The organism is Luteibacter rhizovicinus, assembly GCF_004342265.1.
Lineage (GTDB): Bacteria > Pseudomonadota > Gammaproteobacteria > Xanthomonadales > Rhodanobacteraceae > Luteibacter > Luteibacter rhizovicinus_B.
On record NZ_SMCS01000001.1, the window covers coordinates 461,374 to 692,059 of the forward strand.

200 protein-coding genes, 6 tRNA genes and 1 pseudogene (2 of these 207 running past the window's edge) are annotated in these 230,686 nt (G+C 63.5%); 118 read left to right on the forward strand and 89 right to left on the reverse strand.

The features are described 5' to 3' along the window. The 7 genes from nuoL to EC912_RS19490 all read left to right on the forward strand — a co-directional run. On the forward strand, positions 1-263 hold the end of the coding sequence (gene nuoL / locus EC912_RS02160) for an NADH-quinone oxidoreductase subunit L (RefSeq protein ID WP_132141489.1). The gene continues 1,771 nt to the left of window position 1, outside the view; the window shows 263 of its 2,034 coding nt (coding positions 1,772-2,034); the start codon falls outside the window, past its left edge; its stop codon occupies positions 261-263. A 14-nt stretch (positions 264-277) separates the two neighbouring features. Continuing rightward, positions 278-1,786 carry an NADH-quinone oxidoreductase subunit M gene (locus tag EC912_RS02165; protein ID WP_132141490.1) on the forward strand — a complete coding sequence of 503 codons (1,509 nt, stop codon included), beginning with the start codon at positions 278-280 and terminating at the stop codon, positions 1,784-1,786. A 13-nt stretch (positions 1,787-1,799) separates the two neighbouring features. Next, complete coding sequence (nuoN, locus tag EC912_RS02170) at positions 1,800-3,263, forward strand: NADH-quinone oxidoreductase subunit NuoN (RefSeq protein ID WP_132141491.1); 1,464 nt, start codon at positions 1,800-1,802, stop codon at positions 3,261-3,263. Positions 3,264-3,409: 146 nt separating this feature from the next. Continuing rightward, positions 3,410-3,486 (forward strand) — tRNA-Met (locus EC912_RS02175). Between the two features lie 554 nt (positions 3,487-4,040). After that, the gene (locus EC912_RS02180; protein ID WP_132141492.1) at positions 4,041-5,060 is read left to right on the forward strand and encodes an RHS repeat-associated core domain-containing protein; all 1,020 of its coding nucleotides are present in this window, start codon (positions 4,041-4,043) and stop codon (positions 5,058-5,060) included. 11 nt (positions 5,061-5,071) lie between these two features. Next, a complete protein-coding gene (locus EC912_RS02185; protein ID WP_132141493.1) occupies positions 5,072-5,404 on the forward strand; it encodes a hypothetical protein in 333 nt (110 codons plus the stop codon). 372 nt (positions 5,405-5,776) lie between these two features. After that, positions 5,777-6,103, forward strand: coding sequence for a hypothetical protein (locus tag EC912_RS19490; protein WP_207906747.1), 327 nt, complete (start codon positions 5,777-5,779; stop codon positions 6,101-6,103). Positions 6,104-6,255: 152 nt separating this feature from the next. Here the strand turns inward: EC912_RS19490 and EC912_RS02195 are convergent, their stop codons facing one another. Continuing rightward, a complete protein-coding gene (locus EC912_RS02195) occupies positions 6,256-7,155 on the reverse strand; it encodes a hypothetical protein (protein WP_132141494.1) in 900 nt (299 codons plus the stop codon). Between the two features lie 445 nt (positions 7,156-7,600). Here EC912_RS02195 and EC912_RS02200 point away from each other — a divergent pair, with 445 nt between their 5' ends. Both EC912_RS02200 and EC912_RS02205 read left to right on the forward strand, forming a co-directional pair. Next, entirely contained in the window at positions 7,601-7,921 is a 321-nt protein-coding gene (locus EC912_RS02200; RefSeq protein ID WP_132141495.1) for an antibiotic biosynthesis monooxygenase, read from the forward strand. Between the two features lie 111 nt (positions 7,922-8,032). Next, positions 8,033-9,667 (forward strand): NAD(P)/FAD-dependent oxidoreductase, encoded by a 1,635-nt coding sequence (locus EC912_RS02205; RefSeq protein WP_132141496.1) that lies wholly within the window; start codon positions 8,033-8,035, stop codon positions 9,665-9,667. A 75-nt stretch (positions 9,668-9,742) separates the two neighbouring features. Here EC912_RS02205 and EC912_RS02210 read toward each other — a convergent pair whose 3' ends face one another. After that, positions 9,743-10,213 carry a hypothetical protein gene (locus EC912_RS02210; RefSeq protein WP_132141497.1) on the reverse strand — a complete coding sequence of 157 codons (471 nt, stop codon included), beginning with the start codon at positions 10,211-10,213 and terminating at the stop codon, positions 9,743-9,745. 82 nt (positions 10,214-10,295) lie between these two features. On the opposite strand from EC912_RS02210, the gene EC912_RS02215 reads away from it, so the two are divergent. Continuing rightward, on the forward strand, positions 10,296-11,732 hold the full coding sequence (locus tag EC912_RS02215) for a serine hydrolase domain-containing protein (RefSeq protein WP_132141498.1): 1,437 nt from the start codon (positions 10,296-10,298) through the stop codon (positions 11,730-11,732). A 22-nt stretch (positions 11,733-11,754) separates the two neighbouring features. Here EC912_RS02215 and EC912_RS02220 read toward each other — a convergent pair whose 3' ends face one another. Then, entirely contained in the window at positions 11,755-12,384 is a 630-nt protein-coding gene (locus EC912_RS02220) for a serine hydrolase domain-containing protein (protein WP_165973474.1), read from the reverse strand. Positions 12,385-12,755: 371 nt separating this feature from the next. On the opposite strand from EC912_RS02220, the gene EC912_RS02225 reads away from it, so the two are divergent. Then, on the forward strand, positions 12,756-13,103 hold the full coding sequence (locus tag EC912_RS02225; protein WP_132141500.1) for an antibiotic biosynthesis monooxygenase family protein: 348 nt from the start codon (positions 12,756-12,758) through the stop codon (positions 13,101-13,103). A 140-nt stretch (positions 13,104-13,243) separates the two neighbouring features. On the opposite strand, the gene EC912_RS02230 is transcribed toward EC912_RS02225, so the two are convergent. After that, complete coding sequence (locus EC912_RS02230; RefSeq protein WP_132141501.1) at positions 13,244-14,029, reverse strand: AraC family transcriptional regulator; 786 nt, start codon at positions 14,027-14,029, stop codon at positions 13,244-13,246. Positions 14,030-14,128: 99 nt separating this feature from the next. Here EC912_RS02230 and EC912_RS02235 point away from each other — a divergent pair, with 99 nt between their 5' ends. The 13 genes from EC912_RS02235 (at position 14,129) to gyrA (ending at position 30,440) form a co-directional block, all read left to right on the forward strand. Then, complete coding sequence (locus EC912_RS02235; protein WP_132141502.1) at positions 14,129-14,380, forward strand: hypothetical protein; 252 nt, start codon at positions 14,129-14,131, stop codon at positions 14,378-14,380. 313 nt (positions 14,381-14,693) lie between these two features. Next, the gene (gene rimP, locus EC912_RS02240; protein WP_132141503.1) at positions 14,694-15,203 is read left to right on the forward strand and encodes a ribosome maturation factor RimP; all 510 of its coding nucleotides are present in this window, start codon (positions 14,694-14,696) and stop codon (positions 15,201-15,203) included. 38 nt (positions 15,204-15,241) lie between these two features. Continuing rightward, entirely contained in the window at positions 15,242-16,765 is a 1,524-nt protein-coding gene (gene nusA / locus EC912_RS02245; RefSeq protein ID WP_132141504.1) for a transcription termination factor NusA, read from the forward strand. A gap of 133 nt (positions 16,766-16,898) precedes the next feature. Next, positions 16,899-19,823 carry a translation initiation factor IF-2 gene (gene infB / locus EC912_RS02250; RefSeq protein WP_132141505.1) on the forward strand — a complete coding sequence of 975 codons (2,925 nt, stop codon included), beginning with the start codon at positions 16,899-16,901 and terminating at the stop codon, positions 19,821-19,823. 53 nt (positions 19,824-19,876) lie between these two features. Next, positions 19,877-20,251: a 30S ribosome-binding factor RbfA gene (gene rbfA, locus EC912_RS02255; RefSeq protein ID WP_132141506.1), complete on the forward strand. Its 375-nt coding sequence runs from the start codon at positions 19,877-19,879 to the stop codon at positions 20,249-20,251. 177 nt (positions 20,252-20,428) lie between these two features. Next, a complete protein-coding gene (gene truB / locus EC912_RS02260; RefSeq protein ID WP_243649103.1) occupies positions 20,429-21,385 on the forward strand; it encodes a tRNA pseudouridine(55) synthase TruB in 957 nt (318 codons plus the stop codon). A 163-nt stretch (positions 21,386-21,548) separates the two neighbouring features. Next, entirely contained in the window at positions 21,549-21,818 is a 270-nt protein-coding gene (rpsO, locus tag EC912_RS02265) for a 30S ribosomal protein S15 (RefSeq protein ID WP_132141507.1), read from the forward strand. Positions 21,819-21,842: 24 nt separating this feature from the next. Further along, a complete protein-coding gene (pnp, locus tag EC912_RS02270; RefSeq protein ID WP_132141508.1) occupies positions 21,843-23,948 on the forward strand; it encodes a polyribonucleotide nucleotidyltransferase in 2,106 nt (701 codons plus the stop codon). 135 nt (positions 23,949-24,083) lie between these two features. Then, on the forward strand, positions 24,084-24,977 hold the full coding sequence (locus tag EC912_RS02275; protein WP_132141509.1) for a poly(R)-hydroxyalkanoic acid synthase subunit PhaE: 894 nt from the start codon (positions 24,084-24,086) through the stop codon (positions 24,975-24,977). Beyond that, entirely contained in the window at positions 24,977-26,041 is a 1,065-nt protein-coding gene (locus EC912_RS02280) for a class III poly(R)-hydroxyalkanoic acid synthase subunit PhaC (RefSeq protein WP_132141870.1), read from the forward strand. Before EC912_RS02275 ends, EC912_RS02280 begins: the two co-directional genes overlap by 1 nt. Before the next feature lie 217 nt (positions 26,042-26,258). After that, positions 26,259-27,272, forward strand: coding sequence for an S-methyl-5-thioribose-1-phosphate isomerase (mtnA, locus tag EC912_RS02285; protein ID WP_132141510.1), 1,014 nt, complete (start codon positions 26,259-26,261; stop codon positions 27,270-27,272). Then, the gene (locus tag EC912_RS02290; RefSeq protein ID WP_132141511.1) at positions 27,272-27,682 is read left to right on the forward strand and encodes a GtrA family protein; all 411 of its coding nucleotides are present in this window, start codon (positions 27,272-27,274) and stop codon (positions 27,680-27,682) included. The genes mtnA and EC912_RS02290 overlap by 1 nt, the downstream gene beginning before the upstream one ends. 139 nt (positions 27,683-27,821) lie before the next feature. Beyond that, complete coding sequence (gene gyrA / locus EC912_RS02295) at positions 27,822-30,440, forward strand: DNA gyrase subunit A (RefSeq protein WP_132141512.1); 2,619 nt, start codon at positions 27,822-27,824, stop codon at positions 30,438-30,440. A gap of 227 nt (positions 30,441-30,667) precedes the next feature. Here gyrA and EC912_RS02300 read toward each other — a convergent pair whose 3' ends face one another. After that, a complete protein-coding gene (locus EC912_RS02300; RefSeq protein WP_132141513.1) occupies positions 30,668-31,150 on the reverse strand; it encodes a peroxiredoxin in 483 nt (160 codons plus the stop codon). Between the two features lie 167 nt (positions 31,151-31,317). On the opposite strand from EC912_RS02300, the gene EC912_RS02305 reads away from it, so the two are divergent. Together EC912_RS02305 and EC912_RS02310 are read left to right on the forward strand one after the other, a co-directional pair. Continuing rightward, positions 31,318-31,770, forward strand: coding sequence for an Hsp20/alpha crystallin family protein (locus EC912_RS02305; protein ID WP_132141514.1), 453 nt, complete (start codon positions 31,318-31,320; stop codon positions 31,768-31,770). Between the two features lie 93 nt (positions 31,771-31,863). Then, a complete protein-coding gene (locus tag EC912_RS02310; RefSeq protein ID WP_132141515.1) occupies positions 31,864-32,787 on the forward strand; it encodes a DnaJ C-terminal domain-containing protein in 924 nt (307 codons plus the stop codon). A 49-nt stretch (positions 32,788-32,836) separates the two neighbouring features. Here EC912_RS02310 and pilH read toward each other — a convergent pair whose 3' ends face one another. The 8 genes from pilH to EC912_RS02350 all read right to left on the reverse strand — a co-directional run bounded on the left by pilH (position 32,837) and on the right by EC912_RS02350 (position 42,623). Beyond that, positions 32,837-33,202, reverse strand: coding sequence for a twitching motility response regulator PilH (gene pilH, locus EC912_RS02315; protein WP_132141516.1), 366 nt, complete (start codon positions 33,200-33,202; stop codon positions 32,837-32,839). A gap of 194 nt (positions 33,203-33,396) precedes the next feature. Then, on the reverse strand, positions 33,397-34,389 hold the full coding sequence (locus tag EC912_RS02320; RefSeq protein WP_132141517.1) for an oxidoreductase: 993 nt from the start codon (positions 34,387-34,389) through the stop codon (positions 33,397-33,399). A 174-nt stretch (positions 34,390-34,563) separates the two neighbouring features. Continuing rightward, positions 34,564-35,160, reverse strand: coding sequence for a TIGR00730 family Rossman fold protein (locus EC912_RS02325; RefSeq protein WP_132141518.1), 597 nt, complete (start codon positions 35,158-35,160; stop codon positions 34,564-34,566). A 70-nt stretch (positions 35,161-35,230) separates the two neighbouring features. Beyond that, complete coding sequence (lpdA, locus tag EC912_RS02330; protein ID WP_132141519.1) at positions 35,231-36,655, reverse strand: dihydrolipoyl dehydrogenase; 1,425 nt, start codon at positions 36,653-36,655, stop codon at positions 35,231-35,233. Between the two features lie 105 nt (positions 36,656-36,760). Next, positions 36,761-37,966: a 2-oxoglutarate dehydrogenase complex dihydrolipoyllysine-residue succinyltransferase gene (odhB, locus tag EC912_RS02335; RefSeq protein ID WP_132141520.1), complete on the reverse strand. Its 1,206-nt coding sequence runs from the start codon at positions 37,964-37,966 to the stop codon at positions 36,761-36,763. A gap of 7 nt (positions 37,967-37,973) precedes the next feature. Then, complete coding sequence (locus tag EC912_RS02340; RefSeq protein WP_132141521.1) at positions 37,974-40,820, reverse strand: 2-oxoglutarate dehydrogenase E1 component; 2,847 nt, start codon at positions 40,818-40,820, stop codon at positions 37,974-37,976. A gap of 118 nt (positions 40,821-40,938) precedes the next feature. Continuing rightward, positions 40,939-41,433, reverse strand: coding sequence for a hypothetical protein (locus tag EC912_RS02345; RefSeq protein WP_132141522.1), 495 nt, complete (start codon positions 41,431-41,433; stop codon positions 40,939-40,941). Beyond that, positions 41,430-42,623, reverse strand: coding sequence for a cupin domain-containing protein (locus tag EC912_RS02350; RefSeq protein WP_132141523.1), 1,194 nt, complete (start codon positions 42,621-42,623; stop codon positions 41,430-41,432). The genes EC912_RS02345 and EC912_RS02350 overlap by 4 nt, the downstream gene beginning before the upstream one ends. An 87-nt stretch (positions 42,624-42,710) precedes the next feature. Here EC912_RS02350 and cysK point away from each other — a divergent pair, with 87 nt between their 5' ends. Then, positions 42,711-43,652, forward strand: a complete 942-nt coding sequence (gene cysK, locus EC912_RS02355) for a cysteine synthase A (protein ID WP_132141524.1) — start codon at positions 42,711-42,713, stop codon at positions 43,650-43,652. A 177-nt stretch (positions 43,653-43,829) separates the two neighbouring features. On the opposite strand, the gene agaR is transcribed toward cysK, so the two are convergent. The 3 genes from agaR to EC912_RS02370 all read right to left on the reverse strand — a co-directional run bounded on the left by agaR (position 43,830) and on the right by EC912_RS02370 (position 46,822). Further along, positions 43,830-44,630 carry a transcriptional repressor AgaR gene (agaR, locus tag EC912_RS02360; RefSeq protein WP_132141525.1) on the reverse strand — a complete coding sequence of 267 codons (801 nt, stop codon included), beginning with the start codon at positions 44,628-44,630 and terminating at the stop codon, positions 43,830-43,832. Next, positions 44,627-45,808, reverse strand: a complete 1,182-nt coding sequence (locus EC912_RS02365; RefSeq protein ID WP_132141526.1) for an amidohydrolase family protein — start codon at positions 45,806-45,808, stop codon at positions 44,627-44,629. Before EC912_RS02365 ends, agaR begins: the two co-directional genes overlap by 4 nt. A 96-nt stretch (positions 45,809-45,904) precedes the next feature. Then, on the reverse strand, positions 45,905-46,822 hold the full coding sequence (locus EC912_RS02370; RefSeq protein WP_132141527.1) for a class I fructose-bisphosphate aldolase: 918 nt from the start codon (positions 46,820-46,822) through the stop codon (positions 45,905-45,907). Between the two features lie 63 nt (positions 46,823-46,885). Between EC912_RS02370 and EC912_RS02375 the strand changes: the two genes are divergently transcribed. The 5 genes from EC912_RS02375 to EC912_RS02395 all read left to right on the forward strand — a co-directional run bounded on the left by EC912_RS02375 (position 46,886) and on the right by EC912_RS02395 (position 56,142). After that, a complete protein-coding gene (locus tag EC912_RS02375; protein WP_243649104.1) occupies positions 46,886-48,067 on the forward strand; it encodes an SIS domain-containing protein in 1,182 nt (393 codons plus the stop codon). Next, a complete protein-coding gene (locus tag EC912_RS02380) occupies positions 48,064-48,987 on the forward strand; it encodes a carbohydrate kinase family protein (protein WP_132141528.1) in 924 nt (307 codons plus the stop codon). The genes EC912_RS02375 and EC912_RS02380 overlap by 4 nt, the downstream gene beginning before the upstream one ends. Then, a complete protein-coding gene (locus EC912_RS02385; protein WP_132141529.1) occupies positions 48,984-49,940 on the forward strand; it encodes a 1-phosphofructokinase family hexose kinase in 957 nt (318 codons plus the stop codon). The genes EC912_RS02380 and EC912_RS02385 overlap by 4 nt, the downstream gene beginning before the upstream one ends. Positions 49,941-50,024: 84 nt before the next feature. Continuing rightward, positions 50,025-53,027: a TonB-dependent receptor gene (locus EC912_RS02390; protein WP_243649105.1), complete on the forward strand. Its 3,003-nt coding sequence runs from the start codon at positions 50,025-50,027 to the stop codon at positions 53,025-53,027. Positions 53,028-53,157: 130 nt separating this feature from the next. Beyond that, positions 53,158-56,142 carry a glycoside hydrolase domain-containing protein gene (locus tag EC912_RS02395; protein ID WP_132141530.1) on the forward strand — a complete coding sequence of 995 codons (2,985 nt, stop codon included), beginning with the start codon at positions 53,158-53,160 and terminating at the stop codon, positions 56,140-56,142. Positions 56,143-56,162: 20 nt separating this feature from the next. Here EC912_RS02395 and EC912_RS02400 read toward each other — a convergent pair whose 3' ends face one another. The 3 genes from EC912_RS02400 to EC912_RS02405 all read right to left on the reverse strand — a co-directional run bounded on the left by EC912_RS02400 (position 56,163) and on the right by EC912_RS02405 (position 58,337). Beyond that, positions 56,163-56,825: a sulfite oxidase-like oxidoreductase gene (locus EC912_RS02400; RefSeq protein ID WP_132141531.1), complete on the reverse strand. Its 663-nt coding sequence runs from the start codon at positions 56,823-56,825 to the stop codon at positions 56,163-56,165. Positions 56,826-56,888: 63 nt separating this feature from the next. After that, entirely contained in the window at positions 56,889-57,062 is a 174-nt protein-coding gene (locus EC912_RS19305) for a hypothetical protein (protein WP_165973476.1), read from the reverse strand. Between the two features lie 369 nt (positions 57,063-57,431). Next, positions 57,432-58,337, reverse strand: a complete 906-nt coding sequence (locus tag EC912_RS02405) for a LysR substrate-binding domain-containing protein (RefSeq protein ID WP_132141532.1) — start codon at positions 58,335-58,337, stop codon at positions 57,432-57,434. A gap of 132 nt (positions 58,338-58,469) precedes the next feature. Between EC912_RS02405 and EC912_RS02410 the strand changes: the two genes are divergently transcribed. Further along, entirely contained in the window at positions 58,470-59,582 is a 1,113-nt protein-coding gene (locus tag EC912_RS02410; RefSeq protein ID WP_132141533.1) for an S-(hydroxymethyl)glutathione dehydrogenase/class III alcohol dehydrogenase, read from the forward strand. An 8-nt stretch (positions 59,583-59,590) separates the two neighbouring features. Beyond that, positions 59,591-60,007 carry a ketosteroid isomerase-related protein gene (locus EC912_RS02415; RefSeq protein WP_132141534.1) on the forward strand — a complete coding sequence of 139 codons (417 nt, stop codon included), beginning with the start codon at positions 59,591-59,593 and terminating at the stop codon, positions 60,005-60,007. Positions 60,008-60,199: 192 nt separating this feature from the next. Here the strand turns inward: EC912_RS02415 and EC912_RS02420 are convergent, their stop codons facing one another. Next, positions 60,200-60,886 (reverse strand): glutathione S-transferase N-terminal domain-containing protein, encoded by a 687-nt coding sequence (locus EC912_RS02420; protein ID WP_132141535.1) that lies wholly within the window; start codon positions 60,884-60,886, stop codon positions 60,200-60,202. A 135-nt stretch (positions 60,887-61,021) separates the two neighbouring features. On the opposite strand from EC912_RS02420, the gene EC912_RS02425 reads away from it, so the two are divergent. After that, entirely contained in the window at positions 61,022-62,023 is a 1,002-nt protein-coding gene (locus EC912_RS02425; protein ID WP_132141536.1) for an MBL fold metallo-hydrolase, read from the forward strand. A gap of 50 nt (positions 62,024-62,073) precedes the next feature. After that, a complete protein-coding gene (locus tag EC912_RS02430) occupies positions 62,074-62,298 on the forward strand; it encodes an RNA-binding S4 domain-containing protein (protein WP_132141537.1) in 225 nt (74 codons plus the stop codon). Positions 62,299-62,360: 62 nt separating this feature from the next. Here EC912_RS02430 and EC912_RS02435 read toward each other — a convergent pair whose 3' ends face one another. The 5 genes from EC912_RS02435 to lexA form a co-directional block, all read right to left on the reverse strand. After that, positions 62,361-62,663, reverse strand: coding sequence for a pentapeptide MXKDX repeat protein (locus EC912_RS02435; protein WP_132141538.1), 303 nt, complete (start codon positions 62,661-62,663; stop codon positions 62,361-62,363). Positions 62,664-62,854: 191 nt separating this feature from the next. Beyond that, positions 62,855-66,061 (reverse strand): error-prone DNA polymerase, encoded by a 3,207-nt coding sequence (locus EC912_RS02440; RefSeq protein WP_428993070.1) that lies wholly within the window; start codon positions 66,059-66,061, stop codon positions 62,855-62,857. Next, positions 66,001-67,410: a Y-family DNA polymerase gene (locus tag EC912_RS02445; protein WP_132141539.1), complete on the reverse strand. Its 1,410-nt coding sequence runs from the start codon at positions 67,408-67,410 to the stop codon at positions 66,001-66,003. Before EC912_RS02445 ends, EC912_RS02440 begins: the two co-directional genes overlap by 61 nt. Positions 67,411-67,483: 73 nt before the next feature. Continuing rightward, positions 67,484-68,113, reverse strand: coding sequence for a translesion DNA synthesis-associated protein ImuA (gene imuA / locus EC912_RS02450; RefSeq protein WP_132141540.1), 630 nt, complete (start codon positions 68,111-68,113; stop codon positions 67,484-67,486). A 2-nt stretch (positions 68,114-68,115) separates the two neighbouring features. Next, positions 68,116-68,739, reverse strand: coding sequence for a transcriptional repressor LexA (lexA, locus tag EC912_RS02455; RefSeq protein ID WP_132141541.1), 624 nt, complete (start codon positions 68,737-68,739; stop codon positions 68,116-68,118). A gap of 119 nt (positions 68,740-68,858) precedes the next feature. Between lexA and EC912_RS02460 the strand changes: the two genes are divergently transcribed. From EC912_RS02460 to EC912_RS02470, 3 genes are read left to right on the forward strand one after another with little or no spacing between them, the layout of a single operon-like run. Further along, positions 68,859-69,986, forward strand: coding sequence for an MFS transporter (locus tag EC912_RS02460; RefSeq protein WP_132141542.1), 1,128 nt, complete (start codon positions 68,859-68,861; stop codon positions 69,984-69,986). Positions 69,987-69,996: 10 nt separating this feature from the next. Next, the gene (locus EC912_RS02465) at positions 69,997-70,623 is read left to right on the forward strand and encodes an HAD family hydrolase (protein WP_132141543.1); all 627 of its coding nucleotides are present in this window, start codon (positions 69,997-69,999) and stop codon (positions 70,621-70,623) included. Next, the gene (locus EC912_RS02470) at positions 70,620-71,393 is read left to right on the forward strand and encodes a DeoR/GlpR family DNA-binding transcription regulator (RefSeq protein WP_132141544.1); all 774 of its coding nucleotides are present in this window, start codon (positions 70,620-70,622) and stop codon (positions 71,391-71,393) included. Before EC912_RS02465 ends, EC912_RS02470 begins: the two co-directional genes overlap by 4 nt. Before the next feature lie 224 nt (positions 71,394-71,617). Here the strand turns inward: EC912_RS02470 and ppsA are convergent, their stop codons facing one another. Then, positions 71,618-73,990, reverse strand: coding sequence for a phosphoenolpyruvate synthase (gene ppsA / locus EC912_RS02475; protein WP_132141545.1), 2,373 nt, complete (start codon positions 73,988-73,990; stop codon positions 71,618-71,620). A 191-nt stretch (positions 73,991-74,181) separates the two neighbouring features. Here ppsA and ppsR point away from each other — a divergent pair, with 191 nt between their 5' ends. Further along, positions 74,182-74,997: a posphoenolpyruvate synthetase regulatory kinase/phosphorylase PpsR gene (ppsR, locus tag EC912_RS02480; RefSeq protein WP_132141546.1), complete on the forward strand. Its 816-nt coding sequence runs from the start codon at positions 74,182-74,184 to the stop codon at positions 74,995-74,997. Positions 74,998-75,079: 82 nt separating this feature from the next. Further along, on the forward strand, positions 75,080-75,496 hold the full coding sequence (locus EC912_RS02485) for a DUF1249 domain-containing protein (protein ID WP_132141874.1): 417 nt from the start codon (positions 75,080-75,082) through the stop codon (positions 75,494-75,496). A 238-nt stretch (positions 75,497-75,734) separates the two neighbouring features. Here the strand turns inward: EC912_RS02485 and EC912_RS02490 are convergent. The 3 genes from EC912_RS02490 to EC912_RS02500 all read right to left on the reverse strand — a co-directional run bounded on the left by EC912_RS02490 (position 75,735) and on the right by EC912_RS02500 (position 76,041). Next, positions 75,735-75,811 (reverse strand) — tRNA-Asp (locus EC912_RS02490). A 69-nt stretch (positions 75,812-75,880) separates the two neighbouring features. After that, a tRNA-Glu gene (locus EC912_RS02495) sits at positions 75,881-75,956 on the reverse strand. Positions 75,957-75,965: 9 nt separating this feature from the next. After that, positions 75,966-76,041 (reverse strand) — tRNA-Ala (locus EC912_RS02500). A gap of 228 nt (positions 76,042-76,269) precedes the next feature. On the opposite strand from EC912_RS02500, the gene EC912_RS02505 reads away from it, so the two are divergent. The 5 genes from EC912_RS02505 (at position 76,270) to EC912_RS02525 (ending at position 81,311) form a co-directional block, all read left to right on the forward strand. Continuing rightward, positions 76,270-78,033 (forward strand): cation:proton antiporter, encoded by a 1,764-nt coding sequence (locus tag EC912_RS02505; protein ID WP_132141547.1) that lies wholly within the window; start codon positions 76,270-76,272, stop codon positions 78,031-78,033. Between the two features lie 145 nt (positions 78,034-78,178). Beyond that, the gene (locus EC912_RS02510) at positions 78,179-78,952 is read left to right on the forward strand and encodes an FKBP-type peptidyl-prolyl cis-trans isomerase (protein WP_132141548.1); all 774 of its coding nucleotides are present in this window, start codon (positions 78,179-78,181) and stop codon (positions 78,950-78,952) included. Positions 78,953-79,085: 133 nt separating this feature from the next. Beyond that, positions 79,086-80,429: a UDP-glucose dehydrogenase family protein gene (locus EC912_RS02515; RefSeq protein WP_132141549.1), complete on the forward strand. Its 1,344-nt coding sequence runs from the start codon at positions 79,086-79,088 to the stop codon at positions 80,427-80,429. After that, the gene (locus tag EC912_RS02520; protein WP_132141550.1) at positions 80,426-80,641 is read left to right on the forward strand and encodes a SlyX family protein; all 216 of its coding nucleotides are present in this window, start codon (positions 80,426-80,428) and stop codon (positions 80,639-80,641) included. The genes EC912_RS02515 and EC912_RS02520 overlap by 4 nt, the downstream gene beginning before the upstream one ends. A gap of 16 nt (positions 80,642-80,657) precedes the next feature. Next, positions 80,658-81,311 (forward strand): DUF2058 family protein, encoded by a 654-nt coding sequence (locus EC912_RS02525; RefSeq protein WP_132141551.1) that lies wholly within the window; start codon positions 80,658-80,660, stop codon positions 81,309-81,311. A 797-nt stretch (positions 81,312-82,108) separates the two neighbouring features. Here EC912_RS02525 and EC912_RS02530 read toward each other — a convergent pair. Continuing rightward, positions 82,109-84,166, reverse strand: coding sequence for a 3-hydroxyacyl-CoA dehydrogenase NAD-binding domain-containing protein (locus tag EC912_RS02530; RefSeq protein WP_132141552.1), 2,058 nt, complete (start codon positions 84,164-84,166; stop codon positions 82,109-82,111). A gap of 144 nt (positions 84,167-84,310) precedes the next feature. Between EC912_RS02530 and EC912_RS02535 the strand changes: the two genes are divergently transcribed. The 11 genes from EC912_RS02535 to recO all read left to right on the forward strand — a co-directional run bounded on the left by EC912_RS02535 (position 84,311) and on the right by recO (position 96,197). Next, positions 84,311-84,793, forward strand: coding sequence for a hypothetical protein (locus EC912_RS02535; RefSeq protein ID WP_132141553.1), 483 nt, complete (start codon positions 84,311-84,313; stop codon positions 84,791-84,793). After that, the gene (locus EC912_RS02540; protein ID WP_132141554.1) at positions 84,790-87,384 is read left to right on the forward strand and encodes a putative bifunctional diguanylate cyclase/phosphodiesterase; all 2,595 of its coding nucleotides are present in this window, start codon (positions 84,790-84,792) and stop codon (positions 87,382-87,384) included. Before EC912_RS02535 ends, EC912_RS02540 begins: the two co-directional genes overlap by 4 nt. A gap of 170 nt (positions 87,385-87,554) precedes the next feature. Next, positions 87,555-88,151, forward strand: a complete 597-nt coding sequence (rpoE, locus tag EC912_RS02545) for an RNA polymerase sigma factor RpoE (protein ID WP_132141555.1) — start codon at positions 87,555-87,557, stop codon at positions 88,149-88,151. Continuing rightward, the gene (locus EC912_RS02550) at positions 88,148-88,837 is read left to right on the forward strand and encodes a sigma-E factor negative regulatory protein (RefSeq protein ID WP_132141556.1); all 690 of its coding nucleotides are present in this window, start codon (positions 88,148-88,150) and stop codon (positions 88,835-88,837) included. Before rpoE ends, EC912_RS02550 begins: the two co-directional genes overlap by 4 nt. A gap of 114 nt (positions 88,838-88,951) precedes the next feature. Further along, positions 88,952-90,367, forward strand: a complete 1,416-nt coding sequence (locus EC912_RS02555; RefSeq protein WP_243649106.1) for a Do family serine endopeptidase — start codon at positions 88,952-88,954, stop codon at positions 90,365-90,367. Positions 90,368-90,522: 155 nt separating this feature from the next. Beyond that, positions 90,523-92,313, forward strand: a complete 1,791-nt coding sequence (gene lepA / locus EC912_RS02560) for a translation elongation factor 4 (protein WP_132141558.1) — start codon at positions 90,523-90,525, stop codon at positions 92,311-92,313. Between the two features lie 96 nt (positions 92,314-92,409). After that, positions 92,410-93,309 carry a signal peptidase I gene (gene lepB / locus EC912_RS02565; RefSeq protein WP_132141559.1) on the forward strand — a complete coding sequence of 300 codons (900 nt, stop codon included), beginning with the start codon at positions 92,410-92,412 and terminating at the stop codon, positions 93,307-93,309. Positions 93,310-93,444: 135 nt separating this feature from the next. Beyond that, positions 93,445-93,822: a DUF4845 domain-containing protein gene (locus tag EC912_RS02570; protein WP_132141560.1), complete on the forward strand. Its 378-nt coding sequence runs from the start codon at positions 93,445-93,447 to the stop codon at positions 93,820-93,822. Positions 93,823-93,828: 6 nt separating this feature from the next. Next, a complete protein-coding gene (gene rnc, locus EC912_RS02575) occupies positions 93,829-94,482 on the forward strand; it encodes a ribonuclease III (protein WP_132141561.1) in 654 nt (217 codons plus the stop codon). Continuing rightward, entirely contained in the window at positions 94,479-95,405 is a 927-nt protein-coding gene (era, locus tag EC912_RS02580) for a GTPase Era (protein WP_132141562.1), read from the forward strand. The genes rnc and era overlap by 4 nt, the downstream gene beginning before the upstream one ends. An 81-nt stretch (positions 95,406-95,486) precedes the next feature. Continuing rightward, positions 95,487-96,197, forward strand: coding sequence for a DNA repair protein RecO (gene recO / locus EC912_RS02585; protein WP_132141563.1), 711 nt, complete (start codon positions 95,487-95,489; stop codon positions 96,195-96,197). Between the two features lie 3 nt (positions 96,198-96,200). Here the strand turns inward: recO and EC912_RS02590 are convergent, their stop codons facing one another. Next, a complete protein-coding gene (locus EC912_RS02590) occupies positions 96,201-96,956 on the reverse strand; it encodes a response regulator (protein WP_132141564.1) in 756 nt (251 codons plus the stop codon). 134 nt (positions 96,957-97,090) lie between these two features. On the opposite strand from EC912_RS02590, the gene EC912_RS02595 reads away from it, so the two are divergent. From EC912_RS02595 to EC912_RS02655, 14 genes are all read left to right on the forward strand, one after another. After that, on the forward strand, positions 97,091-99,031 hold the full coding sequence (locus EC912_RS02595) for a hypothetical protein (protein WP_243649107.1): 1,941 nt from the start codon (positions 97,091-97,093) through the stop codon (positions 99,029-99,031). Positions 99,032-99,073: 42 nt separating this feature from the next. After that, complete coding sequence (locus tag EC912_RS02600) at positions 99,074-99,691, forward strand: YdbL family protein (RefSeq protein ID WP_132141565.1); 618 nt, start codon at positions 99,074-99,076, stop codon at positions 99,689-99,691. 79 nt (positions 99,692-99,770) lie between these two features. Next, positions 99,771-101,072, forward strand: coding sequence for a 23S rRNA (uracil(1939)-C(5))-methyltransferase RlmD (gene rlmD, locus EC912_RS02605; RefSeq protein WP_132141566.1), 1,302 nt, complete (start codon positions 99,771-99,773; stop codon positions 101,070-101,072). Positions 101,073-101,087: 15 nt separating this feature from the next. Continuing rightward, a complete protein-coding gene (locus EC912_RS02610; RefSeq protein ID WP_132141567.1) occupies positions 101,088-101,588 on the forward strand; it encodes a CYTH domain-containing protein in 501 nt (166 codons plus the stop codon). Then, a complete protein-coding gene (gene nagZ, locus EC912_RS02615) occupies positions 101,582-102,583 on the forward strand; it encodes a beta-N-acetylhexosaminidase (RefSeq protein ID WP_132141568.1) in 1,002 nt (333 codons plus the stop codon). Before EC912_RS02610 ends, nagZ begins: the two co-directional genes overlap by 7 nt. A 14-nt stretch (positions 102,584-102,597) precedes the next feature. After that, positions 102,598-103,146, forward strand: a complete 549-nt coding sequence (locus EC912_RS02620; RefSeq protein WP_132141569.1) for a hypoxanthine-guanine phosphoribosyltransferase — start codon at positions 102,598-102,600, stop codon at positions 103,144-103,146. Between the two features lie 18 nt (positions 103,147-103,164). After that, positions 103,165-103,911, forward strand: coding sequence for an S-methyl-5'-thioinosine phosphorylase (locus EC912_RS02625; RefSeq protein ID WP_132141570.1), 747 nt, complete (start codon positions 103,165-103,167; stop codon positions 103,909-103,911). Between the two features lie 129 nt (positions 103,912-104,040). Next, entirely contained in the window at positions 104,041-104,247 is a 207-nt protein-coding gene (locus EC912_RS02630; protein WP_072320702.1) for a cold-shock protein, read from the forward strand. Between the two features lie 191 nt (positions 104,248-104,438). After that, on the forward strand, positions 104,439-104,891 hold the full coding sequence (pilV, locus tag EC912_RS02635) for a type IV pilus modification protein PilV (RefSeq protein WP_132141571.1): 453 nt from the start codon (positions 104,439-104,441) through the stop codon (positions 104,889-104,891). Continuing rightward, the gene (locus EC912_RS02640; protein WP_165973477.1) at positions 104,888-105,532 is read left to right on the forward strand and encodes a PilW family protein; all 645 of its coding nucleotides are present in this window, start codon (positions 104,888-104,890) and stop codon (positions 105,530-105,532) included. Before pilV ends, EC912_RS02640 begins: the two co-directional genes overlap by 4 nt. After that, entirely contained in the window at positions 105,529-105,708 is a 180-nt protein-coding gene (locus tag EC912_RS19310; RefSeq protein WP_165973478.1) for a PilX N-terminal domain-containing pilus assembly protein, read from the forward strand. The genes EC912_RS02640 and EC912_RS19310 overlap by 4 nt, the downstream gene beginning before the upstream one ends. After that, a complete protein-coding gene (locus EC912_RS19315; protein WP_165973479.1) occupies positions 105,705-106,139 on the forward strand; it encodes a type IV pilin protein in 435 nt (144 codons plus the stop codon). Before EC912_RS19310 ends, EC912_RS19315 begins: the two co-directional genes overlap by 4 nt. A 79-nt stretch (positions 106,140-106,218) precedes the next feature. Next, positions 106,219-107,247, forward strand: coding sequence for a N(4)-(beta-N-acetylglucosaminyl)-L-asparaginase (locus EC912_RS02650; protein ID WP_132141573.1), 1,029 nt, complete (start codon positions 106,219-106,221; stop codon positions 107,245-107,247). Beyond that, complete coding sequence (locus tag EC912_RS02655; RefSeq protein WP_428993071.1) at positions 107,196-107,993, forward strand: copper homeostasis protein CutC; 798 nt, start codon at positions 107,196-107,198, stop codon at positions 107,991-107,993. Before EC912_RS02650 ends, EC912_RS02655 begins: the two co-directional genes overlap by 52 nt. On the opposite strand, the gene EC912_RS02660 is transcribed toward EC912_RS02655, so the two are convergent. The 5 genes from EC912_RS02660 to EC912_RS02680 form a co-directional block, all read right to left on the reverse strand. Beyond that, positions 107,981-110,746 carry an autotransporter serine protease gene (locus tag EC912_RS02660; protein WP_132141575.1) on the reverse strand — a complete coding sequence of 922 codons (2,766 nt, stop codon included), beginning with the start codon at positions 110,744-110,746 and terminating at the stop codon, positions 107,981-107,983. The genes EC912_RS02655 and EC912_RS02660 overlap by 13 nt on opposite strands. Positions 110,747-110,892: 146 nt before the next feature. Next, entirely contained in the window at positions 110,893-112,077 is a 1,185-nt protein-coding gene (locus EC912_RS02665) for a glycosyltransferase family 2 protein (protein ID WP_132141576.1), read from the reverse strand. 204 nt (positions 112,078-112,281) lie between these two features. Then, positions 112,282-114,060 carry an ABC transporter transmembrane domain-containing protein gene (locus EC912_RS02670; RefSeq protein ID WP_132141577.1) on the reverse strand — a complete coding sequence of 593 codons (1,779 nt, stop codon included), beginning with the start codon at positions 114,058-114,060 and terminating at the stop codon, positions 112,282-112,284. A gap of 55 nt (positions 114,061-114,115) precedes the next feature. Next, the gene (locus EC912_RS02675; protein ID WP_132141578.1) at positions 114,116-114,712 is read right to left on the reverse strand and encodes an IMPACT family protein; all 597 of its coding nucleotides are present in this window, start codon (positions 114,710-114,712) and stop codon (positions 114,116-114,118) included. A 3-nt stretch (positions 114,713-114,715) separates the two neighbouring features. Beyond that, positions 114,716-116,212: a GGDEF domain-containing protein gene (locus EC912_RS02680; protein WP_132141579.1), complete on the reverse strand. Its 1,497-nt coding sequence runs from the start codon at positions 116,210-116,212 to the stop codon at positions 114,716-114,718. Between the two features lie 235 nt (positions 116,213-116,447). Here EC912_RS02680 and EC912_RS02685 point away from each other — a divergent pair, with 235 nt between their 5' ends. Further along, the gene (locus EC912_RS02685; protein ID WP_207906749.1) at positions 116,448-116,834 is read left to right on the forward strand and encodes a nuclear transport factor 2 family protein; all 387 of its coding nucleotides are present in this window, start codon (positions 116,448-116,450) and stop codon (positions 116,832-116,834) included. A gap of 70 nt (positions 116,835-116,904) precedes the next feature. Here EC912_RS02685 and EC912_RS02690 read toward each other — a convergent pair whose 3' ends face one another. The 3 genes from EC912_RS02690 to EC912_RS02700 form a co-directional block, all read right to left on the reverse strand. Beyond that, complete coding sequence (locus tag EC912_RS02690; protein ID WP_132141581.1) at positions 116,905-117,123, reverse strand: hypothetical protein; 219 nt, start codon at positions 117,121-117,123, stop codon at positions 116,905-116,907. A gap of 120 nt (positions 117,124-117,243) precedes the next feature. Further along, a tRNA-Ala gene (locus EC912_RS02695) sits at positions 117,244-117,319 on the reverse strand. A gap of 59 nt (positions 117,320-117,378) precedes the next feature. Next, positions 117,379-118,497 carry a ribonuclease D gene (locus EC912_RS02700; protein WP_132141582.1) on the reverse strand — a complete coding sequence of 373 codons (1,119 nt, stop codon included), beginning with the start codon at positions 118,495-118,497 and terminating at the stop codon, positions 117,379-117,381. A 124-nt stretch (positions 118,498-118,621) separates the two neighbouring features. On the opposite strand from EC912_RS02700, the gene EC912_RS02705 reads away from it, so the two are divergent. From EC912_RS02705 to EC912_RS02715, 3 genes are all read left to right on the forward strand, one after another. Continuing rightward, a complete protein-coding gene (locus EC912_RS02705) occupies positions 118,622-120,574 on the forward strand; it encodes a formylglycine-generating enzyme family protein (protein ID WP_132141583.1) in 1,953 nt (650 codons plus the stop codon). Positions 120,575-120,664: 90 nt separating this feature from the next. Then, positions 120,665-121,912, forward strand: a complete 1,248-nt coding sequence (locus tag EC912_RS02710) for a molybdopterin-dependent oxidoreductase (RefSeq protein WP_243649108.1) — start codon at positions 120,665-120,667, stop codon at positions 121,910-121,912. 9 nt (positions 121,913-121,921) lie between these two features. Next, a complete protein-coding gene (locus EC912_RS02715; protein WP_132141585.1) occupies positions 121,922-122,296 on the forward strand; it encodes a hypothetical protein in 375 nt (124 codons plus the stop codon). Between the two features lie 18 nt (positions 122,297-122,314). Here EC912_RS02715 and EC912_RS02720 read toward each other — a convergent pair whose 3' ends face one another. Beyond that, positions 122,315-122,572: a MoaD/ThiS family protein gene (locus EC912_RS02720; RefSeq protein ID WP_132141586.1), complete on the reverse strand. Its 258-nt coding sequence runs from the start codon at positions 122,570-122,572 to the stop codon at positions 122,315-122,317. Positions 122,573-122,755: 183 nt separating this feature from the next. Here EC912_RS02720 and EC912_RS02725 point away from each other — a divergent pair, with 183 nt between their 5' ends. The 3 genes from EC912_RS02725 (at position 122,756) to EC912_RS02735 (ending at position 124,743) form a co-directional block, all read left to right on the forward strand. Next, entirely contained in the window at positions 122,756-123,040 is a 285-nt protein-coding gene (locus tag EC912_RS02725) for a type II toxin-antitoxin system RelE/ParE family toxin (protein WP_132141877.1), read from the forward strand. Between the two features lie 71 nt (positions 123,041-123,111). Continuing rightward, a complete protein-coding gene (locus EC912_RS19580) occupies positions 123,112-123,612 on the forward strand; it encodes an addiction module antidote protein (protein ID WP_243649138.1) in 501 nt (166 codons plus the stop codon). Between the two features lie 117 nt (positions 123,613-123,729). Further along, positions 123,730-124,743 (forward strand): hypothetical protein, encoded by a 1,014-nt coding sequence (locus EC912_RS02735; protein ID WP_132141587.1) that lies wholly within the window; start codon positions 123,730-123,732, stop codon positions 124,741-124,743. Positions 124,744-124,899: 156 nt separating this feature from the next. Here the strand turns inward: EC912_RS02735 and EC912_RS02740 are convergent. From EC912_RS02740 to EC912_RS02830, 19 genes are all read right to left on the reverse strand, one after another. Continuing rightward, a tRNA-Leu gene (locus EC912_RS02740) sits at positions 124,900-124,986 on the reverse strand. Between the two features lie 23 nt (positions 124,987-125,009). After that, a complete protein-coding gene (locus EC912_RS02745) occupies positions 125,010-125,588 on the reverse strand; it encodes a cysteine dioxygenase family protein (RefSeq protein ID WP_132141588.1) in 579 nt (192 codons plus the stop codon). Between the two features lie 71 nt (positions 125,589-125,659). Further along, on the reverse strand, positions 125,660-126,769 hold the full coding sequence (metX, locus tag EC912_RS02750; protein ID WP_132141589.1) for a homoserine O-acetyltransferase MetX: 1,110 nt from the start codon (positions 126,767-126,769) through the stop codon (positions 125,660-125,662). Between the two features lie 8 nt (positions 126,770-126,777). Next, the gene (locus tag EC912_RS02755; protein WP_132141590.1) at positions 126,778-127,821 is read right to left on the reverse strand and encodes a tetratricopeptide repeat protein; all 1,044 of its coding nucleotides are present in this window, start codon (positions 127,819-127,821) and stop codon (positions 126,778-126,780) included. Next, positions 127,818-128,261: a cytochrome c-type biogenesis protein gene (locus EC912_RS02760; protein WP_132141591.1), complete on the reverse strand. Its 444-nt coding sequence runs from the start codon at positions 128,259-128,261 to the stop codon at positions 127,818-127,820. Before EC912_RS02760 ends, EC912_RS02755 begins: the two co-directional genes overlap by 4 nt. After that, complete coding sequence (locus tag EC912_RS02765) at positions 128,261-128,803, reverse strand: DsbE family thiol:disulfide interchange protein (protein WP_132141592.1); 543 nt, start codon at positions 128,801-128,803, stop codon at positions 128,261-128,263. The genes EC912_RS02760 and EC912_RS02765 overlap by 1 nt, the downstream gene beginning before the upstream one ends. Continuing rightward, positions 128,800-130,782 (reverse strand): heme lyase CcmF/NrfE family subunit, encoded by a 1,983-nt coding sequence (locus EC912_RS02770; RefSeq protein WP_132141593.1) that lies wholly within the window; start codon positions 130,780-130,782, stop codon positions 128,800-128,802. The genes EC912_RS02765 and EC912_RS02770 overlap by 4 nt, the downstream gene beginning before the upstream one ends. Then, a complete protein-coding gene (ccmE, locus tag EC912_RS02775) occupies positions 130,779-131,246 on the reverse strand; it encodes a cytochrome c maturation protein CcmE (RefSeq protein WP_132141594.1) in 468 nt (155 codons plus the stop codon). Before ccmE ends, EC912_RS02770 begins: the two co-directional genes overlap by 4 nt. Continuing rightward, complete coding sequence (gene ccmD / locus EC912_RS02780; protein WP_132141595.1) at positions 131,243-131,425, reverse strand: heme exporter protein CcmD; 183 nt, start codon at positions 131,423-131,425, stop codon at positions 131,243-131,245. The genes ccmE and ccmD overlap by 4 nt, the downstream gene beginning before the upstream one ends. Continuing rightward, entirely contained in the window at positions 131,422-132,186 is a 765-nt protein-coding gene (locus tag EC912_RS02785; RefSeq protein WP_132141596.1) for a heme ABC transporter permease, read from the reverse strand. The genes ccmD and EC912_RS02785 overlap by 4 nt, the downstream gene beginning before the upstream one ends. 63 nt (positions 132,187-132,249) lie before the next feature. Continuing rightward, a complete protein-coding gene (gene ccmB / locus EC912_RS02790) occupies positions 132,250-132,936 on the reverse strand; it encodes a heme exporter protein CcmB (protein ID WP_132141597.1) in 687 nt (228 codons plus the stop codon). Continuing rightward, positions 132,933-133,568, reverse strand: coding sequence for a cytochrome c biogenesis heme-transporting ATPase CcmA (gene ccmA / locus EC912_RS02795; protein WP_132141598.1), 636 nt, complete (start codon positions 133,566-133,568; stop codon positions 132,933-132,935). Before ccmA ends, ccmB begins: the two co-directional genes overlap by 4 nt. 60 nt (positions 133,569-133,628) lie before the next feature. Next, positions 133,629-134,996: an FAD-dependent oxidoreductase gene (locus EC912_RS02800; protein ID WP_132141599.1), complete on the reverse strand. Its 1,368-nt coding sequence runs from the start codon at positions 134,994-134,996 to the stop codon at positions 133,629-133,631. A 96-nt stretch (positions 134,997-135,092) separates the two neighbouring features. Beyond that, a complete protein-coding gene (gene phaR, locus EC912_RS02805) occupies positions 135,093-135,602 on the reverse strand; it encodes a polyhydroxyalkanoate synthesis repressor PhaR (RefSeq protein WP_132141600.1) in 510 nt (169 codons plus the stop codon). 113 nt (positions 135,603-135,715) lie between these two features. After that, complete coding sequence (locus tag EC912_RS02810; protein ID WP_428993072.1) at positions 135,716-137,257, reverse strand: DHA2 family efflux MFS transporter permease subunit; 1,542 nt, start codon at positions 137,255-137,257, stop codon at positions 135,716-135,718. Positions 137,258-137,305: 48 nt separating this feature from the next. Then, complete coding sequence (locus EC912_RS02815) at positions 137,306-138,502, reverse strand: efflux RND transporter periplasmic adaptor subunit (protein ID WP_132141602.1); 1,197 nt, start codon at positions 138,500-138,502, stop codon at positions 137,306-137,308. Then, on the reverse strand, positions 138,499-139,959 hold the full coding sequence (locus EC912_RS02820; RefSeq protein WP_132141603.1) for an efflux transporter outer membrane subunit: 1,461 nt from the start codon (positions 139,957-139,959) through the stop codon (positions 138,499-138,501). Before EC912_RS02820 ends, EC912_RS02815 begins: the two co-directional genes overlap by 4 nt. Beyond that, positions 139,956-140,480, reverse strand: coding sequence for a MarR family winged helix-turn-helix transcriptional regulator (locus tag EC912_RS02825; protein ID WP_132141604.1), 525 nt, complete (start codon positions 140,478-140,480; stop codon positions 139,956-139,958). Before EC912_RS02825 ends, EC912_RS02820 begins: the two co-directional genes overlap by 4 nt. Positions 140,481-140,704: 224 nt before the next feature. Then, the gene (locus tag EC912_RS02830; protein ID WP_132141605.1) at positions 140,705-141,469 is read right to left on the reverse strand and encodes a TatD family hydrolase; all 765 of its coding nucleotides are present in this window, start codon (positions 141,467-141,469) and stop codon (positions 140,705-140,707) included. A gap of 134 nt (positions 141,470-141,603) precedes the next feature. On the opposite strand from EC912_RS02830, the gene EC912_RS02835 reads away from it, so the two are divergent. Next, complete coding sequence (locus EC912_RS02835) at positions 141,604-142,194, forward strand: glycine zipper 2TM domain-containing protein (RefSeq protein WP_132141606.1); 591 nt, start codon at positions 141,604-141,606, stop codon at positions 142,192-142,194. Positions 142,195-142,215: 21 nt separating this feature from the next. Next, positions 142,216-142,695 carry a glycine zipper 2TM domain-containing protein gene (locus tag EC912_RS19725; RefSeq protein ID WP_132141607.1) on the forward strand — a complete coding sequence of 160 codons (480 nt, stop codon included), beginning with the start codon at positions 142,216-142,218 and terminating at the stop codon, positions 142,693-142,695. A gap of 88 nt (positions 142,696-142,783) precedes the next feature. Here the strand turns inward: EC912_RS19725 and EC912_RS02845 are convergent, their stop codons facing one another. Beyond that, complete coding sequence (locus tag EC912_RS02845) at positions 142,784-143,218, reverse strand: cell wall hydrolase (RefSeq protein WP_243649109.1); 435 nt, start codon at positions 143,216-143,218, stop codon at positions 142,784-142,786. A 456-nt stretch (positions 143,219-143,674) separates the two neighbouring features. Then, entirely contained in the window at positions 143,675-144,469 is a 795-nt protein-coding gene (locus EC912_RS02850) for a YgfZ/GcvT domain-containing protein (RefSeq protein ID WP_132141608.1), read from the reverse strand. A gap of 187 nt (positions 144,470-144,656) precedes the next feature. Between EC912_RS02850 and EC912_RS19590 the strand changes: the two genes are divergently transcribed. The 15 genes from EC912_RS19590 (at position 144,657) to lpxK (ending at position 160,979) form a co-directional block, all read left to right on the forward strand. Further along, positions 144,657-144,761 (forward strand): DUF1674 domain-containing protein, encoded by a 105-nt coding sequence (locus tag EC912_RS19590; protein WP_243649110.1) that lies wholly within the window; start codon positions 144,657-144,659, stop codon positions 144,759-144,761. A gap of 79 nt (positions 144,762-144,840) precedes the next feature. After that, positions 144,841-145,233, forward strand: a complete 393-nt coding sequence (gene sdhC, locus EC912_RS02860; protein ID WP_132141610.1) for a succinate dehydrogenase, cytochrome b556 subunit — start codon at positions 144,841-144,843, stop codon at positions 145,231-145,233. Further along, positions 145,230-145,616, forward strand: a complete 387-nt coding sequence (gene sdhD / locus EC912_RS02865; protein WP_132141611.1) for a succinate dehydrogenase, hydrophobic membrane anchor protein — start codon at positions 145,230-145,232, stop codon at positions 145,614-145,616. Before sdhC ends, sdhD begins: the two co-directional genes overlap by 4 nt. Positions 145,617-145,619: 3 nt before the next feature. Next, the gene (gene sdhA, locus EC912_RS02870; RefSeq protein WP_132141612.1) at positions 145,620-147,407 is read left to right on the forward strand and encodes a succinate dehydrogenase flavoprotein subunit; all 1,788 of its coding nucleotides are present in this window, start codon (positions 145,620-145,622) and stop codon (positions 147,405-147,407) included. A 21-nt stretch (positions 147,408-147,428) separates the two neighbouring features. Beyond that, positions 147,429-148,214, forward strand: coding sequence for a succinate dehydrogenase iron-sulfur subunit (locus tag EC912_RS02875; RefSeq protein ID WP_132141613.1), 786 nt, complete (start codon positions 147,429-147,431; stop codon positions 148,212-148,214). A gap of 92 nt (positions 148,215-148,306) precedes the next feature. After that, a complete protein-coding gene (locus tag EC912_RS02880; protein ID WP_132141614.1) occupies positions 148,307-148,555 on the forward strand; it encodes a succinate dehydrogenase assembly factor 2 in 249 nt (82 codons plus the stop codon). Further along, positions 148,527-148,940 carry a hypothetical protein gene (locus EC912_RS02885; protein ID WP_132141615.1) on the forward strand — a complete coding sequence of 138 codons (414 nt, stop codon included), beginning with the start codon at positions 148,527-148,529 and terminating at the stop codon, positions 148,938-148,940. The genes EC912_RS02880 and EC912_RS02885 overlap by 29 nt, the downstream gene beginning before the upstream one ends. Before the next feature lie 141 nt (positions 148,941-149,081). Next, positions 149,082-150,323: a lipoprotein-releasing ABC transporter permease subunit gene (locus EC912_RS02890; RefSeq protein ID WP_132141616.1), complete on the forward strand. Its 1,242-nt coding sequence runs from the start codon at positions 149,082-149,084 to the stop codon at positions 150,321-150,323. Beyond that, positions 150,316-151,023, forward strand: a complete 708-nt coding sequence (lolD, locus tag EC912_RS02895) for a lipoprotein-releasing ABC transporter ATP-binding protein LolD (protein WP_132141617.1) — start codon at positions 150,316-150,318, stop codon at positions 151,021-151,023. Before EC912_RS02890 ends, lolD begins: the two co-directional genes overlap by 8 nt. A gap of 80 nt (positions 151,024-151,103) precedes the next feature. Further along, positions 151,104-153,425 (forward strand): DNA internalization-related competence protein ComEC/Rec2, encoded by a 2,322-nt coding sequence (locus tag EC912_RS02900; RefSeq protein ID WP_132141618.1) that lies wholly within the window; start codon positions 151,104-151,106, stop codon positions 153,423-153,425. An 83-nt stretch (positions 153,426-153,508) separates the two neighbouring features. After that, positions 153,509-156,901: a GH92 family glycosyl hydrolase gene (locus EC912_RS02905; protein ID WP_243649111.1), complete on the forward strand. Its 3,393-nt coding sequence runs from the start codon at positions 153,509-153,511 to the stop codon at positions 156,899-156,901. Between the two features lie 252 nt (positions 156,902-157,153). After that, positions 157,154-157,792 (forward strand): MotA/TolQ/ExbB proton channel family protein, encoded by a 639-nt coding sequence (locus tag EC912_RS02910; RefSeq protein WP_132141880.1) that lies wholly within the window; start codon positions 157,154-157,156, stop codon positions 157,790-157,792. A 4-nt stretch (positions 157,793-157,796) separates the two neighbouring features. Next, positions 157,797-158,225 (forward strand): ExbD/TolR family protein, encoded by a 429-nt coding sequence (locus tag EC912_RS02915; RefSeq protein ID WP_132141619.1) that lies wholly within the window; start codon positions 157,797-157,799, stop codon positions 158,223-158,225. Then, positions 158,222-160,000, forward strand: coding sequence for a lipid A export permease/ATP-binding protein MsbA (msbA, locus tag EC912_RS02920; RefSeq protein ID WP_132141620.1), 1,779 nt, complete (start codon positions 158,222-158,224; stop codon positions 159,998-160,000). Before EC912_RS02915 ends, msbA begins: the two co-directional genes overlap by 4 nt. 7 nt (positions 160,001-160,007) lie before the next feature. Continuing rightward, the gene (gene lpxK / locus EC912_RS02925; protein ID WP_132141621.1) at positions 160,008-160,979 is read left to right on the forward strand and encodes a tetraacyldisaccharide 4'-kinase; all 972 of its coding nucleotides are present in this window, start codon (positions 160,008-160,010) and stop codon (positions 160,977-160,979) included. Between the two features lie 760 nt (positions 160,980-161,739). Here the strand turns inward: lpxK and EC912_RS19730 are convergent. Then, entirely contained in the window at positions 161,740-162,189 is a 450-nt protein-coding gene (locus tag EC912_RS19730) for a glycine zipper 2TM domain-containing protein (RefSeq protein WP_132141622.1), read from the reverse strand. A gap of 117 nt (positions 162,190-162,306) precedes the next feature. Between EC912_RS19730 and EC912_RS02935 the strand changes: the two genes are divergently transcribed. Further along, positions 162,307-163,713, forward strand: a complete 1,407-nt coding sequence (locus EC912_RS02935) for a cryptochrome/photolyase family protein (protein ID WP_132141623.1) — start codon at positions 162,307-162,309, stop codon at positions 163,711-163,713. Here the strand turns inward: EC912_RS02935 and EC912_RS02940 are convergent. After that, complete coding sequence (locus EC912_RS02940) at positions 163,710-164,882, reverse strand: cation:proton antiporter (RefSeq protein ID WP_132141624.1); 1,173 nt, start codon at positions 164,880-164,882, stop codon at positions 163,710-163,712. The genes EC912_RS02935 and EC912_RS02940 overlap by 4 nt on opposite strands. Positions 164,883-164,938: 56 nt before the next feature. Next, positions 164,939-166,378: an MFS transporter gene (locus EC912_RS02945; RefSeq protein ID WP_132141625.1), complete on the reverse strand. Its 1,440-nt coding sequence runs from the start codon at positions 166,376-166,378 to the stop codon at positions 164,939-164,941. Positions 166,379-166,485: 107 nt separating this feature from the next. Here EC912_RS02945 and ligA point away from each other — a divergent pair, with 107 nt between their 5' ends. From ligA to EC912_RS02960, 3 genes are read left to right on the forward strand one after another with little or no spacing between them, the layout of a single operon-like run. Beyond that, the gene (ligA, locus tag EC912_RS02950) at positions 166,486-168,879 is read left to right on the forward strand and encodes an NAD-dependent DNA ligase LigA (RefSeq protein WP_132141626.1); all 2,394 of its coding nucleotides are present in this window, start codon (positions 166,486-166,488) and stop codon (positions 168,877-168,879) included. Then, positions 168,825-169,826: an EF-P lysine aminoacylase EpmA gene (epmA, locus tag EC912_RS02955; RefSeq protein WP_132141627.1), complete on the forward strand. Its 1,002-nt coding sequence runs from the start codon at positions 168,825-168,827 to the stop codon at positions 169,824-169,826. The genes ligA and epmA overlap by 55 nt, the downstream gene beginning before the upstream one ends. 36 nt (positions 169,827-169,862) lie before the next feature. Further along, on the forward strand, positions 169,863-171,170 hold the full coding sequence (locus EC912_RS02960; RefSeq protein ID WP_132141628.1) for an MFS transporter: 1,308 nt from the start codon (positions 169,863-169,865) through the stop codon (positions 171,168-171,170). A gap of 72 nt (positions 171,171-171,242) precedes the next feature. On the opposite strand, the gene EC912_RS02965 is transcribed toward EC912_RS02960, so the two are convergent. Together EC912_RS02965 and sbcB are read right to left on the reverse strand one after the other, a co-directional pair. After that, entirely contained in the window at positions 171,243-171,929 is a 687-nt protein-coding gene (locus EC912_RS02965; protein WP_132141629.1) for a DUF2461 domain-containing protein, read from the reverse strand. Positions 171,930-171,946: 17 nt separating this feature from the next. Then, entirely contained in the window at positions 171,947-173,371 is a 1,425-nt protein-coding gene (gene sbcB, locus EC912_RS02970) for an exodeoxyribonuclease I (protein ID WP_132141881.1), read from the reverse strand. An 86-nt stretch (positions 173,372-173,457) separates the two neighbouring features. On the opposite strand from sbcB, the gene orn reads away from it, so the two are divergent. The 4 genes from orn (at position 173,458) to EC912_RS02990 (ending at position 177,357) form a co-directional block, all read left to right on the forward strand. Continuing rightward, entirely contained in the window at positions 173,458-174,027 is a 570-nt protein-coding gene (gene orn, locus EC912_RS02975; RefSeq protein WP_132141630.1) for an oligoribonuclease, read from the forward strand. A 10-nt stretch (positions 174,028-174,037) separates the two neighbouring features. Then, complete coding sequence (gene folP, locus EC912_RS02980; RefSeq protein ID WP_132141631.1) at positions 174,038-174,943, forward strand: dihydropteroate synthase; 906 nt, start codon at positions 174,038-174,040, stop codon at positions 174,941-174,943. Between the two features lie 62 nt (positions 174,944-175,005). Further along, positions 175,006-176,364: a phosphoglucosamine mutase gene (glmM, locus tag EC912_RS02985; protein ID WP_132141632.1), complete on the forward strand. Its 1,359-nt coding sequence runs from the start codon at positions 175,006-175,008 to the stop codon at positions 176,362-176,364. A gap of 57 nt (positions 176,365-176,421) precedes the next feature. Then, positions 176,422-177,357 (forward strand): isopenicillin N synthase family dioxygenase, encoded by a 936-nt coding sequence (locus EC912_RS02990; RefSeq protein ID WP_132141633.1) that lies wholly within the window; start codon positions 176,422-176,424, stop codon positions 177,355-177,357. Between the two features lie 219 nt (positions 177,358-177,576). Here EC912_RS02990 and EC912_RS02995 read toward each other — a convergent pair whose 3' ends face one another. From EC912_RS02995 to EC912_RS03015, 5 genes are all read right to left on the reverse strand, one after another. Beyond that, complete coding sequence (locus tag EC912_RS02995; RefSeq protein ID WP_132141634.1) at positions 177,577-178,512, reverse strand: DMT family transporter; 936 nt, start codon at positions 178,510-178,512, stop codon at positions 177,577-177,579. 76 nt (positions 178,513-178,588) lie between these two features. Continuing rightward, positions 178,589-180,742: an AsmA family protein gene (locus EC912_RS03000; RefSeq protein WP_243649112.1), complete on the reverse strand. Its 2,154-nt coding sequence runs from the start codon at positions 180,740-180,742 to the stop codon at positions 178,589-178,591. Between the two features lie 114 nt (positions 180,743-180,856). After that, entirely contained in the window at positions 180,857-181,648 is a 792-nt protein-coding gene (locus EC912_RS03005) for a siderophore-interacting protein (RefSeq protein WP_132141635.1), read from the reverse strand. Further along, positions 181,641-182,258, reverse strand: coding sequence for a PadR family transcriptional regulator (locus EC912_RS03010; protein ID WP_132141636.1), 618 nt, complete (start codon positions 182,256-182,258; stop codon positions 181,641-181,643). The genes EC912_RS03005 and EC912_RS03010 overlap by 8 nt, the downstream gene beginning before the upstream one ends. Positions 182,259-182,407: 149 nt before the next feature. Then, positions 182,408-183,373 carry a thioredoxin family protein gene (locus tag EC912_RS03015; protein WP_132141637.1) on the reverse strand — a complete coding sequence of 322 codons (966 nt, stop codon included), beginning with the start codon at positions 183,371-183,373 and terminating at the stop codon, positions 182,408-182,410. A gap of 132 nt (positions 183,374-183,505) precedes the next feature. Here EC912_RS03015 and EC912_RS03020 point away from each other — a divergent pair, with 132 nt between their 5' ends. From EC912_RS03020 to EC912_RS03030, 3 genes are all read left to right on the forward strand, one after another. Continuing rightward, positions 183,506-185,023: a fumarate hydratase gene (locus EC912_RS03020; protein ID WP_132141638.1), complete on the forward strand. Its 1,518-nt coding sequence runs from the start codon at positions 183,506-183,508 to the stop codon at positions 185,021-185,023. Between the two features lie 108 nt (positions 185,024-185,131). Continuing rightward, complete coding sequence (locus tag EC912_RS03025; protein ID WP_132141639.1) at positions 185,132-186,031, forward strand: NAD-dependent epimerase/dehydratase family protein; 900 nt, start codon at positions 185,132-185,134, stop codon at positions 186,029-186,031. A gap of 71 nt (positions 186,032-186,102) precedes the next feature. Then, positions 186,103-186,753 carry a DsbA family oxidoreductase gene (locus tag EC912_RS03030; RefSeq protein ID WP_132141640.1) on the forward strand — a complete coding sequence of 217 codons (651 nt, stop codon included), beginning with the start codon at positions 186,103-186,105 and terminating at the stop codon, positions 186,751-186,753. Between the two features lie 391 nt (positions 186,754-187,144). On the opposite strand, the gene EC912_RS03035 is transcribed toward EC912_RS03030, so the two are convergent. Beyond that, positions 187,145-187,417 (reverse strand): hypothetical protein, encoded by a 273-nt coding sequence (locus EC912_RS03035; RefSeq protein WP_132141641.1) that lies wholly within the window; start codon positions 187,415-187,417, stop codon positions 187,145-187,147. A gap of 695 nt (positions 187,418-188,112) precedes the next feature. Beyond that, positions 188,113-188,847: a YdcF family protein gene (locus tag EC912_RS03040; RefSeq protein WP_132141642.1), complete on the reverse strand. Its 735-nt coding sequence runs from the start codon at positions 188,845-188,847 to the stop codon at positions 188,113-188,115. Positions 188,848-189,021: 174 nt separating this feature from the next. On the opposite strand from EC912_RS03040, the gene EC912_RS03045 reads away from it, so the two are divergent. Genes EC912_RS03045 through EC912_RS19495 form a run of 10 tightly spaced genes read left to right on the forward strand, consistent with a single transcriptional unit; the run spans position 189,022 to position 200,393 of the window. Next, positions 189,022-189,645, forward strand: coding sequence for an XrtA/PEP-CTERM system exopolysaccharide export protein (locus EC912_RS03045; RefSeq protein ID WP_132141643.1), 624 nt, complete (start codon positions 189,022-189,024; stop codon positions 189,643-189,645). Between the two features lie 37 nt (positions 189,646-189,682). Then, positions 189,683-191,227: an XrtA system polysaccharide chain length determinant gene (locus tag EC912_RS03050; protein ID WP_243649113.1), complete on the forward strand. Its 1,545-nt coding sequence runs from the start codon at positions 189,683-189,685 to the stop codon at positions 191,225-191,227. A 2-nt stretch (positions 191,228-191,229) separates the two neighbouring features. After that, positions 191,230-192,012: a polysaccharide biosynthesis protein gene (locus tag EC912_RS03055; RefSeq protein ID WP_132141644.1), complete on the forward strand. Its 783-nt coding sequence runs from the start codon at positions 191,230-191,232 to the stop codon at positions 192,010-192,012. A 53-nt stretch (positions 192,013-192,065) separates the two neighbouring features. Continuing rightward, positions 192,066-193,397, forward strand: coding sequence for an outer membrane beta-barrel protein (locus EC912_RS03060; protein ID WP_132141645.1), 1,332 nt, complete (start codon positions 192,066-192,068; stop codon positions 193,395-193,397). Then, positions 193,394-194,176, forward strand: a complete 783-nt coding sequence (locus tag EC912_RS03065) for an alpha/beta fold hydrolase (RefSeq protein ID WP_132141646.1) — start codon at positions 193,394-193,396, stop codon at positions 194,174-194,176. Before EC912_RS03060 ends, EC912_RS03065 begins: the two co-directional genes overlap by 4 nt. Further along, the gene (locus tag EC912_RS03070) at positions 194,176-195,009 is read left to right on the forward strand and encodes an alpha/beta fold hydrolase (protein WP_132141647.1); all 834 of its coding nucleotides are present in this window, start codon (positions 194,176-194,178) and stop codon (positions 195,007-195,009) included. The genes EC912_RS03065 and EC912_RS03070 overlap by 1 nt, the downstream gene beginning before the upstream one ends. Continuing rightward, the gene (galE, locus tag EC912_RS03075) at positions 195,006-196,010 is read left to right on the forward strand and encodes a UDP-glucose 4-epimerase GalE (protein WP_132141648.1); all 1,005 of its coding nucleotides are present in this window, start codon (positions 195,006-195,008) and stop codon (positions 196,008-196,010) included. The genes EC912_RS03070 and galE overlap by 4 nt, the downstream gene beginning before the upstream one ends. After that, a complete protein-coding gene (locus EC912_RS19320) occupies positions 196,010-197,662 on the forward strand; it encodes a hypothetical protein (RefSeq protein ID WP_165973480.1) in 1,653 nt (550 codons plus the stop codon). The genes galE and EC912_RS19320 overlap by 1 nt, the downstream gene beginning before the upstream one ends. Further along, positions 197,659-199,206 (forward strand): oligosaccharide flippase family protein, encoded by a 1,548-nt coding sequence (locus EC912_RS03080; RefSeq protein WP_165973481.1) that lies wholly within the window; start codon positions 197,659-197,661, stop codon positions 199,204-199,206. The genes EC912_RS19320 and EC912_RS03080 overlap by 4 nt, the downstream gene beginning before the upstream one ends. Continuing rightward, a complete protein-coding gene (locus EC912_RS19495; protein WP_132141650.1) occupies positions 199,203-200,393 on the forward strand; it encodes a GNAT family N-acetyltransferase in 1,191 nt (396 codons plus the stop codon). Before EC912_RS03080 ends, EC912_RS19495 begins: the two co-directional genes overlap by 4 nt. 22 nt (positions 200,394-200,415) lie before the next feature. On the opposite strand, the pseudogene EC912_RS19830 reads toward EC912_RS19495, so the two are convergent. Continuing rightward, a pseudogene (locus EC912_RS19830) lies at positions 200,416-200,565 on the reverse strand (hypothetical protein); the annotation flags it as partial. A 258-nt stretch (positions 200,566-200,823) separates the two neighbouring features. Between EC912_RS19830 and EC912_RS03095 the strand changes: the two are divergent. Together EC912_RS03095 and EC912_RS03100 are read left to right on the forward strand one after the other, a co-directional pair. Continuing rightward, entirely contained in the window at positions 200,824-203,406 is a 2,583-nt protein-coding gene (locus EC912_RS03095; RefSeq protein ID WP_132141651.1) for an autotransporter outer membrane beta-barrel domain-containing protein, read from the forward strand. A 174-nt stretch (positions 203,407-203,580) separates the two neighbouring features. Beyond that, positions 203,581-206,127 carry an autotransporter outer membrane beta-barrel domain-containing protein gene (locus tag EC912_RS03100; protein WP_165973482.1) on the forward strand — a complete coding sequence of 849 codons (2,547 nt, stop codon included), beginning with the start codon at positions 203,581-203,583 and terminating at the stop codon, positions 206,125-206,127. An 84-nt stretch (positions 206,128-206,211) separates the two neighbouring features. Here EC912_RS03100 and EC912_RS03105 read toward each other — a convergent pair whose 3' ends face one another. The 15 genes from EC912_RS03105 to EC912_RS03175 form a co-directional block, all read right to left on the reverse strand. After that, complete coding sequence (locus tag EC912_RS03105) at positions 206,212-208,110, reverse strand: hypothetical protein (RefSeq protein WP_132141653.1); 1,899 nt, start codon at positions 208,108-208,110, stop codon at positions 206,212-206,214. Positions 208,111-208,341: 231 nt separating this feature from the next. Then, a complete protein-coding gene (locus tag EC912_RS03110; RefSeq protein ID WP_132141654.1) occupies positions 208,342-209,811 on the reverse strand; it encodes a hypothetical protein in 1,470 nt (489 codons plus the stop codon). A 234-nt stretch (positions 209,812-210,045) separates the two neighbouring features. Further along, a complete protein-coding gene (locus EC912_RS03115) occupies positions 210,046-210,813 on the reverse strand; it encodes a polysaccharide deacetylase family protein (RefSeq protein ID WP_132141655.1) in 768 nt (255 codons plus the stop codon). After that, complete coding sequence (locus tag EC912_RS03120) at positions 210,810-211,604, reverse strand: formyltransferase family protein (protein ID WP_132141656.1); 795 nt, start codon at positions 211,602-211,604, stop codon at positions 210,810-210,812. Before EC912_RS03120 ends, EC912_RS03115 begins: the two co-directional genes overlap by 4 nt. Then, on the reverse strand, positions 211,601-212,764 hold the full coding sequence (locus tag EC912_RS03125) for a hypothetical protein (RefSeq protein WP_132141657.1): 1,164 nt from the start codon (positions 212,762-212,764) through the stop codon (positions 211,601-211,603). Before EC912_RS03125 ends, EC912_RS03120 begins: the two co-directional genes overlap by 4 nt. Continuing rightward, a complete protein-coding gene (locus tag EC912_RS03130) occupies positions 212,764-213,933 on the reverse strand; it encodes a glycosyltransferase family 4 protein (protein ID WP_132141658.1) in 1,170 nt (389 codons plus the stop codon). Before EC912_RS03130 ends, EC912_RS03125 begins: the two co-directional genes overlap by 1 nt. Then, positions 213,930-214,574: a polysaccharide deacetylase family protein gene (locus EC912_RS03135; RefSeq protein WP_132141659.1), complete on the reverse strand. Its 645-nt coding sequence runs from the start codon at positions 214,572-214,574 to the stop codon at positions 213,930-213,932. Before EC912_RS03135 ends, EC912_RS03130 begins: the two co-directional genes overlap by 4 nt. Next, positions 214,571-215,743, reverse strand: a complete 1,173-nt coding sequence (locus EC912_RS03140; RefSeq protein ID WP_132141660.1) for a glycosyltransferase family 4 protein — start codon at positions 215,741-215,743, stop codon at positions 214,571-214,573. Before EC912_RS03140 ends, EC912_RS03135 begins: the two co-directional genes overlap by 4 nt. After that, positions 215,740-216,873 carry a glycosyltransferase gene (locus tag EC912_RS03145; RefSeq protein WP_132141661.1) on the reverse strand — a complete coding sequence of 378 codons (1,134 nt, stop codon included), beginning with the start codon at positions 216,871-216,873 and terminating at the stop codon, positions 215,740-215,742. Before EC912_RS03145 ends, EC912_RS03140 begins: the two co-directional genes overlap by 4 nt. Then, positions 216,870-218,225 carry a phenylacetate--CoA ligase family protein gene (locus EC912_RS03150; RefSeq protein ID WP_132141662.1) on the reverse strand — a complete coding sequence of 452 codons (1,356 nt, stop codon included), beginning with the start codon at positions 218,223-218,225 and terminating at the stop codon, positions 216,870-216,872. The genes EC912_RS03145 and EC912_RS03150 overlap by 4 nt, the downstream gene beginning before the upstream one ends. After that, positions 218,222-219,487, reverse strand: a complete 1,266-nt coding sequence (locus EC912_RS03155; protein ID WP_132141663.1) for an O-antigen ligase family protein — start codon at positions 219,485-219,487, stop codon at positions 218,222-218,224. The genes EC912_RS03150 and EC912_RS03155 overlap by 4 nt, the downstream gene beginning before the upstream one ends. After that, positions 219,475-220,590, reverse strand: a complete 1,116-nt coding sequence (locus tag EC912_RS03160; RefSeq protein WP_132141664.1) for a polysaccharide deacetylase family protein — start codon at positions 220,588-220,590, stop codon at positions 219,475-219,477. The genes EC912_RS03155 and EC912_RS03160 overlap by 13 nt, the downstream gene beginning before the upstream one ends. Beyond that, on the reverse strand, positions 220,584-221,714 hold the full coding sequence (locus tag EC912_RS03165; protein WP_132141665.1) for a glycosyltransferase family 2 protein: 1,131 nt from the start codon (positions 221,712-221,714) through the stop codon (positions 220,584-220,586). Before EC912_RS03165 ends, EC912_RS03160 begins: the two co-directional genes overlap by 7 nt. Positions 221,715-221,745: 31 nt before the next feature. Then, the gene (locus tag EC912_RS03170) at positions 221,746-226,659 is read right to left on the reverse strand and encodes a non-ribosomal peptide synthetase (RefSeq protein WP_132141666.1); all 4,914 of its coding nucleotides are present in this window, start codon (positions 226,657-226,659) and stop codon (positions 221,746-221,748) included. After that, on the reverse strand, positions 226,656-230,686 hold the 3' portion of the coding sequence (locus EC912_RS03175; protein WP_243649114.1) for a polyketide synthase. The gene runs 3,232 nt beyond the window's last position; 4,031 of the gene's 7,263 nt are visible here — the last part of the coding sequence; its start codon lies beyond the right edge, outside the window — the gene reads right to left on this strand; the stop codon is at positions 226,656-226,658. The genes EC912_RS03170 and EC912_RS03175 overlap by 4 nt, the downstream gene beginning before the upstream one ends.

The following is a 230,686-nucleotide window of genomic DNA, read 5'->3' on the forward strand; positions in this document are numbered from 1 at the left end:
AACTGCTCAACCACAAGTACTGGATCGACGAGCTCTACTTCGCCGTCTTCGCCAAGGGCGGTGTCGCCCTGGGTAACGGTCTGGCGAAGGTTGGCGACGGCCTCATCATCGACGGCGCCATCGTCAACGGTTCGGCAAGCCTGGTGCAGCGCATCGCCGGCGGTGTTCGCCGGCTGCAATCCGGATTCCTCTTCCACTATGCGTTCGCCATGATCCTCGGTCTCATCCTGCTTCTCGGCGGGTTCTGGCTGATCGGGCAATAAGGGAAACGAGCTTTATGAATCATTTGCTCAGCCTGCTGATCTGGCTCCCGGTGCTCGGCGCCGTGCCGGTCCTGCTATGCGGCTCCAGCCGACCGTCCGCCGCGCGCTGGGTCGCGCTGCTGGTCGCGGTGGCTACGTTCGCCGCCAGCCTGGCCTTGCTGCCCGGGTACGACGCCGCCACCGGCACGATGCAGCTGGCGGAAAACGCCAGCTGGATTCCGACGCTCGGTATCCACTACGCGCTCGCCGTCGACGGTATTTCCGTCGCGCTGATCGTGCTGACCAGCTTCGTCACGATCCTGGTGATCGTCGGCGCATGGGAAATCATCCAGACCAAGACCCACCAGTACATGGCTGCCATGCTGGTGCTCGAAGGCCTGATGATCGGCGTGTTCTGCGCCACCGACGCGCTGCTGTTCTACGTGTTCTTCGAAGCCATGCTGATCCCGATGTTCATCATCATCGGTGTCTGGGGCGGTCCGCGCCGCGTGTATGCGACGCTGAAGTTCTTCATCTACACGTTCTTCGGCTCGATCTTCATGCTGGTCGGCCTGATTTACCTGTACCACAAGTCCGGTGGCAGCTTTGCGCTGACCGACCTGGCCCATCTCAAGCTCAGCATGACCGAGCAGAGCTGGCTGTTCTTCGCGTTCCTGATCGCCTTCGCGGTCAAGGTGCCGATGGTACCGGTGCACACCTGGCTGCCCGATGCGCACGTGGAAGCGCCGACCGGCGGTTCCGTGGTGCTGGCGGCGATCATGCTGAAGATCGGTGGCTACGGCTTCCTGCGCTTCACGCTGCCCATCGTGCCGGATGCATCGGAAGCGTATGCGTGGCTGATCATCGTCCTCAGCCTGCTCGCCGTCGTTTACATCGGCTACGTCGCGCTGGTGCAGGGCGATATGAAGAAGCTGGTGGCATATTCGTCCATCGCGCACATGGGCTTCGTCACGCTGGGTATCTTCATCGCCTTCCTGCTGGTCCGCGAAACCGGCAACACCGAGGCCGCACGCCTCGGCATGCAGGGCGCGATGGTGCAGATGATCTCGCACGGCTTCATTTCAGGCGCGATGTTTACCTGTATCGGTGTCCTGTACGACCGCATGCATACACGCCAGATCAAGGACTACGGCGGCGTGATCAACGTCATGCCCTGGTTCGCCCTGTTCTACGTGTTGTTCGCCATGGCCAACAGCGGCCTGCCGGGCACCAGCGGTTTCGTCGGCGAGTTCATGGTTATCCTGGCTGCCTTCAGCGCCAACCCGTGGATCGCGCTGTTCGCCGCGTTCACGCTGATCATCGGCGCGGCTTACACGCTGTGGATGGTGAAGCGCGTCCTCTGGGGCGACATCACCAATCCGCACGTCGCCGAAATGAAGGATATCAACGGGCGCGAGATCTTCGTGCTGTCCGCTTTCGCCGCTGCCGTCCTGCTGTTCGGCATCTGGCCGCAGCCCCTCGTGCACCTGATGGACGCGTCCGTCGCTCGAATCGTCGAGCAGCTGGCGCTGACCAAAGTCTGAGCAGGAAGTATCCATGCCGAACGTCAACGACATCCTGATCCTGCTCCCCGAGATATATCTCGTGGTGGCGGCCTGCGTGCTGCTACTCCTCGACGCGTTTCTGAAGCCCGCCCAGAAGGGCGTGATTCACTGGCTTTCCATCATCGTCCTCGTCGTCGCGGCGTGGTTGGTGTACGACGGTCAGCCAGCGCAGACGGTCACCGCTTTCAGCGGCATGTTCGTCCGCGATGGCGTCGCCGAAATACTGAAGGTGTTCTCGCTGCTGGTGGCCGCGGTCATCTTCGTCTACGCGCGTCCCTATCTGCGTGACCGCTCCATTCCGATGGGCGAGTTCTATACGCTGACGATCTTCGCTTCCGTGGGCATCATGTTCCTGGTGTCCGCCGGTAGCCTCGTCACGGTTTACCTCGGCCTCGAACTGCTGACGCTGTCTTCATATGCGTTGGTCGCACTTAACCGCGATTCGGGTCTGTCGTCCGAAGCGGCCATCAAGTATTTCGTCCTCGGCGCGCTGGCTTCCGGTTCGCTGCTGTACGGTATGTCGATGGTCTACGGCGCGACGCACAGCCTCGACCTCGCTGCTATCCATGCCGCGGTTGCCGGCACGGAATGGCCGCAGCTGCTGACCTTCGGTCTGATCTTCATGATCGTGGGCATCGGCTTCAAGCTGGGCGCGGCACCGTTCCACATGTGGATTCCGGACGTCTATCAGGGCGCACCGACTGCGGTGACGATCTTCATCGGCTCGGCCCAGAAGTTGGCGGCGTTCGGTATGGCTTACCGTCTGCTCGCCACGGGCATGGGTAGTGTCGGTGCCGTCGGCGGTAGCGAAGTGCTGGTACACCAGTGGCAGATCATGATCGCGGTGCTGGCGGTGTTGTCGCTGGCTATCGGTAATCTCGTCGCGATCGTGCAGACCAATCTGAAGCGTCTGCTGGCGTACTCCACGATCTCGCACATGGGTTATCTGCTGATCGGTCTGGTCAACGCCACGCCGGAAGGCTATTCGGCGTCGATGTTCTATGCGATCAGCTACGCACTCACCAGCGCCGCCGCGTTCGGTGTGATTCTGGTGCTCGCTCGCTCGGGCTTCGAATGCGAAGAGATCGACGACCTGAAGGGCCTCAATCAGCGTTCGCCGTGGTTCGCGTTCCTGATGCTGCTGGTGATGTTCTCGCTGGCCGGCGTGCCGCCGCTGTTCGGCTTCTTCGGTAAGTTGCTCGTCCTGCAGGCCGCCATCAGTGCGGGCATGTTGTGGCTCGCTATCGTTGGCGCGGTCGCCGCGATCATCGGTCTGTATTACTACCTGCGCGTCGTGAAGGTCATGTACTTCGACCAGCCGGTCGAAGGCACCGATGTGCGTGCGCAATCGGATTTGCCGATGCGTTGGGTGTTGTCGATCAACGCGCTCGCGCTGCTGGTCCTTGGCTTCACCTGGGGACCGTTGTTCGCCTGGTGTCAGAAGGCATTCGGTTAAGAGAAAAGGGCGCCTGAGGGCGCCCTTTTTCCAGGCGATATTTGTTTGTCCGCTTGCGCCGTCAACGTTCCGCAAAAAAAGTTGCGTGCAATCGCAACAAACGGCTTGCAACAATCGAGCCACATCCCTATAATTGCTGAATCTGATGCGGGGTGGAGCAGTCTGGCAGCTCGTCGGGCTCATAACCCGAAGGTCGCAGGTTCGAATCCTGCCCCCGCTACCAGTTTTCTAAAAGGCGCAAACCTCTGGTTTGCGCCTTTTTCTTTGCGCGCTTTTCGACAACGTCGGACCTCATCCTCACCGTCGTTCCCGCGCAGGCGGGAACCCAGTGCGATGCGCTCGGTTATCGCGATAGCGCTCGATCAGCTCCTCAGCTCTGGCGCGGATACATCGAAGCGTCGAGGCAAGGCCGTAACCGGCGCCCTCGCCGTGCCCACGTCGCGCAATCGCCGCACCGCCTTTCCGACTTCACGCGCGCTCCTACCGGGCACGGCGAGGGTGCCGGATGGGGCCACCGAACTGCTCGACAAATATGCAAAGAAGCAATGCCGTTGAGTTTCCGTGACATGGTGGCGACTCGAGTCATGTTCGGGTTTCGAGATGCAATGCTTCCTTATATTAGCCCTACACGGAGGGTGGCGTGATTTACTTTGACCTGTTTATTCGCGTAGTGAGCCTCACCGTTGCGTGGTGCATAGGTCCAGCGCTAGTCTCTGTGAACTAACGAAGCGTGGCTTTCGAAGACGCTTGACCATTGGGGATCACTAGGAGCGAGGTATGACGAATTGTCGGAATCTGCGGCCGGCCTGGTTCGTTGGGCTGGTAATAGTGCTTCTTGTGTTTATTTGCCCCTTTGTAAGTGCGCAGGACGTTGGTACTACTTATTACCTGACAGACTCACAGAACAACGTTCTTGCAACGATGGATGCGGCGGGAAACCTGACTTCAACATCGGATTACCGGCCCTTTGGTGCTTCGACCGGTGGTCAGCAGCAGTCATCTGGTCCGGGGTACACAGGGCACGTGAGCGATGCTGACTCCGGCCTGATATATATGCAGGCGCGGTACTACGATCCAGCGATTGGGCGATTCCTTGGAACTGATCCCAATGGGATCACGCCAGGGAGGATTTTTGACTTCGCAAGATACACATATGCGAACAATAGTCCCCTAGTGTTCGTCGACCCGGATGGTCGGCAGAATATGTATGCGCTCGGTGCACAAGTTGCTGAGTCGCAGATGTTGCAAAGTGGTGACCCGAATGCTGCAAGGCATGTGGCGGAAATTAATTCCGGGCAAGCCCAGGTCGTCATGAGCGCTGCGGCGGTTGTGGTCGCATCTCCAGCTGCTGGGCTTGTAGTACGTACGGCTGCTACGGTGGTAGCCGATTCGTTGGCGTCAGGAAGTTTAGTGACCGCTATCGTCGGGAATGCGCCGGCGGTAACAGCTAGTGGAATGATTGTCGCTGACGGTATTGCGGCCGCAAATGGTGTACCGACGCCAATGTCACCGGAGATGTCTGCTGCGGGGGCGGAGTTTCAATTGGCAGGGGCGCAAGCTGCGAATTTGAGGCGTTTTGAGTCAAAGCTCCCAGCAGGAAATACCGGCACGCACGTCGATGCTTTTGGGAACGGAGCACTATTCACAGCTACTGTTCCGGGGAACGTGGCTGGTTCATCGGCGGTTTACCAGAAAGCAGTTGACGGAGCGGGTACGACAACGAGTTATTTGAAGACGACATTTCTTCCCAATGGCGACGTCGCACATATAAAAGACAAGATCATGCCGTTGCAATAGCGAGATTTTTGATGAATTACGATTCTCCTTACGTCATTTTAGGTACGGAAACTGTGGCAGACCTGCAGATCGCAATGTCACGCCATCCTGCCGGCCTTTTTTTGGATATGACGACACTTAAAGCAATTCTTCGTGCTTATATGAATGGTCAATTGTCTGATGACTCGCTTTTACAGTTGGCAGAGTTCCTTGAGATGAATGAGGGTGTGAGCGTCCCCAGTATTGAATCTCGAGCGATCAACGACATTTTGTTCAGTGTTGCCAATCCAGAGATAAATTTCCCAAACACGATTGAAAAGATGCAATCGCTACTTGGGATGAGTCCTTATAGCGACTCTCTGTAGTCTGAAGATAGAATTCTATGTGAGTAATTAACTCTGACGCGTTTAGCGGCTCCTTCCATAGCAATATTCGTCAGACAATTTTCGTCCGACGCTTAAGAAAGGTATCGAGATGGATCGAGCTACGCTTAAAGCCTACGACCGCGATGCGGCGGCTTTTGCCGATGAATGGGAAGCGCAGTCGCCGCCCACCGATATTTATGCTCTGGTTCGCCGTTTCTTTATTCCCGGCCCGACAGCGGATATCGGGTGTGGGAGCGGTCGCGATACTTCGGGGCTCGATGCCCAGGGTTATCCCTCAGGGGGTATGACGCTTCTGAAGGACTTCTGGTCGAGGCGAGGAAGCGGCATCCGCATCTGCAGTTCGAGCATGCGGTGCTGCCTGAGCTTTTGGTCGTGCCTGACGATGGTTTCGCAAACGTTTTCTGCGAGACGGTCATCATGCACCTCGAGTCAGGGAGTGTTGTTCCTTCGGTCGATAGGTTGCTGTCGCTTCTTGTCCCCGGTGGCATCCTGTATCTCAGCTGGCGCGTGACGGAGGATGCGGACCGAAGAGACGCGCATGGGCGCCTCTTCGCGGCGTTCGATCCCTCTCTGGTACTGAAATCGTTGGCTTTGACAGAGATTCTTCTGGATGAGCAGATCGAGAGCGTTTCGTCCCGTAAGACAGTCAGGCGGATCGTCGCGCGAAAAGCCGACTAGGAACTGCGTATCAGCCTGTTGTCATGCAAGCGGCAGGGTCCGGGCTATGGTCGATTGGCGCGGCATCCATAAGGCTCTTGCGAGGCAGCATCTGGAATTACGGTGTCCGTGAGGTTCGGCCGCCGGCGCGCCAGCTTCCATTGGGCTCACACTCAGTCGAAGTACCGTGACGATCGGACGAAGTCCTTCACTGATTCCGCGTTGGCAAATTCCAGCTCGATCAATTGCTTGATCGCAGCCTGTTTATTGGGGGACCGGTTGTAATAGGCGCGACAAATCTCTGAGCCTATGTAGTAGCCAAGGTCGGCTGTGCCGTACTCGTTGTCTACTCCGCTATATAGCCAGGGGCCGTAAGACTCTCCGTTCATGACTTCACGAAACGCGGGTTTGATGGTCGCATCGTGTTTCATGCCGTACTCGACATACTTCGATCCCGATTTGCGACCTGTCACCAGTTCAGCAACAAAGTCGGCGACGCCCTCTTGCATAGCCCTTTGAAGCAGCGTCTTGCCACGTACGCTTTGCTGTGTGTGCACGAACTCATGGATGAGAAGCACGTCCATGGTGTCGGAGGGGTTGCTGTCGAAGTAGGGTTTTATCCATGCGCGCATTCTCTCCGGCATCTCGGATACGTCGACACTACTGTCGCCCATAGCTAGCTCCGTGCCGATTAGCACCATGTCGTCCTGCGTCGTGCCGCCAGATTTGAAGGTACCGATCTCGAAGTTGATGCTTGCCTGCCTCATCTCAGGATAAAGCGTCCGGAGTTTCAGAAGCTGCGGTTTCAGGGTTGCGATGGTCGAACCCGCCAACAATGTCCGCGGCCGGATGGTGGCCCAGAAGCGCGGATAGGCGCGGATGGCTTCCATGTACAGGTGGGCGTTATAGCCGCGTCCTTGCATGAAAGCATGGAGGGCATTGGTGCCAGGGTCGATATAAAGCTTTTGAATGACGGCTTCCTGCTGGACCGGGTCTTCGAGCTTTACCGCGGCATCGTAAGCTTTCCAGAACCGGTCGAGGTCCGCCGATGACACCACGGGATCGATAACCACATCTCGTGCAATGCTTGTTGAAGTAACGCAAAAATACGACAGCAAGAGAGCGGAGGAAGTGACAAGTATCTTTCTCAGAATCATCGTGAGCCCTTTGAATAGACAGCCACAGGCACGTAATCGTGGCCACGGGAGTTGATGCTGGCCATGTCGATTTGGTTTAAGCAGGATTCGCGAGGCCGCTCGCGTTAAGGCGGTCCGATCAATACCCATGCGCTTGTTCCAGGCGCATTGTCACGGCTATTTCTGGATGTTATTTTCGGTCCGTCGAAAAGGACCTGGGTCGGCAATCGGTAAGTCCGGCCCCTTCCTCTTGAGGAAGCTCCGTTGTCGCGCTAAGCGATAACCCACGGCAAGTCGGAGGCGTACTTCACGCCTCGGCTTGGCGTGTTTCAGTGTCGGTCGGTCGACGCTTCTCACCGCCAAGCGCTATCGGAAAAAGACTATGCCGATTATTCAAGCGCAAATGGGTGTCATCACCCAGATCAATACGTTTGTCGTGCCGTCGCCGGAGGCGCAGGCATCGCTCATCGAGTTGCTACGGGAAGCCGCAACCAGTTGCCGTTCGGTGCCTGGCTGGATGTCGGCCAGTCTTCACAGAAGTCTGGATGGCACGCGCGTGGTGAACTATGCGCAGGCTGAAAACGAACAGGCGATGCGACAGGTTTTCGAGCACCTTCAGGCCAGGGGGTTTATCCAGCGAAACGCGGCTTTTGGAGAGGCTCATCCTGGAATTTACGATGTTGCATTCACTGTAGAGCGATAGCGAAATCGCGGTGCACGGCATTTGCCGCGCACCGCACTCCAAGGCCATTTCCCTCACAACCGGCGGAGCGTGCGAAAATCCACGTCCGCACCCTCTGACTACCCGGACCCCATGCTGCGACTAACCGATATCCAGCTGCCGCTCGATCACGCCGATGACGCGATCGGGGCGGCGATCTGCGCGAAACTTGGCATCGGGGCGACGTCGCTGCGTGGCTATACGGTGTTCCGGCGCGGCTATGACGCGCGTAAGCGCGGTGCGATCAAGCTGATCTATACGCTGGATGTGGACGTCATGGACGAGGTGGCCCTGTTGGCGCGCCACACCGAGGACAGGCATGTACAGCCGACGCCGGATACGGGCTACCGCTTTGTGGCGCAGGCGCCCGATGCATTGGAGCATCGTCCGATCGTGATCGGTACGGGCCCGTGCGGCTTGTTTGCCGGTCTGCTGCTGGCGCAGATGGGTTATCGCCCGATCATCCTCGATCGCGGCAAGGCGGTGCGTGAGCGCACAGTGGATACCTGGGGCTTGTGGCGCAAGCGCGACCTGAATCCGGAGTCGAACGTGCAGTTCGGCGAAGGCGGGGCGGGTACGTTTTCGGACGGCAAACTGTATAGCCAGATTTCCGATCCGTTGCATCACGGCCGCAAGGTGCTTGTCGAGTTCGTGAAAGCCGGTGCGCCGGACGAGATTCTCTACGTCAGCAAGCCGCATATCGGCACGTTCCGTCTGGTGACGATGGTGGAGAACATGCGCGCGACGATCGAGTCGCTTGGTGGCGAGATCCGCTTCACGAGCCGCGTCGACGACGTGCTGGTGGAAAACGATGCGAATGGCGAGCGCCATGTGCGTGGCGTGACGCTGGCCAGCGGCGAGCAGCTCCGTGCCGATCACGTCGTGCTGGCGATTGGCCACAGCGCGCGCGATACCTTTGAAATGTTGCATGAGCGCGGTGTGTACATGGAGGCGAAGCCGTTCTCGATCGGCTTCCGGGTGGAGCATCCGCAGTCGATCATCGACCGGGCGCGCTTTGGTCCGCAGGCCGGGCATCCGCTGCTTGGCGCGGCGGATTACAAGTTGGTGCATCACGGCAAGAACGGTCGTTCCGTGTATAGCTTTTGCATGTGCCCTGGCGGCACGGTGGTGGCGGCAACGTCCGAACCGGGACGCGTGGTGACCAATGGGATGAGCCAGTATTCACGTAACGAACGCAACGCGAATGCGGCTGTAGTGGTCGGTGTCGAGCCATCCGATTTCGCGCCTTACGACAACAGCGGCAGCCCGCTTGCCGGCATCGCGCTGCAACGGCATTGGGAATCGCGTGCGTTTGAACTTGGTGGCGGTACGTACGAGGCGCCGGCCCAGCTGGTAGGCGATTTTCTTGCGAACAGGCCGTCGCATGAATTCGGCAGCGTGCAGCCGTCTTACAAGCCCGGTGTCCGGTTGGGCGATCTGGCCAGTGCATTGCCCGACTACGCTATCCATGCGATTCGCGAAGCGCTGCCGGCGTTCGATCGTCAGATCAAGGGTTTCGCGATGCACGATGCCATATTTACCGGCGTGGAAACGCGCACCTCGTCGCCGCTGCGTATCAAACGCAATGAGCGCTTTCAGAGCCTGAATACGCGCGGTCTGTACCCGGCGGGCGAAGGCGCCGGTTATGCCGGCGGCATTCTTTCCGCTGCTGTGGACGGCATCCGCGTCGCAGAAGCGGTGGCGCTACAGATCAACGCGAGCACGTGAGTCGAGCCAGAAGTGGAGCGAGATCGAGCCGGCGCGGGGCGCCATTCGACGGCGGGCTGCGTAAGCATCGACAGTTCAGGCCGGGCTGGTTACCAGAAAGCGATGCATTTTTTTCAGGGGCTGGGAGAACTGGGTCAGCGCAAGGAGCGTCAGCCTGGTGGCCTTCATTTTGAATGCAAAATTCCCTATCGGGATATCTGAATTTCGTTCGAAATAGACGAACGTCAGTTCCCGATAGCTGTCTTTCGGCAGCGGTTCGTTACAGTCGTGGACGGGATAATAGCCCTCGCCATCTATCTGGACGGAGATGTCTTTTTCCGCGAGATGATGTTTTTTCAGCTCGTGCGCGAGGTCGCGGTGGTGCGCCCAGCGGTTGATCGATTCGTCGAACTGCCATGCATTTACCGGTACGTCGAATAATAGAATGTCCATCATTCGTTCCTTTGTGAGATGGGGCCGGGTGTCTTTGAGCGTCGCCGTAAGGAAGGTAGGCGGCAATATGGCATCGGTTGTAGGCGTGTTCTTGTCGTCACCGCCATTGGTCACGGACCATTCGTGACGATGGACACTCCTCGCGCGAGGTTGGCTCGTCGTCTACTTGATGCCATCTTCGCAGCGAGTAGCAACCATGGCCGTTAAGCGTTCACTGCTTGCCGCTTTTATCCTCGCGACCTCGGGCGTGTCGACCGTTGCTGCTCAGGATATCGGTCGTTCGCTGGACACCATCGTCCAGCAGGAGATGCGTGACCGTCGCATTCCCGGGCTGCAACTGGCTGTGGTGCAGCATGGTCGTGTCGTTACCCAGCGCAGCTACGGAACGGCGAATCTGCCCGATAGCGTTCCGGTTGCCGGCAATACGGTCTTCTCGATCAACTCCGCCACGAAAGCCTTCACCGGCGTAGCGCTGATGCAACTGGTCGAGGCCGGTCGGCTGAACCTGGACGATCCCGTGTCCCGTTATCTGCCGGATCTCCCGCAGGCATGGCGGCCGATAACGGTGCGGCAGCTCGCGACGCATATGTCTGGCGTACCGAACATCATCGATGACGAAACAGGCGAGTTGCGCGGCACGACCGAAGGCGATGCATGGAAGGCGGTACGGAATCGCCCCATGGACTTCGCGCCCGGCGAACGCTTCAGTTATAACCAGACCAACTACGTATTGCTCGGCAAGATTATCGAAAGCCTCAGCGGGAAGCCTTTCCGCCAGGTATTCGAGGAACGCCAGTTCAAGCCGGCGTCGATGACGCAAACGGGATTCGGCGATTCGCGCGATGTCATCCCGCACAAGGCGCCGTCGTATCGTTATCTCTACCCTGAGCCTTTGGGGCAGGGCGAACTCACGACGGTCTACGAGACCTTCCCGCCGATGCTACGCACGGGTGCGGGCATCAACAGCACTGCGGCTGACATGGCGCAATGGCTCATCGCCGTGCAAGCTGGACGTTTCGTCAGTCGCAAGACTCTCGCCGAACTCTGGATGCCGGGCACTTTCAACGACGGACGCCGTGCGGAATGGGCGCAGGGGTGGGTTACGGTGCCACGTGCGGACCATCCTGCCGTGGGTGGTACCGGTGGCGGCCGCTCCGCATTCTACGTGTATCCCGAAGACGACACGGCAGTCGTGGTTCTGACGAATCTTTCCGGTGGCTATCCCGAAGAGTTCATCGATGAGATTGCCGCGCTTTATATTCCGGGCATGCATCTGAACGGCGTTGCGCGCATGCGCTCCGAATTACGGGGCAAGGATTTTTCCTCGACGAAAGCGGTCTACGACGAGCTTCGTCGCAAAGACACCGGCTTCAGCGTGAGCGAAGACGGTCTCAACAATTGGGCCTACCGCATGTTACGCAGCGGCAAGCCAACGCAGGCCGTCGAAGTCTTCAGGCTTGCGGTGGCGCTGTATCCCGCTAGCGGCAATGCGTACGACAGTCTGGCCGAAGGCTACGAGGTCATCGGGAAGACGGATCTGGCCATCGCCAACTACAAGCGGTCGCTGGAACTCGACCCGAAGAACAACCATGCCGTACGGCAACTTCAGGGACTAAAGGCGGCAGGGAAATAGGCGTGCCGTCGATGGAAAGTCATCAGGCTCCGTCGATGAGTGCCACCGCCCGATATTCGACTTCGCCCGGTTCGTCGACTGGCGCGAATGTCGCGGCAGTGCGCCGTTGTGCGCCGTCCAGCGACGTATAGATTGCGCATGTGCTGCCCGGCCCCGCACCCGTATGACCGACGTAGACTTTTCCATTAGCCGTGCCGCTCATGATGCCTAGTCCGCTTCCCACTCGCGACCACGGTCGGGAGGAAGGAGGGATATCGAATTCATGCATGTCCAGCATGGCCGCCAGACTTTGCGACGACAGTAGCTGGCCTTCGAGCAATCGCTGGAGCAGCAGTGCGGCGCTGGTCGCGGGTCCGATCATCAGTCCGTGATAAACCCACCCGGGGTGATATGCGCGCGGGTTGCCCCAGGCCGTGGCTTCCAGGTCCTCGGGCGACAGCGCCATGCTGGCATCCGTGATGCCGAGCGGTTTCAGTACGAGGGAATCCAGAGCGGAGCCGAGGGATTGCTGCGTGGTTTCCTCGATGAGCGTGCGGACATGGAGGTAACCGATATTCGAGTACGCCCAGCCTTTGCCGGGTTCGAATATCAGCCTGTCGGCATGGCTGTCGGCTTGTACCTCGTTGCCCGCTATCCATGCTGTGATCCGCATCGTCCTAGAACCTCGCTTCGGGGTACAACGTTTGCGCATCGGCCTTGTGCACTCGCGTGGCCGCGCGTGGCGTTTCGTTCCACAGGGCACCGCATTGCCTGCATTTCATGAGGAACGACGGACCGTCGGCTTTCACGCCAAGGCGTTCGAAGCGATCGTAAGGTGCGTGGTATCCGGATTTGCAGTCTTTGCACAGCATTGAGGGTATCTGTCGACGAAAAGGAGCGGAACTTGGCGCTCATAGTAGTTCGCCCTTCCTGTCGGGCAATAGTTGTCCCGGGTAGCGATGAAATATCTCTTGACCTCAAGTTAACTTCAGGTCGTAGAGTTGCGCCGTTGCCGACGCCGGCGCGAATTCGAGAGTCCATTCGATGGCCACCGCTCTATCCGTAAGTCCTGCATTGTCGGTATTCCGCATCGACCGCTTCACCGTCCCCGAAAAGGCTCTGGGGAGATTCGTTGCCCAGCTTCGCCAGACCCAGCAGGCGCTGGACCTGCTCCCTGGCTGCCTGCAGAACCTCGTGCTGACACAGCCCGCGGTCGAGGGGGCGTATGGCGTCATGACCGTCGTCGAATGGGCGGACGAAGATGCGTTCGTCGAAGCCCGGGCGGTTATGCGGCGGACGTACGACGAAGTCAGCTTCGACCCGATGGCGTTCATGACCGAACTGGGTGTGACGGCGGATATGGGTACGTACCACCGCCTGATCGGGATGTAACCTTTTTGTAGGAGCTCGCTTGCGGGCGAAAGCCAGCGGAGCGGTGTAGATGTGGGTTGCATCCGCAGCCCGGAGACCGGGCTCGTGGAGGTGAGTATCCGTCTTCCTCGCCCTGTTGGCTTTCGCTCGCAAGCGAGCTCCTACAGGGAGCGGGTTTTTTCTGGGTAGCGACCCGGGGTCACTCCGAACACCCGCCGGAACATCGCAATGAAGGCGCTCACGTTCTCATAGCCCAGATCGAGCGCGATGGCGGTGATGGACTTGCCATCCGCCAACCATTCGATAGCCCGCAGCAAGCGCACGCGCTGGCGCCAGGCCGTAAAGGTGAATCCGGTCTCGATGGGAAACCGGCGCATCAGCGATCGCGGCGATATGCCGGCCCACGCCGCCCACTCGTCGAGTCCGCGCGGATTGGCGGGATCGTCCGAAAGCGCCTGTGCGATCCGCGCCAGCCGCGGGTCGCGGGGGTAGGGCAGGCCGGCGGTGTCGCCGCGGGGCAGGGAGTGCATTTCATCCAGGATGACGTTGGCTATGTGCAGGCGTGGGCCGTCGAGGGTATCGTCAGGCCATCCCGCTGCCCGGTGGACGGCTTCCCGGAGCAATCCGGACATGAGTAACGCCGTGGGCTCGGTCGGTAGCGAGGCGCAAGCCTGGCCCGCCACGTAGACGCTCCACCCCGAAAAAGGTCCGTGCGATGTCACGGAATGCGGCTCGCCCGGCGGTATCCAGATCGCGTGGGTGGCCGGCGCGACCCACCGTCCCTGCGCCGTTCCGATGGAAAGCAGCCCGCTCCGGGCTCCGATCAGCTGGCCGCGTTCGTGCCGATGCGCGGGCGTGACCCGGACCGCGGCCTCGTCCAGCTCGACCGCGATGACCAGCGGGTTATCGGCGGCGAGACGAGAAGGGGGTATGAGGGGCGTCGGCATGGCGGTTTTACGGTATCGAATGGCTAAAATACAGGAGCAACGCCAATCCTGGGTTGCTAGGCTGTTTTTCTCACGCCATGCCATTCAAGGAAAGGCCTCATGCGAGCGGAAGACATCCTTCCCGATCAAACGAACGAAGCGACTGTGAACGGCGTGGTGGTCCGCAAGGGCAGTGTTGCGGCTTTTCTGGGAAATGCCCGGATATGGTGCGATCCGGCGTCCATCGATGCTGCCCGGAACGAGGCGGAGCGCGACATCCGCGAAGCGCTGCCGGCGCTGCGTGCGCTGGGCCTGTTCGATATGCTGACCATACGCGACGACCGTCTGCGCAAGTTCGTGCAGGCTTTGTGAACAGTCGTTTAGCGCTCCGTAGCCTTGCGTTAGCAGCATATTCGTCGCTATAATCAGCGAATCTTCTGTAGCGGAAACACGCTTCGCCCAGTGTCATCGGGCAAGTCCGTTACCCAGATCTTTCTTTCACAAGAAAGCCTCCTCGTGAGGCTTTTTTGTTGGGCGCAAGGATGCGTCACGTGGTATTTCTTCCGACTGCCGTCACGGCACGGAGTGGGCCACGGCGGGAAAGTGTCGGGATACATCGGCGACGAAAGGGAATGGGCCGCTGGAGCCCATTTTTTGTTTCTGGCGACCGGAAAAGAAAGGCACCGTGGATACCCAAGCACTCGCAAAACGATTCTCCGAGATTCTGGCCGATACCGGTCTGGAAGTTCTTGGTCTGGAATATGGCCCGTCCGATGGTCAGAACACGCTGCGCGTGTACCTGAATGTCGAGGGGCGCGAAGTCACCGTGGAGGACTGCGAGGCGGCTAGCCGCGAGCTGTCCGCCATGCTGGACGTTGAAGATCCGATCCCCGGCAACTATGTACTGGAAGTATCCTCCCCCGGTATCGATCGCCCGCTGTTCACCGCGGAGCAGTTCGCCCGTGTGAGCGGCCAGGTGGTCAAGGTGCTGCTCAAGGCACCGGTCGAGGGACGTCGTCGCCTTAAGGGCAATGTCGTTGAGGTCGCCGGCGAGAAGATCGTTCTCGAAGGTGAGGTGGGTCGATTCGAATTCGAACATGCGGACGTCGAAAGCGCCCGCGTGGTGCCCGACTGGGTGGCGCTGGGCTATGCCCCGCAACCCAAGCGTGGCGGCGAAAAGAAACCAAAACAATGAAACGAAAGGGCGCAGTGAGCGCCCCCGGAGTAGCGGCAATGAGCAAAGAACTGTTGCTGGTAGTCGAAGCGGTCGCCAACGAAAAGGGCGTGCCGCACGAAGTCATTTTCGAAGCACTGGAAGCTGCGCTGGCCTCGGCTGCCAAAAAGCGCTACCCGGACGAAGATCCGGAGATCCGTGTCGAGATCGACCGCAAGACGGGCGATTACGAGACGTTCCGTAGCTACGAGATCATCGCGGACGACGCCGAGATGGAGTCGCCGTATTTCCAGGTGCGTCTGATGGACGCCCTGGACGAGGCCGAAGAAAAGGGACTCGAAGGCAAGCCTGAGGTCGGCGGTTTCATGGAAACCCAGATCGACAACGCCGAATTCGGCCGCATCGCCGCGCAGGCCGCGAAGCAGGTCATCGTGCAGCGCGTCCGCGAAGCGGAGCGCGAGTTGGTGGTCAATGCATTCCAGGATCGTGTCGGCGAACTGGTCACCGGTATCGTCAAGCGCGTCGAGCGCGGCAACGTCTATCTCGACCTCGGCAGCAACGCCGAAGCGTTCATTCCGCGCGACAAGACGATTCCCCGCGAATCGGCCCGCGTCGGCGATCGCGTGCGTGGTTACCTGTATGAAGTGAAATCCGAAATCCGCGGTCCGCAGCTGTTCGTTTCGCGCAGCGCGCCGGAATTCATGATCGAACTGTTCAAGCTCGAAGTGCCGGAAGTCGGCCAGGGCCTCGTCGAGATCAAGGGTTGCGCGCGCGATCCGGGCGACCGCGCCAAGATCGCCGTCGTCGCGCACGACAGCCGCACCGATCCCATCGGCGCGTGTATCGGCATGCGCGGTTCGCGTGTGCAGGCCGTGTCCAACGAACTCAACGGCGAGCGCGTCGACATCATCCTGTGGCACGAGAACCAGGCCCAGTACGTCATCAACGCCATGGCGCCCGCCGAAGTGCAGTCCATCATCATGGACGAAGAAAAGCACTCGATGGACATCGCCGTTGCCGAAGACAAGCTTTCGCAGGCCATCGGCCGCGGCGGCCAGAACGTGCGTCTGGCCAGCAAGCTCACCGGCTGGCAGCTCAACGTGATGACGCAGGACCAGGTCACCGCGAAGAGCGAAGCCGAGCAGGAAGCCGCGCTGAAGCTATTCATGGATCGCCTCGAAGTCGACCAGGAAATCGCGAACATCCTCGTGCAGGAAGGTTTCTCCAGCGTCGAGGAAATTGCTTACGTGCCCAGCGCGGAACTGCTGGCTGTCGAAGGCTTCGACGAAGACATCGTCGAGGAACTTCGCGCCCGTGCCCGCGACGCACTGCTTACCGAAGCGCTGGCCGCCGAGGAAGTGATTGAAGAACACCGTCCGTCCGAAGAGATGCTTGCTCTCGACGGTATGGACGAGGCCACCGCATTCGCCCTGGCGGAACGCGGCGTGGTCACGCTCGATGACCTCGGCGACCTCGCGGTCGACGAAATGATCGATATCGATGGCATGAATGAAGAACGCGCAGCGCAGCTGATCATGGCCGCGCGCGCCCCGATGATCGCCCGGCTGGAGAAGGGCGGCTAACCGCGGTAGGCGGCGGCGTCCTGGATGGACGCCCCGAGGGAAGCCGTCAGGTTTCCCGCCACGGATGGAGGCAGCCGTACGGGTCATCGTCGGCACGTAAGGTTACGCGCGGGAACGGCGGAGAAACAAACAGATGTCGGACGTCACAATCAAACAACTCGCCCAGGTTCTGGGCATGCCGGTCGACAAGCTGCTTTCGCAGCTTGGCGAGGCCGGAATGAAATTTTCCGACGAAGGTCAGGTCATCAGCAGCACCGAAAAGGTGAAGTTGCTGGGCTTCCTTCGCCGCACGCACGGAAAGGGCGAGGCCGCTCCCGAAACGGACGACTCCAGTCCGCGCCAGATCACGCTGAAGCGCCGTACCGTGGGCGAGCTGAAAGTCAGCTCGGGCACCGGACGTGGCGCTGGCGCGGCGAAGACGGTGAACGTGGAAGTGCGCACGAAGCGCACCTACGTGAAGCGCGGCACCATGGCTGACGACGCTGCTCCGGATGCTGAGCGCGAAGAAGCCGCCCGCAAGCTCGCCGAGTCGCAGGAACTGCGCGAGCGCGAGGAAGCCGCACGCCGCGAGGAAGCCGAACAGCGCCAGGCCGAACAGGCCCGCCGCGAAGCGGAGGAAGAGGCACGTCGTCAGGAAGCCGCTGCTGCGGAAGCTCGTCGTCAGGCCGAAGCAGAAGCCGCTGCCGCACAGGCTCGCGCCGCTGCTGCCGCTGCCTCCGAATCCACGGGCGGGGCTCCGGCCGCGCCCGCCGCTCCGACGCCTGCCGCGCCGGCTCCCGTATCCGCCGCTGCCTCCACGGACGACGGCCCGGGTCATGCCACGGGCAAGCTCGATACGCGCAAGCTCGGCATGATCCTGCCGACGATTCACGAGCCGCGTAAGCGCGAAAAGATTATCGCCAAGCCCGTACCGGCTCCGGCCCCTCCGCCGCCGCCGGCTCCCGCTCCCGTTCCCGCACCGGCTCCCGCTGCTGCGCGACCGGCTGCTCCTGCCTCGCGTCCGGCTCCGGGTGCGGTCGCTGCCGCCAACGACAGCCGCGGCAACGCGCGTCCGAAGCATGGCGGCGGCGGTGGTGGTGGTGGCGGTGCCGGCAACAACGCCGGTGGCCGTAACGATCGCGAATCCGGTGGCAAGCGTTTCGCCGGTGGCGAACTGCATCTGTCCGATGCCGATCGCGCGCGTCGTTCCAGCAACAACCGTCGTGGCGGTGGCAAGGTCCGCGGTCGTATGGAGTCGCCGCGTGGCGGCGCATCGTCGGCCGGTCCGCACGGCTTCTCGCGTCCCACGGCTCCGGTCGTGCGCGATGTCGTGGTGGGCGATAACAACGTCATCGCCGATCTGGCCCAGAAAATGGCCGTGAAGGGTGCCGAGGTCGTCAAAACGCTCTTCAAGATGGGCGTGATGGCCACGATCAACCAGGTCATCGATTTCGACACGGCCGCGCTGGTCGTGGAAGAGCTGGGTCACAACGCTGTTCGCGCCACGGCCGACGACGCGGAAGCGACGCTGGCATCGCAGACCCAGACCGCCGAGCTCGAGGGCGAGAAGGTCACGCGTCCGCCGGTCGTTACGATCATGGGTCACGTCGATCACGGCAAGACCTCGCTGCTCGACTACATCCGCCGCGCCAAGGTCGCGTCGGGCGAAGCCGGTGGCATCACGCAGCATATCGGTGCGTACCACGTCGAAACGCCGAAGGGCGTCATCACGTTCCTCGATACCCCGGGCCATGCGGCGTTTACGTCCATGCGTGCCCGCGGTGCGCAGTCGACGGACATCGTGGTGCTCGTGGTGGCGGCGGACGACGGCGTCATGCCGCAGACCATCGAAGCCGTGCAGCATGCGCGTGCCGCGAAGGTGCCGTTGATCGTCGCGGTCAACAAGATGGACAAGGCCGACGCCAGTCCGGACAACGTCAAGCAGGGCCTCGTGCAGCTTGAAGTCGTGCCGGAAGACTGGGGTGGCGACACGCAGTTCGTGCCGGTGTCCGCGAAGACGGGCGACGGTATCGACGCATTGCTCGACGCGATTTCGGTCCAGGCCGAAGTCATGGAACTCAAGGCTGTCGCCGACGGCCGCGCTTCGGGCGTGGTCATCGAGTCCAGCCTCGATCGCGGTCGCGGTCCGGTTGCCACGGTTCTCGTGCAGCAGGGCACCCTCAAGAAGGGCGACTTCGTGGTGTGCGGTATCGAGTACGGCCGCATGCGCGCGCTGATCGACGAAACCGGCAAGCAGGTCAACGAAGCCGGCCCGTCCATCCCGGTGCAGGTGCTGGGTCTTTCCGGCGTGCCGGAGTCGGGTGACGACTTCGTGGCTGTCGAAGACGAGCGCCTGGCTCGCCAGGTGGCGCAGGAGCGTCAGCAGAAGCGTCGCGAAACGCGCATGGTCAGCAAGACGAACCGTCTGGAAGACATCATGGCCCAGATGGGTCAGGGCGAAGGCCAGCAGACCCTCAACATCGTGGTCAAGGCCGACGTCCAGGGTTCGGTGGAAGCGCTGCGCGACTCGCTGACCCAGATCGGCAACGATCTGGTCAGGGTGAACGTCATCGCCTCCGGCGTCGGCGGTATCACCGAGTCCGAAGCCACGCTGGCATCGGCGTCCAAGGCACTGATCATCGGCTTCAACGTCCGTGCGGATGCTTCGGCCCGCAAGGTCATCGATACGAGCGGCCTCGATGTGCGCTACTTCTCGATCATCTACGACGTCATCGATCAGGTGAAGCAGGCGGCGTCGGGTCTTCTGGGCATGGAAGTGCGCGAAGAGATCATCGGTGTCGCCCAGGTCCGCGAAGTGTTCCGCAGCTCCAAGTTCGGTGCGGTCGCGGGTTGCATGGTCATCGAAGGCATCGTCAAGCGCAGCAAGCCGATCCGTGTGCTCCGCGACAACGTCGTGGTCTTCCAGGGCGAACTGGAATCGCTGCGCCGCTTCAAGGAGCTTGTCGACGAGGTCCGCAACGGTATGGAATGCGGTATCGCCGTGAAGCAGTACAACGACGTGAAGGCTGGCGATCAGATCGAGTGCTTCGAGCGCATCGAATTCGCCCGCACGCTGTAACAGCGACAGACGCCGCCCCGATCGCGGGGCGGCGTCACTTTTGAGGAGGCTCTATGCCATCCCGCGATTTCAAACGTACCGATCGCGTTTCGGCGGAACTCCGCCGCGAGATCGGTCTCCTGGTGCATGCCGCCGTGCGCGACCATCACCTGCCGTCGGTCAGTGTGTCCGACGTCGAAGTTACCCGTGAGCTGGATTGGGCGACCGTGTGGATCACCGCACTGCAGCCGGAACGATCCGCCGAGGCCGTAAAAGGCCTGAAGCTGCTTGGTCCGGAATTCCGTCACGCGCTGTCGAAGATGATGCGGATGCGCCGCGTGCCCGAGCTTCGCTTCAAGTACGACGATTCGGTCGACAAGGGCGAACGGATCGAGTCCCTGTTGCGTGAGGGCGGTCCGGTCATCAAGCAGGACGACGAAGAACAGTAAGGGATGGCGGGTTTTTTTCGCCTCTGTGGGAGCGCGCCTGCGCGCGATCCCTGAGTACCGGGCGCGAACGATCGGTCGCTGCACGTCCTGTACCGACCGTCCATCGGCTCTAGTTAGTTATTGCTCCGCAGGAATCGCGCGCAGGCGCGCTCCCACAGAAGGCCGCGGTTGGCGCCCATGAGTGCCGTGCCCGGCACCAAGTTCTTTCAGGTATCCATGTCCCGTCGAACCTTTCGCGACATCCACGGCATTCTGCTGCTCGATAAGCCGCTGGGCCTGAGTTCGAATCAGGCGTTGCAGGCGGCGCGGCGTCTGGTGGGCGCGGCCAAGGGTGGCCATACCGGCAGTCTCGATCCGCTCGCCACCGGTCTTTTGCCGCTCTGCTTCGGCGAGGCGACCAAGATCGCCGGCTGGCTGCTCGGTTCCCGCAAGGCCTACGAGGCCGAGGTGCGTCTGGGTATCACGACGACCACGGCCGACCTGGAAGGCGAGATCGTCCAGACCCGACCCGTGCCCGTTATGGACGACGCGACGCTGGAAGCGGCGCTGGCCCTTCTTCGTGGGCACATCGTTCAGGTTCCGCCCGCTTACTCGGCCATCAAGAAGGACGGCGTGCCGCTTTACGTGCTTGCCCGGCGCGGCGAGGAAGTGGACGTGCCGGCGCGCGAAGTCGATGTCTACCGGCTGGAGGTTATCGCCCGCGATGGCGATACCATCCGTCTTCACGTCGAGTGCGGTTCCGGCACCTATGTGCGCAGCCTTGCGGTCGATCTGGGCGAACACCTGGGGTGCGGTGCCCATCTGACGGAGCTTCGCCGGCTGTGGGTCGAGCCGTTCATGAAGCCGGAGATGGTCACGCTGGAGCAGCTGTCGGCCCTGGCGGAACAGTCTTCCGACGCGCCCGAAGCCTTTGTGCTGCCGGTTTCCGCCGGTCTGGACCATATTCCCCGGGTGGATCTGGACGCCGAGCAGACTCGTGTCATGGGGTTCGGGCAACCCATCCCGCTGGAGGGGACGACGTTGCGCGGACGCTGCACCGCCTGGGGAGCGGACGGACGATTGATGGCCCTGGCCGAGGTCTCGGACGAGGGTGTGCTCAGGGTGCTGAGGGGATTCAATCTCCCGACCGATTGAGCGGACGTAACCTCCTGTCTTACCGGGCTTGTTGTCGCGGCTGTCACACAGCTACAATAGTGCGCTCGTTACCTGCTTTTCACTCTAAAGCGAAGCTTGCGCAACTTCAGCTATACGATGAGGTTGCGCAAGCTTCGCATCCGCTTTTAAGGAATCGATACACATGGCGCTCACCCCCGAACAGACAGGCAAAATCATCGCAGACTTCGGTCGCGTACCCAATGACACCGGCTCCCCGGAAGTCCAGGTCGCCCTGTTGACTGCCAACATCGGGCATCTGCAGACCCACTTTGCAGAGCATAAGCAGGACAACCATTCGCGTCGTGGCCTGCTTAAGATGGTCAACACCCGTAAGAAGCTTCTTGCGTACCTGAAGAAAAACGACCTGGGTCGCTATCAGACCGTGATCGAACGCCTCGGCCTGCGCCGCTAAGCAACAGAACCGAGGAAATCTAAAGTGGCGAAAGTAACCAAGTCATTCCAGTACGGTAGTCACGAAGTCACACTGGAGACGGGCGAAATTGCCCGCCAGGCATCCGGTGCAGTGATGGTCAGCATGGGCGGCACTGTCGTCCTGGTCACAGTCGTCGCAGCGCCGAAGGCGCGCGAGGGTCAGGACTTCTTCCCGCTCACGGTCGACTACCAGGAGAAGTTCTACTCCGCCGGTCGTATCCCGGGTGGCTTCTTCAAGCGTGAAGGCCGTCCGACCGAGAAGGAAACGCTCACCTCGCGTCTGATCGATCGTCCGCTTCGCCCGCTGTTCCCGGAAGAGTTCCGTAACGAAATCCAGGTCATCGCGACGGTCATGTCGCTGAACCCGGAAGTCGACGGCGACATTCCGGCACTCCTCGGTGCCTCGGCCGCCATGGCTCTGGCCGGCGTCCCGTTCAAGGGCCCGATCGGCGCGAACCGCGTCGGTTACGCGGGCGGCCAGTACATCCTGAACCCGACCGCCACGCAGCTTAAGACCTCCGACCTCGACCTCGTCGTTGCCGGTACGTCCGGTGCCGTGCTGATGGTCGAGTCCGAAGCCAAGCTGCTCAGCGAAGACGTCATGCTCGGCGCGGTGATGTTCGGTCACCAGCAGATGCAGGCCGCGATCGACACGATCAACGCTTTCGTCGCCGAAGCTGGCCAGAAGACCTTCAAGTGGGAAGCTCCGGTCGCCAAGACGGCGCTGTACGACGCGGTCAAGGCCGCTGTCGGCAACCGCTTCGTCGAAGCCTTCCAGATCCGCGACAAGCTGGCCCGTCGTGACGTTGTCGGCGCGCTGAAGACCGAGGTCAAGACGGCGATCGCCGCTCAGGCCGAAGCCAATGGCTGGACCGATGGCGACATCGGCGCGGCATTCGGCGAAGTCGAATACCGCACCCTGCGCGATGGCGTGCTGACCACCAAGGTCCGCATCGACGGTCGTAACCTCGACGACGTGCGTCCGATCACCGTCCGCGTCGGCGTCCTGCCGCGCACGCACGGTTCGGCGCTGTTCACCCGCGGCGAAACGCAGGCGCTGGTCGTTGCCACGCTCGGTACCACGCGTGACTCGCAGATCATCGACGCGCCGGAAGGCGAGTGGAAGGACACGTTCCTCTTCCATTACAACTTCCCCCCGTTCTCGGTCGGTGAAACCGGTCGCGTCGGTAGCCCGAAGCGTCGCGAAATCGGCCACGGCCGTCTCGCCAAGCGCGGCGTGCAGGCTGTGAAGCCGACGATCGAAGAATTCCCGTACGTCGTCCGCGTCGTCTCGGAAATCACCGAGTCGAACGGTTCCTCGTCGATGGCTTCGGTCTGCGGTTCGTCGCTGGCCATGATGGACGCGGGCGTTCCGCTGAAGTCGCCGGTCGCCGGTATCGCCATGGGTCTGGTCAAGGAAGGCAGCGATTTCGTCGTCCTGTCCGACATCCTCGGTGACGAAGATCACCTCGGCGACATGGACTTCAAGGTTGCCGGTACCGCTGATGGCGTTTCCGCGCTGCAGATGGACATCAAGATCGACGGCATCACCGAAGAGATCATGCGTACGGCGCTGGCCCAGGCCAAGCGCGGTCGCCTGCACATCCTCGGCGAAATGGCCAAGTGCATCACCGAAGCCCGCTCGGAAATGAGCGAATTCGCGCCGCGCCTGCTCACGATCAAGATCCACCCGGACAAGATCCGCGAAGTGATCGGTAAGGGTGGCGCAACCATCCGTTCGATCACGGAAGAGACCGGCACCACGATCGACATCACGGACGACGGCAACGTCGTTATCGCCTCGGTCAACCGCGAAGCCGCCGAAGCCGCGCGCAAGCGCATCGAGCAGATCGTGTCCGACGTCGAACCGGGTCGCATCTACGAAGGCAAGGTCGCCAAGCTGATGGACTTCGGTGCATTCGTGACGATCATGCCGGGCAAGGACGGTCTGGTACACGTGTCGCAGATCTCCAGCGAGCGCGTCGAGAAGGTTTCCGACAAGCTCAAGGAAGGCGACATCGTCAAGGTGAAGGTGCTGGAAGTCGACAAGCAGGGCCGTATCCGCCTGTCGATGAAGGCCGTCACCGAAGAAGAGAACGCCGCTAGCTGATCCCCCGCGATCATCCGGTAGCCCCGAAGCCCGGCATCGCAAGATGCCGGGCTTCGCGTTTTTATGGAGTCTTGCGTGATTGAGACGCAGGGGCCATGTAGGATCGGTGCAATGCAAAGGCAGTGGATACGTTAGATGCCGGAAAAGGGTCACGATTTCATCGACCAGTACCAGAACTTCGTACGCGAGGGCTGGGACGCATGGTCGCGCCAGATGGAGCAGGGGCCGGGCGCCGAACTGCCCGGCAGTGAGGCCATGGGGCGCCTGTTCGGTGGGTTGGACGGCTACGGCGAGTGGCTGAAGTCGATGGCGGCGGGTGGCGACATGGGAGCGATGCCCATGGGCATCGGCGGAATTCCTCCCTTCGGTGCGCCGCTGACGGGCGAATCGCCCGAGGTCATGACGCGCCGTTTCGAGGAGTGGTTGTCCACGGCGCGCGAGGCGCTGGGCATGCCCGGACTCGGTATCGGCCGCGAACAACACGAAGAGCAGCAGGCACTGCTGCGGGCGGCGCTCGATTACGCCCAGCATTTCAGCCGTTACCAGGCGTTGCTCGGCCGCGTTCACGATCGTGCCGCCGAAGCGTTGAAGGCGCAGGGTGCCGTCGGTACGCCGACCGATCCGGAATCGCTGCGTGCCCTCTATGACCGTTGGGTCAATCTTGCCGAGCAGGCGTATGGCGAGGCCGCTCTTTCGGACGAATTCCGCGAGGTCTATGCCTCGGTGGTGAATGCGCAGATGCGCCTTCGCGTATTGCAGCAGCATCAGGTCGAGCGTCTGGCGGTGCAGCTCGGCATGCCGACACGCAAGGAAGTCGACAGTCTCGGCGAACGCCTGCAGGCCGTGCGTCGCGAACTTCGGCATATGACGGGTCTTGCGGCCGAGGTCGAATCGTTGCGCGCCGAAGTGAATGCCTTGCGCGGCGCGACGGCCGTTCCGGCGAAGAAAACAGCTTCCGCCACGAAAGCGGCGACGAAGAAAACCGTGTCGCCGACGAAACGGGCGACGACGAAGAAAACATCGCGATGATGCAGAACCCGTTCAATATCGATCCGCAGCACGCGCGAGACGAAGTGGAAGCGTTTCGTCGCAAGCTCGAAGCGGGCATGGAAACCCTGCGTAACGTCGGACCGATCGAGCTCGGATCGACGCCGCGCGAGGCGGTGTATCGCGAAGACAAGCTGACGCTCTGGCACTTTGTCGGCGAGAAAAAGCCAACGGCCAAAGTGCCGATCCTGATCTGCTATGCGCTGGTGAATACGCCGTGGATGGTCGACCTTCAGGCCGATCGTTCCATGGTGCGCAATCTGCTGGAGCAGGGCGAGGACGTCTACCTTATCGACTGGGGTTATCCCGACGGTGCGGATCGCTGGCTAACCCTCGAAGACTATATAGACGGCTATCTGGATCGTTGTGTCGACACGGTTCGCCGTCGTCACGAACTCGATGCGATCAACCTGCTCGGCATCTGCCAGGGCGGCGTGTTCTCGCTTTGTTATACCGCGCTGCATGGCGATAAGGTGCGCAACCTCGTCACCATGGTGACGCCAGTGGACTTCCATACGCCGGACAATATGCTTTCGCACTGGACGCGAGGCGTGGACATCGATCTGTTCGTCGATACGGTAGGCAACGTGCCAGCCGACCTGATGAACTGGGCATACCTCACGCTTAAGCCCGTACGGTTGAACCAGCAGAAGTATGTCGGACTGGTCGATATCCTCGACAACCCGAAGGAAGTGGAAAATTTCCTGCGGATGGAAAAGTGGATTTTCGATTCGCCGGATCAGGCGGGCGAGGCGTTCCGCCAGTTCGCGAAAGAGTTCTTTCAGGAAAACCGCCTCATGCGTGGCGAGGCGAAGATCGGCGAACGTGTGGTCGATCTCGGTGCGATTCGCCAGCCGGTACTCAATATTTTCGCGGAGCAGGATCACCTCGTCCCGCCCGCCGCGTCGAAGCCGTTGGGCGATCTGGTCGGCAGCGACGATTACACGGCCATCGCGTTCAAGGGCGGCCATATCGGCATTTACGTATCCAGCCGCGCGCAGCGAGAGGTGCCGCCGGCGATCCACGAGTGGCTGGCCAAGCGCTGACCGATAACCTCCTGTGGGAGCGCGCCTGCGCGCGAAAGCCAACAGGGCGGGAAGGGATAGGCCTTAATTCGCAAGCCCGTTCTCCTGGCTGCGGATGCCACGCACGGGGTCGCCGCTCCGTTGGTTTTCGCGCGCAGGCGCGCTTCCACAGAGAGCTTGCGACGTCTCCCTCACAGAGGCTAGCGACCGGGCCGCGCGATTGCGCGATAATGGCGCGATGAACGCAAACGCTTCCCACGACACCATTCGCGCCGTGCAATGGCACGGCGATCGCCTCGCGCTGCTCGATCAGCGACGCCTTCCGGGCGAAGAAATCTGGTTCGACTGCCGAACCGCCGACGAGGTTACCGACGCTATTCGCGTGCTGGCCGTGCGCGGTGCACCGGCTATCGGTATCGCGGCGGCGTGGGGTGTGGTGCTCGCCGCGAAATCGGGTGTGCCGCTTGAGCCCATCCTGGCGACACTGCGCGCGGCCCGGCCTACGGCTGTGAATCTGATGTGGGCGCTGGATCGCATGCGCTCGCGCATCGATGCGGGCGCCGATGCCGACGCGCTTGAGCGCGAGGCCCAGGCTATCCAGGACGAAGACCTGGCGGCCAATCGCCTCATGGGCGAGCTCGGCGCCGCGCTGATCGAGCCGGGTTCCCACGTACTTACCCACTGCAACACCGGGTCGCTGGCCACGGCGGGCTACGGCACCGCATTGGGTGTCATTCGCGCGGGCGTCGAGGCTGGCCGCATCACGCAGGTCTATGCCGGGGAGACGCGTCCCTGGTTGCAGGGAGCGCGCCTGACGATGTGGGAACTGGTTCGCGACGGCATTCCCGCGAAGCTGGTCGCGGACTCGGCGGCATCGCATCTGATGAAGCATGGCGAAGTGAAATGGGTCATCGTGGGCGCCGATCGCATCGCGGCCAACGGCGACACCGCGAACAAGATCGGCACGTACCAGCTGGCTATCGCCGCGCGCCATCACGGCGTGAAGTTCATGGTCGTGGCACCGTCCACCACGGTCGATATGGCAACGGCGAACGGCGACGATATCGAGATCGAACTGCGCGAAGCGACCGAGCTGCTGTCGATAGGCGGCAAGCGCACCGTGATCGACGGCGCGGATGCATGGAATCCCGTGTTCGACGTGACGCCGGCCGACCTGATCGATGCCATCGTTACAGAGCGTGGCGTCATCCTGCGCCCGGACGAATCCCAGATGCAGGCGGTCTTCGGCTGATGCGCCTGGGCCGCGAGATCGTTCTTTTCGCCGTCGGCGGCGTGATCGGTTTCGTCGTCGACGCGGGTATCGCGCAGTCGCTGGTCGGCCTGGCTCACTGGAACGTCTACGCGGCGCGCGTCGTGTCCTTCCTTTCCGCCGCCACGGTGACGTGGTGGTGGAACAGTCGACATACGTTCAAAGGGCGCGACAGCGGCATCAGTCCTCGCGCCGAATGGCTGCACTGGATGGGATTGATGGCGGTCGGCGCGCTGTTCAATAACGGCGCTTACGTAGCCGTTCTGGAGCTGATTCCCAGCCTGAAGCCGTGGCCTGCGGTGGCTGTCGCGGTAGGGTCGCTGGCGGGCGCCGTGGCCAATTACGGGCTCGCCCGGACGCTGCTTTTCCGGAACGCCAAAACCGTCGCGTAACTCATTGTTTTTAAAGTACTAAAGACTGTCATTTGCGACGTCTTTGTGGTACTATCGAACGCTTGCGTGGACCCGTCCGACAGATCACGCGATCCGCGTGGCCCGGGGGGTCATTCATGGACTTAAGGGAAGCCGATTGATGGCAGAACTCGCCAAAGAAATCATCCGCGTCAACATCGAAGATGAGATGCGCCAGAGCTACCTCGACTACGCCATGAGCGTGATCGTGGGACGCGCACTACCCGATGTGCGCGACGGTCTGAAGCCGGTGCATCGACGCGTATTGTTCGCGATGAGCGAGCTCGGCAACGCCTGGAACAAGCCGTACAAGAAATCGGCGCGCGTCGTCGGTGACGTCATCGGTAAATACCATCCACACGGCGACGCTTCCGTTTACGACACCATCGTCCGCATGGCCCAGCCGTTCTCGCTGCGCTACATGCTGGTCGACGGCCAGGGTAACTTCGGTTCGGTCGACGGCGACAACGCCGCTGCGATGCGATACACCGAGGTGCGCATGGCGCGCCTCACGCATGAGTTGATGGCGGATATCGACAAGGAAACCGTCGACTTCGGCCCCAACTACGACGAAAGCGAATACGAGCCGCTGGTGCTGCCCACCCGCGTGCCGACCCTGCTCGTCAACGGTTCGTCCGGTATCGCCGTCGGCATGGCGACGAACATTCCGCCGCACAATATGACCGAGGTCATTAACGCCACGCTCGCGCTCATCGATGAGCCGACGCTGGGCATCGATGAACTGATGACCCATATCCCGGGTCCGGATTTCCCGACCGCCGGCATCATCAACGGTTCCTCGGGCATCATCGAAGCGTATCGCACGGGTCGCGGCCGCATTCTGGTCCGCGCGCGCGCCGAGATCGAAACCGAAGCCAATGGGCGCGAGACGATCATCGTCCACGAGCTTCCGTACCAGGTGAACAAGGCTCGCCTGATCGAAAAGATCGCCGAGCTGGTGAAGGAAAAGAAGCTCGAAGGCATCAGCGAGCTGCGCGACGAGTCCGACAAGGACGGTATGCGCGTCGTTATCGAGATCCGTCGCGATTCGATGGGCGACGTCGTACTGAACAACCTGTTCCAGCAGACCCAGTTGCAGGTCACCTTCGGCATCAACATGGTGGCGTTGCTCGACGGCCAGCCGCGTCTGCTGAACCTGAAGGACATCCTCACGGCGTTCATTCGCCATCGTCGCGAAGTGGTCACGCGTCGCACGATCTTCGAACTGCGCAAGGCACGTGCGCGTGCGCACATCCTCGAAGGCCTGACCGTCGCGCTCGCCAACATCGACGAGATGATCGAACTGATCAAGACCTCGGCATCGCCGGCGGAAGCGCGCGAGCGCATGACGCAGCGTCGCTGGGATCCGGGTCTGGTCAGTGCGTTGCTGTCGGCCACGGGCGCGGAATCGTCGCGTCCGGAAGAGATGGATCCGCGTGACGGTCTGCATCCGGACGGCTATCAGCTTTCCGAGGTGCAGGCGCTCGAAATCCTCGCCATGCGCCTGCATCGCCTCACCGGTCTGGAACAGGATCGTCTTTCCGACGAGTACCGCCAGATCCTCGAGACGATTCGCGGCCTGATCGACATCCTGGAGAATCCTTCGCGTCTGCTGGAAGTGATTCGCGAAGAGCTGGAACAGATCCGCACCGACTACGGCGATGCGCGTCGCACCGAGATCCAGCATTCGCAGGAAGATCTCAACGTACTCGACCTGATCGCGCCGGAAGACGTCGTGGTCACGCTGTCGCATACGGGTTACATCAAGCGTCAGCCGGCCAGCCTTTATCGCGCGCAGAAGCGTGGCGGCAAGGGTCGTTCGGCGTCGGCACTGAAGGACGAGGACGTCGTCGAACAGCTTTGGGTCGTGAATACGCACGACACGCTGCTCACGTTCACCAGCACGGGCCGTGTGTACTGGCTGAAGGTCTACCAGATGCCCGAAGCCGGTCCGGGCGCGCGCGGCAAGCCCATCGTCAACCTGTTGCCGCTGACCGAGGGCGAGAAGGTGCAGGCGGTGCTGCCGGTTCGCGAGTACACCGCGGATAGCTTCGTGTTCTTCGCGACGCGCCGCGGTACGGTGAAAAAGACGCCGCTGACGGAGTTCGCGTTCCAGCTGCAGAAGGGCAAGATCGCCATCAACCTCGACGAAGGCGATGCGCTGGTCAACGTCGCGCTGACCGACGGCAAGAGCGACGTGCTGCTGTTCGCATCGAACGGCAAATCGGTTCGCTTCGACGAAGACACCGTCCGTTCGATGGGCCGTACGGCCACCGGCGTGCGCGGTATGCGTCTGGGTGAGGATGCCGAGGTGGTCTCGTTGATCGTGGCCGCCGAGGGCGACATCCTCACGGCGACGGCACGCGGTTACGGCAAGCGCACAGTGCTCGAGGAATTCCCGAAGAAAGGTCGCGGCACGCAGGGCGTCAAGGCCATCCAGTGCTCCGAGCGCAACGGTAAGCTTGTCGCCGCGGCGCAGGTCAGCGAAACACAGGAAGTGATGCTGATTTCCGATCAGGGCACGCTGGTACGTACGCGTGTCGCCGAGATATCGCAGCTGGGCCGCAACACGCAGGGCGTGACGCTGATCCGTCTGCCGAAGGACGAGACGCTGGTAAGCGTCGTGCGTCTGGAAGCGGACGAGGAAGTCGAAGTCGACGTGGAAGTGGCTGGCGACGAAGGCACGGTCGACATGCCGCCGCAGGAAAGCGGTCCGGTGAACGACGAGCCCCAGGAATAACACGCGACACTGTGGGAGCGCGAAGGGCCCGGCATGCGAATGCCGGGCCCTTCGTTTTGTGCGTACATTTTTTTGTAGGAGCTCGCTTGCGGGCGAAAGCCAACAGGGCGAGGAAGACGGATGCTCGCCTCCGCGAGCCCGATCTACGGGCTATGGATGTCACGCACATCTTCGCCGCTCCGTTGGCTTTCGCCCGCAAGCGGGCTCCTACAGGGGGCGCAGCGCGATCAGGCCTTGATCGCTTCCAGCATCGACTTGGCGGTGGATACGCGAAATTCGCCCGGTGCTTCGACGTGCAATACCTTCACTACGCCATCTTCGGCATAAAGCGCGAAGCGCTTCGCACGAATGCCCATGCCATGCGCGCTGCCATCGAGCTCGAGGCCAAGTGCCTTGGTAAATTCGGCATTGCCGTCGGCGAGCATCTTCAGATCCGCCGGTACGCCCTGGGATTCGCCCCATGCGTGCATCACGAATGCATCGTTGACCGAAAAACAAAGCACGTCGACACCGAGTGCGCGGAAGTCTTCGATGTGGTTTACATAACCGGGCAAATGCTTGTTGGAACACGTGGGTGTGAACGCGCCGGGTACCGCGAACAGAACCACCTTGCGGCCTTCGAAAAGCTCTTTCGTCGAAACCGGCTTCACGCCGTCGTCGAACGTATTGAGCACAGCGTCGGGGATGCGGTCGCCAGTCTGGATCGTCATGGTGGGATGCTCGGATGAGGGATAGCGGGCAGTGTAGGCGCGCTATGTGACTGAAGGAAAGACAACCGGCTCCGTCTCCCGCGAGGGCGGCCCTTGAATCGCGGCACGCCGGTCCAATCTTCTTCCCCAGACGGTCATGGGACCGAAAACCTTTTGGAGACAATACGATGAGCCAGCTTCATTCGACTTCATGGCGCCACGCTCAGGTCCTGCCGGGCGATATTCGCCAGGTGTTCGATCGCTTCTTCGGACAGGAGGAGAAGGCACCGGCGAGCACGGCGAACAGCCAGTGGGTGCCACGCGTCGACATTCGTGAAGAGGCCCAGCGCTTCCTTATCCTGGCCGATATCCCTGGCGTCGATCCGTCCGATATCGAAATCCAGATGGACAAGGGTGTCCTCACCATCAAGGGCGAGCGTAAGGTCGCTACTGAGGCGGATGCCGGCAAGTACAGCCGCGCCGAGCGTGCGCATGGCCAGTTCCATCGTCGTTTCGCGCTGCCGGACAGCGCCGATGCCGATGGAATTACCGCTACGGGCAAGCATGGCGTGCTCGAAATCGTCATTCCCAAGAAGGCCGAAACCACGCCGCGTCGGATTTCCATTAACGCCGCGGGCTGAATGCCTTATCTTGGATGACCTGACCCGCGGCGAATGCGAGTTCGCCGCGGGTATTTCTGTTTCCATGGTTGTGACACAAGCCCGGGAGAGCCTGTGGAGTTCAAGGATTATTACGATGCGCTGGGGGTAAAGCCCGAGGCGACGGACGCCGAGATCAAGGCGGCCTACCGCAAGCTTGCGCGCAAATATCACCCCGACAAGAACAAGGAAGCCGGGGCGGAAGAGAAGTTCAAGACGATCAACGAGGCGAACGAGGTTCTGAAGGACCCCGAGAAGCGTAGCGCCTACGATCAGGTCCGCGCCGGCGGCTATCGTTCCGGCGAGCAGTTCCGGCCGCCGCCGGGCTGGGGCCAGCAGCAGGGCCAGGGTTTCGATTTCGGCAATATGGGTGGCGGCGGGGGTGGTGGGGATTTCAGCGATTTCTTCGAAAGCCTGTTCGGCGGTCGTGCCGCTGGCGCGCGTGGACAGGCGCAGTCCCATGCCCGTCGTGGCCGGGACATTCAGGCCCGTATCGATACGGACCTGCATACCGCTTATCACGGCGGCAAGACCCGCCTTGTGCTGAACGATTCGGCCGGCGGCGAGCGCGTGCTCGAGGTGAAGATTCCCGCGGGTATTCAGGCCGGGCAGGTGATTCGTCTGGCCGGCCAGGGACATGCCGGTTCCGGTGGCGGCCCTTCGGGCGACCTGTTGCTGGAAGTGGGTATCCGCGACGACGCACGCTTCCGCCTGGAAGGCCGGACGGTGCTGCATACGCTGCCGATCTCGCCCTGGGAAGCGGCATTGGGCGCCTCGGTGCCCGTGCCGACGCTGGGCGGGCATGTCGACCTGCGTATTCCGGCAGGCTCGCAGTCGGGCCGCAAACTGCGTCTGAAGGGGCGCGGTATGCCGGGTTCGGAGCCGGGCGATCAGATCGTGGTGCTGGAAATCCGCGTGCCGGTGGCCGACACGCATGAAGAGAAAGCGGCGTTCGAAGAGCTGAAGGACGCATTTCCCGACTTCGATCCGCGTCGTTGACGCGGGAACGGGAGCCTGGCCGGATGGCCGGCTCCCGTAGCTGCCCCGGTCAGGCGGGCAGCAGTTCCTTGAGCGTACGAATCAGCTCTTCTTCCTTGATGGGCTTCACGACATACGCCTTGGCTCCCTGGCGGAGCCCCCAGACCTTGTCGGTATCCTGATCCTTCGTGGTGACCAGCACGATGGGGATGTGCGCGGTGGTGGGTTCCTTGCTGATCGTGCGGGTGGCCTGGAAGCCGTTCAAGTTCGGCATCACCACGTCCATCAGGATCAGGTCGGGAAGCTCGCGTTTTGCCGCTTCGACACCTGCGGCGCCGTCTTCGGCCGTAACGGCCTCATGTCCCAGTTTCTCGACGATGCGCTTGATTCCAAGCAGCTGCGACGGCGAATCGTCGACGATCAGGATACGCGCCATACTTTCCCCCGGGTTGAACCCGTTAGTTATTCTCTGACGCCACCCGAGATCGGTGACGTCTTCTGCAGTGCCGTTCCCCGGAACGTCACGTCCCGACGGGGAGCGGCACCCCTGCGAACGGTCATTCTACTGTTACATGCTCGTACATCAATGGTTAAGCGTCGAATGCGTGCACAGGCAAGTACTTGCGTGCCTCAATCGGCGATGCGTACGACCGTGCGGCCGAACGATTCGCCCTTCAGCATCGTATCGAAGACGGACGGAAGCGTGGGCAGATCGATTTCGCGCGTGCATATCGTCGCCAGATGCGCGGGTTTCCAGTCGCTGGCGAGCCTGCGCCAGATCTCGTCGCGCAGATCCCGCGACGTACCCGCCGAAGCGATGCCGAGCAGGCTCACTCCGCGAATGATGAAGGGCATGACGGTGGTCGGCAGCTCCGGACTTCCCGCCAGACCGCAGATAGCGACGTTGCCATAAGGCGCGATCAGCGGCAGCAGTCCTGCGAGCATGCCGCCGCCGACATTGTCGAGCGCGCCGCCGAACCGCGCCGAGTCCATCGGCTTGCCGCTGAAGCTCAGGGAGTGACGGTCGATGCATTCGGCGGCACCCACGGTGCGCAATGTATCGAAACGATCGGCTTTGCCGCTGATCGCATGCACGGTGAAGCCAGCGCGGGTGAAGATATCGATCGCCAGCATGCCCACGCCACCCGTGGCGCCCGTGACGGCGATCGGGCCGTGCCCGGGCGACTGCCTGTTATCGAGCATGCGCAGCAGCGACAGAGCGGCCGTGAAGCCAGCCGTACCGAGGATCATGGCTTCGCGTGCGGTGAGGCCGGCGGGCAGGGGAATCGTCCATTCGGCCGGCAGGCGGACGTATTCGCCATAGCCGCCGTCGCGCGTCTCGGACAAACCGCTGCCGGTGCACAGGACCTTGTCGCCTTCGCGAAAGCTGGCCGCCGTCGAGGCTACGACCGTACCCGCGACGTCGATGCCGCCGTTGAGCGGAAAGCGCCGGAGGATTTTGCCCTTGCCGGTGCCCGCGAGTGCATCCTTGTAATTCACCGACGACCATTCGACCTTGACCAGCACTTCGCCGGCACTGAGCGCGTCGGTGTCCATGGTTTCGAGTCCGCTGCGGTAGCCGGTGTCGTCCTGGTGGATGCGGAAGGCTTTGAGGGAGGTCATGGACAAATCCTCATGCTGGGTCATGGCGAAACTTGCAGGAGCCCGCTTGCGGGCGAGAGCCAACAGGGCGGTGAAGACGGATGCTTACATCCGCGAGCCCGATGGTCTGGCTGCGGATGCCACGCGGCTACGTTGGCTTTCGCCCGCAAGCGGGCTCCTGCAGACAGCAAGCGATCACGCCTTTACGGTTTTCTCATTGATCCACTTCGGCGTATAGCCCGACTCGTAGTGCTTCATCCAGTCGAACAGCGCATCGATGTCCTGGCCGAACCATACGCCGTCGCGCTGTTCCGCGCGTACGAAACCTTCGGCCACCATGTGATCCATGCTGGCGGACAGTTGCGAATAGAAACCGCGCACGTCGAGGAACGCACAAGGGTAGGCATGCAGGCCGAGTTGCGCCCAGGTGAGCATCTCGAACATCTCGTCCATCGTGCCGAAGCCGCCGGGCAGGGCGACGAAGGCCTGGGACAGTTCGTACATGCGCGTCTTGCGCTGGTGCATCGTCTCGACAACATGCAGCTCGGAAAGCCCCTTGTGCGCGACTTCCTTTTCGACCAGTTGCCGAGGAATCACGCCGATAACGCGGCCGCCCGCGGCGAGCACCGAGTCGGCGACGATGCCCATGAGGCCGACCTTGCCGCCGCCATACACAAGGGCGATGCCCTCATCGGCAAGACGCTTGCCGAAGGCGGCGGCCTTCTCCGCGTACTCGGGATGCGTACCGCTGTTCGAGCCGCAGTACACGCAAAGGGATTTGATGTCGTGCATGGGTAACTCCGTAAAAAGAAGAGCCCGCCCATGCAGGGCATGAGCGGGCTCGGTATCGCGAACGCTGCTATCAGTTGCTCTTGTGGATGGCGCGCTTGTCGACCGCGAGTGCGGCCTCGTGCACGACTTCCGACAGGGCCGGGTGCGCGTGGACGATGCGGGCGAGGTCTTCCGACGAACCCTTGAACTCCATCGCGACGACGGCTTCGTGGATCAGTTCGGAAACGACCGGACCGACCATGTGCACACCGAGGATGCGATCCGTTTCGGCATGGGCAATGATCTTCACCAGGCCTACGCCTTCGTTCATCGCGACGGCACGGCCGTTGGCGGCGAACGGGAAGGAACCCGTCTTGTACGGTACGCCTTCGTCCTTGAGCTGCTTCTCTGTCTTGCCGACCCAGGAAATTTCCGGCTCGGTGTAGATGACCCAGGGAACGAGGTCGAGATTGACGTGACCCGGCTTGCCGGCGATGAGCTCGGCAACCGCCACGCCTTCTTCGGAACCCTTGTGCGCGAGCATCGGGCCGCGCACGGCATCGCCGATTGCCCAGACGCCGTCGACACCCGTGTGGCAATGCTCGTCGACCACGATGCGGCCGCGTTCGTCGATCTTCACGCCCGTATCGGCGGCCAGCAGGCCGTCGGTGTAGGCACGGCGGCCCACGGCGACCAGCAGCTTGTCGACGACGAGGTTATGGTCGCCGTCCTTGTCGTTGTACGTGAGGTGGACTTCGTCGCCCTTGACCTCGGCCTTGCTGAGCTTGGCATTGAGCTTGATGGTCAGGCCCTGCTTGGCGAACTCGCGCGCGGCGGCCTTGGCGACGTCGGCATCGGCGACCGCCAGGAATTCCGGCAGCGCTTCGATGATGGTGACGTCCGAACCCAGGCGCTTCCAGACGCTGCCGAGTTCGAGACCGATCACGCCCGCGCCGATCACGCCGAGGCGCTTCGGAACATCGGTGAAATCGAGCGCACCGGCGTTGTCGACGATGTGCTTGCCGTCGAACTTCGCGAACGGCAGTTCGATGGGCACGGAGCCGGAAGCCAGGATGACGTTGGTCGCGGCGATGGTCTGCTTCGTGCCGTCGTTACCGGTGATCTCGACTTGGTTACCCTTAAGCAGCTTGCCCTTGCCGAAGAACGAGGTGACCTTGTTCGCCTTGAACAGCAGCGAGACACCGCCGGTGAACTGCTTGACGATCTTGTCCTTGCGACCCACGAAGGTCGGGATGTCGATCTTCGGGTTCTCGGCGGTGATGCCGTGCGACGCGAAGTTGTGCGTCAGGTTGTGGAACTGCTTGGACGAATCCAGCAGCGCCTTGGACGGAATGCAGCCGATGTTGAGGCAGGTGCCGCCAAGCGCCTGCTTGCCGTCCTTGCCGACGAAGGCGTCGACCACGGCGGTCTTGAGGCCCAGCTGCGCGGCGCGGATCGCTGCCACGTAGCCCGCGGGGCCCGCACCGATGACGATGACGTCGAATGTGTCGCTCATGATCACTCCGAATGAAGCGCGGTATGGGGGAATACCGGGATATATGGGGTCGGGATACCAAAACGGGAGTCGTTGTCGACTCCCGTTTCGGGGGTGCCGGGAGCCTTACAGGCCTAGGAGCATCCGCTGCGGGTTTTCCAGCTGGTTCTTGATGTCCACCAGGAACAGCACGGCGTCGCGGCCGTCGATGATGCGGTGATCGTAGCTGAGCGCGATGTACATCATCGGCGCGGCGACGATCTGGCCGTTCTCGACCACCGGGCGCTCCTTGATCGTGTGCATGCCGAGGATGGCGCTCTGAGGCGGGTTCACGATGGGCGTGGACAGCAGCGAACCGAAGGTGCCGCCGTTGGTGATGGTGAACGTGCCGCCCTGGAGGTCGTCCAGACCGAGCTTGCCGTCACGGGCCTTCTTGGCGTAACCGATGATGCCCTTCTCGACATCGGCGAAGCTCATGTCCTGCACGTCGCGCAGCACCGGCGTCACCAGACCCTTTTCGGTCGACACGGCGATCGAGATGTCCTGGTAGCCGTGATAGATGATGTCGCTGCCGTCGACCGAGGCGTTGACCACCGGGTAGCGCTTCAGCGCTTCGGTAGCGGCCTTCACGAAGAAGCTCATGAAACCGAGCTTCACGCCGTTGGCCTTTTCGAACTGCTCGCCCAGGCTCTTGCGGAGCTTGACGACTTCGGCGAGGTTCACCTCGTTGAACGAGGTCAGCATCGCGATCGAGTTCTTCGACTGCATCAGGCGCTCGGCGATGCGCGTACGGATACGCGTCATCGGCACGCGCTCTTCCGGACGCGAACCCGGCGTCGGCTTGGCGGCCGGAGCGGCTGCTGCCGGAGCGGCGGTGCCACCGGACTTGCCGTAATTGACGAGGTCTTCCTTGGTCACGCGGCCATCGCGGCCCGTACCGGCGACCTTCGACGGGTCGATGCCTTCCTCGGTGGCGACGCGACGGCCGGCCGGGGACAGTTCGTCGACGCCCGCCGGAGCGGATTTGGCGTCGGCCTTCGGCGCGGCGGCCGCGGCCGGCTTGGCTTCCGCCGCGGCCGGAGCGGCGGCAACGGCACCTTCCTCGATCACCGCGATGACCTGCGCGCTGGTGACGGTGGAGCCTTCGGCGAACTTGATTTCCTTCAGCACGCCGTCGACGGGCGAGGGTACTTCGAGCACGACCTTATCGGTCTCGAGGTCGAGGAGGTTCTCGTCGCGCTTGACCGCGTCGCCGGCTTTCTTGTGCCACGTGGCGATAAGAGCGTCGGAGACGGACTCGGGCAAGACCGGGACTTTGACTTCGATGGACATGCTTGTCTTACTCCGCTGCGTGATCGGTGCCGACGGGCGCCGCGAGCGCCTGCTCGACGAGCGCCGCCTGTTCGGCGACATGGGAATTGAGATGACCTGCGGCCGGTGCGGCGGAGCGCGCGCGTCCCGCGTACGAGAGGCTGTGCTTGGCGCCGATGCAGGCCTGCAGGTGGTGACGGATCTGGAACCATGCGCCCTGGTTCATCGGTTCTTCCTGGCACCAGATCACTTCCTTGGCGGAGGTGTACTTGTCCAGTTCGGCCGTGACTTCGTCGCGCGGGAACGGATACAGCTGTTCGACACGCACGATGGCGACGTCGTTGATTTCGCGCTTCGTCGCTTCCTCGAGCAGGTCGTAATAGACCTTGCCCGAACAGAACACCACGCGCTTGACCTTCTTGGCGGCCAGTTCGCGATGCTCGGGGATGACCAGCTGGAACCGGCCCTTCGCCAGTTCGTCCAGCGAGGACACCGCCATCTTGTGACGGAGCAGCGATTTTGGCGTCATGACGATCAGCGGCTTGCGCACCGGGCGCACCTGCTGACGACGGATCATGTGGAAAGCCTGCGCCGGCGTGGTCGGCACGCAGACCTGCATGTTGTCGACCGCGCACAGCTGGAGGAAGCGCTCGAGGCGTGCCGAGGAATGCTCGGGACCCTGGCCTTCGTAGCCGTGCGGCAGGAACAGCGTCAGACCGCAGAGGCGATCCCACTTGGCTTCGCCGGAGCTGATGAACTGGTCGATGACGACCTGGGCACCGTTGGCGAAGTCGCCGAACTGGCCTTCCCAGATGTTGAGCTGATCGGGCGAGGTCGTGGATTCGCCGTACTCGAACGCCATGACGGCTTCTTCGCTGAGCAGCGAGTCGACGATTTCGACGCGCGCATCCGGACGGACCTTCGACAACGGCATGTACGTGTTGTCGGTGTTCTGGTCGTGCAGGACGGCGTGGCGATGGAAGAACGTGCCGCGGCCGGAGTCCTGGCCGACCAGACGCAGGTCGTTGCCTTCCTTCAGTAGCGTGGCGTACGCGAGGTTCTCGGCGAAGCCCCAGTCGCCCGGCAGTTCGCCGGCTGCCATCTTGCGACGGTCGTCGTAGATTTTCGCGACGCGCGGATGCAGCGTGACGTCGGACGGCACGTCGAGGATGACGTCGAGCAGCTTCGACAGTTCCGCACGGGGCACGCCCGTGTCGACGACCATCGACAGCTTGTTCTTCTGGAAGCGGGTCCAGTCGACCGGGATGTCGCGCGTCGGATTCGGATTGATCGCAATCAGCGGCTCGCCCTTTTCGAGGCGTGCGCGGTAGTCGTCGAGCATCTTCTGGCCGTCGTCGGCACCGATGGCCGATTCCTTGACCAGACGCTGGGCGTAAAGGTCGCGGGTGGTCGGCCGCTTGCGGATGATCTGGTACATCAGCGGCTGCGTTGCCGCCGGCTCGTCGGCTTCGTTATGGCCGTGGCGGCGGTAGCAGACGAGGTCGACCACGACGTCTTTCTTGAATTCCTTGCGGAATTCATAGGCCAGACGCGTGACCTGGATGACGGCTTCCGGATCGTCGCCGTTCACGTGGAAGACCGGCGCGTTGACCATCTTCGCCAGATCGGTGCAGTACAGCGTCGACCGCGCGTCGTCGGGCTTGGACGTCGTGAAGCCGACCTGGTTGTTGACGACGAGGTGCAGCGTGCCGCCGATGGCGAAACCGCGCGCCTGCGACATCTGCATCAGTTCCATGCCGACGCCCTGGCCCGCGAAAGCCGCGTCGCCGTGGATGAGGATGGCGATGGACTTGTCGTGCGCGGTGTCGCCGCGACGGCACTGGCGCGCATGTACCGAGCCCGCGACCACCGGATTGACGATTTCCAGATGCGACGGATTGAACGCCAGCGCGACGTGCACACCGCCGTTGGGCGTTTTGACGTCGGCCGAGAAGCCCATGTGGTACTTCACGTCGCCCGAGTGGATGGCGTCGTCGACGTGCTCGAACTTGCCTTCGAACTCGTTGAACAGCTGGCCTGGCGGCTTGCCGAGGATGTTCACCAGCACGTTCAGGCGGCCACGATGGGCCATGCCGATCACGAGTTCCTTGACACCGTTGTCGCCGCCCGCACGGACGATGTCGTCGACCATGGGAATCAGGCTGTCGCCGCCTTCCAGCGAGAAGCGCTTCTGGCCGACGTACTTGGTGTGCAGGTAGCGCTCGAGGCCTTCGGCCGCGGTCAGCGCTTCGAGGACGCGGACCTTTTCCTTCTTGTCGAGACCCGGATTGCCGCTGGCTTTCTCGAGGCGCGAGTAGATCCAGCGGCGCTGGTCGTGGTCGCTGATGTACATGAACTCGGCGCCGACGGTGCCGGTGTAGATCTTTTTCAGGCGTGTGAGCAGGTCGCGCAGCTTCATGCGCTGACCGCCGCCGGCGAAGGTGCCGGCGTCGAATTCGGTGTCGAAATCCGCTTCGCTGAGGCCATGGAACGCGAGGCCCAGATCCGGGGCGTCGACCGAAGGAACGGTCAGACCGAGGGGATCGAGGTCGGCGGCGAGATGGCCGCGCGAGCGATAAGCGGTGAGCAGGCGCAGCACGCCGGCCTGTTTCTGGGCGTATGCGTCGTTGCCGGGAGCGGCGACGACGGTCGCCGTGCGGCGCTGGCGCTGCGCGGCTTCGATACGGGCGATGGCATCCGAGTGGGGGACGTCGCCGGCCTCGCGGCCCTTGAACGATTTGAAATACGAGTCCCATTCGGTGGGGACCGAGACGGCATCTGCCAGCCAGGACTCGTAAATCTGCTCGACGTAGTCGGCGTTACCGCCGGCGAGCTGGGAGGATTCGGAAAACTCGCGGATCAAATTTGCGCTCACGTCACCACCGGCACACACGGGGAAATGGCTCGCCGACCATCGAGGCACACGGATGACGGCAAAGAATCCGTTAATTATAGCTCCCCGTTGCTGCGTCGCGCCAACTTCTATCTCGTTCCTAGATACCAAGTGGTCTTATTTCCCACGCGGCTTCCGAGCGCTCCCACACTTCGTCGAAATAACCCTGCAAATGCGAGGCTTCACCGAGGGCGTCGAGGTGTCCGCGGGCTTCGTACCGGGAGGCCAGTGGCCTGAACAGAAAGCCACTGGCGTTGTCGGTGACGAAGGCGGACGGGTAACGCAGATCGGCTTCCTCGGTCGGCACCCGGATGGCGATGGCCGAAGGAAGGCGCTGGGCGAGCAGGATCAGCCGGTGCGATTCGCGCAGGGCGCGCACGGCGTCATGGGTCAGAATGCGGATGGATGCCCGTCGACCGCTGGTGGCGATCCGGCGTACCGAGGTCAGGATGGCCTCGCTTTCGAGCACGCCGCCCTCGAGTATGGGCAGATAAATACACAGACGATGCCGGGTCCGATCCAGAAGCCGCTGGTGGGCGAGGTCGAGACTCGCCCGATCCCCGGCCGCCAGCACGGCATCGTCCGCGGGGCTCACCGACGGCGACCCTTCTGGATGGCGAGGTGGCCATCGTTGATCAAGGTCAGGACCAGCTCGCGATCCGCCGCCTTTACATGGTCGAGGCTTCGCTCGCGGCACAGCCGTTCGGCCAGGTCGGACGAGCAGGGGTAGGCGTGGCCACTTACATATAGTGTGGCGCCCTTGCGCTGACGTACCCACGCGAGACGGGCCCATGGATGCCGCAGCACACGTGCGCCGGCATCCAGCGCCTTGTCGAATGCCGCCCGGGTCGACGCCTTCGGCGGTGCCGAGGCGTTCTGGGCATTGCGGTAACGGGTAATGAACCGGGCGAACCAGTCCGCCAGCAGGTCGCGGTCCAGTGCCGCGGCGAAGGGCAGGGCCTGGCGGATGCGGTTGATCGCCGCCACGTCGATTTCGCCGGCATGCTTCGCGGGGCTGAGGTCCGGGTCCGTATAGCGCAATTCTTCGGGCATGCGTTCGGCGAGGAAGTCGGCCAGATCGCCGGTCAGTTCGGCCTGCGACGGTGCGCGCATGCCGACCGACAGCGTCATGCAGTTGCCGATCGCCACGCCGTCGTGCGGGACGCCCGGCGGGATGTAAAGCATGTCGCCCGGCTCCAGCAGCCATTCGTGCGTGGGCTCGAAGACCTGAAGCTGTTTCAGTTCGACGTCGTTGCGGAAATCCAGCGGAGCGTCCGGGTCGTCGCTGATGGCCCAGTGACGCTGCCCGATGCCCTGCAACAGGAATACGTCGTACTGGTCGACATGGGCGCCCACGCCGCCGCCGTCTTCGGCATAAGAGACCATGATGTCGTCGACGCGCCAGCTCGGCAGGAAGTCGAACGTGCCCAGTAGCGCCGCCACGTCGGCGTCCCACTTGTCGACGTCCTGGACCAGCAGGGTCCAGTTGCTTTTCGGTGTCTTGCCGAATTCCTCTTCCTCGAACGGTCCCGTTTTCACCGTCCAGCGATCGCGTTTTTCGTCGTGAAAGATCAGCCGGGCCAGTGCCGCTTCCTCGCAAGCCAGGCCGGCCAGATCGTTCGGTTCGATCGGCGGCTCGAAATCGGGGAAGGCATTGCGGATAAGTAGCGGGCGTTTCTGCCAATAGTCGCGCAGGAACTGCGTGGAGCTCATGCCCAGCGGCTGCTTCGCGCTACCGCGTACTTCGATGGGGAGGGACTTGCGGGAGGGATTAGAAATGGCCATTCCCTATTGTAGCCTCCGAAGCGGTCGTCATCCTCACCGTTGCGGTGCATCATGGGCCGTCCATACGGCCGTCCGGAGTTTCCCACCATGATCTACGACAGCATTCTCGACACCATCGGCAATACGCCCGTCGTCCGCCTGCACCGACTGGCCCCCAAGGGCATTCATATCTATGTAAAGGTCGAATCGTTCAATCCGGCCGGATCGGTCAAGGACCGGCTGGCGCTGGCGATCATCCTGGATGCCGAGCAGCGCGGCACGCTGAAGCCCGGGCAGACCGTCGTCGAGGCTACGTCGGGCAATACCGGCGTGGCCCTGGCTGCCGTATGCGCGGCGCGCGGTTATCCGTTCGTGGCGGTGATGAGCGAAACCTTCTCGATCGAACGTCGCAAGCTGATCCGTGGGTATGGCGGCAAGGTCGTGCTGACGCCGGCCGCGGCCCGTGGCTCGGGCATGGTGAAGAAGGCGCTGGAACTGTCGGAAAAACACGGCTGGTTCCTGGCGCGGCAGTTCGAGAATCCGGCCAATCCCGCCTATCACCGCAATACGACGGCGCCGGAGATCCTTCGCGATTTCGCTGGTCGACGGCTCGACTACTTCGTGACGGGCTGGGGCACGGGCGGCACGTTGACCGGTGTGGGCGAGGTGCTGAAGGTCGCCCGTCCCGAGGTGAAGATCATCGCCAGCGAGCCGGCCGGTGCCGCGCTGCTTTCAGGGGCCGAGTGGCAGCCGCACAAGATCCAGGGCTGGACGCCGGACTTCGTTCCCGCCGTGCTCAATCGCGATATCGCCGACAAGATCTTTCCGGTCGACGATGTGACGGCCCGCGATACGGCGCGTGCGCTGGCGCAGAAGGAAGGCATCTTCGTAGGTATTTCGGCGGGTGCGACGCTGGCCGCGGCGCTGGAAGTCGCGAAGACGGCGGAGCAGGGGGCGGTGCTGCTGGCGATGTTGCCCGATACGGGGGAGCGGTATCTGTCGACGTTCCTGTTCGAGGGGGTGAACGAAGGGTCCGACGAGATCGAGTGAGAGACGGGCCCTGTTCGCGCAGGGCTCGTCCTTATGTGGTCGCTGCGGATTCCGGCGTTCGCCGGAATGACGGTGAGGGGGAGGTGGTTCGAGGGAATTTATATTCCCTCTACGTCATTCCGGTGAACGCCGGAATCCGCAGCCCCGGTCCATGGCAAGCGACACGGCGGACACCCGTCAGACCACCACCAACTCAGGCCCGCCCGCCTGCAACGCTTCGCGCATATCCGCCCCGACGCTGCTATCGGTAATCACCATGTCGATCTGCGCGAGCGGCGCGATGACCGACAGGCTGCGTTGACCCAGCTTCGAGGCGTCCAGCACGGCAATCGTGACTCGCGAAATACGGATCATCAGGGCATTGAGAGACGCTTCGAGCGGATCGGGCGTGGTGACGCCGACCTCCGGGTCGAGTCCGTCCACGCCGAGGAACAGCTTGTCGGCCGACAGTCGCGACAGCGCCTGTTCCGCGTCGGGTCCGACCAGCGAGTACGACGTCGGGCGCAACAGGCCACCCAGCATCATCACGCGCACGTTCGGTAAACCGGAAAGTTCGAGGGCGATATTGAGCGCGTTGGTCACGACAGTCAGCGACTCGAATTTCATGTGCCGGATGCAGCGCGCGATCTCCACCGTCGTCGTACCCGAATCCAGGATGATCGTCTCGCCGTCGCCGATCAGTTTTGCCGCCGCCTGGCCGATGCGTTGCTTCTGTGCGAGGTGACGGGTTTCCTTGATATTGAGCGGAATGTCCACGGACAGCGACGAGGCCGGAATGGCGCCGCCGTGCGAGCGCACGAGGCTGCCGGTACGCGACAGCGCTTCGAGATCGTTGCGGATGGTCACCGAGGAGATGCCGAAGCGGCTGGCGAGTTCTTCCACCGTGCCACGACCGTACTGCTCGACGAAATCCACGATCAGCCGGCGTCGTTCCTCGACCAGCAATTTTTGCCCGGCTATCCCGGCCGTCCGATTCATGTGGCGATCCCCAGCAGGCGTGCGGCGTTATCGTGATAGATCTTGCGCAGTATCGTATCGGAAAGCTTCAGTCCGTAGATCGACCAACGGCCTTGTGGCGGTACGTCGGCCGGCGCGTAGTCGAAGTATTCGTCGTCGGTTTCCAGGAAGCGATAGTAGATCTCATACAGCTCGTCGCAGAAAAGCTGCTGCGGCACCTCGTTGCCCCACGGCGCCGGCACGGCGTCCGTGCCGAACATGATCCGGTCCTGGTAACGGTCGAAGAACGCCTGCGCCGCACGGGGCTGGCGGCCGAGCTCGCCGATACGGGCACTGATGTCGACCATGGTGTTGGGAAAGCGGTCCAGCGTGCGTGCCACTTCGGCAAGATGTTCCGCGTGGTTGCCCACATGCATCAGCGCGAAGGTGGTGCGCGGATGGCGGGCTATCATGCGGTCGCGTGCCGCCAGCAGTTCGGCATTGCCCGGGAACTGCGGTCCGTAGAACGACCAGTCGGGATGCTGCGCAAGTTCTTCGTAGCGTTCGTTGGTCGCGTCGGCGGGAAGGAAGAACGCCTCCGGGTCGGATATGTGCAGGAAGACCGGCATGTCGTATCCCGCGCAGGCTTCCCACATGGGATCGAAACGAGCGTCGTCCACCGTCACCAGTTCGCCTTCGTCGACGCCTTCCCGAAGATAGAGGCCCAACGTTTTCAGCAGTTTCAGCCCGCGCGCACCGACGCGATGCGCGTGGTCGATCGCCTCGGCCTGGTGCTGCGGATAGTCCGGCTCGGCGAAGAGGCCGAACGACGGCTCCGTCAATGTCAGGAAGCGGCCGGGCGCGGCATGGTCGAACTGCGCTATCGCCGATTCCAGCCCCGCTCCGGTGCCACCGGTCAGGTTGACCAGGGTTTTCACACCCTTGCGGTCCATGACCGGAAGCAAGGCATCGGGCGTGGCGAACACGTCGATGTCTTCGCCGACCGATACGCCGTTGCGCACGTCGCGCGTCCAGGTCAGGTGCGTATGCATGTCGATGACGGGGAAGCGCGGGCGTTCTACGCGTGTCGCCGGCAGGTGCAACATGCTGCGCGGCCGGAAGTCGCTCAGCGGCAATGACGCCTTCTCCGTATCGGGCGCGGTGCTGAGCTGGTTTCTGCGCGGCGCGCCGAGAGGCGGCGCGCAACAGAATCCGGCCATGTGACATCCGCGCAGTCGCGGAGGCTTTGCGTGTGGTTCGCGCCGGCGCGTATGGATCATTGGCTTACCTCGACCTGCCTCGTGCATGCGCTGCGCTCAGCGCGGATAGCGCGCCATGATCTCGTGAACCGCGCGGGTAAGCGCGACGGCCTGATCGAACGGCCGCAGCCACATGTTTCGTCCGAACATCACGCCGGTGGCGCCGGCCTGCATGTAGAACTCGACCTTGCGCAGCACCGCCGCGTCGTCGTCGTCCTTCACGCCGCCAGAGAACAGCACCATGGTGCGGCCGGCCGAACGAACCACCCGTGCGCTACGCGTCGCGGCATCTTCTTTCAGCGAATCGTACGGAGCGGGTACGCCGGCGACGCTGTCGTCCGGCTCGTGCAGCTTGACCAGATCGGCGCCCAGTTCCAGTGCGACGCGCGCGGCATAGTCCTGCGCGAATAACGTGTTCTTGCCGCCCTTGGCATCGATGCCCGCGCCGCGTGGGTAGGACCACACGACCAGCGGCATGCCGAAGCGTTCGCAGTCCTGGCGCACTTTTTCGAACTGGCGCAGTTCGTCGTGCTGTCGCGGCGAGCCGACGTAGAACGTGTAACCGGCAGCGTCGGCCCCGAGGCGCACGGCGTCTTCGACGGACGCGAACAGTGGCGACGTCGCGTCGCCGTCGTCGGGAATATTGGTCTTGCCATTGAGCTTGAGGATCAGCGGCACGCGCCCGCAGTACTCGCCCATGTACTTCTCGGCCAGACCGACACCGAGCGCGATCGCGGAGAAACCGCCGGCCTCGGCGAGGCGGAACTGATAGTCCGGATCCAGCGCGGGCGGGTTAGGGAAGAAGTCGGTCGGGCCGTGTTCCAGCCCCTGGTCTAGGGGCAGTACCAACAGCGTGCCGTTTGCCGGCCCGTGCCGGTAAAGCATCCGGTGAAGGCGGGTGCGCTTGCCGTGGGAAAGCGAAAGACCGCTCAGAAGGGATGGTGCGTGTCCGAGGGGTTGTGCATTTCGTTTCATTTCGAATACCCTTGTTTGAAGCTTCGAATACTTTCGTTCGATAGCATATTTAAGCAAATACGCATGCCTGTCAAACAAAATGCAGCACAAACGGAACTCGACGCGTTGTCGGCCGCACCCCTGGAAGCCCAGCGGGCGGCGGGCTACGCCCATACTCTTGCCGAGATCCTCCAGCAGCCCTCGACATGGCGGGAAACCGCCAGAGCCCTTGCCGGAAGCGGCGTGCTCGACGAGACGTTGCAAGGCGGCGTCCGCAGCATCGTGCTCACCGGCTCGGGGAGCTCGGTCTACGCGGGCGAAGCGATCGCGCCGGCGTTGCAGCGGAGTACCGGCGTTCCGACGCTGGCCATCCCGGCGGGTACCTTGCTGACCCATTGGCGCGAGGTGCTGCCGGCGGATAAGGGCGTCCTGGTTTCCATCGCGCGTTCCGGCGACAGCCCGGAAAGCTGTGGCGCGGTCAGCCGTCTTCTGACACACCGGCCCGACGTCCGGCACGTCGTGCTTACCTGCAATGCGCAGGGGCAGTTGGTCACGCGCTATCGCGACGACGAGCGTGTCGAGGCGGTCGTTCTGGCCGAACGCACCAACGATCGCAGTCTGGTGATGACCAGCAGCTTCTCCAATCTGATGCTGGCCGGGGCATTGCTCGCGGACGCGACGATTGGCGCGGACGCAGTCGAGTCGGTCGCAAACGCTGCCGAAACGGTCTTCGGCGAACACGCCGACGATATCGCCCGTCTTGCCCGTGGCGATGTGCGTCGCGTTCTGTATCTCGGAAGTGGCGGCGGTGTCGGTGCGGCGCGCGAGTGCGCGCTGAAGATGCTGGAGATGACGGGCGGTCGCGTCACTACCATGGCGGAAAGCTTCCTCGGCCTGCGCCACGGACCGATGGCGAATGTCGATGCGCACACGCTGATTGTCGCGTTCCTTTCCACCGATCCCGTCGTGCGGGCTTACGAGACCGATCTTCTCGCCGAGCTTGCCGCGAAAGGTCTGGGCATGGCGCGCATCGTGGTGGGTGCCGATGTGCCCGCCATGGCCGGCGACAGCGACGATGTGGCCATCGAACTGCCGATGCTGCGCGACGTTGGCGATACGCTGGCGTTGCTGCCCGCCGTGGTCGTCGGTCAGCTGCTCGCATTCTTCCGCTGCCTCGCGCTGGGATTCGCTCCCGATACGCCGTCGCAGGGCGTTCTCACCCGTGTCGTGGGCGAGTTCGTCATGCATAGCGAGGACGCGCCATGAAACGCATCCTCGTCGCAGGCGAAATCAACGTCGACTTCGTGTTTCGCGATCTGACGGCTTTTCCTGCGCCGGGCAATGAAGTACTCAGCGGCGGTTTCGAGCAGACGCCGGGCAGTTCCTCGATGATCTGCGCGATGGGGCTGGCGCGGCTCGGCAATCCGGTGATTTTCGCCGGTGTCGCGGGCGGCGATCCGCTGGGCGATTTCTGTATCGATGCCATGCGCTCGCGCGGCATCGATGTGTCGGCGGTAACGCGCGACGCCAGCATGGCCACGGGCGTGACCGCTTCGTTGTCCACGGGAGGCGACCGCGCGCTGGTGACGTTTGTCGGCGGCATCGGATCGTTGAAGGCCGAGCATATCGACGACGCGCTGCTTCGCGGCGCCGACCATCTGCATGTTTCGTCGTACTACCTGCAACGCGGTCTGCGCTCGGGATGCCCGGAGCTCTTCGCGCGTGCACGTACCGCCGGTCTGACGATTTCCCTCGATCCCGGTTTCGATCCCGAGCAGCGCTGGGATGACGGTATCGCCGCGCTGCTCGATACGGTCGACGTGTTTCTTCCGAACGAGCGGGAGCTGCTTGCGATTACCGGCAGCGACGATGTTTCCAGTGCGCTGGCATCCCTTGCCGGACGACGGGCCGCGATCGTCGTGAAGTGCGGTGCCGATGGCGCCGCTACCTGGCTTGGCGGCGGTCTGCTCGTCGAGCCCGCCTATACCGTTCCGGTCGTCGATACGACCGGTGCGGGCGATTCGTTCGTCGCGGGATTCCTGCACGCATACCTGCGCGGACTGCCTCCGGCGCATTGCCTGCGCTGGGGCAACGCTTGCGGAAGTCTGTCGACCCGTGGTGTCGGCGGCACGCCGGCGCAGCCCGATGTCGCCGAGGTAGCGCACCTGCTGGACAGGGCCGCGTGATCGCGGTCGCTGGCTTCAACACCGCGATCGACCGGCTCATCACGCTGGATCGGTTGGTTGTCGGCGAAGTCAATCGCGCAAGCGAAGTCAGAACCTTCCTGGGCGGCAAGGGCGTGCATGTGGCGCAGACGGTGGCCGCGCTCGGCGAGCGTGTGCAACTGGTCGGCCTGATCGATGCGGCTACGCGCAACGAAGCCACGCGTCTCATGAGCGAACGCGGCGTGTTGTTCCATGCGGTCGAGATCGAGGGCGACCTGCGCTCGTGCCTCAGCATCCGCGATGCGAACGGCCATATCACCGAAATTCTGGACGGTGGGAACGAGGTGCCGAAAGCGCAGCGCAGCGCGTTGATTCAGGCGCTTCTCACGGCGCTGACCGATAGCGACACGGTCGTGCTGTCCGGAAGTCTGCCGCGCGGTTTCGACGCACATACCTATGCGGAACTCGCCTTGCATATCGGCTCGGCCGGTAAGCGCTGCCTTGTCGACACGAGCGGGCAGGCGCTGGCGCATGCCGTCGCCGTGCGGCCATTTCTGGTCAAACCCAATCGCGACGAGGCGTCCGCTCTGTCGGGCGTGGCGCTGTCGACCGTGGCCGATGGCGTGCGCGCTGCGGCAACGTTGCTGCGGTCGGGGGTGACGATGCCCGTGGTCTCGCTGGGCGAACTGGGTGTGATCGGCATCGATGCATCCGGTGCGTGGCATGCGCGCGCCGCGCTGGGCGGGCGCGCGGTCAACGCGGTGGGATCGGGCGACTGCCTGATGGCCGGTCTTGCGGTCGGTCTCGTGCGTGGCATGGCGCTGTGCGACGTCCTGCAACTGGGCGCGGCCTGCGGTGCCGCCAATGCCATGAATGACGAAACGGGTTACGCCAGTGCCGACGACATTGCGTACTGGCATGCGCGCGTGCGGGTCGAACGCGTCGCTTCGGGGAATTCCAGCCCGCCGGACTGATCGGAACTCAGCGGTGGGACCACACGCCTGTGCGGGCTGGGGAGAGGCCGGCACGGTGCGTTAAACAGCAACGGGGAGCAGGGCATGTCTGTCGAGGGTAAATCTGTCTGGAACCGTCCGGTCGCCAGTACCGGGCGTCGATGTCTTCTTGCCATGGCGTTGGCAATTGCTCTGGCGAACGGTGCGCAAGCGCAGTCCATCACCGGTGGCCTGTATGGCCGCGAAGCCGGCGGCGTGACCGTACAGGTCAGCAATGCGAGTACCGGATTCCGGCGCGATCTCGTCGCGGACAAGGACGGCAAGTACGCGATGTCCGGCCTCAATCCCGGTACGTATGAAGTCACCATCGTGCACGGTGGCCAGGCCGTCGGCAGCCGCACGATCAACGTCGTCGCCAATAGCCTGACCGCCGTATCCGCCGTGGAAATAACGGCCGGGGCCCCGCCCGGCGCTGTCGATGCGCGAACGCTCGACGCGGTGAACGTAAGTTCGATGGTCACGACGACAGTCAATCCGATTGACGTCAGTACGCCGGAACTGGCCACCAACTACAGCATGAAGCTGGTCAACCAGCTGCCCACCGGCCGCAGCATGGAAAGTATCGCCCTGCTCAAATCCAGCGTGCGCTACGACGACCAGACTACGAATCTCGTGCAGATGGGTGGCGCCAGCCCCGGCGAGAATCGTTACTACTACAACGAATTCGATACGACTTACGACTTCAGCGGACTGGGCGCTTCGCGTCTTCCGCCGGAGGCGATCAGTTCGACGCAGGTGATTACGGGTAACTTCGGTACGTCCTGGACGAGCACCACGGGCGGCATCACCGCCGCCACGGTGCGTCAGGGTACGAACGATTTCAAGGCGGGCTATTCGCTGTACTTCGAGCCTCCGACATCGCGGTTGCTCAATCCGCGCGATCACGATTCGCTGACCCGCGACGGCGACTACTACAAGTTCAACCGTGCCAACCATCATGGCGGGCAGGTGACGGATCAGTACCTGTGGGCATCCGGCGCGGCAGTGCGCGACAAGGTCTTTTATTTCGTGATGCTGGGCAATAGTCCCGCGTCGACGGCGACCAGTTACAAACAGAATCTCGAAACCGACCGCAGCACGCGCGACAAGAACGCGCTGGTGAATCTCACCTGGAACATCACCAGCAATCAATCGGTCAACGTTGTCGGCTATCGCGACTGGACGAACCAGTTCGATAACCAGTACACGCTCGATTCGGATTACGAGCCGGCATCGCGTGGAAGTTATTACGGATGGGCGGCGGTACAGACCAAGAACCAGTTCCTGATCGGCAATTACCACGCGCAACTGACCGACGATCTCAGTTTTCGGCTGATGGGCGGCTATCTCAGCCAGAGCCAGCTGCAGCCGACGTCCAGTTCGGGAAGCGGCCTGCCCTACGTGCAGGAGCAGGATCCCGTCACCAAGATCAATCGCAACATCGGTGCCGGCAATGCGACCGGTCAACTCTTGCCGTTCGAGTACTGGCGCCGCGGATTCAAGGGCGACTTTACCTGGCAGCTTGGCGATCACCGGATCACGGCGGGCGCGGAGCATTACAAGCACTTCATCAACCAGCGCATGGAAACCACGGAAGGCGGGTACTACACGTACTACAACCAGCCGGGAGTCATTCTGGACAACGGATCGCCGTCTCCGGCGGACGGACGTTACGTATCCCAGTACTACAACAGTAACGGCGGATCGTTCTATACGGTCAACAAAGCCGCTTATATCGACGACAACTGGCAGGTCAGCGACAACGTCGTCCTGTACGGCGGCGCCCGGTTCGACGTCTTCATTAACAAAGACGTCAACGGCAATAACTTCCTCCGGTTGCCGCTGACGTCGCCGCGCCTCGGCATCGCGTGGGACGTGGAAGGCGACAGCTCGCTGAAGGTTGGCGCGAACGCGGGAAAATACACGATTCCCATTCCGTCGACGGTGAATAACGGAGCCGCGACCGCGGTGACCCGTTATACGAAGTACTACACCTATACCGGGATGGACCCGGTCACCAAGGCACCCACGGGACTCACGCAGATCGGCGATACGAATTATCTGTTCAACGGACTGGCCCCCACGCCCGAACAGATCAGTACGTCGAACATCACGGCTCCTTACCAGTACGAGTTCCAGATCTACGTCCAGAAGCAGCTGGGCAGCGCGTGGGCTGCTCAAGCCGAGATCGGATACACGAACCTGAAGAAGACGATCGACGACACCTGTTACCTGGACAGCATCAATGCGTACGCGCGCAGCCATGGCTATCCGGATTACACCGAGAAAAACGCCTGTTTCCTGCTCAACCCGGGCAGCGACGTCCAGCTGAAGCGCGATTTCAGGGGTGACGGCAACACGGAATCGCTGACTATTCCCGGCAGCGAATTCGGCATGCCGGCGGCGAAGCGCCGCTACTACCACATGACGCTGGAACTGACCCATGCGTCCACCCCCGATGCGCCGTACTTCCTCGATCTGAGCTACACCTGGGCTCATCTGTACGGCAATACGGATGGCTACATCGACCTGGGGCACCGGGTAAACGGCGCGGCGGGCGAGCAGGTGCTGTTCGACTATCCGGGCCTGATGGTCGGCGGCACGGGCAATCTGACCGGCGATATCCGGAACGCCGTGACGGCGTCGGGCATCTACTATTTCCCCGGTGGCGTACGCGTCGGCGGTATCCTCAACATGCATACCGGTTCGCCGCTGAATTGTTTCGGCACCTATCCCGATCAGAGCGACCCAGCCTACCAGTACGGTCCGTCGAGTCACTTCTGCGACAGCAAACTATCGCCGCTGGGGCATGCGAAACGGTTGCCGTTCTTCTGGGCGCTGAATCTTTCGGTCGGCTACGACTGGCAGATCGATAAAGAGAACGCGCTCAGTGTGGATGTCCAGATGCAGAACGTGACGAACCGGCAGGGCATCGTCAACCGTGAACAAACCTATGACGAAGGTGTTTTCACCGCGCAGGGCGACTCCGTCCACAACCCGGCCTACGGCTCGCCGTCCTGGCAGACGCCGCGCACGACCTCGCTGATTCTTCGGTATACCTTCCGCTGACGGAATCGCGGACGCATCGCATCGGCCTGGATCGACGCCGGTTGCGCGACACTTTCATACGGGCATCCCGCCAGATGCCCAACGTAGAACCGGCGCCGCACACCCGGCGGCGCCCCGACAGGACAACGACATGCAGTCAGTTTTTCGAAATGCGGCGATCGGATTGGCAGCGACTTTTGCTTCCATCATGGCTACCGGCAGCGACGTCAACCCTCCGGAACAGCGCTGGAATGCCGCGGTGTACGGTAACCATCGCTATCTTGTCTCTGTCGCGAAGGCTGCCGATGCGGTTCGCGTCACACTGCCATGGCGTCGTCGCGATGCCCATCCGGAGAGCGTCGAGACGATCGTCGTCGGCCCGGACGGCAAGCGCGTCGAGCACGTCTGGCGACAGGAAATAACGCAGGCAAGCGGCACGCTGGTCTTCGCCGCCGCGAAAGCCGGGACATACGCTGTCTACTACCAGCCGTACGATCAGGACGGGCGATCGAACTATCCGACGGTGAAGTACCGGAAGCCTGACGAAGTCGACGCCGCCTGGCAGGCCGCCGTGGCCAAGCGCACGCATATTCCCGACGCGGGTGTCGTCGGGTATGAGGCGGTCGACGACTTCGATGCCTATACGGACATGGAGCGTGTGGCCGACCCGGCCGCCATGCAGAAACTTCGCGCGGGTCTGCAGGCGAACGTATTGCAGGTCTTTCCCGAAGACCGGTCGCACGTCATTCGCATGTTCGACGCGATCCCGCAGCGCTGGGCCGAACGCGGGCCCGGCGGCACGCTGGCGATGGAAAGCGCGCCGGCCGGTTTCGTCAGCGCGCAGCTCGGTGTCTGGGCCGCGAATGCGCCTTTGCAGGACGTGTCAGTGCGCTTCGGCGACCTGACCGGTCCGTCGGGTGCCGTGATTCCGGCTGCGGCGTGGACCTCCTTCAGCAACGGTGGCACCGACTATGCAGGCAAGCCCTTCGTTAGCCGCGTGGATGTGCCGGCCGGCAAGGTGCAGGCATTGTGGGTGGGCGCGGATCTCGATGCCGGGCTGCCGGCAGGCGTCTATCGCGGAACCCTCGCGGTGAGTGCCGCCGGTCTTCCCACGCACGATGTGCCGGTGTCGTTGACCGTTACGGGCACTCCCGCGAAAGACCATGGCGACGACGAGCCGGCGAACCTGACGCGTCTGCGCTGGCTGAATTCGCGACTGGCCCAGGACGATTCGGTGACGCGTCCACTTAAGCCGGTGACGAGACGCAACGACAAGCTATCCATTCTCGGCCGCGACATCGAGCTGGATTCCGTAGGCATGCCGGCACGCATCGGCAGTTATTTCGACGAGCGCATGACGCGTCTGGACGATACGTCCCGCGCCTTGCTCGCGGCACCGATGCGGCTGATCGTCGAAGGTCCGGGTGGTGTGCGCGACATGAAGGCAACCGGCCGGATGGCGTTCACCCAGCCTGGCCCCGGCAAATTGCAATGGCGTACCGAGGGACGAGCGGGAGACGTGCAACAAACCGTCGATGCAACGCTGGAAGCGGATGGCACGCTTTCGTACCAGATAGCCCTGACCTCGCCACGGGCCGTCGATCTGAGCGATATCCGTTTTGAAGTGCCGCTCAAGCTCGATGCGGCGCGCTACATGCTGGGTCTCGGCCGCACGGGCGACACGGTGCCGAAGCAGTTCGACTGGCAGTGGAACGTCGAGCACAACCAGGACGGTCTCTGGATCGGCGATGTGAACGCCGGTCTCGAACTGCATCTGCGGGACGAGCACTACAGCCGCCCCCTGAATACGAACTTCTATCATCAGAAGCCGCTGGTGATGCCGGGTTCGTGGGACAACGGCGGGAAAGGCGGTATCCGGTTGCGGCAGGATAGCGATGCGTATCGCGTCGTCGCGTTCAGCGGACCGCGGCACATGCAGGCGGGCGAGACGCTGCGTTACGACATCGTCATGCGCGTCACGCCGTTCAAGACGATCGATCCGGTGGCTCATTTCGCGGAGCGTTTCTTCCATAAATACGGCCCGCTTGCGGATATCCAGGCGCAGGGAGCCAATGTGGTGAACATCCACCACGCGACGCCGATCAATCCGTGGATCAACTATCCCTTCCTGACGCCCGACGCCATGCGCGCTTATGTCGACGAGGCGCACCGGCGCAACATGCGGGTGAAGATCTACGACACGGTGCGCGAACTATCCAACCGTTCTCCCGAGCTGCCGATGCTCGAAAGCCTCGGACACGAGGTAATCAGCGCAGGGAAGGGCGGGGGTGCCTCGTGGCTGCAGGAACATCTCGACGGCGATTACATTCCCGCCTGGTACGTTCCGGAAATCCGCGATGCCGCTGTTATCAACGCGGGCCAGAGCCGTTGGCACAATTACTACATCGAAGGGCTGGACTGGGTTGCCCGTAATGTCGGCATCGATGGCCTGTATCTGGACGATGTCGCTTACGACCGCACGACGATGAAGCGGGTGCGCAAGGTGCTGGACGCGCGTCGTCCGCATGCGCTGATCGACCTGCATTCGGCCAATCAGTACAACCCTCGCGATGGCTATATCAATAGCGCGCTGCTCTACATGGAGCTGTTCCCGTATATCGATCGCCTGTGGTTCGGCGAGGAATTCGATTATGAGGGGACGTCGCCCAATTACTGGCTGACCGAACTGTCCGGCATTCCCTATGGCCTGATGGGCGAGATGCTGCAGCACGACGGCAATCCATGGCGCGGTATGGTGTTCGGCATGACCAACCGGCTTGGCTGGTCCGACGGCAGCGACCCGCGTCCGTTGTGGAAAGCCTGGGATGCGTTCGGTATCGAGAAGGCCGAGATGATTGGCTGGTGGGTGCACGACGCGCCGGTTCGTACCGGTCGCGACGATGTGCTGGCGACGAGTTATGTCCGCGATGGACAGACAATGATCGCTATCGCGTCGTGGGCGAAAACGCCTGTCGAAGTGCACTTGTCGATCGACTGGAAAGCGCTCGGTATCGATGGAGGCAAGGCGACGTTTGTCGCGCCCGCGATAGACAAGTTCCAGGCGGGCAGGGAGTGGCGGCCGGGTGACGCGATCGAGGTGGCGCCGGGTAAGGGCTGGCTGATCGTCGTGAAGTGAAGCGAAGGCGTCGCGCGCGGTTACGAGTAACGCTCTTCCAGCCATGGATCGGCATGGTTGTTGTAACCGCGCACCTCCCAGAATCCCGGTTCGTTGTCCACGCGGAATTCGATGCGCCGCACCCACTTCGCGCTTTTCCACAGATAGAGATGGGGAATGATCAGGCGCACGGGGCCGCCGTGTTCGCGGCTGAGAGGTTTGCCTTCCCAGCTATGCGCCAGTAACGCGCCTTCGGCGGCGAAGTCTTCCATCGTGACGTTGGTCGTGTAGCCATCGTAGGAATGCAGTACGACGTGCCGGGCTTCGGCGCGCGGCCGCACGGTCTCGAGGAAGTCGCGGGTGGCGACGCCCTGCCAGTGATTGTCGTAGCGGGACCAGGTCGTGACGCAGTGGATATCCGACGTCAGATCGGTTTGCGGCTGCCGACTGAACGAAGCCCAGTTCCAGCAGGCTTCCTCTTCTACCGCGCCGTCGATTTCGAGGTGCCAGACGTTCAGTGGAACATCGGGTTGAACGCCCAGGTCGAGTACGGGCCAGTTCTGGACGAGATGCTGTCCTGGCGGAAGACGTTCGCTATCGGGTCGCGCGTGGCGACCCGTGAGGAATTTACCCTCGCGTGCCCATTCCTGTTTGCTGCGGGTGAGCTTGGAATCCGGCCTTTCCTGCGGGTCGTTCGACGACATGGCGGCATTCTCGGAGACAAGACACGAAGATGCGCCGGGACGACCCCGCCGGCAAGCGTCGGGTCAGACCGACGCCGGGTGGTCGTGCAGGCGGCTGGCGACTTCGCTCAGCCAGTCGTAACCGTCGAGTTCGCCTTCGAACAGGTCGACGCCGCTGCTGCCAGCGCTGAAGTGACGGTAGCCATTCGAATCTTCGAAGGTCGAAGTGGTGTGCTGGGAATCGTTATGAAGTGACATGGTCAGAGCCTCGTTGTTCGGGCGACCGGTTGGAGGAAGCTGCGGCACGCCTCCGGTCTTTGGCGTGATGCGGACGATACGCCGCGTGGTTGGGCCGATATATGCCCTGCAAGCGGTAAGTCTGTTCTATTTTGTGAACAATCGATTCGTTATTCTTTCGTTTTGCCAGTTTTGGCTACGCAGGCGTACGGTCTCATGTTCCACTTGCGCTTTTATATGTCTTCTCTGAGCAATTACAAGGGTCCGGCACAGATAATTCTTGGACAGGACTGTAAGTAAAAGGTTCACTGGGTATTGTCTATCGGACCCATTGCGGGTGCCTATCGGCACCTTCCACTAGCCTTTCGTTCACGGCGGCGAACAGTACCCTCACTTTGCCTCGGAGTCGAGTCCCCTCCACGGAGGAGACTGAAGGCGCTGGACGAGGAAGTCGGCCAGCTGACGGACCTTGGGGGCCAGATGGCGACTCCGGGGATAGACAAGCCAAACCGCCCCATGTTCATAACGCCATGCATCCAGGACTGAAATCAGTCGTCCGGCGCGAAGCGGCTCCTCGACATAGAAGTCGGGCAACTGCGCCAGTCCGAGCCCGCGTTCGGCGGCATCGAGCAGCGCGTGGCCCGATGTGGCGCGGTAACGACCGCGGACGGGGCGCTGCATGGGCTGGTCGTGCTCGGCGAATATCCAGTGGGCGCTGGAACCGAGGAGGCAAGCGTGTCGATCCAGTCCGTCGGGGTCGCTGGGGGCCGGTATGCCGGCCAGATAGGCGGGGGAGCCGACGACGAACAGGCGGCGTTCGCCAAGGCGGCGCGCGATGAGATTGGAGTCGGCGAGCAGCCCGGTACGGATAGCCAGGTCATAGCCTTCCTCGATGAGATCGACATTGCGATTCGAGAAATCCATGTCGACGCCGATCTGCGGATGCAGGCCCAGGAACTCGTTCACCAGCGGTGCGACGTAGCGCTCGCCATAGGTCGTTGCCAGACTTATCCGTAAGTTACCGCGTAAACCTTCCTGAAAATCTACGATCGCTTGTTCGGCCGTATCGAAGCCTTCCAGCAGATGGCGGGCGTGTTCGTAATAAAGACTGCCGGCGTCGGTCAGACGCAGCTTCCGCGTGGTGCGATGAAGCAGCTGGGTTCCCAGTCGTTGCTCCAGCCCGCTTACCGCACGGCTGACAAAAGCGGTGGAGAGGCCGAGGCTGCGCGCCGCGGCGGAGAAACTGCCCAGCCTGACGACCTCGACGAAGGCGTCCATCCCATCCCATGCACGCATCGATCTTTGCTCTCCTGTAAAGATGATTCACCCGGGGGACGACTAATCGTCATGCTCCCGGATGGCTAGAATTCACGATTCGGCCAGCGTCAACCGGGCCTTCGACCGATCATTGTAAAAGGATAGCCACCGATGAAATCTCGCGCCGCCGTTGCCTGGGAAGCTGGAAAGCCCCTCTCCATCGAGGAAATCGACGTCGCCGGCCCGAGGGCGGGAGAGGTGCTGGTCCGCATCGTGGCTACCGGCGTCTGCCATACGGATGCCTTCACGCTCTCCGGCGACGATCCGGAAGGCATGTTTCCGGTCGTCCTCGGGCACGAAGGCGGTGGCGTGGTCGAAGAGGTGGGCGAGGGCGTCACGACGCTGAAGCCGGGCGACCACGTCATTCCTCTCTATACGCCCGAATGTGGCGAGTGCAAATTCTGCCTCTCCGGCAAGACGAACCTCTGCCAGAAGATCCGTGTGACCCAGGGCAAGGGCCTGATGCCCGACGGCACCTCGCGCTTTTCGATGGGCGGCAAGCCGCTGCTGCACTACATGGGGACCAGTACGTTCAGCGAATACACCGTTGTCCCGGAAATCTCCCTGGCGAAAATCAATAAGGAGGCGCCGCTCGACAAGGTCTGCCTGCTCGGTTGCGGCGTCACTACCGGCATCGGTGCGGTGCTGAATACCGCCAAAGTGGAACCCGGCGCGTCCGTTGCCGTCTTCGGTCTGGGCGGTATCGGCCTTTCGGTGGTGCAGGGCGCGGTGATGGCGAAGGCGGGGCGTATCGTCGTGGTCGATACCAATCCGTCGAAGTTCGAGATGGCGAAGATGCTCGGCGCCACCGATTGCGTGAATCCGCGCGACTACCCGGACACCCCGATCCAGCAGGTGATTGTCGACCTGACGGATGGCGGCGTGGACTATTCCTTCGAGTGCATCGGCAGCGTCGACGTCATGCGCGCCGCGCTGGAGTGCTGCCACAAGGGCTGGGGCGAATCGATCATCATCGGTGTCGCCGGTGCGGGTCAGGAAATCCGCACCCGTCCGTTCCAGCTGGTGACCGGTCGCGTCTGGCGCGGTTCGGCATTCGGTGGCGTGAAGGGCCGCAGCCAGCTGCCCGGCTATGTCGAGCGTTATATGGGCGGCGAAATCAAGATCGATCCCATGATCACGTATACGATGGGGCTCGAGGACATCAACAAGGCCTTCGACCTGATGCACGAAGGCAAGTCCATCCGCTCCGTTATCGTCTACTGAGTCCCCCGATGAACGAAACGATCGAACTGATCCGCCGCTATTACGATGCGTTCAACCGGGCCGATTGGCCCGCCATGCTCGGGTTGCTTACCGAGCACGTAGCGCACGACATCAATCAGAGCGGGCGGGAGACAGGACGCGACACGTTCGCGCGTTTCCTCGAACGCATGAATACGAGTTACAGCGAACAGCTGAAGAACATCGTCATCATGGCCGACGCGACGGGTACCCGCGCCGCGGCCGAGTACGTCGTGCACGGTGTGTACAAGGCAACGGACGATGGCTTGCCGCTGGCGCAAGGCCAGTCTTATGTACTGCCGGGTGGTGCGTTTTTCGATGTGGTCGACGGCAAGATCGCGCGCATCAGCAATTACTACAACCTGGAAGAGTGGCTGGGGCAGGTAAGGCGCATCGACGTCGATTGAAGCCTGGGCTATCCAGTTTCCGCATCCGTTGTGGGAGCGCGCCTGCGCGCGAAAGCCAACGGAGCGATGAAACACGGTACTCACATCCGCAGCCAGATCTTCTGGCTGCGGATGCAAACCACAGCTTCATCGCTCCGTTGGCTTTCGCGCGCAGGCGCGCTCCCACAGGTATGTCGGGCGCTCGTCGAACCTTTACTTCGCCTTTCCGAACAACACCGCTCGCTCTTCGTCGCTCATCTGCGGCTTGGCCGAGTACGTATCGCGGCTGTCCACGTAAGCACGCTTCGTGGCCTCGCGTGCCGCGATGGTCTCGAACCAGCGACGCAGATGCGGATGCGCATCCAGGTCCTGTCCGTGCGCCGCGTGCGGGACGATCCAGGGATAGCTGGCGATATCGGCGATCGAATAGGTGCCGGCCAGGAATTCGCGGTCGGCCAGCCGCTTGTCCATGACGCCGTACAGGCGCGTGACTTCACGCGTGTATCGATCGATGCCATACGGCACGGGCTCGGGTGCGTAGACGCGGAAATGGCCGGCCTGTCCCGCCATCGGCCCGAGGCCGCCCACCTGCCAGAACAGCCACTGCAGCGCATCGAATCTGCCGCGTGTGTCGGCAGGCAGGAGGGTGCCGGTTTTCTCCGCGATATAAAGCAGGATCGCACCGGACTCGAAAATCGATATCGGTGCGCCGCCGTTCGTGGGCGCGTGGTCCACGATGGCCGGAATGCGGTTGTTCGGCGAGATCTTCAGGAAATCGGGTTCGAACTGTTCGCCCTTGCCGATATCGACCGGCACGATGCGATAGTCCAGCCCGGCTTCCTCGAGACACAGCCGGGCCTTGAGTCCGTTGGGTGTGCCCCAGTAATGCAGATCGATCATGGGTGGCTCCTTTGGGTTTGCATCGACATTGTGCCGACTTTGGCTTTTTCGAGAGGAACCAGTTCCGGGCGAAAGCCTTGAACCACCGCCTCGGCAGCCTCAGTAAGGGAAGCACAGTCGTTCAGCAGTCAGCTCATGCCCTATACGAATCCTTTCTACGATCCTTCCCGTCCGCATCACACGCCCACCGGTTTTCGCAATCTGGAGCCGAACACCCGTGTGTCCGGCGACCTGAAGCGCTGGCGGCGCGAACGTCGTGAAGCCGGGCTGCCGAAAGCACCGGAGAAAGGTTACGAAGACTTCGTCACGCGCTGGTGGCAACCGGCCGATTTCGCGACAGCCGGCGATGCGGCCTGGTGGCTGGGGCATGCGACCGTGCTGGTTCGCCGGGGCGGATTGCATGTCGTTACCGATCCGGTACTGTCGCGGCGCGCGTCGCCGCTGTCTTTCGCCGGGCCCGAACGGCGCACGCCCACGCCGGCCACGGTTGCGGATCTGCCTCGCATCGACGTGGTCATGCTGTCGCACAATCATTACGACCATCTCGACGGCCCGACGGTACGCGCACTGGTAAAGCGTTTCCCGGATGTGGCGTTTGTCGTGCCGCTTGGCCTGGGGCGCTGGTTCGCACAGGCCGGCATAGGCAACGTCCGCGAACTCGACTGGTGGGAAAGCACAACCGTGGCGGGTGCGACGTTCACGTTGGTACCGGCAAGGCACTGGAGCGCGCGTACGCCCTGGGACACGAACCGCACGTTGTGGGGCGGCTGGGTGATGGAGCACGAAGGCTTTCGCTTCTGGTTCGCGGGAGATACGGGCTATTCCGAGAAGCTGGCGGAGATCGCCTCGCGCCTGGGAACCATCGACCTGGCGGCTATCCCGATCGGCGCGTACGCGCCGCGCTGGTTCATGGGCGGTCAGCACGTCGATCCCGCACAGGCCGTCAGGCTGCATCGCGAGCTTGGCTGCGTCCGGTCGATGGCGATCCACTGGGGGGTATTCGAACTGGCCGACGAGTCCCTGGACGAGCCGCCCGAGCTGCTGGCCGAGGCGCTGCTGGCCGAGGGAATCGGACAGGACGATTTCCGTGCCCTGCGCATTGGCGAGCGGCTGGCGCTACGCGAAACGGACAGATGACGTGGTTTGCGTTCTAATGGCGGCCGCTCTGGTCTGAACGCGGAATCGTCATGCAGCTTCTGGAACTTCGCCTCGAAGGCGATTATGTCGAACTCAATCTGTTACTGAAGCTGGTCGGCGTATGCGACAGCGGCGGTGCGGGCAAGCGGCTGGTCGCCGAAGGTCTGGTGTCGGTCGACGGAACGGTCGAACTTCGCAAGACATTCAAGGTGCGCGCCGGGCAACTGGTCACCCTTGGCGATGTAGAGATCAGCGTTCTTCCCGAAATCGACTGACTACGCCGCGCCCTCACAAAAAAAGCCCGGCGCATGCGCCGGGCTTTTCGTATGGGCGCGGTTTACTTGCCCGAGGTCGACGTGGTCGCCGGGGCCATCGCGCCGCTGGAATCGGTCGCATCCTTCTTCATGGAATCGGCTTTCTTATGCTTTGCGTGCTTCGCCGGCTTATCGCTGGACATGGAATCTTTCGACATGCTGTCCTTGGACATGGAATCTTTCGACATCGAGTCTTTCGACATGGAATCGTGCGACATGGCCGAGGTAGCGGCTGCAGCTGGCTTGGAATCCTGAGCGATGGCGGCACCGCTCAAGGTCATACAGCCGAGCACCATCGAAAGCATCAGTTTATTGGTGTTGCGCATGACTATCTCCTAAAGAACTATGGCGCCTTGGTTGAAGCGATGCGCGGCGCGTAAGAGCATCGCATAAGCAAAGACCGGGGAATGCGTTGGATGCTGACGCTACCTTTTTCTTACGGTGTTTGCTGTTGCATGGCAGCAATTTCGAAGGTATTCGTTCAGGTGGCGGCGCAACCGTGAACGTTGCCCTACCGTCAGTGGAAGTCGCGCGAAACCGAGCCCATGACCGGCAACAAATCGCTGTAATCGTGTAGCGTGCGGGCCACCAGGTGACGCACGCCCTCGATCGATTGCCACTGGCCGTCGACGGCGAGCAGTACGGCTCCCAGCAACGCATGGCGGCAAGCCTCGGCGACCTTCGGGCGAACGACGACATTCACCTGCCCGGTTTCGTCCTCTAACGTCACGAAGGTGATACCGCTGGCGGTCTGGGGTCGTTGTCGAACGGTGACCAGTCCGGCATGACGGACCCACGCGCTGTTACGGACGTTGATCAGATCGCGCGCCTTGCGCACGCGCCGACCGTCCAGCCGGTGACGGATCAATCCGACCGGGTGTGCCTGCAGGGAAAGGCCATGCGTGGCGTAGTCCGCGAAGACGTTTTCGGCGAGGGACGGCGGCCGCAGCATCGGCCGTGCTTCGGACGCGTGGGTGCTATCGAGCAGGGGCAGGGCGCGCTCGATACCCGAACTTTCCCAGCGCGCGCGATGGCGGTGGCCGCTCAGCACCCGAAGAGCGCCGGCATCCGCGAGACGCTCGCGCTCGAAGCGGCTCAACGCGGCGCGCTGGCTGAGGTCCGCCAGATTCTGGAAAGGCGCCTCGCGTCGCGCGCTGGCGATGCGTTCGCCCAATGGCTGGGACAGGCCGGCGATCAAGCGCAGGCCAAGACGAAGCGCATGCGGATGGTCGGATCGCGACGTACGTTCGAGAGTGCAGTCCCAGTCGCTGGCGGTGACATCGGGCGGACGTACTTCGACGCCTTGCTGGCGCAGGTCCTGAACGAGTTGGGCCGGGGCGTAGAAACCCATCGGCTGGCTGTTCAGCAGCGCGCAGGTAAAAATCGCCGGGTAGTGGCACTTGATGTAAGAGGACGCGTAAGCGAGCAGGGCGAAACCCGCCGCGTGCGATTCCGGGAAGCCATAGCTGCCGAAACCTTTGATCTGATCGATGATCTGCTGGATGAATTCGTCGGGATAATCGTTTTTCGCCATCGCTTCACGGATGCGCGGCTCAAATTTCTCCACGCCGCCGCGGCGTTTCCAGGCGGCCATCGACCGGCGCAGATCGTCGGCATCGGAAGCCGAGAAATCGGCTACCACCTGAAGCAGCGACATGACCTGCTCCTGGAAAATAGGTATGCCGAGCGTGCGTTCGAGTACATCGCGCACGTTTTTCTCGTACACGATGCTCTCCCGCGGCAGTTTTCGCCGTTGCAGGAACGGGTGAACCATGCCGCCCTGGATAGGGCCGGGGCGAACGATCGCCACCTGGATGACCAGGTCGTAATAATTTGCGGGTTTCAGTCGGGGCAGCATCGACATCTGGGCACGCGATTCGATCTGGAAGACACCGACGGTGTCCGCGCGCTGGATCATTTCGTATGTGCGCTCATTGTCCATGGGGATGTCCGCCAGTTGCGGAAAGTCGACGTCGCGATGCTCGCGCAGCAGATCGAGGGATTTGCGCAGACAGGTGAGCATGCCCAGCGCGAGGCAATCCACCTTCAGAAGCTTCATCGTTTCCAGGTCGTCCTTGTCCCACTGGATGATGGTGCGGTTGTCCATGGCCGCGTTTTCAATGGGGACGAGCGAGTAGAGCGGCGTGTCGGAAATGACGAACCCACCCACGTGCTGGGAAAGGTGCCGTGGCATACCGCGAAGTTCTTTCACCAACTCGATCAGTTTGCGGATCGTACGACTGGAAACGTCGAAACCGCGTTCGCGCAGTCGCTCCTCGATAGGCACGTCGCCGTGTGCGTGGGAGTAGGCATGGCTTAGCTGGTCCAGCTGATCTTCCGCCAGTCCCAGTGCGCGGCCGATATCGCGCGAGGCACTCTTGCTCCGGTAGCTGATGACGGTGGCGGCCAGCGCGGCGCGTTCGCGCCCGTATTTATTGAAGACGTATTGCAGTACTTCCTCGCGCCGCTCGTGTTCGAAGTCGACGTCGATATCGGGCGGCTCGTCGCGTTGTTCGGAAATGAAGCGCTCGAAGAGCATGGCGGTCTGGGAGGGATTGACCTCGGTGATGCCGAGGCAGAAACAGACGACCGAATTGGCGGCCGAGCCACGACCCTGGCACAGGATCTCCTTGCTTCGCGCGAAACGCACGATGTCGTAGACCGTGAGAAAAAACGCTTCGTACTTCAGTTTCGCGATAAGCGCGAGTTCCTTCTCGATCAGGTCCAAGACTGACTTTTCGGGTCCTTCGGGCCATCGGCGCTGAGCACCTTCCTCGACGAGCCTGCGCAGATGATCCGGAGCTTCCAGCCCTTCGGGCACGAGTTCGCGCGGATATACGTAGTTGATCTTGCGAATATCGAAACCGCGACAGCGTGCGGCGACGCGCAACGTTTCGGCGAGTAATTCGCGGGGATAGATGCGGGCCAGTACCTCGCGCTTGCGCAGGTGGCGTTCGCCATTGGAAAACAGCGCATAACCGGCGTCGGCAACGGGGACATTCAGGCGGATGGCGGTCATGACGTCCTGCAATGAGCGCCGGCTCCGCAGGTGCATATGGACGTCACCGGCGGCAACGCAGGGAATATCGTGACGTCCGGCCAGCGCGAGCAGCGAGGCCAGTTCGGCGTCGTCGTGCTGACCGCGATGCAGTTCGACGGCCATCCATGCGCGGCTGGAAAAATGTTTCGCCACCCATGCCGCGTATTCGTCGTTCCGGCTGGCGCTGGGAGCGGCCGGTGAGCCCGGTATCCAGAGTACGCACAGTCCTTCGGCCAGGTTTTCCAGATCGGCGCGGTGAAGTTCGTAGTGCCCCTTGGGAGCGCGACGCCGGCCCTGCGTGATCAACCGGCACAGTTCGGTATAGCCGGCATGGTTCTCGACCAGCAGCACGACGACGGGACCATCGGTCAGGCGAAGTTCGCTTCCGACGATGAGGTCGACGCCGGTGGCCAGCGAAGCTTCCAGGCCGCGTACGATGCCCGACAGCGAGCATTCGTCCGTGATGGCCAGCGCTTCGTAGCCGATGTCGCGCGCGCGTTCGAACAGTTCGCGCGCACTGGATGCGCCACGCTGGAAACTGAAATCGCTGAGCGCATGCAGTTCGACATAACCGGGCAGTTCGGATACATCGTCGTTGGCGGGAGGCAGGTCCAGGGGAAACATCAGGCGAACCAGCCATGCAGCATCCATCCGTCCAGCGTGCCGGAAGGCAGATAAGCCCATGCGCGCTGTCCGTGCGCGGTGCGCACGATGTAATAGTCCCGGCGTGTGTCGTGGCCGTCCCACCAACCGCTTTCGATGCGTTCGGGCCCCGCCAGTACCGCGACGGGATCGGGACGCATGATCAACGGGCGAGGCAACAGCCATAGCGGCCGCCGCCGGCTTTCGGGAAGGACCAGCGTGGTGGGTGTGCCGTAACGCGACGCGCGCTCCGGGCGATGATCCGCGATGAGGGCGATCTGCCGTAGCGCGGCATCGCCAAGACGTGCGCGCAGACGTTCGTCCAGCGTGGGCCAGTCGAGGCCATCGCCATGCACCGGTTCGAACAGATCGCGTACGGGTGGGCGGAACATGGGTAATTGTTCGGCATGCAGTTCCATGCCGCGGGCCGGCGCCGGAAGCGTCGTGCGTTCCAGACGCGTGCGTGCCAGTTCGAACAGGCGTTCCGCATCGCGCTGCGGTGCGGCCATGGCGACCGTGACATGGGTTACTTGGCCACGGGCATGTTCGAGGGTAAGGACGAAGCGCTGCACGCCCCCATCGCGCGCGGCGAGCAGATTGGCCAGCGAGCGGGTCAGGCGGCGCAGCGGAAAGAGCAGTGGCTGACTGCCATCGAGCTCGCTGTCGAACTCGATGCGCTGGCGAAAATCGGCCGGAGGTTGCCACGCAGGCAGGACATGGGAAGTGTGACCGCGCAGGCGATCGAGCCATTCGATGCCGTCCCGTCCGATGCGTCGCGTGAGCTCGGGGCGGGGCAGGCGGAATACGTCGTCCATGCGCCGGAAGCCCATCGACGACAGTGCCTTGACCGTGGACGAAGGCAGGCCGCTCTGTGCGAGCGTCAGCGTGCCGAGCATACGAACGACACCTTCGGGCTGCGGCAACACCATGCCGTCGGAGGTGGCCGCGAAAACCCAGGCGGCCGCGGCGAAAGGCGCGGCCGCAATGGTATAGGCATGGCCTTGTGCCGCGAGCCCTTCCTTCAACCGTGCGGCCAGAACGGGCCAGCCGTCGAACAGGCGCAGGCTGGCGCCCGCTTCCATCAGCAGCGCATTCGGGGGAATCAGACTGACGTGTCCGCTGAACTGATAACACCATGCGGCCAGTTCGGCGAGCAGACGCGCTTCGGCGGCGCGATCGCGCGGACGCACGGCAAGAGAGGGGCAGAGCGCACGGGCGGCGGCAAGACTTTGTCCCCGCTTTACGCCTGCGTCGGCGGCTTCGGGGCTGACGGCGGCGATGACGCGCTTGCGCGCCCGGTTATCCAGTAAAGCGGAGGGGCCTGCCTCCGGTGTCGCGGCGAAGGCGGCGGAGAACGCCAGACCGGGAAACCGGAGGCAGGCCCAAAGCATGACCGCGTCGTCCTGGTGTCGAAGAACCCTGCGTCACGACGGCTACGAAATGTAAGCGTCATGACCGGATTCATCAGGCACGCATGCGCAGTAGCGGAGCGGTGGTGGTCAGCAGGCCGCGCGATTTGAGGACATCCACATATGTGGCCTCGTCGCTGTTGCTGACCTTCAGGCGTAGTGCCGCGGGGCTGTTGTGCGCGGCATGTTGCGCCGGCCGGAAAATCATCGCGCAGGCATCGCCGCTTTCGGCGGCCAGTTGCAGGCGGCGCAGGCTGCGGTAGTCGATATCGGGCAACCAGCCGACCACGGCGCCGCAGCAGCCCGAGCGCAGGCATTGCTCCATGCTCCATGCGGCTTCGGTGGAGCCGGCGTGGATTTCGTGCAGGAAGCGCAGGTCGACGCCGGCGGCCACGAGGGCGGGTGCGTAGGGCAGGTAAGGCGGCGCGACGAAGATGACGCGGCGGTGTTCCTGGGTCAGCGTCGCGAGGGCGGGCATCACCAGATCGAGTTCGCCCAGCCCGTCGTGTTCGAACAGGATTTCGCTGAGTGCGCCCTGCGGCCAGCCACCACCGGGCAGCTTCGCATCGAGCGATTCCCAGCCGGTGGGCAGCGCGCGGACGCGCGGCTGTCGCTCGGCGGAACGGCGCCAGATACCTGGATGGTCGAGAACCTGGGCGAGAGTCGGTGCGGCGATGGCGTTCATGGTCAGGTCCTGCGAATGATGCCGACGTAACGCCCTTCGATGGCGAACGCGTGGCGACGGGGGTCGACTTCGATCGGCTCGAAATCGGGATTGGCGGGCATCAGAAGCAGCTTGCCCCGCTCGTGTTTCAGACGCTTCACCGTGACTTCGTCGTCCAGCCGGGCAACGACGATCTGGCCGTCGCTGGCGGTGGGCGTGCGATGCACGGCGAGGAAATCGCCGTCGAGAATGCCGACGTCGCGCATGCTCATGCCCACGACGCGCAGCAGATAATCGGCGCGGGGACGGAACATGGCCGGATCGATCTCCAGCTGCGACTCGATGTTTTCCTCGGCGAGGATGGGCGAGCCCGCGGCGACGCGACCGATCAGCGGCAATTCGTTGCCCGGTATGCGCGGGGACATCGTCAGGCTGGCGGGCAGACGCAGACCGCGGTGCTGGGGCGAACGTTCGATGACGCCCTTGCGGACCAGCGACTCCACGCAGGCCTGCGCCGAACTGTGGCTGGGAAAGCCGAGGGCATCGGCGATCTCGCGCAGTGTGGGCGGCAGTCCCTGCAATTGCAGGTATTCCTGCAGGAAGGCGAGGGTCTTTTGCTGACGGTCGGTAAGGGTGGGGGTGGCCATGTGTACAAATGTACGTACATGGCGGGGGCGATGCAATAGGCCATTTCGATGCGTTTTGCTATTGCACGTTTATGCATGATTTCGTACATTGATGCGCATTCGTCTCCGCGAGTCTTTCCATGATTGCCCCTGCCGCACGCGCTACCCGACTTATTTTCCTGCTCTCCGGCATCGGCATGGCCAGTTGGGCCCCGATGGTTCCTTACGCCAAGGCGCGCCTTGGACTGGACGATGCGAACCTCGGACTGGTCCTGCTGTGCATGGGCTGCGGCGCAACGGCTGCCATGCCGCTGGCCGGATTCCTCACCCATCGCTATGGCAATCGCAATGTCATCGGGATCAGCGCCTTGCTGCTCTGCATCGCGCTGCCGCTTCTGACCGTCGCCTCGTCGGCGGTGTGGCTCGGCGTCGCGCTGGTGTTTTTTGGCGGATCGCTGGGTGTCGTCGACGTGGCCATGAATGCGCATGCCGTCGATGTCGAGAAACATGCCGGGCGTCCGCTGATGTCGGGCTTCCATGGATTGTTCAGCGTGGGCGGTCTGGTCGGTTCGGCGGGCATGGCGGCCCTGCTGCGCGCGGGTGCGCCGCTGGGCGCTTGCGCCGTCGCGGTGTCCGTCCTGCTGCTGGCGATCGTCGCTACTCAATGGAAGCACCTGCTCGCGCATATCGACGACGATGCGACGCATGGGCACACGATCTTCCGTATGCCGTCGGCCGCTGTCCTGCTGCTGGGTTTCCTGTGCCTGATCGTGTTCCTGGCCGAAGGCGCGATGCTCGACTGGAGTGCCGTTTTCCTGCGTTTCTCGCGTGGCTTCGACGTGTCGACCGCAGGTATCGGTTACGCCGCATTCTCCGTGGCGATGGCGACGGGGCGTTTGCTGGGCGACCGGGTTACCGCGGTCGTCGGGCCGGTGACGATCGTGCGCATCGGCAGCCTGATCGCAGCCATCGGCTTCATCGTGGCGACGACGCTGCCATGGGGCTACGCGGGTCTGCTGGGCTTCGTGCTGGTGGGTATCGGGGCTTCCAACATCGTGCCGGTACTTTTCAGCGCGGCGGGACGCCAGCCGGGTACCTCGGCGGGTATCGCCATCGCGACCGTCACGTCGCTGGGTTACGCCGGCATGCTTGCCGGTCCGGCCGCCATCGGTTTCGCGGCCCACGCCAGCAGCCTGCCCATCGCGCTCTTCGGCATCGGCGCACTGCTTCTGCTTGTTACCCTGAGCGCGAACATCGCGCGCCGCTAAGGAGATTCCCATGCATTCCAACCATAAACGCGATGTGGTGATCTTCGATTTCGGCGGCGTGCTGATCGACTGGAATCCGCGTTATCTGTACCGCAAGCTGTTCGGCGACGACGAGGCCGGCATGGAACGCTTCCTTGCCGAGGTGACCACGCCCGAATGGAACCTCGCCCAGGATGCCGGTCGTCCGTGGGACGAAGCGGTCGAGGCGCTTACCGCGATCCATCCGACGCACGGCGAACTGATCGCCGCGTTCCAGCATCGTTGGGAAGAAACCCTGCGTGGGCCCATCGACGATAGCCTGCATATCCTGCGCGAACTGAAAGATGCGGGGCATCCGCTTTACGGCCTGACCAACTGGTCGCAGGAAACGTTCCCCATCGCTCGCGAGCGCTTCGATTTCCTCGAATGGTTCGACGGCATCGTCGTGTCGGGCGAGGAAAAGATGATCAAGCCCGACGAGCGGATTTATCGCATCCTGCTGGAGCGCTACGACATCGATCCCGCGCGTGCCGTCTTCATCGACGACAACGCGCGGAATGTAGAGGCTGCCGAAACCTTCGGTATCCACGGCATCCATTTCCACACGCCGGCGCAGCTGCGTGCGGAACTGGTCGGCCTCGGGTTCCTGCCGAAATGAATACGCCTGTCGATGTTGCGTTGCCCGGCGAACGCCAGCGGCTGATCGTCGATCGTCTGAATCGCGAGGGCAGAGTGATCGCGGCCGACCTCGCCGTGGAGTTGCGTGTGTCGGAAGATTCGATCCGGCGCGATCTGCGCGAGCTTTCGGCGCAGGGGCTGTGCAAACGTGTGTATGGCGGTGCATTGCTGATGGGGCAGGTCGCGCCCCTCAGCGTACGGCATACCGAAAACGCGGAGCTCAAGCGCTCGCTCGCGCAGATCGCGGCCGGACTCGTCGGTAACGGACAGATCATCTTCATCGATGCCGGTTCGACGAATACCGCGATCGCTTCGGCACTGCCCGAGCATCGCGATCTGACCGTGGTCACGAATGCGCCGGACGTTGCCGCCGCTGTGCTCGGCCGTCCCGGCTTCGAGGTTCTGCTGCTGGGAGGGCGGATACATCCGAAGATCGGTGGCGCCATCGGTTCGCTGACGGTTCGTCAGGCTCAGGGTATTCGCGCCGATCTGTGTTTCCCCGGCATCTGTTCGATCGATCCGGTGCATGGCCTGTGGACGTACGACACCGAAGAGGTGGTGCTTAAGCAGGCGATGATCGAAGCCAGTGGCGAGACGATCGCGGTAGCTACCCCGGACAAGCTGATTGCCGCGGCGACGCATTTCACGGCACCGGTGGGGGCGATCGCGCATCTGGTGGTGGCGGGCGGTACGGATGCCGTTACGGTCGAGGCGTACCGGGCGGCTGGGGTATCGGTGCATCTGGCGTAGTCGCCCATCGAGATCGCAACGATTGAGGGCGATGTCCTCGAGGTTGCAGGACGTGCTGAATCACCGTTATCGCGATAACCCACTGCACCGCACCGGGCTCCTGCCTGCGCGGGAGCGACGATGAAGGGCCGATGGTCGTCGCGCTTATCGTCTCCCTCCTGAATCGAGCAAAAAAAACGGCGGGCTTCGAGCCCGCCGTTTTCGTATCGCTCTCAGTGGCTTTTTCAGCCAGCCTTTTTCTTGGCCAACCGCAACCATGTATCCACCACCGTATCCGGATTCAGGGATACCGACTCGATACCCTGTTCCATCAGCCATTCGGCCAGATCCGGATGATCGGACGGGCCCTGGCCGCAGATGCCGATGTACTTGCCCTTGGCGCGGGCCGACTGGATCGCCATCGACAGCAGCTTCTTGACGGCCGGATCGCGCTCGTCGAAGAGGTTGGCGACGATGCTCGAATCGCGGTCGAGACCGAGGGTCAGCTGCGTGAGGTCGTTCGAGCCGATCGAGAAGCCGTCGAAGATGTCGAGGAATTCGTCGGCGAGCAGTGCGTTCGACGGCACCTCGCACATCATGATGACCTTCAGGTCGTTCTCGCCCTGGGTCAGGCCGTTCTTCTTCAGCACTTCGATGACCTTGCGGCCTTCGTCCAGCGTGCGCACGAACGGAATCATGATCCACACGTTTGTGAAGCCCATTTCTTCGCGCACGTATTTCGCCGCGCGGCATTCCAGCGCGAACGAATCGGCGAAGCCGGGATCGACGTAACGGCTGGCGCCGCGGTAGCCGATCATCGGGTTCTCTTCGTGCGGCTCGTAGCGCGAGCCGCCGAGCAGGCCGGCATATTCGTTCGACTTGAAGTCGGACAGACGCACGATGACCGGTTTCGGATAGACCGAGGCGGCGATGGTGGAGATGCCTTCCGCGAGGCGGTCGACATAGAACGTGACCGGATCGGCGTAGCCGGCGATACGCGCGTCGATGCGTGCCTTGATTTCGGCGTCCTGCTTCGCGTATTCGAGCAACGCCTTAGGATGCACGCCGATGTGGCTGGCGATGATCATTTCCAGACGGGCCAGGCCGATACCCGCGTTCGGCAGCATGCCGAAGTCGAAGGCGCGTTCCGGGTTGGCCACGTTCATCATGATCTTCAGCGGCGCTTCGGGCATGTGACCCAGATCGGCCGTGATGCGGTCGAACTTCAGGATGCCTTCGTAGATCGTTCCGGTGTCGCCTTCGGCGCAGGACACGGTGACGTCCGCACCGTCGGGAATGGTTTCCAGCGCGTTACCGCAACCCACGACGGCGGGTACGCCGAGTTCGCGCGCGATGATCGCCGCGTGGCAGGTGCGGCCGCCGCGGTTGGTGACGATCGCGGCGGCGCGCTTCATCACCGGCTCCCAGTCGGGATCGGTCATGTCGGCTACCAGCACGTCGCCGGGCTGCACTTTGTTCATGTCGGCCAGCGAGCGGATGACGCGCGCCTTGCCGGCGCCGATCTTCTGGCCGATGGCGCGACCCTCGGTGAGGATCTTGCTGCGCTCGTTGAGCTGGAAGCGCTCGAGCGTGGTCGTGGTGGAACGCGATTTCACGGTTTCCGGGCGGGCCTGCACGATGTACAGCTTGCCGGTGTGGCCGTCCTTCGCCCACTCGATGTCCATCGGGCGGCCGTAGTGCTTTTCGATGACGAGCGACTGCTTCGCCAGTTCCTGCACGTCGGCATCGTCGATGCAGAAGCGGTGGCGGTCGGCGGCCGGCGTTTCCTCGATGCGCACGCGCTCGCCGGGCTGGTCGGAGTAGACCATGCGCTGCTGCTTGGCGCCGAGGCTGCGGCGCAGGACGGCCGGCTTGCCCTGGTTGAGCGTGGGCTTGAAGACGTAGAACTCGTCCGGATTGACGGCGCCCTGCACGACCATCTCGCCCAGGCCGTACGAGCCCGTGATGAAGACGACGTCGCGGAAGCCGGATTCGGTATCCAGCGTGAAGAGCACGCCGGAAGCGCCGACGTCGGAACGGATCATCAGCTGCACGCCGGCGGACAGGAAGACGTCCTCGTGCTTGAAGCCCTGGTGGACGCGATAGGCGATGGCGCGATCGTTATAGAGCGAGGCGAAGACTTCCTTCACCTTGTGCAGCACGTCGTCGATGCCGACCACGTTGAGGAAGGTTTCCTGCTGACCGGCGAAGGAGGCATCCGGCAGGTCTTCCGCCGTGGCGGAAGAGCGCACGGCGACGGCGATGTCGTCGCTGCCGGCATCTTTGCAGAGCTTGATATAGGCGTCGCGGATCGCCTGTTCCAGATCGGCGGGCAGGGCGGTGTCCACGATCCAGCCGCGGATCTCCTTGCCGCCCTTCACCAGTTCGTCGACGTTGTCGACGTCGAGCGTCGCCAGACGCTCCTGGATGCGTTTCGCCAGACCGCTCTTTTCGAGGTAGGTCTGGAAAGCGTCGGCCGTGGTGGCGAAGCCGCCCGGCACGGAAACCCCAAGTTTCGCCAGATTGCCGATCATTTCGCCAAGGGAGGCGTTCTTGCCGCCTACCTTGCCGAGGTCGGTCATGCGCAACGCGTCGAGCCAAAGCACCAGGTCGCTCAAAGGAAGTTCCTCAAAGGGTCGTCAAAGGGTTTGTCGAAAGGCCGGCGTACGGGCCGCGCGAATAAAGTCCTCTATTGTCGGGGGCCGGGAGCCCGCGAAACAAGGCGCGATGCACAAACGTTCAGCCGCTGTGCGGCTAAACGTTTACGCGCTAAGGTGCCACCACAGAGGCCCGATCCGGATCGTTCCCGATGCGCAGAACCGTTTTCTTCATTTCCGACTCTACCGGCATTACCGCCGAAACCATCGGAAACAGCATGCTGGCCCAGTTCGAAGGGGTGCAGTTCGATACCCATCGGCTGCCCTTTATCGACAATCCGCAGAAGGCGGAGGCGGCCGCGCTGCGTATCAAGACCAAGTACGCCCAGGATGGCCAGCGACCGATCGTGGTGAATACGATGACCTCGCGCTCGCTGTGCGACATCGTCGGGGGCAGCGGCGCGCTGATGCTGGACGTCTTCGCCCCTTTTATCGACCCGCTGGAAGAGGAACTGGGCGCCAAGCGCTCCGGTGCGGTGAACCGTTCGCACGGCCTGGTGGATTTCGAGCGCTACGAGGCGCGTATCAATGCCACCAACTACGCGCTGGCTCATGACGACGGTCTGGATGTGGATTACAACGAGTCCGACCTCGTCCTGATCGGCGTTTCGCGCTCGGGAAAGACGCCGACCTGTCTTTACATGGCCTTGCATTACGGTGTCTGTGCCGCCAATTATCCGCTCACGGACGACGACCTCGACAAGCTGGAACTGCCGATGCGTCTGCGCCCTTATCGCAGCCGGCTGTTCGGTCTGACCATCGACCCGAACCGTCTGGCGCAGATTCGCGAGCAGCGCCGCCCGGGCAGCCGCTACGCCACGCTGAAGCAGTGTCGCTGGGAACTGGAACAGGCCGACAAGCTGATGCGCAGGGAGAATATTCCCGTACTGAATACGACGCATACGTCTATCGAGGAGATCTCCAGCAAGATCTTTGAATACCTCGGCATCGAACGCCATATGTACTAGTAAAGAGGCAACAGGAGTCCTTGTGACCGAAGTCATCGAACGCCCTTCTTCGTCGCTGCTCCCGGGACGCTTCGGCTTCCTGATGGGGCTGTATGCGGAGAATTACCACCGGCTGGCGCGACTGTTCGCACCGCAGCGGCTGGCGCAGGGCACGTATGTGTCCGACGTGGACGATGGGCTCAAGGTCCGGTTGCAGATCCAGGAAAGGCATCCGTATACGCTGGAACTGGAGCTGACCTACGACTTCGTCGATGAGCAGACCGGTCAGCCTTCGCCCTCGGCCCAGTTGCGGATGTACACCGATGCCCATGTAGCGGAAGCGCTGCATTGCCATCCGGGACGCCGGTTGTGGCAGGTGCTGGGTCCCTTTCCGGCGGCGGATACGGTGTTTCAGCACCGGCTCCGGATGAACGGGTTCCTGAGTCGCTGGCTGGAATACCTGGCGGAGCAGGGGCATTCGATCGGGACGCTGGAGCGTATACCGGATTCAACGGACTAAGGCAGAAGGGCCGGCTCTCTGTGGGGAGCGCGCCTGCGCGCGAAAGCCGACAGGGCGACGAAGACGTATGCTCGCCTTCGCGAACCCATATACCAGGCCACGAACACCACGCGCGGTATCTCCGCTTCGTTGGCTTTCACGAGCAGGCGCGCGCCCACAGAGGGGTGTTGGTAACCGGGTGCATTTCCTGCAGACGAAAAAAAACCCGCTAGAGGCGGGCTTTTCATCGAAAAGTAAGTGGCGGAGCGGACGGGACTCGAACCCGCGACCTCCGGCGTGACAGGCCAGCATTCTAACCGACTGAACTACCGCTCCGCATTTACTTCCATCTTCCAGCGTACAAACCAACTCTCTACATCACACGTCTTCGCTGTTCCGAAGAAGTGGCGTCCCCACGGGGATTCGAACCCCGGTCGCCACCGTGAAAGGGTGATGTCCTAGGCCTCTAGACGATGGGGACGTATAGAGTTGGTGGAGCCAGCCGGGATCGAACCGGCGACCTCCTGCATGCCATGCAGGCGCTCTCCCAGCTGAGCTATGGCCCCGCCGCTGGAAGCCGCAAAGAATAGGGCGGGGCCTGGTCTTCGTCAAGCATTCGTTACACTTTTTTTCGAAAAAATTTCACACAAATAGGAATGATCAATCGTGGCGCGTATTTAGGTTCGCGCGCCTCGCGTCGATGCGGCGAGAAATTTTTAATGACGTACCGGGTCCGGGTGCGTCCGCAATGCGAACGCAATTGTTAACCTGTCCCTTCGCAATAAGGGATGCGCATGCACGAACTCGTTTTCATCCAGGATCTCGCCACGGTGATGCTTGTCGCCGGGCTTACCACCGTTTTGTTCCAGCGTCTGCGCCAGCCGGTCGTGCTCGGCTACATCATCGCGGGCTTGTTGATCGGACCGCACACGCTGCCGGTCATCTTCATCCATGAAGAGCAGACGATCCGTACGTTGTCCGAACTTGGCATGATCTTGCTGCTGTTCGCGCTGGGCCTCGAGTTCAGCCTGAAGAAACTTCGCGCCGTCGGCGGCGCCGCCCTGGTCGCGGCGTTCGCGGAAATCGTGCTGATGGTATGGATCGGTTACGAGATCGGCCGGTTCTTCGCCTGGTCGGCGATGGACTCGCTGTTCCTCGGCGCGATGCTGTCGATTTCCTCGACCACCATCATCATGAAGGCGCTCGAGGACCTGGGGCTGAAGCGCGAGCGTTTCGCCCAGCTGATGTTCGGCATCCTGATCGTCGAAGACCTGCTCGCCATCGTCCTGATGGCGCTGCTTACCGGTATCGCCAGTACCGGCGGCGTCGAAGCCGCCGATGCTTTCGCCGCCGTTGGCCGGCTGGGGCTGTTCATGGCGGTGTCGCTGGTGGTCGGCCTGCTGCTGGTACCGCGCGTGGTCGACTACATCGCGCGCGTCAGCCGCAACGACGTGCTGCTGGTTGCCGTACTGGGCATCTGCTTTGGCTTCTGCCTGCTGGTGACCGAGCTGGGTTACAGCGTCGCGCTGGGCGCTTTCATGATCGGCGCGATCGTGGCCGAATCCGAAAGCGTGGCGCGCGTCGAGCGCATCATCATGCCGGTGCGCGACATGTTCAGCGCCATCTTCTTCGTCGCCATCGGCATGTTGATCGACCCGGCGTTGCTGATGGAATACGCATGGCCGATCTTCATCGTCACCATCGCGGTCGTGGTCGGAAAGGTGGTGACCTGCAGCTTTGGCAGCTTCGTCGCCGGCAATGACGGCCGGACATCGCTGCGGGTCGGCATGGGTCTGGCGCAGATCGGCGAATTCTCGTTCGTCATCGCGTCGCTGGGTCTCACGCTCAAGGTCACCAGTAACTTCCTCTACCCGGTCGCGGTCGCCGTGTCGGCTCTCACGACCTTCCTTACGCCGTACCTGATCCGCGGATCGGACCCGTTGGCGGGCTTCCTGTCGCGGCACCTGCCGGGGCGGGTGACGGGCGTGGCCAATGCCTATACGGACTGGATGGGCAATCTGGGGCTGTCGGGGCAGGGCGCCATCGTCATGAAGATGATCCGCCGCCTCGTATGGCACGTGATCATCAACATGATGCTGGTGATCGCCGTATTCATCATCGTCGCCTTCGCCTATCGGCGCGGATTCCTGCACCTGGATTTGCTGGCCGGCCAGCCGACCGTCAAGCGCAGCCTGGCCTGGTCGCTCGCGGCACTGCTGTCGTTGCCGATGATTGTCGCTGCCTATCGAAAGGCGGGCGCACTGGGCATGCTGCTGGCGGAGCTGGGTATTCCCGAGCGAGTAGGCGGGGCGCGAAATTTTGCGATCCGCAGCATGCTCGCCCGGATCATTCCCGTGATGGTCATGTTGATCCTTGGCCTGCTGGTGGCCGCGCTCGCCTCTACGATCCTTCCGCCGCGCGAAGTGGCACTGGTCATCGTGGCCATCGGCATCGGCCTCACATGGCTGTTATGGCGCGTACTTGTTCAGGTTCACGCACGGCTTCAGGCGGCGCTGCGGGACACGCTGGACAAACCCGGGCACGCTCCGGAGGAATAAGCAGCCCGCGATGAACTATTTCTTGTGAACCTTGTCCCACCCACCGTCATTGCAAGCTGGGCGCGAACCACCGCACAATGGCGTTCTGCCTCCACAAGGAGGTGTACCGGCGTCGCCGAATCTTTCAAGAATGAGGGAGTATCGAATGAAGCACTTTTTGCGTCCCACGATGACGGCCGCCGCGCTGGCTGTTGCGCTGGGCATGACCGCGGGCGCATACGCCCAGGCCGCCAAGCCGGCCGCTGCTCCGGCAGGCGCGGTCGACAAAACCAAGGCCAGCTACGTCGTGGGTTGGGATCTTGCCAGCTCGCTGCCGCCGCTCGTCGCGAAGGAAGTGGATGCTGCCACCGTCGCCAAGGCGCTGCAGGCGGCCCTCTCGGGCCAGAAGCCGACCATGACGGAAGCCGAAGCCAAGCAGGTTCGTGAAGCCTTCGTGGCTCAGCTGAAGGTCAAGGCCGAAGCCGAGTACAACAAGGTTGCCGCCCAGAACAAGACCGAAGGCGACGCGTTCCTCGCGAAGAACAAGTCCGCTGCGGGCGTGAAGGTCACCTCGTCGGGCCTGCAGTACCAGGTCGTCCAGGCCGGTACCGGTCAGCGTCCGGGTCCGAACGACACGGTCACGATCAACTACACCGGTACGTTCGTGAACGGTGAGAAGTTCGATTCGTCGGCCGATCATCCGGGCGCTGCTGCTGCCCAGATTCCGCTCGCCGCGGTGATCCCGGGCTTCCGCGAAGGCCTGCAGCTGATGCAGACCGGCGGCAAGTACAAGCTGTTCATCCCGTCGAACATCGCTTACGGCGCCAAGCCGGAAAACGGCTTCCCGCCGAACGCGACGATCATCTTCGACGTGGAACTGGTCAAGACGGGTCCGACCCCGGCGGGTCAGGGTCCGCAGCCTGGCGCAGCGGGCAAGTAATCGCCCCCTCGCTGGTCTGACGAAGGGCGCGGAGCGATCCGCGCCCTTTTTCTTTGGGTGTCTCGCGCCTCGCCCGTACGTCTTCTACAATGCGCCGTTCCATCGCGGCGCTTTCCCGGCGCCAGGGAATGTCATGAAAGTTACGATTTTCGGAACCGGATACGTGGGCCTTGTCACGGGCGCGTGTCTCGCGGAAATGGGTAACCACGTCGTTTGCGTGGATATCGATGCCGGCAAGGTCGAGCGCCTGAAACAGGGCGACGTGCCGATCTACGAGCCCGGCCTCGAGCCGATGGTGAAGCGCAATCGCGAGGAAGGGCGTCTGGATTTCACCACCGACGCCGCGCCGGCTATCGCGCACGGCGACATTCTTTTCATCGCCGTTGGCACGCCTCCGGACGAGGACGGCAGTGCGGACCTCAAGTATGTGCTCGCCGTCGCCAACACGATCGGCGACAACCTCGATCGTTATGCCATCGTCGTGAACAAGTCGACGGTACCCGTCGGTACGGCGGATCGCGTTCGCGCGGCGGTCGCGGCGCGTCTGAAGGCGCGCGATTCCCAGGTCGAGTTCGACGTGGTATCCAATCCCGAATTCCTGAAGGAAGGCGACGCGGTCGAAGACTGCCTGCGTCCCGACCGCATCATCGTCGGTGCGTCCAGCCCTCGCGCTGTTGCGCTGCTGCGCAAGCTCTACGCGCCGTTCAACCGCAATCACGACCGCATGGTGGTGATGGACGAGCGGTCGGCGGAGCTGACGAAGTACGCGGCCAACGCCATGCTTGCGACCAAGATCAGCTTCATGAACGAGATCGCGAACATCGCCGAGCGCGTGGGCGCGGACGTCGAGCTGGTCCGGCAGGGCATCGGTTCGGACCCTCGTATCGGCTATCACTTCATCTACCCCGGTGCGGGGTATGGCGGATCGTGTTTTCCGAAGGACGTTCAGGCACTGGGTCGCACCGCTCATGCGAACGGTTACGACGCGGTGCTGCTCAATGCGGTCGAGGCGGTCAACGATGCGCAGAAAGCCAAACTCTTCGAACTGATTTCCCGGCATTTCGGTGGCGACCTCAAGGGCAAGACCGTCGCGGTCTGGGGCCTGGCGTTCAAGCCGAATACCGACGACATGCGCGAGGCATCCAGCCGGCGTCTGATGGAGCAGCTTTGGAATGCGGGGGCGACGGTACGCGCCTGCGATCCGGAAGCTGCCGACGAGACGCGACGCATCTACGGCGAGCGTGCGGACCTGGTGCTGTGCGACCGTCCGTACGAAGCGCTGGAAGGTGCCGACGTGCTTGCGATCGTCACGGAGTGGAAGGCTTTCCGCAGTCCGGATTTCGCTCGTGTGCGCGGTCTGCTGAAGACGCCGGCCATTTTCGACGGACGCAATCTCTACGATCCCGTGGCGGTCGAGGATGCCGGACTGGCTTATTACGGCATCGGTCGCGGCCGCAGCCTGCGTGACGCGACATGAGTACCGAGCTGGAAAGCCGCATCACCGAACTGGAGGTCAAGCTGGCCTTCGTCGACGACACCGTCAACGGACTGTCGTCGGCCGATGTCGAAATCTCCCAACGGTTGGCTGCGCTGGAGCGCGCGATGCGCGATCTGCGTTCCGACCTGTCCAACATGCGCGCGGGGCTCGGTAACGATCCGCACTCCGAACCGCCGCCGCCGCACTACTGAACGAAAGAGCACAGACATGGCAGATTCCCTACGCGACCAGCTGCTGAAAGCAGGTTTCGTCGCCCCGGTCCGCGAAGAAAAGCGTGCACCGGCACCGCGCCCGCAAACCGGTTCGCCCGCAAACAAAAACGCGCCTGCAAACAGGAAAACGCAGGGCGGCGGTCCCGGCCCCAGGAAATGGCAGGGCGGAGCATCGCAGGCGAAAAGCGGGCAAGGCGGCAAGCCGCAGCGTCCCCAGCAGGCCGCCGCTCCGCGCAAGGATGGCGAAATCGATCTGGCGAAAGCCTATGCCATCCGGTCGCAGACCGAAGCGGCCGAGCGCAAGCGTGTAGAGCAGGAAGCGGCCGAACTGGCGCAGTTGCGCAAGGAGCGCAAGCGCAAGCTGGAGCAAGTGCTCAACGGTAAGGCACTGAACAAGCCCGATGTGGATAAGGTTCGCCACTTCCCGTATGGCGACAAGATTCGTCGCGTGCATGTCGACGAGGCTCAGCTGGCCGCGCTCAATGCGGGTGAGCTGGGCGTCGTGCAGCATGGCGGCCGTTACCTGCTGCTGGATCGTTCGGTGGTGGAACAGATTCGCGAGTTCGCGCCGGAGCAGATCGCGCTGGTGGTCGATCCCAATGCGGTCGTCGAAGCCGACGACGGCGTGCCTGACGATCTGATGTGGTGATTGTCCGCATTTCGCCGTGATCGGTTCTACAGAAAACGTGTGAAACGGCTGAGAAAAGGTTCTTCACTCGTTATGGGGGCGGCTCGGCTTTGCCATCGCGTTCGCGCTCGGGCGCTTCGGGGAGAGCCGTCGGCCACCACCCTCGACGCTCCGGCTTCACCGTCGCTCGGGAAGGGGGAGCCGCTGCGCGGCTTTTGTTTGATGGCTGCGCCCCGTCGCGCCCGCGCTGCGGGCGGGGGTTTTTGATTCGGCCTCCCTGCCTCAGCAAAAACGGCGGACCGTCCAGGTCCGCCCCCTGCGGGCCTGGTCCGCCCGCAGCGCTCGGTTCCGCAAGTCGCATCGAGGGTGGTGGCCGACGGCTCTTCCGGATGCGGCGGTCACGTGGGGGAAAGCATGGCGTCGATGCATGGACAGAGCTGACCGCATGCTGGTCACTCCCGCCACGTGCTCGGCTCGTGCTCTGCCCACAGCCAACCGCAACCGACGGTGCCGTGGCCGGGTTGGCCCTTGGGGCCGCCTTAGCCGAGGGCCGCGATGACTCGTTGGAGCGAAAGCGGAGCTACGGCCCGCTCCCGCAGGGATGGCGCCGAAGGCCCCAAGGGCCAACCCGGTCGCGGCTTCCACGACGCACGAGCGTGAGCCGACGAAGCCGCTGCCAACACGAGCCATCCAGCGGCTGTCCTTACCCGAAGAGCGCCCAGATGCGCGAGATCGTCCCCGTAGTGCGCGAAGAACCCTTTTTATGCCCGCTCCCCGAACTTCCGTGAAGAAAAAAGCGCGCCGGAGCGCGCTTTTTTTCAGGCCACCGGCTGGGAAAGCACCGGATTGTCCCAACCTTCCTTCGGCTTGAATCTGACGCCGTGGCGATCGGTCAGCTTGTCGAGGCGTGCCCGTACGGCGGCGAGACCTTCGCTACGCACGTATTGAATCGGACCGCCGCGGAACGGCGCGAAACCCGTACCGAAAATGACGCCCGCATCGAGTAGGTCGGCGTCGTCGACCACGCCCTCGGCCAGGCACGCAACCGCTTCGTTGACCATGGGCAGGATCATGCGGTCCTGGACGTCCGCCGGCGGTACGTAGTTCGGATCGACTTCGGGTTTCACCGGCTTGCCATCCGTCCAGACATACAGGCCTTCGCCGTCTTTCTTGCCGCGCTTGTTCGCCTGCAGCTTTTCTTCCAGACCCTGCGGCACGTCCAGTCCGAGGAAGGGGGCCAGTTCCTTGCCCACCGACGCGCAGACGTCGAGACCGACGGTGTCCGCCAGTTCGATCGGTCCCATGGGCATGCCGAACTTCTTCGCTTCGCGGTCGAGCACCGGTCCCGGTACGCCCTCGTTGTACAGGCGCATCGATTCCATCAGGTATGGCATGAGAATTCGGTTGACCAGGAAGCCCGGGGTGCCCTTCACGGGCACCGGTAGCTTGCCGATGGCCTTGCAGAAGGCGAGCGCGCGTTTCTCGATGGCGGGGTCGAGCCCGTCGTGGCGCACGACTTCGACAAGGGGCATCTGCGCGACGGGGTTGAAGAAGTGCAGGCCGAGGAATCGCTGCGGCGCCCTCAGACCTTGCCGCAGTTCGTCGAGCGGAATGCTGGACGTATTGGTGGCGAGGATTTCGTCCGCCTGGAACTGCGGTTCGATCTTGGCGTACAGCTCGTGTTTCGCTTCGGCATTTTCGAAGATCGCTTCGATGGCCAGGTCGGCTTCGGCGATACCTTTGCCTTCGACATCGGCGCGCAGTCGCTTCGTAGCGGCCTCGACCTTGGCCGGCGCCTTCAGCTTCTTTTCGTACATCGCGCGGGCACGCTTCAGCGCGGGCTCGATGAACTTCAGTTCGCGATCCTGCAGCGTGACCTCGAAGCCCTTGAGCGCGGCCCAGGCGGCGATGTCGCCCCCCATGACGCCGGCACCGACCACGTGCACGTGTTTGATCCCGTGTTCCGCGCCACCGCCGAGGCCCTTCAGGCGTTCCTGCAGGAAGAAGATGCGGATCAGATTGCGGGCGGTGGAGGTTTCGGCCAGCCTGGCAACGGATTTCGCTTCCAGCTTCAGGCGCTGCTGGATGCTGCCGCCGCCACGGCGCCAGACTTCGATCAGGGCGAACGGTGCGGGGTAGTGTTCCTTGCGGACCTTTGCGGCGGTTTGCTTCAGCACGATGGGCGCGAGGATCTGTCGCGCGATCCAGGTGTTCGTGCCCCAGGCCTTCGCGCGCAACGCGAACGGCTTCTTGCCCGGACGCTTCAGCAGATGCTTTGCTTCGGCCAGCAATTCGTCCGGACGGGCGACGCGGTCGACCAGGCCGACAGCGCGGGCGCGGCGTGCATTGAACGGCTTGCCGGTCAGCATGGCCGGCAATGCGTCCGGCGCGCCGATGAGACGCGGCAGGCGCGCCGTACCGCCCCAGCCGGGGTGGATGCCGAGTATGACTTCGGGAAGCCCGATCTTTGTATTCTCGTCGTCCACGGCGATGCGCAGCCGGCAGGCCAGCGCCAGTTCGGTACCGCCACCCATGCACGCGCCGTGTATCGCGGCGACGGTCGGGCAGGGCAGGCGCGCCAGGTTTTCGAAGATGCGCTGACCGTTCTCGATGCTTTCCAGGACGCTGCCGTCCTTGGCGTATTCGACGAATTCCTTGATGTCGGCGCCGGCGGCGAAGCCGGAAGCCTTGGCCGAATGGATGACGACGCCCGGGGGATTCTCGATGGCCAGGCGCTCGACGATCTCGTCGAGTTCGCCCAGCACCTCGCGGGAAAGCGCGTTGACGCTGCTGCCCTCGCGGTCGAGCGTGAGGACGACGATGCCGTTCTCGTCCTCGCTGGTTTTCCAGTGTTTGAAACGCAGTCCTTCGAACATGGCGGTCTGACGATAGCGAGTGATCGCGCCACCTTACCGTTGTGCCGCCCCGAATGCGAGACGGCGCCCAAAAACGGCAACGCCATCTGGCGCGCGCACCTGAATTGGCACAATACTTGTGAAATCGCCGCAGCCTTACGAGTCATGCATACCGACGCGCACACGGGAACCGAGGTTTTCGAACATATCCTGTCCGCCGCCGGGCCACTGGTCGCGTTGGAGACGGGCGATTCCGCCGTACTGGTGGACCAGTTCCGCCTGGTTGCCCGCCGGACGGGACAGGCTGTTTATCTGTGGCGGCAGGGCGAAGGGCTGTGCAGCCTGCGCGATGCCCAGGCGCGCGTGCCGGGCTGCGTACGTCTGGGCGACGCGTTGCGCTACATCCTGCAGAGCCTGCATTTCGGCGTCTATCTGCTGGACATGCCCGATACGGTTCTCAGTGCGACCGACAGCGCGCTCCTGCGGCAGTTGGCCAGGGCGCAGACGGAACATGTCCGCCGTGTGGTCCTGCTGGGCGTGAACGCCACGGTGCTGGGCGCGCTGGACAACGTGGTCGTCCGTATCGATGCCGACTGGCGCCTGCGCGTGATCCGGCCGCGTCTTCGCGATGGCCGCTGGGTCGTATGAGCGCGAATCCGCAAAACGACCCGAAAGGGATCGTCATTTTCACCCCACGACGCGACCTGCGGCGCGCAATGTTCGATGCGCTGGACGCCGGTGGCGATTTCCTGCTGCTGAGCGCCCGCGATACCGTGCATCTGCGCAGTCTGCTGGCGGATCATCCTGCGCTGTCCCTGATGGTCGTGGCCATCGACGGTAGCCAGGATGCGTTCGATGCCATCGGGCACCTGCGTACCGCGACGGCTTATGCCGGGCTACCGTTGATCTGTGTAGTGGAAGAGGGCCTGGCGCTTTCGTCCATGCCCGCCGACGCCGCCGACTGGGTCCGGGCGGCGGCGCTGTCCGATGAACTCCTGCCGCGCGCGCTACGGGCCATGGCCTCCGCGCCCGCGCAGAAAAACGTTCGCACGGTTGCGCTTACGCCAGCCACACCGGCAATGGCGCCGGCGACGGACGGTTCGGACTATCGTTTCGCTTTCGATTCGGGCTGCGCCTGGGTGATGGCGGCCGCCGGCACCGGCCGCATCGTGGAGGTGGGCGAAGCGTTCGCACGGCTGTTCGGCGATGCGACCTTCCTTCTTGGCGATCTGGCACTTTCCGATCTGTTCCGGCTTGCCAGCGGCGTGACCTGGCCACAGCGGGACGCCGATGGCATCGCCTGCGCGGTTCGTCGCCCGGACGGCGCCGATATCACCGGCGAACTCGATATTCGCCGCATCGTGCACGCTGGCGAACAGCGGGTCGCCGTGGCGTTTCGCGATTTCCGTACGAGCGAAATGGCCGAGCGCGCGCTGTCGCTGCTTTCGCTGCTGGACGCTTCGGCCAGCGACGACGAAGGCATGGGCGAGGCGGCGGCCATGCTGGCCGATGCGCTGGATCTGGACGTCGTGGCGATCTGGGCGGGAGTGACCGAGGGCGATGCGCCCGCGCCGCCGCTTATCCGTCTGTGGAACGGCCCTGGCACGGTCGCGTGGCCGGACGAAGGCAGTCTGTCGTTGCTGAAAACATGTCTGGCCGGCGAAGCCGTCGTGCGTCTGCAACCGGGCGAAACGGGCCGGGTGGCCGATCCGCTCATCGAGGCGCTGGGCCTGCAATCGTTTGCGTTCCTTCCTCTCAACGACGAACGCAGGGCTGTACTCGGCGCGATCTTCGTGGGCCGGCGCCGCGCGCTGGACGATGCGCGCGTGCTGGAGCCCGCCTTGCGTGCCGCGTCTTCCCGTTTCGCATCCTCGCTTGAATTGCGCCGCACGCGGGAGCAGGGGCGGGCGAAGGGTTTGCTGGACGGTCTGACCGGATTGCCCAATCGCCTGCTGTTCAACGACCGTCTCGACACCACCATCCGCGAAGCGCAGCGCACCGGCGAGTGCTTCGCCGCGTTGTTCGTCGACCTGGATCGTTTCAAGAGCATCAACGATACGCTCGGCCACAGCGTCGGCGACCAGGTGCTGGCCGCCGTAGCCAGAAGGCTTCGTGCCAGCGTACGCGCGTCCGATACGGTGGCCCGTTACGCGGGCGACGAATTTACCCTGATCCTCAGGCACATCATCAAGCGCGACGATGTGCTGCGCATCGCCGAGAAAATCGTGCAGGTGATGGAAACTCCGTTGCCGCTCGACGACGGTTCGGAATTGCAAATCACGGTGTCGATCGGTGTGGCGTTCTTCCCGGACGATGCCGCGGACGGCGAGACGCTTCTGCGTCACGCCGACGAAGCCATGTATGGCGCCAAGAGTCTTGGCCGGAACAACTTCCAGATTTATGCGCCAAGCGCCGACCTTTCGCAGCAGCAGCACGTTGCGCTGAAGGCGAAACTTCGCCATGCCGAACGCAATGGCGAGCTGCGCGTGTTCTACCAGCCGCAGGTCGACACGCTCACCGAAGACATCGTGGGCATGGAAGCACTGGTGCGTTGGGAGCATCCGGAACTGGGCACCATCTCGCCGGCGTTTTTCATTCCGCTGGCGGAAGCGAGCGGACTGATCGTTTCGATCGGCGAGTGGGTGATGCGCACGGCCTGTGCCCAGGCGCACGTATGGGAAAAAATGTTCGGCTTGCATCTCCGTCTGGGCGTGAACCTCTCGGCGGTTCAGCTGATGCAGCCGAACCTCGTGGCGACCGTGGCCAATGCGCTCACCGATACGGGGCTCGATCCGTCCTGCCTCGAACTCGAGGTCACCGAAAGCATCAGCGTGAAGACGGTGCCGCATCTGGTCGAAAGCCTCGACGCGCTGCACGCCATGGGATGCCGGATCGCCATCGACGACTTCGGCACCGGTGCCGCATCGCTGGACTATCTGCGCCGGTTGCCTGCCGATCGCATCAAGATCGACCAGAGCTTCGTGCGCAACATTGGCGTCGATCCGGACGACGAGGCTATCGTCAGGGCGACGATCGACATGGCTCATCGCCTGAAACGCGGTGTGGTCGCCGAAGGCGTCGAGATCGAGCAGCACCTGAATTTCCTGCGTGCTAACGGTTGCGACGAACTCCAGGGCTATCTGTTCTGCCGCCCGCTTCCCACGGCGGCTTTCGAGAAACTGCTCGCGGAACGCCAGCGTCTGCTTACCGAAGGACTGTCCCCGGTGGGCAGTGCTTGATACGCCGTCGGCAGAGCCCCATCCCGCTGGGGTAGTAGGATGGTCGATGGCCTTCGACCCCGTGATTGTCGCGGGACCGGTACGGTGGCAATGAACTTGGCGAGTGGATGCTTGTCTGAACACCGCCCGTACCCATGGCCCATGGCACAGCGCTAAGGAGAAAAGCCCGGATGGGCGAAAACGAACTGGACCAGGCACTCGTCGAGCGCGTGCAGAGCGGAGACAAACGGGCGTTCGACCTTCTGGTGCGCAAGTACCAGCACAAGGTGGTGGCACTGATTTCCCGGTACGTACACGACAGATCGGAGTGCGAGGACATTGCCCAGGAAGCGTTCGTGCGCGCCTGGCGGGCGATCGCTTCGTTCCGTGGCGAAAGCGCGTTCTATACCTGGCTATACAAGATCGCGGTAAATACCGCGAAAAATCATCTCGTTGCGATGGGTCGCCGGCCTCCGACAGGCGATATCGACATCGAGGACGCCGTTTACGTCCCGGGAGCCACCCGCCTTCACGAGGGAGCCACCCCGGAGCGGGAAATGATGCGGGAACAAGTGGAACAAACCGTGTTTGCCACTGTCCAAGCCTTGCCCGAGGAACTTCGGGCCGCGATCACGTTGCGCGAGGTGGACGGCAAAAGTTACGAGGAAATCGCCGCCATCATGGACTGTCCCATTGGAACCGTCCGATCGCGTATTTTCAGGGCTCGCGAAGCCATCGACGAAAAACTGCGGCCGCTACTGTCCGACCGCGAGGATCACAAGCCATGAGTGAAGCCAATCGGGACATTCTCTCCGCCGGTATGGACGGAGAACTCTCGCGCGAGGAAATCCGTTTTCTTCTGCGGCGGCTGGATAGCGACCAGACGCTGGTACAGGCGTGGTCTCGTTATCACGTTGCTCGCGATGGTCTGCGTGGACAGCTCGAACCCTCCGTTTCGGCCGATTTCGCCAGTCGTGTGATGGCGGCCATCGACGCCGAGGACATCGCCGTCGCCACGGCACCGGCTCGCACCGTCGCGCGCATGGAGCCGCGTCGTCGCTGGCTGCAGTGGTCCGCTGGCGGTGCTATCGCAGCCAGCGTTGCCGTAGCGGCCCTGATGTTCACGCAGCCGGCCGAACGTGGTGTAACGACGGGCGTGGCACAGGCCGGGACACAGGCTGGCACCGTTTCGGGCAACGCCATCGCCGATGCCGGTCATGTTGCGCAGCCCCCTGGCGCCCCCACCGTACCGCAGTGGTTGAGTGGCGGCACCTCGGTCTCGCAGTTCACCCAGAAAGCGGCGTTCGGTAGCGGTTCCGAGAGCGATTCCTCTTACCTGACGCGGGTCATGCCGTACCAGATCCACGGTACCCGCGCGGTCGAGGCTTCCGGCAGCAACTACATTCTTCTCGTTCGTCCCGACGGCAGCCGTTACGTGCAGCCGCTCGCGGAACCGCAGGTCGAAGCCCGCTAGGGCCGACCCGCGATCCGCCCGGACGCGGCAGGTGTTGCCGCGTCCTTTTTTACCTCGGTATCTTAAATCGTGCGGCTTCGCCGCACGGGCTCTATGGAAAAGAGGAGGTACGCAATGAGCCACTGGAGTACGCGCCCGGCGTTGGCCGCCGCGCTGTTGATTGTCGCGGCCGGCGCGAACGCGCAGTCACTGCCGGATTTCACCGGTATTGTCGAAAAGAATGCGTCCGCGGTCGTGCATGTCGAGGCCAAGTCGAGCGGCAGCCGCACCACGCCACGCAGTGGCGCGCAGGATATGCCGGACGATCAGGCCGAGATTTTTCGCCGGTTCTTCGGTATGCCGATGGTCCCCACGCCGCAGGAACGCACCTCGCTCGGTTCGGGGTTCATCATTTCCTCCGATGGTTACGTACTGACCAATAGCCACGTCGTGGACGACGCGGACGAAGTGCAGGTGCGCCTGCAGGATCGCCGCACGCTCACCGCGAAAGTCGTCGGCACCGATCCCCAGTACGACATTGCCTTGCTGAAGGTCGATGCCGGTTCGCTGCAGGCGGTTTCCATCGGCGATTCGCGACAGCTCAAGGCGGGTCAGTGGGTTCTCGCGATCGGGTCGCCCTTCGGTTTCGACTACACCGTGACGCAGGGCATCGTCAGTGCCGTGGGCCGCAATCTCGGTAGTGGCGATCAGCCCTATACCTCTTTCATCCAGACCGACGTGCCGATCAATCGCGGCAACTCGGGCGGTCCCCTGTTCAACCTGCAAGGGCAGGTCGTGGGTGTGAACTCGCAGATCTATTCGAGCACCGGCGGCTATCAGGGCGTGGCGTTTTCCATTCCGATCGACGTGGCGATGAATGTCGTCCAGCAGATCAAGGACAAGGGCTATGTGTCGCGCGGCATGCTCGGCGTCAGGGTCCAGCCGGTCGATCAGTTCGTGAAGAATCTGGACCTGCCCAATGCCAGCGGCGCACTGGTCGCGGAAGTCACGGCGGAGAGTGGCGCGGCGAAGGCCGGGCTACGGCAGGGCGACGTCATTCTTGCTTTCAACGGACAGGCCATTACCCAGGCGGCCGATCTTCCGCCGCTCGTCGGCATCACCCGGCCGGGCACGACGGCGAAAGTCGACATCCTGCGCGATGGCAAAAAACAGTCGCTGGACGTGAAAGTCGGTGAAATGCCGCGCGACAAGACCGCCGTCGCCCATGCGGGCGCGGGTGGCAAGGCTGCGGCGAACGCGGTTGCAGGCCTGGGCCTTGCCGTGCAGGACATCGATCCGGCGACCCGGAGCCAACTGGGGCTCAAAGCGGGCGAGGGTGTCGTGATCAGTCGGGCCGAGGCGCGCGTGGCGGCGGCCTCGGGCCTGCAGCCGGGCGACATCGTGCTGATGGTCAATCAGAAGCGTATTGGCAGCGCATCCGACTTCCGCGAGGCCGCAAAGGGGGTCAAGCCCGGCGATACCGCCATGCTGCTCGTGCGCCGGGACGATGCGACCCGGTTCATGGCGCTGACGGTTCCCGCGCTCCGCTGACGATTGGAGTCCATCCGTGGGCGATTGTTTCGCCCGCGGATGCTTTCGGCGGCGGAATCGTGCCTTCCATGCGATAATCCCCCGATTCGCGCTGCCTTAGGGCGGCGCGACGTCGTTCGCGCCGCGGACGACGGTGAACGTAATAACGGCGCTCAATGGAACTCATCCGCAACTTCTCCATCATTGCCCATATCGACCATGGCAAGTCGACGCTGGCCGATCGCATCATCCAGATCTGTGGTGGCTTGACCGAGCGCGAAATGGAAGCGCAGGTCCTGGACAACAACCCGATCGAGCGCGAGCGTGGCATCACCATCAAGGCCCAGTCGGTCTCGCTGCCGTACACGGCGCGCGACGGCAAGACCTACCAGCTCAATTTCATCGATACCCCGGGTCACGTCGATTTCTCGTACGAAGTCAGCCGCTCGCTGGCCGCCTGCGAAGGCGCGCTGCTGGTGGTCGACGCGGCACAGGGTGTCGAAGCCCAGTCGGTCGCCAACTGCTATACCGCCATCGAGCAGGGCCTCGAGGTCGTGCCGGTGCTGAACAAGATCGATCTGCCCACGGCCGACCCGGAAAAGGCGAAAGCCGAAATCGAGGCGGTCATCGGTATCGACGCCAGCGAAGCCATCGCGGTCAGCGCCAAGACGGGCGAGAACGTGATCGAGGTACTGGAAGCGATCATTCACCGCATTCCGCCGCCGAAGCCGCGCGATACCGATCGTCTGCAGGCGCTGATCATCGATTCCTGGTTCGACAATTACCTGGGCGTCGTGTCGCTCGTGCGCGTGATGCAGGGCGAGATCAAGCCCGGCGACAAGATTCTTGTCATGTCGACCGGGCGTACCCACCTCGTCGATGCCGTCGGTGTGTTCACGCCCAAGCTGAAGAAGCTCCCGACCCTGGGGGCGGGCGAAGTGGGTTGGATCAACGCGTCGATCAAGGACGTGCATGGCGCCCCGGTAGGCGACACGCTCACGCTTGCCAGCAAGCCCGCCGACAAGCCGCTTCCCGGTTTCCAGACCATGCAGCCGCGCGTGTTCGCGGGCCTGTTTCCGGTGTCGGCCGACGACTATCCGGCGCTGCGCGAAGCGCTCGAAAAGCTGCGTCTGAACGACGCCGCGATGTTCTTCGAACCTGAAAGCTCCGAAGCGATGGGTTTCGGTTTCCGCTGCGGCTTCCTTGGCATGTTGCACATGGAGATCGTGCAGGAACGCCTGGAGCGCGAATACGATCTCAACCTCATCACCACGGCACCGACCGTCGTGTACGAAGTGCTGAAGACCGACGGCAGCATTCTTTCGTTGGACAATCCCGCGAAGCTGCCGCCGATTCCGCAGATCCAGGAGATCCGCGAGCCGATCATCGTCGCGACCATCCTCACGCCCAGCGCCTATGTCGGCAACATCATTACGTTGTGCGAGGAAAAGCGTGGCGTGCAGCGTTCCATCCAATACCTGGCCACCCAGGTGCAGGTCAGTTACGAGCTGCCGCTGGCCGAAGTCGTGCTCGATTTCTTCGATCGCCTGAAGTCGGTATCGCGCGGTTATGCGTCGATGGACTATCACCTGGAGCGTTTCGACGCGGGCCCGTTCGTCCGTGTGGACATCCTCATCAATGGCGATCGCGTCGATGCGCTCAGCCTGATCGTGCACCGGTCGCATGCCGACCGCCGTGGCCGCGATCTGGTCGAGCGGATGAAGGAACTGATTCCCCGTCAGCAGTTCGACGTAGCGATCCAGGCCGCCATCGGCGCTGCGGTAATCGCGCGTTCCACGGTGAAAGCCTTGCGTAAGAACGTTCTGGCAAAGTGCTATGGCGGCGACGTCTCGCGCAAGAAGAAACTGCTCGAGAAACAGAAAGAAGGCAAGAAGCGCATGAAGCAGGTCGGCAACGTGGAAATTCCACAGGAAGCTTTCCTGGCCGTACTGAAAGTGGACAAGTAAGCGCGCGAGGGATCAGCGCGTTGGCTAAGGACTGGCCGGACATACACCGCGCCGGAAATAGCGGGGAAAACCCGTCAACGTAGTGATGGAGCTGGCATGGACTTCGATTTTTCAGCGATCCTTCTTGGCCTGACGGTACTGTTCGGTGTCGTCTGGCTGCTGGACCGCCTGTTTTTCTACAAGGCGCGCAAAGCGCGGGCCGAATCGAGCGGCGCCGAACAGCCCGAGCCGTGGCCGGTCGACTGGGCTCGCTCGCTGTTTCCGGTGATCCTCGTGGTTCTGCTGCTGCGTTCGTTCGTGGCCGAACCCTTTCGCATCCCGTCCGGCTCGATGATGCCGACGCTGGATGTAGGCGACTTCATCCTGGTCAATAAGTTTTCCTACGGTCTCAGGATGCCGGCGTTCAACAACAAGCTGCTCGATATGGGCGAGCCGAAGCGCGGCGACGTGGTCGTCTTCCGTTTCCCGGGTTATGTCTGCGCGGACGAGAACGGCAAGGCGGTGCGTAGCGCCGACATAACCTGCCAGGATCCGCACGCCCCCGTCCCCGGCCAGAACTGGATCAAGCGTGTGATCGGCCTGCCGGGCGACCGCATCGAAACCCGTGGCAGCGAGCTCTACATCAACGGCGAGCGCGTCGGCGCCGACGAAATCGGACCGTACAAGGGCAACCCGAATCGTCCCGAGGATCGTCTGATGCTGACCTATGGCGCGAAGGTATATACCGAGCACCTGGGCAGCGTGAACCATCTGATGGCGCAGATGCCGGCCTATAGCCCGCCCATGGATATCCCGAACGCCGCCGTGCCGTCCGAGGTGCCGAAGGGTTGCTATATCGTCATGGGCGACAACCGCAACAACAGTACCGACAGCCGCTGGTGGGGCTGCATGCCCGAGCAGAATCTGGTGGGCAAGGCGTTCTTCGTCTGGCTGGCGTGGCGCGGTCCGTCCAATGGGTTCTTCGACTGGTCGAAGATGGGGAAGGTCATTCATTAATGCGACGTGCGGCACGCCTTTGCGCTTGCCTGCCGTCCCAGACAAGGTAATCTCCGCTCGGGGCCGCGCGTTGCGCGGCTCCGTTCGTTGGCGTCAACCACAGGGGAGCCGCTCTTCAGCGGCGGGACGGGGATTATGAAGTCTAAGCAGTCGGGCATCACGCTCATCGGTTTTGTCATGGTGTTGTTCGTACTTGGTTTCTTTGCCTTCATGGGCATGAAACTGGTGCCCTCGTACATCGAATACATGGGCGTCGTGAAAGCGATGAACCAGGAAACCGAGAGTGGCGATGGCATGACGCTGGACACGCTGCGTCGCGATCTCCTCTACAAGCTGAGTTTCCAGTACGTGGACGACGCCACGATCAAGCCCGCCAACATCACCGTGTCGCGGGCCAACAATGGCGCCCAGCTGACGGTGGCGTACGATAAGAAGATACCGTTCATCTATAACATCGCTTTCCTGCTGCACTTCGAAAAGTCCGTGCAGCTGAAGGGCAACGTGCTCCAATGAGGTACCGTGGAATTCTCCTACCGATTTCGTGATCCGAACCTTGCCACCCTGGCGCTCACCCATCGCAGCGCCGGGCGGCCGAATAACGAGCGGATGGAGTTCCTCGGCGATGCGCTGCTGGGCGTCCTCGTCGCCGAGCTGTTATTCGAAGCGCATCCCAATGCCAGCGAAGGCGAACTTTCGCGCCTGCGTGCCCAACTGGTAAACGGCCAGGCGCTCGCGGTGATCGGTCGGGAGCTCGAACTGGGCGACGACCTGAAACTCGGGCCGGGCGAACTCAAAAGCGGTGGTTTCCGTCGCGATTCCATCCTGGCCGACGCCTTCGAGGCGCTGATCGCCGCCGTTTATCTCGACGCCGGCTACGATGCTTGCCGCACCGTCGTCCGCGAGCTTTTCACGCCCCGCGTGGCCGCGTTGAAACGCTCCAGCAAGGATGCCAAGACCAAGCTGCAGGAGTGGCTGCAGGGCAAGGGACTTCCCCTGCCCACGTATGACCTGAAAGACAGTTACGGCGAAGACCACGCAAAGCTATTCGACGTCAGCTGCACCATCGACGAACCGGTCGCCATCAGCGTCGAAGGACGCGGAGGCAGCCGGCGCGCCGCCGAGCAGGACGCCGCCGAAGCGGTTCTCCGCCGCCTACTGGAACCCAAAGCATGACCGACACGACCCACACCCCAGATACGACCGACGGCGACGATTTCCGCTGCGGCTACGTCGCCCTTTCCGGCCGCCCCAACGTCGGCAAGTCGACGCTGCTCAATTCGCTGATCGGCGTTCGGCTGTCCATCGTCAGCCACCGTCCGCAGACCACGCGGCATCGCATTCTCGGTATCTCGACCAAGCCCGAAGGGCAGATTCTCTACGTCGATACCCCGGGCATGCATCGCGGTGCGAAGCGCGCCATGAATCGCAGCATCAATCGCGCCGCGCGCGCGGCCATGTCAGAAGTCGACGTGGCCGTCCAGGTCATCGAGGCCGGGCGCTGGACGGATGAAGACGCAGCGGTCTATGCGGCGCTGGCCGAACAGGAGGTGCCGCGTCTGCTCGTCATCAACAAGGTCGACCTGCAGAAAGACAAGACCGTCATGCTGCCGTTCGCGGCCGACCTGATGGCGAAGCATACGTTCGATGAGGTTTATTACGTCAGCGCGCTCAAGTCCAAGGGCCTGCCGGGTCTTGAGAAAGGCATCCTGAAGCGCTTGCCGAAGCAGGCGGCGATCTATGGCGAGGACGAGATCACCGATCGCAGCGAGCGTTTCATCGCGGCGGAAATGGTGCGCGAACAGCTGATGCTTCGTCTGGACCAGGAACTGCCGTACGCCACCACCGTCGAGATCGAACAGTTCAGCGACCGCCCCGATGGCATTGCCGAAGTGCATGCGGTCATCTGGGTGGAGCGCGACGGTCAGAAGGCTATCGTGATCGGCGACGGCGGCGCGCAGCTCAAGGCGATCGGCACGTCCGCCCGCAAGAACATGGAAAGCATGTTCGAACGCAAAGTCTTCCTGAAGCTCTGGGTGAAGGTACGCGAAGGCTGGGCCGACGACGAAAACCTGCTGAGGCGCTTCGGTTACGAATGATCCCCGGAGGCCGGCCGGCGCGTTGCATGCCCGGTCGTCCACGAGTCATCGGTCCGTCCCGCTTGCCTGTCGCGGAGCCTTATGCGCATCGAACAACAGCCCGCGTACGTCCTGCATGCCCGTCCGTATCGCGAGACGTCGATGCTGGTCGAATGTCTGACCCGCGACCACGGCCGCATCGGCGTGGTTGCCCGTGGCGTGCGTCGCGAACGTGCGCGGTTGCAACGCGCCCAACTGGAGCCGTTCCAGCACCTGTCGCTGGATCTCGTCCTGAAGGGCGAACTGGCCACGCTGCGTGGCGCGGAGTTCGCGGGGCCGGCCACCCGGCTGACCGGCGACGCGGGACTGGCGGGCCTCTATCTCAACGAACTGATCGTGCGGCTGACCGGCCGGCAGGATCCGAACCCCGAGCTGTTCGACCTTTATGCGGGGACGTTGGCGCGTCTTTCCGCAGGCGAACCGCTTGCCTGGTCGCTGCGCCGTTTCGAACGGGACATGCTCGACAGCATCGGCTACGCGCTTCAGTTGGACATCGACGCGGAGCAGGGTGAGCCGATCGATCCGGAAACTTCCTATCGCTATGCGCCCGGCACCGGCTCCATCGCCGCCCGTCCGGGCGATCGCGAAGCCATTCGCGGCGGCGACCTGCTGGCCTTCGCGGCCGACCGGTGCCCGGACACGGCCGGACTGGTCGCCTTGCGACGACTGATGCGGCAGGTCATCGCCTTTCACCTGGGCGGCGGCGAACTGCGCGCCTGGCGGGTGCTGGGCGCGGCGATGACCCGTCGCTGACGATCAGACGGGAAAGCGCAAGGCGTCGATGGTCGCCCGCAGGTCGGCCCGGAAGGTGTCGACGCTGTCCGCATCGGGTACCGATGCGGACGCTACCAGGCCAATGTGCAGCGCTCTCGCCTGGGCGCCCAGGCGCGTCGCGCCGCAAAAACCGCAAGCCGAGCGCAGGCGGTGCAGCCGTTCGGCGAAGTCGCCCGGCGAGATGGACAGCGTGTCCAGTTCGTCGTCCAGTTGCAGCAGTTCTTCGTGCAGCAGCGAGCGGAGGGCTCGCATCGTATTCGGGTCTCCGGTTGCCGCAAGGGCTTCGCGATCGTCCAGTACGGCCACGGCCGCGCGCGTGCCGAGCGTGTCGATCAGTACGCGCTGCAGTTCGGCCAGCTGGCATGGCTTCTCCAGCACCGCGGCGAATCCCGCCGAATGGAGCTCGATCTTCAGTTCGTCGGGAATGTCCGCGCTGGTCGCGATGGCGACGCTACGGCAGGATCGGGCGGCCGTGTCGGCGCGCAGGACCGTGATCACGCTGATCGCGCCCGCGTGCGGCATACGGCAATCGAGAATCAACGCATCGAAAAATTCGGCGGCCGCGAGCGATGCCGCGGCCCGGCCATCGGTGCAGGTCGTGACCTCGTAACCCATGCCGCGCAACGCTTCCCCGAGGAACTGCCGGGTGGTGTCGTCGTCGTCGGCAACGAGTACACGGGTCTTTCCGTGGGCGGAGGGAAGGGGCAATTCGGCCGGGTTCGGGCAGGCAGGTGTCATCAACGTTCCATGTCGTTCATCTGGTTTTGGCAGAATGACCGCACATGCCTCCGGTATCAAGCCGCCAACTTAGCTGTCTGCTCGTTTTCCTAGCCGCCCTGGCCTGTACGTTCGGGGTGCACGCGGGGGTGACGGTGGCTGCCGACGCCCTCGATCTGCCCGGCGTCCAGCTGAAGACGATGGAAGCATCGATCGATCAGGCGGCGGACGGAAAGGGGCTTACCCTGAAGCTTGCCGCCACCCGGGCCGACATTCCTTCGATGGGCTGGCGCCGGATCGGTCTGGCGGTCGAGGGTGGCCTCGACCGGGACGAGCAGGGGCGCTGGCTGTTCGAGGGTGTGCTGCGCCTTCGTGGCACGCCGGGCAATGCGCTGACTGGCGCACGGGTTCGCATCCTCGCCGACGACGCGGCCAATACGCTGCAGATCGATCTTGTGCAGGACCGGACGACCGCGTCGGTCGCCTTGCCCATCGACCAGCCCACCCATGCCCAGATCACGCTCAAGAACCTTCCAGCAGGCTGGCTGCAGGGTCTCCTGTCGACCGTATGGTCCGGCCGCGCCACGTCGGGCAAGGTCGATGCGGAACTGGCGCTGGATATCCTGGATCGCGGCATCCAGACCACGGGCCAGTTTTCCCTGTCCGACGTGGGCTTCGATACCAAGGCCGGCAATCTCGCGGGCAGCAAAGTCTCCGGTGCCGGTCGTCTGGGTATCGACACGTCCGATGCCGCCGGGGCGTCGATCGACCTGGACGCCTCGCTGCGCGGCGGCGAACTGCTGCTGGGCCCGCTTTATGCCCGTCTGCCAGCCCACCCGGTGCAACTGTCGCTCGGCGCCCGTTCGCAGAAGGGCACGCTGGCCATCCGCCGGCTTCGCGTCGGCGACCCGGATGCGCTCGCCGTCGAAGGCGAACTGACCTTCGACCCGGACGGAACGCTGAGCCATCTCGATCTTTCGCGTCTGGACGCCCGTTTTCCCGCTGCCTACGACCGGTATGGCAAGGGCTGGCTTTCGGCGCTCGGTATGCCCGGGCTGCAGACTTCCGGCGCCATGACCGGCCATGTGTCCATGGAAGCTAGCGGTCTTACGTCCTTTGCGTTCAACACGGACAGCCTCGACCTTCAGGACGCCGCGGGTCGACTGGGCGTGCGCGGACTGCGCGGTGGACTGGACTGGAGCGCGAAGGAATCCCGGCCGGCGACGAAGCTGGGCTGGCGCTCGCTTCAGGTACTCAATATCCCGAACGGTGCGGCCGAGGCTTCCTGGCGCAGCGACGCGGGCAAGCTGACGCTGCAGAAGCCAATGTCCGTTCCCGTGCTGGACGGTCAGCTGCGCATCCAGAGTCTGGCCTTCGATCCGGGCGCGTCCCGTGGCGAGCGTCTGCAGACCTCCCTGGTGCTGACCCAGGTGAACATGGCGGCATTGTCCAAAGCATTCGGCTGGCCGGAATTCGGCGGCACGATCGGCGGCGCGGTTCCGTCGCTGCGTTACGTGGACGATCGCCTGGAACTCGCAGGTGGCCTGTCCCTGAACATCTTCGACGGATTCGTCGACGTCACCGCCCTTACGCTGCAGAAACCTTTCAGCGACGTTCCCGTCCTCACGGCGAACATCGCACTGAACAAGCTCGACCTCGCGCTGGTCACGGGGGTATTCGACTTCGGCAACATCACGGGACGCATGGGCGGATCCGTCGCCGATCTGCGTCTGGTCAGCTGGACCCCCGTCGCCTTCAAGGCCCAGCTCACCGCGCTCGAGGGTGGCCGGATCAGCCAGCAGGCGGTCAACAACCTGACCTCGGTGGGCGGTGGTGGCATGGCTGCCGGACTGCAGGGCGCGGTGCTGAAAATCTTCAAGACCTTCGGGTACAAACGCATCGGACTCAGCTGCACGTTACGCGCGGACGTCTGCGCGATGGGCGGTCTGGGCGATGCGCGCGACGGATACACTATCGTCGAAGGAAGCGGACTACCACGCCTCTCGGTGATCGGACACCAGCACGACGTCGACTGGCCGACGCTGGTACGCAGGCTGAAGGCGGCGACCGAGGGCAGTGCGCCAGTCGTCCAGTAAAGCAACGGTATTCGTAAGGCATGGCATCACAAGGAGAGCAGCATGCGTCAGTTCTATACCGGCCTGTTGGCCACCGCGTTCGTCGCGCTGGTCGGTTGCGTCACGATCAACGTCTATTTCCCCGAAGCCGCCGCGCAGAAAGCAGCCGACCAGTTCATCGGCAACGTGCTGGACGATAGCGGCGTCGCGCCCGCCGCGAAGGGCGTCAAGCCCGCCACGCCGCCGGCAGCCAAGCCCGCCAGCGGTCAGCAGCCCTCTGCATCGTTGCTCGACCTGATCGTGCCCACGGCGTATGCCGCCGAAAGTCCCGATGTACGGATTCAGACCCCGGCGACCGAAGCGATCCGCGAACGCATGAAACAGCGCTTCCGCGGCAGTCTGAAAGGTTACTTCGATCAGGGCGCGGTCGGCTTTACCGCCGACGGCATGGTCGCCGTACGCGACGCCTCGCAGCTACCGCTGGCGGATCGCTCGAACGTAAATGCGGTGGTCGCCGACGAAAATCGCGATCGCGCGGCTCTTTATCGCGAAGTGGCCAATGCGAACGGTCATCCGGAATGGGAAAGCCGCATCCGCGGTACCTTCGCCTCCGGCTGGATCGAGCGGGCGCCCCCGGGCTGGTATTATCAGGACGCCTCGGGTGCCTGGAAGCGCAGGTAGGCACCCCGCCGGGGACAGCGCATAGCGCTGTCCCCATCACTGCATCGCCCGGGCTCGGTCCGGGCTTTTTTTTCAGAAGATGACCGAACTCGAAACCACCATTACCGGCCTCACCCATGACGGCCGGGGCGTTGCCCGCATCGACAACAAGGCCGTCTTCGTCACTGGAGCGCTGCCCGGCGAACATGTGCGGGTGACGTTGAGCAAGCGCCATCGCAATTACGACGAAGCCGACCTGATCGAGCTGCTTTCCCGCTCGGAACATCGCGTCGAACCGCGTTGCCGCCACTTCGGTGTGTGCAGCGGTTGCTCATTGCAGCACATGGACTCCGGGGCGCAGATCGCCGCCAAGCAGCGCGTACTCGCGGAAAACTTCGAGCGCATCGGCAAGGTCCGGCCGGAAACCTGGCTGCCCGCGCTGACGGATCAGCCGTGGTCCTATCGTCGCAAGGGGCGATTTTCGGTGCGCTACGTTCCGAAAAAGGAACGCGTATTCGTCGGTTTCCGCGAAGAATCCAATCCCCGTCTGGTCGCCGATATAACGCATTGCGAGGTCATCCACCCCGCGATCGGACCCAAGGTCGGGTTGATTGCGGACATGATCGGTGGGCTCGATGCCGCGCGGGAAATTCCACAGATCGAATTCGCCGCGGGCGACGACACCGTGGCGCTGGTGTTCCGCCACGTGTCGCCATTGTCCGCACGCGACAAGGACACGCTGATCGGCTTCGGGCGCGAACATGGCCTGGCTATTTACCTGCAGCCCGGCGGCGTATCCACCGTCCACCCGCTATGGCCGGAAAACCCGCGGCTGGCCTTTGCGATTCCCGCCGATAACGTGGAACTGGAATTCCACCCGCTGGACTTCGTGCAGGTCAATGCCGGCATGAACCAGCGGATGCTGGCGCGCACGATGGAACTGCTGGACCCGCAGCCCACCGACCGCGTGCTGGACCTGTTCTGCGGCCTCGGCAATTTCACGCTGCCGATTGCCCGTCATGTCGCGGAAGTGGTCGGCGTGGAAGGTGAACACGGTCTTGTCGAACGCGCCGCCGAAAACGCATTGCGCAATGGTCTGGCCAACGCGTCGTTCCGCGTCGCCAACCTGTTCGAGGACCAGCGCAACGCGCCGTGGGCCACGCAGGCGTGGGACAAGCTGCTGCTCGACCCGCCGCGTGCGGGCGCCGACAAGCTGCTCGAGTATCTGCCCAGGAAAGGCACGCGGCGCGTGGTGTATGTGTCATGTCATCCGGGCTCGCTGGCGCGCGACGCCGGCATCCTCGTCGAGCGTCATGGGTTCCGTCTTGTTTCCGCCGGCGTGATGGACATGTTCCCGCATACCGCCCACGTCGAATCCATCGCGCTCTTCGAGCGCGACTGAAGTCAAAGGGTCTGCATGGGCGTCGAAATCGAACGCAAGTTCCTCCTGGCCAACGACAGTTGGCGCGATGTCGTCCAGCGTAGCGAGCACATCGCGCAGGGCTATCTCGTAAGCGCGGCTGCCATCCGCGCCGGGACGGCACGTTCGTCCGTCCGCGTGCGCCGTTCCGGCGACGGCGCATGGCTGAATATCAAGTCCGTCACGCTCGGTATCGAACGGCAGGAATACGAATACCCGATTCCGCTGGTGGACGCCTTGCAGTTGCTGGCCGATCTTTGCGACGGGTCGGTGGAGAAAATTCGCCATCACGTCGTCGTCGACGGCACGCTGTTCGAAATCGACGAATTCACTGGGGCCAACGTCGGGTTGATCGTGGCGGAAGTCGAGTTGCCGTCGATCGACGCCGCATTCCCCCGGCCGTCGTGGCTGGGCAGGGAAGTGAGCAACGATGCGCGCTACTACAATGTCAATCTGATCGAGCACCCGTTCGCTCGCTGGGAGGAAGAGTCATGCTGATCGTAGGGCTGGAGAGCACCACGCTGCTCGCGCACGAACATGCGCGCCTGCTCGCACCTGGTGTGATCGGCACCATCCTCTTCTCCCGCAATTTCGAATCGCGCGATCAGGTACAGGCGCTGATCGACGCGGTTCGCGACGTGGCCGGCGACGATTTCCTGGTCTGCGTGGACCAGGAAGGCGGACGCGTACAGCGCTTCCGCGAGGGATTTACGCGTCTGCCGCCGCTGGCGTCGATAGGTAAAGTATTCGATCGCGATCCCGACGAGGCCATACGCCTTGCCGAAGAACACGCCTGGATCATGGCCAGCGAACTGCGCGCCACGGGCGTCGATTTCAGTTTCGCGCCTGTCGCCGACCTGGACCGGGGCAGTGCCGCGATCGGTACCCGCGCGTTCCATGCCGATCCGCTCATCGCCGGCGAACTGATCCAGGCATACGTGCGCGGCATGCATCTGGGCGGCATGGCGGCGGTACTCAAACACTTCCCGGGGCACGGCTCCGTCGCGGCGGACACGCATACCGCCGTCGCCGTGGATGCACGCAGCCTCGCCGATATCGTGGCGACCGACCTGGTCCCGTTTGCCGCCGGCATCGAGACCCCGGTCGAAGCGGTGATGATGGCGCACGTGCTCTATCCCTCGGTGGACGATCAGCCGGCGGGTTTCTCCACGGTATGGATTGGCGACCACCTGCGTGGCGAACTCGGTTTCCGCGGCGCGGTGATAAGCGACGACATCAGCATGGCCGCCGCGGCCAGCGCGGGCGGTGTCGCAGCGCGCGTGGAAGCCCATCTGGACGCGGGCTGCGACATTGTTCTTGCCTGTTTCCCCGATGTCGTCGACGAGGCCATCGCTGCCGTGCGCGGTCGTCGCCAGGCGGCGATCGAACGCATCGCGCCGTTGCGTGGCGCGATCGGCGCCACGTGGGAAGGCCTTTCCGACAACCCGCAGCGCGAGCGATTCATCGCGCGCGTTACCGCTCTCGATTCTTAAGGACTACCCCGACGATGACTGCTTCCGTTGCGCTGAAAGACGCACTTGCCCACGCCGACCTCCTGTTCGATCGCGTAGCCATCGATACCGAGATCGCACGCATGGCGAACGAAATCGACGACGTGCTGGCTGGCGAGGTTCCCGTTTTTCTCACCGTCATGCATGGCGCGCTCATCTTCGCCGGTCAGCTGGCCCTCGGTATCCGTACTGATCTTGAATTCGATTACGTGCACGCAACGCGTTACCGCGGCGAAACGCACGGCAGCGAACTGCACTGGCTGCGCCGTCCACAGGTGTCGCTTGCAGGACGTACGGTGTTGCTGGTCGACGATATCCTCGACGAAGGGCATACGCTGAAAGCCGTTCGCGATGCCTGTATGGCGCTGGGCGCCAAGCGCGTGCTGGTGACGACGCTGTGCACGAAAATCCACGACCGCCGCGCACCGGATATCGAAGCCGACTTCAACGGCGTCGATCTGCCCGATCGCTATGTGTTCGGCTACGGCATGGATTTCCACGAACAGGCGCGCAATCTGCCTGGCATCTACGCACTCAAAGACTGACGTTCCGGAGTTCCATCCATGTCCATCGATCTGGCCGCCATCGGCGGCAGCGGCCTTTATCAGTTCCCCGGTCTCGAACATCCCGAACGCCATAGCGTCGAGACGCCGTTTGGTCCCGCATCGGGCGACATCGTCTGCGGCGATTTCCACGGACGCCGCATCGCCTTCCTCGCGCGCCACGGCGAAAGCCACACGCTACCGCCCCATCGCGTGAATTACCGCGCCAACCTGTGGGCCCTGCATCATCTGGGTGCGCGCCGGGTCATCGGCGTCAATGCGGTCGGCGGTATTCGCGACGACATGGGTCCCCGCGTCATGGTGGTTCCCGACCAGATCGTCGACTACACGCACGGCCGCTTCACCAGCTTCTGCGATGTCGAAGGCGCCGAGGTAAAGCACATCGATTTCAGCGAGCCGTATACCGCATCGCTGCGCGCGGCGCTTCTCGCCGCCGCGACACGCGCCGGTACGCCGGCCATCGACGGCGGCTGCTACGGCGCCACGCAGGGACCGCGTCTGGAAACCCGCGCGGAAATCATCCGCATGCGTCGCGATGGATGCGATCTGGTAGGCATGACCGGTATGCCCGAAGCAGTGCTCGCGCGCGAACTCGATATCGAATATGCCTGTCTCGCATTGGTCGCCAACTTCGCCGCGGGTTGTGGCGACGAAGAGGAAATCAGCATCGAGGAGATATTCGCGCATCTGGCCGCCGCCACTGCCTCCGTGCCACCCATTCTTGCCGAACTCGTTAGTGCCAACTGAGTTCCGATCCAGTTGCGCTTTGATATAAAACATGTTGATACTTCGCCTGCGCCAAGGGGCAGGCGAAGGGGATGAAGTGGAACGCCTGCCCATTCGGTGCTTTCCAGTCCATGCCCAGAGGTTCACGCAATGCGTTTTGGTACGGTCAAGTGGTTCAACGATGCCAAGGGTTTCGGTTTCATCGCACCCGAGGACGGTGGGGAGGACGTATTCGTCCACTTTTCTGCAATCAACTCCAAGGGCTTTCGTAGCCTGCAGGAAGGCCAGCGCGTCAAATTCGAGGTAACCCAGGGGCCTAAGGGCGCCCAGGCCTCGGGTGTAGAAATCGCAGCCTGATAACAAGCGGTTTTGCTGTCGATAAGAGAACCCCGCGCTTCGGCGCGGGGTTTTTTTATGGACGACTGGAATGAAAACGTTTTCAGGCTTTATCGGTAAGGAATGACATACACGCCAGACCGAAACAGCCTAGCCGGGAGTCCGCATCGCGAGCACGCTTTCGCTTATCGCCTTAATGCCTGCCGTGACCTATGGATAATGCCCAGAATGGCCTGTCGTTAATCGAAGTTCTTGTCGCCACGGTGGTACTGGGACTGGGGCTCGCCGCCGTGCTTCAGGGCTTCCGGTTCGCCACTCTCGCCAATCGCGATGCCATGCATCGTACGCAGGCGAATTTTATTGCGGCGGATATGGCTGGGCGGCTACGTATTAATCAGGGTGCCGCACGCGCCGGGCTTTACAACGGGAGCCTTTCCTCCCGAGCGATCGAGATTCCCGGTTGCGCTGCGACGTCGCCATGCGACGAAAACGCGACCGTCGGGCACGATCGCGCGCTGTGGATCGATATGCTATTTCGGCAAATCGGAAACGGCGCCCGGGCGAATATCGCGTGCCACCCGTCACAGCAAACGTGCGATCTGTCCATCGGCTGGCATGACGTCGAGGGCCGTCCCGTGGAGCTGGTCTGGGCCACGCGGCTGTGACGCGGGACCGGTGTCGCGGGTTTTCGCTGATCGAGGTTCTTGTCGCGATGGCGCTCGGGCTGGTGCTGTCCTCGGCCGTGCTCGGCGTGCTTGCTGCCTCGACGCGCGCCTATCGGTTGCATCAGCAGTTGGTCCGCGTGCAGGAGGAGGGACGGTTCGGACTTGGCAGTCTTGCGGCCGATCTTGCCGACCGTTGCGGTGCGATTCGCGGATACGAATGCGGCAGCGTCCGATGCTCGCCTGCACTGCCCACGGACAGAAGCCTGCCCGAGCGCGCACGCGCAGCCAACGTGCTGATTGTCGACACGCCACACGACGAGAAGGGATGCGTGTCCGTTGCCTGGTACATCGCGAATGGTCCAGTCGCTGGTGAGCGTGAGTTGAGACGGTGCGTGTCGGGATCGAATTGTCAGTCCGTCGCACAGGGTCTGAATCGACTCGATTTCACTTACGCGGTCAGAGATGCACAGCAGCGCGTCCGCCACCTCGATGCCGCGGAGGTCGATGGAGAATCCCTGTGGGATGCGGTCGTCGGTGTGGACATTGGCCTGTGGATCGAACAACGCGATAGCGAAGAGGAAGCGTCCGCGATTCGCCATGAGTTCCGCACGTTCGTCGCTCTGCCGCGAGGTGGGGCATGAGGGGTGTCGCATCGTCCGGGGTCGTGTTGCCGATGGTACTGCTGGTTCTGGTACTTCTTTCGGGAGTGGCCGCGTCGATGTTCCGGTCGGCAACGATGCAACTGGCGCTGGCTGCCGCGCAGCGCGAAGCGCAGATCGCGGCCTGGTCCATTCCTCATCGGACCGCGGCGCCGTGAGCCGGCAACGCATGCGCGATGCCGGCTTCAGTGCCATCGAATTACTGCTGATTCTTGCGGCGGTCGCGTTGCTCGCGATGTTCGCCACGTCTTCATATCGCCAGTACACATTCCGCGTCCGCCGTCTCGAAGGTCGACATTTGCTGCTGGAAGCATCCCACGCGCAGGAACGTTTCCATGCACGGAGCCGGCGCTATGCATATGGTCCGGATGACGAACTGAATACCCGGCGGATAAGCGCGAATGCGCACTACGCGCTTGAAATGGACATGGCCGCCGACCACGACGCAGGCAGGGGTTTCCTGCTGCGAGCCATACCGCAGGGCACACAGGCGAAGGACGTGTGCGGAGAACTTACGGTCGATCATCGGGGCGTCATGCTGCCTTCGCGCGACGATGGGCCGAAGCATACGAATGGCGATTGCTGGTAGGGGGATGGAGCATCGCCGTTCCGCGTGACACCATGGGCGATGGCGCGCCGGGCGCCGTCCAGCGAAGTGGGAGTCACGAATGGATCGCAGGCATTTCCTCAAAGGCGCGAGCGTTGCCTCGGGTATCTTGCTCGTACAACCGGGCGTGGCCGATGCGGCGTTCGCCGGTGGCGGCACCGAAGCGGTACTTCCACGAGTTTGTTCCACCTGGGATTTCGGCGTAGCCGCCAACCAGGCTGCATGGAAGGTTCTCGCCGCCGGCGGCCGTTCCCTCGATGCCGTGGAAGCCGGCGCGCGCATTCCGGAGGCCGATCTGCGCAATCACAGCGTCGGTCGCGCTGGCTATCCCGACCGCGACGGCAAGGTCACGCTGGATGCCAGCATCATGGACGAGGAAGGCAACTGCGGTGCCGTCGCGGCTATCGAGCACATCGCCCATCCGATCTCCGTCGCAAGACGGGTAATGGAGCGTACGCCGCACGTATTGCTCGTTGGCGATGGCGCACTCCAGTTCGCGCTGGAGCAGGGATTCCCCAGGGAAGAACTGCTGACGCCCGAGTCGGAGCAGGCCTGGCGCGAGTGGCTGAAGACGGCGAAGTATCATCCCGTCGCCAATAGCGAAGTTCGCGATTACGGTATCGGACCTCGTGGCGGCAAGCCCGGCGATGCGGGCAATCACGACACGATCGGCATGCTTGCCATCGATGCGAAGGGCAATCTCTCCGGTGCATGCACCACGAGCGGTATGGCGTGGAAGCTGCACGGGCGCGTGGGCGACAGCCCCATCATCGGTGCGGGCCTCTATGTCGACAACGAAGTGGGCGCGGCTACCTCGACCGGGGTCGGCGAGGAAGTAATCCGCAACGTCGGCAGTTTTCTTGTCGTCGAGCTGATGCGTCAGGGGCGTTCCCCGGAAGACGCATGCCGCGAGGCGGTGGAGCGGATACTCAAGCGCAAGAGCGTGCGCGGAAAGGACATCCAGGTTGGGTTTCTCGCCATGGACAAGCGTGGTCGCGTCGGTGCCTGGGCGATCCAGAAAGGCTTTTCCTACGCGGTATGCGATGCCGGCAAGCAGGACGCCCTGATTCCAGGCAAGAGCACGTACTGATGACCACGCTGGAAATCGCCGCGGGCTCTCTGGTCTCCGCGCGGGTGGCGCAGGAGGCCGGTGCCACACGGGTCGAGCTATGCGCCAGCCTGGAGTCGGGCGGCGTGACGCCCTCGTACGGGCAGATCGCCACGGTACGCGACGCGCTGCGGATTCCGCTCTACGTACTTATCCGCCCGCGAGCCGGCGATTTTTTCTACGATGGGGCGGAGCGCGACACCATGCTCGCCGACATCGGGCATTGCGTGCGTGCCGGATGCGACGGTGTTGTGATCGGTGCGCTCGATGCGGACGGCGATGTCGATATGTCCTTCTGCCGCGAACTGATCGCGGAAGCGCGTGGCCTGGGTATCACCTTCCATCGCGCGTTCGATGTTACGCGTGACCAGTGCGAGGCGCTCGAACGGATCGTGAGTCTGGGCTGCGAACGCGTGCTGACCTCGGGAGGCATGCGTAGCGCATGGGCGGGTAGGGAGCGCATCGCCGCACTGGTTCGCCAGGCAGACGCGCGTATTTCCATCATGGCCGGCGCGGGCGTCGATCCTTCGAACGTCGCCGCTCTTGTGGCCGAAACGAGGGTAAGGGAAGTACACGCGTCGGCGCGTAAGACGCAGTCTCCGGCTACGCGATTCCTTCCTGCCGACGACCTCGGCATGGGTAGCTCTCCATCGGAAAGCGACGACGCCACTATTCGTCGATTGCTCGTGGCGCTGGACGAGACGGGCGGGCGCGATCAGAAGTCGTAACGTAGCCCCAGCGAGCCGGTCGTCGCCATCGCGGTCCCTTGCGCGTAACGAACGTCCAGCCCCAGTCGCAGCTGCCACGCGGATGAAAGCGGCATAGCGATCGAAACACCCGTTGCTATCGCTGTGGCGGGTAGCGACGCGCCGTGAACCCGCCACATCGAGGCGGGCGCCCCGACGAACGAGACATCGAAGCCCGGATCGCGACCGCGAATCGTCCATTGCCAGAGACCGTATCCCTCGAGCACGACATCCGACCATCGATAAGCGATGCGGCCACCCAGGCCGACCGTGGATCGACGGTGCCGGTTCGTGGGGGCGGCGACACCGAAGCCGTTGGCGCCGTCTTCTGTAAAAGCCGCGCGGCGCGTTTCGTCAAAGGCGGCCACGACAAAAGGTGTGGCTCGCCAGCTTCCGCTCCGGAGCATTACGCCGGCTTCCACATGCACGGATGCCTTCGTGTCGCGACGCCCGGCGCTCACGACAGCACGTTGTCCTCCCAGCAGCACATCGCGACGGACATGATTCGCAACGATCGAGGCCGTCGCATTCGCGGCCACATACCACGACTCCGATCCCGCCCTGCCGTATGCGGCGAGCGTGTCGATGTGGGACGTCACGTTGCCGGCAAAACGATCGAAACGAGTCTGTCCACGGTGCCTTGTGAGCGACAGCCCCAGTGCTCCCGTGTCGGCCACGGGCGTATCCACACCGATGCGCGTACCCGTTCCATTGTGCTGTCCGGAAGCGACGCCGTGCTGAGCGATCCTGCCGCTGGAGACCGTGACGTCGCCCCATACTCCGCTGTCCAGATCCCCCTGGACCAGTGCGTCCATGCGCGTGGCGAGGGTTCGCGCCTCCATGTCGCCCTGTTCGAGCGGGAAGCCCTGATTCGATGCATACGCTTCCGCGGAAAGGCTATCCAGCGACGTCAGCGCCGTGGCGATATCGGGCGAGCGCAGGAAGCTCGCGGCACCGGAAAGAAACATCGCATGTCGATCGGATTCATCGGAAGCGGTCCATGCATCCGCATGCGTCAGCGCGGCTTCGACGCCGTTCGCGGTGGACTGCATCGTGGGCGTCAGTACGCGATGCTCCGCGACCGCGTGGGGAATCGATCGTCGCGCTATACGCGCATCCACGCGGTGGCTCGAATATTCCAGCTCCGCGTCGTAGAACACTCCGGCCTCCATGCGCTGCGCGCCGAACACGCCCTCGACGCCATGGGTCGCCTCGAGCAAGGTTTCGCGCGCGGTAAGTACATAATTCACGGCGGGCGGGCGTAGGGAGAGCGTGCTGCCGGCAAGCCGGGCGTAGCCGTCCACCTTGAGCTTCTGCCCCGGCGCTATCGACAGCACGCCGGACGATACGGGAAGGTAGTCGCCATGAATGACGAACGTCCCGCCGGATGGAGCAAGCTGTCCTTTGTTCACGACGTTGCCATGGACGGCACCCGTGCCTCCAAGCTGTCCTTCCGGAAAAATGTGCACGGCCGAACGGATGGTACCGTCGATGTTGAGGGTGCCTGCATGGATATCGGTGGCACCGCGATAGTGGTTGTCGCCGGACATGGTTAATGTCGCAGGCCCCCGTTTGACCAGACCACCCTGACCCGCGATGTCGTTCGACCAGATGCTGTCCGTGGTGACGGTCGTCGCGAAATCGCCCCAATCAAAGCGTGCCGGACCGCGCACGGCACGGCCGACATCGAGCAGCCCGTAGCCGAAGAGCGCCGGATCGCCGATGGGTTTCGCCGTCGAGAGCAGCGTCTGCCTCACCTGGTCGCCGGTGAAGTAAGGAAACGCTTGCATCACCACGGCGGCCGCGCCTGTGACAAGCGCCGCGGATGACGATGTTCCGCTGGTCTGACCGGTAGTGAATCGTGTGTTTCCGATCGGCGCGACGCGAGTGACGCCAGGAGCGGCCAGACACCACGCGGCGGCGACGCCGCATGCGTTAGAGGATGGATGCAGGGCCCCGGGATTTCCGTAGGCATCCACGCTGACGTTCACGACGGCCAGCCATCCCTGTTCGAGTTCCGGATGCAGCGCGGGCAGACCCGCTTCCAGCGAGGGCTGATCGCGACTTTGGTTGCCGGCGGCGAAGATGAGAAGGGCATCGTGAGCGATGACAGCGGGTGCGAATATCCGTCTGTAGTGGCCCGCATCCGTTGCAACATCGCGGTCGGTGATGGAGGACGCATGGGCATAGCTATTGTTGAACAACCGCACGCCGGCGCGGAGCAGATCGCTGTAGGCGGCGGCAATCGCGAGCGGCCCCATTCTTCCGTCGATATCGCGACCGGTACGCGCACTGTAAATGCTTGCTCCCGGTGCAACGCCACCCGCGAAATCGTTCGTGGCGCGACCCGCTATCAACTGGGCCATAACAGTACCGTGGCCATACGGATCGGCAGCGTCGGGCGTGGCGACATCGTCGCCGAGATATTTCCGGCTCCAGGCGATGCGACCTTCGAGCACGGGGTGCGCGGGATCCGCCCCGGTATCGATCAGACCGATGCGTACATCGTCACCGGCATAGCGTTTCGTATGTGCCGCCGGTACGCCGATCGCATCCAGATGCATCCGGCGTGGATCGATCGTCGGCAGCGGGTCGATTCGCTGGAGCGGCGGATCGTTTCGCCGGGCCGTTCCGGGGCCACCGCCGCAGCCGGCGAAGGTGAGGCAGGCAAGTATCCCGAGACATAACGTTCGCCGCCGGAACCGCGTTTCGTCCCATCCCTGTCCAACATCCATGTCCGCACTCCGCTCGACGGTGCGGACAAGTTTCGCGAGGACGGCGTTGCATTACGGTCAGTCCACGTGTCTGCTTGCGTGAGGCGAGGGGCTCGAAGGCATGAAGGCGCACGGCCACGGGAGACCGATCGTATATTCGCCTTCCGTTAGTGGCGAGTGAGCCATAGGAGACGATTGCCAAAAATCTGGTCATACACTCCGCGGGCATTCGGCCATAGCAGACATACACCGAGGACACGGGAACAAACGATGGATAGTGCGATATGTCGTGCGCCGTGTCCGAGCGGATTCCCGGTTCGCCATAGATAGGTGGCCATGGCAAGCCCGTAGAACAGAGCGAACAAAAGCACGAGACTTGCCGTTAGCCATGTCTGGACGACAAGGCCGAATACATACACAGGCAAGAGCGCGAACGCGAACTGGCAAAACGCATAGTTGACGAGGAACGGTATAAAAAATGCATCGCGTCCGGTGCACAGTTTCGATATCTCGTCGAACGCTTCCATCCTGCCGCGAGCCCAGCGCCGTCGTTGCCGATACAGCCCGGGCAATGTGCCGGGACATTCGGTGAAAGCCATCGCTTCCGGAACATAGGCAGTTTTATAGCCATGGGCCAGGGCCTTCCAGGTCCAACACATATCCTCGACAAGCCATCGTCCCCACCCACCCAGATGGCGAACAGCAGAAACGCGATGAGCCACGAAGGCTCCTGCCATGACAGGCACATATCCAGTGACGTCCTGCGCGACTTTCACCGCACTGAGAAGTCCTGTGTATTCGTAATATTGCAATCTCGTGCAGAAGGATGCGCGGGGGTTGGATGGGACGATGTATCCGCACGCCACCGCATATCGTTCGTCGCTCCAAAGGCCCGCCACGAGGCGTTTGACCGCGTGATCCCCAAGCGAGGTATCGCTATCGATGACGACAATCACATCCGCGTTCCTGTCGACATGCGCCAGGCCAGCATCGAGCGCCCGGCCTTTCCTGCCGCTGTTCGTGGGAAGGGAAATGGAACGATATGCATGCGGATGAGGTGCTTCGAGCCAGGCGGCGATGGATTGCTGAATGCCGTTCGTCGAACCATCGTCGATGAGCAGCACCGTGAACTTTCCCGGATATCTCTGGCTATCGATGGAAGCAAGAGTGCGGAATAGTGCTTCGGCGGATTCATTGAAGTGCGGAACCATCACCGTCACGTTTGGCCATGAGAGTGATGTCGTGGAGGGCGCGCTGCGGCGTCGCCGGACGATCAGCCCCAGGCTCAGCAGCAGGAACACCATGCACGCGTACCAGACCGGAACGATAAGAAGCCAGGACAGCAGGTCCATCGTTTTCCTCCCAGGCAATGGAGGGTGAGCGCGCGGCCGATAGCGGAACGCATCGTGTCAACGGTGCATCCGGTCGATATCGGAATGAGGGGCGGCTCAGCATTGCGCCCGCGCGTTGGCGCCGCAATACAACTTCGGGTGTAGGCGAACGAGTAGGGCGGCGCATGCCGCGCCGCCTGTGAATCGATCTAATTGCCGCCTATATCAACCGTGCAAGCCGAACTGCAGCCGCGCCAGTTCCGCGTACAGGCCGCCTTGCGCAAGCAGCTGTTCGTGCGTGCCCTGCGCCACGATGCGGCCGCCATCCATGACGACGATGCGATCGGCGCGCAGTACGGTAGCCAGCCGGTGGGCGATGACGAGTGTCGTACGACCGCGTTCCAGCCGTTCCAGCGCGTGCTGGATCGCGGCTTCGGACTGCGCGTCGAGCGCCGAGGTGGCTTCGTCCAGAAGCAGGAACGGCGCGTCGCGCAGGATGGCGCGCGCGATGGCGATGCGCTGGCGTTGGCCGCCGGACAGCCGTACGCCGCGTTCGCCCAGCGCGGCGTCATAGCCGTCGGTGAGCGTGGAGATGAAACCGTCGGCTTCGGCGAGGCGTGCCGCTTCGCGGACCTCGGCATCGTCGGCATCGGCGCGTCCAAAACGGATGTTGTCGGCCGCGCTGCCGCCGAAGATCACGGTTTCCTGCGGAACGAGAGCGATCGCACCGCGTAGTTCGGGAAGCGCGAGTGCCTTGAGGTCGACGCCGTCCATGCGGATCGTGCCCGACTGCGGATCGTAGAAGCGCAGCAGCAAGCCGAAGACGGTGCTCTTGCCCGCACCCGAAGGGCCGACCAGTGCGACGGTTTCGCCCGGCGCGATATCGAGGTTGAAGTCGTACAGTGCGCGCACGTCGGGTCGCGAGGGGTAATGGAACTCGACGTGTTCGAAGCGAAGTCCTCCGGCGACCGGTCGCGGCAGCGCCAGCGGCTGGGCGGGATTGGCGATATCGGGGTGTTCGCCGAAGAGTTCGCCGATGCGTTCCATGGCACCAGCGGCGCGCAGGACATCGCCCCAGACTTCCGACAGTCCCGCCACCGAACCGGCGGCGAAGATGGCGTAAAGCACGAACTGGCTGAGTACGCCCGGTTGCAGCTTGCCCGCGATGACGTCGCGCGCGCCGGCCCAGAGGACCAGGGTAATGGCTCCGAATACCAGCACGATGACGGCGGCGGTAAGGATCGAGCGCACGCCGATACGACGACGCGCGGTGGCCAGTGCCAGGGAAATGGCATGGCTGTAACGTCCGCTTTCGATGTCCTCGCGCGCATACGCTTTCACCGCTGGCGCGGCGTTGAGCGTTTCGTTGGCGACGGCCGCGGCATCCGCGATGCGGTCCTGGCTATGGCGCGACAACTTCTGCACGCGACGGCCGAACACGAGGATAGGCAGCATCACGGCGGGAATGACCAGTGCGGTAAGGCCGGCAAGACGCGGACTCGTCCAGGCCATGGCGACAGCCGCACCGACAAGCATCACGGCGCTGCGCAGGGCCACGGAGATGCCTGAGCCGACCAGCGTCTGCACCACTTCGGTGTCGGTACCCAGGCGCGAGGTCAGCTCGCCGACACGCGTGCGCTCGAAGAAACTGACATCGAGCTTGATGACATGGGCATAAAGACTTTGCCGCAGCGAGGCGAGCGTGCGTTCGCCGAGCAACGCGACGCAGAAATAACGGGCGGCCGTGGCGAAGGCCAGAACCAGGGCCACGCCGAACAGGGCGAGGAACGTGCCGTTGATGGTCGCCATGTCCGACGAGGCGAAACCGTTGTCGATCATGTGGCGTACGGCCACCGGCAGCACCAGCGACGCACCCGAGGACAACCCGAGGAAAACGAGCCAGCCGACCGCGAGGGCCTTATGCGGTTTGAGATAGGGCCATAGGCTGCGTAGCGCGCCGATGCGACGCGTCGTCGGTGCGGCGTCGGTGCTGGGGTCGCTCATGCGGTGGGTCCGTGGTGGATGGTCGGTCGAGGAATGGGGCCGCTTTGCCGCCGATTCAATCGAGACGGCGCGGTTGGATGCGCCCACGGCTCAGATCGGTGAGGCGCTGGGCGATGTCGTCGAGGCGTCCTGCCTCGGCGCGAACGACCAGAGCCGCCCCCGTGGCGTCGAACGATTCGTCCTCGATGTCGGCGCCCATATCGCGCAATCGGGCCTTTACGATCGCCAGTTCGGCAAATTCGCAGTGCAACGCCAGCTGCCCGCTGACGATCAGGGCCACGCGGTCCGCGCGGCGCAGGCATTCGGCGGCGCATCCGCCATAAGCGCGTATCAGGCCGCCCGCTCCAAGCTTGATGCCGCCGAACCAGCGCGTGACCACCACGACGACCCGGTCGCGTGCCTGACCGTCGATGGCCTGCAGGATGGGCTTGCCGGCGGTGCCGCCCGGCTCGCCGTCGTCGTTGAAGCGGTACGCGTCGCCGATGCGGTAGGCCCAGCAGTTGTGCGTCGCGGACGGATCGCCGGCACGGGCGACGAAGGCCAGGGCCTCGGCCGGATCGTCCACGGGGGCGGCCTGGGCGAGGAAACGGCTCTTGCGTATATCTTCCTCATACCGGCATGGCCCGGCGAGGGTACTCAGCGGTTCGCTCATCGATCAGACATCGAACGAAGCGGTATCCCGGGAGCGTTCGTCGTCGAAGCCTCCCGTCCGGTTTCTGCCGCTATGTTTCGCCCGGTACAGCGCGTGGTCCGCGGCATTGAGCAGGTCCAGCGGGCCTCCCGTCGCGTGCGGCTGAAGCGTCGCCACGCCGACGCTGACCGTTACCACGCCGAAGGGGCTCAGCGGATGGGCGATCCGTTTATTTTCGACCTGCGCGCGGAGATTGTCGGCCAGCGCGACGGCTTCGGAAAGGCGCGTCGCCGGCGCAATGACCGCGAATTCCTCGCCGCCATAGCGGGCGATGAAGTCGCCTGCGCGCAGTCCGCGTGCGGTCAGCGCTTCAGCGATGGCGCGAAGGCAATCGTCGCCCGCGAGATGTCCGTAGCGGTCGTTGTATTCCTTGAAGAAGTCGACATCGATCATCAGTAGCCCGATGGGTTCGCGTTGACCCGGGCGATGCCATTCGCGCAACAAGCGCTCGTCCAGTGCGCGACGATTTGCCAGGCCAGTCAGGCTATCGGTGAATACCAGGCCTTCCAGTGCATCGCGGCGTTGCGACAGTCGGTGCTCTTCTTCCACCAGGTCGACCTGCGCGAGCGTGCTGCGCATGCCGATGCCCACCACCGCGGCGATGGCGCCGCCGATACCCAGCGGCGCGTAGTGCGGGATCACCATCAGGCCCAGTCCGAGCACGCTCATGGCCAGGAAGGTGGGGCTGGCGCTCTGTACAAAGCGAACGAGGTAGATCGGGGGATGCCAGTGACGCTGCGGTGGCCGCTTCACCGCGGCGACGGTCAGGGCGAGGAAGGGCAGGTCGAGCAGGACGTCCCAGGCCGAGCCGAAATCCGGATGCTCGCCCAGCGCTACATAGTGGTTGTAGTAGAACCCGACGCAGGCGTAGGTCACGAAAAAAGCGACCACTCCCCGGAAGAAATAGTGATCGTCGGCGCGGTCGGTGGCGATGTAACGCAGCAGGGCCGCGATGCCCAGGCAAGCGTTCTCGATATCCAGCATACGCACGATGGCAACCGCTTCCTGCCGGCCCATCGCACCCTCGACCGACACGATGGAGAACGTATGCACGTAAAACAGGACGCCAAGCAGGGAGGCCAGGACAAGGTCGATGGCCAGCGCCCACTTTTTACGAGCGGCGACCGGTGCCGACGATACGGCGATCAGCACCGGCAATACGTACAGTATGTAGAAGAACATGCTGTCGCCGGGCGCGGGATTGGTGTTGTCCAGCACGTAGTTCTGGCGTGCGCTGAGCGACATGCCGATGCCCCAGAGCAGCAGGCTGCCCACCAGCAACAGCCAGCGCCGGTCGCGGGGCATGCCCGAACGCCGGTAAGCGTATAGCGAGGAGGCGATGGCCAGGCTGGCTACGAGAAAGAACGCCGCATAGGAAATGCCCATGCCGATATCGGGCAACAAGGTCACCGCCACGGCGTGGGCCACGACGAGGGCCGCCGCGGCAAAGACAGCTTTCATGGCGCCCCTCCATCGACTGACCACGCATTCTCCTTATCGGCCGGGTTAGCGCGAAGTTGAGTCATGTTACGGCGGCACGGGAGGCGGGCATAGCAGTCTCGTCGCGGGCTTCCATAGATGCGGTCTGAGAGGCGTTCACAGCGTCACTCCGGATTAATTCCCGCTAACGTAAATTTCGCGCCCCATTCGCATCGAACGATGCGGGCGACCCGATCAATCCATGGAGATACACATCGTGACGATCCTTCAACAGGAGTCGAACAGGAAGCTAGTGACGGACGTCATGCGGAAGGTTTTCGTCGAGCGGGACGTGGCGCACATCGATCGCTGGTTCAGCCCGGCCTACGTTCAGCACAATCCGGCCATCCCCGACGGAAGGGACGCCATCGCGAAACTCGTCGCCGCATTGCCTGCCGAATTTTCATATGAGATGGGAATGAGCATTGCCGAAGGCGATCTGGTGATGGTTCACGGGCGATACGTTGGCTGGGAATCCACACCGGTGATCGCGGTGGACATCTTCCGTGTCGAAAACGGCGTGCTCGTCGAACACTGGGATGTCATGCAGACGGAAGTGCCGGCTGGCGAGACCCGCAGTGGGAACGCGATGTTCGGACGGTGATCCCTGTCGAACGGAGCACTCTCACATCGTCCGGAACAGATGCAGGTAGCTCCGGCTGACCGGCAATACTTCACGAGGGCCTTTCAATCGCTTCTTCGGGCTGGTGGGTCTCGCCACGCCAGGCGATCAATGTGTATTTCGCATCCGAGCGGAGGTAGTCGATGTTGTCCACCGGGGTCATGCGCAGGGTCTGTCCGACCAGCGCACGGATCCAGCGTAGCGGCGTCGGTGCCGCACCGCGCTGCAACTGCGCGGCGAGTTGTTGCAGCAACGCTAACGTGGCCGCCACGCGCGGTGCCGGCGCGGCGGAGGGGTCGAACGACACCGGGTGCCGACGATTTACGACGCCCTCAAAGCAAAACAGCGCTTCACACCGTGAGGCGTAAAGCGCTGTTCTGTCTGGAATGAATGGTGGAGCGGATGGGGATCGAACCCACGACCTTCGCATTGCGAACGCGACGCTCTCCCAGCTGAGCTACCGCCCCACGAACGGCGAATATTAGCAGTCGGCCCCGCACTCGCCAAGCCCCGATCAATGTTCCAATCAATCGGGAAGCAGGGCGGACAGGCGCTCGTGAAGTACGCCGCGACGCCAGCCTTCCAGCGATTCGGGCCATTGCCGGCTGACGACGTATTCCTCCATCGAGCGGCGGGCGCAAAGCAGGCCGGGCGGCAGGTCGAGGCTGGTGGCCAACGTATCGATCACCTGCTTCATCGCCGCGAGGGCGCGTTTGTCCTCGCCGACCGGATGACCCGGGATCGGTGCGGTGGTTTCGATTTCCTCGGGCGTGACCGGACGGACGATCAGATCGAACAGTTCCTGGCGTTGCGGCGCTCGCAGGGAACGTTGTCCGCGCGTACGCGCCTCGAGGTCGGCGAGGCTGCGGGGCAGCTCGTAGACGAGATTGGCGGCCTGCGCGTCTTCCACCAGCCACGGCCGCGGCCGGTCCAGCGTGCGTGCCGTGGTGTCGCGCCAGCGCAGCACGCGGCGCAGTAGCGCCTGCTTGTCGGGACTCCATTCGCTGGAACCCTTGAACGCGCGCTGCGGCTGCGGTTCGCCGTCGCGATGGCTGGCGCGGGCTTTCAGGCGGGCACAGTCTTCCGCGTGCCATGCCGCGCGATCGCGCGTGGCAAGACGTTCGGCGAGGATGGCGTGCACCGGATGGAGATGGACCACATCCAGCGTGGCGTAGAGTTTCTGGGATTCGGTAAGCGGGCGCTGCAGCCAGTCGGAGCGTGTTTCGCCCTTGTCGAGTTCGTCGCCCACCAGGTCGGCGACCAGGGCGCGATAGCTGATGCCCAACCCCATGCCGACGAAAGCGGCGGCGATCTGCGTATCGAAAAGCGTATGCGGGCCATCGGGCAGCGCGGGCGAGAGCGCTTCCAGGTCTTCGCCGGCGCTGTGCATCACCGTGACGACGGGCTGGTCGGCCAGCGCGCGCTTCAGCGAATCGCCAAGGGGAAAAGCCACCGGATCGATCAGCGCGTAACGTTCGTCGAACGCCAGCTGCAACAAAGCAAGCTGCGGATAGAACGTATTGCGCCGCATGAACTCGGTATCCAGTCCTACGACGGCGCCGGGCGGGACGGGGGACAGCCATTCGTCGAGCGGTTCGCGTCGGTCGATCCAGGGAGCCGTGGGCACGATGTCGCTTGAAGACATGCAGTTGTCCTTACAGATTCTTGCGTGGCATCGCGATGCAACGGGCTCGTACGTGTTGCCCTGTGCTGCGCGATTGCCTAAGGTGGGCGTCGCACGATAGCAGGCCCGCACGGAACAGCCCACCATGCCCAGTACCGAGACCGTCCGTCGACAGCGCACCATCGGCGGTACGCTAGGCGTTGCCGTGCTTGCGTTTGCGCTGTTCTATCACTTCTTTCCCGGCCTGATGCATGTCCAGCCGCACCAGCAGGTCACGGGAGCGCCGCTACGGGGCGCCACCACCACGATGGGCTTCGACCAGCGCCCCCAGGGCGGCGCGCAGATGGTGTCGGAAGTGGACGCGGGACCGCCGCTGATGCTGGCGTCGGCGGCAGTGATTGCCGCTCGCCGCAAGGACAAAACGCCCGAAACGCCGCTTCCGGACCAGAAGACGCCCGATTCGCCCGAAATGACCGCGCTGCTCGACCGCGCGGACAAGGCGCTTGCGGCCGACCGTCTCGTTGGCGGCAAGGACAGCGCCGCCTCGCTCTATCTTGCGGCTCTCAAGGACAATGGCGACAGCCAGCGGGCCACCGGGGGCCTGGATGAGGTACGCGCCCGTCTCGTCGCCGAAATCGAACAGGACATCGCCCTGGGCGACGCCGACGCGGCACGCGATTCGCTGGCGGCCCTGAAGCCCTTGCCATCCAGCGCAACGGACATGGCTCCCTTGCAGCAGAAACTGGCGATCCTCGAACGCGTCCGTCCCTTGCTGGGCAAGGCGGCCACGCTGTTGCAACAGGGCAAGGCGGACGCGCCGCAGGGTGAAAGCGCGCTGGACGTCTACCGGCAGGTCCTCACCATCGATCCGGAAAACGCCGTGGCGGTGCAGGGCGTGATTCAGGTGCAGCGTGCGGTGCTCGACCGCGCGCTCGCGGCCGTGGCGCAGAACGATTTCACGGCAGCCGATACGGCACTGGCCGAAGCGGCAACCATCCAGCCGGATTCGCAGGCGTTGCAGGACACACGTGGCCGCATCGAAGGCATGCGCCGGCAAAGCGGCGCGGCCATGCTTACGCAGGCGCGTTCCGCGCTCGACTCCGGCAATATCGAACTGGCGCAGCAGCTGGCCGGCAAAGCGCAGCAGGTCAGTCCGGATCTCGGCGGCATCGACGAATTCAACGAACGGATGACCAACGCGAAGCTCTACGCCAGCTACAAACCCGGGCAGGTCTTCGCCGATCGCTTCGTGGACAGCACGGGGCAGGCGCCGGCGATGGTCGTGGTGCCGACCGGTACGTTCCTGATGGGTTCGCCCGATGGCGAGCGCGGGCACGACGCGAACGAATCGCCGTTGCACGATGTCGAGGTTGCCAAAGGATTCGCACTGGCGCGCAGTGCGATCACGATCGGGCAGTTCCGCGACTTCGTCCGCGCCAGCGGTTACGTACCGCAGTCGCAGTCGTTGCAGGGCGGTAGCATCTACGACGAACAGAGCGGCGGTCTGCGCGACGATTCGGCGGCCACCTGGCAGGACGATTACGCGGGTCGGCCGGGCCAGGACAAGCTGCCCGTGGTGAACGTGTCGTGGAACGACGCGGCCGCGTATGCCGACTGGCTGTCGAAGCGCACGGGCAAGCGTTATCGCCTGGTCAGCGAAGCCGAGTTCGAATACACGCTGCGCGCCGGCAGCACATCCCGTTACTGGTGGGGCGACGGTGCCCCCACGGTGCGGGTCGAAAACCTCACGGGCTCGGGCGACCGTTCGCCATCGGGCAGGCGCTGGAGCAATGCTTTCTCCGGTTATCGCGACGGCTTCTGGGGGCCGGCACCGGTGATGAGCTTCTCCGCCAACCCGTTCGGTCTGTACGACATGGGCGGCAACGTATCCGAGTGGGTAGCCGACTGCTGGCACGACAACTACGTCCGCGCGCCGCGCACCGCCGACGCCTGGGTCAATCCGGGCTGTGGACGTCGTGTCGTGCGTGGCGGGTCCTGGGGCAGCGCGCCGGACATGGTGCGTTCCGCCTACAGGCAAGGCGCGGATGCGCAGACACGCAGCGCACGCGTCGGGTTCAGGGTGGTTCGCGAGCTTTGATGGTACCGAGCGCAATGGAAAAGTGCTTTTTGCATTCGGCAAACCGGCGATTATTGCCTGCCTGTTTGCAAGCCCGACATGGAGTCGCGTGTGGCTGAGAAAGAACTCGAACTACGCATCGCCCGGCGTGCATTCCTGAAAAAAGCGGGCATCGCCGCCGTGGTCGGCTCCCCGTTGATCCATTCGGCGATACGAGCATCGGGCGTGGAAGAACCTATCCGTTTCGCGGACGGTCCCCGTCAGTTGGTGAAGTATCCGCAAAAACGCCCCTTGATCGGCGTGACAGCCCGTCCGCCCCATCTCGAAACGCCATTCGCCGTCTTCAACGAAGGCCCCATCACACCGAACGACGCTTTCTTCGTTCGATACCATCTCGCCAATATTCCGAGGTCCATCGATCCGGCCACCTACCGGCTCGCGGTAAAGGGGGCTGTCGGCAAGCCATTGGCGTTGTCGCTGGCCGATCTGAAGGCGCTTGCCGAGCCGGTGTCACTAGTCGCCGTCAATCAGTGTTCGGGCAATAGTCGCGGTTTCTCTACACCGCGCGTATTCGGCGCGCAGCTCGCCAACGGCGCCATGGGAAATGCCCGCTGGGTCGGTGTGCCGTTGAAAGCCGTGCTGGAAAAAGCGGGAGTCGCCGCCAGCGCTGTGCAGGTCGCCTTCAATGGTCTCGATACAGCGGTCTTGCCGGGCACACCGGACTTCCGCAAAGCACTGGATATCGAACATGCCCTCAGTCCGGAGGTGCTGCTGGCCTGGGGCATGAATGGCGAGGACATACCGTTTCTAAACGGCTATCCGCTGAAGCTCGTTGTTCCCGGTTACTTCGGTACGTACTGGATCAAGCACCTGTCGGAGATAGAGGTACTCGACCGCGCATTTGACGGCCACGATGCGTTCTATATGACCAAGGGATACCGCGTGCCGGACAACGATTGTCTGTGCGTCGCGCCCGGTACAGCCGCAGCCAGCACCCGACCGATCTCGACGCTGCCTGTGCGCAGTTTCATTACGAGTCTGGTGTCCGGCGCCACCGTGCCTGTGGAACACACGGTGGAACTCAAGGGCATCGCTTTCGATAGCGGTGCGGGTATCGAAAAAGTGGAGATATCCATCGACGGCGGGAAACGCTGGCGCAACGCCGTACTCGGAAAGGATCTGGGGCGTTATTCCTTTCGCGAATGGCGATTGCCGATCAGCTTCGCGAGCAAGGGGCCGAAAGTGCTGATGGTGCGCGCAAGCAACCGGCAAGGCGAAGTGCAGCCTGCCGTCGCCGACTGGAACCCGGGCGGATACCGGCGTCACGCGATCGAATCCACGTCCATCGTCGTCGTTTGAGGATCGCGTATGCGAAACATTGCAATAGTCGTACTTTGCTTTTCGTTTGCCGGCATGGCCGCGGCGATGGACGTCAAGCTTCCTGCCGAAACGGCAAAGCTACGTGCATCGACGTTGCCCGGTTACGCTATTGCCACGCGTACGTGCGGCATCTGTCATTCGCTCGACTACGTCGCTTACCAACCGCCTGGCATGAGCCAGGCGCAGTGGACCGCCGAGGTGACGAAGATGCAGCGTGTCTACGGCGCGCCGATCGGCGACGACGACGTCAAGCTGGTCGGTGCCTATCTTTCCGCGGTCTACGGTTCGGAGGAAGGGACGGATGGCGGCACGACATCCGGGCAGTCCGCACAGGATATATCGACCACGAAGCGTTCCCCCTGAGGGGCTTCGTGCCGGGTATCACTGTCGCGTTGGACGCTCCCGCGTCGATACGTTGTCGCCGGCGCGTACATGCGTATTCAGACCATCGGCAAGCTCACGGGTGTCCTGTCCGTTAAGGCAGATCGAAACGTTCTCGCGCAACATGCCAGCGTGAAACAGCTCGTGGCGCAGGTCTGGATAGACTTCGAACATGGCTTCGAGCACGTCGTTCACGGTGTCGCCGTCGACCGGACTTTTGGTCACATCGCCAAATGCACTCGAATCATCGTGATTCATGCCTTTGTCTCCCGCGATACGCAGGGACGAGCATCGTCCCGCAAGGCGGCACGCTCAATAGGACATGCGTTGTAGGCGCGATCGCGTTAACGATCAAATCCGCCGAGGCAGGGGGCTGCTCGCATGGCTGCCTGAGCCATGATGCTGGCGCACTTGCAATATGTATCCGATTGGATACATTCCATGGGGTTCGCCGTCAAACAAGCAGGGACGTTCGCCGCTTGGCATAAGGGCGTGAAGGATATGAAGGCGCGTATCGCCATCGGCCGCCGAATTGAACGTGCCTCACACGGCAACTTTGGCGACTCGGAACCCGTTGGCGAAGGAGTTTCCGAGATGCGCGTAGACGTTGGTGCCGGATACCGCGTTTATTACGTCGTGCGCGGGAAGAAGTTGGTGATTCTTTTGTGCGGCGGTGATAAGAGAACGCAGCAAAGCGACATCAAAAAGGCCAGGGGGGATGGCTAAAGATCATTGACGTTGCAGTCCAGGGAGAATTCCCGGAGAGATTTATGAATAGCAAACTCATCCCATTTGATATGTCTGATGTCCTGGATAGCAAAGAGGCGACCATCGAATACATTCGACAGGTGCTCGAGGATGGCGATACAGACGAAATGCTTCGTGCCATTGGTTACATCGCAAAAGCCCGCGGCATGGCACAAGTTGCCAAGGATGCCGGTCTTGGCCGGGAGAGCCTCTACAAGGCGCTTCGTCCGGGGTGCTCAACCGAAGTTCGAAACGATCAGCAAAGTATTCGGTGCCGTAGGACTTCGCATTTCAGTCGAGGCTTCCGACGAACGCCACGCTCACGTCTGACAACGTTTTGCCAATCGCCGAATCTCGACGCCTCGCCTGACCAGCGGGGCGTTTTATTTTGGTGCGAAAGTCGGACTTTAACGGTATTGGATTGCAATGGCGTTGTAGGGATAGTCCTACATAGTTGCTCGGTCGAGCCCTACAGACTGTTCTTGTCGCGTTCGCGAAGATCGAAGGGCTGTGGTGTGTCAGCTGTTCTATGTCGGCTCCTTCGGCATTGATAGCCAATATGGGGCTCAGGGGTCAAATCAAAGCCGCCGTGGATCATCCATGGCCCAACGCTGAAAGGGGAACCCAATGAAGACGAAGTCCGTGCGCCGCAAGGCGCTGATCGTTTGATGAAGCGCATCTCGCTACTCGCATTCATGTTGCTGCCTTTCGCGGCAAGTGCCCAATCTGTCCCTGATAAATACTTCGGATATTTCGGTGGCGACTACCCTCCCGCGCCCAATACGGACGTGGGGTCCGGATTCGCCGAGATGAAGGCTCACATCAACCTCTATTCACTCCAGAACTGGTCTGGCTTTACCACGCCGGACGCCAGGGCCGAAAATCAGAATAGGGTTCTCACGCGTCTGGCGGAGGCGAAGGCCGCGCACGTGCACGCAATCGTTCCGGCACACCCGTTCGTCTTCCAGGCTGTGAGAGACAGCGCCACAGGAAATATCACATGCTGGAATAATGACCCCACGGCTGCCGCCTCATGGGCATCGCTTTCCCAGGCGATGGTGGATCAGGGCTATCTCATTCCCGGGGACCCGGTGCGCAGCACGGTGGTTGCCGTCTATATAGTGGACGAGCCCAATTCCATTGAGAATGTTTGCCTTTCCGATACCAATGGCCAAGCCAACCCGAGCTTCGTCAACGCCGTGAACGCGGTCCGGCAGGACCCACGAACTGCATCACTGCCTATTGCGTCGATATTGAGCCGCAACGCCGACAACTTTTCACAGGGCGCGAAGTTGCTCGACTGGGTTGGTTTCGATTACTACCCATACAACAACGATCAGTGGAAGAGTGCATTTGCCTCTTTCAAGGCGGCAGTACCCGGTAAAAAGTACATTGTCGTTCCGGGTGCTCAAGAGAATTGTCCCGGCGTTACAAACAACGATCCCACCGCGTTCGTGAATGCGATGAACACCGATCCTTCGGTTGTTTGGTTGGCACCATTCATGTGGGGCGGTGGGACGCCCCCTTGCAAGGGAGTCAGGGACCTCCCGGACCGTCGGACGACTTACACCCAGGAGGGTCTGAACATCCGGAACGCGCAGTGCGCAAGGTCTCAGGCTGACAAGTTATTTTGCAGCGGGACCGTGGACATCAGTGCTGCCCTCAACCTGCTTCTGAATTGATGTACCGGCGCTCAAGGACGAGCGCGCACTCCACGCTGTAAAAATCGATTGGTGGCTTCCATATGCCAGTCCGAACCGCTCCACTTCATTTGGGGTATCCAGGCGACGGTGGGCTAGCGGAAAAGAAAAAGGCCCGCAAAGCGGGCCTGAATCTTTTGGTGCCGAAAGTCGGAATCGAACCGACACTCTGTCGCCAGAAACGGATTTTGAGTCCGTCGCGTCTACCAGTTCCGCCATTTCGGCACGGATTGCAGATTATGAGGCAATCAGTGGACGCGGTCGAGTCCCAGCTGACGCTCGTCGCGCAGATACCAGTCGTCGCCTTCCGGGTTGAACACCGCGCACTGGGTCATGCGGCCCGAATAGATGTGCAGGCTGATCGCGATGGCGTTGTCGCTGGGATTGCGGATGGTGTGGTACTCGTGCGGCGGAATCAGGCTGCCGGCAGAGCCGGGGCCGGCCTGGATCGAGCCGACGGGGCGGAAGTGGTAGCGCTGGTCGTCGTGGTCCAGGAGCTCGTACTGGACGATCTCGAGCGCGCCGTTCCAGACGCCTTCCACGCACCACATGCCGCTGTGGTCGTGGATCAGGGTGCCCTGGCCGGGGCCCCAGGTCATCGCCACGACGCTATAGCCGTGTTCGTCGCTGCGGTAAAGCTCGCGGCGGGCGTAGTGGTCGCCGGCGGATTCGAAGACGCAGGCCGGAAGCTGTACTTCGTTCTCGCGAATCAGGCGGCACAGCGCGTTGCGCAGGGTGTCGGTGATGGCGGGGGTGCTGTCCTTGGCGACCGATGCGTCGATGGCTTCGATCAGTTTATTGCTGCCCGGAAAATCGAGAGTGATCATGGGGAGGACCTCGTGGGACGGAGCGGTGACGCTACACCGGCCATCATATCAGCAGGCGGCGCGGGCCGCCCTCATGGGTTCAGGGTGGCCAGAAACCCGCCGATGGCGCGGCTGTAGTTCTCGATATCGACCAGGAAGGCGTCGTGGCCCTGCGGCGAGTCCAGCGCGACGAAGTCCACGTCCGCGCCGGAAGCCCGCAGGCCAGTGGCGATCGTTTCCTGCTGTTCCAGGGGGAACAGGATGTCCGTGCTGACGCCGATGACCAGCGCCTGCTCGACATGGATGCGAGCCAGCCCTTTCAGGACATCCCCTTCGCCGTATTCGCCGATGTCGAACCAGTCGCTGGCCCGGGACAGGTACAGGTAGCTGTTGGGGTCGAAGGTGCGGTTGAAACGGCGTGCGTGGCCTTCCAGGTACGACTCCACCTGGAACTCGAAGCCGAACGGTTCGTTTTCTTCGCGCTGGTCCGGTTCGAGGCGGATGCGCGCGAACCGTCCGTTCCATTCCATCGCGGAACGGTAGGTAATCACGCCGAGTTTGCGCGCGATGCTCATCCCGTGTTCCGGATAACTGGCGTCGTCGTACTGTCCGTTGTTCCAGTGCGGATCGAGGCGGATGGCCTCGCGTTGCAGCGAGCGGATGGCGATGGCGAAGGGTTGCGCCTGCGGCGCCGTATCGACACTGATATGCGTGCGCACGCTTTTCGGGTGAAGCAGCATGTAAGCCAGTGCGCTCATCCCGCCCATCGAGCAACCGACCAGACAGGCAAGGCGCACGATGCCCATGCCCGTAACCGCCTCATATGCCGCGTTGGCAACGTCTTCTAGCGCAAGTTCGGGGAAGTCCAGCCGGTAAGGCGCACCCGTCGCGGGATCGTTCGACGCGGGGCAGGTGGAGCCCTTGTCGCTGCCCAGCGAGTTGACGCAGATGACGTGGAACCGATCGGTATCGAATGCTCTGCCGGGACCGATCATGTCCTCCCACCAGCCGTGCGAGGGATCTTCGGCGTTCGAAGCGGCATGCGCGCTCGGCGACAGGCCGGTAAGGATCAGGATGGCATTGGCGCGATCGGCATCGAGTTCGCCCCAGGTTTCGTATGCCACCCGCGCGCCGCGCAGTGCTCCGCCGCGCTTCATCGGGAAGGGCGAAGACAGCTGGTGATAACGTCGCGCGTCGCCCATGGTCGTCCTTAGTGTGTGCGGTCGATGACGATCTTGACCGGTTCGGTGCGTGCCGTGTCGACAACGCCTGCGTCGCCTTCCAGATCGCCGGTTTGTGCGATGGCCTGTCCGTTACGGCTGATCCGTGCCGCGACAAAAACGCGCGGCGCGGACGATAGCGTGAACTGCGGCGTCATACCCATGCCGTCGGTCAACGTGACGGAAGCGGGCAGGGATGCGGCCGGGAGCTTCGCTACGGCCAGTGGCATCGGCGGTCCGTTTTCCGCACGGGCGAAAATGTAGAGCGTGTCGCCCGGTGCGAGCTTCGCTTTCAGCGCGGGAGCAAGCGCGACTTCGACGTGTAACTGCGCGCGCGAAGACGTGTTGGAAGACGTACTGGCGGCCGGTGCCGTCGCGCCACCGGCACGGGCATCCGCCTGCGCGATCTGCTCGGCGACGGCCTGGGCCACGCCCGAGTCCGGATCGAGCATCGGTTGCAGCTTCTTCCAGAGGGCCGACGCCTCGGCATAGCGACCCATCTGGAAATTGCTGATACCAAGCAGCCAGAGACCGCGCTGACTTTGCGGATCGGCGGCGACGGCACGTTCGAGCAGTTCGCGCGAGCGGCCGTCGATACGGTGATCGGGACGGACCAGCGAATCGGCTTCGGCCCAGCCAACCATGGCGACCGTGTTGTTCGCATCGGCTTTCAGTGCGCCATCGTAGGCATCGCGTGCATCCGAGGGCTGCTTCAGCATGCCGTAGGTCTGGCCCAGCAGCAGCCAGCCCTGCACGTCGCCGGGCTGTTCGGCCAGACGCTGGCGCAGCTCGGCGATGGCCTGGGGAATACTGATCTGCGCGGGCTTCTCGACGCCGCCCAGCGTCGCGGGTGTACCGACAAGCGCGTACAGGCCGATTGCGCCAAGCGGCACGACGAAGGCGATGGCGAGCACGATCGCGAACACGCCGCGCGAGCGGCCGCTCTGGCGACCCTGACGAATAAGCGGAACGAGGAGCAGCGCGAGTGCGATGACCAGCATGACCGCCGCGGCGGCATAAAAAGCGAACTTCACCAGTCGTCCTCGTTATCGGCGGTCGTCGCGACGTTGTTGTTCGTCGCGTTGCGGCTACGGCGGCGCACCTGCAGGGCGACCACGACGGCACCGGCGAGCAGGACGACGCCCGGACCGAACCACAGCAGCCATGTGCCGGGTTTCACCGGCGGTTGGTAAAGCACGAAGTCGGAGTAGCGCTGGACCAGATACGACTTGATCTCCTCGTCGCTCTTGCCGGCCTGCATCAGGTCGAAAATCTGTCGACGCAGATCGTGCGCGATGGGTGCATTCGAATCGGCCAGCGTTTCGTTCTGGCACATCGGGCAGCGCAGTTCCGCGCTGAGTTTCTGGAAGCGGACTTCCTCGGCGCGATCGCGAAACGGCAGCGGCTGGATGGCCTGCGCGAAGCACGCACCGATGGCCAGCGCGAAAACCAGCAGGGCGAGCAGGCGGCGCATCAGGGCGATTCCTTCGCCAGCGCTTCGACAGCGGGCTTCAGCTCCGTCGTCATCACGTCGGGCGTGAGCGGACCCACGTGCTTGTAGCGAATGAAGCCTTTCGCATCGATCAGAAACGTTTCGGGGGCACCGTAGACACCGAAGTCCAGCGCCTGCCTGCCGTCGCGATCGGCCACGATCACGTCGAACGGATTCCCGTGTTCGGCGATCCACGCGTTGGCCGCGTCCGGCTCGTCCTTGTAGTTGTAGCCGACAAGGGCGATGCCCAGCGTCTTCGCATCGGTCATCAGCATGGGATGCTCGTGCACGCATTCGATGCACCAGCTGCCGAAGATATTCAGCAGGTAAGGCTTGCCGAGCAGCGAAGCCTTGCCGACCTTGCGCGCGTCGTCGCCGAGGACAGGCAACTGGAAATCCGGTGCGGGCTGGTTGATCAGCGGCGAAACGATTTCGTGCTGGTCGTGTTGCGTGTTCCACCAGATACCGAAGCCGAACAGACTGGCCAGCAGCAGGAACGCCAGGAGCGGAAGCAAGCGGCTCATGCGACGGTAGCCTTCCCAACGGCGGGTGCGGGTTCGGTCGGCGTTTCGCTGGCGGCGACGCGCTTCGCGCGGAAGCGACGTTCGCCCGCGGTGACGAAACCACCCAGCGTCATGAGCAGGCCGCCCAGCCAGATCCAGCGGATGAAGGGTTTGTAATAGACGCGCAGTGCCCACGGCCCTTCGACGTTCGCGGCATCCATCGGCTCGCCGAGTGCCACGTAGAGGTCACGGAAAATCCCCGCGTCGATGGACGATTCGGTCTGTACCTGACCACGCGTGTAGATGCGTTTCTGCGGATGCATCACGTGGACCGTTTCGCCGTTCTGCATCACGGTGACGATGCCCTGGTCGCCGCGCCAGTTCGGTCCGGTCGTTTCCTGCACGCCGTCGAAGCGGAAAGCGTAGCCGCCGATGGTTTCGGTCTGTCCCGGGGCGAGGCGCGTATCGCGCTCGACGCTCAGCGATTCGGAAAGCATCACACCCATGAGAAACACGGCGACGCCGAAATGCGCGAACAGCATGCCCGCCATTTCGGCCGGGAAGCGGCGGCCGCGCGGCATTTCCCGCCAGCGTTTCGCGACGTAGGACAACGTGCCCACGGCCACCCATGCGGCTCCGGCGACGCCGGCGACCGCGCGCAGCTTGCCGTCGGCGAAGTACCAGGCGGCCACGGCGCAGATCACGGCGGCAATACCGGCACGCGCCGCGACGGTGGCCAGCGATTTGCCATCGGCGCGACCCCAGCGCAGATACGGTCCGAACGGCAGCAACAGCACCACCGGCGCCATCAGCAGTACGAAAAGAAAACCGAAGTAGGGCGGGCCGACGGAAACCTTGCCGATATTCAGCGCGTCGCCGATCAGCGGGAACAGCGTGCCGAGCAGCACCATGGCGGCCGACGTGGCGAACAGCAGGTTGGCGATCATGATCGCCGTTTCGCGCGAGACCACGGCGAATGCTTTGCCGCCGGCGACCTTCGGCGCACGGATGGCGTAGAGCAGCAGCGAACCGCCGATCACCACGATTAGAAAACCGAGGATGTACAGGCCGCGACGCGGATCGGACGCGAAGGCATGCACGGAAGTCAGTACGCCCGAGCGCACGAGGAAGGTGCCGAGCAGCGAGAGCGAGAACGCGAACAGCGAAAGCAGGATCGTCCATGCGGGCAGCGAGCCACGTTTCTCCGTGATCGCCTGTGCGTGGATCAGTGCGACGCCGACCAGCCACGGCATGAAGGATGCGTTTTCGACCGGGTCCCAGAACCACCAGCCGCCCCAGCCGAGTTCGGCGTACGCCCACCAGCTACCGGCGACGATGCCGCCCGTGAGGAATGCCCATGCCACGTTGGTCCATGGGCGCGCCCAGCGCACCCATGCCTGTTCCAGTTCGCCGCCGAGCAGCGCGGCGATGGAGAACGCAAAGGCGACCGAGAAGCCGACATAACCCATGTACAGCACGGGCGGATGGAAGGTCATGCCCGGGTCTTGCAGTACCGGATTCAGATCGCCGCCGTCGGCGGGCATCGGCAGTTCGCGCATGAACGGATTCGACGTGAACACGATGAAGGCGAGGAAGCCGACGCCGAGCAGGCCGAGCACACCGAGCACGCGCGCGACGAACGGCTGCGGCAGGTGGCGGCTCAGCGCGGCGAGCGCGACCGTCCAGACGTTCAGGATAAATACCCAGAGCAGCATCGACCCTTCGTGCGCGCCCCAAACCGCCGTGACGCGGTAATACCAGGGGAGGGCGAGGTTCGAGTTGTCGGCCACGAAGGCCACCGAGAAGTCGAAACTCAGGAAGGCCCAGATCAGGATGGCCATGGCCGCGGTGACGAACACCGCCTGACCCGCGGCGGCGGGACGGGCCACGGCCATCAGTGCCGCGTTGCCGCGCCATGCGCCCACGATCGGCAGGATGCCCTGCGCAATGGCGAGCAATAGCGCCAGAATGAGGGCGAACTGGCCGAGTTCGGGGATCACTGGACGGGGTCCTTCGCGGCCGCTTCGTCGATCTTCTTGTTCTCGTGCGCCTTCGCCATCGCGTCCTTCAGTTCCTTCGGCATATAGGTCTCGTCGTGCTTGGCGAGGACCTCGCTGGCGATGAAGCGCGCGCCGTCCATGCGGCCGCTGGCGATCACCGACTGGTTGTCGCGGAACAGGTCCGGAAGAATGCCGGTGTACTCCACGGGCATGGCGCCGCCCGCGTCGATGACGATGAAGCTGACTTTAAGGCTGTCGCTGGATCGCTGGATCGATCCGGACTTGACCATGCCGCCGAGGCGGAAAGTCTGGTACTGGGTGGCCTGTCCGCCCTGCACCTGGCTCGGGGTAAACAGGTAGTTCATGTTTTGCTGCAGGGCGAAGACCGTAAGGCTTACGGCCACGACAGCGGCGGCGACCACCGAAATCACGATGGTCATGCGGCGTTTGCGGGTCGGGTTCATGCGTTGGATCCGGGACGGCGGCGCGCATCGGAGCGCGCCATGCGCGCGCGTAGCTCGCGCAGGTTACGGCGACGGCGTACCAGTGGCGCGAGGGCGTCCACCAGCAGCACGATGAAGAAGACGGCGAAGGACACCCATACGTAGAACGCATAGCCGCCCATGGCGAAGAACTGGCTCATGGGCGATCGCCGTTTTCGGCGAGCGCAATGGCGCGCACCCAGTCCTTGCCGCTTTCGGTAGCGATCAGGTCCGCGCGCACGCGCGCGAACAGGCTGGCGATGTAATAGAGCTTGGTCGCCAGCATCATGGTCAGCAGAGGCCACAGCATACTCATCTCGATATGCGACGGGCCGAGGATGCGCACGGTGGAGCCCTGGTGCAGCGTGTTCCACCAGTTCACCGAGAAATGCACGATGGGCACGTTGACGATGCCGATCAGCGCGAGGAACGAAGCGGCGCGCGCGCCCTGGCGACGATCCTCGAACGAGTGGTACAGGCCGATGACGCCCAGGTACAGGAACAGCAGCACCAGTTCGGACGTAAGGCGGGCGTCCCAGGTCCACCACGTACCCCACATCGGTTTGCCCCAGAGGGAACCGGTGACGAGGGTGATGAAGGTGAACGCGGCACCGATCGGCGCCGACTCCATCGCGACGACCTCGGCGATCTTGATCCGCCAGACCAGTCCGACGAAGGCGGCCACGGCCATCGCGCCATAGATGAACAGGCTCATCCATGCACTGGGCACGTGGATGAAAATGATGCGGTACGCATCGCCCTGCTGGTAGTCGGCCGGCGCAAGGACCAGCCCACCGTAAAGAGCGGCCAGCGCGGCAAGGATGGCCAGTGCAAGCGCCCACGGGCGCACGACGCCCGCGAAGCGGTAGAAAATCGGTGGCGAGCCTAACTTGTGCAGCCAGAGGGGAACCCAGTTAGCCATGTGTTCTCGTCAAAGTTCGTGCGTTCGCGAATTCACTCGCGGCGTGCGTACGGCGCCAATACTTCATGCGTCCATCGCGATGCGCAGGGCGGCCGCGCATGCCATGGGCGCCAGAACCAGCGCGAGAGCCAGCGCGGCACCCAGCCAGGCAATCGGCGCCACCCACGGCAATCCTTCCTGTGCGGCTGCCACGGCACCGGCGGCGAAAATGACCACCGGCACGCACAAGGGCAGCAACATAAGCGCCAGAAGCATACCAGAGCGCCTTGTTCCGGCCGTCAGGGCCACCAGCACCGCGCCCAGCAGGCTCAGGAGCGGCGTGGCCAGGACCAGTGCGGCAATCAGCGCGGGAATGACGTTGGCCGGCATCCGCAGCATGCTCGCCAGCACCGGCGCGACGACGATGAGGGGCGCCGCCGCGGTCAGCCAGTGCGCGAGGATTTTCACGCCAAGCAGCAGGGCCAGCGGTTGGGGCGCGAGCATCAGCTGTTCCAGCGAACCGTCGTCGATGTCGGAGCGGAACAGCGAGTCCAGCGCCAGCAGGATCGCCAGCAGCACGGTCACCAGCACCACGCCGCCGGAGATCCGCGCCAGCAAGGCGGCCTCCGGTCCCAGCGCGAACGGAAACAGCGTGGTCACGATGACGGCGTAGAGCACCGGCATGGCGATATCGCCCCGGCGACGCCAGGCCAGCGTGAGATCGCGCCGGAACAGCGCGGCGCAGGCGGCGGACGTGCTGCCGGGCGTCACGCGTGCAACCGGATACGGCGGGGTTCGTCGCCGGCGAAGCTGACCGCGCCGTGGCTGGTCACCAGCGCGGCGCCGCCACGGGCGGCATGCTCGCCAAGCAGCCGGTTGACCAGCGCGATGCCGTCGCGGTCGAGGTTGGCGTAAGGCTCGTCCAGCAGCCAGACGCGTGCGGGAACCAGCAGCAGGCGGGCGAGGGCCGCTCGTTTTTTCTGGCCGGCCGAGAGTCGCTGGACGGGTTCGTCCTCGTAACCGGCGAGGCCGACGGAGGTCAGGACGCCGAGTGGGTCCGCACCGTCGCGACGGCCGTACAGGCCTTCCGCGACGTGCAGGTTCTCGCGCGCCGAGAGATCGAGCTTCAGTCCGAGGTGATGGCCGAGGAAGACAATGGCGCCCGCGGTCGTGTCGCGCGTATACGGCGCGCCTTCGAAAATCAGTTCGCCTTCGTCGGTATGCAGCATGCCGGTCAGGATGCGCATCAGCGTGGTCTTGCCACTGCCGTTATCGCCTTCGATCAGCGCGATATCGCCCGCATGGATCGCGAAATCGATCGGCCCGAACACCACCTCGTCCTGACGCGAATAAGTCAGCGCTCGGGCTTCGATAAGGACGTTGGCGGATTCGGCTGCGCGCATCCGGCGCATTGTCCGTGGCGGCACGGGTATTGTCCATGCGACCGCGCGTCGCGCGGGCAATCAGAGCTTCGGAAGTGGCGGCAAGGTCGCGCGCAGCGTCGTCACGGCGGCGTCGAGATTCACGCCTGCTACATCGTCATGCCCCTTCAGCAGTTGCTCCACCAGCATGTCCTGCGCGCGGCCGCGCTCCAAGGCGTACAGGTACGGCAGGTGCGTGAACGTGACCATGCGATAGCGCGGCATGTAGTGCTCCGGCGCCCGCTCGGCCAGCAGCCCGCCCAATGCGCGCTTGCGCAGGTAGTGCGGGTCGGCCACGGAATCGCGCATCTCGATGTAATTTTCGAGTGCCATCGCGGCAATGGCGTCCGCATTGGGTTTGCGGCGGCGCTGGAATTCGGCGTACACGTCGGCCGGGTCGTCCGGCTGGGCGGCGAACAGGTCCGCCAGTTCGGCGGCATCCTCGAAACCGCAGTTCATGCCCTGACCGTGGAACGGCACGATGGCATGGGCGGCATCGCCGATCAGCAGCGCCTTGCCGCCGATGTGCCAGCGGTCGAGATAGAGCGTGGCCAGCATGCCGACGGGATGCGCCGCGTAATCGGCGGCGAAGTCCGGCATCAGTGCCAGCGCGTCGGGAAACTCGGTGCGGAACAGCGTTTCGGCCGCGGCGATATCCGGAAGCGTCGCGAAGCTGGGATAGGCACCCGCGTTAGGCAGGAACAGCGTGACGGTAAAGCTGCCTTCGCGGTTGGGCAGCGCGATGCACATGTAGCCGCCACGTGGCCAGATATGCAGGGCGTGCCGTTCGATCGCGAAAGGCTGGCTGGCATCGGCGCCGGGAGGAATTTCCAGCTCCTTGTAGCCATGCCCCAGTTCTTCGACGCGTTCGCCCAGCGGCGTATGCGCGTGCATCGCCGTGCGCAGCGCGGAACCGGCGCCGTCCGCGCCGATAATCGTCGCGGCATCAACCCGGCGTTCGTTCCCGGCGTCATCGCGCAGGACGATGTGTCCGGCGTCGAAGTCGGCATCGGCCAGTCCCTGGTCGAAATGCACGGTGGCACCGGCGGCCTCGGCCGCGTCGAGCATCAGCGTATTCAGTCCGCCCCGGGAGACCGACCAGATCACTTCGCTGTCGTCGACGCCGTAGCGCTGGAGATTGCTGCCGCCGCCATCGCGGTCATGCACCATCCGGCCGCGCATCATCACGGCCTGAGCCAGGACATCCTCGGCGAGGCCCGTGGCGCGCAGGGCGTGGAGCCCGCGTTCGGCCAGGGCCAGGTTGATCGAGCGTCCGCCCTGGAAGCCCGCGCGGCGCGGGTCGGGGCGTTTCTCGAAAACCGTAACGCGGAAGCCGCGCTGCGATAGCAGGGTAGCGATCAGGGAGCCGACCAGTCCGGCGCCGACGACGACGATGTCTTTACGAGCCATGGACCGGCACCCTGGAAAGTCGGCGGGATTATTGCAGGGCAGCGCATCTTGCGCCGCAGCGCCGTCGCGACCGCAGGGCCGCGACGGCCGGGTCGATCAACCTTGCTTCTTGCCGCCCTTGGGCGCCGGACGTGCGGCGGCCGGCGCTGGCTCCGGCTTCTGGGTCGCGGCGTCGAGGAAGCCTCGCTGCATCGACTTCCAGACGTCGAGATTGCGCTCGGTCATCTCGTTGAGCATCGACCAGGGGGTCTGGCCCATCAGGCTGTTCAGCTGGTTGCGGAACTGCTGCTGCTGGTCGAGGAAGACCTGCAGGCTGCGCTCCAGATAGGGCCCCATGAAGCCCTGCAGCGAATCGCCGTAGAAACGGATGATGTGCGACAGCAGCTGCGGCGAGAGCATCGGCTGACCGTGCTCCTCGTGTTCCGCGATGATCTGCAACAGCACCGAGCGGGTGAGGTCTTCCCCCGACTTGGCGTCGCGAACCTCGAACGTTTCTCCATCGAGCACGAGCTGGCGGACCTCTTCCAGCGTGATGTAGCTGGAGATCTCCGTGTCGTACAGACGACGGTTCGGATACTTCTTAATGATGCGAAGGGTTTGTGCCATGCGGCAGAAACTACCACGAGGTATTGCGCCGCACCAGTTGTCCTAAGGCACGGGATTTATTTCGGGAATGCGCGAACCAGTCCCTGAATCGATCCAACCGGGCGTCGTTGGCGTCAATGCCCGGCGGCACCGCCGGCGTTGCCGAAGGGTGGCCGGGCGAACCACAGGATCGGAATCAGGGCCAGGAACAGGATCGCGCAGCCCCAGAAAACGTCGTTGACCGCCAGCGTCATCGCCTCCCGGGTGACCAACTGGTCCACTACGGCCAGGCCGGGCTTGCCCCCGATCCCCATGCCCTGAAGCTGCTGGATGAACTGGGTGGCGGCCGGAGAGCCCGGCGAGACGTGCTCGGTAAGCACCGCGTGGTGGTATTCGCTGCGGTGCTGCCAGAGGGTGACGGTCAGCGCGGTCGAAATGCTCGAAGCGAGGGTCCGGCAGAAATTGGCCAGCCCCGACGCCCCCGCGATCTGATTGGGTTGCAGCCCGGACAGGAAGATCTGGTTGAGCGGAATAAAGAAGCAGGCGATCGCGATGCCCATGATGAAGCGCGGCAGCACGAGGCTGGCGAACGAGGCCTGGCTATTGAAGCTGGCGAACCAGAACGACGTGAACGCGAACACGATGAAGGCGAAAGTCACCACCGCGCGCAGTTCCAGCCGCTGGATGTTCTTGCCGATGAAGGGGGATACGACGAACGCGAGGATGCCGACCGGCGCGGTCGCCAGACCCGCCCAGGTCGCGGTATAGCCCAGCGTCGTCTGCAGCCACAGCGGAAATACGACGTTGATGCCGAAGAAGGCCAGCATGCCCAGCGATAGCGCGGTGACGCCGATGGAAAAATTGCGCCGGCTGAACAGCGAAAGGTCGACCACCGGATATTTCGCGGTCAGCTCCCAGATAACCAGGAACACGAGTGCGACCAGCGCGATCAGGCCGAGGGTGAGGATCAGCGGCGAGGAAAACCAGTCGTGGTCGTTGCCGTTGTCCAGCATGAACTGGAGGCAGCCCACGCCGACGATGAGCAGGAACAGGCCGACCGTATCGATGGGTGCGCGGATGATCTTCGTCTCGCGATTTTTGAGGATGCCCCAGGTGATCACACCCGCGATCGCACCGACCGGCACGTTGATGTAGAAAATCCACGGCCACGAGAAATTGTCCGTGAGCCAGCCACCGAGAATCGGACCGAAAATCGGTGCGACCACGACGGTCATCGCCCACATGGCCAGTGCGATGCCTTGTTTTGTTTTTGGATAACTGGACAGCAGCAGCGACAGCGACAACGCCACCATCGGTCCCGAGCCCGCGCCCTGCAACAGGCGGAAGATCACCAGCATCGGCATGCTCGTGGCCAGTCCGCACAGCATCGAGAAGCCGACGAACAGCGCGACGGAGAAACAGAAGGTTTTCACTTCGCCGAAGCGCTTGGCCAGCCAACCGGTCAGCGGCTGCATGATCGCGCTGGCGAGCGCGTACGAGCTGATCGCCCATGTGCCTTCGCTGGAACTGACGCCGAGACTGCCCGCGATGTGCGGCACGGCGACGTTCACGATCGTCATGTCGAGAATCTCCATGAATGTGGAGAAAGCGACGGCGATCGTGAGCAGGACGAGCGGTGCGCCGCTCAGGGGTTTGAGCGGCGGTGCGTCGGACATGACGGGTTCGGTGGCCATGGGGGCGGGCGGCTTCCGTAAATGCTGCGATTAGATCTTCGGTGCGCCGAGATTGGCTTTCACGATGGCGTCGGCGGCGGCGTCGGCCTTCGCGGCGACGTCGTCGTAGACGGTGGTCTGTGCCACGGCTTTGTCGTTCGGCGTACGGGCAAGTACTTCGCCCGAGGTGTCCGTGATAGTCACCGTGACGTTGGTCGACAGGCCCACGCGCAGCGGGTGCTTGTCCAGATCGTCGTTGTCGATGGCGATGCGCACGGGAACGCGCTGCACGACCTTGATCCAGTTGCCTGTTGCGTTCTGCGCGGGCAACAGCGAGAACGCACTACCCGTGCCGGCGCCGAGGCCGACGACGTGACCGTGAAATTCGACCCCGCCGCCGTAGATATCGGCTTCGACCTTCGCCGGCTGGCCGATGCGTACGTGACGCAGCTGGCTTTCCTTGAAGTTCGCATCGACCCACAGGTTATGCAGCGGCACGACGGTCATCAGCTGCTGGCCCGGCTGCACGCTGTTGCCAACCTGCACGCTGCGCTGTGCGACATAGCCGTCGACAGGCGCGACGATCGCATTGCGCTGCGCGGCGACCCAGGCCTGACGGAACGAGGCGCGAGCCTGCTCCACCGCCGGATTGTCGGCGACTTCGCTGCCATCGATGAGGGCGCTGGCGGCATCGGCCTGACGCTGCGCGGCTTCGAGTGCGGAGCGTGCGCTGTCGACCGCGTCGCGGGCGTGCTGCACTTCTTCCGGCGCGACGGCCTTTTCGGCCAGCAGCGGAATGCGGCGTTTCAGATCCTGCTCGGCGCGTTTCAGATCGAGCGCGCGCGCGGAGACCGCGGCATCGGCACTGGCGGCCGACTGGGTCTGCTGACGAACCTGACGCACGGCCTGGGCCAGCGCGCTGCTGGCGCGGCGCATCGCGACATCGGCATCGGTCGCGTCGAGCTTCACCAGCAATTGGCCGGCTTTTACCAGCTGGGTGTCGTCGGCGAACACGCCGGTGACGATGCCTGGAACCTGTGCCGAGATACCAACCTGGTTGCCGCCGACATATGCGTCGTCGGTGGTTTCGCGTGTGGAAAACACGAACAGCCAGAGCAGGAACCACGTTACCGCGGCAAGCACGAAGACCAGCAGCGCGATGACCAGTGCGCGCCGACGCTTACCCGTGTCTTTGGGGGCATTGCCGCTGTCGTTGTCGAGCGGCTTATCGGAAGCTGTGGCGCTCATGGGGTGGTGGCTCCGTTCGTGCGATTCGTGGAAGAGGGAAGGTTGGCGTCGTTGCGATAACCGCCGCCGAGCGATTTGATCAGGCTGACATCGGTGGACAAGGCCTGCCCATGCAGTTCGACGTCCGCGTCGCGCTGGTCGAGCAGTTGCGCCTGCGTGGCCAGCTGTTCGCGATCGTCGCGCACGCCTTGCACGGCGCGCGCCTTCGCGCTGGACAGCAGCGTGCGGACCGCGCCGACCTGATGGGCCTGTTGCTCGCGACGTGCCGCGATCTGCTCGGCGCCGAGCGCCTGCGTGGCGACGTCGCGCGCGGCGGCGACCACAGTGGCGTTGTACTGCGCGACGGCTGCATCCAGCTGGGCCTTGCTGACGCCGTAGTTGGCTTCCAGTGCACCGCCTTCGAAAATCGGCAGGTGAATGGCCGGCGTGAGGCCGAAGGTGCGGCTGCTGGCGCTGAAGACCTTGTCCATGTCGATGCTCGACAGGCCGGCCATGGCGGTGAGGCTCACATCGGGAAAGTACTGGGCGCGCGCCACGTCGGTCTGTTTGAGCGCGGCCTCGATCTGCCAGCGGCTGGCGGCGATATCGGGACGGCGTGCGATCAGGTCGACGCCGACATTTGCCGGCAGGCCTGGCGCCACGTCGGGAAGGGCTCGCGGCTGGAGATCGGGAAGATCGGCCGGTGCCACGCCGGCGAGCGTGGCCAGCGCGGCATGGCGAATATTCGCCGAACCCTGCAAGGCGACGCGCTGCTGGCGTGCGCCCGCGAGTTCGGCCTGCGCCTGCTGCACCGTATCGGGAACGTCCACGCCCTGACGCACGCGCAGTTCGGCGATACGCAGGGCGCGCTCGCGCGCAGCCACCAGTTCATCGGCGAGTCCGACGCGAGCCTCATCGGCCAGCCAGCCGAAGTAGGTGTCGGCCACTGAGCTCTGAATGGCAAGCGAAGCGGCGCTGCGCTGGGCTTCGGCCGCGCGTGCCTGATCGATCGCGCCTTCGATCGCGCCGCGCTTCTTGCCCCACCAGTCGAAGTCGTACTGGACCTGGATGCCCAGATCGGACTGGTTGTACCAGGTGAAGCCGAGGAACTTCGACGGGATGAGTCCGTTCTCGCTCATGCGTTGACGCGCGACCTGCGCGCTGCCGTCGATGCGCAGGCCAGCCTGGGAAGCGGCGACGCGGATGTTCTGTTGCGCGCTATCCACGCGCGATTTCGCCTGCGCAAGATCCGGAGAACTGCGTAGCGCAAGCTCGATCAGCTGATCCAGCTGCGGATCGTTGTAGACGCGCCACCAGTCGGCGGCGGGCCAGCCGGGCCGGTTGGCCGTTTGCAGGCCGGCCAGCGGGGCTTCGTCGCGCAGCGTCGGGCGATCGAGTTTCGCGGGAATGGAGCAGGCCGCGAGTGCGGTCGCCAGCGCTACCGCGACCAGCGTGCGTGGTGGAAAAGAAAGTTTCATGAACGCTCGTCCGGGTTCGTCTGATCGAGGTGCAGGGCCAGCTTCTTCAGCAACGTTTCCAGCGTCTTGCGCTCGGTCGTGCTGAAGCATGAGAAAGCATGAAGGACCGCCGGAAACATGGTCGGCAGCAACTTCTTCACGAAGCGCCGTCCCGTGGGCGTGATGCGCAGTACGACCTGCCGGCGATCTTCCACCGCCTGGGCGCGGGTAATGAATTCGCGCTTCACCAGCGCGTTGGCGATGCGCGTCATGTTCGTGGGGCTTTGTTCGGCCAGTGCGCAGAGTTCGCCGGGTGTGGCGCTGCCTTCCGCGCTGGCGAACAGCATCATCAGCGCACGGAAATCGCTGTCGTTCATGCCGTGCGGCTTCAGCTGGCCTTCGAGGTCGTGCAGTACGGCGCCTCCCACGAGCAGCAGCAGGCGGGCAAGGGTGACCTCGCAGCGTGGCAATCCGGGGATGTTCTCGGAGACGCGATCGACACCTTCGTAGATAGCGTCGACGCAAGGCTTCAGTGATGGCATTTCATCGGCGAATAGTTAGCTGGTGAACTATTAGGTTAACAACTATCCAGCAAGACAGGCAAGGGCCCGCTTTCTTGTAGGAGCCCGCCTGCGGGCGAAAGCCAACGAGGCGGCGATGCTGTGCGTGACATCCGCAGCCAGAACATCGGGCTCGCGGATGTGAGCATCCGTCTTCCTCGCCCTGTTGGCTTTCGCCCGCAGGCGGGCTCCTACAAGAAAGCGCGTTACAGCTGGAAAAGACGGATTGCATTCGCCGTCGTGCATTCGGCGACATATTCGACCGTCTCGCCTCGCAACCCGGCGACAGTCTCCAGAACATCCAGCATGAACGCCGGCTCATTGCGCTGCCCGCGCCGATGCGCGCACGGCTGATCCGGCGCATCGGTCTCCAATAGCAGGAACTCGATCGGCATGCTGGCGACGATGCCGCGCAGGCGATGGGCGCGTTCGTAAGTCACCGGGCCGCCGATGCCCAGGTGGAATCCCAGCTTCCACAAATGCCGGGCCTGCTCTTCGCTGCCGGAAAAACTGTGAACCACGCCACGAAGATCGCCGGCCTTCTTCAGGGCCTGGGTAACTTCTTCGACCGCACGGCGCGCATGCAGGATGACTGGCAGGTCGACCTCGCGGGCGATCTCCAGTTGTTCGCGAAAGAAACGTCGCTGGCGGTCGGGATCGAGATCTTCCACATAGAAGTCCAGGCCGATTTCGCCGACGGCGACAGCTTTGCGCTCGCGCAACCAGCCCGGCAGATCGTCCAGGTGCGTATCGCGATGCGCGTCGAGGAAAAGCGGGTGGAGGCCGTATGCCGGATAAACGCCGGATTGGTCCGCGCAGAGCGCTTCGATACGTGGCCAGGATGCGCGATCGATGCCGGGGACGATCTGCCGGCGCACGCCGGCTTCACGCGCGCGGCTGAACATAGCGTTGCGATCCGCATCGAAGCTCGCGTCGTCCAGATGGGCGTGGGTATCGATCAGTTCAGGCATGGGACCGGCGGCGGGAGGCGGATTGAGAACAATCTAAGGCGTCGTTCAGTTTATTGACTGTCAAATAGATTGTGTACGACTTCCGGGAGATGACGCCATCGCGCCATCGAAGTCGCCAGTCAGGAGTTAAGGGTATGAGCAGGTTGATGATTTCCGCGCTGAATGTGGGTCTTGGCGCCGCCATGGTGTTCGGCCTTTCGGCCTGCAACCGTGAAGCGAGTGCCGATGCGGGCGTTGGTGGCTCCATGGGTTCGACCTCGGCCGCCGCCGCAGGCCCCAAGTATGGCCGTGTTGTGGCCGTCGACCCGATTCGCGAAGCCGCAAGTGCTCCGCGCCAGGAATGTCATGACGAAGTCGTCACCACCCGCGCCCCGGTCAAGGATCAGCACCAGATCGCCGGTACGGCGATCGGCGCGGTCGCCGGTGGCCTTCTGGGTAACCAGATCGGCGGCGGCAAGGGCCGTACGCTGGCCACGGTCGCCGGTGCGGTCGGTGGTGGCTACGCCGGTCACGAGATTCAGCAGAACCGCCAGGAAAACAATACCGTTTCGAGCACCCGCCGTCGTTGCACGAACGTGCCGGGCAGCACCGAGCAGCGCGTCGTTGCTTATGACGTGAAGTACGAATACAACGGCGTTACCCGTACGGTGCGCATGGATCACGACCCGGGCGATCGCGTTGAAATCCAGGAAGGTGTCATCGCGGTTTCCGACGCTCGTCATTAATCATTCATCGAGGTAGTCGCCATGCATACGTTTCTCGGTAAGGCAGCTCTCGTTCTCGTAGTAGCCGCCACGCTGGTGCTTGCCGGCTGCGAAACGCAGCAGCGGCGTCCTTCGTACGGCGGCGGATACAACAATGGCGGCGGTTATTCCAGCGCTACGCGTGGTTGCGGACAGTGCGGCGTCGTCGACGATATCCAGCAGGTGTATGTGCAGAAGCAGAGCGGTTCGGCGGCGGGCACCATTCTTGGTGCGGTGATCGGCGGTGTCGCGGGTAACCAGATCGGTCGTGGCGACGGACGTACCGCCGCGACGGTCATCGGTGCGGTCGCCGGCGGCGCGGTGGGTAACCAGGTCAGCAAACGCAACGGCGAGGACGTCGGCTATCAGGTGCGTATCCGTCTGGATAACGGCCAGTGGGCCACCGTAACGCAGAACGAGGATCCGCAGCTGCGTCGCGGAGATTACGTCGAAATACGTGGCGACCGTGTTTATCGTCGTTAGTTGTATTGGACGTCCAGACGTCCATTTGAAATAACGTGCATAAAAAAGGCCCTCGTCAGAGGGCCTTTTTTTGTCCTGCGTTCCTGGCTCAGTTCACGGCGTAGAACGCGTGATCGCCAATGGTGCGGACCGGTCGACGTGCGGACCAGGTGGGCGATACCGCAACCGTTGCGAAGTGATCGGCCTGCGGTACGTAGACGAGGCGTTCGCTCTTGGGCAGGCTCCAGTTGTTGATGGAGTCGCCTGCGATCTTCCATGCCTTCGTCCATGCGGTCAGGTCGGAGATCTCGAAGCTTTGCGGTGTCGTGGTGATAGCGAACTGTCGCGGCGCCGAAACGACATCGCATACATTTGCGCCCCACACGCCGCGATCGCGGCGACGGAGGGCGACTTCCGCCACGGCATATTGCCCGATGGTCGGCTCGCTACGTGCCTCGAGGTAGACCGTCGTCGCCAGGCACGTCTGGTCGGCGAGGTTGCTCGGGAGGACGGACGCCATCCAGAGCAGCATGGAAAGTTTCATTGTGTTTCTGCCTCCAACGAGCTTTTCCGCCACAGGCTGTTTAACTAAGCCATGGTGCGTATGAGCGGTGGACGGGCGGGCAGGCCGTTACCACCTGGATTGACCGCATGACCGGATAAGTGGGTCGGCGGGCGCCACGAATGCGTGGCTGCAAAGACCGGCTGTCCGAGGCCGGTCGAGATGTGCTGCATGGGGAGCGGCAACGCCATGCGGCGGCTCCGGCAGCTACATGCGCATCGGGTGATGCGCGTCTTTTTCTCCGCTTTGTGGGCGGGCCGCGCCAGAACCGTCTTCAACGACGGATCGTCGCGTGATGTGGCGTTCCGAAAACGCCACACAAAATGATCGGCGGAGCCTAGTGGCGTAACGTCGATTGTGCAAGTGCACGCGCAGCACTATTCAGGTGATGCTCACACACTGCGTGGAACGCGTTCTTCACTATTGTCTAAACGTTCTTCACGTAGAGAAGCTCTGCACAATATGCAGACTCGTATCGCCGAATTCAACCCGACCATCGGCCGTAAGCCCATCGTCCAGTACAACGAGTGCGCGATACATGCCGTTCGCACTATGCACGCAAGATAGTACGACGCCGCCCTCACGATCTTCGATACGCAATGTGTCGCCCGCGTTCAGTGCCTGCGACGATTCGACGCAATGCATGTGTCGTTTGTGACCGCCGCGATAGTGCAGGCGAGCCACGATTTCCTGGCCCGGATAGCAACCTTTGTCGAATGCGACGGCATGCAGTCGTTCCATCGAGATGGCCGGCGCAAGCAATCGATCGAGTGCCGCATCGGGCAACCATGGATATCCGCGTGCGATGTCGTGCGCGCGCCATTCGTGCGTGTCGCCGTGACGTGCATCGCCAATACGTAGTGAGTAATCGCCCATGCCGATGCGAATGTTTTTGTCCGCCGCGATGTCGATCGTATGTGCGTCGAGTGCGTGGTCGTCGGCGATGACCGACGTGTCGTCGATATGCATGACGACCTTCGAGCGGAAGACGAAGCGACGCAATCCGTCGGCGAGTGCGCTGGCGTTCCCTCCGCGCAACAGAACGAGCAGGCGGTCATGTCCCGTGCGCGCAATCTGGACGAAGGAGCGGATACGCCCCTGTGCGTCGAGCCAGCCGCTCCATTGCCAGTGTCCTTCGGCCAGCGCCGCTACGTCGCTGCTGAACTGGGCTTGCGCGAAGGCGATGGCGTCGGGGCCTTCGAGGGTTAGCGTCTGGGCGGAAACGGGGGGCATGGAACCTGACCTGGCATGAGACAGGCGTAAGATATGTGGCTCGCTTTGCGATATTCCAGTGTTAGTCAAGGTTGTACTCGGGTTTCACAGGTATTACGCTTCTACGGCTTTGTTATAAAAAACCATGTCCGATACCTCCTCCCAACCTGACAGCCAGCACAGCCCCGCTCCGGCGGAGCAAGTCGTTGTGCCTGTCGTCCCCGTGGACGGCAAGCAGCAGGTCGAGCGGGCACCCCTCGACCCAACTCGCTACGGCGACTGGGAAAAGAACGGGCGCTGCATCGATTTCTGATGGCCGCCGCCCATGGGCGGCGTTCGTGCGGAATGGGAAGAGGTTAGGGCGTCAAGCGATTCCAATCAGGATAGCCGCCATGGCACAAACGGGACGACCACTCTCTCCGCATCTTCAGGTCTATAAGTGGCAAGTGCAGATGGCGACCTCCATCCTGCATCGCGCCACGGGTATCGTGCTCTCCGTCGGAAGCATCCTCATCCTGTGGGGTCTCATCGCACTGGCATCCGGCCAGGACGCGTTCGACAGCTTCCGCGCCTGCGCCGGTAGCGCCCTCGGCCTGATCGTCCTGATCGGCTGGACCTGGGCTTTCTTCTTCCACCTCTGCAATGGCATTCGTCATCTGGTGCAGGACACCGGTACCGGTTACGCCATTCAACAGTTCGTTCGTACGAGCTGGGCCTCGATCATCCTCAGCATCGTGCTGACCCTGGTCGTCTGGGCGTACTTGTTCACGGGAGGTGCGGCATGAAGCAGGACCTGCGCAATCCGCTTGCCCGCGCTCGCGGCCTCGGTTCGGCGAAAGATGGCGTCGGCCACTGGTGGACGCAGCGCATCACGGCCCTGGCCCTGGTGTTCCTCACGGTTTACTTCCTGGTGACGGTGCTCGGCCTGGTCCATGCGGACTTCGCGACGGCACGCGCCACGGTCGGCAAGCCCTGGAACGCGGTACTGCTGATCGCCCTCATCGTCTCGATGTTCTGGCACGCCGTACTCGGCCTGCAGGTCGTGATCGAAGACTACGTACATACCCGCTGGCTTGAGCTTCTCTCGCTGGTGCTCATCAAGTTCCTCGCCGTACTCGGCGCGCTCGCGGGCGTGCTGGCCGTGCTGCGCGTTGCGCTGGGAAGCTGATCGATGGAAGCCTACAAGGTTCAACAACACAAGTACGACGTGATCGTGGTCGGCGCCGGCGGTGCCGGTCTGCGTGCCACGTTCGGTCTGGCCGAGAAGGGCCTCAAGGCCGCGTGCATCACCAAGGTCTTCCCGACCCGTTCGCACACCGTGGCGGCGCAGGGCGGTATTTCCGCGGCGCTCGGCAACATGGGCGAAGACGACTGGCGCTTCCACTTCTACGACACGATCAAGGGTTCCGACTGGCTCGGCGATCAGGACGCGATCGAGTACATGTGCCGCGAAGCCATTCCGGCCATCATCGAACTCGAACACTACGGCGTGCCGTTCTCGCGCACCGAAGAAGGCAAGATCTACCAGCGTCCGTTCGGTGGCATGACCACTCATTATGGTAAGGGCACCGCGCAGCGCACCTGCGCCGCGGCCGACCGTACGGGTCACGCCATCCTGCATACGCTGTACCAGCAGGCGCTGGCACACGACGCGACGTTCTTCATCGAATATTTCGCCATCGACCTCATCTTCGACGAAGAAGGCGTCTGCCGCGGCGTACTCGCACTCGACATGAACGAAGGCACGCTGCACGTTTTCCGCGGTCACGCGGTCGTGATGGCGACGGGCGGTTACGGCCGCGCCTACTTCAGCGCCACCTCGGCGCATACCTGCACGGGCGACGGCGGCGGCATGGTGCTGCGTGCCGGCCTGCCGCTGCAGGACATGGAGTTCGTGCAGTTCCACCCGACCGGTATCTACGGCGCGGGCTGCCTCATCACCGAAGGCGTGCGTGGCGAAGGTGGTTTCCTCACCAACTCCAACGGCGAGCGCTTCATGGAGCGCTACGCGCCGAACGCGAAGGATCTCGCTTCGCGCGACGTGGTCAGCCGCGCCATGACGATCGAAATCCGCGAAGGTCGCGGCGTCGGTCCGAACAAGGACCACATCCACCTGAATCTGATGCACCTGGGTTCGGAAGTGATCCACGAGCGTCTGCCGGGTATCGCCGAGTCCGCGCGTATCTTCGCGGGTGTCGACGTCACCAAGGAGCCGATTCCGGTTCTGCCGACCGTCCACTACAACATGGGTGGCATCCCGACGAACTATCACGGCGAAGTGGTCACCAAGCGTGACGACAACCCGGATTCGATCGTGCCGGGCCTGTTCGCCATCGGCGAAGCGGCATGCGTATCGGTCCATGGCGCCAACCGCCTGGGTTCGAACTCGCTGCTCGACCTGGTGGTGTTCGGTCGCGCCGTGTCGCATCGCTGCGCCGAGCTGATCAAGCCGGACACGCCGCACAAGGATCTGGCTCCCACCGCGCTCGACAAGGCCCTGGGCCGTTTCGACGCGCTGCGCCATGCCGACGGCGGTACGCCGACGGCGCAGATCCGCGCCTCGATGCAGACGACCATGCAGTCCGACGCCGCTGTGTTCCGCACGGGCGAGACGCTGAAGGAAGGCGTGGCGAAAATCTCCGACGTCTACGATTCGTTCAAGGACGTCAAGGTCAGCGATCGCTCGATGGTCTGGAACTCCGACCTCATCGAGACGCTGGAGCTTTCCAATCTGCTGGCCCAGGCCGTGGCGACCATGCATTCGGCCGAACAGCGTCCCGAAAGCCGCGGTGCCCACGCCCGAGAGGATTTCCCGGACCGCGACGATCACGAGTGGCAGAAGCACACCCTCGTGTGGGTCGACGAAAAGGGTAAATCCAGCTTCGATTTCCGCCCGGTGCACATGTATACCCTGACGGATGACGTCGAGGTTGTGCCGCCGAAAAAGCGCGTTTACTGATACCGGACCGGAGAGGCAATCGTGGCAGAGTTCACGCTACCCAAAAATTCCAAGATCCAGACCGGAAAGCATTTTCCGGCGAAGGACGCGAAGAAGTCGCGCACCTTCAAGGTCTATCGCTGGACCCCCGACGACGGTCAGAACCCGCGTACGGACACCTACGAGGTCGATCTGGCCGCGTGCGGTCCGATGGTTCTGGACGCCCTGCTGAAGATCAAGAACGAAATCGACCCGACGCTTTCGCTGCGTCGTTCCTGCCGCGAAGGCATCTGCGGTTCGTGCGCCATGAATATCGATGGCACGAACACGCTGGCCTGCACGAAGGCGATTTCCGACTGCGGCGGCGGCACGGTCAACATCTATCCGTTGCCGCATATGCCGGTGGTCAAAGACCTGGTTCCCGACCTGACGCATTTCTACGCCCAGTTCGCGTCGATCAAGCCCTGGCTGCGTACGCAGAGCCCGGCGCCTGCCGACAAGGAGCGCCTGCAGTCGCCGGAAGACCGCAAGAAGCTCGACGGTCTGTACGAGTGCATCCTGTGCGCCTGCTGCTCGACGTCCTGCCCCAGCTACTGGTGGAACGGCGATCGTTACCTCGGCCCGGCCATCCTGCTCCAGGCCTATCGCTGGATCGTGGACAGTCGCGACGAGGACACCGGTGCGCGTCTGGACGACCTTGAAGATCCGTTCAAGCTCTACCGTTGCCACACGATCATGAACTGCGCGCGTACCTGCCCGAAGGGACTCAATCCCGCCAAGGCGATCGCCGAGATCAAGAAACTCATCGTCCAGCGCCGTTCGGCCTGACGTGTGGGAGCCGGCCATCGGCGACAGGGCGAAGATTGCCCCGTCGCCGATGGCCGAGCCATCCCGAACCACGAAAGCAGGTCGCCATCCCGATGGAAGATTCCCGCCTGAAACGCCTGCGCTGGCGCGCCCGTCGCGGCACGCGCGAGCTCGATAAGCTGTTCGGCGGATGGCTCGACACGTGTTACGCCGACGCCGATGAGGCGACCCGGATGGCTTTCGACGAACTGCTCGAAGCGCAGGATCCCGATCTCTGGGACTGGGTGATGGGTTACGCCCATCCGGCCCGCGGCGACTGGCAGGCCATCATCGATGACATCCGCGCGAGGAATCGCCTTTGAATACCGTCCGTCGGGGTTCGTAACCCGGCTATTGGCATGCGTTCTGGTTGTTGCCGCGTTTTCCGTGGCCGTCGCGGCACTCTCTCCGTGGATCAAGACCGTTCTCGTGGTCGGTATCGCCGTGTCCGGATATGCGCGTATGCGGCAATTCCGGGCACCGTGTATCGAGGGCGTGGCGTGGTCGTCCGAGGGCGACTGGACCGTTCGGATTGGCGCCGATGAGCTGCCCGCCACACTGGGTAAGGGCAGGGCCTTAGGCCAGCTGCTGGCTTTCGAGCTTCGCTGGGACACCGGTCGGGGCCATGTTCTCCTCTACAAAGACAACGCGGACGACGACCTGCGCCGCACGCTGCGCATCCGTCTGGCAACGACTGGTGTCCGGTGAACCGTTGCGAGAAGCCTGCTCGCGGGCTCCTACAACAGCCGCCGCTGTGCGGCGGCTTGCCGCCGCCTCGCCGTTCGGGCACTCTGCCGGGCGCGGCGCATGCCTTTCGGCACCGCCCCCCTAAAGCTGCGATCGACAGGTATGTTCAGACCCCTAGAGCTCTTCATCGGATTGCGCTACACGCGCGCCAAGCGTCGCAACCAGTTCATCTCCTTCATTTCCACCGTCTCCATCGTCTGCATCGCGATCAGCGTTACGGCGCTGATTACCGTGATGTCGGTGATGAATGGTTTTGACAGCGAACTGCGCACGCGCATTCTCGGCGCCATTGCCCACGTCACCGTGTCCGGCATTGGCGAAACCGTGCAGGACTGGCCGCGCGCGGTAAAAGTCGCCGAAGGCACCGGTCACGTACTGGGTGCGGCGCCTTACGTCGAAACGCAGGCCTTCCTGCAGGCCCGGCGCCCCAGCGGGGCGGTGATCCGCGGCATCGTGCCTTCGCTGGAGCCGAAGGTGTCGGACATCGACAAGCACATGGTCTCCGGCAAGCTGACCGACCTCACCGACCGTAGCTGGAAAATCGTGCTCGGTCGCGAGCTCGCGCTCACGCTGGGCGTCGACGTCGGCGACAAGGTCACGGTCGTCGTGCCGCAGTTCACTGCAACGCCGATGGGTGCCGTGCCGAAGCTGCGCAGCTTCACGGTCAGCGGCGTGTTCGAACTCGGCATGCAGGAATACGACGCCAATCTGGCGCTGGTGTCGATGGAAGATGCCCAGCGGCTGAACGGTCTCGACGGTCCGACGGGTATTCGCCTCAAGCTGGACGACATGCGTCTCGCTTTCCCTGTCGCGCGCACACTCGTCAACCAGCTGGGTCAGGCCTATCGCGTCGAAACCTGGATGGACACGCATTCGAACTTCTTCAGCGCTATCGAGATGGAGAAGCGGGTGATGTTCATCATCCTCTCGCTGATCATCCTCGTGGCGGTGATCAATCTTATTTCGATGCTGATGATGCTGGTCACGGACAAACAGGCCGATATCGCCATCCTGCGTACCTTGGGTTCCACGCCGCGCAGCATCATGGGCATGTTCATGGTGCAGGGCGTGCTGGTCGGTATCGTGGGCATTGCCTTCGGCGTGCTGCTCGGTGCGGTGCTGTCGATCAACCTGCCGGTCATCGTGAAGGGTATCGAGCACGTCACGGGCAAGAGCTTCCTCTCGCCCGACGTCTATTACATCAGCGAACTGCCCAGCCAGCTCATGTGGAGCGACGTGGGCTGGGTGGTCGTCGTCACGTTCCTGTTCGCACTGCTCGCGACGCTTTATCCCGCATGGCGCGCCTCACGGACGCAGCCGGCCCAGGCACTCCGCTATGAATAACGCAACGCAAGAGATCGTCCTTCGCGCCACCGGCGTCGCGAAGATCTACCAGGAAGGCGATCTGCGCACCGACGTGTTGTCCAACGTCAACTTCGAACTGCGCCGTGGCGAAACCATGGCCATCGTGGGTGCATCGGGTTCGGGCAAGAGCACACTACTTCACATCATCGGCGGGCTCGACACGCTTTCGGCCGGCAAGGTTGAAGTCGATGGCCGGGTGCTTTCCGATCTTTCCGATGCGGAACGCGGTCGCGTACGTAACCGTTCGCTGGGTTTCATCTATCAGTTCCATCACCTGCTGCCCGAGTTCACGGCGCTGGAGAACGTGTGCATGCCGCTGCTGATTCGCGGCACCGGCATCGCCCAGGCGGAGCGCGAAGCGAAAGCGTTGCTGGAGCGGGTCGGTCTCGGCGAGCGTCTGCGTCATCGGCCGGCCGAAATGTCCGGCGGCGAACGCCAGCGTTGCGCCGTCGCGCGTGCCCTGGTGACGCGGCCGGCCTGTGTCCTCGGCGACGAGCCCACCGGCAACCTCGACGAAGCCAACGCCGCGCACGTGTACGAACTGATGCTCGAACTTAATCGCGAAATCGGCACCAGCTTCGTGCTGGTGACGCACGATTCGCGACTGGCGGGTCGCATGGATCGCACGCTGGAACTTTCGGCGGGCGAACTGCACGAGCGCACGCGCGAAAGCGCCTGACGCCCACGTCACGACGCGCCGCTCGCTTCGCGCGGCGCGGGTAACCTCGGGAGTCCCCGCTACGCGCAGGTGACTCCCGCATGGATGCCGAGCCGGCCCGATGGCCGTCGCTGTCACGCCTTGCCGGGGTCTTCCTCGCCGGCACATTGTCGGTGCAGTACTTGCCCACGCTGCCATCCGTCGGCCTGTCCACGGCGCTTCTCGTTGCGGCATCCGCCGGTTCGATGTTCCCGCGCCGCGCGTCTTGGCGTCTGGCGGCGGCCTTCGTGGTGGCGGCATGCTGGGCCGCCATCCATGGAGCGGTCGGTATGGAGCGACGTCTTCCGGTCGCGCTGGAAGGCGTCGACGTCATGGTGGAAGGCCGCATCGTCGACTTGCCGGCAATGCGCGGAACCGACGCCAGTTTCGTCCTGCGTCCGGACAAGGCATGGCTCGGCGACGAAACGATCGACCTCGACGGAGACATCCGCCTTTCGTGGTTCCGCGCACCCGTGGTTCCGGGGGCCTGCGAGCGCTGGCGGCTCGCGCTGCGCCTGCGGCGTCCACGCGGCATGGTCAATCCCGGAGGCAGCGATGCCGAACGCGTGGCATTGCAGCGAGGCATCGTCGCGATGGGCTATGTGCGCGATGGGCCACGCAACGGAGTGCTTGGATACGTCGGCGTGTGCGCGGCGTGCTGGCGCGAGCATATTGCCGGGGGCATCGAACAGCTTGTCGGCATGGACGATGCGCGGCTCCTGAAGGCGCTGGCGGTTGGCGACGTACGCGGTTTGACGCTCGACGACTGGGACATCGCGCGGGCCAATGGCGTATCCCATCTGATCGCGATTTCGGGTTTTCACGTCGGCGTGGCGGCTGTCGCCGGCACCGGTTTCGTGGCGGCGCTATACGCCCTGTTTCCCGCCCTGGCCCTCCGGTCCGCGCGGCGGCCGGTACAGGCGAGCGCGGGACTCGCCGTCGCGGGTGCATACAGCGTGCTGGCGGGTCTGGGTCTTCCCACGGTGCGCACGCTGCTGATGATCGCCGTCGTCGTTCTGGCGACATGCGCGCGACGGCAGGCGGGCGGTGCGTCCGCGCTCGCTCTTGCGCTGCTTGCGGTCCTCGTCGTCGATCCGTTGTCCGTGCTTTCGGCGGGATTCTGGCTGTCCTTCTCGGGCGTGGGATTGCTGATGCTCTGTCTGCCGCGGGCGGGTCGCGGCGTACGCGCGTGGCTGACGGAACTCCTGCGTGCGCAGTTGCTGATGACGGTGGCGTTGCTGCCGATATCGCTCTGGTTCTTCGGAACAGCCTCGCTGGTCGGGCTGCTTTCCAATCTGGTGGCGGCTCCGCTAGTGAGCTTCGTTGTCGTTCCGCTGACGTTGGCCGGTTGCCTGTGCATGGCGATCGCCGCGCCGCTGGCGGGGCCCTTACTTGCGCTGGCCGCCGGTGCGATGAACGCCCAGTGGTGGATGCTGGAGCATATGGCGACGTGGCCGGGCACGCGGATATCGGTACCTGGCAGCGGCGTGTGGCGCGTGATGCTCGCCACGGCGGGCGCCGCATGGCTGTTCGCGCCACGGGGTCTGCCGCTGCGGGCGTTTGGCGCATTCGCTTTCCTGCCGCTGGCACTGCCCGGACGCGACGTGCCCGAATCGGGCGCGTTCCGGGCCTGGGTTCTCGACGTGGGACAAGGCCTCGCGGTGGTCGTGCGCACGGCCGGGCATACCCTCGTTTACGACACCGGGGCGTCGTTCGCATCCGGCTTCGACCTGGGTATGGGCGTCGTGCTGCCGTCGCTGGATGCGCTTGGCACGCGCGACATCGATGCGCTGGTGGTGAGCCACGGCGACAGCGACCACGCAGGTGGAGCGTCCTCGGTCGCATCGCGCTATCCCGATGCCGTGCGTTATCTCGGCGAGCCATCGCGCGGTGCCGTCACGGGTGCGGCATGCGAGGCCGGGCACGCATGGGAATGGGATGGCGTGAGGTTTCGCTTTATCCATCCCGGCCCGGGCGATGATCCGGGCAAAGGCAACGATCGTTCCTGCGTGCTTTCCATCGAGGGTCATAGTGGCCGCTTGCTGCTGACCGGCGACATAGGCGCCAGCGTCGAGAGGAGCCTGCGCGACGTACTCGCGGACGAGCGGCCGACCGTCCTGACCGTGCCACACCATGGCAGCCGTTACTCGTCGACGGCAGGTTTCGTGGACACGGTAAGCCCGGTCATCGCGATTGCGTCCGCGGGCTGGCGTAACCGCTTCGGACATCCGCACGCCTCCGTCGTGGCGCGATATCGCGATGCCGGGTCGGCATTCCATTCGACGGCGGTCGACGGCGCCATCGAGCTGACGTTTCCCCGGGACGCCGCGCCAGATATTGCTCGTCGGTGGCGGCAATCGAGCCGTCGCTATTGGCGCGAATAGTACAAAAATGCTGCGCCGCAGTTTGACAGTATCGATTTAGAACGATTTAAATCGGGGATTCCGGTCCAAAGGGGGTTAGGCGCGTGGCAGCAGCGAAGCGGTGGTGGGGCAGGGCAACCTTGAGCGCGGCGTTGCCGTTGCTATGCGTATCGACAGGCGCGGCGGCGAGCATCGCCCCCGGCACACAGGATGTTTTCGTACGTTCCTTCGAGAAGGGCGACGCTCCTCCGAAAGTATCCAGCCGCAAAGACCTCACGGTCGGTGTCGCCGGCGGTCCGCCCGCCAAGGCGGCCCTGACGGCCCGGGCCGATGTCGGATTCACCGGCACCCATTCGCTGCGCTATGCCGGCACCGGCACGGGCAAAACCGTCTCGGCGCGGATCTTCGACGTGAACGTGGCCGTCGAGCCAGGCATGGTCCTCTCCTATGTCTTCTTCCCGCGTTCCGTCGACGGCGACCTGTCGAACCCGGCGAACTTCCTGGCGGTCGATCTGGAGTTCGACGACGGTTCCACGCTTTCGGGATCGGGCGCGATCGACCAGTACCGCGTCCCGGCGACGGCAAAAGGTCAGGGCGAAGGACGCGTGGCTCATCCCGACCAGTGGAACAACGTACGCATTGCGCTGGGCGACGTGGCGAAGGGGCGGCATGTGCGCCGGATCGTCGTCCGCACCGATGCGCCCGCGGGGAAAGCGTACGAAGGCTGGCTGGACGACGTGCGTATCGCGCACGCCGATGCCGCCACGCACAGCCACCCTTCGGAATACGTCGACACGCGCCGGGGCTCCAACGCCAACGGCCGGTTCTCGCGCGGCAATAATTTCCCGGCGGTCGCGGTGCCGCATGGTTTCAACTTCTGGACGCCGACGACCAACGCCGGTTCCAGCTGGATCTACCAGTACCAGGAGCGCAATGGCGCGGATAACCGGCCGCGCGTCGAGGCGTTCTCGCTATCGCACGAACCCAGTCCGTGGATGGGCGATCGCCAGACCTTCCAGATCATGCCCGCCGCCGTCGCGACGGGTGCTCCGCCGCTGCATCGCGAAACGCGGGCGCTTTCGTTCGGGCACGACGCGGAAACCGCGCAGCCGGACTATTACCGGGTGCGCTTCGACAACGGCATCGTTACCGAGATCGCTCCGACGGATCATGCGGCGATGTTCCGCTTCACCTTCGCGGGCAATCGTTCGCAGCTGGTGTTCGATAACCGCGAGGACAATGGCGGTGTGTCGCTCGACGCGGCGAACGGCGCCATCCAGGGCTGGTCGGACGTGAAGAGCCGCCTTTCCACCGGCGCGACCCGGTTGTTCTTCTACGCCACGTTCGATCGTCCCGTGACCGAAAGCGGACAGCTGACGGGCGAGGGCAGGGACCATGTCGCTGCCTGGTTCGGTTTCGATACGCACGACGCGGCGGCACGCGCGGTCACCATGCGCATCGCCACGTCGTTGATCAGCGTGGACCAGGCGAAGAAAAACCTCGCACTGGAAATTGCCGCGAACGATACCTTCGAGTCCGTCCGCGAACGCGCGCGCCGTGCGTGGGACGACAAGCTCGACATCGTCCACGTGGAAGGCGCCAGCCAGAACGAACTGACGACCCTCTACTCCAATCTCTATCGCCTGTTCCTCTACCCGAACGAGGCCTACGAGAACACGGGAACGCCCGATAAGCCGGTCTACCGCTACGCCAGCCCGTTCTCGGCGGCGACGGGCGCCGACACGCCGACCGCGACCGGCGCGCGCATCGTCGACGGCAAGATCTATGTCAACAACGGTTTCTGGGATACCTACCGCACGGCGTGGCCCGCGTATGTATTGCTGACGCCGACCGAAGCCGGACAGATGATCGACGGCTTCGTCCAGCAGTACCGCGACGGTGGCTGGATTGCGCGCTGGTCTTCGCCCGGCTATGCCGATCTGATGGTCGGTACCAGTTCCGACGTCGCGTTTGCCGATGCGTGGCTGAAAGGCGTGCGCAACTTCGATGTCGCCAGCTTCTACCAGTCCGCGATCAAGAACGCGTCGGTGGTCAGCGATGTGCCGGGTGCGGGACGCAAGGGTATCGAGCGTTCGCTTTTCAACGGCTATACCGACACGGGCGTCGAAGAAGGACTGTCCTGGTCGATGGATGGTTACATCAACGATTTCGCTATCGGCAATCTCGCCACCGCGCTCGCAGGCGAAGCGCCCGCCAACGATCCCTACCGCAAGCACTACGCCGACGATGCGACGTACTACCGCTCGCGTGCGCTCGGCTACGTGCACCTGTTCGACAAGCCGGCCGGTTTCTTCGTCGGTCGTGCGGCGGATGGCAAGTGGCGCTATGAAGCCGCGGCATTCGATCCGACGCGCTGGGGCGACGATTACACGGAAACCAATGCATGGAATATGGCGTTCCATGCACCGCAGGACGGCGCGGGTCTTGCCTCGCTCTACGGCGGACGCGAGGCGTTGGCGAGCAAACTGGATGCCTTCTTCACCGCGCCGGGCGCGTTCAACGTGGGCGGCTATGGCGAAGTGATCCACGAAATGCTGGAAGCGCGCGACGTGCGCATGGGCCAGTACGGACACAGCAACCAGCCATCGCATCACATCATCTGGATGTACGACGTGGCCGGGCAGCCGTGGAAAACCCAGGACAAGCTGCGCGATGCCATGTCGCGTCTGTATGCCGGCAGCGATATCGGTCAGGGTTATCCGGGCGACGAGGACAATGGCGAGATGTCGGCATGGTGGCTGTTCGGCGCGGCGGGTTTTTATCCGCTGCGCATGGGCTCGCCTGAATACGTCATCGGCGCGCCGTACTTTCCGCATATGACGATTCGTCTGGAAAACGGCGCGGCCGTCGATATTCGTGCGCCGGGCGTTAGCGATCGCAATCGCTATGTGCAGAGCCTGAAGGTCAACGGACAACCGTGGACGCGGCTCAGCCTGCCGCACGCCCTGTTGGCGAAGGGCGCCACGCTCGATTTCGAGATGGGACCGGAACCTTCGCACTGGGGTACGGGCACCGACGCGGTGCCGGCATCGATCACGGCGGAAGGCTCGACGCCGTCGCCGCTGGTCGACCTGACGGGCGGCACGTCGGGTAGTCCGTTTGGCTCGGCGGACGCCGCCGGTCTGGCTCGCCTGTTCGACAATCGTTCCGATACCGAAACGACGATACCCGGCGCGAAAGCCGATATCGGCTGGCATTTCGACCGCCCGGTGACGGTCTCGATGTATACGCTGACCTCGGCGTCCGTCGCGGCGGACGCGAAGAGCTGGCGACTGGAAGGCTCGGTGGACGGCAAGCATTGGGATACGGTCGATTCGCGCCGCGGCGAAACGTTCCCCTGGCGCCGGCAGACGCGTGCGTTCGTGGCGGCCAGCCCGAAGGCGTACGCGTGGTATCGCATCCGGCTGGAAGCCGCGGACAAGAAAACGGGTGTCGGCCTGGCTGAGATTGAGTTCTCAGGACAGCCGCAACCATAAAAGGTAGGAGCCCGCTTGCGGGCGAAGGCCAACGGGGCGAGGAAGAGGGATGCTCACATCCGCGAGTCGATATCTGGGCTGCGGATGTCACGCACAGCATCGCCGCTCCGTTGGCTCTCGCCCGCAAGCGGGCTCCTGCAACTGGCTCTGCACGGCAAATGCTACCGGCACCTCAGATCGTCCGGGGCGGCCTGCTATGATGCGCGCTTGTCTTTCCGGCTTTCCGGTGGGGTTAACGTGCTCGATATCCTGATGGCAGGCGGCTGGGCCCTGCTGCCGATCCTGATCTGTTCCGCGCTGGCGCTGGCGATCGTCCTCGAACGTTTCTGGGCGCTGCGCCGCTCGTCGGTGCTGCCGCCGGGCCTGGGCGCGGAAGTGCGTCAGTGGGCTCGCTCCAATACCCTCGACGCCGCGCATCTGTCCGCGCTGGAAAAAGGTTCCCCGCTGGGCGAACTGCTGGCCGGCGCGCTCGCCGTCCGCGACCGTCCGCGCGAACTCATCAAGGAACGCATCGAAGACACCGGCCGTCACGTCGTCCATCGCATGGAGCGTTACCTCAACACGCTCGGCACCATCGCGCTCATCGGTCCGTTGCTGGGCCTGCTCGGCACTGTCATTGGTCTGATCCGCATGTTCCTCAGCGTCATGATGGGCGGCATCGGCGATCCGATGAAGATGGCCGGCGGCATCGGCGAAGCATTGATCTGCACGGCATTCGGTCTGGTCGTTTCGATTCCCGCCTACGTCCTGCATCGCTACTTCCGTTCGAAGGTCGGCGGCTACGTCGTCGAGATGGAGAAAGAAGCCACGGCGCTGCTGGACGATCTGTCCGCACCGCGTCCGGTCGCGCGTCGCCGCACGGCGGCCGACAGCGTGTCCACCGCCGGCTGACCCCATGCGCATCGGTTCCCGCAGAGAAGACGACTTCGAGATCAACGTGATCTCGTTGATCGACGTGTTGCTTACGCTGCTGATGTTCTTCGTGCTCAGCACGACGTTCATCGAGCACTCGCGCATGCAGGTCAACCTGCCGAAGGCGGGCGCCGAGGCGCATGACGCCACGGCGCAGGCGCTGACCGTGGTGATCGACCGCGACGGCCACTACTCGGTCGGTAGCGACGAAGTCCTCGGCGAAGGCATCGGCCCGCTGAAGACCTCCATCGAACGCGTGGCCGGTACCGACCGCGAACGCCTTGTGGTCATCCGCGCCGACGCCCTTACCGCGCACCAGAACGTCGTGCGCGCCATGGACGCGCTCGGCCAGCTTGGCTTCACCCATCTGTCGATCGCTACCACGCCGACCGAGGCGGCGGCCGACAAGTGAGTACCGGCAAGGCAAACAGCGTCTGGGACGCGGAGAGCTGGCAATCCTATAAGCGACTGCTGGGTTACACGCGCCGGTACTGGTCGATCGGCACCATCGCCATCATCGGCATGATCATCGATCCGGCGTGTCTGTCGCTGTTCACCAATCTCATCCGGCCGCTGATCGACGACCTGTTCACGCTGAAAGATCCGTACACGATTTTCTGGATGCCGATCTGGATCATGGCGATCTTCCTGGTGCGTGGCGTGTCGTCGTACGCCACCGACTATGGCATCGCCTATATCGGCCGCGGCGTCGTGCAGTCGATCCGCAAGGATGTCTTCGCGTCCTATCTGCGGTTACCTGCCACCTTCTTCGGTCGCGAACCCAGCGGTCAGCAGATTTCCCGCATCACCTATACCAGCGAGCAGGTCGCGCAGGCGTCGACCGATGCCCTGAAGGTGGCGGTCACCGAAGGCCTCACGGTCGTCGGCATGTTGACGGTCATGCTCTATCAAAGCGCCTACCTCACACTGGCACTGCTCGTGCTGGTGCCTTGCGTGGTCTTGATCGTCACGGTGGTCAGCCGTCGCTATCGTCAGATCAGCAAGCGTTTGCAGGGCAATATGGGCTCGGTGACCAGCGTCGTCGAAGAAGTTGTCGGCGCCAATCGCGAAGTCCGTATTTACGGCGGACAGGCACGCGAAGCGGGCCGTTTCGACGATGTCGCCGATCGCGCGCGTTCGCTGAATCTCAAGATTTCATCGACCAGCGCGCTGTCCAGCGCGACGATCCAGACGACCGGTGCGTTCGCCCTGGCGCTGCTCGTGTATCTCGGCACGCGTCCGCGTGCGCTCGAGAACATCACCCCCGGCGTGTTCTTCGCCGTGCTGACCGCCATGGGCGCGATGCTGCCGTCGCTGAAGCGCCTGACCAGCGTGCAGTCCAGTCTCCAGCGCGGTCTGGCCGCATGCCAGGACCTGTTCGCCATCATCGACGAGCCGCCCGAGCGCGATGTCGGCACGCGTGAGGTTGCCAGGGTCGAAGGCGATATCCGCTTCGAAGGCATCCATCTGGTTTATCCGAAGAACAATCATGTGGCGCTGCGCGGCGTCGACCTGCATTGCCGCCCAGGTACCGTCACGGCGCTGGTCGGTCGCTCCGGCAGCGGCAAGAGCAGTCTGGTCAGCCTGCTCCCGCGCTTCTACGAACCGACGAGCGGACGCATCCTGCTCGACGGCGCGAACTACGAGGAATACACGCTCGCGTCGTTGCGCCGGCAGATCGCGTGGGTGGGCCAGAACGTCGTGCTGTTCGACGACACAGTGGCCGCCAACATCGCCTATGGCGAACTCGCGGGCGCCTCCGAAGAAGACATCGTCGCCGCCGCGCGTGCGGCGAACGCGCTGGAATTCATCGAGCGCATGCCTGAAGGCTTGCAGACGCAGATCGGGCAGGGCGGCAATTCGCTTTCCGGCGGTCAGCGTCAGCGTATCGCGATCGCGCGGGCGATCCTGAAGAACTCGCCGATCCTCGTGCTCGACGAAGCGACCAGTGCGCTGGATACCGAATCCGAGCGCCTGATCCAGGATGCGTTGCAGCGGTTGATGCGCGATCGCACGACGCTCGTCATCGCCCATCGGCTGTCGACCATCGAGCATGCCGATCAGATCGCCGTGATGGATCAGGGGCGCATCGTCGAACTCGGCACGCATCGCGGTCTGATCGATCAGGGTGGCCAGTACGCCGCGCTGCATCGCATGCAGTTCCACGATCAGGTCGTGGCGGACTGATCGCGCCGTGAGTATCGCCGACGCCTTGCAACGGCGCTGGTACGACGGCGGCAAGCCACCCGTATGGACGCTGCCGCTGGAGGCGCTGTATCGCCGCGCCGTGCGCCGCAATGCCGAACGCTACGAGCGCGATCCCGGCGCCTCCGTTCGCCTGCCCGTGCCGGTGGTGGTCGTCGGCAACATCACCGTCGGCGGCACGGGAAAAACACCGCTCATCATTGCGCTGGCCGAAGCCCTGCGGGCACGCGGCCGCAAGCCCGGCGTAGTCAGTCGCGGCTATGGCGGTTCCGAACGCGGTCCCCTGCTGCTGGACGACCGACCCGACCCGGCGCGCGTGGGCGACGAGCCCTGCCTGATCCGCCAGAGCGGCATGCCGGTCGCGATCGGTCGGCAGCGCCCCGAAGCGGCGCGACTGCTGGTCGACGCCGGTTGCGACGTGGTCCTGGCCGACGACGGCCTCCAGCACTACCGGCTGGCACGCGATATCGAGATCTGCGTCATCGACGGCGAGCGCCGCTTCGGCAACGGGCACCTGCTGCCCGCCGGTCCCTTGCGCGAACCATTGGCGCGGCTCGAGCGCGTGGACTTCGTCGTCAACAACGGCGGTCGGGCGTCGGACCTGGAAATTCCGATGACGCTGCGCGGCGGGTTCGCCGTCAACGTGGCCGACCCGCCCCAGATTGCGCCCCTGTCGGAGTTCATCGGTCGTCCGGTACACGCGGTGGCCGGTATCGGAAACCCCATGCGTTTCTTCCGCAGCCTGCGGGAGCAGGGCATCGACTCGCGCGACCATGCATTCGCGGATCACCATGCGTTTTCGGCGAGCGACCTCGTCTTCGAGGATGGTTGCCCGGTGCTGATGACCGACAAGGATGCGGTGAAGTGCCAGCCGTTCGCCCAGCCGAACTGGTGGCGCGTGCCGGTAGCGGCGGAGTTGCCCGAAAGCTTCTACGACGCTTTGGCCGCACGTCTGCTATAGGCTGGCGGGAGCGGCCAACAAAAGGTTCTTCACGCATTGTTGGGGGGAGCGGCTCGGCTTTGCCATCGCGGTAGTGCTCGGACGCCTCGGGAGAGCCGTCGGCCACCACCCTCGACGCTCCGGCTTCACCGTCGCTCGGGAAGGGAGAGCCGCTGCGCGGCTTGTGTTCTATGGCTGCGCCCCGTCGCGCCCGCGCTGCGGGCGGGGGTTTTTGATTCGGCATCCCTGCCTCAGCAAAAACGGCGGACCGTCCAGGTCCGCCCCCTGCGGGCCTTGTCCGCCCGCCGCGCTCGGTTGCGCAAGTCGCGTCGAGGGTGGTGGCCGACGGCTCTTCCGGATGCGGCGGTCACGTGGGGGAAAGCATCGCGTCGATGCATGGACAGAGCTGACCGCATGCCGGTCCCGTCCCGTCCCGTCACGTGCTCGGCTCGCGCTCTGCCCACAGTAAAACTCAGTCGACGGTGCCGTGGCCGGGTTGGCCCTTGGGGCCGCCTTAGCCGAGGGCCGCGATGCCTAGTGACGGAGCGAAGCGGCGCTACGGCCCGCTCCCGCAGGGACGGCGCCGAAGGCCCCAAGGGCCAACCCGGTCGCGGCTTCCCCGAGGCACGAGCGTGAGGCGGCCAAGTCACGGATAACACGAGCCACCCAGCGACTGTCCTCAACCAAAGAGCGATGAGCCGCACAAGATCGCCCCCGTAGTGCGCGAAGAACCAAAAAAAACCGGCCCTGGGGCCGGTTTTTTTTCACGAAACGTCGCGAGTTACTGCACGCGCGAAACGTTGCCCTGATCGTCGACGACGACGATGTCGCCCTGACGGATGGCCGAGGCATCCTTGACCGTGACGTTGGCGATCTGGCCGTTGCCCATCTTCATGCGCAGGGTGTAGCTCTGGCTGCCGCCGCCCTTGCCGATGGCGTTACCGGCGAAGCCGCCGCCCGCCGCACCGGCGACCGTGGCAAGCGTGCGACCGTTACCGCGACCGACCTGGTTGCCGAGGACGCCACCGGCGATGGCGCCGATGACCGCGCCAGCGGTGCCGTGATCGCGGCCAGCGGTCTGGTTGTATTCGATGCTCTGGACCACGCCACACTGGTCGCAACGCACGTAGATGCCGTCGCTACGCGTAAGCGTGGCGGCGGTGGCAGGGACGCTTACGGCGAGGGCGAGCAGGGCGGCCATCTCGATACCTAATGCGTACTTCAGCTTCATGATCTCTCTCCTTGTGGATGGCCATAGCTACAGGGCGGGCCGACTCAGCCCACAGTCTAAGCATTCCGCCTGAACCAATCGCGACGGAGTTCAGAGTATTCATACGATAATCCGGCAATGAGCACCGCCATCGTATGGTTTCGCCGCGACCTTCGTCTTGCGGATCATGCCGCCCTGACGGCCGCGGTCAAAGATTACGACCGCATCGTACCCCTATATATCGATGCCCCCGAAGAGGAAGGCGAATGGTCCCCGGGTGCGGCGGCCCGGTGGTGGCTGCACCATTCCCTGGGCGCACTCGACGGGGCACTCGGACGTTTCCATGGCCGGTTGCATATTGGGCGGGGCGCCAGCCTTGAGGTCCTGCGGGACGTGGTGGCCGCGACGGGAGCATCCGCCGTGTACTGGAGCCGCCTTTACGAGCCGGAGGCCCTGCGCCGCGATGCCGCGATCGAGCGCGCGCTGACCGCCGACGGCGTCGATGTGGCCGTCCATCGCGGGTCGCTATGGCGCGAGCCCTGGGAGGTCATGACCCGGCAGGATCAGCCGTACAAAGTGTTTACCCCTTTCTGGCGTTCCCTGCGCGCGCAACTCGACGACGCGGCGCCGCTTCCGGTGCCCCCGTCGCTACGTTGCGCAATGGTTGCCGATGGCCTGTCCGTGGACGAACTCAGCTTGTTGCCCGGCGTCGACTGGACGGGCGGGTTTTCAGAATGGACGCCCGGCGAAGCGGGTGCCGCGGACATGCTGGAAGTCTTCGGCGACGACGCCGTGTCGGCCTATACGGAAGCGCGCGACCTGCCGGCTCGGCATGGCACGTCCCGGCTTTCGCCACATCTGCACTGGGGTGAGATCACGCCGCGCCAGGTAGCAGCGGGTCTGCGCGCGCAGGTCGCGGGCTCCCGGCGTCACGTCGATATCGAACCGTATCTGCGCCAGCTCGGATGGCGCGAGTTCGGGCATCACCTGCTTTACCACTTTCCGAAAACGCCCACGGAAAACTTCAATCCGCGCTTCGACGGGTTTCACTGGAAAGACTGCGACGCTGCCATCCTGAGGCGCTGGCAACAGGGACGTACCGGCATCCCCATCGTCGACGCGGGGATGCGCGAGCTGTGGGCTACGGGCTGGATGCATAACCGCGTACGCATGCTGGTCGCCAGCCTGCTGACCAAGAACCTCCGGCAACACTGGAGCCATGGCGCGCGCTGGTTCTGGGACACGCTGGTCGACGCCGACCTGGCGAACAATTCGCTTGGATGGCAATGGGTGGCCGGAAGCGGCGCGGATGAGGCACCGTATTTCCGCATCTTCAATCCGGTGACTCAGTCGGAGAAGTTCGATCCAGACGGCGCCTATATCCGCCGCTGGGTACCGGAGCTGGCGGACGTTCCCGCCAGCCGCATCCATGCGCCCTGGGAAGATCCCGCCATCCTTCGACGCACGGGCTATCCGGTGCCGCTGGTCGATCTGAAATCGTCCCGCGAGGATGCGCTGGCGGCGTACCGGCGCACGAGGGCCTAGTCTTTGTCTTTGCGCAATAGCAGCGAAAGAATAGGCGGCGTCACCATCGCGGTAAGCAGCGACATCGCGACGATGATGGCGTAGATCTGCTCGTTGAACACGCCGGCGGCCAGGCCGAGCGAGGCAATGACCACGCCCACCTCGCCACGGGGCACCATGCCGAAACCGACGATGGCGGCGCCACGGCGTCCCAGCGACAGGGCGCCGAGGAAACCGCCGGCCAGCTTCGACACGATGGCGATCACGGTCACTACCAACAGCATCAGCAACGCTTTGCCGTCGGCCAGCTCTTCGAGATTCACCTTGGCGCCCGTGACCACGAAGAAGAAGGGGGTCAGGAAGGCCAGCAGCGGCGCGGTCTGATGCTCCAGGTCGTCGCGCTGGCGGGATTCCGAAGCGATCATGCCGGCCAGGAACGCGCCGATGATCGCCGCCAGACCGAACCGGGTGGAAAGGAATGCAAGGCCGAGGCACAGCGCAAGAACGATCGCCAGCGGCGACATCGGGTTGCTCGGCTTGTCGAGCCACCCGGAGCCGCGACGCATCACCTTCGTGCCGCCCCAGCCGATGACGGCGATGAAGCCCACTGCGCCAAGCAGGGTAAATGCGAGGGATTTGACGTCCAGTGCGCCGCCGTCCTGCAGCGAGGACACGACGCCCAGCAGCAGCATGGCGAGGATATCGTCGATCACGGCGGCACCCAGGATGATGCGGGCCTCCTGCCGCTGGAGCACGCCCAGTTCCTGTAGCACGCGCGCCGTAATACCTGCCGACGTCGCGACGAAGGCCGCGGCCACGAACATGGACTTGACCCAGTCGAAGCCGGAACCGTGGGCCCAGAGCGACCCCATCAGGAACGGAATCACGACGCCGAGAACGCCGACCATGAATGCGCTGCGGCCGACTTTTTTCAGATCGTCCAGCCGCGTTTCCAGGCCGACCGAGAACAGCAGCAGGATGACGCCGATTTCCGCGAGTACGTCGATTGGTGTGCCCGAGGCGATCTGATCGATATGCAGCCAGCCGAGCGCGGAAGGACCGATGGCGCAGCCGGCGGCGATTTCGCCGACCACGGCGGGCAGGCGCAGGCGCTGGGCGATTTCGCCGCCGATTTGCGCGGCGACGAAAATGATGAAGAGGGTGAGCAGGATGTCGCTTGCGTCGTGCATGGTTTGATCGACCTTGATCGAAGCCGCGGAGGAAGGCGCGGTGTCCTTTATACCCGTTAGCGCCCGGTCTCGTGCGGACGTGTTTCCCGCAGACGCGAGAAAACCCAGCTGGCGGCCAGCGTCACCATGCCGAGGATAACGACGGAATACCGGAACGCCCAGATGTATCGCTCAGGCGTGCGGTCGCCGATGAAAGCGGCCATCAGCAGCGACGCGAGCGCAATGCCGAAACTCATCGAGAGGTATTGCGCGGTCGAGGCCATCGAGGACGCCATCGAGGCATGGCTTACGTCGAGATCGACATAGGCCAGCGTATTCATCGATGTGTATTGCAGCGACATGAACGAGCCGTAGACGAACACGAACAGACCGATCGCCCACATGGGCGTCGACGGCGACAGGAAAGCAAAGCAGCACAGCACCACTGAAATCGCGATCGTGTTGACCAGTAGCAGCCGGCGATAGCCGAAGTACGCCAGCAGACGGTGGACGAAGGGTTTGATACAGATCGAGCCGATGGCCTGCGGCACCATCATCAGGCCGGCCCACAACGGCGACCAGCCGCAGCCGATCTGCAGGAACAGCACCAGCAACAGGAACATGCCCGACACACCCAGGCGCGTGAACAGGTTCCCCGCCAGCGATACCCAGACGCTGCGGACGCGCAGCAGTTTCAGGTCGCTGACCGGATGTTCGGTGCGGCGGCTGTGCCAGACGTAAATCAATCCCAGCGTGGTCGCCATCGCGACGTAGCCGAATACGTTTTTCCAGTGACCGTCGCCGGCGGTTTCCGCAGCCATCAGATACAGCGCGGAGGCTCCGCCGAATAATATGAAGCCGAAGATATCGAAAGGATGCGCGCGGTCGAGCCGGTACACGGGCATCTCGCGACTGTTGAGCCAGACGCCGAGGATGCTGACCGGGACGTTGATCAGGAAGATCACGCGCCACGACGTGTATTCGACCAGCGCGCCGCCCAGCAGCGGCCCGAGCACCGAGCCCATCAGGCCGAAGGTCGCGACAGTCGTCATGGCGCTGACGAATTCGCGACGGTCGATGCTCCGGACCAGGACGTAACGGCCCACCGGCATCAGCGCGGCGCCGCCAAGCCCCTGCATGACGCGTGCGGCGACCAGTTGCGGCAGCGATTGCGCGATGCCGCATAGCAGCGATCCCAGCGCGAACACGACGATCGCGCCGCCGAACACGCGTCGCGTGCCGAAGCGGTCGCAGAGCCAGGGGCTGGTGGGGATGAAGATGGCCAGCGTAAGGACGTAACTCGTCAGCGCCGTGCGCATGCTGAGCGGCGTCACGTCGAGCGCATTGGCGATGCCCGGCACCGCCGTGTTCACGATGGTGGAATCCAGTGCCTGCATGAAGAAAGCGGCGGAAACCAGCCAGATCAGGCCACGGAACTGCTCTCGGGAGGAAGTGGCCTCGTGGGACGAGGCCTGGACGTCGGCTACGGTGGGGTGAACGGTGACGTCGTGTGGCATGGCCTCGCATTATAGCGAACGATCTCCTTGCAAATCATGGGCAATGGACCGAAAGTTATCGTGATTTCATATCGTCTGGCACCGCCCGGCCCCCACGGACCCGTCCCATGTCGCAACCCACCGTTCTCGCCGAGGCCAGCAAGCGCGCTGAAGACCTGCGCGCGAGCATCGAAGATGCCAATTACCGCTATCACGTGCTCGACGATCCCTCGATCAGCGACGCCGAATACGATCGCCTCATGCGTGAGCTGGAAGCACTGGAGGCCGAGTACCCCGATCTGGCCACCGGCGATTCGCCCACGCGCCGCGTGGGCGCGCGTGCCCAGGGCGGTTTCGCCGAGGTGAAGCACGTCGTACCCATGCTGTCGCTCGGTAATGCCTTCGAAGGCGAGGGCGACAACGATCGGGAACGCTATCGCGAGGTCGCGGACTTCGAACGGCGCATCGAGCAGACCCTGCACCGGCGCGAGCCGGTGTTCTCCGTCGAACCGAAACTCGATGGACTGGCCATCAGCCTGCGCTACGTCGATGGCATTTTCGTACAGGGCGCCACGCGTGGCGACGGCGCGACCGGCGAAGACGTCACCGCGAATCTGCGTACGGTCAAGGCCATTCCGCTGAAGCTGCGCGGCGAAGGCTGGCCGCATGTGCTGGAAGTGCGCGGCGAAGTCATCATGCCGCGCGCCGCCTTCGAAGCCTTCAACGAACGTGCGCGCGCCGCCGGCGACAAGCCGCTGGCCAATCCGCGCAACGGCGCGGCCGGTTCGTTGCGTCAGCTCGATCCGGCGATCACGGCGAAGCGGCCGCTCGCTTTCTTTGCCTATGCCGTCGGCGATGTCGAGGACGGCGAACTTCCCTCCACCCATTCGGCCACGCTGCAACAGCTTCGTGCATGGGGCTTTCCGGTGTCCCCGGAAGTGGCCACCGCGCGCGGTTTCGACGGACTGATCGCGTACTACCGCCGCATCGGCAAAAAACGCGACAGCCTGCCGTACGACATCGACGGCGTGGTGTACAAGCTCGACGACTACGAAGGCCAGCGCGAGATGGGCTTCGTGTCGCGCGCGCCGCGCTGGGCCATCGCGCACAAATATCCCGCGCAGGAGCAGATGACGACGGTCGAGGCCATCGAAATCCAGATCGGTCGCACCGGTGCGGCGACGCCCGTGGCGCGTCTGGCACCGGTGCAGGTCGGTGGCGTGATCGTCACCAATGCCACGCTGCACAATGCGGACCAGGTCGCGCGCCTCGACGTTCGCGTTGGCGACACCGTAATCGTCCGCCGCGCGGGCGACGTCATTCCCGAAGTCGCGCGCGTGGTCGACGAACGGCGTCCCGCGCATACGCATCCCTGGAGCATGCCCGCGACGTGTCCCGTCTGCGGCTCCGAACTGGTGCGGGAAGAGGGTGCCGCGGCGTGGCGCTGTTCGGGTGGACTTATCTGCGCGGCACAGCGCAAGGAAGCCCTGATCCACTTCGCCTCGCGACGCGCCATGGACATCGACGGTCTGGGCGATCGCTTCGTCGACGCGCTGGTCGAATTCGACATGGTGCACACACCCGCCGACCTTTACGGCCTTACCGTCGACGCTTTCGTCGACATGAAGCGCCGCGCCGACGAGCGCGACGGCACGACACCCGAAACCGTGAAACAGGGCAAGGTCGCCACGCGCTGGGCCGAGAACCTCGTTGAGGCCATCGCTGCAAGCAAGGCATCCACGCTGCCGCGTTTCCTGTTCGGACTCGGCATCATGCATATCGGCGAAAGCACGGCGAAAACGCTTGCGACATGGCTGGGCTCGCTGCGCTTCGTACGCGAAACGCCCGCCGCCGTCCTGCGCGTACTACCCGATATCGGCGACGAAGTCGCGACGTCCATCGCCGCGTTCTTCGAGCAGGAGGGCAACCAGCGCGTGGTCGACGAACTGTTGGCCGCGGGTATCGTGTTCGACGACGAAACGACGCCTTCGCCGAAGCTGCGCGACAAGCTCGGTCTCGACGTTCTGCTGGATATGGCGAAGGTCTCCAAGCTCGGTCCCAAGAGCACGAAACTGCTCGCAGGGCTGTATGGCGATCTCGATGCCCTGATCCGCGCCGGGCAGGCGCAGTGGATCGTAGCGGGCCTGCCGCAGGCGGCGGCCACGAATCTGCAGCTCTATCTTGCCGATCCGCGCCAGCTGGCCGAACTGCGTCGCGCCGAAAAAGCAATGTGCGACATCCTCGACGCGCTTCCGGCCAAAGCCCGGGCCGCGACTCTTCCGCTGGACGGCCAGACCTTCGTACTCACCGGCAGCATGGAATCGCTCAGTCGCGACGAAGCCAAAGACCGGCTCGAAGCACTCGGTGCCAAGGTATCCGGCTCGGTGTCGAAGAAAACCAGCGTCGTCGTCGCAGGCGAAGCCGCCGGTTCCAAACTCGACAAGGCAAAAGAACTCGACGTGCCGGTATGGGACGAGGCGCAACTTCTCGCGCTGCTAGCGGAACACGGAATGGGCCAGTGAACGACTTCAGCGCACACCGCCGCCGCGCCGCCGTCTACCACCAGATACGCGCGTTCTTCGCCGAACGCCGTGTGCTGGAAGTAGAGACCCCCATCCTTTCGGCCGCCGCCAACACCGACCCGAATATAGAGAGTTTTTCGACGCGGTTCTCGGGACACGTCGACGCCGGTCCGCGCGAGCGCTGGCTGCGCACGTCGCCGGAATTTCCGCTGAAACGCCTGCTCGCCGCGGGCATCGGCGACTGCTACGAGCTGGGCCGCGTATTCCGCAATGGCGAGGCCGGCGGCCGGCACAATCCCGAATTCACCATGCTCGAATGGTATCGGGTCGGTTTCGACCATCGCCGTCTGGCGAAAGAAGTCGTCGACCTGATCGAGCGCCTCGGCGTAGAGGCCGGACGCAAGCTCGACGTGCTGGAAACCACGTATCGCGATGTCTTCCAGTACGCCTTGTCGATCGACCCGCTGACCGCCGACGAATCCACCCTGCGTGCGCCGCTGGCCATGTTCGGAGTCAATCCGGACGGATTGCGCCGCGACGACTGGCTCGATCTCCTGATGACCCATCTCATCCAGCCACGCTTCCATCGCGACCAGATCACCGTCATTCACGACTACCCCGCCAGTCAGTGCGCGCTGGCGCGCATCCGCGCGGGCGATCCGCCGGTGGCCGAGCGCTTCGAGGTCTATCTGGGCGTCTACGAACTGGCCAATGGCTACCACGAGCTGAACGATCCGGTCGAACAGCGCCAGCGCTTCGAGCGCGACAATGCTCGTCGTCTGGAACGCGGCGACGAGGCATTGCCGATCGACGAACACCTGCTCGATGCACTCGCCGCGCTGCCCGATTGCGCCGGCGTGGCTATGGGCATCGAACGCCTGCTGATGTGTCTGGGCGATACCGACGCTATCGCCGACGTACTCGCGTTCCCGTTTTCGCGCGCGTAAAGGCATACTCCGGAATCGCCAGCGATCCGCCATCCCATGCCCTACGAATCCAGCGCACTTCCCACCGCCGAACGCCGCCTCGACCGCCAGGACGTCCGCACGCTCGTGCTATCGGCACTGGGCGGGGCGCTCGAGTTCTACGACTTCGTCATCTTCGTCTTCTTCACGAAGGTGCTGGGGCAACTGTTCTTCCCCGCCCACATGCCCGAATGGCTGGCCCAGGTACAGGTCTTCGGCATCTTCGCCGCAGGCTATCTCGCCAGGCCGCTGGGCGGCATCGTCATGGCCCATTTTGGCGACAAAGTCGGCCGCAAACGTATGTTCACCCTCAGCGTATTCCTGATGGCCCTGCCGACACTGTGCATCGGCCTGCTGCCGGTTTACGCGCAAGTAGGTGTACTGGCACCGCTACTGCTGTTGCTGATGCGCGTGGTGCAGGGCATCGCCATCGGTGGCGAAATTCCCGGCGCCTGGGTATTCGTCGCCGAACACGTGCCGACGAATCGCGTGGGGTTCGCCTGCGCGAGTCTCACCTCGGGTCTGACCGCCGGTATCCTCATCGGCTCGCTGGTCGCCGCCGGACTCAATGCACACTATCCGGCGTCGGCGATTCTCGATTACGCGTGGCGCATTCCGTTTCTGCTGGGTGGCGTATTCGGTTTCCTCGCCGTATACCTGCGTCGCTGGCTGCGCGAAACGCCGGTATTCGCACAAATGCGCGAGTGCCGCGAACTGGCGGACGAACTGCCTGTTAAGCGCGTGGTTCGCGATCACCTGCCGGGCGTCTTCCTTTCGGTGGCGGTGACCTGGTTGCTGACCGCCGCGATTGTCGTGGTGATCCTGATGACGCCGACGCTCGCGCAGTCGACTTTTCACGTAGACCGCGAGAGGGCGTTCACCGGAAGCAGCGCAGCGGCGCTGGCGCTGACCGTAGGGTGTCTCATTGCCGGCGTACTGGTCGACCGGATCGGTCGCGCGTGGTCGTTGCTGCAGGGCTCGGTGGCGTTGGTGGCGACGACGTATGCGCTTTACGTCGACCTGGCGTCCGGTGCCGTGCATTTCATTCCGCTGTATGCGCTGGCGGGACTATGCGCCGGCGTTGTCGGCGTCGTGCCGGCCGTGATGGTCGCGGCGTTCCCGCCGGCCGTGCGGTTCTCGGGAATTTCGTTCTCGTACAATCTTGCGTACGCCGTATTCGGTGCCGCCACGCCGCCGCTGGTGTCGTATATGGCCGAGCGATTGGGCGGCATGGCGCCGGCGCATTATGTGGCTGTGGCTGCCGTGTGCGGCATCGGAGTGGGTGCGTATCTGGTTCGCACGCGGCGGGCGTTTTACGAGCGGTAGTGCCGCCGCTCCGTAGGCTATCGCGCGCAGGCGCGCTCCCGCAGAAATCAAAAGCCTGCGAAGCGACGAAACCTAAAACTCCAGCTCCTGCGCCGCACATAAATAGTCGACCATCGGCGCCAGACGCTTGAAGGTCGAGACCACGTGCGGAAGGAGTTCGGTGGAGCAAGCCAGCGCCTCATCGAAATTCTCGCCCGCCGCGAAATTCTTCCGCTTCAGATCGTCGATCAGCTCGTGCGCCGGATCGAAGCCGCGCGGCGGGCGGGTAAGGCTTTCGCCCCAGAAGCTGAAGCGATCCGCGAATGCCTTCGATCGCGTCGCGCGCTTCCACGCTTCGGGGTTGTCGGCAAGGAACGCACGGATCTGTTTCAGCGCCACCGGCTCCGGATGCCATAGCCCGCCGCCCGCGAAACATTCGCCCGGCTGGATATGCAGATAGAACGCGGGTGCCTGGATCTCGTGGCGGCGCTCATGGAAAAACCGCGCACTGGCCCAGCCCTTGTACGGCTGCTTGTCGTTCGCGAAGCGCGTATCGCGATGAATGCGGAACAGCGAACCGCCTGCCTTGCGCGGATCGGCGCGATAGTGCCCGCTGATCTTCGCCAGCGGTGCCTGCAGGTCGGTGATCAGTTGCAGGAACGGATCGCGCACGTGGCACTCGTAATCGTCTTTATGTTCGTGGAACCACTCGCGGCGATTATTGCGCACGAGCGACTTCAGGAAACGGAACGTGGCGGGCGAGAAATAGGCGTGGGACATGGCTTAAGGATGTCTGGCTAGATGAGTTCGCGGCCCCATGCTTCCAGTCTGTCGAGGAAAGCATGCGGGGTATCGGGTAACGCGCGTAGCGCGGCGAGTTCGGCGTGGTATTCGTCGAGAGTCAGCGTCGTCAGCGGACCGCGACGCGTGAGCCGGTCGACGCGGAAAGCCTCCCAGCGGGCAGCTTCTTCGGCGTTGAGCGTTTCCGGCCAGTTACGGGCGCGATAACGAAACAGCAGCTCCGGATAACGTGGGTCGCGGAAGGGGAAGTTCCTTAGTGCAAGCTGTGCTGGGGGTGTCGCCCGAACGTCCGCGAGCAGCCTGCGGTCCGCGTCGGGAAGGAAAGCACCGTACAGACTCAGCTCCGGATCTTCGGCAGGCGGCAGCGCGGCGGCATGGCCATAGACCCGGCGAAGCTTTTCGGCCAGATCCGGCGCGGCGAGCAACGCCTCGCGGTTCGCGTTGACCTTATCCAGGTCCAGGCCGAGCCGTCCAAGATCGGCCCCTTTCAGCACCGACATCGGTGCGAGGGCCGGCGCATGGTTCGCACGCACGGTGCGCAGCGCGATGCGCTCGACGCCTTCGGGCAAGTCGGCCCGCGACGTGAAAACGCGATCGGCGATGTCGCTGTCGTCCAGCGAGAGCAGGTCGGCCGGATCGGCGGTAAGGTCATAGACGATGATTTCGCCGGGCCGCGACGGGTGGGCCGTGATCGGCGCAATGACGGTCAGGCAATGGCGGCTGGCCGGATAACGCGACGATACGTGGACGACCGGCGTCATCGCCGCGACGTCCAGCAGCTCGAACACGCGTTGCTTGCGCCGCAGGGCGAAGTACCAGTCCCAGAGCTTGGGTTGGCGGACACGGATCAGGCGGGCGAGCGCGATCAGCGCCTCGACATCCGAAAGCGCGTCATGCGCGCGCTCCTGCTTGAGACGATTGGCCGTGGCCAGGTGTTCGAGCTTGAAACTCGGCGTACCGTCCTCGCGCAGCGGCCATTCGATGCCTTCGGGCCGCAGCGCCTGGCACATGCGCACCAGGTCGATCAGGTCCCAGCGCGAATTGCCGTTCTCCCATTCGCGCGCATACGGCTCGTAGAAATTCCGGTAAAGCAGGTGCCGGGTGAACTCGTCGTCGAAGCGCAGCGAGTTGTAGCCCACCGTGCAGGTGCCCGGCGTGGCCATCTGTTCGTGGATAGCCGCCGCGAAGGACGCTTCGTTCAGACCTTCGCGCTCGGTCAGCTGCGGCTCGATGCCGGTGATCAGGCAGGCGACTGGCTGCGGCGGCATGTCGCGCGGCGGCTTGCAGTAGATCATCACCGGCTCGCCGACCGGTTCGAGATCGGCCGTCGTGCGGATCGCCGCGAACTGGGAAGGGCGGTCGCGCCGGGGATCGGCACCGAAGGTTTCGTAGTCGTGCCAGAGGAAGGTCGGTTGGGCCATGCGGAACATGATCGCATGCCCGCCTGTCCATGCTCGACCTCCCATGCACGGCCTGAACCGCTAGACTGCGCGCACCGGAGGAAAGCATGACGCCAGCACACGAAGACAACCTTATCTGGATCGACCTCGAAATGACGGGTCTGGATACGGATAACGATTCCATTCTCGAGATCGCGACCATCGTCACGGACAAAGGCCTGAACGTACTGGCCGAAGGTCCCGTGTTCGCGATCGCGCACAACGAATCCCTCCTGCAGGAAATGGACGCCTGGAATCGCAACCAGCACACCCGGTCGGGTCTGTGGGGGCAGGTAGTGGATTCGCACGCCACGCACGGCGAGGCCGAGAAGGCGACCATCGCCTTCCTGCGCGAATGGGTGCCGGCGGGGAAGTCGCCGATGTGCGGCAATTCCATCTGCCAGGACCGGCGCTTCCTGCACCGCCAGATGCCGGGGCTGGAGCGCTATTTCCATTACCGCAATCTCGACGTCTCCACGCTGAAGGAACTGTCGCGGCGCTGGTCGCCCGAGATCGGCCGCGGGTTCGCGAAGGATTCGGCGCATACGGCGCTGTCGGACATCCGCGACTCGATCGACGAACTGCGCTACTACCGTCGTTTCATGGGCGCCCTCGGCGGCCAGCAACCCGTCGGCTGAAGGGGCACCCATGACGACCGATCCGTTCGCCACGATCCTCGATTGCGCGGGCAGGGCGCTGGTGCTGGACCGCCCCCGGGTGGTCGGCATCGTCAACGTCACGCCCGACTCCTTCTCCGATGGCGGCGCCCACGACACCCTGGACGCGGCTTTCGAGCATGCGCTTCGGCTGGTGGAGGAGGGAGCGGACATGCTCGACATCGGCGGCGAGTCCACGCGCCCCGGTGCCTCGGACGTCCCCGCCGACGAGGAAATCCGTCGCGTGGTTCCGCTGATCGAGCGTCTGGCGGCCGCGACCACCGTTCCTCTTTCCATCGACACGTCGAAGCCCGAGGTGATGCGTGCGGCCGTGGCAGCGGGCGCGGGCATGATCAACGACGTCTATGCGTTACGCCGCGAAGGCGCGCTGGACGCCGCCGCCGAGCTTGGCGTGGCCGTTTGCCTGATGCACATGCAGGGCGAGCCGCGTTCGATGCAGGACGCCCCCAGCTACGACGACGTGGTGGGCGAAGTCCACCGTTTCCTTACCGACCGGTTGTTCGCCTGCGAACTGGCGGGCATTCCCCGGAAAAAAGTCCTGGTCGATCCGGGCTTCGGCTTCGGCAAATCGCTCGAAAACAACCTCGACCTGCTGCGCGCCATGGAGCGTTTCGCCCAACTGGGCGCTGGCGCCTATGTCGGCCTCTCGCGCAAGTCGATGATCGGGACTATCACCGGACGCCAGGAGCCGCTGGCGCGCGCCTCCGGATCGGCGGCCGCGGCACTGATCGCCGCTCAGCGCGGCGCCATCCTGGTCCGCGTTCACGATGTGGCGGTCACCGTCGATGCCCTGGCCGTGTGGCAGGCAGTGAAGGCCGGCGACCGCGCGCCCCGCGACGATCGCCCCGCGATGCCCCGCTGGCCCGACGACGACTGAAAGACTTGCGACCGGAACCGGCCGCCGGCGGTATGATTCACGGTCATGAAAGGACGAACACCATGACCCAGCGCAAATATTTCGGGACGGACGGCATCCGCGGTCAGGTAGGCCAGTCGCCCATCAGCGCCGACTTCATCCTCCGGCTGGGCCGCGCTCTTGGCGCCGTACTGGCCCGTCAGCGGGGACGCCGCGTCACCGTGGTGATCGGCAAGGACACCCGGGTCTCCGGCTATATGTTCGAATCGGCCCTGGAGGCCGGTCTGGTCGCCGCGGGCGCCGATGTCCGGCTGCTCGGCCCCATGCCCACCCCCGCTGTCGCCTTCCTCACCCGTTCGCTTCGCGCCGATGCCGGCATCGTCATCAGCGCGTCGCACAATCCCCATTACGACAACGGCATCAAGTTCTTCTCGGCGCAGGGCGAAAAGTTCTCCGACGAGCTGGAAGCCGCCATCGAAGAAGAAGTGGACGCACCGTTCGCGACCGTGGCGTCGGAAAGCCTCGGCAAGGCCACCCGCGTCGGCGATGCCGTGGCCCGGTACGCGGAATTCTGCAAGGCGACCGTGCCGCAGGAATTCAGCCTGCGCGGCTTGAAGCTGGTCCTGGACTGCGCGCATGGCGCCACCTACCAGGTGGCCCCGAAAGTGTTCGCCGAACTGGGTGCGGACGTCTTCGCCATCGGCGCGGAGCCCGACGGTCTCAATATCAATCGCGGCGTGGGATCGACGCATCCCGAACTGCTGGCCAAAGCGGTCGTCGAACGCGGCGCCGACCTCGGCATCGCCTTCGATGGCGACGGCGATCGCGTGCGCATCGTCGACCGCGACGGCAGCGTCACGGACGGCGACGACATGATGTATGTGCTGGCCCGCAACTGGGCCTCGCGCGGCATGCTGCGCGGTCCGGTGGTCGGTACCCTGATGAGCAACTACGGCCTTCAGCGCGCGCTGCGGAACATGGATATCCCGCTGATCCGCGCGAACGTCGGCGATCGCTTCGTGCTTCAGCAGCTGAAAGAGCACGGCGGCATACTGGGCGGCGAGACATCGGGTCATATCCTCTGCCTCGACCGCTTCACCACCGGCGACGGCATCGTCGCGGCCCTGGCCCTGCTCGAGGCCCTGGTCCAGTCGGGGGAAACCTTCGCCGACGCCCGGGCCGGCCTCAGCAAACTCCCCCAGACCATGGTGAACGTAAGGATCGAGGGCCGCGCGCGCGAGGTGCTGGCCACGGAAGCCGTCCGCGGCGCGTTGGCCGAGGTGGAAAGCGAGCTGGAGGGCCGTGGCCGGGTGGTACTCAGGGCATCGGGTACGGAGCCGCTGGTGCGGGTCACGATCGAGGCCGTCGACGCGGAAGAAGTCGACCGGTTAGCCACACGGCTTGCGGACGTCGTAAAATCGGCGGCCAGAGCGATTGCCTGATTTCCTATCCCGACGTCTGCTTCGGGAACCAGGCGTGCTCTTGCCCGCAGGCCATCCATGAAAAAGGTCCCCACGCTCGACATCCGCCGTTACGACACCGACCGCGACGCCTTCGTCGCCGAACTCGGTGCCGCGTATCGCGAGTTCGGTTTCTGCTGCATCAGCGGTCACGGCATTCCGCGCGAACGCATCGACGGCGCGTACGACGCCTTCCTGCGCTTCTTCGCCCTGCCGACCGAAGCGAAGATGAAGTATCACGTTCCCGGTGGCGGCGGCGCGCGCGGCTACACCCCGTTCAAGGTGGAAACCGCCAAGGACAGCCAGCATCCGGATCTCAAGGAATTCTGGCATGTCGGCCGGGAGATCCCGCGCGATTCGAAGTTCGCCGACGTGATGGCGCCGAACGTGTGGCCCGCCGAGGTTCCCGATTTCCAGGAATTCGGTTACGGCCTGTACGAAGCGCTGGACCAGCTCGGCACGCGCGTGCTGCGCGCACTGGCCCTGCATATCGGCGAACCCGAGCACTTCTTCGACGACAAGACGGACGTGGGCAATTCCATCCTGCGCCCCATCCACTACCCGCCGCTGACCCAGGAAAACATTCCGAACGTCCGCGCCGGCGCGCACGAAGACATCAACTTCATCACGCTCCTGGTCGGCGCCAGCGCCGAAGGCCTGGAAGTGCTGACGCGCGAGGGCGAATGGCTGCCGATCACGACGGAAGGCGATGCCATCGTCGTGAACATCGGCGACATGTTGCAGCGCCTGACCAATCACGTGTATCCGTCGACGACGCACCGCGTGACCAATCCGCAGAACGACAACGCCCGCAAGCCGCGCTATTCGGTGCCGTTCTTCCTGCACCCGAATCCCGACGTCGTGCTGGACGTGCTGCCTTCGTGCGTCAGTGCCGAAAATCCCAGCCGTTACGCCGAGCCGATCACCGCGCACGAGTACCTGCAACAGCGTCTGCGCGAGATCAAATTGATCTGACGATGCATCCTCGCCGCGACGACAGGCGTCGTCGCGGCGAGTACATCTTTTTAGCGGCATTTTTACCCTCGTACGGACAGCATCGATTGTCCCGGAATGCCCTGGACAGTCCGTGACTACGTCATCGCCACGCCGCACGCCGAAACCCAAAAGTCCCACGCCGCGTTCCGCCGCACAGCGCGCGCGTCGGTTGCGTACGGTCCGTGCGCGAGGACGTCGCTAGTCGCTATCGACGATGTTGTGCGCCTCGCTGGCGCCAATCTGCTCGACCGCGGGCGCCTTCGGGCTGCGATGGATCAGCGGATGGGCGAATACCGCCGCCAGAATCACCGCGACGCCGAGATAAAACTTCCATCCCAGTTCGTGTTGCTCGCCCAGCAGCGGGATAGCAAGCACGATCGCGTAGATCGGTTCCAGATTCGTCACCATCTGGGTACCGAACGCCGTCATGTGGCGCAGCGCGACAAGAGCCAGCGCGAACGGTAGCAGCAGCGTGCAGCCGAAGGACAGCACCAGCATCAGCCAGGTGTCGTGCCAGTCGGGAAGAACGAAGGCCGGGGCCGTTCCCGCGAGCAAGGGCGCCAGCAGCGTCAGAAAGAGCGTGCCGGTGCCGAGTTCGACGCAGGTCACCGTCAAGGGATCGGCGTGATCGACGAGGCGCTTATTGAACGATCCGAACAGAGCCACCAGCAACGCCGACACGATGCCCACGGCTATACCCGCATGCATGCTCGCCGGTACGCCTCCCGCCACCAGCGCGACACCCGGCACGACGGCGGCTCCCAGCAACAGCTCGCGAAGCTCGAACCGGCGACGGGCCACCAGGGGCTCGATCACCGAGAGAAAGACCGGTCCCATCGCGATGCAGGTAGCGGCCACCGAGGCATTGGCCAGTTTGATCGCCGCGTAGAAGGTCAGCCAGTGCAGGGAAACCAGCACGCCGATGCCCGCATAGCCAAACAGCAGACGTCGCGGCAAAGCCCGCAGTCCGCGCCATACCGGCGGCATCAGCAACAGCGCCGCCACGACCAGCAGCATGCGCCACCACACCAGCGGAAGCGCGGGCAGGGTAATCAGCTTGCCGAGGATCGCGGTGAATCCCCACAGGATGACGCAGAAGTGAATCTGCAGGCGGGCTTTGGTGACGGGCTGCATGAGGGCGCTTGGGGTGGGGAGCGCCACAGAGTGCAGGTTTCGGGCGGGATGGGGAAGAGGGTAACGAGCCGTGTCGTTATTTCTTCGCAGGCCGCGGCACGCCCGGCGCCTGCGCCGGATTCTTCTTCAGCTCTTCAAGCAACGGACGGCAGGTATTGTCCTCGCCCTTTCCGCTGGTCGGCACTACCAGTGCGGCGAGAGCCGCGGCGGGAGCGGCGAACACCGCCAGCGCCACCGCGCCGCCGCCGCGCAGGATCAGGGGTCCCGCTTGCACGCCGACGGACGGGTTCTTCATCGTGCCCTTCACGTAAAGCGGCGAACGCAGCGACAGTACGCGGAAGCCTTTCGTATGCGGTTTCACGTCCAGATCGAGCTTCTCCGTCTTGAAGTCGACGGTACCTTCGATATTGATCAGCGCGTCTTCCGTATCGAAAGCGAACAGCCGCGTCTCGACCAGGCCATTGGTCGCATCGAGGTCGGCCGCCGCGCAGTTGATCTTCACGGTCTTATCGCCGAACAGACGGCCAATGATGATATTGCCGACATTGAGCCCGGCGGTTTCAAGCAGCGTCTTGCTGATCGCGCCATCGTTGACCAGCAGTTTGATTTCGCCATTGGACGTGCCGAGCAAGGCGGCGACGGAATTGCCGGTCGCCGACAGCGCGGCATCGCCATTCACTTCGCCGAAGCTGGTCTTCATCGGTTCGAAGCCGGGAAACAGTTGCTTCAGCTGAAGATGGCGAGCACCCAGATTGATCCGGCCCCGCATCGGCGCGGTCGATCCGTCGAGACGGATATTGCTGCCTATCGTGCCGCCCGCCACACCGAAGTTCAGCGGGTCGAGCGTAAGCACGCCTTCCTTCATGATCAGATGCGTCGACAGTTTGTCGATGGGCAGCTTCTCGCCGTGGCTGATCTTCGCGCCGGTAAACTGCACATCGGCATCCATGGCTTTCCATCGTTCGGTACGAAACGGTTCGACCGGCAGCACCTTGTCGTTGGGCTGCGCCGTACCGTCGCCGCGATCCTTCTTCTGCGCGTTCGAGTCGGCACCGATAAGTGGCGCCAGATCGCTGAACTGCAACACATTGGATTTCAGCGCGCCGACGAGACTCGGCCGCAAGCCACCGGCATCGTAGGTAAGGCTGCCGCCGAGATCGCTGCCGCCGACGCGGCCGGTGAAATTCTCGTACCGGAAGACGCTGGCATCTTTCTTCAGCGTGGCGACCAGGTGACCTTCCGTCGCGAACGGCGGCGTGTCGGGCAGGGTGACTCCGGTAATCGCGTAAAGATTGGCCATGCTCTTGCCCGAAAACCACAGGCGCACGTCCAGCGCGCCGAGATTCACCGGATCGGTCAGTGTGCCGACCAGGGCGACATGCGTGTCGCCCACGCGCACGTCCGCCTGCACGGGAAAGGGGCGCGCGGCGTCGCGTAACGCGAGTACTCCGCCCGTGTGGCCCTTGCCGTCGATCGTCGTTCCTTTGTACGTCCCCTTCGCGGCCCATGCGAATGCATAAGTCTGTTTCTGTTTGGTCTGGTCGGACCGGTCCTTTTCGTCGGCACCGCTGCGGCTCATCGACTTTGCGCTGGCGCCGGTTGTCTTACCCGCCTGCTCGCGCGAGTCGCGTTCCTGGCCCGCCATGATCTCGCCGAACGGGATCGCTTTTTCCAGCGGCGTGACGTCCACACCGAGGTCGACCTTGCTCACCGCGTCGGCAAGATCGATATGGCCCTTGTCGAAGCCGATGGCGTTGAGTTCCAGCGCCCATTCCGAAGGACCCGCGCTTTCCGGCAGCTTGAACGTCCAGTTGTTGCGCCCGTCGCCCACGCGCTCGAGATCGATCTTCGGCGCGCGCAACTGCACGTCCGGAATAACGATGCGCTTGCCGATAAGAGGCAAGGGCGAAAGGCGGAACTCCAGAGCGTCCAGCGTCGCGAACTGTTTCGTTTTCGCCCAGTCGGGATTGGCGACGACGATGTCCTTCGCGACGAAATGCGGCCAGGGCATCAGGCTGTGCAGCCCCGTTTCGCTGGGCTCGCGCGACCACTGCGCGCTGATATCGCCGTTGATGGAGAAGGGCCGGCCGATGGCCTGGGACACCTTGTCGTTGATCGTGGGCTTCAGCCGGTTCCAGTCGAAGAACGCGACGATCAGGATCGCAATGACGATCATCGCGAGGACGATCCCGATCATCCAGGCCAGAATCTTGCTGCCGCGCTTCATCATCGTCCCGCCTCCATCCCTATCTCCGGGGGACAGAGGTAACGTGAAAGCCGCAAAGATTATGTGTTCACGCGGTGCTGCGGCTTAAGATGCGTTCACGCACGGCCATTGCCGCGATCAATCTTCGCTGCTATCCAGCTTCCAGTAGCCCGTCGCCTTTACCCAGTCCTTATCGACGCCACGCTCTTCAACCAGATGCTGTCGCAGTGCGCGGGCCCGTTTCGATTCCGTGGCGACCCACCAGAACGTATCCCCGGCGGGTGTCGGCAGCGCGTGCAACACTGCCTCGATCGATGCGCTCGCACCGCTGCGGTCGATCCACATCGTTTCCACGCTGGCGGCCGACGTAAACGTCTGGCGTTCGGCCGCATCGGCGATTTCCGCAAGGACGATGGCTTGGGCCGATGCCGGCAATGTCTCCAGCCAGCGGCCAATGGCGGGCAGGGCGGTTTCGTCGCCCACCATGACATAGGTGTCGAAGTCGGAAGCGACGATCAACGAACCGCGCGGGCCACCGACGCCGAGCAGATCGCCGGGCTTCGCCTGTTCGGCCCAGGACGACGCGGGACCTTCGCCGTGCAGCACGAAGTCGATATCGAGTTCGCCTGCCGCTTCGTGATAACGGCGAGGCGTGTAGTCGCGTGAGGGCGATGGCTCGACGCCTTCCGGATACACCGGGCCGTCCGGGGTGAAGACGGGTGGGTTGAGCGAACCGTCGGCCACGGGGAAGAACAACTTGACGTGATCGTCCGGCGCGGCGGAGACGAAGCCCGCGAGATCGGCGCCTTCGAGCGTAATGCGCAGCATATGCGGCGTAAGCCGCTTTACCCGTTTCACCGTGAGGCGGCGCATGCGGATGGGGTGGCGAACGCGGGTCGATGCGTGGAGTGCGACGGACTCTTCACCCATGGGGACGCTCCGCAACGGCTCTGGCGGCGGCTTCGAGAATAGCGGCGACGCGAACGGTTTCGGCGTCGTCCCATGCGCGGTGGTGGCTTACCAGCTGGTGCTTCAGCGTATGCATGGCCTCCCGTATTTTGGTAGGCACCGACAGGCGGTTCATGGAGCGGGCCATGACCTGCAGCCGTTCGGTCAGTGCATCGAGCGTGTCGCGATTTTCGTCGAGGAAGCGTTTGCCCTCGTCGGTGATCGCATAGAGCTTCTTGCCACCGGTCTCGGCTTCGACCCGGGCATACCCGAGTTCTTCGAGCATGGTCAGGGTGGGATAAATCGCGCCGGGGCTGGGGCTGTACTGACCGTCGAACATCTCTTCGATGGTGCGGATCAGTTCATAGCCATGGCGGGGCTGTTCTTCGATCAGGGCCAGCAGCAGCAGGCGCAGATCGCCGTGGCCGAACATGCGCCCGCCGAACCGTCCGCCACCGCGGCCGCCCCGCATGCCGTCGCGTTCGTCGAAGCCAAAGGGAGCGCCGCCACCGAAGCGACCGCCGCGGCCGATGGTATGAAGTGCTTCAAAACGTTCGCGGAAGCCGTTGAAATTATGGAAGAAGCGATGCATGGAATTACTCCGATATATCGTACGTAGTGATCGTACGATATATCGTGAGAGTGTATCGCGCAATAGGCCGCTTGCTGCCTTTTCCGCTCCCACAGAAATCCAAAGCCACCAAGGCCAGGGTCGAAGCGCTTTGCCCCGACGGCTACCTTTCAGCCAAACGTAAACGTAAACGCATGGAAGTTCGCCTTCGGCGCGCGGATCGTCAGCACGTGCTCGCGGTAGTCCTTACTGTCGAACAGCGTATAAAGCATGCTCTTCTGCACGGTGACAGGCGGCTGCGGTTTGCCGTCCACCAGAATTTCCAGCGTTGTCGCATCGATCGCGCTGGCGACCATGTGCACTTTCGCCGCCTTGAAATGCAGACGGATTTCGCCGGTGCCGCTAACCAGGTTGGCGTTCTGCCGCCCGATTTCCCAACGCCCCACCAGCGCGAACTTGTTCGGTTCCAGCTGCGACGGCGCGGTGAAATCGCGGGTGCCGGCCTTGCCGCCTTCGGGACTGGCGTTGAACTCGCTGCGATCGCTGCCGAAGTACATTTCCTGCGAGCCGATCGCGGAGAAATCGGGAGCGTCCTTGTCCATTTCGGTGGCTTCTTTCAGGCGCGGCAGACCCAGCAGCGTGCGGATGGCGTTTTCCATTTCCGCGTAATTGCCTTCGCCGTAGTGGTGCGCAACGATGTTGCCGCGCTGGTCCACCAGATATTCGGCCGGCCAGAAACGATTGCTCCAGGCATCCCAGGTTGCCAGGTCGTTGTCCTGCGCCACGGGGTAGTGGATGCCGAAACGCGCGATGGCGTCCTTCACGTTGGCGGTCTGCTGCTCGAACGGGAATTCCGGCGAGTGCACGCCGATCACCACCAGTCCCTTGTCTTTATACGTGTCGTACCAGCGGGTGACGTGGGGCAGGGTCCGCAGGCAGTTGATGCAGGAATAGGTCCAGAAATCGATCAGTACCACCTTGCCGCGCAGGCCCTGCATGGTCAGCGGTTTGGAATTGAGCCAGGTGTCGATGCCGGTGAATTCCGGCGCCTGCTGCGCGGCCGCCGCCGGGCGGGCGCCCACGGCGGCGACGAGCAGGGCGAGGGCGAAAAACGAGGCCTTGAGAAAGTGGCGCATGGGTACTCCGTCAGCGTGTGTCCTGCCCAGTGGACCGGGCGTCTGGCGGGGACATTACAGGCGGCCCGGACGATAAGGGGCCGCCTGCGCTAAAATCGACACTTTGCCAGCCCCACGAGCCAGCCAAGCGCCATGACCTCGATCAAGCAGGACGACCTTATCCAGAGCGTGGCCGACGCTCTGCAGTACATCTCCTATTACCACCCGGTCGACTACATCAAGAACCTTGCCGCCGCGTACGAGCGGGAAGAGTCCGAAGCGGCCAAGGACGCCATCGCGCAGATCCTCATCAACTCGCGCATGTGCGCCGAGGGCCACCGGCCGATCTGCCAAGACACAGGCATCGTGACCGTGTTCCTGAAGATCGGCATGAACGTGCGCTGGGACGACGCCACGATGAGCGTCGAGGACATGGTGAACGAGGGCGTGCGTCGCGCCTATAACGATCCGGACAACAAGCTGCGCGCATCCGTGCTGGCCGATCCGGCCGGCAAGCGCATGAACACGCGCGACAACACGCCTGCCGTGGTCAACGTCACCGTGGTGCCGGGCGACAAGCTCGACGTCATCGTTGCGGCGAAGGGCGGCGGTTCGGAAGCCAAGTCGAAGTTCGCGATGCTCAATCCGTCCGACTCCATCGTCGACTGGGTACTGAAGACCGTGCCGACCATGGGCGCAGGCTGGTGCCCGCCGGGCATGCTCGGTATCGGCATTGGCGGCACCGCCGAGAAGGCGATGCTGCTGGCGAAGGAAGCGCTGATGGAGCCGATCGACATCACGGATCTGATCGCGCGCGGCGCGTCGAATCGTGCCGAGGAGCTTCGCCTGGAGCTGTACGACAAGGTCAATGCGCTGGGCATCGGCGCGCAGGGCCTGGGCGGGCTGACGACCGTGCTCGACATCAAGGTGAAAGACTATCCGACCCACGCGGCCAACCTGCCGGTGGCGATGATTCCCAACTGCGCCGCCACGCGTCATGCGCATTTCGTCATGGACGGCAGCGGCCCGGTCGCGCTCGATCCGCCGTCGCTGGAAGATTGGCCGAAGCTGACCTACGACGCATCGAAGGGCCGTCGTGTCGATCTGAACACGGTCACGCCCGAAGAAGTCACCCACTGGAAGCCGGGCGAAGTGCTGCTGCTCAACGGCAAGCTGCTGACCGGGCGCGACGCCGCGCACAAGCGCATGGTCGATATGCTCAATCGCGGCGAGTCGCTGCCTGTCGATTTCACCAATCGCTTCATCTATTACGTCGGTCCGGTCGATCCGGTGCGCGACGAAGTCGTCGGTCCGGCCGGTCCGACCACGGCGACGCGCATGGACAAGTTCACGCGCCAGATGCTGGAAACCACGGGCCTTCTGGGTATGGTCGGCAAGGCCGAGCGCGGTCCGCTCGGGATCGAGGCCATCCGCGACAACAAGGCCGTCTACCTCATGGCCGTCGGCGGTGCCGCTTATCTCGTGTCCAAGGCGATCAAGTCTTCGCGCGTGGTGGCCTTCGAAGACCTCGGCATGGAAGCGATCTACGAATTCGACGTGAAGGACATGCCGGTCACGGTCGCGGTCGACAGCCAGGGCACGTCGGTACACCAGACCGGTCCGAAGGAATGGCAGTCGCGTATCGGCAAGATTCCCGTCGTGGTGGTCTGACCCGGGCATCCTTGCGGTTGTAGCAATAATGTTTTGGGCCGGGCGGCCTGTTTCCCGCCCGGCACCGAAGCGCACACTGACCTCCATCGATAGATTGCTGGAGGCGTTATGAAGATATTTCTCACGGGTGCGACGGGTTTCATCGGCGGTTCCATCGGCGTGGGCCTGGTCCGCGACGGACACGAGGTCATCGCACTGGTTCGCCGTCCCGAACAGGCCGACGCGCTCGCGGCGCTGGGCATGACGCCGGTTCTCGGCGAACTGAACGATACCGCCGTGCTGATCGCGCAGTCGCGCGCCGCCGACGCCGTCATCAACGCCGCCAGTAGCGACCATCGCGGCGCGGTGGAAGCTATCGTCGAAGGTCTTGCCGGTTCGGATAAGCCTTTCCTGCACACCAGCGGGTCGAGCATCGTCGGCGATGCTTCCGGTGGCGAAGCCTCCGACCGCATCTTCACCGAGGACGCCTTGCCGGCGCCCACGCCCGACAAAGCGGCCCGCGTTGCGATCGACGATTTCGTCCTCGCCGCGGCGAAGCGCGGCGTCCGTTCCGCGGTGCTGTGCAATACGCTGATTTACGGAAACGGCCGTGGTATCGCCCGCGACAGCGTGCAGTTGCCGCGTCTGCGTAAGCAAGCCGATAAGAGCGGCGTGATGCGCCATGTAGGGCCGGGCCGCAATATCTGGTCGACTACCCATATCGACGATGTCGTGGATTTCTACCGTCTGGCGCTTGCGAAAGCCCCGGCCGGAACGTTCTATTTCGTGGAGTCGGGCGAAGCGTCGTTCGGCGACATGAGTCAGGCGATGGCGAAAGCCATGGGCCTCGGCCCCGCGCAGGACTGGCCGCTGGACGATGCCATTGCCGAATGGGGCTATGAAATGGCTTCCTACGGACTGGGTTCCAATAGCCGTGTGCGTGGCACCCGGGGCCGGCAGCAGCTGGGCTGGACGCCGAAGGCCGCCTCCGTGTTCGACTGGATCGCCAGCGACATGCTGACGGGTTGAACTCGGGCATCGCGGGCCCGATGTGAACTCCATCGGGTGCCGTGCCGGCGCCCTCCCGATGGGATACCGCCATGACCGCTCGCATGAAGATCGATTTCGTTTCCGACGTTGCCTGCCCCTGGTGCGCCGTGGGCCTTGGCGCATTGCAGGAAGCCATGGCACGCGTCGGTAACGATGTCGACGTCGAACTGCATTTCCGTCCGTTCGAACTCAATCCGGACATGCCGGCCGAAGGGCAGGACGCGGTCGAGCATCTGGTCGGCAAGTACGGCAGCACGCCGGAGCAGATCGCGCAGAACGGCGAGGCCATCCGCCAGCGTGGCGAGTCGGTCGGCTTTCCTTTCGATTTCGCCCGCCGCAAACGCGTCTACAACACGTTCGATGCGCATCGGCTGCTGCACTGGGCCGATCTCGAAGGGCGTCAGCTCGAACTGAAGAAGGCGTTGTTTTCTTCGTACTTCACCCATGGCGAGGACTCCAGCGATCGCGAGACGCTGGTGCGGGTCGCGGCAAGCGTGGGCCTCGATGCCGATCGCGCGCGCGCCATTCTCGCGTCCGATGAATTTGCCGCCGAAGTGCGCGAGGAAGAGCGTTTCTACATGTCGCAGGGCATCCGTAGCGTGCCGGCCGTGATCATCAACGAGCGGCACCTGATTTCGGGTGGCCAGCCGGTTGAAGTGTTCGAGCAGGCGTTGCGGCAGTTGGCTAAGGAAGAGGTGTAAGAGCGCGGTCGTTTTCACGTCACGACCTTCCACCCCTCACCGTCGCTCCTGCGCAGGCAGGAGCCCGGTGCGGCGCATCGGGTTGTCGCGATCGCGCACGATCAGCTCTTCCGGGTGGTGGGACGTGTTGTGGCGGAGAGCGGCGACTTTTCTCGCAGATATTTTCGATATCAGGAAGCGCCCGACTACCCTCATCGTCATTCCGGCCCACGCCGGAATCCGCGGCGAGGCGCTCGGTTGTCGCGACGACAATGGTCGCTTTAAAAGCAGAAACCTCAGCGTTCGGGCTTGCCCGGCGTGGTCGCTGCGGACCCCGGCGTACGCCGGGGTGACGGTGAGGGGGGTGACGTCGTGAGGCAAGGGGGAGATCTTCGACTCTTGATCGTCTGGGTCAGGCCGCTTGAGTCGATGCGCTTACGACATGATCTTTCTCGCGCCAGATCGCCACGACAAACTCCGCCGCTTCGTCGACCAAGCGCCGCACTGACGATAGCGCCTGCGACATCGCGGTTGCATCGAAATCGTCATGGGCCGAAAGCGCGAGCAGGCTCAGAATCGATGTCGAGGCGGTAAGTCGCATCTGCGCGGCATCGTGCAATTCGTCTACGGAGAGGGCGAGATCGCCGCGGCAAACCGGGCAGGAAGAAATGAGGGAAGAGGACATACACGGCTCCATGTGACCGATGAGCCGCCACCCGCGTTGCGCAGGGTGGCGGACGTGTCGGGGTCGAAAACCGGTTACGAGTACCCACCCCGGCCAGACGCAAGGTCTGCCCGACACGCCCGCCATAAACGTGCGGGAGTGAACGCAGGAGCATTCGCCGCCTGCGTGGACTCATAAAGCGGGTTTCGACACCCGGCCATCGAAAGAGTCGATGGCCCGCCAAGCATCGCAACCCCTTACCCACGCATCCATCCGATTATTCCGAAAAATGCGTGGTAATTGTTTGAGAGCGCGATGAGACCACGCACTCCCTCACCGTCACCCCGGCGTACGCCGGGGTCCGCAGCGACCACGTTGGGTAAGGCGAAGAGCAGCAAAAGTCTCTGCTCTTCGCCACAACATGCCCCACCATCCGGAAAAGCCTGCCGCTGCCCTCGTCGCGACCGGTAGGAGCGCGCGTGAGTCTGGAAGGGCGAGGCAACGATTGCGCGACGTGGGCGCGACGAGGGCAGCGGCAGGCTCTGTGCCGTGCGTACCGATGTACCGACGCTTCGGCGAAGAACTGATCGAGCGTGATCGCGATAACCCACTGCACCGCACTGGGTCCCTGCCTGCGCAGGGACGAGGGTGAGGGGGAGCGAACGCATCGCATCTATCTTGCCCGCGTCCGCATTTGACCATTCCGGCCAACAGCCCTAAACCCACCCACGCAACCGGTACCCCCACATCCCCACGTACTCGCGCAGGCAACGCGCGGTAAGCGTCAGCGCCTTGCGCTTCGGCCACCACGGTGGACTATCGATCAGCGATCGGTCGACCGGCGGTGCCGGAATGACGACGATGCCCTCATGCGCGAACGATGCCAGCGCACGCGGCATGTGAATGCCGGCGGTCACGAGAAGGATGCTGTGCAGGTTTTCTTTTTTCAGCAGCGCAGCGGAGTTGACGGCGTTCTCGTGCGTATTGATGCTTTCGTCCTCGGTCAGCACGGCCGTGGATGGCACGCCCTGTTCTTCCAGACGATGCGCCATCTTCAATGCCTGGTCGCCGCCGGATAGCAGGATCGTTTCCGCCCGCGCATGCCGGAACAGTTCCAGCCCGAATCCCAGCCGCGTGGCCTGCGCGCGCGCTTCGTCCTCGCGCCAGTCCAACCCGCCACGCGGCAGCGTTCCTCCGCCGAGGATGACGATGGCGTCGGCGGTGGGATAGGCGGCGGCATCGCGCGACACATAGGCGTTCTGTAGCCCGTCCTGCATCCACAGCGCGAACGCCGGCGTGGAAGATACCCACAGCCACGCCACGGCGACACAGGCCGCTACCAGACCGGGTCGACGCCAGCGGAATGTGAAGAGGATCAGGGCGAGCAGCAAGAGCAGCGCGACCTGCAGGGCAGGATGGCTGAGCCAGCCGATGGCGCCCGGGAGATTCATGACATGACGCTCTCGACGGACTTTGTCCCGACATCATCTCAAGAACCCTGCCACGAGCCATCCAGCCCGATGGCATAGGCAGGTTGGCCTACCGAAGCCGCCTTTCTGGTCAGGCGATTTGCGCGGGGCAACGGGGTAGGGTGATGACAGGTTTCCGACAGGGGCGGATGTGTCATGAAAAGCGTCAATGGACTTCTCGTGCTGTGCCTGGTGTGGCTGGTGACCGCCTGTGCGACGAGCGGCTCGACATCCGCGCCGCCAAGAGCCAGCACCGATACGCCCGCCGTTAACACGTACCTGATAGGCGTGGACGATCAGTTGCAGATCACGGTGTGGCACAACCCGGACCTCAGCGTGAGCGTTCCGGTGCGACCGGACGGCAAGATCACGGTACCGCTGATCGGCGATGTGATCGCGGGCGGCAAGACGCCCGACGAGGTGTCCGTCGAGATCAAGGGCAAGCTCGAAGCTTTCGTGCGCGACCCGCAGGTCGCCGTGATTCTGACCGCGTTGCGCAGCCACGAATACCTTTCGCGGGTACGCGTCACCGGTGCGGTACGCACGCCGATTTCCATTCCTTACAGGCAGGGCATGACCGTGCTCGACGCCGTGCTTGCCGCTGGCGGCACGACCGAATTCGCGGCACCCGACCGGACGGAGCTTTATCGCAGGGGCGAAGCCGGTGCGACCACGTCGTACTCGGTCCGCCTCGAAAAAATTCTGCAGCAGGGTGACCTGGCGAACAACTACCCGGTACAACCCGGCGACGTGATTACCGTTCCGCAGCGCGCGTTCTGAAGCGCGCTTCCACGGAAACGAGAAGAGGAGAACTGAAGTGAGCGGTGAATTGACACCTTTTGGCGGCATGCTGCCGGCGCTGGTAAGCGAAGCGCGGCGCCGCCGTGTGACCATGGCGTTCGTCTTCGCCGCGATCGCTCTGGCCGCGCTGGCGATAGGCATGTTGTGGCCCAAGAAATACGAAGCCTCCACCAGCATTCTCGCGCAGGAGGCGAGCATCATCACGCCCCTGATGGAAGGCGCGGCATCCACGACGGCGAACAAGAATCGCGCGGGCATCGCACGCGATGTGATCTTCAGCCGAAAGGTCATGAGCGAGATCCTCGCGAGCGGCGGCTGGATGGCGACGAATCCGTCGCCGGTCGAGCAGGACAAGCTCATCGAAGGCATCAAGTCGCGCACCAACATACAGACCTCGCGCGACAACCTCATCACGATTACCTACTTCGACTCCGATCCGAGGCGCGCCTTCGCGGTGACGAAGCAGTTCGCCCAGCTGTTCATCACCGAAAGCCTGGCGTCCAAGCAGCGCGAAAGCCGCGATGCGTACGAGTTCATCAACAATCAGGTCGAGATGTACCGCAAGAAGCTGACCGACGCCGAAGACAAGCTCAAGGAATACCGCGACGCGAATGCCGATGCGCGGCCCGGCAGCGAGGCCGACACGCTGGCGCGTATCTCGCAGTTGCGCAACCAGATCGAAAACACGCGCATGAACCTGATGGAAAAGCGCTCGCAGGAAGGTGCCCTGGCGGGCCAGCTTTCCGGCGAGTCGGAAGTCAATGCGATACAGACAAACGAAGGCGTTTTTCAATCGCAGATGGCCGACCTGCAAAACCAGCTAGATCGGCTGTTGCTGACCTATACCGACGAATACCCGGACGTGATCCGCGTGCGCCACCAGATGGCGGACTTGCAGCAGCAATTGCAGCAGCAGAATGTCGCCCGGCAGAACGCAGCGGCATCCGGCACGCCCATCCCCATCGATAACGGGGTGCGCATGAATCCGCTGTATCAGCAGCTGAAGCTGCAGATGGCGGCGACCCGTGGCGACATCGCCGCGACCTCGGCCCGTGTCGGCGCCAGCGAGGCCATGCTGCAGGCGGAGCTGGAACGCAGCAAGCGCATCGCCAACTCCGAAAACGTGACCTCGGAACTGACCCGCGACTACAACGTCAATCGCGATGTCTATCAGGATCTGCTGAAGCGCCGCGAGAATGCGCGCGTGTCGATGAACCTCGACGCCGAGCAGCGCGGGCTGACCTTCCTGGTCCAGAATCCCGCGGTCATGCCGCTGGTTCCCTCGGGACTGCGCTTCATGCACTTCGGTCTGGCGGGCGTCGGCCTTTCGCTGGCCGTGCCGTTCGGACTGCTGTTCGCACTGGTACGTTTAGATCCGCGTGTACGCTCCATCTGGCAGCTGGAACGCAATACGGGTCTTTCCGTGCTGGCGGACATTCCGTTCTATCCGACGCCGCGCGACCGCCGCCGCGAACGCCTGCATAACATGCTGCTGGTGTTGATTATCGCGGGTGTCGCCGCCGTATATCTGATTCTGTTCTGGCTCCGGCTCAAGGGGTAACCATGTCCATTCACGAGAACAATGCATCCTCATCGGCACGGATCAGCGACGTGCTCGAGTCCGCGGCCGTCCGCGCCGGGGAGCGCACATCCACTGGTCACTCCATCGCCCGCATGAGCGAGACGGGAGGCGCGCTCGCGCCCTTCCAACTGGAACAGCGGCGGATGATTCACCGCGAAGAATCCGTTCGTCAGCAGTCCGACGCATTTCGCGGTATCCGTACGCGTCTTCTGGGGCTGGCGGGGCAGCACAACTTCGTCACGCTGGTGGTGTCGGTCAGCCCGCGCTCGGGCGGCAGCTTCGTGGCCAGGAATCTTGCTGCCGCGTTTGCTTTCGACGAAGCGAAGACCAGTCTTCTGATCGACTGCAATCTGCGTTATCCCGATCAGCACAAGTCGCTGGGCGTCGAGCCGGACAATGGCGGCCTCATCGATTTCCTCGAACATCCGTCGATCGGCATCGAACCGATTCTTTACCGTACGGGTATTCCTCGCCTGCGCCTGATTCCCGCCGGTAAATCGCGCGAGAACAGCGGAGAGTACTTCTCGTCGTTCCGTATGCGTACGGTGGTCGACTCGTTGCGCTGCCGGTATGCGGATCGCTATCTGTTTCTCGATGGTCCCTCGGTAAAGGGGTCGCCGGATGCGCGCATCCTTTCCGACCTGGCCGATTACGTGATCGTGGTAGCGGGATACGGACGCGACACGCCGGCGGCGATCAGCCAGGCAGTCGCGAACTTCGAGCCGGACAAACTTGCCGGTGTGGTGTTCAACCAGACCCCCTGAAGCGTGCCGTTCGCCGGTGCGCATGCAGGGGTATTAAAGCGGGGGGAGGGCATATGCCGGTTTCCAACAGGATCGCCCGGGCCGTCGCGCTCGCGCTGGCCGCGCTGCCCGGTGCGGTATGGGCGGGAAAGTTCGACTACAACCTGTATGCCGGTATCGAGCACAGCAACAACATCGCCTTGAGCACGAACAATCCCATCTCCGAGAACGTGTTCACGCCGGGGATGGATTTCACGTACACGGAAACCGGATCGAAGATCCAGGCGAATGTGCTCGGTACGCTTCAGTACAACGACTATCTGGGTGGGAAGTTCGACAACCAGACGCAGACCCAGGTCGCCGCGCAGGCCAACTGGACCGTGCTGCCGCAGCGTCTTGACCTTACGGTCGAGGACTATGCGGGCATACAGCCGGTCGATTCGCTGGCAAGCAATGCGCCGGGCAACCAGCAGCAGACCAATGTTCTCGCTGTCGGACCGACCCTGCATTTTCGTATGGGCGACTCGTTTCGAGGCCAGGCGGAATTGCGTTACATAAACAGCTACGCATCGAAGGTCGACGAGTTCAATTCGTCGCGCGGTGTCGCGGCGCTTCGCCTGTTCCGCGATCTGAATCCGACCGACCAGCTGTCGGTCAATGTCGAAACGCAGCGCGTGAACTTCACCAGCAACACCGCGACGAATTCGAACTACGACCGCAACGAGGCTTATGTGCGGTATACCAGCACACTGGCCCGATTCGACGCCGACGTACTCGTCGGCGGATCGCAGCTGAACTTCGATCATTCGCCCAGCGATTCCAGTCCGCTTGCGCGCGTGTCCATCGCCTGGCGGCCCACCACCCGCAGCACGTTTACGGTCAGTGGGGCCTACCAGTACGCGGACGCGGCGCAGGACATGATGCTCAATCCCAGTGCTTCCCTGGCCGATTCGACATTGACCAGCACTGGCCTCGGCGGCAGTGCCGGAGGCATCGGCACCGGCAACGCGGTTATCAACTCGCAGGTCTATCTGGAGCGTCGCGCGCAGGTCAGTTACAACTGGCGATCCGACCGCCTGACCTTCACGATCCAGCCCGCGTATCGCAAGCTGCATTATCTCAACGACCCGACCTTCGATCAGGTCGGCAAGGACGTCAGCCTCAGCGTCGGCTACCGGGTCAGTCCCACCATGACGCTTTCCCTGTTCGGCGTGGGTGAACGGCTGCAATACCAGACCCTGGCCCGGCGCGACAATACAATCCGGTTCGGTGCGGACCTCAGTCAGCAGTGGAACCGTCACTGGAGCTGGCACGCGTCGGTGAGCCGCGAACGGCGCAACAGCAATGCCACCGATCAGAGCTACCGCGAGACCCAGATATTCGTCGGCGTGGTGTATCGCCGATGAGCGCGCGACCCACTCCTGAGTTGCCCTTGTACTTCGGTGCGAACCGGGAACTGTTCGGGCTGTTCCATCCGGTGGAGGCACCGGCGTCGCATGCCGTTCTGTTGTGCGCGCCGTTGGGCCAGGACCATATCCGTTGCCACAGAATCTATCGCCAGCTGGCCAACGCGCTGGCCGCCGACGGTACGCCCGTGCTTCGGTTCGACTATTTCGGTACCGGCGATTCGGCGGGGGACAGCGAAGATATCGACTGGGACCGCTGCGTCGACGATACGGTGGAAGCCGCCAATGAACTGCGCGAACGCGCGGGAACCGATCGCATCGTGGCGTTCGGTGCGCGTCTTGGCGGCAGCATCTCGGTAGCCGCATCCGCGGAAGCGCGTTTCAGCAACATTGTCGCGTGGGATCCGGTACTCGACGGCAGCGTTTACGTCGCGCGGATGGATGCCTTGCAGAAATCGCTACGCACCGATTCGCGCCGCTTCATGTCGCCGCGCAGCGAAAGCGATGTGGCCGGGCAGTGGATCGGATTCGCGACAACGACACGATTGCGTTGCCAGCTGGACGAACTGCGACTTGAGGCGGCGGTAGCGCCCACCATGGTGCTGGATTCCCTGGCGGATGCATCGCCGCACTGCTGGGGTCGCCTGGTTGGCGACGAGAGCATGGTGCGCCGGCTCGAGCCCGCCACGCCCTGGGACGATCTCGACCGGCTGGAAGTGGCGATCCTGTCCCGTCCGCTGATCCAGACGGTCACCGGCCACGTGCGAGGGACACACTGATGCACGAGCGGGCATTCCGATTCGGCCGGGCAAGTCATCTCGTCGGCATTGCGGGCATACCCGCCGCGATAGCCAGCGAGACGGGCGTGGTGTTGCTCAATGCCGGTCTGGTCCATCGCATCGGTCCGTTTCGCCTGCATGTGGATCTGACCCGCCGCCTCAATGCGCTGGGTTATGCGACGCTGCGCTTCGACCTGTCGACCGTGGGCGACAGCAGTTCCAGCGGCCAGTCGCAGACAAAACAGGAACAGGTCTGCGCCGATGTGGACGACGCCATGCGTCTGCTGGCCGGGGAAGCCGGATGCACGCGCTTCGTACTGATGGGTCTTTGTTCGGGCGCGCAGAACGCGCACATCGTCGCGTGCACGGACCCCAAGGTGGCCGGTGCGATATTCCTCGACGGTTACGCCTATCGCACGATCGGTTACCGGTTTCGGTACTACGTTCCAAAAATTTTCGACATGGCACGCTGGCGTCGCATGCTGTCGCGCGGTTCGCAGACCGCCACGGATAAGCAGAAAGATCCCGACCCCGTCTTCGCGGTGGCGCCTTCGCCGCGCGACGTCGTACGTGCCGACTTCGTCGACATGGTTGCGCGCGGCATGAAGATCTTCCTTATCTACAGCGGCGGTATCAGCAACTACTTCAATCACCGCAGACAGTTTCGCGAATGCTTCGGTCCGGTGATGTCGGATGCGCGCGTCACGACCACCTTCGTCCGCGAAAGCGACCATACCTACATTCTCACTGGCGACCGCCACCGTCTCGTCGAACGTATCGAGCAATGGCTGTCCCGTAATTTCCCCGTTCCCGCCGTGGGTACATCCTCATGACTACCGTTCTCGTCACCGGTGGCGCCGGCTATATCGGCAGCCATGTCGTTCAGCAACTGGTCGCGCGTGGCGACAGGGTCGTGGTGGTGGACAATCTTTCGACAGGGTTCCGGGAGGCCGTGCGCGGCGCCGAACTGATTGTCGGCAACGTCGGCGATATGCCCTTGATGACCCGCGTGATCGCGGAGAACGATGTCGATGCCGTCATGCATTTCGCCGCGCATACCGTCGTCCCCGATTCGGTGGCCGATCCGTTGCGCTACTACGGTAACAACACCTGCAATACGCGCAATCTTCTCGCGGCATGCGCCGATGCGGGCGTCGACAAGTTCATCTTTTCATCCACGGCCGCCGTATATGGGCTGACCGACGAAGGGAGTGCCGACGAAGATACGCCGACCCGACCCATCAATCCCTACGGCACATCGAAGCTGATGTCCGAGACGATGCTTCGGGATCACTGTGCGACGGGTGCCATGCGCCACGTGATCCTGCGCTATTTCAATGTCGCCGGATGCGATCCGCTGGGCCGTATCGGGCATTCGACGCCGCAGGCGACGCTGCTGGTCAAGGTGGTCTGCGAACATGCGGTAGGCAAGCGCGCGAGCATTTCCATTTTCGGCACGGATTACGACACGCCCGATGGCACCGGCATCCGCGATTTCATCCATGTGGAAGATCTGGCCAATGCGCATCTGCGCTCGCTCGACCATCTCCGGAATAACGGTGCATCGCTGACGCTCAACTGTGGCTATGGGCACGGTTACAGCGTTCGCCAGGTCATCGAGGCGGTGCAGCGGCTCGGAGGCCGGCCGCTCAATGTGCTGGAACTGCCGCGCCGGCCCGGCGACCTGCCGATGCTTATCGCGCGCAGCGAGCGCCTGAAACAGGTCCTTGGCTGGCAGCCGCGTTATGACGACCTCGACATCATCGTAGGTACCGCGCTGGCCTGGGAACACCGGCTGCTTGATCTGGCCGAACCCATCGCTTCGGTGGCGTGATGCCTCGTTGCCTGACGCTGCTCCTGATCTATTTGTGCGCTTGCATGACGATGTCGGCGACAGCCGGTGTCGTCGTGCCCGATCAGCGTATCGTCGTGCACCGGAATGCCGGTGCCGAGGCGGAATTTCCGGTATCCGTCGGCATACCGTTCGCTCCCGGACAACTGCGCGATATCCATCTCCTGCGCATTGTCGATCCGCAGGGTAACGAGGTGGCTTCGGCCGTGGAGCCGACGCTGCGCTGGCACGATAAAGACAACAGCATTCGCGCCGTGCGCGTGCAGTTTCGCGTCCGCATGGATGGCCCGGAGCGTAGCTACTACTTCGCGATGGGTGCGCCACGCACGCTCGAGACGAAAGGCTGGCCGTACGCGCAAGGGCTGGTCGATGGCGGAAAAGACGGCAAGCTGCCCGCCGCGCTGGCTACACTGACCGCGAACTGGCTGTGCGCGTCGCTGATCGCGGGGCCACAGATACCGGCCCGTGCCGACGAGCCGTATGCGGCATACGTTTCCGCCCAGTTCGCGTGGGCGAGGAAACTTCCGCGAACCGATCCGACGGCATGGCTTTTCGATCGCCCGTCGACGCTGTTCAAAGCGTATGTTCGTACCGGGCGATACGACTATCTGCAAGCGGCCGAGGCCAGTTATCGCTACTACATGAGCGGTATCCGCCGGGATGGCCTGCCGCTGAGCCCGTCATGCGCGGGCGGCTGGACCTACGGCGACAAACCCTGCGACGTGAAGTACGTCTACGTCGAGCCGATCCTGCTGGCGGTCGCGCTGACCGGCGACGACAGCATGCACGACACGCAAACCGTGGACCACATGATGACGTTGTGGGAAAACGGCGGGTGGAATCCGCGCGCCGGTCCCTATCGCGCGCCATCGGACTATTTCACGGAACGCCTGGCCGGCCTCGGTCTGCTGGAAACCGTGGCCGCGTTCGAGCTGACGGGCGACCAGCGTTATCGCGAACGCATGAACGATCGCATCGGCTGGCTCTACGACCACCAACGCAAGAACCCGGACGGTCTCGGCGACGACGGCTCCTGGCGTAACAGCTGGGATGTTCACGAGAACGACACGTATCACGCCGCGACCGATCTGCGCGGCGCGTCGCCGTGGATGAGCGAGAACATCGTCGACGGCTTGTGGCATGCATGGCTCGCGACCGGCGATCCGCGCATTCCCGGCATGGTCACCGGCTATGGACGCTATCTGGAGCGCTACGGCTGGATCGCACCGGACTTGCTGGCCAGTCCGCACGACTGGCGCAACAGCTGCTCGGGTCCGCGCGGACAGATCGCATGGTACTGGTCGTCGTCGCATGCGAGTGCGAAGGCATTGACCGCTATCCAGGAGTCGGAAGGCTGGTACAGCGACGCCCATACGGTCGAGCTGGGCCTGCCCGTCGCCGCCGCGTACTATTTCGAGCGCGATCCGGTGCAGAGCGCCGCGCTGAAACGCCGTTTCGAAGCGCTGTCGACATCGTACGCGACCGCATGCGCCGCCGCCGGCGACACATTGCGCCGCTTCAACTGGAACAACCGCGGTGCGGGCGTGGCGCAATGGATGATGCGGCAGAAGCCCGGCAGCGGTGCGATCGAGGCATCGACGCTTTCGTCGCGATGGCATGGATCGTCGCCATGAACCGCCGTCTCGCCGTGTTGCGCAGCGTGACCATTGTCTCGGTATCGACGTATATCGAGTACGCGCTGGGCCTGCTCGTCAGCGTATGGATAGCCCGCGCGCTCGGGCCGGCCGATTTCGGACGCTATGCATTCACCGTCTGGCTTTGCAGCTGGCTTCTTGTGTGCGGCAATCATGCACTTACGACGTCGTCGACGAAGTTCATCGCCGAGGCCGAAGGGGCGGGGCAGCCCGACGTCGCATCGCATATCGCCCATCGCCTGGGGCGCATGCAGAACCTGAGTTCGCTGGTCGTCGTCAGCCTGTTCCTGCTCGTCACGGCCTGGTTGCGTCCCACCGAATGGCAGGCATTCCTGTTGCCCGTGACCGTTCTTGTCGTCGTGGCCGTCGTCGCCAAAGCCAATTACGCGATGCTTGTCGCTATCGAAAAAGGTCAGGAGCACTTCGAACCCGAGGCGATCGCGACGGTCGCCGCCGGCATTCTTGGTGTTGGACTGATCGTCGCCGCGACGCTTGCCCATGCGGGGCTGCTTGCCTTCGTCGGTCTGTTCGCCGTGGCTTGCCTGCTGCTGAACCTGATCAACCGGATTGCTTATCGGCGTTATTGCCGTCCGTACGCCGCCGGTCCGATCCCGGCGGAGATCGGCGCGCGACTCAGCAAGCATCTGCGCCTGACCGCGGTCCTCGTTCTGATGGGATCGTTCAAGGCCAGTACGATCGAAGTGTTCCTGCTCAATACGTTCGCCACGTCCACGGCGGTCGGTTTCTTCGCCATCGCGGCCACGCTTACCCGTGGTGCGGTACAACTTTTCTCCGTGGGTCTCACATCGACCTTGCTTCCGTACATGGCGCGGTCCTATGGCGAAAGGGGACAGGAACATGCCGCGCGTTTTCTTTCCGAAGCCACGCGGTTTTACTGGGCTACCGGCATCGCCATCGCGGGACTTGGCGTGATAACGACGCCGTATCTGGTGCGATTGATGTATGGAACACGCTATGTCGAGGCGATTCCCGCCATCGAAGCGACACTTGTGTTGTCGGGGCTGCTCCTGATCGTCAACGGCATTACGGCATTCCAGACGGTGGTGGACCGCCAGGCGGATCGTGTGCGCCTCTCCGTGATCGCACTTATCGCCAATGCGGTGCTGGGTATTGCACTCGTACCGGCATTCGGTCTGACTGGCGCGGTGCTGACGTATGCGGGCACACGGCTGACCGAACTAGGATTAGCCGTGTATTACCTGCGGCGCGCCACGACGGGCGGCCTGCCGGTGCGCCCGATGGCCAGACTGTTCGCGGTGGGGCTGGGCGCAACGGCCGTCGCGTGGGCGGTGACCGAGGCACTGCCGGGGCGTTATGCATTCGTCGCGGGTGTCGCGATCTTCGTGGGTATCTATATGCCCGCAAGCGTACTTATCCGCTATTGGAACGACGACGATTACCGGTTGATCGGTGCCATTGCCAATCGCCTGGGTGCTCCCGGACGCTGGTTGTTGCGCGGACTGGCGGTATTGCAGCCGGCCAGCGCGAGGGCACAGTCATGACGGCGTGCCGTGTACTGACCGATACGGAATCGCTGCGCTCGATGCGCGATCCGTTGGCGGCGCTGGCCGAATGGCCGGGCGCGGCATCCGGCATCGTGCAGCATCCGGACTGGTTCCTGTTCGAACTGGATACGCGCCGCGATGCTACAGCCTTCGTTGTCGTGGTGACCGACGACGAAGGCGCCGTCATCGGCTACGCACCATTTCTGGCCCAGCACCATCATGCGCGTGTCGCGTTCGGTCGCCGCCATGTATCGATCTACCGCGGGCATGCTTTGCGTCTGCTGGGTTCGGGCGTCGTAGCCCGGCAGCGCGATCGCGCCATGGTCGATGCGGTGGTCGCCCGCGCGCTGGGCGACGAACGCAGGATACGTGTCGTGCGTATTCAGGAGGCGAGCCTTCCCAATACGCTCGCTCTTGCGCTGGTGCGGAGCGGGCGGGGTTTCGACACGGTGGCGACGAATTTGCTGGATCAGGTGCAATGGTCGATCGCGCCGCAGTCGTCGCCCGCCGGATGGCTGGCAACGATGGACGCGAAACGTCGTGGAGACCTCACGCGCCGGCTGCGTGGCATGTACAAAAAGCTCGGCGACGGCACGCATATGCAAACCGTCGATACGGCTGACGAAGTCGACGGGTACGCACGCTTGTTGAACGATGTGTACGCAAAGAGCTGGCATGCCAGGGAAGCCCCGATCGACTGGAACGACGTCGCGCGTCGCCAGCTGTTCGCACGGTTGGCAACGCAGGGACAGTTCGTGGGGCATTTGCTGATGAAGGACGGCTGTGCGATCGCCTATGTCCATGGCTATCGCATGGGCGGCCGCTATGTACTGGACGATACGGGTTACGATGAGGCGTTCGCATCGATCGGCGTCGGCTCGTCGCTGGTATTCCAGGCCATCTGCGATCTGATGCAGCGCTACCCGGGAGAAACCGTCGACTTCGGCTACGGCGACAACCAGTACAAACGCGTGCTCGCGACGGACAGTGCGGCATGCGGATCGCTGTATATCGTGCGTGGCATCCGGGCGACGACCTGCTTCCGGATCGTCACGCCGCTGCGCTGGCTCTATCGTCGCATGCGTCGCATTCGGAGAAAGCCTGCGCCTGGCTGGGCGGTGGCGTTTCGCCTTCGGGACATAGCTTCAGCTTGCCTGCGCGCCGTCCGCGCAAGACGGGCATGAACTCGAATTCCACCCGCACGCCTCTGCCCAGTCGGAAGCGGCCACGTCCGAAGATGCGTTCGAACGCGTGGATTTCCTTTTCTTCGACGATGACTTCGGGTTCTCCGTCGTCGGGCCGAATGAACCCATAACCCTTGCGCCTGTTGTAGTAACCCACAATTCCTACGGTCATGGTGATCTCCGCCTGTCGGTACGCCGTTTCTGTTTACGGGTTGCCGAAAACGTGTCCACCCCCTGTGGGCGAATGATTTGCATTTCACGGCGCTGCCGCAATAGAACGTTCGTTGTAGGTGCGTAACGAAAAATTTACACTCATTCGATTTCCACGATGAGGTGGCGAAATAAAAGAAGCATCTAAGATTTCATCGATGTTCTGAGTAGGCGACCGCGGCTGGAATAGGCGGTCGACTCCTACACAGAGATTCAGTTCATGACTACGCACTACAGCGTTCAGGGCCGGATGCCCAAAAAGGGCAGGGTTGCCCGGGGTACGGTTCTTTCGTTGCAGGCGGTATTTGCATGGACGGGCGCCGACCTTGCCCGAGCACAGGCGATTCCGGTCGAAGGCCACGAGGAAGTCGTTGCCGAGAACAGCGACTATCACTCTTACTATGTGACCGCCAACGGCTTGCTTACCGTGCAGCCGGGCGCCGTGCTCTATTCGACCCTGCTCGACGGCTCCACTCTCGATATGACCGGAGCGGCGCTCTACGGTTCGGTTGAGCCGAATAATACGGCGGCCGCGATATCCCTCGAAAATAGTAGCGTGGGTACGATACGCGGCAGCGCGATTCATGCGCCGACGGGCACGGGTATCAACGTCCGCGACAGCGAGTTGCGCATTGAGGGTTCGACGGTCGATGCACTGGACGGCGCGCTTCTCCTTTCGCCAGGCCAGCCTCATGGGGACAGCACATCGCGGGTGGAGGTGCTGGATAGTGCGCTGTCGGGCTCGCAAGGCGCGCTTGTAAACCTTGGCAGCGAACTGTCCCTGGCGCGCACGAGTGTCCTGGGACGCGATAACGGCACGGAGTTCTCGGGCGTGGGCATCAGCCTGCTCGGCGGCACCGCCACCATTACCGATCGCAGCACGGTGACGGGCGACACGAACGGCGTACGGGTGTATGCCGATCTTTACGCTGGCCCCGAATATGTCGCCGATCTGACGGTCGATAACTCGACGGTCGAAGGTATAGCGGGAAGCGCGATCCTCGTTAACAAGGCGGTGTTCGATCCGGATGTTCCGCTCATTACCGCCAACATTCTTGTTGCCAACGGCTCCACGCTCAAGGCTGGCAATGGCCGCCTTCTCGAAGTGGTGGAAGGCAATACGGCCAATCTTACCGTCGATGCGAGCACGCTCGCCGGCGACATCATGGCGGATGCCGACAGCATCGCCAACGTCACCCTGCGGAACAACGCCAGTCTGACCGGTCGCCTGACCGGCGTGAACGATGTCGCTGTCGACACGGGTGCGCAGCTGACCCTGCTCGAATCGACACGGGTGAATAACTTCGGTCTCAGCGGCGGCACGGTGAATTTCACGCCCGGCATGGATCGTTCGCTTCATGTGGCTGGCGACTTCACGGGCAGCGGTGGCGTCGTCGGTCTGCAGACCGAACTCAATGCGGGAGGCGCACTCGGTAACCAGCATACCGATCGCCTGCTGATCGAAGGTAACGTAACGTCCACGGGCACCACGTTGATCGACGTGACGCCAGTCGGTTCGGGGGCGCTCACCGATGCGAACCAGAACGGCACGATCGAAGCGAACGAAGGTATTTCGCTGGTGCAGGTGGGCGGTACATCGCGCGCCGATGCGTTTGCACTGAAGGGCGGTTATGTGGCGGTCGGTCCGTGGCAGTACGACCTGAAGGCGTTCGGTCCAGGGGAAACCGATCCGTCGCAGAACCTGCTGGAAGGTGGTGCTCTGAACTGGGATTACCGCCTTGGCAATAAATACGTCTGCGAAAACGACTGCGACCCGGTAGGCCCCGTCGATCCGGTAGATCCGGTAGATCCGGTAGATCCGCCGGGTCCCGAGGAGCGTCCCGCGGTCGTGCCGCAGGTGCCTTCGTACATCGTCGCCTCCACGGCGCTGATGAACTACGGCAACCTCATGGTCGACACGTTGCACCAGCGTCTGGGCGATATTCGCGAAAAAAGTCCGGCCGACGGCCTGGGCGGCGAAGTGTTCGCTCGCTATGTGGGCGCGCAGCAGAAATATTCGTCGAACGTGGCCTTCAAGGACTACGGTTATAACTTCGATCAGCAGAGCAATGCGCTGCAGATTGGCGGAAGCATTATTTCGTACAACACCGATCGCGGCACGTTGCGCGCCGGTTGGGCGGTCGATCACGGTACGACGCGCGTCACACCGAATGCCGCCGACGGCGCGAGCCGTTCGAAATATACAAGCAATGGGGTCGGCGCATGGCTGACCTGGCAGGCGGACAACGGGTTCTACGTCGATGCCGTCGTGGCTGGGTCGCGCTATCGCGGCGATGTCAGTACAGACCTGCGCGGCAGCGATGTGGCGACTTTGCGCGCCAAGGGCTGGACGGCGTCGATCGAAACGGGCTATCCGTTCGCACTGAACGAAAACTGGACCCTCGAACCGCAGCTGCAGGTCAAGCGGCAGACGATGACCTTCGACGACATCCGCGATGTGGATGGACTGGATACGCGCGTGGAACGAACGTCGCGCACCGTGGCGAGAGCGGGCGCACTGCTCAAGCGTAACGGCAATCCTCGGTTTTCGCCGTATATGCGTCTTGACCTAAATGCGTTCTTTGGCGGTACCGGTCGTATCGACGTGGCGAGCGAGGGATGGAAGTCCTCCGATACCTTCAAGTCGGGCAAGGGCGGTACGGGCTACCGCGTCGGCGCGGGTGTCACCAGTCAGCTGACACGTCGACTTTCGGTTTACGGAGAAGGCAATTACGAACATCAGTTCGGCCGCTTCGGCGTGCGTGGGTGGTCGGCCAATCTTGGTATTCGCATGACCTTCTGAGACGCGCCTACAACCGATGGTCGATGTGAATCGTTTTTTTGTTGGCCGATGCTGAAGCCGGCGGGCTGGCCGCCGGCAAGGGCGGAGGTCGGTATGGGTACGCGTAGCATCACATCCGCGGACGAGGGGGTGGACAAAACGGGGCCTTTCCGGCGGGCGCTACTGTATTCGCCCATGGTTCTTGCATACGCGGCGATACAGCCGTTGCATGCCCAGACCGCGCCGGTCGTCGTCGACAATAGTACTGAAACCGTAACGAGTGCCGTGCCGCCGGAGTCTTATGACGTTATCAATGGCGGCGTTCTCAATGTGTTGACTGGAGGGAAGACCCACCAGGTTACGATCGATGCATCGACACTTACCATGGCGGGCGCCACGGTCTTTGGAAACGACCTGGCGCATGCAGGGTTTCCCGTTATCCGGTTGCTTGATAGCACCGGGAGCATCGCCGACAGCACGATCTCCGCTCCCCTGAGCGGGGGCATCGATGCGCGCGACAGCGTACTGAGTCTGGCTCATACGACGATGGATGCACAGGGCGTCGCGTTGTACCTGTCGGCGAGCGGGGCGCACGCCGTGGGCAGTACGTCGCAGGTTACCGTTACCGATAGCGTTCTGGCGGGCAACGGCGGTGCCTTTGTCGTGGCGGGCGCCGACCTTTCGCTTGCACGCACGACGCTTTTGGGTCGCGACGACGGTAGCGATCTTTCGGGTGCGGGTCTGACCCTGCTTGGGGGAACGACGAGGGCGACCGATGGCAGCACGATCACCGGCGACCGGAATGGCGTGCGCATTTTTGCGGACACGTTCGAGGGTATCGACTATTCGGCGACGCTCCTGATCGATCGTTCGAGCGTAACAGGCAGTGCCGGTTCCGCGATCCTCGTCAACAAGATTTTCGAGGATCCGGATATTCCGGTCATTACAGCCAATATCACGGTGGCCAATGGCTCGTCGCTGAGTGGCGGCAATGGTCGTCTGCTTGAGGTTGCCGACGGCAGCACGGCGTATCTGACCGTGGATAACAGCGTATTGACGGGCGACGTGTTCGCCGATGCCGCCAGCGTCGCCGATCTGACCATGCGCAACCAGGCACAATTGACTGGCCATCTGGACGGTGTGCGCAACGTGGCCTTGAGCGGCGGTTCGACGCTGACGCTGGCCGGTTCGACACGGGTGCTGGGCTCGTTCGACCTCAACGACACCAGCCTCGTTCATTTCGGGCCCGGTATCGATCGCACGCTGCGGGTCGCTCACGATTTTTCGGGCAATGGCGGCACGCTCGGTCTGGAAACCGAACTCAACGCTGGCGGTGCGCTGAGCGATCAGCATACCGATCGTCTGTTGATCGAGGGAAACGTGACCAGTAGAGGCACGACCCTGATCGACGTCAGACCGACGGGAGTCGGCGCGCTTACCGATCTGAACCAGACGGGCCAGATCGAAGCGAACGAGGGCATATCGCTCGTCCAGGTAGGAGGAGCGTCTCGAGCGGATGCATTCGCGATCAAGGGAACCTATGTGGCCGTCGGTCCCTGGCGCTACGAACTGGCGGCGTTCGGTCCGGGCCAGACGCATCCGGCGCAAAATCTTCTGGAGGGCGGCACGCTCAACTGGGACTATCGGCTGGCCAATAAGTATGTTTGTCAGACCAATTGCGTCGGCCCCGTCGAGCCGCCGGGACCCGACCCGGTGCCGTGCGAGGTGACGGGTACGTGCGAGCCGCCTGTTCGTCCCGATCCGCCGCCGATCTTCCGTCCGGAGGTCGTGCCTCAGGTGCCTTCCTATATTGTCGCGCCGACCGCGTTGCTATCGTACGGGAATCTGATGGTCGACACCCTGCACCGGCGCCTCGGCGATATCCGCGGGACGCCGACGCCGGACGGCACCAGCGGCGAAGTGTTCGCGCGTTACATCGGCAGCCAGCAAAGCTATACGACGAACGTCGGCTTCACCAGTTTCGGTTACGACTTCGATCAGCAGATCAACGCGCTGCAACTCGGCGGTAGTGTTATCTCGACGGTTTCCGACGCCGGTACGTTTCGTGCCGGCTGGGCACTGGATCACGGCACCACGCGTATTACGCCGCACGCGGTCGACGGCGACAGCCATGCGCGTTATACCAGTAATGGCATCGGTGCATGGATGACGTGGCAGGCGGACAACGGGTTCTTCGTCGATGCCGTTCTGGCCGGTTCGCGGTATCGCGGCGATGTGGGTACCGATGCTCGCGGACGCGATGTCGCCACCGTTCGGGCGAAGGGCTGGATAGCGTCGGTGGAAACCGGCTACGCCATCGGGCTCGGCTGGAACTGGACCATCGAACCGCAGGTGCAACTGAAGCGGCAGACCTTGTCCTTCGACGATATCCACGATGTGGACGGCTTGCTTGCGAATCTTGGAACAGCCAGTCAGACCGTCGGGCGTGTTGGCGCGTTGCTCAGCTACGGCGGAACATCGCGCTTCGTTCCCTATGCGCGTTTCGATCTGAACAAGACCTGGGGCGGGCAGACGGACGTCAATGTTTCCAGTACCGAATGGAAAGCCCAGCAAGGGTTTTTCTCGGGAAAAGTGGGTACCGGTTACCGCGTCGGTGCCGGCATCACCAGCCAGCTGACGCGTCGTCTGTCGGTATACGGGGAAGGCAATTACGAACACCAGTTCGCCAGCTTCGGCGTGCGTGCCTGGTCGTTGACTGCCGGACTCCGGTTCAACTTCTGACCACGTTATGCGGCCGGCACGCTCCGCTCGAGCGTGCCGGCCGTTCCGTATCGGACATCCCTGTCCATTCGATGTGTCCTTTTGTTATCCGGGTCTTGTATCGATCGCCATCCGGACCACCGGCTGATCGTTCCCCGGTTGGCCTGGTGTGGTGCCGGCCGCGTTCGTTATGGAGAACAGAACGTAACCGGTACCGTACCCGCCGTACTGCGCTGCATTCAGTGCGAGCAGGTTCGCCGCCGGAATGTGTAGTGTCGAGCTGCCGTTCACTTCGCCCAGCGGCACGGGATAGGGCGGGATAGCCGTGTCGGAGCCGACGACGACAGGATCGCTTGGCGGCGCGTCGTAGTCGTCTCTCGACGAGAACCTGATTTCGATAATGTCGCCCTCGGCCTTGTTCTTATAGTGTTCGAACACGACGTCGGTACCGTTGCCCGCGGTGATCTCGTTGATGCCGATGACCCATTCCCCATAGACGTCGTCGAAGAATGCCACCGGGGTGAGCTTGGGCGGATTGAGCGTTCCGCCACCGGGAAGTGCGTCGGCGCTCTTGACGGTGACCGTCTGGTCCGGGCTGGTGGCGAAATTGGATGCGCCCGGCGGGAGCGTCAGCTTTCGTTCCACGACGTATTTCAGCGGCACGGATGGACTCAATGCAAACGCGGCGAGATCGGCGGGGGAAACCTTTGCGGTCAGATCGGCCTTCAGTGAGACGTCCGAGGGCTGGACGTTAATAACGGTCGCTGTCGCATTGTTACCCAACCAGATCGTGATGATGTCGCCGGCTTTGAAGGCATCCGCTGCCGTGGGTGTATCGGTGTTGAACCATGGAACGATGACCGTGGCGCCCGTGGTGGTCGTCACTTTGTCCGCGTCCGTAATGACGTTGTCCAGTTCCGCGCTGCTGTCGCCATTGATGATGGCCTTCTGGAGCCTTTCGTTCCACGGGGTCTCCGGGTCGGGATCCGGCTCGCCGCCACCCGCGTCGAGGTTGACAATAACCTGGTACGGTCCCGACTCGCCCAGGAAGGTTGTCTGGTCGTTGCTGTAGAGCCTGTAAGTAATGTCGAATGTGCCGCTGCCGGGGCCGCCGGGGGGAAACACGTCGAGGGCAGAGACTGTGATGGGGAATGCGGTGTTTGTCGCCGCGACCAATACTTTCCCCAGTTCCTTTCCGTTCCACACCACCGCTACGTACTGACCCTGCAATACCTTGGCATTGGCCGGAATATTCACGTGGACGCCCAGGCGGGCTTCGGCGTCGATAATGGCGCCGTCGTTTTCCTGTTCGTCGGCTGTCGGAGGTGCCAGTACGCCCGGATCTTCGGCGAGGAAGGACGTGATGAAGAAGTCGGCGGAAAGCGGGGAGAGATTTCCGGCGCGATCCAGTATTTTGTATTGAAGGTTCAGTCTCTTTGCCGGCGCCGCAGCGATCGAGGCGGCCGTTAGCCAGGCCTGTGTCCATGCGACGACGACCCGTCTCTGGCTGGATGCCTCGGCAGCGGTCACGGACCGTGTTTGTTCGACACCATTGATGAACATGATGAAGACATCGCCCGCTGCCGGGTAGGACATGTCATCGCTGCCACCATAGGCACCGATAAGGCCCTCGACCTGCGTTCGCGTAGCACTGAACCAGCTTGCGGTCAGACCGTTGATAACCTCCTCGCTAATGCCTGCGGGCGGGGGCAGGATATCGGGCGATCCGGCGTAGTGGAGATCGACGGCCGCCGGGGCCTCGGGGCTGGTGTAGGCGTTTCCCGGGTTGGCATAGGGCGTGAGTCTGGCCGTGAGCTTCATGAATCGTTCGGGACGCGGCGCCGCCCATACAATGGGAACGTTCTGGTCGCCCTGTGCGGCGATCGTCACGGGGGCACCCACCGCTACGCCGTCCACGAGCAGTTGAAGCTTGTCGCGCTTGGCGCCGCTGGTGATAGCTACCGTGAGTGTCAGGTCGACGGGCGCCTGATCATTTCTGAGCATGCCGTCCGGCGGGCCAGATGGGGGAGGTGGTGCGAGTGCCGCCGCGGGGATGACCGGGGCGGCCACGGTCGGGGTGGCTGTAGGGGCTATTGCCATATCCGTATCCTCTCTGATTCGTACGATGTGTAGTGCCGAAAGGCGACGTGTCGTGGCCCAGGCGGGGGAGCTACGCGTCGTCGTGCAAGGCACGTGGCGCGTAGCGAATGACGTCCGCAGAGCAATCGCGGCGTGTCAGGCAAGCGTTGCTACGGTCGCAGGCGATTCCTGGCGTCCGCTTCCGTCGAGCTTTTTCTCGACGACGAAGGTCAGGGTGACGAGGTGGTTATTGAGGGCCAGCTCGTTCTGGATGAATGCCTTGGTCACGTAGGTGTTGATCGGAACCAGCGGGCTCGCGTCCTGCTTCGGCGATTCGAAGGTGCGGCCCGCAGCTCCCGTACACTTCAGCCATGCCCGGTATTCGGACCAGGCGGGCTGGTCCGCGTCGGTGTGAATCACGACGACCGAGGGATCGCTCAGTCTTGAGACGACCACCCTGCCGGCGATATCCATGGCCGGCCAGAAGGGGCCGATGGGAAGGCGCAGTTGCCCTGCCACCGGGCCTGTGATGTTCAGACTGGCAATACCCGATGTGCCCTTGAGTACGGCACCCGGTCCTTCCACCTTGTAGAAAAAGGTGGCGCTGCCCTGAGTGAGTGCGGCGAGCGTGGCGTTGGGAACCGTGAAGTTCAGCGTCGGTGTGGTGCCAACGATCTGCGGTGGTATGGGAAACGGCGTGGGGACGTTGCCACTGGTCAGTCCGTTCCAGAACAGCGTCACGGTATCGCCGGCGACGATACCCACCTGCTTGACATAAACAACGGCGGTGCCCGCCCGTCCGCCGAGATCCGGAACATTGAGAGAGCCGGTCGGCGCTTCGGCGAGATACGGTGCGTCAAAAAGCCGGGTACTGGCGGAGACGTTCACCGGCGTTTCCAGCGAAAATTCCGACCAGTTGTCGACGATATCGAAGATGTCGTAGTAGACCGGCAGGGCAGGGTTGTCCTGGCCCTCGATGATCGTCGCTTCCGTAATGTGTACGGTTGTGGGCTGCCCGACTATCAGTGCCGCGGGATCGACGGCAACCTTCACCTTGTCGCCCCAGAAGATGGTCAGTTTGTCCCCCACGGCCATGTTGAGCCATGCCGGTACAATGACATCGACGCCTGCCGTCGCCTGCGCCATGTCGATCGTCGACGGAATGACCTGCGGCGCCAGGAGCTTGGGATTAACGTCCGAGCCGCCAATATCCGGATCGCCCGGTGCGTCGATCTTCACCACGATGGGGATCACCGGCGAAGGGAGGGGCTGAGCTGGAAAACGTGCACGATAGAAGTTGTACTGGCACGATTTGCTGCCGGATCCCGCGCGCCGGATGGAGGCGCTGGCGATCGGTACGGTCGCGAAGGTGGTGTGGCCTTCGATAGGGGCTTTCCCGACCTGTACCGGTGGGTCATCCCAGAGGACCTCCAGCGTGTCGCCGACATCGAATGACTGATATGGCCCGATCAATACGGCAATCGTCGGATTGGCCAGGTCGGTCAGATTGATGCCGCCGTGTGCCTCGGCGCTTGGAATACGGGGGGCCGGCAAAGCAAGCGGAGCGATGAAGTCAGGAGTGGTTTCCAGGGGCAATGAACGGTTCTTGGCGCGTGATGACAGCATCTTCTCGTCCTCTGGTTTCGTTTGCCCCGACGAGCGGTGCGTGGTTGCGGGCCGCACGGGACCCACGCATCGACGCAACGTCGATACGCCATACAAGTACGGGGGTACCTCAAGGGACTACTGCAGCGTGCGCAGCTATCGCCCGGAAGCGGCTCGGGCGAACTGTGCTCGTGCGCTTAAATCTCTGCCGAGCAGCGAAGCATTGCAATATGACTTCGGTTGTAGGCGCGCTGCCTACCGGGCGCGTTCGAGCAACGCGTTGCGCATGAAACGGTACACGGGGCGTGCCCATCGTTTCAGCGGTTTTTTTGCATTCCATGCGAGCCATTGACGCTCGCGCCGGGCATCCGTGCCGATGGCAAGGGCGAGGGCATGCCGCGCGGATGTGTCGCGCAGTACGGCATAGCGTCCGAGGATCGTGCAGTCATCGACGACATGCGTACGCGTGGTCGGTTCGGAGGTAAAGAGATAACGCACGCCGGCAGACGCGGCGGCACGAGCTACGTCCGGCGAATAGAATCCGCCGGGGATGGAGGCCGTATCGACGGATTCGCCCAGTATCTGTTCAAGCCGGTCGATGCTGTCGGTCCACTCCCGTGCCAGCGTCGCGGGTGCAAGACGCGATATCTCGGCGGGATGCGTGTGGGAATGACTTCCGACGACGTGGCCGTGCGCATGTAATATACGAATGGCCGATGCATCCAGAAAGCCATGTGTGCCGATGCGACTCGTCGTAACGAAAAAATGACCGGTCATGCCGCGTTCGTCCAGCATCGCGCCGATTTGCGTCGCGCTGTTTCCGCCGTCGTCGAACGTCAGCAGATGAGGTGCCCCGGCAAGAACGGAGCCAAAGGACATACCTGCGGTGGACAGTTCATGCAGATGCACGGCGAATGCGTCGATATCGAGTTTGTAGTGAGCTGCCGATGCGCCGGGGAAGCCGCTGCTGTCGCAGTCTCCGGGCGACACGATGTCGTGGTACATGAGCGCGGCGCGATTCATGGGTTGAGCATCCGTGCGGCGCGTTTCCAGCGCAGATAACGCGTCAGCCACGGCTGACCCCAGACCGCGCTTTCGCGCGACCGCGTGTCGATGGGACGGGCGCTTCCGTTGGCGATATCGATCAGCCGTTCGGCGACTTCGTCCAGATTGTCGAGAACGGCGCGGTACTGGATCACGACGTGCGATTCGTTCCGTTCGTCGACATCGACACTGTAATGACCATAGACCGGACCGGTATCGACGCCCGCGTCGATCTTCAGCAGCGTCATGCCGACCTTGTCGAGGTCGCGTTCGGCCAATGCCCAGAAGCAGCCGTGCGCGTTGCGATACTCGGGACAGATGCCCGGATGCATCACGAAGCATCCGATACGCGCCAGGCCGATCGCTTTTCGCTTCATCAACTGCTTGCAGCGGGCGATGACGATGTCGGGCGCCGCGGACCGCATGAAGGCGATGGCAACGTCATCGTTGATGCTTGCTATCGTCACTGTCGGAACATCCGGTGTGCTGCCGTAACGATCTTTCATTGCCTGCAATGCCCCTCGGGCCCATTGCCGGTCGCGACGGGCCAGTACGAGGCGCTGGTAGATTCTCATGGCGACGACATCGCCGAATCTGAGCCATCCCACGCGTCGAAGTTCGCGCTTCACGCGGGCGCGTCGTTGCTCGCGTGTTTCCTCGATGACGACGATGCCCGCCAGTTCGGTGAACGATGCCAGCCACGCGGCGAGCCCTTCGCGATCGAAGGCATCGCTGGCATGGCAGATCAGGACCGTGCGCGGCACGCTCATGACGAACGATTGGGGGGTGGTGGCAGGGAGTAGTCGCGCCAGGCATCCGGATTTCCGGTTTCTCCGGCTTCGGCCGCCTTGATGATGTTGTACATCTCGCGCGAGGTCACATAGTGCAGGACATAGCGGTCGCCGTCGTTATAGGCCTGCTCGAGGTGGTCGTGCATGACGTGGGCGGCATCGCCGAGCAGCGTATCCATGTCGCGTTCCTGCGTACCGTGCGTGTGGACCTTGATGAATACCCACTCCGGGCGACCCTCGACATGGATGCCCGTATCGACCCATGCGTCGACGCGCACAGGCGTGGGTGGGCACGCCTTGCGCACATCCGAATTCTCGATGCGCGGAACGATCCCCATGCGACGTTCGCGCCAGTTCAGGCCCAGCGGACCTTGCACGATCATCAGGTCGCCGCTGGCGTTGCCGCCCACGCGGACCGGTACGCCCTTATCGTGCGATTTGCAGCGATGCGGATCGTCGGTGGCGTAGTAGATCGCGTTGCTGGTCGACGTCTGCGTGTCGCTGGGTGCCGAGGGCAGCGTGAAGTCCGCGTAGCAGCCCAGTTCGCGCAGCAGGATCAGTTCGTTGTTGATGCCGCACCAGCGACCGTCGGCGCGGGAATTGTCGAGGCTCCAGTTTCCATGGATGAAACCGAAGCGTAGCTGCCCGGTTTCCGGGTCGACCGGCAACGCGCCATGGCGCTCGTGCAGCAGGCGATTGAAGCGGTCGATCGTCGTGCGGAAGTTGTCGGGCGTGTCGTTGTCATGGTGCAGATGGATTTCGATTTCGCCATAACCTTCCGCGCACAACGCCGCGAGCTTGGTCAGGTGTTCGTCGAGGTATTCCTCTTCGGGATAGAAGAACGTGTGCTGCGGCGGACGTCCGTCGGCGTCGCGATGCCGGTCGGCCAGCCGCCGGTAGTCGGCGCACCAGCGGTCGACGCGGGCGCGCTGGGTCGACAGATCCACCTTCCCCCAGGCGGGCTCGAAGTGATCGACGAAGCAGAACATCACATGGATCGGTCCCCCGGCTGCACGCGGGCGTCTACGGGTCAGGTATCCCCACAACCATGTCTGCATGTTGCGGGCGCGGATCGCATACGCCACGGCGGCTATGCCGGTGAGGACGAGGACCAGCACGATCAGCGCGAGGATCGCCATCAGGAGGCCGTCTCTACCGGAACCAGACTCAGGAGTTGCTGGGCGTTGTTGCTCCACTGACGCTCGCGCTGGATGTATTCGCGGGCGGCACCACCGATGCGGCGACGGTCTTCCGCGCATAGCGCGAGTTCCAGCACGCGCTCGACACAGGCGGCGATTTCGCCGCGCGGAAAGAGCCAGCCCGTGCGGTCGTTATCGATGACTTCCGCGACCGGTGCGTAATCGGGGGCGACGACGGGAACGCCCATACCCATGAACTCGAACAGCTTCATGGGCGATCCGTAGTGGTTCGAGTTCGGAAGCACCGCATAGTCCATGCAGGCAATCCAGCTGGCAATGTCGTCGTGACCGACGCGGCCGGGTAGCAGTACGCGATCGGAAAGCCCGCGTTCGGCAACCAGGGCACGGACGGCCGGCAGGGTGACACCGTCGCCGACGAAGACCAGCGCCAGCTCCGGCACTTCGGCCAGTCGCGCGGCGATCGCTTCGACGAAGCCATCCACGCCGTGCCAGTGGGCGAATACGCCGATATGACCGCAGACGATGCGATACGCCAGGCCGCGTTCGACGCGCAGGCGCTTGCGGTCGAACCGTGCCGGATCGAAGGTCGCGAGGTCGACCGCATTGGGCGAAATGACGGACGGTGCGATGTCGCCATAAGCTTTTTGCGCTTCGTCGCGGAAGTACGTCGAAATGAATACCAGGCCCGTCGCGTTGCGCAGGCACCATGCTTCCATGCGCCTGGCCAGCTTCCTCAGTTTCAGCGGCCGCACCCGCTGGACCAGCGCCGAGTCGTTGATCTCCAGCACCAGCGGGATATTCCGCTCGCGGGCCAGCCAGACGGTGGCGAACAGGAACAGCGAGTAGCGCTCGTAGATCAGGTCGGGACGCCGCCGGCTTATGCTGAGCCCGAGGCGGACGAAGGTCACCAGGTTGTATGCCAGTTCCAGAAACTCGAACAGCACGCCGGGTAATCGGGACACGGCCGATGCGAGACGGCCGCGTTTCGCCGTCGCCTGCGCCGGCGGTGGCTCGTGCTCCGGATCGGCACCGGGAAAGGACACCACGGATACCTCGTGGCCGAGTTCGCGCAGCGCATTCACGATGCCGCGGATGTGCACGCCTTCGACATGCCGCCCGCGCGTGCGATGGTGATAGACGATGTTCATGCGGCCTCCGCCGGCACGGCGCGGAACGCGTAACCCCGATCGAGCCATTCGAGCAGCATCACCGCGAGGGCATCGGTCGCGCGCATGCTGTCGTCGTGCATCAGGACGATGTCTCCCGGTGCGGGCGGACGATCGCGCAGGCGGGTGACCAGCGCTTCGGGGGACATATCCGTCCGGTAATCGAGGCTGTCGTAGGACCAGTACACGAAACTGCGCCTGTGCACGGCGAAGTAAAGCATCAGCTGCGTGCCGACGTAACCGTGCGGTGGGCGCATGCGGTGGTGGGGACGACGATCGAAGTGGCGAAGCAGCGCGTCGGTTTTGTGGACTTCCGTCAGCTGTTTCTTCAGCGTCATGTTCCCGAAAGACCAGTGGCTATAGGAATGATTGCCCAGCATGTGGCCCTCCGCGACGATGCGCTCGACGATATCCGGGTGTTTTTCGATCTTCTCGCCGACGAGAAAGAAGCTCGCCTGGACACCGTGACGGGCAAGCAGGTCCAGCAGGGGCGGGGTGAATTCGGGATCGGGACCGTCGTCGAAACTCAGGTACCGGGCGACGTCGTCGCGCGCGCCGCGCGTCATCACCAGTGCATCCGGCAACAAGCCCAGTAGTTGCTGCTTCTTAGGCTTCCAGTTCATGCGGATACACCGATCGGGAGAGAGGCCGCGGCGGCGACGTCGTGGAGGATGCGCTCCAGCGCATCCACGTTGTCGTCCCAGCGGAACATCGACGCATGCGCGGCGATGCGTGGGTAGTCGAAGCGATGCCCGAGCGCTTCGTTCAGCGCGTGGCCGAGTGCGGCAACGTCGTTCACCGGTACGAGCGTGCCGGCATAGTCGGGGACGACTTCCGGAATGCCGCCCACCCGGGTCGCGACGACCGGTGTACCGCAGGCCATGGCTTCCAGGACGACATTGGGTACGCCTTCGTTATGGCTTGGCAGGCATAGCACGGTGGCCGCACGGAACCAGTCGCCCAGGGCGTGATGCGGGAACGCGCCGCGCAGTTCGACGTTCGCGGTGCAGCCGAGTGCGCCGGCACGCGCGAGAAGTGCATCCCGGCAAGGACCGGCTCCCACGAAGACCAGCCGGGCGTCGGGATGGATGGCGAGTACGGCGGGGAACGCGTTTATCAGATCGATGCAGCCCTTGCTTGCCTTGAGGTTGCCGACGTAAAGAACGACAGGCACGGACGCAGGAAGGCCGACGCGCTCGCGTGCGTCGCTACGCGATCCCGGCGAAAACAAGGCGTTGTCGATGCCGTTGTAAACGACATGCACACGATCGGGAGAGCAACCGAGCGCGATGGCTTTCTCGCCGAGCGCGCGACTCACCGCGACCACGGCACCCGCGCCGCGCAAAGCGGAACGAATCTGCACGCGACGCAGCGCATGTTCGGCCTGTACGTTGAGGTCGCTGCCGTGGACCTTCACGACATAGGGAATGCCCAGCCGGCGTGCGACCCAGCCCGCGGCGGCGCCGTCCGGATAGGCCCAGCTGACCAGCAAGGCGTCGTAGTGCCCGGCGCGCAGGCGGCGTCCGTGCTGCCACATCAGCGACGCGAACCAGCACAGCGCATGCAGCGACCGTCCGATACGCGGTGGATAAACGAAAACGAAGTGACCCGTGCGCAGACCCGGCACGTCGACATCGCCACGACGCCCGGCCATGCGCTCGCGGAAGTCGACCGCCGTGAGGACGTCGACCTCGTGGCGCTGGCCGAGCAGGGCGAACTGCTGACGGTTGAACGCACCGCGTAACGGGTCCCACGGGGTGGGAAACAGATTGGTAAGGACCAGGATCTTCACGCCGCGCTCCCGATGATCCGGCCGTCGCACGGCAAGTCGTCGTACAGCGCGCCGTAGCGCGACGCCATGGCGGCGAGCGAGCCGTGACGTTCGACCCAGTCGCGCGCGGCCACGCCGAAGCGGCGTGCCTGCGGCTCGTCGCGCAGCAGTTCCAGCATGCCTTCGGCGAGGGCGCATGCATCGCGTGCGGGCACGAGGTGTCCCGTGCGGCCGTCGAACACGATTTCGCTGTTGCCGCCGACGTCGGTCGCGATAATAGGCAGGCCAGTCGCGCAGGCTTCCAGCAGCGCCATCGAATAGCCTTCGCTGATCGACGACAGGACGAACAGGTCCAGTCCCTGCAGCAGTTCGCGCACATCGTTGCGGTCGCCGAGGAAATGCACGCTGCCGCCGACCCCTTCGGCGACGGCGTATTGCTCCAGTTCCTCGCGCAGTTCGCCGTCGCCGATCAGCACCAGGGCGGAGTCGGGACGACGGTCGTGCACGTGACGGAAAGCGCGGATCAGGTTGACCTGGTCCTTGGCCCAGTTCAGACGTCCGACCGTGCCGATGATCTGGGCATGATCGGGCAGCAAAAGAATACGCTTGAGCCGCTCGCGCATCGCCGTCGTCGTGGTGGGGAACGACCCGACGTCGATGCCGTTGGGCACGACGAGCGCCTTGGACCGGGGCACGATGCCACGGCGCACCGCGTCGCTGCGCGCGGCTTCGCATACCGCCACCACCGCGTTCGTGCGGACCAGCGCGCGCCGGTAGAACCATTCGCGCCGTCGCGCCCGCCGGTTGCCGCCCATGCCGTGACGTGTGTTGATGACGCGCAGTCGAAGACCGCAGGTGGCCAGCACCGCCTGATAGTGCGCGACGGCGTTATGCGTGTGCAGGATGCGCGTGCCGTGCGCGCGAACCAGTTCGCGTACGCGTCCGAGCGCGCGCATGTCGATACCTTCCTGCTTCCCGCAGGCGGTGACGGGTATGCCGAGTTCTTCCAGTTCGTGGGCGAGCGACCCGGCGTCGAACAGGCAGATCACCTGGCAACGGTGCCCTTCACGGTGCTGGAGCTTCACCAGTTCGATCACCATGCGTTCCAGGCCGCCACGAGCCAGGCTTTCGACGACATGCGTGATATTCATGGCGTGAGCTCGGATACGGTGACGCGCAGCTTGCCGCTGGGCGTCAGTGGGATATCGCTCGGGAAGTGGCAATGCAGTTCTACGCTGCTTCCCAGCACTTTGTCGACTTCCCGACGGATATACGCGAGCGAGGCATCGTCGAAGGCCGGCCCACGCACGATCGCCAGGTCGAGCCGGTCGAGGCGTCGCTGCACCAGCTGGAACCGTTCCACACCCGGCACGTCCTTCAGCATGTGCGGAAAGAACTCGCCCGGGAGCACATGGCCGGCAGGCGTGCGGATAGCGTCCAGCACGCGACCGTCGACATGCGCCAGCATCGGCAGTCCGCGTCCGCATTCGCAGTAGTGGGGGGAGGCGGTCGCCATATCGCCGTTCGCGTAACGGAGCAAGGGCATGCCGTAGTTGAACAGGTCGGTGATGACGACGTTGCCGCTCTGGCCGACCGGCGCCGGCCCGTTCGACGCCGCCAGCTCGACGACGAGATGGTCGGTGTTCACGTGCAGGCCCCGGTGGTGGTCGCATTCCGCGGCGATCAGCATGAATTCGCGGCAGCCGTAGGTGTTGAAGGCCGGGCAGCCGAAGGCTTCCTCGATGATTTTCCGCTGGAAGTCGTGCATGGCTTCCGCCGCACCGATGACGCCCTCGGGCTGCCAGGTTCGCCGGCCCGTGGCGAGTATCCATTGCGCCAGCCGCACCAGCGGACCGACGTAGCCGACGACGATCTTTGGACGGTAGCGGTCGATCTGATCCGCGAATCCGGACATATTCGATTCGGACATATAGAACGTATTGAGCATGCGCCGCGAAAACGCGGCGTTGTACAGGCGATCCTTCATGCGATGCGCGCGCGTCGGCTCGCCGACCGCGCCGCCCCACAGGAACAGGGTGCGCCGGCCTATGCGTGCGCCGGCCCATTCGTAGCCGCGCCACATCACCGCCACGCGGCGGTCGTTGCTTTCGCGCGTATAGCCGAAACGCATCGGTTCGCCGGTCGAACCGCCGGTCGCTTTATACAGAAGACGGTCGCGCCACGACTCGGCTTTCAGGTCGTCGAAGTGTTCGCGGATATCGGCCTTGGTCAGTACCGGCAACGCCGCATAGTCGTCCAGGTTGTGGATATCGGCGACGTCGATGCCCAGTTCGCGCCAACGGCGCCGGTAGAAAGGCACCTCGCGCTCGCAATGTTCCAGCAGACCGCGCAGGCGCTCCCATTGCAGCGATGCGATGCGCGCCGGCCCCAGCCACTGGCTGTCGGAATATTGCCGTAGATAGTCCAGCGTATGCCGGCGGCGCAGTCCCGCTTCGTAGGCCGGAAAGAGCAGGTGCCGGAACGCCGTCTCGTACGCGCTCATCCGGCCGTCCTCAGCAGTACCGAGACCAGGACGAAGAGCGTGGCCACACCGCCCATCGCGGCGGGCACCCAACGCCAGCCTCCCCGCGACAGCTCGAACGCCGGGAGATTGGGGAAGCGTTGGCGGGCACCCGTGTAATAGCCGGCGACCATGGCCGCCAGCAGGTACAGGACGATCATGTAGCTGCGACTGAGGAAGAACGCGGCGGCGAACAGGCCGCAGAGTACGAGCAGCAGGGTCAGGGCGATCGCGCGCTCCTTGCGCCACTCTTCGGCCATGGCTTCGTCGTCGCCGAACTGGGGTTTGAAGCGCAGTACGGTCAGCATCATCCAGAAGCAGTAGCCGACGAAGGCGAGCCAGAGCATGAAACCGATGAATCCCGTTTCGGCGAGTACCAGGACGAAGGAGTTGTGCGCCGTCAGTTCGTTGTATTCGGTGAAATTGCCCGCGCCCACGCCGAACAACGGATGGGACATGAACATGTGCAGCCCCGAATACCACGCGTCGACGCGCCCCAGCGCGGACTCTTCGTCGACATCCAGTTCCTGCATGCGCGACGAAAGGATCTTCAGACAGGTCAGTCCGATGACGCCAAGCACGCCGGCCGTCACGACGCCGCGCCGATACCAGACATAGCCGCCGGCTACGACGAGTACGGCCAGCAGCGCGCCACGGGAATTGGTGAGATAGACGGCATAGAGCAGGAGCAGCGCGCCGGACAACCAAAAGAGGCGCCCCAGCATGCCGCCGCGACGGCTGAGATAGAACGCCATGGGCAAGGTTGCGGCGAACAGCAGCCCGAGGTCGTTGGGATCGTTAAAGATGCCGACGTACTGAATACGGCCGTCGTCGCCCAGCGGGACGCCGGTCCAGCCGACGCCCGCGGCGGCCTGACCGACGCCATGCATGGCCAGCACCATCGCGCACAGGACGAAGACCGCCATGCCGATGACGACATGCCGGCGCGTGGTGCATCCCGTGGCGAAGATCCAGAACGCGATCACGGTGGGGCCGAACTTGATCAGTTCGTCTAACGCACCGCCCGTCCAGCCGTTGGTCACCTGCGAAATCATCAGCACGACGAGGAAGACCGGCAGGATGATGAACTGCGGCGCGGCCCAGGTGCGCTGGCCGGATGCCAGCCATGCGACGAACGCGAGCACGAGTACCGCCGGAAGCACCGGCACGCCGACCAGGCCGGGCAGATAGTCCTGCGGCCGGATGATGGTCAGTACCAGATAGGTGAGGATCAGGGGGAACATGCGGCCACCGGATCCTTTCCCGTTTCGTGATGGACGGTCGGATAACTCATCAGCCGGGGCAGCGTGAGCATCGCGGCGAACCAGCCCGGTCCCATGTTCCGTTCGACCGGCAGACGGTAGAGGGCATAACGGTTCGTGGCCGGATCGGGATTCGTTCCGCAGATGTACGAGCAGCCCAGTTCGAATCCGGCTTCGCGGGTGGCGTCGATCACCTCTCCGTTGAATGCGCGGTCGCCGCCGACCGGATAGGACATAAGGATCGCGGGATCGCCGAGTTCGCGATCGAGCGTCGCTTTCGATTCGCGGATTTCCCGCACCATATCGTCGTGCGGAAGCTTGGCGAACATGCGGTGATGCACGCCGTGCGATCCGACCTCGTAGCCCGCGGCATGCATTTCGCGAAGCTGGTCCCAGTTCATCGGCTTGCACTCGGGCGGTGCGGGCGCGTCGTCGCACGGCATGCGCCAGTCGCGTTCCAGGCGCGCGATCATGGCGGACTGTTCCAGCGCACCGATGTCTTTCATCGCCAGCAGGACGCGACCCGCCAGTTCGCGTCGTTCGGCGCGGGCGGCGGGCATCGGCAGGTCGATGTTGAGTTCGGGCAATACGAACGAAGGTGTGCCGGTAGTCAGAATCATGTGGACCAACCAGTCGTATAGGAACGGCCGGCCGGTATCGATATGGGCGGTGGATACGAAGAACGTCGCGGGAATGCCCAGGTCGCGAAGGATCGGATAGGCGATGCGGTAGTTGTCGTCGTAGCCGTCGTCGAACGTAACCACGACGGTATCGGGCGGCAGCGTTTCGCCCGCCGCGATGGCTTCGGCGACATCGGTCAGCCGCGTCGGACGGAACCGCCTCTTGAGCAGATGCATCTGTTCGTAGAAACGTTCGGGCGACGTGCTGATCAGTTCCAGGTCGAAGTCGTAGGTCTCCGGGTCCGGGAAATCCATGATGCGGTGATAGGCCAGGATGCGCAGATCCTTGTGCCACCACGCGCGCGCGCGTTGCAGGGAATGCAGCAGGCCGCTGGAATAGCACAGCTCGCCGAGGCGACCCCGGATACCTGAAGCGCGTCCATCGCTGGTCGACGGGTTCACCATAAATGCAGTCCTCGGTTGCGGGCGAAGGCGAGGAGCGCCTGCGCGGCGAACAGGTTGAGGTAATAGAACGCTACGGCCAGCCGTACCGGCAGCCAGCGGGCGAGACGGGGACGCAGGCGTCCGGCGAGTACCAGGCCGGCGGCGCATACGATGCCGAAGAACATCAGTGCATAGACCGCGTGGCGCGTAGCCAGCGCGGCGCTCGACAGCGTGAGGACGACGAGCATCCACGGCGCCAGCAGACGCAGCAGCTTGTGACTGACGAAACGGAACCACAGCGGATTGCTCGCGGGCCAGATCAGCCAAGGCGCAAGCTGGACCAGCTGGTAGTTACCCGCCAGCGTCCGGATCTTCCGTTTGCGTTCGGCGTCGGGATGCTGCGAAGGCTTGTCCCATGCGAGCGCGCGCGGCTCGAAAATCACGCGTTGCCCGGCGGCCGCCACACGCATGGGAACGAGTACGTCGTCGAGTACCGTGCCCGCGGGCAGCGGGCTGTAAAGCTCGCGCCGCATCGCATACAGCGCACCGCTGACACCCACGGTGGACCCGGATTGGCTTTCCGCCTGCCGGATGATTTTTTCGTAGCGCCAGTATGCATCGACACCCTGCGCGAATCCGGTCAGCACGTTTTCCATATGCAGCTCGCCGCTGACGGCACCGACCGTGGGATCGGCCAGGTTCGCGACCAGTTCGCGCAGCGCGCCGGGCGACAGCTTCTGGCGAAGGTCGGTGAAGAGCAGCACGTCGCCATGCGCGATCGCCACGGCGTCGTTGAGACAGGCGGCCTTACCGCGACGTGCGGGGTTGTCCAGTACGCGCACACGGAGGTCGCCGCAGGTACGCGCAAGCGCGGCGGTCGCATCGCGGCAGCCGTCGCACGAAATGACGATGTCGATCAGTTCGGCGGGATAGTCGAGCGCGCGCAGATTGGAGAGCTTCGCGCGTATCTGGCGCCCGCCGTCGTGGACGGCGATGACGACGGTCACGCTCGGCGTAATCGGTGCGCGCCGCACGGGCCGGGGCGATACCTTCGCCAGCGCCCACATCATCGCGGGATACCCTACGAAAACGTGGACGAGCAACGCCACGCAGCCCCAGCATGCCATGTGGGCCAGGAATGTCATTCGGTTCCCCCCGGACCGATACGGTTCATGTCTATCGCCACCCGAAGAGTTTGCGCAAACCCGACTTCGGCTTGCGTGCCACTTGTTCGTCCGCTTTCGCCAGCTCCGCGGCGAGCGTTCCGAGCGTGCCGTTGGCTATGTCCAGCAGATTCAGCTGCACGCCGGTGGCCTGGCGGACGCGTCCGGCCATATCCACCGCCATCAGCGAATGACCGCCCAGGTCGAAGAAGTTGTCGCCGGGATGGACGTCGCAGACGTCGAGCAGTTCTTCCCAAAGCTTCGCGAGCAGGGCTTCCGAGGGTGTGCGCGCGGCACTGCGTGCCGTGGTCGCCATCGCCAGGTCGGCCACGGGTGTCCGGATTTCCATGGGGCGCATGACGCCATCGGCCAGTTCGCGCAGCGAGGCGACGCTCTGGGCCGGATCGCGTCCGACGCTGGCCAGCATCGACAGGTAACGGTCGCGCATCGCCGCCGCGGTTTCGGCGCGGAGAATATCGGCGTTATAGGTGACGCCACCGACCATACCCCGGGTGTTTTCGAGGAACCACAGTCCGAGATCTTCGGTGGCGCCGCTTTGGAACAGCAGGATCTGTTCGTGGTTCAGACCGCCCCAGTCGACGATGCGCTGGCGTGCGTCCTGGAATGAGAACAGCGCCTGGTACAACACCGTACCGCTGCCGTGGTGCACTTTCAGTTCGCGTTGCAGGTACTCCATCGGCACGTCCGGATGACCGAAGCCTTCGAGCGCGGTCCGTTTCACGTAATGGACGAAGTCGACGAACGACATGTCCGGGTCGACGGTCACATGCAGCGGCAGGAGATTATTGAAATAGCCCATGACCGATTCGACTTCGGTCTGGTTGCGGCCGCGCACGGGCGTACCGATCACCAGATCGTCCTGCCGCGCCACGCCGCTCAGCAATATGTAGTAGAGGGCAAGCAGCGTCATGTTGAGCGTGGCATCGGCGGTGCGGGCCACTTCGTGCATCAGCTCCGTCAGCTCTTTCGAAACGCGGATCCATTCGGTCGCGCCCTTGCCGGACATACCTGGGCGGCGCGGCATATCGCTTGGCAACGCGCGTACGCTGCCGCAGCTGCTCAGGCGCTCGCGCCAGAAACTCAGCTGATCCTGGAACTGGGGACCTTGCAACCATTCGGCGTGCCATACGGCGAAATCGCCGTAGGTGACGGGAAGCGGCGGCAACGGCGAAGGCAGGTTTTGTGCGAACGCGCGGTACAGCGCGGACAGTTCGGCATACAGGATGTCGAACGACCAGCCGTCCCAGACAATGTGATGGGGCATGAAGAAGAACGCGTGATCGTCGTCCGACAGACGGAACATCCGCGCGCTGAACAGCGGCGCGCGGGTCAGGTCGAACGGCGTGTCGGTCAGTTCCTGCAAGCGCTTCATCAGCGTCCGTTCGCGCTCGTGAGGTGCGAGCGCGGAGAGGTCTTCGGCGGGGAATAGCGCCGTGGCGAGCAGGGGTTCGACCACTTGCTCGATATCCTCGCCCTTGCGCCGGAACGCCGTACGCATGATGGGTTGCCGCGACACCAGAGCCGCAAAGGCCCGGTCGAACGCGTCTTCGTCGAGCGGCCCTCTCAGGCGATGGGCCGATGGCGCGTTATAGGTGACGCGGCCGGGTTGCATTTCTTCCAGAGCGAACAGACGGGCCTGCATCAGCGAGGCCGGTGCCTGGTCCTGATGGGGACGACGGAGAATCGGCGGAGTTTCCTGCGCGCCGCCGATCTTCAGCAGGGCGATGGCGGCGGCGAGTTCCGCGATGGTGGGTGCGTCGAACAGCGTGCGGAAAGAAAGCGTGACGCCGAATTCGCGATTGAGGCGGGCGGTCAACTGCGCCGCCAGCAACGAATGACCGCCGAGCGCGAAGAAGTTGTCCCGTACGTCGAGGTCCGGTAGCGCGAGTATGGTTTCCATCGCCGCGGCGACCCGGCGTTCGTCGTCGTTGCGCGGCGCGGTCCGTTCGGCGTTCGCGGCGACGGACTGCACGGGCGGTGCGGGCAGCGATTTTCGATCGGTCTTGCCATTCGGCAGCAGCGGAATCGCAGGCAGCTGCATCAGGTGCTGCGGCAGCATGTAATCGGGTAGCCGCGTTTTCAGTTCGGTACGCAGGACACTTTCGTCGAACAGTGCCCCTTCGCTGGCGACCACATAGGCGACCAGCCGCACGTCGCCAGGACGATCTTCGCGAGCGAGCACGACAGCTCGGGCGACGTCGGAAAGATCGGCGAGCACGGATTCGATTTCGCCCAGTTCGATGCGATAACCACGCACTTTGACCTGGAAGTCGAGACGGCCCAGGTGTTCGAGTAACCCATTGGCCAGCCAGCGGCCACGGTCGCCGGTGCGATACATGCGTGCATCCGGATCGCCGGCGAACGGATCGCGCCCGAAGCGTTCGGCGTCGAGTTCGGGGCGGTCGAGATAGCCGAGCGAAACGCCGGCGCCGCCGATATAAATTTCACCCGGTACACCCAGCGGACAGGCCGAACCGGCCTCGTCGAGGATGTGTACGGTGGTGTTGGCGATCGGCTTGCCGATGTAGATGCCTTCGCGAGGTGCCGACACTCTCCAGTAGGTGGAATAGACGGTGGTCTCGGTGGGACCGTATCCGTTCCATACCTCGCCGCAACGTTCGAGTAGCGCTTCGGCCAGATCGAGCGGCAGCGGTTCGCCGCCGGACACGGCGCGGAAGTTCGCATGTCCCACCCAGCCCGATTCGACCAGAATGCGCCAGCCAGCGGGCGTGGCCTGCATCATCGTGGCGTTGCTGCGTTCCACCAGATGGCGCAGTGCCGTGCCGTCGCGCACATCGTCGTGGTCGGCGATGACGATTTCGGCGCCGACGCACAGCGGCAACATCAACTCCATGAACGCGATATCGAACGACAGCGTCGTGACGGCGACCAGCCGGTCGTCCTCGGCGATGCCCGGTACGCGCTGCATGCTGGTAAGAAAGTTGGACGTGGCCCGGTGCGGCACGCGCACGCCTTTCGGCCTGCCGGTCGAACCCGAAGTAAAGATCAGGTAGGCGACCGACTCGGGCATGGCCGTCATACCGTCGCGCGACAGGCGGGTCTTCGGCAAGGATTCGATCTCGACCTGATCGCGGGTCAACGAAAGGATGGCCCGGGTGGGGAATGGGAACGCCGTCGGCGCTTCGTCGTCGACGATCAGCGCGGCAAGCGCGGCGTCTTCCACCATGAAGGCCAGACGTTCGGCGGGGAACGACGGATCCAGCGGTACGTAGCCGGCACCCGCTTTGAGGACGCCGAGCACGGCGGCGACCATGTCGGCTCCGCGCGGCAGCGACAGCCCGACGAGCGAGCCGCGACCCACGCCGCGCACGCGCAGGCCATGGGCGATCTGGTTCGCGCGCTGTTCCAGGTCGGCATAGTTCAGCCGTTCGGAACCGTGCCGCACGGCGGCGCGCGCGGGCGCACGGTCGGTCTGTGCCTCGAAGTATTCGTGGGCCAGCCGATCGGCCGGGAACGGCGTCGGCACGGGCTGAAGGCCAGCCAGCGCTTCGCATGCGATTTCCGAAATCATGCCGAGCGAGCGCGCGGCGCTATCCGGAGCGGCGATGGCCGCACGCAGGAGGGCTTCATAGGCGTCCAGCCACGCGGCGATCGTGGGCGCGCGGAACAGGTCGCGGTTGTACTGGCATTCCAGACGGATACCGCCGTCGACCTGCACGGCGTTGACGAACAGTTCGAAGTTTTCGTAGCGGCGTGCGTTGGCCGAGAACGTGAAACTGAGATCGGCGAAAGCGACCGTCGATTCGTCCAGCGCCTGATCGAGATTGAACAGGACGCTGACCAGGGGCAGGCGACCCGGGTCGCGCGGCAGGGAAAGACGCGCGAGCAGGCTGCCTATCGTGTATTGCTGATGATCGAAGGCATTGAGCAGTCCGCCGCGAACCTGTTCGATCGCTTCGCTGAACGAACGCTCCGGATCGACGGCAGTACGCAGCGGCAGCACGTTCACGCAATGACCGACCAGTGCGTCGTGGCCGCCTTCGGCCTGACCCGCGCAGGGAATGCCGATCACCAGATCCTGCTGTCCGGTCAGGCGTTCCAGCAGTACGGAGAATCCGGCAAGCAAGGTCGCGTACAGGCTCGCGCCGTGTTTCGCGCCCATGCGCTTGATGCCCGCTACCAGGGTGGGGTCGAGCATCCGGTCTTCGCGATGCGAAGCGAACGTACGGTGGCGCGGACGGGCACGGTCGGTCGGCAGATCGAGGACGGGAGCCTGTCCCGAGAACTGGCCGACCCAGTATCTTTCGGCATCGTACGCGTCGTCGGTCATCTGTCGCGCGGCTTCTTCCAGCGCGAACCCGGCGAACGAATCGGCGGGCGCCGGGGCGAAGCCGTCCGCGACGCGTTCGCCATACATCGTGGCGAGATCGTTAATCAGCACACCGAACGACCAGCCGTCGCAGACGATGTGATGCGCGGTGAAGATGAGCAGGTGATCGGTCGACCCCAGACGCAGCAGTTCGGCCCGCACCAGCGGACCGTGTTCGAGGTCGAACGGCGTCGTGACCGCCTGGTCGAGTGCCGTGGCGATCGCTGCCTCGCGGACAGCCAGGCTCGCCCCGGAAAGATCGGTCAACGGGCAGGGCAGGTCGCGCTGTGCGGCGATGCACAGTTCTTCGCCGTCGGCGCCGATCGTCGAGCGAAGCGCTTCATGGCGATCAAGCAGGCCTTGCAACGCGGCAAGCAGTGCGGCGACATCGAGCGAGCCGGCCAGGTGCAGCGACACCGATTCGTTATACGAGAGAGAGGCCTCGCACGACAGCGTCGATGCCAGCCAGATCTCGCGCTGCGGCGCGGTCGTGGGAACGACGCGCGCGAGCGCAGCGTCGGCGAAAGGATCGTAGTCGACGGCCAGACCGGCCGCCATCACCTCGTTCGAACTCATGCGCTGACCCTCATGAACTTGCCCGGGACATCGGGATTGGGAACGAACCACGCCGGGCTTCCGTCGGCATCGCGCCCGAGGCGCGCACCCGCGACTGGCGGGTTGTCGGCGTCGAGCGCACGCGCGTCTATCCGGCGCCTGGGCAGGAATTCGGCTTCCTGCAATTCGAGTACGGCGTCCTTGAAGGCTTTGGCGATGGCGGCAAAGTCCGCCTCGCTGTGTGCCGTGGTGAAGAAACAGGGAAAGTTGTCCAGGATGTGGATGCCGCGGCTGCGCATCATCGCGAACAGCAAGTCCTGCAGGGGGTGGTCTTCGAGGAAGCTGGTCTTCCACACGGAGGTGTAATGCACGACCTTGATCGGCGCGCCGACACCGGTGCAGAACATGTTCAGCTCGTCGACGAAACGTGCCGTCCGAGCGTTAAGGCCTTCCTGCAAGGCACCGCCTTCCGTCGCGAGGTGTTCGAGCACCGCATGCGCGGCAGCCAGCGCGAGCGGGTGCCGCACGAACGTCCCGGCGAAGTAGGTGACGCCGACGGTGGGAATGGAATCGTCGCCGAACTGCCAGTGACCGCCATCCAGCGCGTCCATGAAGCGCCGTTTGCCGGCGATGACGCCGATGGGAAAACCGCCGCCCACGACCTTGCCATACGACGCCAGGTCCGCATCGATACCGAGCATCGCCTGCGCACCGCGCGGATGGGTGCGGAAGCCGGTCACCACTTCGTCGAAGATCAGCAGGGCGCCGGCGTCTTCCGTAATCGCGCGCAGTTCCTGCAGGAATTCGCGCGGCTGGAAATCGGGCCGGCGGCTCTGCACCGGTTCGACCAGCACGGCGGCGATGGTGGAGGCGCGCTCGCGGATGATGGCCAGCGATTCGGGTGTGCCGTAATCGAGGACCAGGACGTGTTCGGACGTGTTGCGCAGGATGCCTGGCGCGGCCGGCACCGAACGGAGCTTCTTCGTACCGCGTACGATCACTTCGTCGAAGATGCCGTGATAGGAACCGGTGAAGATCACCAGCGTGTCGCGGCCGGTCACGGTACGTGCGATGCGTACCGTACCCATCACCGCTTCGGAACCGGTATTGCACAATGCCGCCCGGTCGAAGCCGGTCAGGTCGCATATCTGCCGGGCTACTATGCCGGCCAGCGGATGCTGCGGGCCGATTTCGTAGCCGAGTTCAAGCTGACGGCGCACGGCGTCGATGACGAAATCGGGCTGCCAGCCGAACAGGTTCATGCCGAAGCCGTTCAGTGCGTCGACGTATTCGTTGCCATCCAGATCCCAGACTTTCGATCCGCGCGAACGCTCGACGACGATCTGGTAGATCATTTCCTTCAGCAGCGGACGGAAACCGTTTACCACGCGCGGGTCGGCCAGGTGCGGACGGTGTTCCTCGGTGTATTCCTTCGAGCGGCGCGTGCGCGCGATATAACGCTTCATGAAAGCATCGAGGCGGGCGCGCTGCCGGGTCGTCAGCTCGGTCGACGTCGAATGGATGCGCGCGATGGCACCGAAAGCTTTCTTTACGTCGTACGTCGTATGCGCCAGTGCGACTTCTTCGGTGTCGGCCGCGGGCTCGGGTGCGTTCGGGACAGCGGCCATGGCGACGGGTGCCACCGTGGCAGGCGCCGACGTCATACGCACTGGCACGCTGGCCGGTGTTCCGGCGAGCAGCGCCAATTGCTGCTGCATGATCTGCATCTGCTGCTGGATGACATCCTGCACGAGATTGCCGCTGGCGGCGATGGGCGCCATGGAAGCGACGGTGGCGGCAACGGGCGTTGCGATCACGGCGACCGGCGCGGCGACGACGGCTTCCGCTTCCGGGGGCAACAGGCGATCGATATGCGCGGCGAGTCGTCCGAACGACGAGCATGCTTCCATCAGTTCGCGGAACGTGATCTTCAGTGCGTAGGTCTTTTGCAGTTGCAACGCCACCTGGGTCAGCGCGAGGGAGTCGAGCCCCAGTTCGACGAAATTCGCGTCGATCGACGCGCCGTCGAACTCGGTGCCGGATACGTCTTCGAATAAGGCGGTCAGTTCGGCGACCAAACGCACCGGGCGGGTGCTGGCGGCGGAAGGATGGGCGGCCATGGATGGCTCCGGCAGGGATGGGGCGGAAAGGATGGAATGTGCGGTGGCTGGCAGCGGCAGCGCGACGACGTTCGAACCGTCCGGGCTACCGGCGACGCGCGCGGGAGCGTCGATCCAGTGCCGGCGGCGCTCGAACGGATACGTGGGCAGGCGCACGCGGAAACGACGTTCGCGACGGTCGAGCGAGGCCACGTCGACATCGACGCCGGCACTCCAGAGTTGACCGATGGCGTCGAGCCAGGCGCTGCGTTCCAGCGCCGGTGAGTCGGCCAGCGACGCGAGCGCAAGGCGCCCACGCGCACGGGTGTGCTGACGCGTAAGCAGGCTCAGTGTCGCGCGCGGCCCCACTTCGAGGAAGATGCGTCCCTCGTCGTCGAGCTGGGTATCAAGCGCCCCGGAAAAGCGAACCGTGCCGCGCAGATGGCGCGTCCAGTAATCGGCGGACATCGCCTCGTTGTCGGTCAGGGTCATACCGGTCAGCGTGGATACGATCGGTATGTCCGGGGCATTCAGTACGATCGCCGCTACGTAGTCCCGGAACGGCGCAAGCGCCGGTTCCATCATGGCCGAATGGAAAGCGTGCGACGTATGCAGTATCCGGCAGGCGATGCCGGCGGCTTCGAGTTCGTTGCGGAACGCGTCGACCCGGGCGGTTTCGCCCGAGACCACGCATGCCGTGGGTGCGTTCTGGGCGGCCAGCGACAGGCCGTCGGGCAGTCGCGCGAGGAGCGTGTCGGCATCGAGCCGTACCGACAGCATCGATCCGGCAGGCAACGCCTGCATCAACCGGCCGCGCCGTGCGACCAGTCGTGCGCCGTCTTCGAGCGACATCACACCGGCCAGCACGGCGGCGACGAATTCGCCGACGCTGTGACCGATCATGGCATCGGGTTGGACGCCAATGCTCATCCAGAGTTTCGCCATGGCGTATTCGAGCGCGAACGTCGCCGGTTGCGTGAGGCTGGTGGCGCGTAAGGCATCGGCGTCGTCGGCGAACATGCGCTCGCGCAGATCGAAGCCGAGTTCGTCGTTCAGACAGGTGGCGCACGCGTCGAGCGCGTCGCGGAAGGCAGGCTCGCTCGCATAGAGTTCGCGTCCCATGCCGGGGTATTGGGCACCTTGCCCGGGGAAGAGGAATACGATCGGTGCCGCGCTGCTCTGTGCGGCGCGGATCGGTGGCGCCGTATTCGTATCCGCCAGGCGGCGGGCAGTGTCGGTTATGTCATTGGCAACGATCCAGCTGCGCTGTGCGAAGAGCTTGCGGCCGGTGGCCAGCGTGAGGGCCACATCGGCGAGATTGGCCTCCGGCGTGTCGGCCAGATGGGCACCCAGCGCGATCCATGCTTTTCCGACAGCCGCTTCGCTACGCGCTGATATCAGTAATAGTTGAGGGCCTTGCGCCGCATCGGAGGGCTCGCGATGCGGTGCTTCTTCCATGACCACGTGCGCATTGGTACCGCCCACGCCGAACGAACTGACGCCCGCGCGACGCGGACCGTCGCCGTGCTCCCAGGGCCGCAACGTGGCGTTGACGACGAAGGGCGAGCGATCGAGACCGAGTTTCGGATTGGCGGTGCGGAAATGCAGGGACGGCGGCAGCTGGCGTTCGGCGAGCGACAGCGCGGTCTTGATGACGCCCGTTGCGCCGGCAGCCATGACCAGATGGCCGACGTTGCTCTTTACCGACCCGATGGCGCAGAAACCCTGGTCGTCGGTTTCGCGCCGGAATGCCTTGATAAGCCCTTCGATTTCGATGGGGTCGCCGAGCGGGGTCGCGGTGCCATGGGTTTCGACGTAGGAAATCGAGCGGGCTTCGACGCCCGCGACATCCAGCGCCGCGGCAATGACCGCCGCCTGGCCCGCGCTGCTCGGTGCGGTGAAGCTCGCCTTGAGCCCGCCGTCATTATTGATCGCCGCACCGCGCAGCA

Bases quoted from the DNA above. Each gene is read 5' to 3' on its own strand.
- metX (WP_132141589.1), bottom strand. From the start codon at position 126,769: ATGGGCGACGCGCGACGTTATCACCAGCTGTCTTCGCCCTTCCCGATG.
- EC912_RS02705 (WP_132141583.1), top strand. From the start codon at position 118,622: ATGCCCAGTACCGAGACCGTCCGTCGACAGCGCACCATCGGCGGTACG.
- EC912_RS03010 (WP_132141636.1), bottom strand. From the start codon at position 182,258: ATGCATCGCTTCTTCCATAATTTCAACGGCTTCCGCGAACGTTTTGAA.
- EC912_RS03110 (WP_132141654.1), bottom strand. From the start codon at position 209,811: ATGCTGTCATCACGCGCCAAGAACCGTTCATTGCCCCTGGAAACCACT.
- EC912_RS03060 (WP_132141645.1), top strand. From the start codon at position 192,066: ATGCCGGTTTCCAACAGGATCGCCCGGGCCGTCGCGCTCGCGCTGGCC.
- EC912_RS03005 (WP_132141635.1), bottom strand. From the start codon at position 181,648: ATGGGTGAAGAGTCCGTCGCACTCCACGCATCGACCCGCGTTCGCCAC.
- EC912_RS02530 (WP_132141552.1), bottom strand. From the start codon at position 84,166: ATGTTCGAAGGACTGCGTTTCAAACACTGGAAAACCAGCGAGGACGAG.
- EC912_RS03135 (WP_132141659.1), bottom strand. From the start codon at position 214,574: ATGAACTGGAAGCCTAAGAAGCAGCAACTACTGGGCTTGTTGCCGGAT.
- EC912_RS19730 (WP_132141622.1), bottom strand. From the start codon at position 162,189: ATGAAGCTGAAGTACGCATTAGGTATCGAGATGGCCGCCCTGCTCGCC.
- lepB (WP_132141559.1), top strand. From the start codon at position 92,410: ATGGACTTCGATTTTTCAGCGATCCTTCTTGGCCTGACGGTACTGTTC.
- folP (WP_132141631.1), top strand. From the start codon at position 174,038: ATGACGACCGATCCGTTCGCCACGATCCTCGATTGCGCGGGCAGGGCG.
- EC912_RS02820 (WP_132141603.1), bottom strand. From the start codon at position 139,959: ATGAAACTTTCTTTTCCACCACGCACGCTGGTCGCGGTAGCGCTGGCG.
- EC912_RS03155 (WP_132141663.1), bottom strand. From the start codon at position 219,487: ATGTTCCCCCTGATCCTCACCTATCTGGTACTGACCATCATCCGGCCG.
- EC912_RS02830 (WP_132141605.1), bottom strand. From the start codon at position 141,469: ATGCCTGAACTGATCGATACCCACGCCCATCTGGACGACGCGAGCTTC.
- EC912_RS02290 (WP_132141511.1), top strand. From the start codon at position 27,272: ATGCGCCTGGGCCGCGAGATCGTTCTTTTCGCCGTCGGCGGCGTGATC.
- odhB (WP_132141520.1), bottom strand. From the start codon at position 37,966: ATGTCCATCGAAGTCAAAGTCCCGGTCTTGCCCGAGTCCGTCTCCGAC.
- EC912_RS02665 (WP_132141576.1), bottom strand. From the start codon at position 112,077: ATGGACCTGCTGTCCTGGCTTCTTATCGTTCCGGTCTGGTACGCGTGC.
- era (WP_132141562.1), top strand. From the start codon at position 94,479: ATGACCGACACGACCCACACCCCAGATACGACCGACGGCGACGATTTC.
- EC912_RS02540 (WP_132141554.1), top strand. From the start codon at position 84,790: ATGAGCGCGAATCCGCAAAACGACCCGAAAGGGATCGTCATTTTCACC.
- EC912_RS02420 (WP_132141535.1), bottom strand. From the start codon at position 60,886: ATGATCGATCTGCATTACTGGGGCACACCCAACGGACTCAAGGCCCGG.
- EC912_RS02535 (WP_132141553.1), top strand. From the start codon at position 84,311: ATGCATACCGACGCGCACACGGGAACCGAGGTTTTCGAACATATCCTG.
- EC912_RS02410 (WP_132141533.1), top strand. From the start codon at position 58,470: ATGAAATCTCGCGCCGCCGTTGCCTGGGAAGCTGGAAAGCCCCTCTCC.
- EC912_RS02610 (WP_132141567.1), top strand. From the start codon at position 101,088: ATGGGCGTCGAAATCGAACGCAAGTTCCTCCTGGCCAACGACAGTTGG.
- EC912_RS02205 (WP_132141496.1), top strand. From the start codon at position 8,033: ATGCTGCGACTAACCGATATCCAGCTGCCGCTCGATCACGCCGATGAC.
- rpoE (WP_132141555.1), top strand. From the start codon at position 87,555: ATGGGCGAAAACGAACTGGACCAGGCACTCGTCGAGCGCGTGCAGAGC.
- EC912_RS03095 (WP_132141651.1), top strand. From the start codon at position 200,824: ATGACTACGCACTACAGCGTTCAGGGCCGGATGCCCAAAAAGGGCAGG.
- EC912_RS19305 (WP_165973476.1), bottom strand. From the start codon at position 57,062: ATGTCACTTCATAACGATTCCCAGCACACCACTTCGACCTTCGAAGAT.
- recO (WP_132141563.1), top strand. From the start codon at position 95,487: ATGCGCATCGAACAACAGCCCGCGTACGTCCTGCATGCCCGTCCGTAT.
- EC912_RS02680 (WP_132141579.1), bottom strand. From the start codon at position 116,212: ATGAAAGCTGTCTTTGCCGCGGCGGCCCTCGTCGTGGCCCACGCCGTG.
- EC912_RS02180 (WP_132141492.1), top strand. From the start codon at position 4,041: ATGACGAATTGTCGGAATCTGCGGCCGGCCTGGTTCGTTGGGCTGGTA.
- ccmE (WP_132141594.1), bottom strand. From the start codon at position 131,246: ATGAACCCGACCCGCAAACGCCGCATGACCATCGTGATTTCGGTGGTC.
- EC912_RS02660 (WP_132141575.1), bottom strand. From the start codon at position 110,746: ATGGATGTTGGACAGGGATGGGACGAAACGCGGTTCCGGCGGCGAACG.
- EC912_RS02650 (WP_132141573.1), top strand. From the start codon at position 106,219: ATGGATCGCAGGCATTTCCTCAAAGGCGCGAGCGTTGCCTCGGGTATC.
- EC912_RS02280 (WP_132141870.1), top strand. From the start codon at position 24,977: ATGCAGAACCCGTTCAATATCGATCCGCAGCACGCGCGAGACGAAGTG.
- EC912_RS02230 (WP_132141501.1), bottom strand. From the start codon at position 14,029: ATGCCGACGCCCCTCATACCCCCTTCTCGTCTCGCCGCCGATAACCCG.
- EC912_RS03100 (WP_165973482.1), top strand. From the start codon at position 203,581: ATGGTTCTTGCATACGCGGCGATACAGCCGTTGCATGCCCAGACCGCG.
- EC912_RS02850 (WP_132141608.1), bottom strand. From the start codon at position 144,469: ATGCCCCCCGTTTCCGCCCAGACGCTAACCCTCGAAGGCCCCGACGCC.
- lexA (WP_132141541.1), bottom strand. From the start codon at position 68,739: ATGGCCACCCCCACCCTTACCGACCGTCAGCAAAAGACCCTCGCCTTC.
- EC912_RS02700 (WP_132141582.1), bottom strand. From the start codon at position 118,497: ATGTCTTCAAGCGACATCGTGCCCACGGCTCCCTGGATCGACCGACGC.
- EC912_RS02825 (WP_132141604.1), bottom strand. From the start codon at position 140,480: ATGCCATCACTGAAGCCTTGCGTCGACGCTATCTACGAAGGTGTCGAT.
- EC912_RS02555 (WP_243649106.1), top strand. From the start codon at position 88,952: ATGAGCCACTGGAGTACGCGCCCGGCGTTGGCCGCCGCGCTGTTGATT.
- EC912_RS03160 (WP_132141664.1), bottom strand. From the start codon at position 220,590: ATGGTGAACCCGTCGACCAGCGATGGACGCGCTTCAGGTATCCGGGGT.
- EC912_RS02670 (WP_132141577.1), bottom strand. From the start codon at position 114,060: ATGAGCGACCCCAGCACCGACGCCGCACCGACGACGCGTCGCATCGGC.
- EC912_RS03120 (WP_132141656.1), bottom strand. From the start codon at position 211,604: ATGAGCGTGCCGCGCACGGTCCTGATCTGCCATGCCAGCGATGCCTTC.
- EC912_RS19580 (WP_243649138.1), top strand. From the start codon at position 123,112: ATGTCTGATGTCCTGGATAGCAAAGAGGCGACCATCGAATACATTCGA.
- EC912_RS02625 (WP_132141570.1), top strand. From the start codon at position 103,165: ATGTCCATCGATCTGGCCGCCATCGGCGGCAGCGGCCTTTATCAGTTC.
- EC912_RS02235 (WP_132141502.1), top strand. From the start codon at position 14,129: ATGCGAGCGGAAGACATCCTTCCCGATCAAACGAACGAAGCGACTGTG.
- EC912_RS02200 (WP_132141495.1), top strand. From the start codon at position 7,601: ATGCCGATTATTCAAGCGCAAATGGGTGTCATCACCCAGATCAATACG.
- EC912_RS02910 (WP_132141880.1), top strand. From the start codon at position 157,154: ATGGCAGGCGGCTGGGCCCTGCTGCCGATCCTGATCTGTTCCGCGCTG.
- EC912_RS02835 (WP_132141606.1), top strand. From the start codon at position 141,604: ATGAGCAGGTTGATGATTTCCGCGCTGAATGTGGGTCTTGGCGCCGCC.
- glmM (WP_132141632.1), top strand. From the start codon at position 175,006: ATGACCCAGCGCAAATATTTCGGGACGGACGGCATCCGCGGTCAGGTA.
- EC912_RS02445 (WP_132141539.1), bottom strand. From the start codon at position 67,410: ATGCTTTGGGCCTGCCTCCGGTTTCCCGGTCTGGCGTTCTCCGCCGCC.
- EC912_RS19320 (WP_165973480.1), top strand. From the start codon at position 196,010: ATGCCTCGTTGCCTGACGCTGCTCCTGATCTATTTGTGCGCTTGCATG.
- EC912_RS02815 (WP_132141602.1), bottom strand. From the start codon at position 138,502: ATGAGCGCCACAGCTTCCGATAAGCCGCTCGACAACGACAGCGGCAAT.
- EC912_RS02510 (WP_132141548.1), top strand. From the start codon at position 78,179: ATGAAGCACTTTTTGCGTCCCACGATGACGGCCGCCGCGCTGGCTGTT.
- EC912_RS02485 (WP_132141874.1), top strand. From the start codon at position 75,080: ATGGGGCTGTATGCGGAGAATTACCACCGGCTGGCGCGACTGTTCGCA.
- EC912_RS03045 (WP_132141643.1), top strand. From the start codon at position 189,022: ATGAAAAGCGTCAATGGACTTCTCGTGCTGTGCCTGGTGTGGCTGGTG.
- EC912_RS03055 (WP_132141644.1), top strand. From the start codon at position 191,230: ATGTCCATTCACGAGAACAATGCATCCTCATCGGCACGGATCAGCGAC.
- EC912_RS02370 (WP_132141527.1), bottom strand. From the start codon at position 46,822: ATGAAACGAAATGCACAACCCCTCGGACACGCACCATCCCTTCTGAGC.
- EC912_RS03015 (WP_132141637.1), bottom strand. From the start codon at position 183,373: ATGCGCCACTTTCTCAAGGCCTCGTTTTTCGCCCTCGCCCTGCTCGTC.
- EC912_RS02395 (WP_132141530.1), top strand. From the start codon at position 53,158: ATGCAGTCAGTTTTTCGAAATGCGGCGATCGGATTGGCAGCGACTTTT.
- EC912_RS02300 (WP_132141513.1), bottom strand. From the start codon at position 31,150: ATGACGATCCAGACTGGCGACCGCATCCCCGACGCTGTGCTCAATACG.
- rbfA (WP_132141506.1), top strand. From the start codon at position 19,877: ATGCCATCCCGCGATTTCAAACGTACCGATCGCGTTTCGGCGGAACTC.
- sbcB (WP_132141881.1), bottom strand. From the start codon at position 173,371: ATGGCCCAACCGACCTTCCTCTGGCACGACTACGAAACCTTCGGTGCC.
- EC912_RS19725 (WP_132141607.1), top strand. From the start codon at position 142,216: ATGCATACGTTTCTCGGTAAGGCAGCTCTCGTTCTCGTAGTAGCCGCC.
- EC912_RS02720 (WP_132141586.1), bottom strand. From the start codon at position 122,572: ATGAATCACGATGATTCGAGTGCATTTGGCGATGTGACCAAAAGTCCG.
- EC912_RS02880 (WP_132141614.1), top strand. From the start codon at position 148,307: ATGGAAGATTCCCGCCTGAAACGCCTGCGCTGGCGCGCCCGTCGCGGC.
- sdhD (WP_132141611.1), top strand. From the start codon at position 145,230: ATGAAGCAGGACCTGCGCAATCCGCTTGCCCGCGCTCGCGGCCTCGGT.
- EC912_RS02185 (WP_132141493.1), top strand. From the start codon at position 5,072: ATGAATTACGATTCTCCTTACGTCATTTTAGGTACGGAAACTGTGGCA.
- EC912_RS19310 (WP_165973478.1), top strand. From the start codon at position 105,529: ATGAGGGGTGTCGCATCGTCCGGGGTCGTGTTGCCGATGGTACTGCTG.
- EC912_RS02525 (WP_132141551.1), top strand. From the start codon at position 80,658: ATGGCAGATTCCCTACGCGACCAGCTGCTGAAAGCAGGTTTCGTCGCC.
- galE (WP_132141648.1), top strand. From the start codon at position 195,006: ATGACTACCGTTCTCGTCACCGGTGGCGCCGGCTATATCGGCAGCCAT.
- EC912_RS02765 (WP_132141592.1), bottom strand. From the start codon at position 128,803: ATGAGCCGCTTGCTTCCGCTCCTGGCGTTCCTGCTGCTGGCCAGTCTG.
- lolD (WP_132141617.1), top strand. From the start codon at position 150,316: ATGAATAACGCAACGCAAGAGATCGTCCTTCGCGCCACCGGCGTCGCG.
- EC912_RS02550 (WP_132141556.1), top strand. From the start codon at position 88,148: ATGAGTGAAGCCAATCGGGACATTCTCTCCGCCGGTATGGACGGAGAA.
- EC912_RS02215 (WP_132141498.1), top strand. From the start codon at position 10,296: ATGGCCGTTAAGCGTTCACTGCTTGCCGCTTTTATCCTCGCGACCTCG.
- EC912_RS03065 (WP_132141646.1), top strand. From the start codon at position 193,394: ATGAGCGCGCGACCCACTCCTGAGTTGCCCTTGTACTTCGGTGCGAAC.
- EC912_RS02935 (WP_132141623.1), top strand. From the start codon at position 162,307: ATGAGCACCGCCATCGTATGGTTTCGCCGCGACCTTCGTCTTGCGGAT.
- infB (WP_132141505.1), top strand. From the start codon at position 16,899: ATGTCGGACGTCACAATCAAACAACTCGCCCAGGTTCTGGGCATGCCG.
- EC912_RS02405 (WP_132141532.1), bottom strand. From the start codon at position 58,337: ATGCGTGCATGGGATGGGATGGACGCCTTCGTCGAGGTCGTCAGGCTG.
- sdhC (WP_132141610.1), top strand. From the start codon at position 144,841: ATGGCACAAACGGGACGACCACTCTCTCCGCATCTTCAGGTCTATAAG.
- EC912_RS03145 (WP_132141661.1), bottom strand. From the start codon at position 216,873: ATGAATATCACGCATGTCGTCGAAAGCCTGGCTCGTGGCGGCCTGGAA.
- EC912_RS03130 (WP_132141658.1), bottom strand. From the start codon at position 213,933: ATGAACATCGTCTATCACCATCGCACGCGCGGGCGGCATGTCGAAGGC.
- EC912_RS02600 (WP_132141565.1), top strand. From the start codon at position 99,074: ATGCGTCAGTTCTATACCGGCCTGTTGGCCACCGCGTTCGTCGCGCTG.
- EC912_RS02590 (WP_132141564.1), bottom strand. From the start codon at position 96,956: ATGACACCTGCCTGCCCGAACCCGGCCGAATTGCCCCTTCCCTCCGCC.
- EC912_RS02460 (WP_132141542.1), top strand. From the start codon at position 68,859: ATGATTGCCCCTGCCGCACGCGCTACCCGACTTATTTTCCTGCTCTCC.
- EC912_RS02890 (WP_132141616.1), top strand. From the start codon at position 149,082: ATGTTCAGACCCCTAGAGCTCTTCATCGGATTGCGCTACACGCGCGCC.
- EC912_RS02505 (WP_132141547.1), top strand. From the start codon at position 76,270: ATGCACGAACTCGTTTTCATCCAGGATCTCGCCACGGTGATGCTTGTC.
- EC912_RS02620 (WP_132141569.1), top strand. From the start codon at position 102,598: ATGACTGCTTCCGTTGCGCTGAAAGACGCACTTGCCCACGCCGACCTC.
- EC912_RS03000 (WP_243649112.1), bottom strand. From the start codon at position 180,742: ATGATGAAGCGCGGCAGCAAGATTCTGGCCTGGATGATCGGGATCGTC.
- ccmA (WP_132141598.1), bottom strand. From the start codon at position 133,568: ATGCGCGCAGCCGAATCCGCCAACGTCCTTATCGAAGCCCGAGCGCTG.
- EC912_RS02165 (WP_132141490.1), top strand. From the start codon at position 278: ATGAATCATTTGCTCAGCCTGCTGATCTGGCTCCCGGTGCTCGGCGCC.
- EC912_RS02305 (WP_132141514.1), top strand. From the start codon at position 31,318: ATGAGCCAGCTTCATTCGACTTCATGGCGCCACGCTCAGGTCCTGCCG.
- EC912_RS03030 (WP_132141640.1), top strand. From the start codon at position 186,103: ATGACCGCTCGCATGAAGATCGATTTCGTTTCCGACGTTGCCTGCCCC.
- phaR (WP_132141600.1), bottom strand. From the start codon at position 135,602: ATGGCACAAACCCTTCGCATCATTAAGAAGTATCCGAACCGTCGTCTG.
- EC912_RS02365 (WP_132141526.1), bottom strand. From the start codon at position 45,808: ATGGCCGGATTCTGTTGCGCGCCGCCTCTCGGCGCGCCGCGCAGAAAC.
- EC912_RS02760 (WP_132141591.1), bottom strand. From the start codon at position 128,261: ATGCGCCGCCTGCTCGCCCTGCTGGTTTTCGCGCTGGCCATCGGTGCG.
- EC912_RS02440 (WP_428993070.1), bottom strand. From the start codon at position 66,061: ATGGGCTTATCTGCCTTCCGGCACGCTGGACGGATGGATGCTGCATGG.
- EC912_RS02570 (WP_132141560.1), top strand. From the start codon at position 93,445: ATGAAGTCTAAGCAGTCGGGCATCACGCTCATCGGTTTTGTCATGGTG.
- EC912_RS02715 (WP_132141585.1), top strand. From the start codon at position 121,922: ATGCGAAACATTGCAATAGTCGTACTTTGCTTTTCGTTTGCCGGCATG.
- EC912_RS03115 (WP_132141655.1), bottom strand. From the start codon at position 210,813: ATGAATCGCGCCGCGCTCATGTACCACGACATCGTGTCGCCCGGAGAC.
- EC912_RS02725 (WP_132141877.1), top strand. From the start codon at position 122,756: ATGGGGTTCGCCGTCAAACAAGCAGGGACGTTCGCCGCTTGGCATAAG.
- EC912_RS02960 (WP_132141628.1), top strand. From the start codon at position 169,863: ATGCCCTACGAATCCAGCGCACTTCCCACCGCCGAACGCCGCCTCGAC.
- pilV (WP_132141571.1), top strand. From the start codon at position 104,439: ATGGATAATGCCCAGAATGGCCTGTCGTTAATCGAAGTTCTTGTCGCC.
- pilH (WP_132141516.1), bottom strand. From the start codon at position 33,202: ATGGCGCGTATCCTGATCGTCGACGATTCGCCGTCGCAGCTGCTTGGA.
- EC912_RS03080 (WP_165973481.1), top strand. From the start codon at position 197,659: ATGAACCGCCGTCTCGCCGTGTTGCGCAGCGTGACCATTGTCTCGGTA.
- EC912_RS02225 (WP_132141500.1), top strand. From the start codon at position 12,756: ATGGCCACCGCTCTATCCGTAAGTCCTGCATTGTCGGTATTCCGCATC.
- EC912_RS02800 (WP_132141599.1), bottom strand. From the start codon at position 134,996: ATGGCTCGTAAAGACATCGTCGTCGTCGGCGCCGGACTGGTCGGCTCC.
- EC912_RS02520 (WP_132141550.1), top strand. From the start codon at position 80,426: ATGAGTACCGAGCTGGAAAGCCGCATCACCGAACTGGAGGTCAAGCTG.
- EC912_RS02745 (WP_132141588.1), bottom strand. From the start codon at position 125,588: ATGATCACTCTCGATTTTCCGGGCAGCAATAAACTGATCGAAGCCATC.
- EC912_RS03040 (WP_132141642.1), bottom strand. From the start codon at position 188,847: ATGAATCTCCCGGGCGCCATCGGCTGGCTCAGCCATCCTGCCCTGCAG.
- EC912_RS02915 (WP_132141619.1), top strand. From the start codon at position 157,797: ATGCGCATCGGTTCCCGCAGAGAAGACGACTTCGAGATCAACGTGATC.
- EC912_RS02435 (WP_132141538.1), bottom strand. From the start codon at position 62,663: ATGCGCAACACCAATAAACTGATGCTTTCGATGGTGCTCGGCTGTATG.
- EC912_RS02430 (WP_132141537.1), top strand. From the start codon at position 62,074: ATGCAGCTTCTGGAACTTCGCCTCGAAGGCGATTATGTCGAACTCAAT.
- ligA (WP_132141626.1), top strand. From the start codon at position 166,486: ATGTCGCAACCCACCGTTCTCGCCGAGGCCAGCAAGCGCGCTGAAGAC.
- EC912_RS02675 (WP_132141578.1), bottom strand. From the start codon at position 114,712: ATGAGCGAACCGCTGAGTACCCTCGCCGGGCCATGCCGGTATGAGGAA.
- EC912_RS19495 (WP_132141650.1), top strand. From the start codon at position 199,203: ATGACGGCGTGCCGTGTACTGACCGATACGGAATCGCTGCGCTCGATG.
- EC912_RS02940 (WP_132141624.1), bottom strand. From the start codon at position 164,882: ATGCACGACGCAAGCGACATCCTGCTCACCCTCTTCATCATTTTCGTC.
- EC912_RS02810 (WP_428993072.1), bottom strand. From the start codon at position 137,257: ATGTCCGACGCACCGCCGCTCAAACCCCTGAGCGGCGCACCGCTCGTC.
- EC912_RS02735 (WP_132141587.1), top strand. From the start codon at position 123,730: ATGAAGCGCATCTCGCTACTCGCATTCATGTTGCTGCCTTTCGCGGCA.
- EC912_RS02415 (WP_132141534.1), top strand. From the start codon at position 59,591: ATGAACGAAACGATCGAACTGATCCGCCGCTATTACGATGCGTTCAAC.
- EC912_RS02990 (WP_132141633.1), top strand. From the start codon at position 176,422: ATGAAAAAGGTCCCCACGCTCGACATCCGCCGTTACGACACCGACCGC.
- EC912_RS02655 (WP_428993071.1), top strand. From the start codon at position 107,196: ATGCGATGCCGGCAAGCAGGACGCCCTGATTCCAGGCAAGAGCACGTA.
- EC912_RS02470 (WP_132141544.1), top strand. From the start codon at position 70,620: ATGAATACGCCTGTCGATGTTGCGTTGCCCGGCGAACGCCAGCGGCTG.
- EC912_RS02375 (WP_243649104.1), top strand. From the start codon at position 46,886: ATGCCTGTCAAACAAAATGCAGCACAAACGGAACTCGACGCGTTGTCG.
- EC912_RS03025 (WP_132141639.1), top strand. From the start codon at position 185,132: ATGAAGATATTTCTCACGGGTGCGACGGGTTTCATCGGCGGTTCCATC.
- ccmD (WP_132141595.1), bottom strand. From the start codon at position 131,425: ATGAGCCAGTTCTTCGCCATGGGCGGCTATGCGTTCTACGTATGGGTG.
- EC912_RS02220 (WP_165973474.1), bottom strand. From the start codon at position 12,384: ATGCGGATCACAGCATGGATAGCGGGCAACGAGGTACAAGCCGACAGC.
- nusA (WP_132141504.1), top strand. From the start codon at position 15,242: ATGAGCAAAGAACTGTTGCTGGTAGTCGAAGCGGTCGCCAACGAAAAG.
- lpdA (WP_132141519.1), bottom strand. From the start codon at position 36,655: ATGAGCGACACATTCGACGTCATCGTCATCGGTGCGGGCCCCGCGGGC.
- lepA (WP_132141558.1), top strand. From the start codon at position 90,523: ATGGAACTCATCCGCAACTTCTCCATCATTGCCCATATCGACCATGGC.
- nuoN (WP_132141491.1), top strand. From the start codon at position 1,800: ATGCCGAACGTCAACGACATCCTGATCCTGCTCCCCGAGATATATCTC.
- cysK (WP_132141524.1), top strand. From the start codon at position 42,711: ATGATCTACGACAGCATTCTCGACACCATCGGCAATACGCCCGTCGTC.
- orn (WP_132141630.1), top strand. From the start codon at position 173,458: ATGACGCCAGCACACGAAGACAACCTTATCTGGATCGACCTCGAAATG.
- gyrA (WP_132141512.1), top strand. From the start codon at position 27,822: ATGGCAGAACTCGCCAAAGAAATCATCCGCGTCAACATCGAAGATGAG.
- EC912_RS02515 (WP_132141549.1), top strand. From the start codon at position 79,086: ATGAAAGTTACGATTTTCGGAACCGGATACGTGGGCCTTGTCACGGGC.
- epmA (WP_132141627.1), top strand. From the start codon at position 168,825: ATGGGACGAGGCGCAACTTCTCGCGCTGCTAGCGGAACACGGAATGGG.
- EC912_RS03170 (WP_132141666.1), bottom strand. From the start codon at position 226,659: ATGAGTTCGAACGAGGTGATGGCGGCCGGTCTGGCCGTCGACTACGAT.
- rlmD (WP_132141566.1), top strand. From the start codon at position 99,771: ATGACCGAACTCGAAACCACCATTACCGGCCTCACCCATGACGGCCGG.
- EC912_RS02275 (WP_132141509.1), top strand. From the start codon at position 24,084: ATGCCGGAAAAGGGTCACGATTTCATCGACCAGTACCAGAACTTCGTA.
- EC912_RS02900 (WP_132141618.1), top strand. From the start codon at position 151,104: ATGGATGCCGAGCCGGCCCGATGGCCGTCGCTGTCACGCCTTGCCGGG.
- mtnA (WP_132141510.1), top strand. From the start codon at position 26,259: ATGAACGCAAACGCTTCCCACGACACCATTCGCGCCGTGCAATGGCAC.
- EC912_RS02400 (WP_132141531.1), bottom strand. From the start codon at position 56,825: ATGTCGTCGAACGACCCGCAGGAAAGGCCGGATTCCAAGCTCACCCGC.
- EC912_RS02380 (WP_132141528.1), top strand. From the start codon at position 48,064: ATGAAACGCATCCTCGTCGCAGGCGAAATCAACGTCGACTTCGTGTTT.
- rpsO (WP_132141507.1), top strand. From the start codon at position 21,549: ATGGCGCTCACCCCCGAACAGACAGGCAAAATCATCGCAGACTTCGGT.
- EC912_RS03070 (WP_132141647.1), top strand. From the start codon at position 194,176: ATGCACGAGCGGGCATTCCGATTCGGCCGGGCAAGTCATCTCGTCGGC.
- EC912_RS02885 (WP_132141615.1), top strand. From the start codon at position 148,527: ATGACATCCGCGCGAGGAATCGCCTTTGAATACCGTCCGTCGGGGTTC.
- imuA (WP_132141540.1), bottom strand. From the start codon at position 68,113: ATGAACGCCATCGCCGCACCGACTCTCGCCCAGGTTCTCGACCATCCA.
- EC912_RS02965 (WP_132141629.1), bottom strand. From the start codon at position 171,929: ATGTCCCACGCCTATTTCTCGCCCGCCACGTTCCGTTTCCTGAAGTCG.
- EC912_RS03020 (WP_132141638.1), top strand. From the start codon at position 183,506: ATGACCTCGATCAAGCAGGACGACCTTATCCAGAGCGTGGCCGACGCT.
- EC912_RS02785 (WP_132141596.1), bottom strand. From the start codon at position 132,186: ATGGCTAACTGGGTTCCCCTCTGGCTGCACAAGTTAGGCTCGCCACCG.
- nagZ (WP_132141568.1), top strand. From the start codon at position 101,582: ATGCTGATCGTAGGGCTGGAGAGCACCACGCTGCTCGCGCACGAACAT.
- agaR (WP_132141525.1), bottom strand. From the start codon at position 44,630: ATGAATCGGACGGCCGGGATAGCCGGGCAAAAATTGCTGGTCGAGGAA.
- EC912_RS03035 (WP_132141641.1), bottom strand. From the start codon at position 187,417: ATGTCCTCTTCCCTCATTTCTTCCTGCCCGGTTTGCCGCGGCGATCTC.
- EC912_RS03125 (WP_132141657.1), bottom strand. From the start codon at position 212,764: ATGGCGATCCTCGCGCTGATCGTGCTGGTCCTCGTCCTCACCGGCATA.
- EC912_RS02465 (WP_132141543.1), top strand. From the start codon at position 69,997: ATGCATTCCAACCATAAACGCGATGTGGTGATCTTCGATTTCGGCGGC.
- sdhA (WP_132141612.1), top strand. From the start codon at position 145,620: ATGGAAGCCTACAAGGTTCAACAACACAAGTACGACGTGATCGTGGTC.
- EC912_RS03105 (WP_132141653.1), bottom strand. From the start codon at position 208,110: ATGCTCAGAAATGATCAGGCGCCCGTCGACCTGACACTCACGGTAGCT.
- EC912_RS02995 (WP_132141634.1), bottom strand. From the start codon at position 178,512: ATGCAGCCCGTCACCAAAGCCCGCCTGCAGATTCACTTCTGCGTCATC.
- EC912_RS02325 (WP_132141518.1), bottom strand. From the start codon at position 35,160: ATGCACGACATCAAATCCCTTTGCGTGTACTGCGGCTCGAACAGCGGT.
- EC912_RS02630 (WP_072320702.1), top strand. From the start codon at position 104,041: ATGCGTTTTGGTACGGTCAAGTGGTTCAACGATGCCAAGGGTTTCGGT.
- EC912_RS02390 (WP_243649105.1), top strand. From the start codon at position 50,025: ATGTCTGTCGAGGGTAAATCTGTCTGGAACCGTCCGGTCGCCAGTACC.
- EC912_RS02320 (WP_132141517.1), bottom strand. From the start codon at position 34,389: ATGACCTCCCTCAAAGCCTTCCGCATCCACCAGGACGACACCGGCTAC.
- ppsR (WP_132141546.1), top strand. From the start codon at position 74,182: ATGCGCAGAACCGTTTTCTTCATTTCCGACTCTACCGGCATTACCGCC.
- EC912_RS02845 (WP_243649109.1), bottom strand. From the start codon at position 143,218: ATGAAACTTTCCATGCTGCTCTGGATGGCGTCCGTCCTCCCGAGCAAC.
- truB (WP_243649103.1), top strand. From the start codon at position 20,429: ATGAGTGCCGTGCCCGGCACCAAGTTCTTTCAGGTATCCATGTCCCGT.
- EC912_RS02350 (WP_132141523.1), bottom strand. From the start codon at position 42,623: ATGGCCATTTCTAATCCCTCCCGCAAGTCCCTCCCCATCGAAGTACGC.
- EC912_RS02425 (WP_132141536.1), top strand. From the start codon at position 61,022: ATGCCCTATACGAATCCTTTCTACGATCCTTCCCGTCCGCATCACACG.
- EC912_RS02945 (WP_132141625.1), bottom strand. From the start codon at position 166,378: ATGCCACACGACGTCACCGTTCACCCCACCGTAGCCGACGTCCAGGCC.
- EC912_RS03165 (WP_132141665.1), bottom strand. From the start codon at position 221,714: ATGACATTCCTGGCCCACATGGCATGCTGGGGCTGCGTGGCGTTGCTC.
- EC912_RS03150 (WP_132141662.1), bottom strand. From the start codon at position 218,225: ATGAGCGCGTACGAGACGGCGTTCCGGCACCTGCTCTTTCCGGCCTAC.